The sequence below is a fragment of the Novosphingobium sp. MD-1 genome, assembly GCF_001014975.1.
In the GTDB taxonomy this organism is placed as follows: Bacteria; Pseudomonadota; Alphaproteobacteria; order Sphingomonadales; family Sphingomonadaceae; genus Novosphingobium.
Map to the genome: position 1 here is coordinate 230,686 of NZ_BBXA01000013.1, position 230,686 is coordinate 461,371.

198 protein-coding genes and 3 pseudogenes (2 of these 201 running past the window's edge) are annotated in these 230,686 nt (G+C 65.4%); 107 read left to right on the forward strand and 94 right to left on the reverse strand.

The window, feature by feature from the left end; genetic code table 11:
- The 4 genes in view from NMD1_RS01595 to pcaD are tightly spaced (at most 27 nt apart) and all read left to right on the forward strand, a layout consistent with a single transcriptional unit that may run on beyond the window.
- Positions 1 to 746, forward strand: the 3' portion of a protein-coding gene (locus tag NMD1_RS01595; RefSeq protein ID WP_125953330.1) for a muconate/chloromuconate family cycloisomerase. Its footprint begins 412 nt before the window's first position; only the last 746 of its 1,158 coding nucleotides appear in the window; its start codon lies beyond the left edge, outside the window; it ends in the stop codon at positions 744 to 746.
- Between the two features lie 2 nt (positions 747 to 748).
- A complete protein-coding gene (catC, locus tag NMD1_RS01600; RefSeq protein ID WP_124808560.1) occupies positions 749 to 1,039 on the forward strand; it encodes a muconolactone Delta-isomerase in 291 nt (96 codons plus the stop codon).
- 27 nt (positions 1,040 to 1,066) lie between these two features.
- On the forward strand, positions 1,067 to 1,996 hold the full coding sequence (catA, locus tag NMD1_RS01605) for a catechol 1,2-dioxygenase (protein WP_125953331.1): 930 nt from the start codon (positions 1,067 to 1,069) through the stop codon (positions 1,994 to 1,996).
- Between the two features lie 17 nt (positions 1,997 to 2,013).
- Positions 2,014 to 2,793 (forward strand): 3-oxoadipate enol-lactonase, encoded by a 780-nt coding sequence (pcaD, locus tag NMD1_RS01610; protein WP_375600785.1) that lies wholly within the window; start codon positions 2,014 to 2,016, stop codon positions 2,791 to 2,793.
- Here pcaD and NMD1_RS01615 read toward each other — a convergent pair.
- The 3 genes from NMD1_RS01615 to NMD1_RS01625 form a co-directional block, all read right to left on the reverse strand.
- Positions 2,786 to 3,799 (reverse strand): AraC family transcriptional regulator, encoded by a 1,014-nt coding sequence (locus tag NMD1_RS01615; protein WP_233497292.1) that lies wholly within the window; start codon positions 3,797 to 3,799, stop codon positions 2,786 to 2,788. The genes pcaD and NMD1_RS01615 overlap by 8 nt on opposite strands.
- A 179-nt stretch (positions 3,800 to 3,978) precedes the next feature.
- On the reverse strand, positions 3,979 to 4,776 hold the full coding sequence (locus NMD1_RS01620) for an SDR family oxidoreductase (RefSeq protein ID WP_125953333.1): 798 nt from the start codon (positions 4,774 to 4,776) through the stop codon (positions 3,979 to 3,981).
- Positions 4,777 to 4,778: 2 nt separating this feature from the next.
- Positions 4,779 to 7,181 carry a TonB-dependent receptor gene (locus NMD1_RS01625; RefSeq protein WP_125953334.1) on the reverse strand — a complete coding sequence of 801 codons (2,403 nt, stop codon included), beginning with the start codon at positions 7,179 to 7,181 and terminating at the stop codon, positions 4,779 to 4,781.
- Positions 7,182 to 7,441: 260 nt separating this feature from the next.
- On the opposite strand from NMD1_RS01625, the gene NMD1_RS01630 reads away from it, so the two are divergent.
- From NMD1_RS01630 to NMD1_RS01675, 10 genes are all read left to right on the forward strand, one after another.
- Positions 7,442 to 8,923 (forward strand): NAD(P)/FAD-dependent oxidoreductase, encoded by a 1,482-nt coding sequence (locus NMD1_RS01630; RefSeq protein ID WP_125953335.1) that lies wholly within the window; start codon positions 7,442 to 7,444, stop codon positions 8,921 to 8,923.
- A gap of 198 nt (positions 8,924 to 9,121) precedes the next feature.
- Positions 9,122 to 10,270: an amidase gene (locus NMD1_RS01635; RefSeq protein ID WP_125953336.1), complete on the forward strand. Its 1,149-nt coding sequence runs from the start codon at positions 9,122 to 9,124 to the stop codon at positions 10,268 to 10,270.
- On the forward strand, positions 10,270 to 11,427 hold the full coding sequence (locus NMD1_RS01640; RefSeq protein WP_125953337.1) for an acyl-CoA dehydrogenase family protein: 1,158 nt from the start codon (positions 10,270 to 10,272) through the stop codon (positions 11,425 to 11,427). The genes NMD1_RS01635 and NMD1_RS01640 overlap by 1 nt, the downstream gene beginning before the upstream one ends.
- A gap of 37 nt (positions 11,428 to 11,464) precedes the next feature.
- Positions 11,465 to 11,824, forward strand: coding sequence for a hypothetical protein (locus NMD1_RS01645; protein ID WP_125953338.1), 360 nt, complete (start codon positions 11,465 to 11,467; stop codon positions 11,822 to 11,824).
- A gap of 42 nt (positions 11,825 to 11,866) precedes the next feature.
- The gene (locus NMD1_RS01650; protein WP_125953339.1) at positions 11,867 to 13,120 is read left to right on the forward strand and encodes a Rieske 2Fe-2S domain-containing protein; all 1,254 of its coding nucleotides are present in this window, start codon (positions 11,867 to 11,869) and stop codon (positions 13,118 to 13,120) included.
- A complete protein-coding gene (locus tag NMD1_RS01655) occupies positions 13,117 to 13,626 on the forward strand; it encodes an aromatic-ring-hydroxylating dioxygenase subunit beta (protein ID WP_125953340.1) in 510 nt (169 codons plus the stop codon). Before NMD1_RS01650 ends, NMD1_RS01655 begins: the two co-directional genes overlap by 4 nt.
- Entirely contained in the window at positions 13,623 to 14,366 is a 744-nt protein-coding gene (locus NMD1_RS01660; RefSeq protein WP_233497293.1) for an SDR family NAD(P)-dependent oxidoreductase, read from the forward strand. Before NMD1_RS01655 ends, NMD1_RS01660 begins: the two co-directional genes overlap by 4 nt.
- Positions 14,367 to 14,454: 88 nt before the next feature.
- Positions 14,455 to 15,144 carry a L,D-transpeptidase family protein gene (locus tag NMD1_RS01665; RefSeq protein ID WP_125953342.1) on the forward strand — a complete coding sequence of 230 codons (690 nt, stop codon included), beginning with the start codon at positions 14,455 to 14,457 and terminating at the stop codon, positions 15,142 to 15,144.
- Between the two features lie 44 nt (positions 15,145 to 15,188).
- Positions 15,189 to 15,641 carry a MarR family winged helix-turn-helix transcriptional regulator gene (locus NMD1_RS01670; RefSeq protein WP_125953343.1) on the forward strand — a complete coding sequence of 151 codons (453 nt, stop codon included), beginning with the start codon at positions 15,189 to 15,191 and terminating at the stop codon, positions 15,639 to 15,641.
- Between the two features lie 86 nt (positions 15,642 to 15,727).
- Entirely contained in the window at positions 15,728 to 17,614 is a 1,887-nt protein-coding gene (locus NMD1_RS01675) for an FAD/NAD(P)-binding protein (protein ID WP_233497294.1), read from the forward strand.
- Here the strand turns inward: NMD1_RS01675 and NMD1_RS01680 are convergent.
- Entirely contained in the window at positions 17,611 to 18,495 is an 885-nt protein-coding gene (locus NMD1_RS01680; protein WP_147457722.1) for a LysR family transcriptional regulator, read from the reverse strand. The two genes, NMD1_RS01675 and NMD1_RS01680, sit on opposite strands and share 4 nt — an antisense overlap.
- A 67-nt stretch (positions 18,496 to 18,562) precedes the next feature.
- Here NMD1_RS01680 and NMD1_RS01685 point away from each other — a divergent pair, with 67 nt between their 5' ends.
- The 3 genes from NMD1_RS01685 to NMD1_RS01695 are packed head-to-tail and all read left to right on the forward strand — an operon-like array spanning position 18,563 to position 23,009.
- Positions 18,563 to 20,143 carry a glycerol-3-phosphate dehydrogenase/oxidase gene (locus NMD1_RS01685; RefSeq protein WP_125953345.1) on the forward strand — a complete coding sequence of 527 codons (1,581 nt, stop codon included), beginning with the start codon at positions 18,563 to 18,565 and terminating at the stop codon, positions 20,141 to 20,143.
- A 39-nt stretch (positions 20,144 to 20,182) separates the two neighbouring features.
- Positions 20,183 to 21,586, forward strand: a complete 1,404-nt coding sequence (locus NMD1_RS01690; RefSeq protein ID WP_158453847.1) for an FAD-binding oxidoreductase — start codon at positions 20,183 to 20,185, stop codon at positions 21,584 to 21,586.
- A complete protein-coding gene (locus tag NMD1_RS01695; protein ID WP_125953347.1) occupies positions 21,579 to 23,009 on the forward strand; it encodes an FGGY family carbohydrate kinase in 1,431 nt (476 codons plus the stop codon). Before NMD1_RS01690 ends, NMD1_RS01695 begins: the two co-directional genes overlap by 8 nt.
- 21 nt (positions 23,010 to 23,030) lie before the next feature.
- Here NMD1_RS01695 and NMD1_RS01700 read toward each other — a convergent pair whose 3' ends face one another.
- Positions 23,031 to 23,870: a sugar phosphate isomerase/epimerase gene (locus NMD1_RS01700; RefSeq protein WP_125953348.1), complete on the reverse strand. Its 840-nt coding sequence runs from the start codon at positions 23,868 to 23,870 to the stop codon at positions 23,031 to 23,033.
- Between the two features lie 73 nt (positions 23,871 to 23,943).
- On the opposite strand from NMD1_RS01700, the gene NMD1_RS01705 reads away from it, so the two are divergent.
- A complete protein-coding gene (locus NMD1_RS01705) occupies positions 23,944 to 25,269 on the forward strand; it encodes an MFS transporter (protein WP_125953349.1) in 1,326 nt (441 codons plus the stop codon).
- 30 nt (positions 25,270 to 25,299) lie between these two features.
- On the opposite strand, the gene NMD1_RS01710 is transcribed toward NMD1_RS01705, so the two are convergent.
- From NMD1_RS01710 to NMD1_RS01720, 3 genes are all read right to left on the reverse strand, one after another.
- On the reverse strand, positions 25,300 to 26,541 hold the full coding sequence (locus NMD1_RS01710; RefSeq protein WP_125953350.1) for an MFS transporter: 1,242 nt from the start codon (positions 26,539 to 26,541) through the stop codon (positions 25,300 to 25,302).
- A gap of 88 nt (positions 26,542 to 26,629) precedes the next feature.
- A complete protein-coding gene (locus NMD1_RS01715; protein WP_125953351.1) occupies positions 26,630 to 27,637 on the reverse strand; it encodes a LacI family DNA-binding transcriptional regulator in 1,008 nt (335 codons plus the stop codon).
- Between the two features lie 134 nt (positions 27,638 to 27,771).
- Positions 27,772 to 29,202: a CHASE2 domain-containing protein gene (locus tag NMD1_RS01720; protein ID WP_125953352.1), complete on the reverse strand. Its 1,431-nt coding sequence runs from the start codon at positions 29,200 to 29,202 to the stop codon at positions 27,772 to 27,774.
- 78 nt (positions 29,203 to 29,280) lie between these two features.
- Here NMD1_RS01720 and NMD1_RS01725 point away from each other — a divergent pair, with 78 nt between their 5' ends.
- The 3 genes from NMD1_RS01725 to NMD1_RS01735 all read left to right on the forward strand — a co-directional run bounded on the left by NMD1_RS01725 (position 29,281) and on the right by NMD1_RS01735 (position 33,502).
- On the forward strand, positions 29,281 to 30,096 hold the full coding sequence (locus NMD1_RS01725) for a hypothetical protein (RefSeq protein WP_125953353.1): 816 nt from the start codon (positions 29,281 to 29,283) through the stop codon (positions 30,094 to 30,096).
- A complete protein-coding gene (locus NMD1_RS01730) occupies positions 30,096 to 32,924 on the forward strand; it encodes a CHAT domain-containing protein (RefSeq protein WP_158453848.1) in 2,829 nt (942 codons plus the stop codon). The genes NMD1_RS01725 and NMD1_RS01730 overlap by 1 nt, the downstream gene beginning before the upstream one ends.
- A gap of 260 nt (positions 32,925 to 33,184) precedes the next feature.
- Positions 33,185 to 33,502, forward strand: coding sequence for a group 1 truncated hemoglobin (locus tag NMD1_RS01735; RefSeq protein WP_125953355.1), 318 nt, complete (start codon positions 33,185 to 33,187; stop codon positions 33,500 to 33,502).
- Between the two features lie 83 nt (positions 33,503 to 33,585).
- On the opposite strand, the gene NMD1_RS01740 is transcribed toward NMD1_RS01735, so the two are convergent.
- Positions 33,586 to 34,374: an SDR family oxidoreductase gene (locus NMD1_RS01740; RefSeq protein WP_125953356.1), complete on the reverse strand. Its 789-nt coding sequence runs from the start codon at positions 34,372 to 34,374 to the stop codon at positions 33,586 to 33,588.
- Positions 34,371 to 34,700 carry a nuclear transport factor 2 family protein gene (locus NMD1_RS01745; protein WP_199558038.1) on the reverse strand — a complete coding sequence of 110 codons (330 nt, stop codon included), beginning with the start codon at positions 34,698 to 34,700 and terminating at the stop codon, positions 34,371 to 34,373. Before NMD1_RS01745 ends, NMD1_RS01740 begins: the two co-directional genes overlap by 4 nt.
- Before the next feature lie 96 nt (positions 34,701 to 34,796).
- Between NMD1_RS01745 and NMD1_RS01750 the strand changes: the two genes are divergently transcribed.
- Together NMD1_RS01750 and NMD1_RS21690 are read left to right on the forward strand one after the other, a co-directional pair.
- Entirely contained in the window at positions 34,797 to 35,708 is a 912-nt protein-coding gene (locus NMD1_RS01750) for a LysR family transcriptional regulator (protein WP_125953357.1), read from the forward strand.
- Between the two features lie 33 nt (positions 35,709 to 35,741).
- Positions 35,742 to 36,023, forward strand: a complete 282-nt coding sequence (locus NMD1_RS21690) for an aldo/keto reductase (RefSeq protein WP_125953358.1) — start codon at positions 35,742 to 35,744, stop codon at positions 36,021 to 36,023.
- 140 nt (positions 36,024 to 36,163) lie between these two features.
- Here the strand turns inward: NMD1_RS21690 and NMD1_RS01760 are convergent, their stop codons facing one another.
- Both NMD1_RS01760 and NMD1_RS01765 read right to left on the reverse strand, forming a co-directional pair.
- Entirely contained in the window at positions 36,164 to 37,276 is a 1,113-nt protein-coding gene (locus NMD1_RS01760) for a class II histone deacetylase (protein ID WP_125953359.1), read from the reverse strand.
- Positions 37,273 to 39,015, reverse strand: a complete 1,743-nt coding sequence (locus NMD1_RS01765; protein ID WP_125953360.1) for an amidohydrolase — start codon at positions 39,013 to 39,015, stop codon at positions 37,273 to 37,275. Before NMD1_RS01765 ends, NMD1_RS01760 begins: the two co-directional genes overlap by 4 nt.
- A gap of 168 nt (positions 39,016 to 39,183) precedes the next feature.
- Here NMD1_RS01765 and NMD1_RS01770 point away from each other — a divergent pair, with 168 nt between their 5' ends.
- Positions 39,184 to 40,194 (forward strand): AraC family transcriptional regulator, encoded by a 1,011-nt coding sequence (locus tag NMD1_RS01770; RefSeq protein WP_158453849.1) that lies wholly within the window; start codon positions 39,184 to 39,186, stop codon positions 40,192 to 40,194.
- A 154-nt stretch (positions 40,195 to 40,348) separates the two neighbouring features.
- On the opposite strand, the gene NMD1_RS01775 is transcribed toward NMD1_RS01770, so the two are convergent.
- From NMD1_RS01775 to NMD1_RS01805, 7 genes are all read right to left on the reverse strand, one after another.
- Positions 40,349 to 40,750, reverse strand: coding sequence for a hypothetical protein (locus NMD1_RS01775; protein ID WP_125953362.1), 402 nt, complete (start codon positions 40,748 to 40,750; stop codon positions 40,349 to 40,351).
- 76 nt (positions 40,751 to 40,826) lie between these two features.
- On the reverse strand, positions 40,827 to 41,492 hold the full coding sequence (locus NMD1_RS01780) for an HD domain-containing protein (RefSeq protein WP_158453850.1): 666 nt from the start codon (positions 41,490 to 41,492) through the stop codon (positions 40,827 to 40,829).
- A 4-nt stretch (positions 41,493 to 41,496) separates the two neighbouring features.
- Positions 41,497 to 43,473 (reverse strand): pyrroloquinoline quinone-dependent dehydrogenase, encoded by a 1,977-nt coding sequence (locus NMD1_RS01785; RefSeq protein WP_125953364.1) that lies wholly within the window; start codon positions 43,471 to 43,473, stop codon positions 41,497 to 41,499.
- Positions 43,474 to 43,476: 3 nt separating this feature from the next.
- Positions 43,477 to 45,186 carry an amidohydrolase gene (locus tag NMD1_RS01790; RefSeq protein WP_125953365.1) on the reverse strand — a complete coding sequence of 570 codons (1,710 nt, stop codon included), beginning with the start codon at positions 45,184 to 45,186 and terminating at the stop codon, positions 43,477 to 43,479.
- Positions 45,187 to 45,233: 47 nt separating this feature from the next.
- Positions 45,234 to 47,597 carry a TonB-dependent receptor gene (locus NMD1_RS01795; protein WP_233497295.1) on the reverse strand — a complete coding sequence of 788 codons (2,364 nt, stop codon included), beginning with the start codon at positions 47,595 to 47,597 and terminating at the stop codon, positions 45,234 to 45,236.
- Positions 47,598 to 47,851: 254 nt separating this feature from the next.
- The gene (locus NMD1_RS01800; protein WP_233497296.1) at positions 47,852 to 50,236 is read right to left on the reverse strand and encodes a TonB-dependent receptor; all 2,385 of its coding nucleotides are present in this window, start codon (positions 50,234 to 50,236) and stop codon (positions 47,852 to 47,854) included.
- 149 nt (positions 50,237 to 50,385) lie between these two features.
- Complete coding sequence (locus NMD1_RS01805) at positions 50,386 to 51,543, reverse strand: MFS transporter (RefSeq protein WP_125953366.1); 1,158 nt, start codon at positions 51,541 to 51,543, stop codon at positions 50,386 to 50,388.
- Between the two features lie 217 nt (positions 51,544 to 51,760).
- Between NMD1_RS01805 and NMD1_RS01810 the strand changes: the two genes are divergently transcribed.
- Together NMD1_RS01810 and NMD1_RS01815 are read left to right on the forward strand one after the other, a co-directional pair.
- On the forward strand, positions 51,761 to 52,762 hold the full coding sequence (locus NMD1_RS01810) for an AraC family transcriptional regulator (RefSeq protein WP_158453851.1): 1,002 nt from the start codon (positions 51,761 to 51,763) through the stop codon (positions 52,760 to 52,762).
- A 9-nt stretch (positions 52,763 to 52,771) separates the two neighbouring features.
- A complete protein-coding gene (locus NMD1_RS01815; protein ID WP_125953368.1) occupies positions 52,772 to 53,611 on the forward strand; it encodes a type 1 glutamine amidotransferase in 840 nt (279 codons plus the stop codon).
- A gap of 13 nt (positions 53,612 to 53,624) precedes the next feature.
- Here NMD1_RS01815 and NMD1_RS01820 read toward each other — a convergent pair whose 3' ends face one another.
- Entirely contained in the window at positions 53,625 to 54,830 is a 1,206-nt protein-coding gene (locus tag NMD1_RS01820) for a citrate synthase family protein (RefSeq protein ID WP_199558039.1), read from the reverse strand.
- Between the two features lie 50 nt (positions 54,831 to 54,880).
- Between NMD1_RS01820 and NMD1_RS01825 the strand changes: the two genes are divergently transcribed.
- Positions 54,881 to 55,960, forward strand: a complete 1,080-nt coding sequence (locus NMD1_RS01825; protein WP_125953369.1) for a citrate synthase/methylcitrate synthase — start codon at positions 54,881 to 54,883, stop codon at positions 55,958 to 55,960.
- Positions 55,961 to 56,143: 183 nt separating this feature from the next.
- Here NMD1_RS01825 and NMD1_RS01830 read toward each other — a convergent pair whose 3' ends face one another.
- Positions 56,144 to 57,034 carry a LytTR family DNA-binding domain-containing protein gene (locus NMD1_RS01830; RefSeq protein WP_125953370.1) on the reverse strand — a complete coding sequence of 297 codons (891 nt, stop codon included), beginning with the start codon at positions 57,032 to 57,034 and terminating at the stop codon, positions 56,144 to 56,146.
- 78 nt (positions 57,035 to 57,112) lie between these two features.
- Between NMD1_RS01830 and NMD1_RS01835 the strand changes: the two genes are divergently transcribed.
- Positions 57,113 to 58,297, forward strand: a complete 1,185-nt coding sequence (locus tag NMD1_RS01835) for an acyltransferase family protein (RefSeq protein WP_125953371.1) — start codon at positions 57,113 to 57,115, stop codon at positions 58,295 to 58,297.
- A 281-nt stretch (positions 58,298 to 58,578) separates the two neighbouring features.
- On the opposite strand, the pseudogene NMD1_RS01845 reads toward NMD1_RS01835, so the two are convergent.
- A pseudogene (locus NMD1_RS01845) lies at positions 58,579 to 58,745 on the reverse strand (transposase); the annotation flags it as partial.
- Between the two features lie 120 nt (positions 58,746 to 58,865).
- On the opposite strand from NMD1_RS01845, the gene NMD1_RS01850 reads away from it, so the two are divergent.
- Entirely contained in the window at positions 58,866 to 59,345 is a 480-nt protein-coding gene (locus NMD1_RS01850) for an Imm26 family immunity protein (RefSeq protein WP_158453852.1), read from the forward strand.
- Positions 59,346 to 59,371: 26 nt separating this feature from the next.
- On the opposite strand, the pseudogene NMD1_RS01855 reads toward NMD1_RS01850, so the two are convergent.
- The 3 genes and pseudogenes from NMD1_RS01855 to NMD1_RS01865 all read right to left on the reverse strand — a co-directional run.
- Positions 59,372 to 59,500, reverse strand: a pseudogene (locus tag NMD1_RS01855) (IS3 family transposase); the annotation flags it as partial.
- 121 nt (positions 59,501 to 59,621) lie between these two features.
- A complete protein-coding gene (locus NMD1_RS01860; RefSeq protein WP_125953373.1) occupies positions 59,622 to 60,947 on the reverse strand; it encodes a sigma-54 dependent transcriptional regulator in 1,326 nt (441 codons plus the stop codon).
- Entirely contained in the window at positions 60,944 to 62,692 is a 1,749-nt protein-coding gene (locus NMD1_RS01865; protein WP_233497297.1) for a sensor histidine kinase, read from the reverse strand. Before NMD1_RS01865 ends, NMD1_RS01860 begins: the two co-directional genes overlap by 4 nt.
- 15 nt (positions 62,693 to 62,707) lie before the next feature.
- Here NMD1_RS01865 and NMD1_RS01870 point away from each other — a divergent pair, with 15 nt between their 5' ends.
- The 4 genes from NMD1_RS01870 to NMD1_RS01885 are packed head-to-tail and all read left to right on the forward strand — an operon-like array spanning position 62,708 to position 65,870.
- Positions 62,708 to 63,184, forward strand: a complete 477-nt coding sequence (locus tag NMD1_RS01870) for a hypothetical protein (RefSeq protein ID WP_233497298.1) — start codon at positions 62,708 to 62,710, stop codon at positions 63,182 to 63,184.
- 10 nt (positions 63,185 to 63,194) lie between these two features.
- On the forward strand, positions 63,195 to 64,415 hold the full coding sequence (locus NMD1_RS01875) for an SDR family oxidoreductase (RefSeq protein ID WP_125953374.1): 1,221 nt from the start codon (positions 63,195 to 63,197) through the stop codon (positions 64,413 to 64,415).
- A complete protein-coding gene (locus NMD1_RS01880) occupies positions 64,408 to 64,881 on the forward strand; it encodes a DUF2269 domain-containing protein (protein ID WP_125953375.1) in 474 nt (157 codons plus the stop codon). The genes NMD1_RS01875 and NMD1_RS01880 overlap by 8 nt, the downstream gene beginning before the upstream one ends.
- Positions 64,878 to 65,870 carry an SRPBCC family protein gene (locus tag NMD1_RS01885; protein WP_125953376.1) on the forward strand — a complete coding sequence of 331 codons (993 nt, stop codon included), beginning with the start codon at positions 64,878 to 64,880 and terminating at the stop codon, positions 65,868 to 65,870. The genes NMD1_RS01880 and NMD1_RS01885 overlap by 4 nt, the downstream gene beginning before the upstream one ends.
- A gap of 62 nt (positions 65,871 to 65,932) precedes the next feature.
- Here the strand turns inward: NMD1_RS01885 and rtcR are convergent, their stop codons facing one another.
- A complete protein-coding gene (gene rtcR / locus NMD1_RS01890; protein ID WP_125953377.1) occupies positions 65,933 to 67,519 on the reverse strand; it encodes an RNA repair transcriptional activator RtcR in 1,587 nt (528 codons plus the stop codon).
- A gap of 266 nt (positions 67,520 to 67,785) precedes the next feature.
- Here rtcR and NMD1_RS01895 point away from each other — a divergent pair, with 266 nt between their 5' ends.
- From NMD1_RS01895 to rtcA, 3 genes are all read left to right on the forward strand, one after another.
- Positions 67,786 to 69,360, forward strand: a complete 1,575-nt coding sequence (locus NMD1_RS01895) for an RNA-binding protein (RefSeq protein WP_125953378.1) — start codon at positions 67,786 to 67,788, stop codon at positions 69,358 to 69,360.
- 625 nt (positions 69,361 to 69,985) lie between these two features.
- The gene (locus NMD1_RS01900) at positions 69,986 to 71,212 is read left to right on the forward strand and encodes an RtcB family protein (protein WP_125953379.1); all 1,227 of its coding nucleotides are present in this window, start codon (positions 69,986 to 69,988) and stop codon (positions 71,210 to 71,212) included.
- Between the two features lie 43 nt (positions 71,213 to 71,255).
- A complete protein-coding gene (rtcA, locus tag NMD1_RS01905; RefSeq protein WP_125953380.1) occupies positions 71,256 to 72,272 on the forward strand; it encodes an RNA 3'-terminal phosphate cyclase in 1,017 nt (338 codons plus the stop codon).
- Here rtcA and prfH read toward each other — a convergent pair whose 3' ends face one another.
- From prfH to NMD1_RS01920, 3 genes are read right to left on the reverse strand one after another with little or no spacing between them, the layout of a single operon-like run.
- On the reverse strand, positions 72,273 to 72,893 hold the full coding sequence (gene prfH, locus NMD1_RS01910; RefSeq protein ID WP_125953381.1) for a peptide chain release factor H: 621 nt from the start codon (positions 72,891 to 72,893) through the stop codon (positions 72,273 to 72,275).
- Positions 72,890 to 73,990: an RNA ligase RtcB family protein gene (locus NMD1_RS01915; protein WP_125953382.1), complete on the reverse strand. Its 1,101-nt coding sequence runs from the start codon at positions 73,988 to 73,990 to the stop codon at positions 72,890 to 72,892. The genes prfH and NMD1_RS01915 overlap by 4 nt, the downstream gene beginning before the upstream one ends.
- The gene (locus NMD1_RS01920; protein ID WP_125953383.1) at positions 73,987 to 74,475 is read right to left on the reverse strand and encodes a hypothetical protein; all 489 of its coding nucleotides are present in this window, start codon (positions 74,473 to 74,475) and stop codon (positions 73,987 to 73,989) included. Before NMD1_RS01920 ends, NMD1_RS01915 begins: the two co-directional genes overlap by 4 nt.
- 300 nt (positions 74,476 to 74,775) lie before the next feature.
- On the opposite strand from NMD1_RS01920, the gene NMD1_RS01925 reads away from it, so the two are divergent.
- Together NMD1_RS01925 and NMD1_RS21320 are read left to right on the forward strand one after the other, a co-directional pair.
- A complete protein-coding gene (locus tag NMD1_RS01925; protein WP_125953384.1) occupies positions 74,776 to 75,099 on the forward strand; it encodes a low molecular weight protein tyrosine phosphatase family protein in 324 nt (107 codons plus the stop codon).
- A 233-nt stretch (positions 75,100 to 75,332) separates the two neighbouring features.
- The gene (locus NMD1_RS21320) at positions 75,333 to 75,596 is read left to right on the forward strand and encodes a hypothetical protein (protein ID WP_199558064.1); all 264 of its coding nucleotides are present in this window, start codon (positions 75,333 to 75,335) and stop codon (positions 75,594 to 75,596) included.
- A 381-nt stretch (positions 75,597 to 75,977) separates the two neighbouring features.
- On the opposite strand, the gene NMD1_RS01935 is transcribed toward NMD1_RS21320, so the two are convergent.
- The 3 genes from NMD1_RS01935 to mdlC are packed head-to-tail and all read right to left on the reverse strand — an operon-like array spanning position 75,978 to position 79,415.
- A complete protein-coding gene (locus NMD1_RS01935) occupies positions 75,978 to 76,472 on the reverse strand; it encodes an aromatic-ring-hydroxylating dioxygenase subunit beta (RefSeq protein ID WP_233497299.1) in 495 nt (164 codons plus the stop codon).
- On the reverse strand, positions 76,469 to 77,815 hold the full coding sequence (locus NMD1_RS01940; RefSeq protein ID WP_125953387.1) for an SRPBCC family protein: 1,347 nt from the start codon (positions 77,813 to 77,815) through the stop codon (positions 76,469 to 76,471). The genes NMD1_RS01935 and NMD1_RS01940 overlap by 4 nt, the downstream gene beginning before the upstream one ends.
- Positions 77,816 to 77,858: 43 nt before the next feature.
- Positions 77,859 to 79,415: a benzoylformate decarboxylase gene (gene mdlC, locus NMD1_RS01945; RefSeq protein WP_125953388.1), complete on the reverse strand. Its 1,557-nt coding sequence runs from the start codon at positions 79,413 to 79,415 to the stop codon at positions 77,859 to 77,861.
- A gap of 92 nt (positions 79,416 to 79,507) precedes the next feature.
- On the opposite strand from mdlC, the gene NMD1_RS01950 reads away from it, so the two are divergent.
- The 5 genes from NMD1_RS01950 to NMD1_RS01965 all read left to right on the forward strand — a co-directional run bounded on the left by NMD1_RS01950 (position 79,508) and on the right by NMD1_RS01965 (position 84,066).
- Entirely contained in the window at positions 79,508 to 80,455 is a 948-nt protein-coding gene (locus NMD1_RS01950; protein WP_125953389.1) for a LysR family transcriptional regulator, read from the forward strand.
- A gap of 63 nt (positions 80,456 to 80,518) precedes the next feature.
- Positions 80,519 to 81,430, forward strand: coding sequence for a ketopantoate reductase family protein (locus NMD1_RS01955; RefSeq protein WP_233497300.1), 912 nt, complete (start codon positions 80,519 to 80,521; stop codon positions 81,428 to 81,430).
- A 125-nt stretch (positions 81,431 to 81,555) separates the two neighbouring features.
- On the forward strand, positions 81,556 to 82,944 hold the full coding sequence (locus tag NMD1_RS01960) for an MFS transporter (protein ID WP_125953391.1): 1,389 nt from the start codon (positions 81,556 to 81,558) through the stop codon (positions 82,942 to 82,944).
- A gap of 283 nt (positions 82,945 to 83,227) precedes the next feature.
- Entirely contained in the window at positions 83,228 to 83,356 is a 129-nt protein-coding gene (locus tag NMD1_RS21660) for a hypothetical protein (protein WP_255352085.1), read from the forward strand.
- Positions 83,353 to 84,066 (forward strand): SDR family NAD(P)-dependent oxidoreductase, encoded by a 714-nt coding sequence (locus NMD1_RS01965; RefSeq protein ID WP_125953392.1) that lies wholly within the window; start codon positions 83,353 to 83,355, stop codon positions 84,064 to 84,066. Before NMD1_RS21660 ends, NMD1_RS01965 begins: the two co-directional genes overlap by 4 nt.
- 36 nt (positions 84,067 to 84,102) lie before the next feature.
- On the opposite strand, the gene NMD1_RS01970 is transcribed toward NMD1_RS01965, so the two are convergent.
- Positions 84,103 to 85,620, reverse strand: a complete 1,518-nt coding sequence (locus NMD1_RS01970; protein WP_125953393.1) for a cryptochrome/photolyase family protein — start codon at positions 85,618 to 85,620, stop codon at positions 84,103 to 84,105.
- Positions 85,621 to 85,831: 211 nt separating this feature from the next.
- Positions 85,832 to 86,935 carry a DUF5694 domain-containing protein gene (locus tag NMD1_RS01975; RefSeq protein WP_233497340.1) on the reverse strand — a complete coding sequence of 368 codons (1,104 nt, stop codon included), beginning with the start codon at positions 86,933 to 86,935 and terminating at the stop codon, positions 85,832 to 85,834.
- A 456-nt stretch (positions 86,936 to 87,391) separates the two neighbouring features.
- On the opposite strand from NMD1_RS01975, the gene NMD1_RS21325 reads away from it, so the two are divergent.
- Positions 87,392 to 87,535 (forward strand): hypothetical protein, encoded by a 144-nt coding sequence (locus NMD1_RS21325; protein WP_199558040.1) that lies wholly within the window; start codon positions 87,392 to 87,394, stop codon positions 87,533 to 87,535.
- Positions 87,536 to 87,783: 248 nt separating this feature from the next.
- On the opposite strand, the pseudogene NMD1_RS21330 reads toward NMD1_RS21325, so the two are convergent.
- A pseudogene (locus tag NMD1_RS21330) lies at positions 87,784 to 87,958 on the reverse strand (IS3 family transposase); the annotation flags it as partial.
- A 306-nt stretch (positions 87,959 to 88,264) separates the two neighbouring features.
- On the opposite strand from NMD1_RS21330, the gene NMD1_RS01985 reads away from it, so the two are divergent.
- From NMD1_RS01985 to NMD1_RS02000, 4 genes are read left to right on the forward strand one after another with little or no spacing between them, the layout of a single operon-like run.
- Positions 88,265 to 91,684 carry a response regulator gene (locus NMD1_RS01985; protein ID WP_125953395.1) on the forward strand — a complete coding sequence of 1,140 codons (3,420 nt, stop codon included), beginning with the start codon at positions 88,265 to 88,267 and terminating at the stop codon, positions 91,682 to 91,684.
- Positions 91,685 to 91,688: 4 nt separating this feature from the next.
- The gene (locus NMD1_RS01990) at positions 91,689 to 92,519 is read left to right on the forward strand and encodes a protein-glutamate O-methyltransferase CheR (RefSeq protein WP_125953396.1); all 831 of its coding nucleotides are present in this window, start codon (positions 91,689 to 91,691) and stop codon (positions 92,517 to 92,519) included.
- Positions 92,516 to 93,091 carry a chemotaxis protein CheB gene (locus NMD1_RS01995; protein WP_125953397.1) on the forward strand — a complete coding sequence of 192 codons (576 nt, stop codon included), beginning with the start codon at positions 92,516 to 92,518 and terminating at the stop codon, positions 93,089 to 93,091. Before NMD1_RS01990 ends, NMD1_RS01995 begins: the two co-directional genes overlap by 4 nt.
- The gene (locus NMD1_RS02000; protein WP_125953398.1) at positions 93,088 to 94,254 is read left to right on the forward strand and encodes a hybrid sensor histidine kinase/response regulator; all 1,167 of its coding nucleotides are present in this window, start codon (positions 93,088 to 93,090) and stop codon (positions 94,252 to 94,254) included. Before NMD1_RS01995 ends, NMD1_RS02000 begins: the two co-directional genes overlap by 4 nt.
- Before the next feature lie 101 nt (positions 94,255 to 94,355).
- On the opposite strand, the gene NMD1_RS02005 is transcribed toward NMD1_RS02000, so the two are convergent.
- From NMD1_RS02005 to NMD1_RS02030, 6 genes are all read right to left on the reverse strand, one after another.
- Positions 94,356 to 95,834 (reverse strand): TolC family protein, encoded by a 1,479-nt coding sequence (locus tag NMD1_RS02005; protein WP_375600782.1) that lies wholly within the window; start codon positions 95,832 to 95,834, stop codon positions 94,356 to 94,358.
- A complete protein-coding gene (locus NMD1_RS02010) occupies positions 95,834 to 96,904 on the reverse strand; it encodes an HlyD family secretion protein (protein WP_125953399.1) in 1,071 nt (356 codons plus the stop codon). Before NMD1_RS02010 ends, NMD1_RS02005 begins: the two co-directional genes overlap by 1 nt.
- Positions 96,901 to 98,583, reverse strand: a complete 1,683-nt coding sequence (locus NMD1_RS02015; protein ID WP_125953400.1) for an ABC transporter transmembrane domain-containing protein — start codon at positions 98,581 to 98,583, stop codon at positions 96,901 to 96,903. Before NMD1_RS02015 ends, NMD1_RS02010 begins: the two co-directional genes overlap by 4 nt.
- Positions 98,584 to 98,898: 315 nt before the next feature.
- Positions 98,899 to 100,611 carry a dihydroxyacetone kinase subunit DhaL gene (dhaL, locus tag NMD1_RS02020; protein WP_125953401.1) on the reverse strand — a complete coding sequence of 571 codons (1,713 nt, stop codon included), beginning with the start codon at positions 100,609 to 100,611 and terminating at the stop codon, positions 98,899 to 98,901.
- 22 nt (positions 100,612 to 100,633) lie between these two features.
- Positions 100,634 to 101,986 (reverse strand): MFS transporter, encoded by a 1,353-nt coding sequence (locus NMD1_RS02025; RefSeq protein ID WP_147457723.1) that lies wholly within the window; start codon positions 101,984 to 101,986, stop codon positions 100,634 to 100,636.
- The gene (locus NMD1_RS02030) at positions 101,973 to 103,169 is read right to left on the reverse strand and encodes a cytochrome P450 (RefSeq protein ID WP_158453853.1); all 1,197 of its coding nucleotides are present in this window, start codon (positions 103,167 to 103,169) and stop codon (positions 101,973 to 101,975) included. The genes NMD1_RS02025 and NMD1_RS02030 overlap by 14 nt, the downstream gene beginning before the upstream one ends.
- 180 nt (positions 103,170 to 103,349) lie before the next feature.
- Here NMD1_RS02030 and NMD1_RS02035 point away from each other — a divergent pair, with 180 nt between their 5' ends.
- Together NMD1_RS02035 and NMD1_RS02040 are read left to right on the forward strand one after the other, a co-directional pair.
- Positions 103,350 to 103,853, forward strand: a complete 504-nt coding sequence (locus NMD1_RS02035) for a MarR family winged helix-turn-helix transcriptional regulator (RefSeq protein ID WP_158453854.1) — start codon at positions 103,350 to 103,352, stop codon at positions 103,851 to 103,853.
- 246 nt (positions 103,854 to 104,099) lie between these two features.
- A complete protein-coding gene (locus NMD1_RS02040; protein ID WP_158453855.1) occupies positions 104,100 to 106,469 on the forward strand; it encodes a TonB-dependent receptor in 2,370 nt (789 codons plus the stop codon).
- 157 nt (positions 106,470 to 106,626) lie between these two features.
- On the opposite strand, the gene NMD1_RS02045 is transcribed toward NMD1_RS02040, so the two are convergent.
- Both NMD1_RS02045 and NMD1_RS21145 read right to left on the reverse strand, forming a co-directional pair.
- Complete coding sequence (locus NMD1_RS02045; RefSeq protein WP_125953406.1) at positions 106,627 to 108,300, reverse strand: CocE/NonD family hydrolase; 1,674 nt, start codon at positions 108,298 to 108,300, stop codon at positions 106,627 to 106,629.
- A gap of 2 nt (positions 108,301 to 108,302) precedes the next feature.
- Positions 108,303 to 108,476: a hypothetical protein gene (locus tag NMD1_RS21145; RefSeq protein WP_158453856.1), complete on the reverse strand. Its 174-nt coding sequence runs from the start codon at positions 108,474 to 108,476 to the stop codon at positions 108,303 to 108,305.
- Positions 108,477 to 108,590: 114 nt separating this feature from the next.
- Here NMD1_RS21145 and NMD1_RS02050 point away from each other — a divergent pair, with 114 nt between their 5' ends.
- Both NMD1_RS02050 and NMD1_RS02055 read left to right on the forward strand, forming a co-directional pair.
- Positions 108,591 to 109,097 (forward strand): MarR family winged helix-turn-helix transcriptional regulator, encoded by a 507-nt coding sequence (locus NMD1_RS02050; protein WP_125953407.1) that lies wholly within the window; start codon positions 108,591 to 108,593, stop codon positions 109,095 to 109,097.
- Between the two features lie 55 nt (positions 109,098 to 109,152).
- The gene (locus NMD1_RS02055) at positions 109,153 to 109,512 is read left to right on the forward strand and encodes a hypothetical protein (RefSeq protein WP_125953408.1); all 360 of its coding nucleotides are present in this window, start codon (positions 109,153 to 109,155) and stop codon (positions 109,510 to 109,512) included.
- Positions 109,513 to 109,578: 66 nt separating this feature from the next.
- On the opposite strand, the gene NMD1_RS02060 is transcribed toward NMD1_RS02055, so the two are convergent.
- On the reverse strand, positions 109,579 to 110,436 hold the full coding sequence (locus tag NMD1_RS02060; RefSeq protein WP_124809428.1) for a catechol 1,2-dioxygenase: 858 nt from the start codon (positions 110,434 to 110,436) through the stop codon (positions 109,579 to 109,581).
- A 131-nt stretch (positions 110,437 to 110,567) separates the two neighbouring features.
- On the opposite strand from NMD1_RS02060, the gene NMD1_RS02065 reads away from it, so the two are divergent.
- Genes NMD1_RS02065 through NMD1_RS02075 form a run of 3 tightly spaced genes read left to right on the forward strand, consistent with a single transcriptional unit; the run spans position 110,568 to position 114,647 of the window.
- A complete protein-coding gene (locus NMD1_RS02065) occupies positions 110,568 to 111,836 on the forward strand; it encodes a cytochrome P450 (protein WP_125953409.1) in 1,269 nt (422 codons plus the stop codon).
- 43 nt (positions 111,837 to 111,879) lie between these two features.
- Positions 111,880 to 113,175, forward strand: a complete 1,296-nt coding sequence (locus tag NMD1_RS02070) for a glutamine synthetase family protein (protein WP_125953410.1) — start codon at positions 111,880 to 111,882, stop codon at positions 113,173 to 113,175.
- A 14-nt stretch (positions 113,176 to 113,189) separates the two neighbouring features.
- Entirely contained in the window at positions 113,190 to 114,647 is a 1,458-nt protein-coding gene (locus tag NMD1_RS02075; protein WP_125953411.1) for an aldehyde dehydrogenase, read from the forward strand.
- Between the two features lie 99 nt (positions 114,648 to 114,746).
- Here NMD1_RS02075 and NMD1_RS02080 read toward each other — a convergent pair whose 3' ends face one another.
- Positions 114,747 to 115,550: an acetoacetate decarboxylase family protein gene (locus tag NMD1_RS02080; RefSeq protein WP_125953412.1), complete on the reverse strand. Its 804-nt coding sequence runs from the start codon at positions 115,548 to 115,550 to the stop codon at positions 114,747 to 114,749.
- Between the two features lie 123 nt (positions 115,551 to 115,673).
- Here NMD1_RS02080 and NMD1_RS02085 point away from each other — a divergent pair, with 123 nt between their 5' ends.
- Genes NMD1_RS02085 through NMD1_RS02095 form a run of 3 tightly spaced genes read left to right on the forward strand, consistent with a single transcriptional unit; the run spans position 115,674 to position 118,341 of the window.
- The gene (locus NMD1_RS02085) at positions 115,674 to 116,564 is read left to right on the forward strand and encodes a fumarylacetoacetate hydrolase family protein (protein WP_125953413.1); all 891 of its coding nucleotides are present in this window, start codon (positions 115,674 to 115,676) and stop codon (positions 116,562 to 116,564) included.
- Between the two features lie 7 nt (positions 116,565 to 116,571).
- Complete coding sequence (locus NMD1_RS02090) at positions 116,572 to 117,996, forward strand: aldehyde dehydrogenase family protein (protein ID WP_125953414.1); 1,425 nt, start codon at positions 116,572 to 116,574, stop codon at positions 117,994 to 117,996.
- Between the two features lie 27 nt (positions 117,997 to 118,023).
- A complete protein-coding gene (locus NMD1_RS02095) occupies positions 118,024 to 118,341 on the forward strand; it encodes a 2Fe-2S iron-sulfur cluster-binding protein (RefSeq protein ID WP_125953415.1) in 318 nt (105 codons plus the stop codon).
- Here the strand turns inward: NMD1_RS02095 and NMD1_RS02100 are convergent.
- The 6 genes from NMD1_RS02100 to NMD1_RS02125 form a co-directional block, all read right to left on the reverse strand.
- Entirely contained in the window at positions 118,338 to 119,636 is a 1,299-nt protein-coding gene (locus NMD1_RS02100; protein WP_375600783.1) for a chloride channel protein, read from the reverse strand. The genes NMD1_RS02095 and NMD1_RS02100 overlap by 4 nt on opposite strands.
- 133 nt (positions 119,637 to 119,769) lie before the next feature.
- Positions 119,770 to 120,549, reverse strand: coding sequence for a DNA-binding domain-containing protein (locus NMD1_RS02105; RefSeq protein WP_125953417.1), 780 nt, complete (start codon positions 120,547 to 120,549; stop codon positions 119,770 to 119,772).
- Positions 120,540 to 121,376, reverse strand: coding sequence for a DUF692 domain-containing protein (locus NMD1_RS02110; protein ID WP_125953418.1), 837 nt, complete (start codon positions 121,374 to 121,376; stop codon positions 120,540 to 120,542). The genes NMD1_RS02105 and NMD1_RS02110 overlap by 10 nt, the downstream gene beginning before the upstream one ends.
- Before the next feature lie 72 nt (positions 121,377 to 121,448).
- Positions 121,449 to 121,718, reverse strand: a complete 270-nt coding sequence (locus NMD1_RS02115) for a hypothetical protein (RefSeq protein ID WP_124809448.1) — start codon at positions 121,716 to 121,718, stop codon at positions 121,449 to 121,451.
- A gap of 76 nt (positions 121,719 to 121,794) precedes the next feature.
- Positions 121,795 to 122,436, reverse strand: a complete 642-nt coding sequence (locus NMD1_RS02120) for a DUF1109 domain-containing protein (protein ID WP_125953419.1) — start codon at positions 122,434 to 122,436, stop codon at positions 121,795 to 121,797.
- Positions 122,433 to 122,972, reverse strand: a complete 540-nt coding sequence (locus tag NMD1_RS02125; protein WP_124809450.1) for a sigma-70 family RNA polymerase sigma factor — start codon at positions 122,970 to 122,972, stop codon at positions 122,433 to 122,435. The genes NMD1_RS02120 and NMD1_RS02125 overlap by 4 nt, the downstream gene beginning before the upstream one ends.
- 177 nt (positions 122,973 to 123,149) lie before the next feature.
- On the opposite strand from NMD1_RS02125, the gene NMD1_RS02130 reads away from it, so the two are divergent.
- The 4 genes from NMD1_RS02130 to NMD1_RS02145 all read left to right on the forward strand — a co-directional run bounded on the left by NMD1_RS02130 (position 123,150) and on the right by NMD1_RS02145 (position 126,755).
- Positions 123,150 to 123,413, forward strand: a complete 264-nt coding sequence (locus NMD1_RS02130) for a DUF2282 domain-containing protein (protein WP_124809451.1) — start codon at positions 123,150 to 123,152, stop codon at positions 123,411 to 123,413.
- A 74-nt stretch (positions 123,414 to 123,487) separates the two neighbouring features.
- A complete protein-coding gene (locus NMD1_RS02135) occupies positions 123,488 to 123,934 on the forward strand; it encodes a DoxX family protein (RefSeq protein WP_125953420.1) in 447 nt (148 codons plus the stop codon).
- 223 nt (positions 123,935 to 124,157) lie between these two features.
- Positions 124,158 to 125,483: an MFS transporter gene (locus NMD1_RS02140; RefSeq protein ID WP_125953421.1), complete on the forward strand. Its 1,326-nt coding sequence runs from the start codon at positions 124,158 to 124,160 to the stop codon at positions 125,481 to 125,483.
- A gap of 45 nt (positions 125,484 to 125,528) precedes the next feature.
- The gene (locus NMD1_RS02145) at positions 125,529 to 126,755 is read left to right on the forward strand and encodes a citrate synthase (RefSeq protein ID WP_125953422.1); all 1,227 of its coding nucleotides are present in this window, start codon (positions 125,529 to 125,531) and stop codon (positions 126,753 to 126,755) included.
- 47 nt (positions 126,756 to 126,802) lie between these two features.
- On the opposite strand, the gene NMD1_RS02150 is transcribed toward NMD1_RS02145, so the two are convergent.
- The 4 genes from NMD1_RS02150 to NMD1_RS02165 all read right to left on the reverse strand — a co-directional run bounded on the left by NMD1_RS02150 (position 126,803) and on the right by NMD1_RS02165 (position 132,205).
- Complete coding sequence (locus NMD1_RS02150) at positions 126,803 to 127,111, reverse strand: DUF4387 domain-containing protein (RefSeq protein ID WP_125953423.1); 309 nt, start codon at positions 127,109 to 127,111, stop codon at positions 126,803 to 126,805.
- Positions 127,111 to 128,514 (reverse strand): acyclic terpene utilization AtuA family protein, encoded by a 1,404-nt coding sequence (locus NMD1_RS02155; protein ID WP_125953424.1) that lies wholly within the window; start codon positions 128,512 to 128,514, stop codon positions 127,111 to 127,113. Before NMD1_RS02155 ends, NMD1_RS02150 begins: the two co-directional genes overlap by 1 nt.
- A gap of 36 nt (positions 128,515 to 128,550) precedes the next feature.
- Complete coding sequence (locus NMD1_RS02160) at positions 128,551 to 129,834, reverse strand: CitMHS family transporter (protein WP_125953776.1); 1,284 nt, start codon at positions 129,832 to 129,834, stop codon at positions 128,551 to 128,553.
- A 109-nt stretch (positions 129,835 to 129,943) separates the two neighbouring features.
- Positions 129,944 to 132,205: a TonB-dependent receptor gene (locus NMD1_RS02165; protein ID WP_158453857.1), complete on the reverse strand. Its 2,262-nt coding sequence runs from the start codon at positions 132,203 to 132,205 to the stop codon at positions 129,944 to 129,946.
- A gap of 206 nt (positions 132,206 to 132,411) precedes the next feature.
- Here NMD1_RS02165 and NMD1_RS02170 point away from each other — a divergent pair, with 206 nt between their 5' ends.
- Positions 132,412 to 133,095 (forward strand): Crp/Fnr family transcriptional regulator, encoded by a 684-nt coding sequence (locus tag NMD1_RS02170; protein ID WP_158453858.1) that lies wholly within the window; start codon positions 132,412 to 132,414, stop codon positions 133,093 to 133,095.
- A gap of 180 nt (positions 133,096 to 133,275) precedes the next feature.
- Complete coding sequence (locus NMD1_RS02175) at positions 133,276 to 136,206, forward strand: TonB-dependent receptor domain-containing protein (RefSeq protein ID WP_158453859.1); 2,931 nt, start codon at positions 133,276 to 133,278, stop codon at positions 136,204 to 136,206.
- A 42-nt stretch (positions 136,207 to 136,248) separates the two neighbouring features.
- Here the strand turns inward: NMD1_RS02175 and NMD1_RS02180 are convergent, their stop codons facing one another.
- Entirely contained in the window at positions 136,249 to 137,142 is an 894-nt protein-coding gene (locus NMD1_RS02180; protein ID WP_125953428.1) for a LysR family transcriptional regulator, read from the reverse strand.
- 166 nt (positions 137,143 to 137,308) lie between these two features.
- Between NMD1_RS02180 and NMD1_RS02185 the strand changes: the two genes are divergently transcribed.
- From NMD1_RS02185 to NMD1_RS02210, 6 genes are all read left to right on the forward strand, one after another.
- Positions 137,309 to 138,964 (forward strand): hydantoinase B/oxoprolinase family protein, encoded by a 1,656-nt coding sequence (locus NMD1_RS02185; protein ID WP_125953429.1) that lies wholly within the window; start codon positions 137,309 to 137,311, stop codon positions 138,962 to 138,964.
- Positions 138,961 to 141,057, forward strand: a complete 2,097-nt coding sequence (locus NMD1_RS02190; protein ID WP_125953430.1) for a hydantoinase/oxoprolinase family protein — start codon at positions 138,961 to 138,963, stop codon at positions 141,055 to 141,057. The genes NMD1_RS02185 and NMD1_RS02190 overlap by 4 nt, the downstream gene beginning before the upstream one ends.
- A gap of 27 nt (positions 141,058 to 141,084) precedes the next feature.
- Positions 141,085 to 142,089 (forward strand): phosphoglycerate dehydrogenase, encoded by a 1,005-nt coding sequence (locus tag NMD1_RS02195; protein WP_125953431.1) that lies wholly within the window; start codon positions 141,085 to 141,087, stop codon positions 142,087 to 142,089.
- Between the two features lie 3 nt (positions 142,090 to 142,092).
- Positions 142,093 to 143,418, forward strand: coding sequence for a glycerate kinase (locus tag NMD1_RS02200; protein ID WP_125953432.1), 1,326 nt, complete (start codon positions 142,093 to 142,095; stop codon positions 143,416 to 143,418).
- The gene (locus NMD1_RS02205; protein WP_125953433.1) at positions 143,415 to 144,491 is read left to right on the forward strand and encodes a tartrate dehydrogenase; all 1,077 of its coding nucleotides are present in this window, start codon (positions 143,415 to 143,417) and stop codon (positions 144,489 to 144,491) included. Before NMD1_RS02200 ends, NMD1_RS02205 begins: the two co-directional genes overlap by 4 nt.
- Positions 144,492 to 144,569: 78 nt before the next feature.
- Complete coding sequence (locus NMD1_RS02210) at positions 144,570 to 145,313, forward strand: class II aldolase/adducin family protein (RefSeq protein WP_199558044.1); 744 nt, start codon at positions 144,570 to 144,572, stop codon at positions 145,311 to 145,313.
- 45 nt (positions 145,314 to 145,358) lie between these two features.
- Here the strand turns inward: NMD1_RS02210 and NMD1_RS02215 are convergent, their stop codons facing one another.
- The 3 genes from NMD1_RS02215 to NMD1_RS02225 form a co-directional block, all read right to left on the reverse strand.
- Complete coding sequence (locus NMD1_RS02215; RefSeq protein ID WP_199558045.1) at positions 145,359 to 145,670, reverse strand: DUF4387 domain-containing protein; 312 nt, start codon at positions 145,668 to 145,670, stop codon at positions 145,359 to 145,361.
- A complete protein-coding gene (locus NMD1_RS02220) occupies positions 145,667 to 147,061 on the reverse strand; it encodes an acyclic terpene utilization AtuA family protein (protein ID WP_125953434.1) in 1,395 nt (464 codons plus the stop codon). The genes NMD1_RS02215 and NMD1_RS02220 overlap by 4 nt, the downstream gene beginning before the upstream one ends.
- A 332-nt stretch (positions 147,062 to 147,393) precedes the next feature.
- Positions 147,394 to 148,665 carry a Rieske 2Fe-2S domain-containing protein gene (locus NMD1_RS02225; protein ID WP_158453860.1) on the reverse strand — a complete coding sequence of 424 codons (1,272 nt, stop codon included), beginning with the start codon at positions 148,663 to 148,665 and terminating at the stop codon, positions 147,394 to 147,396.
- 214 nt (positions 148,666 to 148,879) lie between these two features.
- On the opposite strand from NMD1_RS02225, the gene NMD1_RS02230 reads away from it, so the two are divergent.
- From NMD1_RS02230 to NMD1_RS02245, 4 genes are read left to right on the forward strand one after another with little or no spacing between them, the layout of a single operon-like run.
- A complete protein-coding gene (locus NMD1_RS02230) occupies positions 148,880 to 151,318 on the forward strand; it encodes a TonB-dependent receptor (protein ID WP_125953436.1) in 2,439 nt (812 codons plus the stop codon).
- Between the two features lie 36 nt (positions 151,319 to 151,354).
- Positions 151,355 to 152,263: a VOC family protein gene (locus tag NMD1_RS02235; protein WP_125953437.1), complete on the forward strand. Its 909-nt coding sequence runs from the start codon at positions 151,355 to 151,357 to the stop codon at positions 152,261 to 152,263.
- Entirely contained in the window at positions 152,260 to 153,375 is a 1,116-nt protein-coding gene (locus NMD1_RS02240; RefSeq protein WP_125953438.1) for an FAD-dependent oxidoreductase, read from the forward strand. The genes NMD1_RS02235 and NMD1_RS02240 overlap by 4 nt, the downstream gene beginning before the upstream one ends.
- A gap of 23 nt (positions 153,376 to 153,398) precedes the next feature.
- Positions 153,399 to 154,379 carry a fumarylacetoacetate hydrolase family protein gene (locus NMD1_RS02245; protein ID WP_233497341.1) on the forward strand — a complete coding sequence of 327 codons (981 nt, stop codon included), beginning with the start codon at positions 153,399 to 153,401 and terminating at the stop codon, positions 154,377 to 154,379.
- Here the strand turns inward: NMD1_RS02245 and NMD1_RS02250 are convergent.
- Positions 154,376 to 155,017, reverse strand: a complete 642-nt coding sequence (locus tag NMD1_RS02250; RefSeq protein ID WP_125953439.1) for a TetR/AcrR family transcriptional regulator — start codon at positions 155,015 to 155,017, stop codon at positions 154,376 to 154,378. The two genes, NMD1_RS02245 and NMD1_RS02250, sit on opposite strands and share 4 nt — an antisense overlap.
- 79 nt (positions 155,018 to 155,096) lie before the next feature.
- On the opposite strand from NMD1_RS02250, the gene NMD1_RS02255 reads away from it, so the two are divergent.
- The 4 genes from NMD1_RS02255 to NMD1_RS02270 are packed head-to-tail and all read left to right on the forward strand — an operon-like array spanning position 155,097 to position 159,682.
- Positions 155,097 to 156,080, forward strand: a complete 984-nt coding sequence (locus tag NMD1_RS02255) for an MBL fold metallo-hydrolase (RefSeq protein WP_125953440.1) — start codon at positions 155,097 to 155,099, stop codon at positions 156,078 to 156,080.
- Positions 156,070 to 157,371 carry a fumarylacetoacetate hydrolase family protein gene (locus NMD1_RS02260; protein WP_125953441.1) on the forward strand — a complete coding sequence of 434 codons (1,302 nt, stop codon included), beginning with the start codon at positions 156,070 to 156,072 and terminating at the stop codon, positions 157,369 to 157,371. Before NMD1_RS02255 ends, NMD1_RS02260 begins: the two co-directional genes overlap by 11 nt.
- A complete protein-coding gene (locus NMD1_RS02265; RefSeq protein WP_125953442.1) occupies positions 157,368 to 158,414 on the forward strand; it encodes an amidohydrolase family protein in 1,047 nt (348 codons plus the stop codon). Before NMD1_RS02260 ends, NMD1_RS02265 begins: the two co-directional genes overlap by 4 nt.
- Positions 158,411 to 159,682, forward strand: coding sequence for an MFS transporter (locus tag NMD1_RS02270; RefSeq protein WP_125953443.1), 1,272 nt, complete (start codon positions 158,411 to 158,413; stop codon positions 159,680 to 159,682). The genes NMD1_RS02265 and NMD1_RS02270 overlap by 4 nt, the downstream gene beginning before the upstream one ends.
- A gap of 99 nt (positions 159,683 to 159,781) precedes the next feature.
- On the opposite strand, the gene NMD1_RS02275 is transcribed toward NMD1_RS02270, so the two are convergent.
- Positions 159,782 to 160,183: a DUF1398 domain-containing protein gene (locus NMD1_RS02275; protein WP_125953444.1), complete on the reverse strand. Its 402-nt coding sequence runs from the start codon at positions 160,181 to 160,183 to the stop codon at positions 159,782 to 159,784.
- Positions 160,184 to 160,217: 34 nt separating this feature from the next.
- Positions 160,218 to 160,670 (reverse strand): MarR family winged helix-turn-helix transcriptional regulator, encoded by a 453-nt coding sequence (locus NMD1_RS02280; protein WP_125953445.1) that lies wholly within the window; start codon positions 160,668 to 160,670, stop codon positions 160,218 to 160,220.
- A gap of 310 nt (positions 160,671 to 160,980) precedes the next feature.
- On the opposite strand from NMD1_RS02280, the gene NMD1_RS02285 reads away from it, so the two are divergent.
- Together NMD1_RS02285 and NMD1_RS02290 are read left to right on the forward strand one after the other, a co-directional pair.
- Complete coding sequence (locus tag NMD1_RS02285) at positions 160,981 to 162,321, forward strand: MFS transporter (RefSeq protein ID WP_158453861.1); 1,341 nt, start codon at positions 160,981 to 160,983, stop codon at positions 162,319 to 162,321.
- Between the two features lie 41 nt (positions 162,322 to 162,362).
- Complete coding sequence (locus NMD1_RS02290) at positions 162,363 to 163,310, forward strand: amidohydrolase (protein WP_233497301.1); 948 nt, start codon at positions 162,363 to 162,365, stop codon at positions 163,308 to 163,310.
- Between the two features lie 2 nt (positions 163,311 to 163,312).
- Here NMD1_RS02290 and NMD1_RS02295 read toward each other — a convergent pair whose 3' ends face one another.
- The 3 genes from NMD1_RS02295 to NMD1_RS02305 all read right to left on the reverse strand — a co-directional run bounded on the left by NMD1_RS02295 (position 163,313) and on the right by NMD1_RS02305 (position 165,873).
- On the reverse strand, positions 163,313 to 164,044 hold the full coding sequence (locus NMD1_RS02295; protein WP_233497302.1) for an SDR family oxidoreductase: 732 nt from the start codon (positions 164,042 to 164,044) through the stop codon (positions 163,313 to 163,315).
- A complete protein-coding gene (locus NMD1_RS02300; protein ID WP_125953448.1) occupies positions 164,037 to 165,041 on the reverse strand; it encodes a Rieske 2Fe-2S domain-containing protein in 1,005 nt (334 codons plus the stop codon). The genes NMD1_RS02295 and NMD1_RS02300 overlap by 8 nt, the downstream gene beginning before the upstream one ends.
- Positions 165,042 to 165,126: 85 nt before the next feature.
- Positions 165,127 to 165,873 carry a TetR/AcrR family transcriptional regulator gene (locus tag NMD1_RS02305; RefSeq protein ID WP_125953449.1) on the reverse strand — a complete coding sequence of 249 codons (747 nt, stop codon included), beginning with the start codon at positions 165,871 to 165,873 and terminating at the stop codon, positions 165,127 to 165,129.
- 179 nt (positions 165,874 to 166,052) lie between these two features.
- On the opposite strand from NMD1_RS02305, the gene NMD1_RS02310 reads away from it, so the two are divergent.
- The 3 genes from NMD1_RS02310 to NMD1_RS02320 all read left to right on the forward strand — a co-directional run bounded on the left by NMD1_RS02310 (position 166,053) and on the right by NMD1_RS02320 (position 169,114).
- Positions 166,053 to 166,853, forward strand: coding sequence for an amidohydrolase (locus tag NMD1_RS02310; protein ID WP_125953450.1), 801 nt, complete (start codon positions 166,053 to 166,055; stop codon positions 166,851 to 166,853).
- Positions 166,854 to 166,926: 73 nt separating this feature from the next.
- On the forward strand, positions 166,927 to 168,582 hold the full coding sequence (locus NMD1_RS02315) for a CocE/NonD family hydrolase (protein ID WP_125953451.1): 1,656 nt from the start codon (positions 166,927 to 166,929) through the stop codon (positions 168,580 to 168,582).
- A 40-nt stretch (positions 168,583 to 168,622) separates the two neighbouring features.
- Positions 168,623 to 169,114, forward strand: coding sequence for a flavin reductase family protein (locus tag NMD1_RS02320; protein WP_199558046.1), 492 nt, complete (start codon positions 168,623 to 168,625; stop codon positions 169,112 to 169,114).
- Positions 169,115 to 169,194: 80 nt separating this feature from the next.
- Here the strand turns inward: NMD1_RS02320 and NMD1_RS02325 are convergent, their stop codons facing one another.
- Positions 169,195 to 170,331 carry an LLM class flavin-dependent oxidoreductase gene (locus NMD1_RS02325; RefSeq protein WP_125953452.1) on the reverse strand — a complete coding sequence of 379 codons (1,137 nt, stop codon included), beginning with the start codon at positions 170,329 to 170,331 and terminating at the stop codon, positions 169,195 to 169,197.
- A gap of 501 nt (positions 170,332 to 170,832) precedes the next feature.
- Here NMD1_RS02325 and NMD1_RS02330 point away from each other — a divergent pair.
- Entirely contained in the window at positions 170,833 to 173,046 is a 2,214-nt protein-coding gene (locus tag NMD1_RS02330) for a TonB-dependent receptor (protein ID WP_158453863.1), read from the forward strand.
- Between the two features lie 57 nt (positions 173,047 to 173,103).
- Here NMD1_RS02330 and NMD1_RS02335 read toward each other — a convergent pair whose 3' ends face one another.
- A complete protein-coding gene (locus NMD1_RS02335; RefSeq protein WP_125953454.1) occupies positions 173,104 to 174,060 on the reverse strand; it encodes a LysR substrate-binding domain-containing protein in 957 nt (318 codons plus the stop codon).
- A gap of 137 nt (positions 174,061 to 174,197) precedes the next feature.
- Between NMD1_RS02335 and gabT the strand changes: the two genes are divergently transcribed.
- Positions 174,198 to 175,481, forward strand: coding sequence for a 4-aminobutyrate--2-oxoglutarate transaminase (gene gabT, locus NMD1_RS02340; protein ID WP_125953455.1), 1,284 nt, complete (start codon positions 174,198 to 174,200; stop codon positions 175,479 to 175,481).
- Positions 175,481 to 176,962, forward strand: a complete 1,482-nt coding sequence (locus NMD1_RS02345; RefSeq protein WP_125953782.1) for an NAD-dependent succinate-semialdehyde dehydrogenase — start codon at positions 175,481 to 175,483, stop codon at positions 176,960 to 176,962. Before gabT ends, NMD1_RS02345 begins: the two co-directional genes overlap by 1 nt.
- A gap of 2 nt (positions 176,963 to 176,964) precedes the next feature.
- On the opposite strand, the gene NMD1_RS02350 is transcribed toward NMD1_RS02345, so the two are convergent.
- The gene (locus tag NMD1_RS02350; RefSeq protein ID WP_125953456.1) at positions 176,965 to 180,339 is read right to left on the reverse strand and encodes a DUF2339 domain-containing protein; all 3,375 of its coding nucleotides are present in this window, start codon (positions 180,337 to 180,339) and stop codon (positions 176,965 to 176,967) included.
- A gap of 137 nt (positions 180,340 to 180,476) precedes the next feature.
- On the opposite strand from NMD1_RS02350, the gene NMD1_RS02355 reads away from it, so the two are divergent.
- Both NMD1_RS02355 and NMD1_RS02360 read left to right on the forward strand, forming a co-directional pair.
- Positions 180,477 to 181,619 (forward strand): sterol desaturase family protein, encoded by a 1,143-nt coding sequence (locus NMD1_RS02355; RefSeq protein WP_125953457.1) that lies wholly within the window; start codon positions 180,477 to 180,479, stop codon positions 181,617 to 181,619.
- A gap of 43 nt (positions 181,620 to 181,662) precedes the next feature.
- Positions 181,663 to 182,247 (forward strand): TetR/AcrR family transcriptional regulator, encoded by a 585-nt coding sequence (locus tag NMD1_RS02360; protein WP_125953458.1) that lies wholly within the window; start codon positions 181,663 to 181,665, stop codon positions 182,245 to 182,247.
- 2 nt (positions 182,248 to 182,249) lie between these two features.
- On the opposite strand, the gene alr is transcribed toward NMD1_RS02360, so the two are convergent.
- The 10 genes from alr to NMD1_RS02410 form a co-directional block, all read right to left on the reverse strand.
- Complete coding sequence (alr, locus tag NMD1_RS02365; RefSeq protein WP_125953459.1) at positions 182,250 to 183,524, reverse strand: alanine racemase; 1,275 nt, start codon at positions 183,522 to 183,524, stop codon at positions 182,250 to 182,252.
- Positions 183,524 to 185,077, reverse strand: coding sequence for an amidohydrolase family protein (locus tag NMD1_RS02370; protein ID WP_125953460.1), 1,554 nt, complete (start codon positions 185,075 to 185,077; stop codon positions 183,524 to 183,526). Before NMD1_RS02370 ends, alr begins: the two co-directional genes overlap by 1 nt.
- A 151-nt stretch (positions 185,078 to 185,228) precedes the next feature.
- Complete coding sequence (locus NMD1_RS02375; protein ID WP_125953461.1) at positions 185,229 to 186,482, reverse strand: MFS transporter; 1,254 nt, start codon at positions 186,480 to 186,482, stop codon at positions 185,229 to 185,231.
- Positions 186,483 to 187,307 carry an SDR family NAD(P)-dependent oxidoreductase gene (locus NMD1_RS02380; protein WP_125953462.1) on the reverse strand — a complete coding sequence of 275 codons (825 nt, stop codon included), beginning with the start codon at positions 187,305 to 187,307 and terminating at the stop codon, positions 186,483 to 186,485.
- Positions 187,308 to 187,431: 124 nt separating this feature from the next.
- Complete coding sequence (locus NMD1_RS02385; protein ID WP_125953463.1) at positions 187,432 to 188,139, reverse strand: YoaK family protein; 708 nt, start codon at positions 188,137 to 188,139, stop codon at positions 187,432 to 187,434.
- Positions 188,140 to 188,158: 19 nt separating this feature from the next.
- The gene (locus NMD1_RS02390; RefSeq protein WP_125953464.1) at positions 188,159 to 189,529 is read right to left on the reverse strand and encodes an alginate export family protein; all 1,371 of its coding nucleotides are present in this window, start codon (positions 189,527 to 189,529) and stop codon (positions 188,159 to 188,161) included.
- 14 nt (positions 189,530 to 189,543) lie between these two features.
- The gene (locus NMD1_RS02395; RefSeq protein WP_125953465.1) at positions 189,544 to 189,963 is read right to left on the reverse strand and encodes a DoxX family protein; all 420 of its coding nucleotides are present in this window, start codon (positions 189,961 to 189,963) and stop codon (positions 189,544 to 189,546) included.
- 1 nt (position 189,964) lies between these two features.
- Entirely contained in the window at positions 189,965 to 190,855 is an 891-nt protein-coding gene (locus NMD1_RS02400; protein WP_125953466.1) for a glyoxalase, read from the reverse strand.
- 24 nt (positions 190,856 to 190,879) lie between these two features.
- Positions 190,880 to 192,727, reverse strand: coding sequence for an amidohydrolase (locus NMD1_RS02405; RefSeq protein WP_125953467.1), 1,848 nt, complete (start codon positions 192,725 to 192,727; stop codon positions 190,880 to 190,882).
- 44 nt (positions 192,728 to 192,771) lie between these two features.
- Positions 192,772 to 192,957, reverse strand: coding sequence for a DUF1427 family protein (locus tag NMD1_RS02410; RefSeq protein ID WP_125953468.1), 186 nt, complete (start codon positions 192,955 to 192,957; stop codon positions 192,772 to 192,774).
- 203 nt (positions 192,958 to 193,160) lie between these two features.
- On the opposite strand from NMD1_RS02410, the gene NMD1_RS02415 reads away from it, so the two are divergent.
- The 3 genes from NMD1_RS02415 to NMD1_RS02425 are packed head-to-tail and all read left to right on the forward strand — an operon-like array spanning position 193,161 to position 197,385.
- Entirely contained in the window at positions 193,161 to 194,861 is a 1,701-nt protein-coding gene (locus tag NMD1_RS02415; protein WP_233497303.1) for an MFS transporter, read from the forward strand.
- A complete protein-coding gene (locus NMD1_RS02420; protein ID WP_125953469.1) occupies positions 194,858 to 195,979 on the forward strand; it encodes an HlyD family secretion protein in 1,122 nt (373 codons plus the stop codon). Before NMD1_RS02415 ends, NMD1_RS02420 begins: the two co-directional genes overlap by 4 nt.
- Positions 195,979 to 197,385: an efflux transporter outer membrane subunit gene (locus NMD1_RS02425; protein ID WP_125953470.1), complete on the forward strand. Its 1,407-nt coding sequence runs from the start codon at positions 195,979 to 195,981 to the stop codon at positions 197,383 to 197,385. The genes NMD1_RS02420 and NMD1_RS02425 overlap by 1 nt, the downstream gene beginning before the upstream one ends.
- Here NMD1_RS02425 and NMD1_RS02430 read toward each other — a convergent pair.
- The gene (locus NMD1_RS02430) at positions 197,360 to 198,967 is read right to left on the reverse strand and encodes a hypothetical protein (RefSeq protein WP_125953471.1); all 1,608 of its coding nucleotides are present in this window, start codon (positions 198,965 to 198,967) and stop codon (positions 197,360 to 197,362) included. The genes NMD1_RS02425 and NMD1_RS02430 overlap by 26 nt on opposite strands.
- 43 nt (positions 198,968 to 199,010) lie before the next feature.
- On the opposite strand from NMD1_RS02430, the gene NMD1_RS02435 reads away from it, so the two are divergent.
- The 7 genes from NMD1_RS02435 (at position 199,011) to NMD1_RS21335 (ending at position 207,622) form a co-directional block, all read left to right on the forward strand.
- Complete coding sequence (locus NMD1_RS02435) at positions 199,011 to 199,715, forward strand: pentapeptide repeat-containing protein (protein WP_233497304.1); 705 nt, start codon at positions 199,011 to 199,013, stop codon at positions 199,713 to 199,715.
- Positions 199,716 to 199,720: 5 nt separating this feature from the next.
- A complete protein-coding gene (locus NMD1_RS02440) occupies positions 199,721 to 200,221 on the forward strand; it encodes a DUF159 family protein (RefSeq protein ID WP_125953472.1) in 501 nt (166 codons plus the stop codon).
- Between the two features lie 53 nt (positions 200,222 to 200,274).
- Complete coding sequence (locus NMD1_RS02445; RefSeq protein WP_125953473.1) at positions 200,275 to 200,883, forward strand: TetR/AcrR family transcriptional regulator; 609 nt, start codon at positions 200,275 to 200,277, stop codon at positions 200,881 to 200,883.
- A gap of 479 nt (positions 200,884 to 201,362) precedes the next feature.
- Complete coding sequence (locus NMD1_RS02450) at positions 201,363 to 202,646, forward strand: efflux RND transporter periplasmic adaptor subunit (protein ID WP_125953474.1); 1,284 nt, start codon at positions 201,363 to 201,365, stop codon at positions 202,644 to 202,646.
- A gap of 40 nt (positions 202,647 to 202,686) precedes the next feature.
- Entirely contained in the window at positions 202,687 to 205,875 is a 3,189-nt protein-coding gene (locus NMD1_RS02455; protein WP_125953475.1) for an efflux RND transporter permease subunit, read from the forward strand.
- Positions 205,876 to 205,887: 12 nt separating this feature from the next.
- On the forward strand, positions 205,888 to 207,312 hold the full coding sequence (locus NMD1_RS02460; RefSeq protein ID WP_125953785.1) for an efflux transporter outer membrane subunit: 1,425 nt from the start codon (positions 205,888 to 205,890) through the stop codon (positions 207,310 to 207,312).
- A gap of 64 nt (positions 207,313 to 207,376) precedes the next feature.
- Positions 207,377 to 207,622 (forward strand): CoA-transferase, encoded by a 246-nt coding sequence (locus NMD1_RS21335; protein ID WP_199558061.1) that lies wholly within the window; start codon positions 207,377 to 207,379, stop codon positions 207,620 to 207,622.
- Positions 207,623 to 207,682: 60 nt separating this feature from the next.
- Here the strand turns inward: NMD1_RS21335 and NMD1_RS02470 are convergent, their stop codons facing one another.
- Positions 207,683 to 208,357, reverse strand: a complete 675-nt coding sequence (locus tag NMD1_RS02470; RefSeq protein WP_125953476.1) for a 4-carboxy-4-hydroxy-2-oxoadipate aldolase/oxaloacetate decarboxylase — start codon at positions 208,355 to 208,357, stop codon at positions 207,683 to 207,685.
- Between the two features lie 287 nt (positions 208,358 to 208,644).
- On the opposite strand from NMD1_RS02470, the gene NMD1_RS02475 reads away from it, so the two are divergent.
- Positions 208,645 to 209,967, forward strand: a complete 1,323-nt coding sequence (locus tag NMD1_RS02475; RefSeq protein WP_158453864.1) for an MFS transporter — start codon at positions 208,645 to 208,647, stop codon at positions 209,965 to 209,967.
- An 11-nt stretch (positions 209,968 to 209,978) separates the two neighbouring features.
- On the opposite strand, the gene NMD1_RS02480 is transcribed toward NMD1_RS02475, so the two are convergent.
- Both NMD1_RS02480 and NMD1_RS02485 read right to left on the reverse strand, forming a co-directional pair.
- Positions 209,979 to 211,262, reverse strand: a complete 1,284-nt coding sequence (locus tag NMD1_RS02480; RefSeq protein ID WP_158453865.1) for an MFS transporter — start codon at positions 211,260 to 211,262, stop codon at positions 209,979 to 209,981.
- The gene (locus NMD1_RS02485) at positions 211,259 to 212,734 is read right to left on the reverse strand and encodes an aldehyde dehydrogenase family protein (protein WP_307543674.1); all 1,476 of its coding nucleotides are present in this window, start codon (positions 212,732 to 212,734) and stop codon (positions 211,259 to 211,261) included. The genes NMD1_RS02480 and NMD1_RS02485 overlap by 4 nt, the downstream gene beginning before the upstream one ends.
- A gap of 19 nt (positions 212,735 to 212,753) precedes the next feature.
- On the opposite strand from NMD1_RS02485, the gene NMD1_RS02490 reads away from it, so the two are divergent.
- Positions 212,754 to 214,397, forward strand: coding sequence for a GMC family oxidoreductase (locus NMD1_RS02490; protein ID WP_125953480.1), 1,644 nt, complete (start codon positions 212,754 to 212,756; stop codon positions 214,395 to 214,397).
- Positions 214,398 to 214,399: 2 nt separating this feature from the next.
- Here the strand turns inward: NMD1_RS02490 and NMD1_RS02495 are convergent, their stop codons facing one another.
- Positions 214,400 to 215,065: a GntR family transcriptional regulator gene (locus NMD1_RS02495; protein WP_125953481.1), complete on the reverse strand. Its 666-nt coding sequence runs from the start codon at positions 215,063 to 215,065 to the stop codon at positions 214,400 to 214,402.
- Between the two features lie 274 nt (positions 215,066 to 215,339).
- Here NMD1_RS02495 and NMD1_RS02500 point away from each other — a divergent pair, with 274 nt between their 5' ends.
- From NMD1_RS02500 to NMD1_RS02510, 3 genes are read left to right on the forward strand one after another with little or no spacing between them, the layout of a single operon-like run.
- A complete protein-coding gene (locus NMD1_RS02500; protein ID WP_125953482.1) occupies positions 215,340 to 216,350 on the forward strand; it encodes an amidohydrolase family protein in 1,011 nt (336 codons plus the stop codon).
- Positions 216,347 to 217,012, forward strand: a complete 666-nt coding sequence (locus NMD1_RS02505) for an RraA family protein (protein ID WP_125953483.1) — start codon at positions 216,347 to 216,349, stop codon at positions 217,010 to 217,012. The genes NMD1_RS02500 and NMD1_RS02505 overlap by 4 nt, the downstream gene beginning before the upstream one ends.
- Before the next feature lies 1 nt (position 217,013).
- A complete protein-coding gene (locus NMD1_RS02510; protein ID WP_125953484.1) occupies positions 217,014 to 217,673 on the forward strand; it encodes an RraA family protein in 660 nt (219 codons plus the stop codon).
- 28 nt (positions 217,674 to 217,701) lie between these two features.
- Here the strand turns inward: NMD1_RS02510 and NMD1_RS02515 are convergent, their stop codons facing one another.
- The 9 genes from NMD1_RS02515 to NMD1_RS02555 form a co-directional block, all read right to left on the reverse strand.
- Entirely contained in the window at positions 217,702 to 218,316 is a 615-nt protein-coding gene (locus NMD1_RS02515) for a GntR family transcriptional regulator (protein ID WP_199558047.1), read from the reverse strand.
- 157 nt (positions 218,317 to 218,473) lie between these two features.
- Positions 218,474 to 219,583, reverse strand: coding sequence for a zinc-binding dehydrogenase (locus tag NMD1_RS02520; protein ID WP_125953486.1), 1,110 nt, complete (start codon positions 219,581 to 219,583; stop codon positions 218,474 to 218,476).
- A complete protein-coding gene (locus NMD1_RS02525) occupies positions 219,580 to 220,488 on the reverse strand; it encodes an amidohydrolase (RefSeq protein WP_125953487.1) in 909 nt (302 codons plus the stop codon). Before NMD1_RS02525 ends, NMD1_RS02520 begins: the two co-directional genes overlap by 4 nt.
- A gap of 125 nt (positions 220,489 to 220,613) precedes the next feature.
- Positions 220,614 to 221,798, reverse strand: a complete 1,185-nt coding sequence (locus NMD1_RS02530) for a glycosyl hydrolase (RefSeq protein WP_125953488.1) — start codon at positions 221,796 to 221,798, stop codon at positions 220,614 to 220,616.
- A gap of 37 nt (positions 221,799 to 221,835) precedes the next feature.
- Positions 221,836 to 222,642 (reverse strand): amidohydrolase, encoded by an 807-nt coding sequence (locus NMD1_RS02535; RefSeq protein ID WP_125953489.1) that lies wholly within the window; start codon positions 222,640 to 222,642, stop codon positions 221,836 to 221,838.
- A complete protein-coding gene (locus NMD1_RS02540; protein WP_158453867.1) occupies positions 222,639 to 224,087 on the reverse strand; it encodes an MFS transporter in 1,449 nt (482 codons plus the stop codon). Before NMD1_RS02540 ends, NMD1_RS02535 begins: the two co-directional genes overlap by 4 nt.
- 34 nt (positions 224,088 to 224,121) lie before the next feature.
- Entirely contained in the window at positions 224,122 to 224,337 is a 216-nt protein-coding gene (locus NMD1_RS02545; protein WP_125953491.1) for a hypothetical protein, read from the reverse strand.
- Between the two features lie 14 nt (positions 224,338 to 224,351).
- The gene (locus NMD1_RS02550) at positions 224,352 to 224,801 is read right to left on the reverse strand and encodes a hypothetical protein (protein WP_125953492.1); all 450 of its coding nucleotides are present in this window, start codon (positions 224,799 to 224,801) and stop codon (positions 224,352 to 224,354) included.
- 28 nt (positions 224,802 to 224,829) lie between these two features.
- Positions 224,830 to 226,056, reverse strand: coding sequence for an acyl-CoA dehydrogenase family protein (locus NMD1_RS02555; RefSeq protein WP_233497305.1), 1,227 nt, complete (start codon positions 226,054 to 226,056; stop codon positions 224,830 to 224,832).
- Between the two features lie 121 nt (positions 226,057 to 226,177).
- On the opposite strand from NMD1_RS02555, the gene NMD1_RS02560 reads away from it, so the two are divergent.
- A complete protein-coding gene (locus NMD1_RS02560) occupies positions 226,178 to 227,200 on the forward strand; it encodes a protocatechuate 3,4-dioxygenase (RefSeq protein ID WP_233497306.1) in 1,023 nt (340 codons plus the stop codon).
- Positions 227,201 to 227,236: 36 nt separating this feature from the next.
- Here NMD1_RS02560 and NMD1_RS02565 read toward each other — a convergent pair whose 3' ends face one another.
- Positions 227,237 to 227,530: a hypothetical protein gene (locus tag NMD1_RS02565; RefSeq protein ID WP_125953493.1), complete on the reverse strand. Its 294-nt coding sequence runs from the start codon at positions 227,528 to 227,530 to the stop codon at positions 227,237 to 227,239.
- Positions 227,531 to 227,611: 81 nt separating this feature from the next.
- Here NMD1_RS02565 and NMD1_RS02570 point away from each other — a divergent pair, with 81 nt between their 5' ends.
- Positions 227,612 to 228,877, forward strand: coding sequence for a Rieske 2Fe-2S domain-containing protein (locus NMD1_RS02570; RefSeq protein ID WP_125953494.1), 1,266 nt, complete (start codon positions 227,612 to 227,614; stop codon positions 228,875 to 228,877).
- A gap of 3 nt (positions 228,878 to 228,880) precedes the next feature.
- Positions 228,881 to 229,168, forward strand: a complete 288-nt coding sequence (locus NMD1_RS02575) for a YciI family protein (protein WP_125953495.1) — start codon at positions 228,881 to 228,883, stop codon at positions 229,166 to 229,168.
- Here NMD1_RS02575 and NMD1_RS02580 read toward each other — a convergent pair.
- Positions 229,165 to 230,151: an MBL fold metallo-hydrolase gene (locus NMD1_RS02580; protein WP_233497307.1), complete on the reverse strand. Its 987-nt coding sequence runs from the start codon at positions 230,149 to 230,151 to the stop codon at positions 229,165 to 229,167. The genes NMD1_RS02575 and NMD1_RS02580 overlap by 4 nt on opposite strands.
- Positions 230,152 to 230,192: 41 nt before the next feature.
- Between NMD1_RS02580 and NMD1_RS02585 the strand changes: the two genes are divergently transcribed.
- Positions 230,193 to 230,686 carry the 5' portion of a hypothetical protein gene (locus tag NMD1_RS02585; protein WP_125953496.1) on the forward strand. The gene runs 121 nt beyond the window's last position, so only the first 494 of its 615 coding nucleotides appear in the window; it begins with the start codon at positions 230,193 to 230,195; its stop codon lies off the right edge, out of view.

Here is a 230,686-nt window from a genome sequence, read left to right on the forward strand (position 1 = left end):
GGACGCTGGCCAGCGGCGACACGGCGAAGGACATCGCCGAAGCCGAAGCGATGATCGCGGCGCGGCGGCACAACGTGTTCAAGCTCAAGATCGGCAAGCGCCCCCTGGCCGACGACGTCGCCCATGCCGGCGCGATCAAGCGGGCGCTGGGCGCCGGCGCATCGGTGCGCGTGGACGTGAACCAGGCGTGGGACGAGCAGACCGCGCGCAAGGGCGCGCGGATGTTGGGCGATGCGGGGATCGATCTGATCGAACAGCCGTTGCCGCGGGCCGACCGGGCCGGCATGGCGCGCCTTGCGGCCAGCGCTCCCATCGCGATCATGGCGGACGAAGCCTTGCGCGGCACGCACGACGCTTTCGATCTTGCCGCGATCCGCGCCGGCGATGCCTTCTCGATCAAGGCAGCGCAGGCCGGCGGGCTGATCGCGGCGGCAAAGGTCGCGGCGATCGCCGAGGCGGCGCATATCGGCCTCTATGGCGGCACGATGCTGGAAGGCAGCGTGGGCACGGCGGCGGCGGCGCACCTCTGTTCTACGTTCGCCACGCTGGCATGGGGCACCGAATTGTTCGGGCCGCTGCTGCAGACCGAGGAAATCCTCGCCACGCCGCTCGAGTATACCGATTTCGCGCTGACCGTGCCCAAGGGGCCGGGGCTCGGGATCGAGCTTGACGAGGACAAGGTCCGCCACTTCCGCCGCGATGCGCCGCAGCGCACCGTGGTCATGCTCAACCAGGCCGCGAGGTAATCATGCTCTTTCAGGTGGAAATGCTCGTCAAGGTGCCGGCGCATCTCGATCCGGCCGAGTTCGACCGGCTCAAGGCCGAGGAAAAGGCGCGCGCCGAAGACCTGCAGCGGGCTGGCACGTGGCGGCATCTGTGGCGGCACGTGGGAGCCTATGCCAATACCAGCATCTTCGACGTGGCCAGCAACGAGGAGCTTCATGCTATCCTCACCGGCCTGCCGCTGTTCCCGTTCATGGACATCACCGTGACGGCGCTGTGCCGCCACCCGTCGTCCATCCACAGTGACGACCGCTGAGGTCGCGCAAGTTCAAGGAGAGGTTTCATGGCATCAGAACTCGTGCAGGAATCCGGCGTGCAGAACTACCTCGACCGCATTGCCGGGGTGGACCAGCCCGGCGGTGACGCGCGCACCAAGGCGATCGTGCGGCGCATCGTGTCGGACCTGTTCACCACCATCGACGATTTCGACGTGACCGCCGAGGAATTCTGGCACGCGCTGCACTTCCTGCAGGAAGCGGCGCCGGAATTCGGGCTGATCGCGCCGGGCCTCGGCTTCGATCACTTCCTCGACATCCGCATGGACCGGGCCGACAAGGCCGCCGGCATCGCGGGCGGCACGCCGCGCACGATCGAAGGCCCGCTCTATGTGCCCGGCGCGCCGCTGGCCAAGGGCTTCGCGCGGCTGGACGATGGCACCGACACGGGCGAGACGCTGATCATGCACGGGCGCGTGTTCGATCGCGATGGCAAGCCGGTGGCGGGTGCGATCGTCGATGTCTGGCACGCGAATACCAAGGGCGGCTATTCGGTGTTCGACCCTTCGCAGACCGCGTACAACAACCGCCGCCGCATCGAGACGGGGGCCGACGGCAGCTACAAGTTCCGCAGCATCGTGCCGTCGGGCTATTCGGTGCCGCCGCAGGGCGGCACGGATCGTCTGCTGTCGGCGATCGGCCGCCACGGCAACCGTCCGGCGCATATCCACTTCTTCGTGTCCGCGCCGGGCCTTCGTCATCTGACCACGCAGATCAACATCAACGGCGATCCCTATCTGCACGATGATTTCGCCTTCGCCACGCACGACGATCTCATCCCGGAGATCGTCCGCCGCGAGGAACCCGATGCGATCCACGCCGAGAACCTCAACGGTCCGTTCAGCGAAATCGCGTTCGACTTCGTGCTGCACCCGGCGGCCGAGACGGCGGAGACCGAATTGATGGCGCGCCATCGCGCTCCTGCGGTTACCGCATGATCGAATCGGGAAGGGCGATGGCGGGTGATGGCTGCGCCATCGCCTGGCGTCTGGAAGGGCCGGAGGACGGGGCGGCCGATGCGCCGGTCGTCATCCTGTCCAACTCGCTCGGGACCGCGCTGGAGATGTGGGCGCCGCAGGTGGCGGCGCTGTCCGCCAGCTTCCGGGTGCTGCGTTATGACACGCGCGGTCATGGGCGCTCCGACGTTCCGGGTGGCGCCTACGGGCTGGACCGGCTGGGCCGCGACGTGCTCGATCTGATGGATGCGCTGGGCATCGCGCGCGCGCACTTCTGCGGGCTGTCGCTCGGCGGGATGACCGGCCAGTGGCTTGGCGTTCATGCGCCCGACCGGTTCGACCGGCTCGTGCTGGCCAACACCGCGGCTTACATGGGGCCGCCTGCGGGGTGGCAGGCACGCATTGCCGCCGTGCTCGATGGCGGCATGGAGGTGATGACCTCGGCCCTTCTCGAACGCTGGTTCACGCCCGAGTTCCGCGCCGCCGCGCCCGAGATCATCGCGCCGGTGCGCGAGGGGCTGCTGGAGACATCGCCCGCGGGCTATGCCGGCTGCTGCGCCGCCATTCGGGACATGGACATGCGCCCGGTGATCGGCCTGATCGACCTACGCACGCTGGTGATCGCCGGTGCCCGCGATCCGGCCACGCCCCCCGCCGATGCCGAAGTCCTTGCCGCCCGGATCGCCGGATCGCAATTGGTCACGCTCGATGCCGCGCATCTGTCGAACATCGAACAACCCGCAGCGTTCACCGCCGCGCTGCTCGATTTCGTCAGTTGAGGTTGCGCAACGTTTCCGAAGGCAGCTCGCCGAACATCTTGCGATACTGCGCGGAAAAGCGGCCGAACTGGTAAAAGCCCCATTTGCAGGCGACGGACGTGACCGATGTGCCCGGCTCCGCCTGGCGCAGATCGTCGCGCGCGCGCTCCAGCCGCACGGCCTTGAGGAACGCCATTGGCGAGGTGCCGCGAAAGCGGCGGAAGCCGTCGAACAGCGCGCGGGCGCTGACGCCGCTAACATCGACCAACTGGTCCAGCGTCACCGGCTCGGCGGCGTGTGCGATGATGAACTGCTCCACGCGGCGGACGTGGTGCGGCGCGATCTTGCACGGTTGCGGGCGCAGATGCTCCGAATAGTTGTTGGGGTGGCTTTCCAGCAGTTTCAGGATCAGTAGCGTTTCGAGGCTTCCAAGCACCGCGCGGCTTTCGCTTCCCGATGCGGCGGAAAGTTCCATGCTGAGCAGCGAGGCATAGTGCCACCAGTGCGCGTTGCCGGCATCGACCGGCATCTCCTGCGCGAATTCGAGTTCGCGGCTGAGCGGGCGGCCGATCATCATCGTGGCGTGGTGATCGAGCGCCCGGTTGCTGATCTGGACCACGCGCTGCGTGCAGTCGGCGGACCAGTGCATCCGTTTGAGATCGCGCGTGTTGACGACCGAAGCGATCGCCGGAGTGCTCAGGACGGTCCCCCGGCGCGTGCCGACCTCGGCCGCCCCCGCGAGCGGCTGCATCAGCAGCAGCATATCCTCGTCCTCGATCCCCTCGATCGATACTTCCGCGCCATAGGTCATTGCGCCGATGCCGATGTCGTTCAGGCGCTTGTGGTTGAGCCAGGCGTCGAGCCGTTCGCCGCGTCGCGCCACCGAGAGGTGGTGCGGGCAATAGGTCCGCGCGATGTGCTCGCGCACTTCGCTGAGGCTGTTGGATGCAAAGACGGCAAAGCCCGGCAATGTCTCGCAGGCATTGCCGTCCGTCGTCATGGCAATCTGGCCGCCAAGGCCTGGCATGGAACCGCTGCCCACTGTTCCCCCCGTGATTTTGCTCCCTGTTTTGACAGTCAGGATCATACGGGCACCCTGGAGAGTCAATGGGCTCGGACCAGGCGCGAACCCCTGAATCCTGCACTCGGAGGCTGCATTCCGCGCTGGCGTGTCACCGATGCGACAGGAGCGGCGCGGATACGGGATTACGCGGTAATCAGCCGGGCGATCGGATCGTCGCGTTGTTCCGGCCCCAGCGCCAGATAGCCTCCATCCACGGCGACTTCCGCGCCGTTCATGAAGCGTGCCGCGTCCGAGCAGAGGAAGACTACCACGTCCGCCACTTCCGCCGCGTCGGCGATCCGGCCGGGCATGTGGAACATCCCGCCCACTGCATCGGCTTTCGCCCGATCGTCCGCGCTCATGGCAAGGATGGCGTTGGACCACGTCCACGCCGGCGTCACCGCATTGACGCGCACGCCAAGGCGCGCGAATTCCAGCGCCTGGCTGCGCGTAAGCTGCGCCACGGCGGCCTTGATCGCCGGATAGACGAAGCGCCCCTTTTGTGCGCGATGGCCACTGACGCTGGAAAAGTTGACGATCGCGCCGCCGTAGGCGGCAAGGTGTTCCTGCGCCAGTTGCGCGAACATCGCGCCACCGACCAGGCCGATGTCGAGCGCCTTGAGCCAGGTCTCGCGCTTCGTCGCCAGTCCGTCGTCGAGGTAGGAGGTCGTCACGTTGACGAGGAAGTCCAGCCGCCCGAACCGCGCGATCGTTCGGGCGATGCAGGCTTCGATCGCCGTATCCGATGTGACGTCGGTTTCGACGAACAGGGCCTCGGAACCGAGATCGGCTTCGGCGCGCTCGCCGCCCGTGCGGTCGATATCCGCGATGACCACCCGCACACCTTGCGCGAGGAAGGCGCGGGCGACCGCCACCCCGATCAGGGTGGCGCCCCCGGCGATGATGGCGGTGCGGCCCGCCAGTTCTTCGTACCGCGCCATGGTCAGAACGACCACTTGAGGCCGGCCGACCATTCGCGCGGCCGTGCGTAAAGCTTTTCGTAGAGCCCGAACGATGCGCCATAGACCCCCGTCTGAAGGTACTGCTTGTCGGTCAGGTTGGTCACGCCCGCGAAGACCGAAACCTTTTCGCCGGGGAAAGTGTAGGTCACGTTGGCGTTGAACAGGCTGTAGCCCGGCTGGTAGAGTTCGGGCGAATTGAGCGCGTCCATGTAGGCGCCCGAACGGTACGACCAGTCGATCCGCGCACGGACGTTGCCGCCGTTTGCGAGTTCCACGCTCTTGGAGACAGCGCCGCTCAGGCTCCAGTTGGAAACGCGTTCGAACTTCGACGCCAGCGTGATTTCGGCGGCGGCGGGATCGATCGCGGTGAAACGGGGGTGCAGATAGCCAAGGCTGCCTTCCAGGAACCAGCCGGCCCCAGCGTCGAGGCGGCCTTCCAGTTCCAGCCCCTTGATCTCGGCCGAAGCCGCGTTCTTGGTGACCGGCGCGATGCCGGTGAAAACCTGCACCTGCAGTTCATCGTATTTGGTCAGGAACAGGGCGCCGTTCAGCGTCAGGCGGCGGTTGAACAGCTTCGACTTGAAGCCGATTTCATAGGCTGTGGCCTTTTCTGCGCCGAACTGGGGAATGTTCGCCTGCGGCGGGAACACGCGCTGGACGAAGCCGCCGCTCTTGAACCCTTTGGAGAACGATGCATAGGCCAGCACGTTGTCCGCCACATGGAACGCGATATTGGCGCTGGGCGTTACCGCATCCTCGTTGCGATAGGCGGTGACATAGGGCAGCACGCGCGTCTGCGGGGTGTTCGGGCTGGCCGCGATCAGCGCGCCGCCAGTCTTGTCGACCAGGATTTCCTGATCGGGAAGGAACGACTTCTTGTCCTTGGTGTAGCGCAAACCGAACGTCAGATCGATCAGCGGGATCGGTGTCCAGGTCGCCTGTCCAAACGCGGCATAGCTTTTCGTGGCGAACTTGCCGCCCGACCGGAAGGTCACCGGCGTAAAGTCCAGATTATTGATATTGTTGCCGTTCTCGTTGAAGTAATAGAGGCCTACCACGTATTTCAGCTTGTCGTCCGCGGTATTGCCCAGCACCTGCAGTTCCTCGCTGAACTGGTGCTGCTTGAGAATGTCCGCCAGGTGCAGGATCGTGAACGGCGAATGATCGCCGTCGCGGGCATAGTCGCCGCTGACGTGACGATAGGCGGTGATCGACTTCAGTTGCACCGGGCCGAGATCCCAATCGATCACGGCCTGCGCGCCCCACAGGTCGTTCCTTGCATATTGCGGGCCGGTGCCGGCATCGGCGCCGTCGCCCACGATGAAGCGGTTGCTGAAGCAGGCTGCGGCATTGCCTTGTGGGCTGTAGGGCGCGAACGCGAAGCACGGCTGCCCGCCCAGCAGCGTGGCGAAATAGTTGTGCAGCAGCGTGAAGTTGTCGGTGGGCGCATCGAACGGCGGATTCAGCACATAGGCGCCCGCCGCAGCCGGGCTGCCGGGTGGCAGCATTGGCAGGTTCTGCGGGTTGAAGATGGCGGACTTGTACGTGACGCCCGAGAGCACGAAAGCCGGGCCGTTGGTGCGATCGCGCGTGCCTTCCACCGCAAGATTGACCTCGAACGTGCTGCTTGGCTTCCAGCGCAGGTCGAACCGGCCGGTCAGCGTGCCGACATCGCCCAGCTCGCGGCCATCGACGAGGTGCCTGACGTAGCCATCGCGGTTGAAGGTGGCGACGGTGACCTTGGAGAACAGCGTGTCCGAAAGCGGGATGTTGGCGCTCGCCTTCACGTCGATGCGGCTGAAGCGGCCGGTCGTGACCTGCAGGTTGCCCGATGGCGTTTCATCCGGCTTTTTCGTGGTGATGCTGATCGCTCCGCCGATGGTATTGCGGCCGAACAGCGTGCCTTGCGGCCCGCGCAGGATCTCGACACGTTCGACGTCGACCAGATCGAGCAGTGCGCCGACCGAACGGGCGACATAGACGCCATCGACATAGACGCCCACGCCGGGTTCGGTGGTGGGCAGGAATTCCTTCTGCCCGATCCCGCGAATGTAGATCGCCGCCGACGATCCCGCGCCGCCGAAGCTGGGGTTGTTCTGCAAGGTCATGTTCGGGGTGAAGCTGGCAAGGCCATCGATTTTCTGCACGCCGCGCGCCTCGATCGCCGCGCCCGAGAAGGCGGAGATGGCCAGCGGGACCGATTGCGCGCTTTCCTCGCGCTTGCGGGCCGTGACCACGATGTCGCCGGCCAGCGGATCGGCCGCGGACGCGCTTTCGGTGGCAGGTGCGGCCGCCTGCGCCATGGCGATGCCGGGCAGGGCAACGGATGTGGAAAGCGATACGAGCAATCCCGCAAGGCGCGGGCCATTGAACAGAGCAGTCATATTTCCCCCCAGGGATCATGGAAGATCGCTTGATCCGTTCGGTCGACGGAGTGGGGTGCATCTCGTCACGGGTTGGCGCGGGGGAATATTCAGCGGCTGCAGGCAATGTGCGCCCAGTGCGACTTTGCATGCGTTTGCCGCAGGCGGCGCGGGCGTGCCGTGCAAATGCTGCCGCCCGCGCACAATCCACGCACTGGGCGCATAGGCCGCCCGCGCCACGAAACCCTACCCGATGTCCTGTCGCATAGGGGATAGACAGGATGGCAGGAACAATCGCGATCGTGGGTGCGGGCATTGCCGGGCTGTGCACCGCCAAAACGCTGGCCGCGCTCGGGTTCGAGGTGACGGTGTTCGAAAAGGAGCCGGATCTTGGCGGGGTGTGGTCGTCCTCGCGCCGCTATCCGGGCCTGACCACGCAGAACCCGCGCGAGACTTACGCGTTTTCCGACTGGCCTATGCCTGATGACTATCCGGAATGGCCGTCGGGTGCGCAGATGCAGGCCTATCTGGCAAGCTATGCCGAGCATTTCGGCGTAACGCCGCGCATCCGCTTTTCGCACACGGTCCTGGCGACGCGCGAACGCGCGGATGCGCCGGGCTGGACCCTGAAGCTCGCCGGCCCCGGCGGCGAGACGGAACAGTCGTTCGACTGGCTGATTCTGTGCAACGGCATCTTTTCGATCCCTGCGGTGCCGCCGTTTCCGGGTACGGACGCGTTCGAGGCGGCCGGGGGGCGGGTGCTGCATACCAGCCAGTTCACCGATCCCGCCCAGGCCAGCGGCCGCCACGTGCTGGTGGTGGGCTACGGCAAGTCTTCGTGCGATGTCGCCAACGCCATCGCCGCGCGCAGCGCCAGCACCACGATGGTGGTGCGCCATCTGATCTGGAAGATACCCAAGCGCATCGGCAATGTCCTCAATTTCAAGCACCTGTTCCTAAATCGGCTGGGCGAGGGGCTTTTTCCGTGGATGGAGCTCAAGGGGTTCGAGGCGTTCCTGCACGGCTCCGGCCTGCTCGGGTCCGGAAAATTCATCCGCAATGCCTTGCTGGCCACGGTGCAGGGCGTGATCGGTCGCCAGCTTGGCCTCAAGCGGATCGGGCTGGACCCCGGAACGCCGCTGGAAACCATCGCGCGCAGCACGGTCAGCCTCGTCAGCGACGGCTTCTACGACAAGGTGGCCAGCGGCCAGCTCGGGTTCGAGCGCGATGCCGAGATCGTCCTTTTGGCGCCCGGACGCGCGACGCTGTCTAACGGCCGCGATCTGCCCGCCGATCTGGTGATCTGTGGCACGGGCTGGCATCAGCGCGTCGATTTCCTGCCCGATGCGACGCGCACCAGGGTGACCGACCGTCAGGGCAATTTCCGTCTGTACCGATCGATGGTGCCGCTGGGTGTGCCGCGCCTGTTGTTCAACGGCTACAATTCGTCGTTCTTCTGCCAGCTCAACGCCGAAATGGGCGCGATCTGGATCGCGGCGCTGCTGACCGGCCGGCTCACCCTGCCCGACGAGGCGGTGCAGGGTGCCGATATCGACCGCCGGCTGGCGTGGATGGATGCGCGCACCGGCGGACGCCATTGCAAGGGCACCAATATCGTGCCGTTCTCGATCCACCATGTCGATGAACTGCTGGTCGACCTTGGCCTGGAACTGCCACGTTCCGTCCGCCTTGCCCAATGGGTGCGGACGGTTCGCGCGTCCGACTTCGCGAGTGTCGGGTGGCGTTTCCGGGCAGGCGCCTAAGTCCGTCCGGAAGGCGGTCGTCCTGCCCTGATGCGTTCCATCCCCCGGTCGCGCGGGATGATACCGGCAGATCGGGACGGCGATTCGTGTGGGCCGCTCCCTTTTCGTTATAGCATTGAATACAAAACATATTATGATACTTGAATATTCAAGTATCTAGCGTAAGCTCTCCACCATAACGGGGAGAAACCGACGGACATGGCGGACGCCATCATCATTCAGGCGATGTCGCTTGGCGGCGACGGACTGCGGGTCGCGGTCAAGGATTCGCTCGACATCGCGGGCTATCCCACGCGGGGCGGCAGCGCCGCGCTGGCGGATGCGCCCCCGGCCGCGCGCCATGCTGATGTGGTGCAGGCCGTGCTCGATGCCGGTTGCCGGATCATCGGCAAGGCCAACATGCATGAGCTGGCCTATGGCGTGACCGGCGTGAACGGCTGGACCGGGACGCCCGCAAATCCTTCGTATCCCGGCCACGTCCCCGGCGGGTCCTCCAGCGGTTCGGCGGCGGCGGTCGCGGCTGGGCTGTGCGATTTCGCGCTGGGTACCGACACCGGCGGATCGATCCGCACGCCGGCCGCCTGCTGCGGCGTGTTCGGCCTCAAGCCCACGTTCGGCCGGGTCAGCCGGCAGGGCGCGCACCCGGCGGTCTCCTCGCTCGATTGCGTCGGGCCGTTTGCCGGCAGCGTGGCGATGCTGGAGCGGGCGATGACGATCATCGATCCCACGTTCGAGATCGCGGAAAAGCCCGTGACCATTCGGCTCGGGCGCGTGGCCTGCGCCACTGACCCGGCGGTCGCGCAGGCGTTCGATGCGGCGCTCGCTGGCTCCGCCGCACATCTCACGGAAAGAACGCTGCCGGGCATGGACGCGGCGTTTGCCGCCAATATCGCCATCATCGGCGCGGAGACCTGGGCGGCGTTCGGTTCGCTTACGGCATCGCCAAACATGGGTGAGGACGTGCGCCAGCGCCTGCTCAACGCCAGCAAGGTGACGGCCGACGATCTGGCGAAGGCGGAGGACGTGCGCGCGCGGTTCCGGGCCGAAGTCGATGCCGCGCTGGAAGGTGTCGACGCGCTGGTGCTACCGACCATGCCGGTATTCGTGCCGACGCTCGACGAAGCCGCCGACGCGGCGGCCATGCTCAAGCTGACCGCGCTGGTGCGGCAGTTCAACCTGTCCGGCCATCCCGCGCTGTCGATCCCCGTGGCGACGCCTACCGGACTTCCGATCGGCATCCAGCTGGTTGGCCGCATCGGCGGGGATGCCGCGCTGTGTGCCGTGGCGCGCGCGCTGGCGCCGTCGCTGGATATTCCAACCTATCTGCAACGAGAGGAGCAGCCCTGATGAACGTGGCACTCGATGTCCGCAAGGACGTAAACGCGCTGGACCGCCTCTTGCTCGCGGTGCGCGAACAGCGCGAGACGTTTTCCGAAAACCAGCAGGTCAGCGCGGACGTGGTCCACCTGATGCGCGAGGCCGGCATCTATCGCGCCATGGTGGCGAAACGCTTCGGCGGAAACGAGATGTCGCCGGCCAGCTTCCTGCGCCTGATTGAAACGATCAGCCAGGTCGATGGCTCCTCGGGCTGGGTTGCGAGCTTCGGCTTTTCGGCGGTCTATCTGTCCGCGCTGCCGCTGCCGACGCTCGAAAAGATGTACGCCAACGGGCCGGACGTGATCTTCGCCGGCGGCATCTATCCGCCGCAGCGCGCGGTGCCGGTCGCTGGCGGGCTGGAAGTCTCGGGCCGCTGGTCATGGGGCAGCGGCTCGACCGGGGCGGACCTGATCGGCGTGGGCATCAAGGTCGAAAACGGCGCGAACAGCGGCCCTTATGCGGGGCTTCCGCTGATCGCGGTGATGCCGGCGGGCAAGGTCACGATCGAGCGCAACTGGGACGTCAACGGCCTCAAGGGCACTGGCAGCCACGACATGGTGGTCGACAAGGTGGTCGTGCCGGAGGAATGGACGTTCGTGCGCGGCGGCGCTTCGAGCCTCGATACGCCGCTCTACCGCTATCCCTCGATGCCGCTGGCGGCGCAGGTGCTGTCCGTGGTCGCGCTCGGCACCGCGCGGGGCGCGCTCGATTGCCTGATCGAGATGGCGGGCGGGCGCACCTCGATCACCGGCGCGCCCACGCTGGCGGACCGGGCCTATCTGCAGGCCGACCTGGCCAAGGCCGAAGCCGCGCTACGCTCCGCGCGCGCATTTTTCTACGAGATCACTGAGGAAGCCTATGACACGCTGGTCGCCGGCGACGATCTCAGCATCGAAACACGCGCCCTGCTCCGCCTCGCCTCGACGCAGGCGGCGCGGGTGGGCGCCGACGTGGCGCAGGCGGTCTATCGCCTGAGCGGCACCACCGGCATCGCCACGAACCACCCGATCGCCCGCCATCTGCAGGACGCGATGGTCGTGCCCCAGCACGCCTTCCTGTCCGACGGCACCTGGCAGAACGCCGGCCGCGTGCTGCTGGGCCTTGATGCCCCCGCCGGCTTCCCGTGAGCACCTCCATTCCAGACCTTCAGCAAGGATCCCCGAAATGACCGATACCAAGCCCCCGCTTCGCGTCCTGTTCTGCGGCGCCGTGCTCCAGAACTTCTTCGATCTTCCTGCCGCCGAGATCGGCAAGGTCTGGCAGGCGACCGGCGAGATGCTGAAGGGCATCCGCGATCTGCCGGGCGTGACCGTGCTCGGCACGATCGACGACGATCAGACCATGGTCGGCACATCGCCCAACGGCTGGCCGTGGACGTTCTACATCCTCGCCGAAGTGCCCGATCGCGAGACGGTCGTAGCCGCCTGCAACCTGTTCCGCACGATCGAGGTCGGGGAACATCGCCTGTGGCGCTACATGCGCGTCGAAGCGCGCATCGGGCGCGAGCTGGTGATCCCGGCGTGACCTTTCGACCAATCCTTTGTTCCAGCCCGCAAGGAGGTCTGCATGACTGATCCAGCGAACACATTGGTGCGCGAAGACCGCGTGCATACCAGCCTCTATACCGATCCCGCGCTGTTCGACGCGGAGATGGACCGGATTTTCAAGAACAGCTGGGTCTGGGTGGCGCACGCCAGCGAACTGCCCGGCCCCAACACGTTCAAGACCGCGCACGTCGGGCTGGAGCCGGTAATCGTCACGCGCGACAAGGCGGGCGAAGTCCACGTGCTGCTCAACCGCTGCCGCCATCGCGCGGCCAGCGTCTGCGAGAAGAAGAAGGGCAAGGCCTCGGTCTTCGTCTGCCCTTACCATGGCTGGAGCTACGCCCCCGACGGCGCCTTGCGCATGGTGCCGCACGCCAAGGGCTATCCCGCCGATTTCGACAAGGACGAGTTTCCGCTGCTGTCGCTGCGCACCGAAAGCTACAACGGCATGATCTACGCGACCTTCCGCGACGACATCATGCCGCTGGAGGAATGGCTCGGGCCGGCGCGCAAGTGGATCGACCTGTTCATGAAGCAGGGCGCGGGCTTCGGCGTGAAGGCGCTGGGCGAACACAAGTTCCGCTTCCCCGGCAACTGGAAGATCCAGCTCGAGAACACGACGGACGCCTATCACTTCCCGATCGTCCACAAGACCTTCCTCGACAGCCTGGACGAGGAAACCGAGGACGTGTTCGACGTGCTGGGGCAGGGCGGCTGGGTCGAGGACCTGGGCAACGGCCATTCGGTCATGGTCATGATCCCCGACCTCATCGATCTGGAAGACAACCTCGACGCGCCGATTCCCGAGCGCTTCGCCGCGCTGGCCGATGAACTGCGCGCCGAGGGGCATGACGAGGCGCTGGTGCGCAAGGTCGTGCGCGCGGTGGGCGGCACCGGGTTCAATCTCAACATGTTCCCCAACATCGCCTGTTCGATGGCGTTCTTCCGCGTGCTGCGGCCGGTCAAGGTGGACGAGACCGAGATCCAGCACATCGCCATCGGCATGGACGGCGGCCCTGCACCGGCGAACCGGATGCGTCTGCGGCTGCACGAGCACTTCCAGGGGCCGATGGGCTTCGGCACGCCCGACGACGCCGAAGGCTGGGAGCGCGTCCAGCGCGGCGCGCAGGCCGGGCAGGATGTGTGGATCATGGTCAATCGCGGCGTGGCCGCGCCCGATGGCGTGGCCGAGCCGGGCCATAACGCGGGCGACGTGTCTTCCGAAACGGGAATGCGCGCGGCCTACCGCATGTGGAAGAGGATGATGGAAGCATGAGCACTTCGGCAACCACCGCCACACTCACGGCGACTGCCGCGATCGGCCTTGACGAGGCCGCCGCCTTCATCTGGGCGGAAGGCGAACTGCTCGATCGGTTGGCATACAAGGATTGGCTGCCACTGTGGGCGGGCGGGCACTACGTGATCCCGATCGACCGCGACGCCAGCGATCCGGTCGACGCCTTGAACATCGCCTATGACGATGCGACGATGCGCGAGGCGCGGGTCAAGCGGCTGCTCTCGGGCTTCTCGATGTCGTCGGCCCCGCCGGCGCGGACGGTACGTTCCGCTTCGCGCTTCGTGGTGGAAGACAGCGCGCCCGGCGCGCTCACGGTGCGCTGCGCGCAGATCCTCGTCGAATACAAGTATGGCCGCACCCGCACGCTGGCGGCGGACGTGACCTACCGCCTCGTCCGCACCGATGCGGGGCTCAGGATGGCGGGCAAGTCCATCCTGCTGCTCAATTCCGACGAGGATCTGTTCGGCATAGGATACCTGCTGTGAAGCGCGATACCGTTCTGGTCACCGGTGGGGCGAGCGGCCTTGGCGCGGCGATCGCCCGGGAGTTCCACGCCGCCGGCTACAACGTGGGCATTGGCGATATCGACGCGGACGGCGCGGTGGCGCTGGCGCACGAACTTGACGCCAGTGGCGCCACCGCGACGGGCATCGCGCTCGACGTGCGCGATCAGGCCGCGTTCGAGGCGGCGCATGGCCTGCTCGCCGCGCGCTGGGGCAGCGTGGAAGCGCTGGTGAACAACGCCGCGCTGACCGTGGCCCGACCCGTGCTCGACATCACGCCCGACGAATTCGACGCCGTGCTCGCGGTCAATCTGCGCGGCACCTTTGTCGGCAGTCAGGTGTTCGCGCGCGCGTTCAAGGCGGCGGGCTATGGCCGCATCGTCAATCTCGCCTCGCTGGCCGGGCAGAACGGCGGCACGGCCACCGGCGCGCATTATGCGGTGTCGAAAGGTGGGATCATCACGATGACCAAGGTCTTCGCGCGCGATCTCGCGCCGTTCGGGATCACGGTCAACGCGATCGCGCCCGGGCCGCTCGATACGCCCATGGTACATCGCACGGTGCCGGCGGACCGCATGGCGCAGTTCCTGACCAACGTCCCCGTCGGCCAGATCGGCGATCCCGCGTTCATCGCGTCGATGGCGGTTCGCCTTTGCGCGCGCGATGCCACCTTCATCACCGGTGCCACCATCGACATCAACGGCGGCCTCTATATGCGGTGACGATCGCGTCGCCGGGAATTTCGTTCCGCGGTGGTGGAAATGCCAACCTGCTGGTGACTCCGATCACCGGCATGGTTAACAGAATTCCATGGTCACAAAGGGGTTCCGATCTGCGGCGGCGTTGGCGTTGCTTGCGCTGGTCTCCGCGCGGCCCGGTATGGCCCAGACGGCACCCCCGTCCGCGCAGCCGTCTGCCCCCCATGCCAGCGACATTGTGGTTACCGCACCGCCGCCCGCGCCCGGCACTTATTGGCTGGACGAAGGGCCGTGGAGCGATCCGGTTCACATCGTCGTTGGCCTGCGGCGGCAGACGCTGACGGTCTATGCCGGTGACCGGGTAATCGGCGAGGCGTCCGTGTCCACGGGCAGGAAGGGACACAGCACGCCCGAAGGCGTGTACGCGATTCTGCAGAAGCAGAAATGGCACCGCTCCAACCTCTACAGCAACGCGCCCATGCCGTTCATGCAGCGGTTGACCTGGACCGGCATCGCCCTGCATGCCGGCCACAATCCCGGCCGGCCCGCCAGCCACGGATGCATCCGCATGCCCTATGCCTTTGCCCGCGAACTGTACGATCTGACGCGGATCGGTTCGCAGGTGCGCGTGACGATGGACGATCTGGTGCCGGCGCTGGCGGTCGATCCGGCCGCGTTCGATTTCGGCGCCGATGGCGAGGTTGCGTTCCGCTTCGCATCGAACACCTATGCTCCGCGTGTTCCGATGGAACGGATGGTCCCGGTCCTTGCCGTCGATCCGGGCATCTACGACCTCTATTGAGGCGGTCGTTGCAATCCGGCGCGCCCGGCGGCAAACGCGCGAGCATGACAGAGAGTTCGCCTGCTTCGCGCCCTGCGCATTTCGACCCGCGCGGCTGGCCGTTTTTCTGGATGACGCAGGCGGTGGGCCGCTACCTGCGCAAGCTGGAACAGCACCTGAAGCGTGAGGGGCTGGATGTCGCGCGCTGGCGCGTGCTGATGTCGGTCGGCAACCGCCAGCTTGGCGTGAGCGAGATCGCCGACCTCGCCATCGTCAAGCTGCCGACGATGCTCAAGCTGATCCAGCGCATGGAAGCGGATGGTCTGGTGCAATGCGCCCCGCGCGCGTCGGACGCGCGCTATACCGACGTGTCGCTCACGCCGGCGGGGCAGGAAGCGTGCGATCGGGCCTGGACCGTTGCCAACGCGATCTACCAGACGGTCTTTCACGACATCCCCTCCGAAGACGAAGCCCATCTCAACGATGTGCTGAAGCGGGTGTTCGAGCGGCTGGGATAGCCGGGCCAAACCCGATCGCCCGATAAGAACTTGCCCGAAGCGGATTAAGCAGGCTTGATCACCGCAAAGCTTGCGGGGGTATGGCGATGGGCGACGGCGAAGCGCGGCGGCTGGGGATGGATATGCCCATCGCGCGCCGGGATTTCATGCAGGGCATGGCCGTGGCGACGGCGGTGGGCGCGATGCCGGCGACCGCTTCCGGCCAGGTTGGTTTCGTGCCCGACGCGGCATCCTATCCGCCGTTGCGGACCGGCCTGCGCGGACAGTATCCGGGCTCGTTCGAGGTGGCACACCTGGCGCGCGACGGCGGTTTCACCGGCCCCGTCGTGGCGGACGATACGGGCGAGCATTACGATCTGGTGGTGGTCGGCGGGGGCATATCGGGCCTTTCCGCCGCGTGGTTCTACCGCAAGGCGCTGGGGCCGGACGTGCGCGTGCTGGTGCTGGACAACCACGACGATTTCGGCGGCCACGCCAAGCGCAACGAGTTCCGGCACGAAGGGCGCACGATCCTGGCTTACGGCGGCACGATGAGCATCGAGACGCCGTTTCCCTACAGCCATTCGTCCAAGGCGTTGCTGGCGGACCTCGGCATCGTGCCATCGACGTATGCGCGCTACGACCGCTCGGCGCAGGTCTATGCCGGGCTGGGGCAGGGTGCGTTCTTCGACAAGGAGCACTTCGGCGCGGATCGCACCGTTGCGGGCATGAACCGGCGGCCGTGGGCCGAGTTCTTCGCCGCCGCGCCGCTGACCCCGGCGGTGCGCGCGGACCTGACGCGGCTCTATACCGAGAAGGTCGATTACCTGCCCGACCTCGCGCCCGAGGCGAAAGTCGCCGCGCTCCAGCGCATGAGCTATGCGGATTTCCTGCTGAAGCACGCGCGGCTGCGGCCCGAAAGTCTGCCCTGGTTCGCGGGGATGGCGTTTCGCAACAACATGCGCGTCGATACCTGCCCCGCCTATACTGCCGCGCGCGGTGGCCGGTCGCCCGGTTTCGCGGGGATGGCGCTGCCGCACCCGATCGAGGCGGAGGCGGAGCATTTCCACTTTCCCGATGGCAACGCCTCGATCGCGCGCCTGTTGGTCAACCGTCTGGTGCCCGGCGTGTTCGGCCCCGCCGCGCTCGATCAGGAGACGATCGTGCGCGCGCCGGCCGACTATGCGGCGCTCGACCGGCCTGACAACGCGACGCGCGTGCGGTTGAGCAGCACGGCGATCCGCGTCGAGCATCTCGGCGCGCCCACCGTGCTGACCGAGAAGGCGGTACGGGTCGTCTACATGCGGGACGGCAAGCCCCGGTCGGTCACCGGAGCGAACGTGATCCTGGCCTGCTTCAACAACATCATCCCGCATATCGTGCCCGAACTGCCGGAGGAGCAGAAAGCGGCGCTGCGCTATCCGTCCAAAGTGCCGATGCAGTACACCAACGTCCTGCTGCGCGACTGGAAGGCATGGAAGGCGCTGGGCGTGCGCTCGATCAGCGCGCCCAATGGCTATCACACCTCGGCCTCGCTCGACACGGCGATGGCGATCGGCGGCTATGCCAGCGCGATGGACCCGTCCGAGCCGGTGGTGGTGCATATGGTGCGCAATCCCAACCAGCAGGGCCTCTCGCGCAAGGACCAGAACCGCGCGGGGCGCGCCGACATGCTGGCGACGCCGTTCGAAACGATCGAGCGCGAAATCCGCGCGCAACTCCAGCGGATGCTGGGCGCGGGCGGGTTCGACGCGCGGCGCGATATCCTGGCGATCACGGTCAACCGCTGGCCGCATGGCTATGCCTACACTTACGACACGCTGGGCGATCCGGACATGCCCGATGCGCAGCGCCCGCATGTGATCGGTCGCCGCCCGCTTGGGCGCATCGCCATCGCCAACGCTGATGCGGGCGCGGCGGCGTTCACCAATGTCGCGATCGACGAGGCGGAGCGCGCGGTGCAGGAATGCCTCGTCAGCCGGGGGCTGACCTAGGCCGTACCCCGCAGGATGGTCACGAAGGCCGATACCAGCGCGCTGCGGCTGCGGTTACGCAACAGGTGGATGGCGTCGCGCGTCTGTTCGCCCTCCGGCAGCGGTAGCGTGGCGAGCGTGCCGTCGGCGCAGGCGCGCGCCGCCAGCGATCGCGGCACGACGGTGATGGCCAGGCCGCTGCGCGCCATGTCGAGGCAGGCGGCGGTGGAATCCAGCTCGTAATCGGGGAACAGGCCGGCGGCGAAGCGCGCGCGCAGGGCACGCGGAAAATTGCTGCCCGGTGCCGGGCGGGGCAAGGCCCAGCGCCAGGCCGCCGTGTCGGGGCGTCCTTCGGCGGCCAGCAGGGGATGATCCGCGCGGCAGACCACCACCAGCGGCTCGGACGGCAGGGGAATGCACAGCACCTCGTCGGCATGGCCTGATGTTGCGAACTTGGCGCGATCGCACACCACCAGATCGAGGCGCCGGTCCACCAGCGTTTCCAGCAGTTGCTCCGACGGCCCGCCGGTCACGGTCACGCGCACCGCCGGGTGATCGCGCGCGAAACGGATGATGGCGTCAGTCAGCAGGGGTTGCAGGGGATAGGGGCCGGCGCCGATGCGGACGGTGCCGGTGGTCGGCTGCTTCAGCCCGCGCGCTTCCTGTTCGAGATTGGCGGCGGCGGCGATCACGTCGCGCGCGGAGCGGATGAGGCGTTCGGCGGCGCCGGTCGGCCGGACATAGTGCGTCGAGCGGTCGAACAACGGGGCATCCAGTTCGCCTTCCAGCTTCTGGATCGACCGCGTCAGGGCGGACTGGGTGAGGCCAAGCTCGTCCGCCGCCCGCGCGAAATTGCCGATGCGGTAGAGCGTTTCGAAATGGCGGAGCCGGCGCAGGTTCATCAACAGTCACCATATCATTCCTGTTTTGCATTACCAAGCCATCGGACATTCGCATAGCGTACAGCGCATGAACGGCACTTTCCTTGACTCGCGGACCCGGCGCGCCACTTTCGCGCGGCTGGAAGCCGGCGTGTTCGATCTTGCGGTGATCGGTGGCGGGATCACCGGCGCCGGCATTGCCCGCGATGCCGCGATGCGGGGCCTTTCGGTGGCGCTGGTGGAAGCGCGCGATTACGCCAGCGGCACCAGCAGCCGCAGTTCCAAGATGATCCATGGCGGGCTGCGCTATCTGGCGCAGGGCGATGTGGCGCTGGTCAAGGAGGCGGCGTCGGAGCGGCAGATCCTGCGCCGCATCGCGCCGCATCTCGCGCGGCTGACGCCGTTCCTGATCCCCACCGTGTCGATGGCGATGGCGGCCAAGCTGCGCGCCGGGCTGTGGACGTTCGAGAAGCTGGGCGGCGTACCCGAAGCCGAACGGCACGAGGCGATCGGCCTCGCGGAATTGCGCCGGCGCGAACCGCTGATGCGCACCGATGGCCTCAATGGCGCTATCCTCTATCCCGAATTCCTGACCGACGACGCGCGGCTGGTGCTGGCCAATATCCGCGCCGCGCAGGCGGCGGGCGCGGTGGTCGTCAACTATGCGGCGGCGGCGGAACTGACCGGTGACGGCCTCGTGGCGCGCTCCACGCTGGAGGGCGAGGCGCTGGAGGCACGGGTCCGCGCGAAGCTGGTCGTCAATGCGGCGGGCGCGTGGGTCGATCGTGTGCGGGCGCTGGAAGCGGGGGAGGGCGATACGCGCCTTTCGCTCAGCCGGGGCATCCATCTGGTGCTGCCCCGCGCGCGTGTCCCGGTCAACGCCACGCTGATCCTGCGCGCGCCGGACAAGCGGAGCATCTTCGCCGTGCCGCGCGGCGCGTTCACGTACCTTGGCACGACCGATGTGTTCCATGCGGGATCGGATTACTGGCCCGCGCCCGAACGGTCCGACATCGACTATCTGCTGCGCGCGACGGAGAAGGCGCTCGACATTGCTCCGATCGCGGATGGCGAGATCGAGGCGCTGTGGTCCGGCGTGCGGCCCTTGATCGCGCAGCCCGGCAAGAAGGCCAACGAGGTTTCGCGCAAGGACGAGGTCTGGACATCGCCCGGCGGGCTGGTGTCGATCGCGGGCGGCAAGCTCAGCGCCTATCGCGCGATGGCCGAGCGGGTGGTCGATCTGGTGGTCGAACGGACTGGCGCCGCTGCCCGCGTCTGTGCGACGGCGGATGTGCCGTTGCCCGGTGGGGAGGCGGCTCCCGATCTGGCGGGTATCGCCCCGGTCGCCGCCGAGCGGCTGACGGGGCTTTACGGCAGCGAGGCGCCGGAAATCGTTGCCGATGGCGGCGACGTCGCGGCCGAGGCGCGCCGCGCGGTCACGCACGAGGGCGCGGCGACGCTGGAGGACTACTGGGTCCGCCGCAGCGCGCGCGCGTGGTTCGATCATGGCGCGGGGCTGGATACGCTGGAGCCGGCGGCGGCGGCGATGGGCACGCTGCTGGGATGGAGTGCGCAGGAACAGGCGGATCAGGTCGCCCGGTGCCGCGCGCTCGAACGGGCCAGCCGGCGTCTGCTGGAAGCGACGCCAGGAATGGAAATACAAGCCTGACACGCATCGCGTGGCCAAGGTACAGGGAGAATGCAGGCAATGAAGGCTATCGGAGAAGCGCTGGTGAGCGCGCTGGGCGGCGACAAGGTGGCCAGCGATGGCGATGCGCGGAACGCGCGCCGGTACGATCAGTGGGCGGTCAAGCATCTGCGCGACTGGCGCGGGGAAGCGGTGGCCGCGCCGGGCTGGATCGTGCGGCCCCGATCGGTCGCGGACGTCCAGAAGGTCGTGCGCCTGGCGAACGAACACCGCGTGCCACTGATCCCCTATGGCCTTGGCAGCGGCGTCTGCGGCGGGATCGAGCCGACGCAGGATGCGATCCTGCTCGACATGGGCGCGATGAACAAGGTTCGCTTCATCGACAGCGACGATCTGCTGGCGAGCTTCGATGCCGGGCTGAACGGGATGGAGGCCGAGGAAGCCGTGGCGGCGCAGGGCCTCACCATCGGCCACTGGCCGCAGTCGATCGCGATCAGCAGCGTGGGCGGCTGGGTGTCGACGCGCGCTTCGGGCCAATTCTCGACCGCCTATGGCAATATCGAGGACATCATTCATTCGATCGAGGCGGTGTTGCCCACGGGCGAGCTGGTCACGCTGGGCAAGGCGGTGCGCGCGGCGGCGGGGCCGGATCTCCGGCACCTGCTGATGGGCGCGGAAGGCACGATGGGCGTGGTTACGGGGGTCACGCTTTCGTTGCGTGCCAAGCCCGAACAACGCGGCTACAGCATCTTCTATGCCGATGACATGCAGGCCGGTTTCGAGGCGCAGCGCCGGATCATCCGCGCCGATTGGCGTCCGCCGGTCATGCGCCAGTACGATGGCCGCGAAGTCCGCCGCCTGTTCCGCGACTACGAACGCGGCGGCAAGGCCATGCTGCTGATGGTGCACGAAGGCCCGCAGGCGCGGATCGACGCTGAATTGGCGGCGATGCACGAGATTGCGGCCGCGTCCGGGCTGGAGGCGGGCGATCCCGCCGCCGCGCGGCAATGGATCGAACGGCGCAACCATGTGCCGAGCTGGCGCGAGATGTTCGAGCGCGGCTACATCGCCGACACGGTCGAGATTTCCGGTCGCTGGAGCGAAATCGGCGCGATCTATGACGATGCGATCGCCGCGCTGAACGCGCTTCCGGGGGTCGTGAACGCGTCGGCGCACAGCTCCCATGTCTATCGTTCGGGCATCAACCTCTATTTCAGCTTCGCCGCGACCTTCGACGATACGGCGCAGATGGAGCCGGCCTATTTCGCTGGCTGGCGCGCGATCATGGAAGCGACGGCACGGCATGGCGGCGGCGTGGCGCACCATCATGGTGCGGGGCGGTTGCGCAAGCCCTACCTGCACCATGATCTGGGGGATGAAGGCGTGGCGCTGTTGCGGCGCATCAAGGCGGCGCTCGATCCGCAGGGCATCATGAATCCCGGCAACCTGATCCCCGATGCCTGAACTGCTGCTGGCGCTCGATGCGGGCACCACCGGCGCCCGCGCCATGCTGGTCGATCCGGCCGGCACAGTGCTGGGCATCGACAAGCGGTCGATCGTCAGCACCTATCCCGCCCCGGGTCTGGTCGAACAGGACCCGGCCGGCGTGTGGGACATATGCCGCGCCGTGATCGCGGGCGCGCTGGCGGCGGCGGGCCGCACGATGGCGGATGTTGCGGCCATCGGCGTCACCTCGCAGCGCGCCAGCGTGGTGGTGTGGGACCGGCACACCGGCCAGCCGGTCGCGCCGATGCTGGTGTGGAGCGACCTGCGCGGCATGGGCGCCTATCGCGATCTGCGCGCGGCGGGCTTTACCGCCTGGCCGCAGGTGCCCTCCGCCAAGCTTCCCGCCGCCATCGCGCTTTCCGGCAAGCCGGCGGCCGATCTCCAGTGGGGAACGCTCGATAGTTGGCTGGTCTATTGCCTCAGCGGCGGCGCGGCGCATGTGACCGACATTTCCTGCGGCTGGATGACGGGCTATTTCGACTACGCCGGCGGCGAGGGCTGGAACCCGGCCCTGCTGGAGTATCAGCGGCTGCCCGAAAGCATGTTTCCGGCGCTGATCGAAAGCTGGGGGCCGATCGCGCGGACCGCGCCCGGAGTGCTGGGCGCAGTGGTGCCGATCACCGCGCTGATTGCCGACCAGCAGGCGGGCATGGTCGCGCATGGCGCGCTCGAACGCGGCGCGTGGAAGGTAACCTATGGCACTTCCGGCGTGCTGATGGCGAACACCGGCGATCAACCGATGGCGCCCCACTTCAGCATGCCGGCCGAAGCACTGGCTTTTGCCGGAGGCGAGCGGCTGTTCTGCATCGAGGGGATGGTGATCACGGCGGGATCGCTTGTGGAATGGATGTGCGGTGCGCTGGGGCTGTTCGCATCGCCCTCTGTCCTGGAGGCCGCGGCGGCCTCGGTCGCGGATAGCGGCGGGGTGATCGTGCGGCCTTCGCTGGCGGGCATGGGCGCACCCCACGGGCGCTTCGATGCGCGCGGGATGATCGCGGGGTTGAACCTTGGCAGCGGCCCGGCGCAAGTCGCGCGCGCCGCGCTGCAGGGAATCGCGCATCGCTTTCGCGATATTGTCGACGTAATCGAAAAGGCGCTGCCGGTGCCCGAAGCGCTGCCCGCCGATGGCGGGCTTTCCGCCAGCGATACCCTGCTGCAGTTGCAGGCGGATACACTCCAGCGCCCGGTGCGCCGCCATGCCGTGCCAGAGGGCACGGCCTATGGGGCAGCGCTGGCGGCCGGGCTGGGGGCGGGGCTGCTCGACGCGGCCGACCTGTCGGCCGTCGTGCGGTATGGCCGTGAATTCCACCCTGCGGTTACGCGCGACCAGGCCGACGCCGCTTACGCCGCATGGCGGGCGGCGGTCGACGTCGACGCGTGACGGATGGCCTTCGCTACCGGATCAGGGTGCGCCGTTGACCTCGCGCCAGAGCGTGCGCACCATGTCCTGCATCCGTTGCGCTTCGTCCCAGCGGTTGCCAAGCTCCGACCCGTCGGGCGCAGTGATCGCGTAGGGCGGCGGCCCCAGTTCGCACATGAAAGGGAGCGCCTCATCCGATCCGGCCCGTTCAAGCCACAGCTCGAAGCCCCGGCGCCACCATGCGCGATGCTGGTCGCGCCAGGCATGGTGCTGCGGCGCGTCGAAGGTGACCTGCACCTGATGCGTTGTGGAGATGCGGCCGTGGAAGTTGCGGCAATTGCGCAGGATGCGCTCGATCGCTGCCAGCTGGTCCGCGCGCAGCGGCAGCTCCATTTCGCCCGCCACGGGATAGTGCGAAAGATCGCCCGTCAGCGGCAGGTCGGGCCGCGCTTCCAGCAGGCGCAGCGTGAACAGCAGGTCGTTGGTCAGCCGGCCCCGGTGGGTTTCGAACCACACCGGCAGCGGGGCGCGTTCGGCCAGCGGAAGCAGGCTGTCGACCAGCGCGAGCGCATCCGTGAGGTGGGCCACAGGCCCCGCGATCTGCACGTTGAGATGGTGCGCGCCCAGCCGGTGCGCTTCGGCGATGGCGGCGGCGAGCTGATCCGCCGAATGGACCAGGACCTGCCCTTCCCACGCCAGCCCGCGCGGGTTCATCGCCCGGACGACGCCCGCGGTCCGGGACGCGCGCACGATATTCACGCCAACGCCGTCGAACCCGGCGGCGATCACCCGTTCCAGCGCGGTGTCGAGGTCGTTCTCGATGTCGAAGCCCGGGCATTTGTCCAAACCCCAGACAGACTGCAAGACCAGCAGGCGCGCCATTGTGCTCTCTCCCTGATAACGTTGTCATAAGAACGGCAGGGAGCGGCGTGTCAACCCGTTGCGAGAGGATCCCATGACTGAACAGCCCACGGCCCCGTCGCCTGTCCTGGAGCGCTATCGGCGCTATGCCCTGTGGGTTCTGCTGGTGATCTACATCCTCAACTTCCTTGATAGGCAGATCGTTTCGATCCTGGCGGAGCCGATCAAGCACGATCTCCATCTGGCCGACTGGCAACTGGGGGTGATGAACGGGCTGGCCTTCGCCCTGTTCTACACCGTTCTGGGTATTCCGATCGCGCGGCTGGCGGAGACCGGCAATCGCCCGCGGATCATCGCGGCGGCGGCCGGGGTGTGGAGCCTGTTCACCATGGCCTGCGGCTTTGCGCAGAACTTCGCCCAGCTCGTGTTGTGCCGGGTTGGCGTGGGCGTGGGGGAGGCGGGCGGCACCCCGCCGGCCCATTCGCTGATCACCGATTACACCCCGCGCGAAAAGCGCGCGTCCGCCCTGGCCTTCTATGCGCTGGGCACGCCGCTGGGCGGTCTGTTCGGCATGGCGCTGGGCGGGATGGTGGCGGATGCGCACGGCTGGCGCGCGGCGTTCCTGCTGGCGGGCGTACCCGGCCTGCTGATGGCGCTGGTGGCGCGCTTTACGCTGATCGAGCCGCGTAGCCGGTTGCGCGCCGACATGATCGCAACGGCCGTGGCGCGCATTCCCTTTCGCGACGCTATCGCCGAGATCAGGGGCAAGCGGACGTTCTGGCTGATCGCCTTCGCCGGGGCGATCAAGGCCTTCATCGGCTATGGCGCGGCGACGTTTCTGGCGCCGTTCTTCTTCCGCAACCACGCCGCCGAGCTGATCCCGCTGGCCGATGGCTTCGGCCTGGGGCTGACCGGCTTTCTCGGGGTCACGCTGGGGATCGTGCTGGGCCTGACCGGCGCAGCTGGCACCTGGCTGGGTGGCTTTCTGGCGGATCGCCACGGCGCGCGCGACTTGCGCGCCTATGTGGCGATTCCGGCAGTGTCCACGCTGCTGGGCATTCCTTTCTATATCGTCGGGCTGCTCACGGAATCGGCGGTGTTCGCCCTCTTCATGTTCGCGTTCCCACCCGTGCTGAACACGCTGTGGTATGGCCCGAGCTATGCCGCCGTGCAGGGTCTGGTCCAGCCGCAGACACGGGCGACGGCCGCGGCGGTGCTGCTGTTCCTCGTCAACCTGATCGGGCTGGGTCTGGGGCCGCTGGGCGTCGGCGCGGTGAGCGATCTGATCGGTAATACGTTCGGGCTTGGGCCGGCGGAAGGCGTGCGCTGGTCGCTGCTCATCTTCGTGCTGTTCGGCGCGGTGGCGTCGGCGCTGTTCTGGATGGCGCGCGGTTCGATCCGCGAAGAGATGGTAAGCTGAACCAACCCCAACCTTGCCGGGCGCGCGGCGTCAGTGGGCAAGGACGGGGGATGCGCCATCCTGGTCGCCGCCGATCGCGGTGAAGCGCGGCAGCAGCAGGTGGATGACGCCCAGCGCCGCCAGATAGGTGACGGCGCAGATCAGCAGCATCGGCAAATAGCCATGCCCGGCATCGAGCGACCAGCCGGTGAACTCGATCATCGCCATGCCCGAAAGGTTGCCGGCAAACGCGCCGATGCCGATCGCCGAGCCGACCACGCGCGCGGGAAACACGTCGGTCGTGAGGCCGAACAGGCTCGTGGAAAAGCCCTGGTGGGCGAACAGCGCGACGCCGACGATGAATGCGGCAAGCCACGGGCTCTGCGCATGGATAAGCAGCGGCACGGGCAGCACCATCACGGCGTAGATGAGCATCGTGACCTTGCGCGCCGCGTTGACGCTCCAGCCGCGCCCCATCAGTGCGGCGGGCAGGAAGCCGGCAGTGATGCCGCCGACAGCGGCCATGGCATAGACCAGCGCCACGGGCAGCCCCAGCGCGCTCTGGTCCAGCCCGAACACGCGGTGGAACAGGTCGGGCAGGAAGAACAGCAGGAACCACCAGACCTGATCGGTCAGCGCCTTGCCAAGGATGATGGCCCACTGGCGCCGGTCGGTGAGCAGCGCGCTCCACGCCATCGTCGGCGCTTCGGCATCGGATTGCGGCTGTTCGGGCAGGCGCACCGCCAGCCAGACCACGACCCACACCAGACCCAGGCCGCCGGCGATCAGGAAGGTCGCCTTCCAGCCCATCATTAGCGCCATCAGCGGGATGAGCAGCGGCGTGAGGATCGCGCCGACGTTGGGCGCGATCCCGCCAAGCCCCAGCGCGATCGAACGTTCGCGCGGCTCGAAATACGTGGCCGCCGTCTTTACCGCGGCCGGCGTGCCGATCGATTCCGCCACGCCCAGCACGGCGCGGACGCCCACGAACCCGCCGACGGAGGAGACAAAGGCATGGGCCATGCCGGCCAGGCTCCACACGCCGACGCCCAGCGCGAAACCGGGGCGCAGCCCGACCTTGTCGATGAACCAGCCGGTGCCGAGAAAGGCGATCGCGGCAGCGAACTGGAAAGCCGACGCCATGTGGCTGTAATCACGGTCCGACCAGTGGAACTCTGCCTGGAGCGTGGGCTTCAGCAGCGCGAGAATCTGGCGGTCGACGTAATTGAGCACGATGGCGACAAAAACGAGTCCCACGACAAGCCATCGGCGTCGATCGCTGACCTGCGACATCCTGCATTCTCCCCAACGTCACTCTTTATCGCGTATAGGATAACGTTGTCATACGCAGAAAGACAAGGACAATCGTCCCCGGAAACAATTACCCTTCGCCGGGCGCTGAGGTCGATCCGCGCACGATGAGTTCGTGTGCCAGGAGCCGGCGCTCGATCCGGTCGGCGGCGCCGATCAGGAGGTCCGCCGCCGCATAGCCGAGAGCGTGGACGGGCTGGCGGATGGTGGTGAGCGGCGGCCAGACGACTTGCGCCAGATCGTTGTCGTCGAAGCCCGCCACGGAAAGATCGCGCGGCACGGCGATGCCCTTGCGGTGCGCGGCGGCAAGCACGCCGGCCGCGATCTCGTCGCTGCTGGCGAAGATCGCGGTGGGCGGATGGTCCATTGCGAGCAGCGCTTCCGCCGCTTCCACGCCCGACTGGAAGTCAAACCGGCCAGGAGAAACCAGCGCCGCATCATAGCCGAGGCCGGCGCGCAGCAGCGCTTGCCGGTAACCGGTCAAGCGCTGGGTGCTGGCGGCATACCCCGCGTGGCCGCTGACGAAGCCGATGCGGCGATGGCCGAGCGAAATGAGGTACGAGGTCATGTCATCGGCGGCCTGCACGTTATCGATGCTGGCCGCGGAGGTGGCGGTCAGGTCCGTGCCGGGCTGGACGCGCACGATCGGAATGCGCCGCCTTTCGAGTTCCGCGAGGACCTCCACGGAATCGCTTACCGGCGGGGTCACGATGATGCCGTCCAGTTGCACCTGATCGACCAGTGCGCCGATATCGCCCAGCAGGCCCGGCGCGGCGATGTCGCAAGGCTGCACGATCATGCGATAGCCGGATTCGCGGCAGCGCTGCCCGACCCCTGCCTGCATGTTGTAGATGTAGAACGGACTGGGATTGTCGTGGATCAGGCCGATCTGGAACGACCGGTGCCCGGCCAGCGTGCGCGCCGCCAGATTGGGATGATAGTTGAGCTGCGCGACGGCTTCCTCGACGCGGATGCGCGTCTCCTCGCTGACATAGCGTTCCTTGTTGAGAACGCGGGAAACCGTCTTGATCGAGACGCGGGCGGCTTTGGAGACATCCTTGATGGTGACGCGGCTCATGCGTGTGCGGCGCTTCTCTTGTGCTTGCATCCCCCGGCCCCGAACGTCGCAACCGGATCGGATCGTTGTCGGGAAGCCCCGTCTGGCACAGATGCGCGCCTGCTGGCAATGCCGACGCCTTGCGCAGGTTCTCGTCAGAGAAGTTGGGCCCCGATCCAGCGGATCGCCCTGGCGGGCGCCGTTATGAGCGCCACGATCCAAGACTCGAACAGCTTCATGAGCGAATTCGCAAGTTCGCGGTAAAGGTCGAGTCCTGTCAGGATGGCGGGGGTGACAAGGTCCACCTGCCGGCCTGCGCGCGCGGCTTCCTCGATCCCCGTTACGCCCTCGATGATATCCAGCACAAAGCCGGAGAAAAAGATGACGAGCGAGAGAGACGAAACGAGGATCGGCAATATCATGCCGCTGACGCGCAAGGTTGACACGATCGCTTCCCGCGCGAAGACGGCAATCAGCACCACCATCGCGGGTAACAGCGCGGACCTTGCCTTAGCCAGGAGCGTATCGATGGCCTGCGCCGGGTCAAGTTGTCCGGCGAGCGCCGTCGACGGTCTGTAGTGCACATAGGTGCGTGTCGCATTCAGCAGAACCTCGCCACCACTCAACGGTCCAAGCGGGGTCAAGTGCGTGTCCAGCCCCTGGGCCGACGTAGAGGAAATGATGACGGTGCGTCCGGCAAGCCGATCCTTCGGTACCACGAAGTCCTGGCCGTTTAGCATTCGCGAAGCCACCAGGTATTCAAGCGCATTGTCCGCGTCAGGCCCAGTCAATCCGGCCGATACCGGAGGAAGCGAGTAGAAGATACCCGTACCCTGGCGCGGGGGCATCCCCGGCGGCGGCGAAGGATGGCCGTCCCTTCCGGTCACGAGCTGCGCGGCGAGTGCAGGCGCGGTTGCAACACGAACCGGACGCGCCGTCGGCCGACTGGCGAAACGCTGCAATACCTGCGCGGGGTAATCGCGCACCAGACCGTCGCCGGAAGCCGCAGTCACCGTGGCGAACGCCGCCATTCTGATCCGTCCGCCGGTACTGGTGCAGCCGTCGTTGGCTGCGACCAGCCCGTTGGAGTTCTGGTCGGGTCGGGTATCATAGGGGAGGACGATCCACGGCCCATCAATCTGCGCCAAAGCGCCACACATGGCCTTTCTTTCGCCGTCGTCACCGGGCAGCGGGACATCGACGAGGATGGCAGATGCGCCCTTGCTGGCGATTGCCTTCACCAAGGGGACGATGATCCGGTCGGGTATGGGGCGTCCGCTGTCGCACTGCCCTGCCGGTGCAAACGCTGCGCAAGCCGCAGGATCAACGTCGACCAGTGCGTAGCGATCGGCGGGTGACCCGCTTGCTTCGCCGCCGCCCAGCAGGAAAACGAATATCCTGCTGGTGAAGTCTGCACCAGCACGTTCGGCTGCCGCGATAGAGGTGAAGCCGGCGGCGAGGCCGATGGTCACGCACACCGAAACCACGAGGCTGAACAGCAAGCCGGCGCCAGCATGCACGGCTGCCCGGCGCAACCACTCCGAAGACGAATCTGCGCGGTGTTGTCGATCGCTGCTGGAAGTCATGAAAGCCCTTTTGACTTTGGAACCCGCACGTGCATGATTCCTAAATCTCGGACCGGGGTTATTATGTGGGCTATCTTGATGCAACTGGCGGCAGCATCTGCTTCTCCCGCCGATGTTGTTGCAGAAGTATCGGCAGTCGAGGGTCGTGAACCCGCCACCGCAGAGATTGTTCGTCGTTCTAACGGTGCGGCCGAACCGGCGTCGGTATACGCGTTTTTATATAGCGGCGACATCGTTCGGGTTCGTGGCCAGGCGGTTGTCCGGCTTCGGCTGGCGAACCGCGGGGTGGCGGAGGCAAGCCCGGGGCACGATTTTACGGCTCCGCCGTCGCAGCCTGGCCGGTTCGACCGGGCAATAAGGCTGTTCGATCGGATCGTCGCACTGTTCGCCCGGCCTCCAGGTCAGGTGGTGGTCCACACGCTCCTGCGGGGCGATAACGCCGTCGCCCGGCCGGCGTGGCTTTCCCAGGAGACGCAGAAGCTCCCTCTGGCGATGCCGCACGTGGGCGTTGCCTGGGCCGGCGCGGCAGCACCGGTAACGATCCGGTCGGCGCTCGGTAGCTCCACGACCGGCGAGCCTGCCATGAATGCAAGTGGCATGTTCGACGTGCCGGCAGACCTGCCGTTCGACGTTCTGGCCGGTGGCGGCGGCAGCGGTGCGCGCCTGTGGCGGGTTGTCCGGACCAGCCCGGCCGCAGTGCCGATCCTCGCCGGCACAGAGAACCCGTCAACGCCACGGGAGAGAGTGCTTCGCGCCGCGTGGCTTATGGAGGAAGGCCCGCCGGAGTGGCGCTTGTTCGCGCTGACGGAAATTGTCGCCCTGAAGGACGACGACATCGTGGCGGGGCGACTTTGGCGCCTTGTCCGTGCGGGGGAATGGCCGGGAGCACGCTGATGCGCAGGCTCGCATCTCTGGCCTTGCTGGGATTTCTTGCATGGTCTTCGCCCAGCCCGGCAGCAACGTTGCTGCCGGAGCCCTGGGAAATTCAGCAAGTCAAGACGATCACGTGCGGCGCGCGGGTGCAGCCGTCCATCGCCTCGTTTCCTCCCTCGATTCGGCAACCCACCGCAGCGGAGATCGCCGAGATCCGGGAAATCGAGAAAGACCTTGGAGCCTGGGACGAGAATTCTGGCGCTATCGCTCGCGCACGGGAGCTGAAGGCTCGTCGCGTTGTCGCCATCCTCGGGGCTACCTATGGCTCCGATCATCCCGTTACCGCGCGGGCCGAAGGCACGGTTGCGCTCTATCTGGGCGGTCAGGGGAGACAGGCGGAGGCCACCGAGGTCTATTCCGCCGCGGTCAACAAGCTGGCCCGACGACTGGGAGCAGAGCATTGTACCGTCATCGAAGCCAATGAAGATCTTGCGCAAAGCCTGCTGGCAGAGGGCAAGAACGCCCAGGCGGCAGCCCTGATCCGAAGGCGTCTGGTGGTGGCCGAGCGGGTCTTCGGCAAGAACTCCGACCAACGGAACGCCCTGGTGGACGAACTGGCCGATGCCCTGGATCGCGACCGGCAGTCCGCCGACGCGGTCGAGGCGCGTACGATGGCTACGCGCGCCGCCTCAGCGCCGATTCCGACCGAACAGCTTCGGGAGCAGGAGGAGCTGAGCCGACTGTACGAGAACAAGCAATGGCCGCTGTTGGCCGCATACCATCGCGCCGAGGCGGCCAAACTGGCGCACACACCCGGAGCCGACCCGGCGCGGATCAGGCAACAGCTTGTGGTGCTCGCCGGCTTCCTGGCGATGAGCGGCGACTTCTCGGACGAGGCGGTATTCAGAGCGGCCGCGGCATATGCCGACGAAACGCTTGGACCCAAGCCGGGGCGATCCGAATATGTGTTTCAAGCGGAAGCGTGGGCGAACCTAGGGCGCTCGCTGCTCGTCAACGGCAAGCCGCAGGAAGCAGTCGAATTTCTAAGCAGGGCATGCGATCAATCATCCCTCTTCGGTTATGATGACGACTTCAACGAGGTCACCCATGCGCAGCCCGATCCCCGGGCTGCCGGGGATTGCCGCATCGATCACGCCTATGCGATGCGCAGGCTTTCGCCGTCCGACGATATTGCGCGGATTGATGAAGCGTTCAGGCTTGTCCAGCCGGCCTTCGTTTCGGAAGCGACCCGCAGCCTTGGCCGGACCGCGGCGCGCATGGTTGCGATCGCGGCGGGCAAGGGGGCTCTCCTGGCGGAAGGGGACAAGGCGACAGGCGAAGCACGGGATGTTGCCATCGCACTGTCCGGGCAGGAGGATGACAACGGGAACCTGAAGATCCGCGGCGGTACGGCGGCTGACCAGCGGATCGCGCTCGAGGGGCGGGGTGCGGGGCAGAAGCGGCGTGCAGGCGAGGTGTCCGAGCAACTCCAGCGCGAGGTATCTGGCTATGCCGATTTTCTCAATCCGCTGCCTGTGGGTATCGATGACCTGCGCGGGCGCGACCGTCCCGTCCTTCGCCCGGGAGAAGCCATGATCGTGTGGGTCATCCGTCCGCGGGACCGGCAGGGACTGGTCTTTGCCGTGTCCGCGACGGATCAAGCATGGGCAGACCTGCCGCTGTCGGGTGCACAGATTGCGGAGAAGATGGCAGCGTTGCGAGCCATGATCGATCCGTGTTCCTCTGATCAACCGAGCAGGTGCGGCGAAGATCTGGGGCACAATTTCGATCCGGCCCTCGCCCACGAACTTTACACGGTACTGCTTGGGGACCCTGCCATCGCTCGGGTGATTGGTCCCGCTAAAACGCTGATCGTCGTGCCATCGCCCATGCTCGCCGCTTTGCCGCCCGGAGTGCTGGTTCCCACGGCATCGTCGGGCGCGAACGCTGCCAAGGTTGACTGGCTGGTTCGTTCCAAGGCAATCGCCGTACTGCCTGGGGTTGCCGAACTCAGGACCTTGCGTCGGCTTCCGGCTTCGCAAAGCCAGACCAAACCCCTGTTCATGATGGCCGAGCCCGACTTTTCGGGCCACCGGACAACGGCCCGCCCACAACTTGCGGCCGGCGCGATATTTCCCGTATCTCGCCTCGCTCGCATCCCGGCCTCAGGGCATGAGCCCGATTTCCGGCAGATCGTGTCCCGTTTGCCCGGGCTTCCCGGAACGCGCCTCGAGGCTGCCGAGATGCAGCAGGCCTTCGCGGCCGGGCCGGGTGATGTGCTTCTTTACGATGCCGCCACCGAAGAGGCTTTGCGCGCTCGCTCGCGTTCGGGAGAGCTTGCCTCCGCCCGGGTGGTGGCGTTTGCAACCCATGGTCTGCTGCCCCAGGAAGACGTTCTCTCGGATGGGGCCCTCGCGCTTTCACCAAGCTGGCGCTCGTCGGATCCCGAAAACGATGGTCTGCTGACCGTACCCGAGATCGCGACACTCAAGCTGACGGCGGAACTCGTGGTGCTCTCTGCCTGCAACACGGGCGCTCCGTCGGCAGAGGAGGCGCAAGCGAATTTTTCCGGCCTTGCCCGCGCCTTCCTGTTTGCGGGAGCGCGGGCGCTACTGGTTTCGAACTGGCGGCTGGATGACTCCGTAGCTCCAACCCTCATGGGAAAGGCGTTCGCGGAGATGAATGCAGGAGCTGATCGGGCCACCGCATTTCAGCGCGCATCGTTGGCGATCCTCGATGGCGATGGCGTCAAGGTGCACAGCGGGGACGATGAACTGCAGATCGCGATACGGGCGCGCCAGTCGCACCCCGCTTTCTGGGGAGCATTCACTTACATAGGAGCGCCATAGACCGGACGGTAGCCGGCCGGTCGCACGCACGCAAAAGCTCGACTTCGGGGGCAAGTCGCCAGCCCGTAAGCGCACATGACGGCAACCGAGCGGGGCCGGACAGTCTGCAATGCGTGGTTCGAGCCGGGCGGCGGGAAGCCCCGCGGCGGCGAGGGCCTGCACGATCGTCTGCGCGAGGACGGGCTGGGCGGTGACCCGCCATGTAACGCTGACCGCAGCCTACGTCGACGTGGGTTCGGTGGCGACAAGGGGCGGCCAGCGTGGCGGAGGAGCTTCCGGTCGATCCCTACCTGCAGAGCGATGCCAACGCCGGGGCGAAGCCATTTGCCGGCGAAGGCATGGCGCGGGCCTTTGGCGGGCAGGCGGGTATCCGCCGCATGACCGCACGTTTCGTCGAACTCAACGTGGCCGATCCCCGGATCAAGGCGATCTTCGCCGAGCACGACCTCGTGCGGCTACAGCGCACGCTGGTCGAAAACCTCCAACGCGCAATGCGCGAAGCGCATGTTTCCTTCGCCGCGCAGAACCGGTTGCTCGCCAAGCTGGCGCCGATGGACCGCGATGTGACCGAGCGTTGAATGCAGCCAGGAGGCCAGGGTCGGACATCAGCCGAATTGAAGGCGGCGAACGTCCCTGAGCGAGACGAGTGCCAGCCCGCCCATTAAACGGTGCGGATCGTCCCGCCGTCTATGACGAACTCCGCGCCATGGATTGCGGCGGCACGGTCTGAAGCGAGATAGGCGATGAGGTCGGCCACCTCTTCGGGCCGGGCTCCCCGCCCGATCGAGATGCCACCCAGGGCATCGAGCACGGACTGACGCGCATCCTCGATCGTGCCGCCACTGGCGGCCCGCAGTGTTTCGAGAAAGTCGTCAGCGCCCTCCGTCATGATCCAGCCGGGCGAGACGGAGTTGACCCTCACGCCCTTGGGGCCGAGCTCCTTCGAGATCGATTTGCTGTAAGTTCTCAACGCAGCTTTGGCGGCAGCATAGCCTGTCGTGGACTCGGGCAGCGGCAGGACGGACTGGATCGAGGTGACGTGCACCACAACGCCGCCGTGCCGCTCCAGCATCTGCGGGATCAGCAGGCGATCGAGCCGGACCGTCGCCAGCAGGTTGAGATTCAGCTCGGCGAGCCAGTGGTCGTCGGTCAACGCGGCGAAGCCACCCGCCGGCGAAGCCGAGCCACCGATGACATGGGCGAGAATGTCGATGCCGCCCAGCCGCTCGAGCGCCGCCCTCGCCAGTGCTTCGCCGCCCTCCGCGGTCGTCAGGTCGGCCTGCACATATTCGACGCCTTCTATGGAATCCGTGATCGAGCGGGCGGCGGTGACCACACGGGCTCCGCCGGCCAGGAAGCGTTCGACGGTGGCGCGGCCCAAGCCTTTGGTGCCACCGCTGACGAGAACGCGCTTGCCGGCGAACTCGGTGGGATCGGTCTTGATGTTCATACCGTGGTCTCCAGCGTCCTGATGGCGCCACGCTCCAGCGTGAAGCGGTAGGTGAAGCGGAGCGGGCTGCCCGGGAAGTCACCATGGGCGGGGCCTTCGACGACCACGTCGCCGCCGTCTTCCCGAACGGTATCGGGCGTGAAGATCGCCTTCACCGGCATCACTTCTTCCTCGAACAGCTGGCGGATCGCGGCCTCGCCCTCGAAGTGCTTACCGTTGTCGATAAACACGGCGTCGCTGAGGAAGGGCTTCAACATGCCATCGATGTCGAGACGGGCGTTTGCCTCGACATAGTCGGCGATCGGCTGGGGTAGGTCCATTGACATGTTGATCTCCTCGATAGTGACGAGGCCTATTTAGCGATGGACTTTTCGCCTGATAATCGAGACAAATTGACATGAAGTATCACGAAAATCGGATCAATGACTCGGCATTCGCTGATTGAGCTCGAGGCTGTCCTGGCCATCGTTCGGTGCGGCTCGTTTCGAGCGGCAGCGCTCGATCTTGGCATGTCGACCACGGCCATTAGCAACGCGGTGGGCAAGCTCGAGCGGGAGCTTGCCGTGCGATTGTTCAATCGCACCACGCGCAGCGTCTCGCTCACCTATGCGGGCCGGATATTCGTCGCTAAGATCAAGCCTGCGCTGGAGGAGATCCAGAAAGCGATGAATATGGTGCGCGCCCAGCAGGAGACGCCGTCCGGCACCTTGCGCATCAATGCCTTCGCGACGGCCGCGCGTGAAATCATGGCGCCGCTGGTCCTCAGCTATCTGCAGCGCTATCCGCAGGTTCATATCGACCTTGTCACCGAGGGTCGGCTTGTCGATGTCGTTGCGGCAGGCTTCGATATGGGCGTGCGCAGCGCGGATCTGGTGCCCAGCGACGCGATCGCAATACCGCTGGGTCAAATGCGACGCATGGCGGTGGCCGCATCCCCCTCCTTTTTTGCACGCAGGGATATCCCCAAGGTGCCCCAGGAACTGCTCGCCTACCCCTGTCTTCGCGTGCGGCTTCCCAATGGCGCCTTGTTCCGATGGCGGTTTGAAAAGGACGGCGAAGAACTGCAGCTCGATGTCGAGGGCCCGATCACCCTCGACGAGGCCTCCCTGGCCCGGATCGCGGCAACCAACGGCACCGGGATCGGCTATTTCATGGAAGCCGATATACGCGACGACATTGTAGCGGGACGGCTCGTGCGCATTCTCGAAGACTGGACACCGCCGCTTGTGCCGCTGTGTCTCTATTATTCCAATCGGCGCAATTCCTCTGCGGCCTTCCAGGCCTTTATCGCGCTCGCGCGCGACTTCGCGGCGGGAAGGCTCGAACAATCCTGAGCCTGCGGACAAGCGGCCGCGCCGGAAGCGAGAATGTCGACGAAGCCGTCTTCCACCGTCACCTCGACACGGACCCGGGGATGCGTCTTCAGGAAAGGCGGTTCAGTCGCCGGAGAGAGCCTTGCGAAAAGACGCGTGCCAGCTTCGGTCAGTGCGATGCTGCAGGTGGCCCTGACGTGGCTGCTGGCGCGATCACCGAACCTGCTGCTGATCCCAGGGACGTCCAGCACCGCGCATTTAGCGGAGAACTGCGGGGCGGCGGAACTTACTCTGACCGAGGAGGCTAAAGCTCCGCTGGACGCTTTGGCCGGTTGATCCGAACCGCATGCAAGGACGGAAGCGTGCAAGGATCGGGGAACGATCCATTCCGCAACCGTCCTTGCACAGTGGGCCTTCGGCGGGCGAGGGCGGGCGGTCCTTCCGCTCCGCTACGAGGGGAGCGGCGGCGGGAAAGGTCAGAAACCCAGTTGCCCGCGCATTTCGTCGATCAGCACCTTGTGGAACGCGATCATGCGTTCGTCGGGCTGCTGGGCCTGGAAGAAATCCAGTTCCGGATCGATCACAGCGCTGCGTTCGCCGGCCAGGGCCTCCAGAATGGCGAGGCCGCAGAACGGCACGTAGGCTTCGGCATAGCCACCTTCATGAATGACCGCGAGGCGCCCGCCGCACAGTTCGTCGGCCAGCGTGACGATACGCGCCGTCATGTCACGGAAGCTGTCGCTGTGCAGCAGCTGGCGCGCCAGCGGATCGACCGCGTTGGCGTCCAGCCCGCTGGCGACGACGATCATATCGGGCGCATAATCGCGCAGCGCCGGGATCACCACCTGCTCCAGCGCGTAGAGATAGGTCTCGTGCCCGCTGCCTGCCGGCAGTGGAACGTTGAGGTTGAAGCCCGCGCCCTTGCCTTCGCCACGCTCTTCGAAACCCGAGTACCCCGGCGGGAAGCAGCGATCCTGGTGGATCGAGATCGTCAGCACGTCGTCGCGATCGTAGAAGATCGATTGCGTGCCGTTGCCGTGATGGACGTCCCAGTCGAGCACCGCGACCTTGCCAAGGCCATGCCGCGCCTTCGCCGTTTCGATGGCGATCGGGATGTTGGCGAGCAGGCAGAAGCCCATGGACTGATCGGCCAGGCAGTGATGCCCGGCGGGCCGGCACAGCGCATAGGCGTTGCGGGCGCGGCCCGTCAGCACCGCGTCGAGCGCATCGATGGCCAGGCCCGCCGACAGCGTGGCTATTTCATAGCCGCCCTTCGAGAAAGGCGCGAACAGGCCCAGTTCCCCGCCGCCCGCGTCGCTCAGCTGCTTGAAGGCATCGACATAGCTGGCGGGATGAACGCGCAGCAGGTCGTCGCGCGCGGCGGACGGTGCGCTCGACACGGTCAGCTTCGTATCGAACCCGGCGGCGCGGACAAGGTTGACCAGCCGCCGCTTCGATCCCGGCGTGTCAGCGCCATAGCTGCCCGAGGGCGGCTCCACCCAGTCGCCGATCGGCAGGAACAGCGCTTGCACGCCGGTGCTGTGCCAGAACGTGCGTTCGTCTGTCAGGAACAGGGGTTGAGTGGTCACGGCTTGGCATTCCCTTCGCTGGACCAGACGAGTTCGCCCGCGATGTAGGTGCGGATTACCCGGGTCTGGTGGATCGTGCCGACCGGCGCGGTCAGCGGATTACGGTCGATGATGATCACGTCGGCCAGTTTGCCGACCTCGATCGTGCCGCCACGATCGAGCCGGCCCATTTCGGCGGCGGCGTTGCGCGTCATCAGCGTCAGCGCCTGCTCGCGGGTGATGCGCTGCCCTTCGTTGATCGGTGCGCCGGTGGCGCCCGGCACTTGCCGCGTGACCAGCGTTTCCAGCGCCAGCCACGGATTGACCGAGGGCACCACCGGCCAGTCCGACCCGGTCACGACGTTTGCGCCGCTTTCGATGACATCGCGCGCCGGCCACAACCGCTTCATCCGTTCAGGCCCGACCGCGGCGGCGATATCGACCGAGGTGATCGGTGTGGGCCACCAGATGTAGGGCGAAAGTTCCCAGGTGAAGTGCAGTTCGCGCCCGCGCGGCACGTCGGCGGGATCGATGAAGGTGTTGTGCCCGACCTCGTGGTGTTGTCCGCCCCAGCCGTTGGCCTTGCGCGCGGCGGCGATGGCATCGGCGGCTTCGCGCACCGCGCCATCGCCGGCAGCATGGAACTTCACGAGCAGGCCCTGCCGATCGAAGTCGGTGACGGCGGCATTAAGCTTGTCGGGCGGCACCATCATCAGGCCCTTTTCGCCACCCGTACCATCTGAACCATGTTCCCCGTGGCGGGGTTCATAGGGTTGCAGCATCACTGCCGTGCGGCCTTCCAGCGGCACGCCATCGAGGAACATCTTCACGCAATCGAGCTGGAAGCGGCCTTTCGAATAGTCCTGCCGCGCGGCGACAAGGCCTTCGCTGCCGCCCGAATTCGGCCCCCACACCGCACACCCGCGCGCATATTGCCGGAGGCCGCCGGCGGCGGCGAAACGGGCATAGGCCTCGGCCCCGTCGCGCCGGATCGCGGCATCGGTGAAGCCGATGATGCCATAGGACAGCATCTCATCGGTGGCGGCCTTGATCGCCGCGACCTGCTGGTCGATCGGAACCGGCGGCAGCACCGCCAGAAGGTTGCGCGCGGCCGCTTCGCGCAGGACGCCGGTCGGTTCGCCCTTCGCGTCGCGATCGATCACGCCGCCGGCGGGATTGGCCGTGGCGCGCGTGATGCCGCCCAGTTGCAGCGCGCGGGAATTGACCCACACGCTGTGCAGGCTTTCGTCATCGAGCATGACGGGATTATCGGGCGCGGCCCTGTCCAGCAGTCGCCGCGTCTGTTCGCCGGGTTTGAGTGCCGCCGCCACCCAGCTTCCGCCGGTGATCCATGCGCCCGGCTTTGCCTTGGCGGCGCAGGCCTTGACCGTGGCGAAGATGACCGGCGCACCCGCGCCTTGCGGAATCTTGCACGCGAGCTTGGCCTGCCCCGCCGGATAGACGTGGACGTGCATGTCGTAGAGTCCGGGCATCAGCGTGCGGCCCTGCAAGTCGACGGTGGCGGCGCCGGCATGGGGCAGCTTGAGAATCTCCTCGCTGCGCCCGACCGCGATGATCGCGCCATCGCGCACGGCAATCGCCTCGGTGGAACCTTGCGGCGTCAGGACAGTGCCGTTCACGAACAGGAGGCTGGCGTCGGCTGGGGGTTCCGAAGCCTGGGCGGTCATGGGGGCTATGCTGGCCAGCGTGACGGCCAACGCGGTGGCCCCCGAGGGGAGAGAGCGGGATCGGCGTGTCATCCGGGATTCCTTTCGGACCGCAGGAGACTGCGTGGCATCGTCGCTGTCTTTGCATCATCGGCCAAGTTTGCAGGCTCGCCGATTTGGCAATATCGGCCAAACAGCGCATGCCCCTGTCCTCCGCGCCCATGCTATGGAATGATCCCGCCGAAGGGAGGCAACCGTGGCATGAGCAAGCCGACGATTTCGATTCAGGTGCTGCGCCACGTTGCCAACTGCCTTGTCCTCACCGGATGCAGCCCGGAACCGCTGCTGGCCATGTACAACCTGCGCCGCGATGACCTTGACGATCCCAAGGGCGTCATCGCGCTGGAGGACTTCCTCTCCTTCTTCGAGATCGCGGCGATCCGGGCCAACAACCCGCATTTCGGACTCTATGCTGGCCGGCTGGCGGGATCGGACAGCCTCGGCCCGCTGGGCTTCCTGTTTCTCAGCGCGCCGACATTGCGCGCGGCATTCCGGGGGTTCACCTCGCTGCTGGAAACGATGCAGCAGGCCGCGCGCAACGGCTTTGTCGAGGAAGACGGCATCGCCACGTTCGAATACGTCATCACCGACCAGACCTTGCAGAAGCGGCGTCAGGACGCCGAATTTTCCGTTGCCGCGATGCACACGTTCGCGCGCAACTACGCCGGTTCCGATTTCGAGCTGGTGGAGGTGCGCTTCGAACACGCGCGCGACGGGGATTATCGCGCCTATCGCGATTTCTTCCGGTGCGATGTCTATTTCGATCAGGACACCAATTCGTTCTCGTTCGAGGACCGCTTTCTCGACAAGCGGGGCGGGGTGCTGGATGCGGCGCTGTTCCCGATCATCGAGGAGCACCTGCGCCGCCGCGCCGCCGATACCGAGAACGCGCTGTGCCCTTCGGGCTATCTGATGCGCCTGCTGGAGACCAGCCCGCTGGATACCACGCCCACGCTGGAGGAAGCGGCCGACACGCTGGGCATTTCGGTCGCCACGCTGAACCGCCGGCTGCGTTCGGAAGGGGTGAGCTGGCGGCAGATCGTGCAGGACCGGCGCATGAACGCCGCCGCGCGCCTGCTGCGCCAGAGCCAGCGCGGCGTGGCCGAGATCGCGCTGGCCGTCGGCTATTCCGAAAGCGCCAGCTTCGTGCGCAGTTTCAACCGCTATTTCGGCACCACGCCCAAGCGCTATCGCGAAAGTGACGTTGCCTAGGGCACGTGGACACATCCTGCTCCGAAGGGACGACGGCTATCGGAGATCGCCGACAAGCGACGGAACGGCAGGGGGGAGGGGGAGCGGACGTCGCGAAATTGCGCTCAGCGGCTGAGATTGGTGGTTAGCTGACTTCGCCGGGAGATCATTTTCTTCAATGGCTACGCTCAAGATCAGCCAGCCATCGCGGCTTTTCCGCGCCCCGAATTTGATCCACGCTATCAATGACGAGTTGCTTGCGGTTCCCAATGTTGGCAACTCGACCGTGAAAGGTGAACCCGATGAAGCGTTCCCCTGCACCGCGCAACATGTAGTCGCGAATCGCTTGGTCGACCGGCGGTGATAGCTTAAAACTGTTATACCCACTGCTGTCGTCACAACCAGGAGCCTGAAGGGAAATCCCCTCCATTGAGGTGATAAAAATCCCTTGGCCAACAAACCTGCCTAGGTCCAAGTCGTTTATATTCCAGCACGAGGGAAGAGACTTTTCTGGGGCAGATTCGGCCGAGCAACTTGCCGCCAGAAAGCTGATGAACACGGCCCTGAATAGCTTCATCGACCAAAGGTATCGCAATAATCGAACGTCCACAATGCCGTCGTGTCTGCAACGTCTACTTTTGGGCGCTTGCCGCCTAAAGCAGCTTCATCCCGTCGCTTTCCGCGCCGAGGGTATCCAGAAACGATTTGAGCCAGGCTTCGCGCCCCGGCAGCGCCCGCTTGCCGGCAGGGCTGACGACCCCGGCCGGAACCGCCGCGAGAAAGGTGCGCAGCTGCGCAACGGTGGCCGCACCATCGGGCTGTCCGCCGGTGGTGTCGACCAGCGAGACAAGGCGATAGACGCCGATGGCGCCCAGCCAGTCGAGCGCATCGGCGTCGTGGAGGTAGATGGCTTCGGGAGAAGCCGGCTTGCGGTCGAACATGTGCGTGCGGGTGGCTTCCAGCACCGCGGGGATCTTGGCCGCCGGAAAGCCGGCGTCGCGCAGCACGGTTGGCAGCAGCTTGACCGCGCGATCGGCGTGGTCCTTCTTGGTGTCCTCCCACGGCGGAAAGGCTGCAATATCGTGCAGCATGGCTGCAGCATAAAGCACATCGTCATCGACCGTGGCATGGTCTTCCGCCGCCAGCGCGGACGCCAGCGCATAGTCGCGCCGCGAATGGGCGAAGCCCCAAGCGGTGTGCTTGAAATGAGTGGCCGCGAAAGTTTCGACATTCGCGCGCCACGCGGGCGGGCTGGCGTGCGCCGCCATCGGCATCGACGCCAGCACAAGTGCGATCAGGGCAGGGACGAGACGAGGCATCGCGTCAATCCTTTCGGGGCGGGGCGTAGGCCTTTCGGGGCAGCGCATAGGCTAATAGCGCATCACCGAGCGGAGTGCCAAATCCGCCATGGCCGCCGGCGGCGACGACCACGTACTGCCGTCCGTCGGTATGGCGGAATGTCATCGGCGTGGCCGTGGCGGGTGCGGGAACGCGCGCGCTCCACACTTCCCGCCCGGTCTGGATGTCATAGGCGCGGAAGCGGCTGTCGAGGCTGGCGCCGATGAAGATCAGGCCGCCGCGCGTCACGATCGGCCCGCCCTGGTTGGGGGCGCCCCACGATGCGGGCGAGGACAGGCCGGACGAGAAGCGGATGCGACCGAACGGAATCTGCCAGCGCGTCTGCCCGGTCTTCATGTCGATCGCGGTCAGCTGGCCCCACGGCGGCGGATTGCACGGTGCGCCCAGCGGCGAGAGCAGCACTTCGCGCAGCATGACGTAAGGCGAACCGCGCATCTCATAGACCGAGACGCCCGGCCGCTTGTCACGCTTTTCATCATATTCGGCGCGCGGCTTGAGGATCACCGAGGACACGAGGTTGGAGGAATTCACCACGGCCAGCCCGGTATTGGGATCGTAGGCAATGCCACCCCAGTTGGTGCCGCCCAGGAAGCTGGGGTGCAGCAGCGAGCCCTTGATGCTTGGCGGGGTGAACATGCCTTCGTTGCGGAACGCCGCCAGCTTCGCCTTGCAGCGCCATGTGTCGAACCCGATCGCGCCCCAGGCCTGATCGGCGGTGAGCGCCTGCGAGGTGACGGGGTGGGGCAGCACCGGCATCGGCTGGGTTGGTGACGCCCGTTCGCCGGGCACGTCGCTTTGGGGCACCGGCATTTCGCGCACCGGGAACAGCGGCTTGCCGCTCTGGCGGTCGAGCACGAAGATGTTGCCCGTCTTGGTGCCCTGGATCACGGCATCGACCGGGCGGCCCTGGTGTTCGATCGTGGCCAGCGTGGGCATGGCGGGCAGGTCGTAGTCCCATAGATCGTGATGGATCGTCTGGTAGGACCACACCCGCCGGCCGGTCAGCGCATCCAGCACGACCACGGCGTTGGCGTCCGGAATCGCGTCGATGCGGTTGACGCCCAGCGTATCCCAGCTGGCGCTACCGGTGGGCAGGAACACCCAGCCGCGTTGCGCGTCGATCGAGATCGGCGCCCAGGTGTTGGCGGCGCCGGTCCGGTCCGAAAGTTCGGGCGGGATCGGGTTCCAGCTCCACAGCTCGCGCCCCGTGACCACGTCGAACCCGCGCACGATGCCATCTAGCGAATTGCGGAACTTGTTGTCGGTGACCGAGGCGCCAACGATCACCACGTTGCGGTAGATCGCCGGGGGCGAGGTGTTGGCGAGCGGTCCTTCGCCCTTGTAGTCGAGCGCGGCGAGGTTGACGCGCCCGCCCTGGCCGAAGCCGGGACACAGGCGGCCCCGGTCGGCATCGATCGCCATGAGCATGCCGGCCTGCCCGGCGAGCAGCACGCGCTTGCCGCATTCGGCGGCGCGCGCCTGCGGGTCCGGCGCTTCCCAGTAGGCGACGCCCCGGCAATAGTTCTCGGCATACATGTTGCCGCTGCGCGGCTTCTTCGGATCGAACGACCATACCTGCCGCCCGCTGGCGGGATCGAGCGAGGCGACGCGCCCGAACGGCGTGCAGATATAGAGATGCCCGTTGGCATAGACAGGCGTCAGTTCACTGACGGTGGCGTCGGTATCGTCGGTTCCGGACGAGATTTCGCCGGTGTGATAGGTCCAGGCGACTTGCAGCGAGCTGACATTGGCGCGGTTGATCTGGTCGAGCGCGGAATACTTGGTGCCCGAAGGCTGCCCACCATAGCTCGGCCAGCCGGTCGCGTCGTGCTCCACCGCCGCGATGGCGGCACCGGATTGTGCTGGCGGCTGGTCGGGCGCGCGCCCGCAACCGGCGATCGCCAGCACGCCAAGGGTGAGGGCGATCGCCAGCCGGCGCATCGGTCAGGGTTTCGTGCGTTGGTAGATGCGCGTGCCACCGACCCAGGTTTCGAGCACGCGGGTATCATGGATCGCGGTGGGCGGACCGGCGAAGGGATCGCGGTCCAGCACGATGAAATCCGCGACCTTGCCCGTTTCCAGCGATCCGGCGGTGGCGGCGGTGCCGAGCCGGGTGGCAGCATCGATCGAAAACATCGTGATAGCCTGCGGCAGGGTGATCGCTTCCTTCAGGCCGAAGCTGCGCGTGCCGCCGCCGGGATTGCGGCGCGTGACGGCGGTTTCGATGCCGATCCACGGATCGGGCTTGGGCACGACCGCCCAATCGGACCCGGCGATGACCAGTGCGCCCGCCTCGAACCCTTCGCGGATCGGCCAGACGCGATCGATGCGCGGTTCGCCGACGGCGCTGGTGATGTCGTCGTTGATCGGCTGCGGGTCCCACAGGTACGGCGAATATTCGACCGCCGCCTTGAGCGCCTTGAAGCGGGGCAGGTCGGCCGGGTCGACAAAAGTGGAATGGCCGACCTGGTGGATCGGCCCGTTCATGCCGTTGGCCTTGCGCGCGGCGGCGATGGCATCGAGCGCGGATCGCACCGCGCGGTCGCCGGCGGCGTGGAACAGCACGGTCACGCCCAGCTTGTCCCACTTGACCAGATTGTCCGCCATCTGCGCCGGATCGAACAGCAGCAGCCCGCGTGCCGGGGCGTTGGGCTGGCCGGCCTGATAGTCGCCCAGCATGGCGCCGGTGTGGCTCTCGGTCGGCACGCCGTCGGCGAAGACCTTGATGCAGTTGGCGTTGAACAGCGGCCGGGCGTATTTGGCGCGGTCGGCCACGGTCCGGTCGAAATCGGGATTGGCCTGCCCGGCTTCGGAATAGGCGATGCAGGCCTGCACGCGCTGCTTCAGCAGTCCCTTGTCGGCCAGGTCTGCATAGACTTCCAGATCGTCGCGGAAGGCCATCGCCTCGACGTAGCCGACGACCCCGTAGGACGCGAGCATCTGGAGGTGTTCGCGCAGGACTTTCCCGGTTTCCTCGCGCGATTGCGGCGGCACCTTGCCGGTAACTAGCCGCCCCGCCGTCTCGCGCAGCACGCCGGTCGGCTTGCCCGCCGCATCGCGCTCGATGATCCCGCCTTCGGGGTTGGGCGTTGTGTCGCTGATCCCGGCGGCGGCGAGCGCTTTGGAATTGGCCCACACGCTGTGGCCGCTGACATCGAACAGCATCAGCGGGTTGTCGGGAGAAATCGCGTCGAGCGTCGCGGCGGTGATCGGCGTGCCTTCGAGCAGCGAGGCCTGCCACTGCCCGCCGGTCACCCATTCGCCGGGCTTCGCCTGCTTGACGCAAGCGGCGACGAGTTCGAGCAGTTTGGCCGCGTTGGCGTCCTGCGGTACCCGGCAGCGACCTTCGCCGCCCTTGGCCTGCAGGATCGGGTGGACGTGCATGTCGTACAGGCCGGGCAGGACGGTCTGGCCCTTGAGATCGATCACCTGCCGCGCGGGCGTGCGCGTATCGAGCGAGACGATCCTGCCGTCGCGCACGGCCATGGCAGTCTTCCAGCCGGTGGGCGTGTAGATATGGCCGTTGACGAAACGAACGTCCGCCGTTCGCGCTGCGGCGGCTTTCGCGGCCGGCCGGGCGGCAGCCGCGCCGCCCGTTGCAAGGAGGCCGACGAGGCCGGTCGCCGCAAGCAGGTGTTTCCAGTGAGCAGCCATCGTCGGTATTTCCCCCTTGTTGTCTTTTCGATTTGCTGGCCGCCGCCTCAGAAGCTGTAGGCGGCGGTCAGGCCGAAGGTGCGCGGACGCACGATGTTCGAACGGTAGATCGTCGACAAGCCGTTGTCGCGCGAACGCCGCCCGGCCCAGATGTGCTGGTTGAGCAGGTTGTTCACGAACACCGAGACATCAACGCCGCTGAAGCGATAGCCCGCGCGCATCGACCAGGATTTCACGGCCGGCGGGTTGGACAGCGTCGGGTCAGACCCGCCGTTGCGCGGATCGATGCCCGGCGTCAGCGCGCTCTGATAGGCGCGGTAGTCGAAGTCGGTGCGGACGTAGGCCTTGTTCTCGCCGAGCGGGATATCGTACTGGCCATGCACCGACACGGTCCACGGCGGCGAGGCGATGTGGTTGCCCTTGGTCACCGAAGGCACCGTCGCGCTGGGTCCGCCCAGGAAGGTGTTGAGGAACTTGGCGTCGGTATAGCCGACTTCGGCCTGGAGCGAGAACTGCTCGCTGACCTTCAGGTCAAGCTGCAGGTCGAAACCGCGGCTGCGCGCGTTGCCAAGGTTGCCGGTGAACTGGAAGCCGCAGGAATTGAGCGCCACCGACTGCTGGATGTTCTTCCAGTCGATCTGGTAGGCGCTGCCCTGGATGCCCAGCCGCCCGTCCGCGACGCGCGTCTTGAGACCCAGTTCGTAGCTCCACACCGAGTCCGAATTGTAAAGCTTGGGACGACCGCCGGGATAGCCGAGCGAGGCGAGTTCGGGTCCGCAGGGCGAACCGACCTGCGGGTTGTAGCCACCGGGGCGGAAGCCCTTCGACACCGAGCCGTAGATCAGCGTGCGGTCGGTCACCTGGAAATCGATGCCGAACTTGGGCGTGAACGGATGTTCCTTCTGCGTGCCGACGTCGGTGACCGACGGGCCGACCACGGGTCCTTGCGCGAAGGAATTGATCGCGAACTTGGTCTCGCCATAACGCAGGCCCACGGTCAGCGTCAGCCGGTCGATCGGCTTGTAATTGACCTGGCCATAGACCGCGTATTGCGTGTCCTTCGACGTGGTGGCCTGATCATAGATCAGCTTGCCGTTGACCAAAGGCGGGAGGATGCCGGCGAGGAACGGCGCGTACTGGTAGAAGAACGTGTCGTTGACCTGCTGGATCGAGGTCTGCTTGGCCTGCTGGTAGAACGTGCCGATGACCCACGAGATCTTCGAATCCTTGGCGGTCGATTGCAGGCGCAGTTCCCCGGTCCAGTTCTTCTGGGTGTTCACGAAGTCGCTGAATGCGGACTGGTTGGGGAAGATCGGCAGAGTGATGCCGGTGAACAGGCTCTGGTCGAAGGTGGTGTAGTCCGACACGAACGTTTGCTTGCGGTCGAAATAGGAGCCGATCGCGATCAGGTCCGCGCCGCCCAGGTCATAGCGGATGTTGAGCGAGGGCAGCACGAAGCGGTCCTTGCTCCATTCGCGCACGCGGTTGCCGTTGAGCAGCTTGTTGTTGGCATAGTCGGAGAAGGGCACGCTCGGCTGCGTCTGGTCTGCGGCGATGTTGTCCCAGGATTCGCCGCTGTCGTTGGTGTTGAGCTTCTGGAACACGACCGAGGGCGTGATCGTCAGTTGCGGCGTGGGTGTCCATGCCAGCGCCACGCGGCCTACGTAGGATTCGTTCCAGTTGGCGTTCTTCTGGACGACCGACTTGTCCTCGAAGCGCACCCGGTCGATGTATCCGCCATCGCGGCGGTAGTACCCGCTGGCGCGGATCGCCAGCTTGTCCTGGACGATGGGCGTGCCGAATGCAGCGCCGATTTCATAGCTGGGCGCGCCGCCTTCGGTGAAGGAGAGCTCCGAGCGGATACGGCCCGAAGTGGTGGTGGCGCTCGGCTGGGGCGAGATGAAGCGGATCGTGCCGCCTTCCGAACCCGCGCCGAACAGCGTGCCCTGCGGGCCGCGCAGCACTTCGATGCGCTCCAGATCGAAGATCACCGGATAGGCGTTGCCGCCGCTGTAGCCCAGCGCGCGCACCTGGATCGGCGTATCGTCGATATAGACGCCGGTGGTCGCCGCGCCGACAGTGGAATTGATGCCGCGGATCGCGATGTTGGTGGTGGTGTTGGTGGCTTCGAACACCACACCCGGCGTCTGGCGGATCACGTCGCTGAAATCGCGCACGCCGCGCTTGTCGAGCGTTTCGGTCGAAAAGGCGCTGACGCTCAGCGGAACCTTGCTCAGCGCTTCGGACTTGCGCGTGGCGGTGACGATGATTTCGCCGCTGGCGTCGTTCGCGCCTTCCGTGGCGGATTGCGGCGCTTCCTGCGCGAAGGCCGGCGCGGCGACGATCATCGCCCCCAGCATCGACGTACCGAGCAGGCCGAACCTGCGTCCCAATGTGCGGTGGACCCCCATGATGAACTCCCCTGTTCATGCCGCCGCTGAATCGTCGCGGCCGGCTTCTGTTCACGAAACGAAAGCTATGGCCCGTCCCGAAAATGCAATTGATCGAAGGCCGCAGTTGCAGCGCAGCATGATGCTTAGGATCAATTCCTTTTGCGCTGAGGGGCGAATGGCCAGAATTGCAAAGCGCCCGGTAGTCCGGGGCGGCCGGCAGGGGGCAGCGCCGGACCGGAAAACCCGGCCCGGCGTCGCCCTCATGTCGGGTGCTACCAGCGCACCGTCACGCTCGCCCCATACGTGGCGGGCTTGGCATAGACCGACGTAGTGCCGAGAATGCCGAGGTTGAGCGTATAGGCGCGGTAGGCCTTGTCGAACACGTTGCGCCCGAACACCTGGACCGACAGGCGGTCGTTGGCGGTGGTCCAGGTCAGCGACGCGTTCGAGACGTTGTAGGCCTTCTGCAGCGAGGAAGCGCCGTTGGTGACTTCCAGATACTGGTCGTCGTACCACACGCCGTCGAACTGCGCCGCCAGATTGCCGCCGAACGCGTCGATGTTGTAGCGCAGCAGGTAGTTGATGCTGAACTTCGGCGCGTTGGGCAGCTTGGCGTCCGTGATCGCCTTCTGCGGATAGGTGCACAGGAAGGTGCCGTCACCCTGGTTGGCGCAATACTGGGCATCGGGCGCGCCGGGGAAGAATTCGGGGCCGATCTGGCTGCCCGGCCCCAGGATCTGCTTGACCTTGGTGGTTTCCCACGTCGCGCCAAGGTTCACGTTGAGCCGCTTGACCGGCTGCCAGAACACTTCCAGCTCCGTGCCCGTGGCCCGCGCATCGCTGTTGCTCACCTGGGGCAGGCCGCCCAGTACCGAGAACGCCTGATAGTTGTCGTAGAGGTAGTGATAGGCCGTCAGGTTGGCGCGCAGCGTGCGATCGGCGTTGGACCACTTCACGCCGCCTTCGAACGAATTGAGCCGTTCGGGATCGTGGCGGAAGCTGGCGGGCGTCACGTCCGCGCTCAGCGTCCAGTTGCCGCCCTTGATGCCGCGGTTCCACGATACGAACAGCAGGGTATCGGGATTGGGCTTGTAGTTCAGACCAACGCGGGCGGCCCAGTCGCCGTACTTGATGCGGTTGATGCCGGGAATGACGGCCGCAAACGCTTCGTCCGTGGCGCGCACCACGGTCGGGAAGCCCGTGTCGATCAGGCGCGACGTATAGTCGATCGACTTGTTGTCCTTGGAATAGCGCACCCCGGCGATCACGGTCAGCGTGTCGGACAGATCGTATTCGCCCTGGCCGAACAGCGACCAGTTCTTCGACCGCAGCGTATAGTCCTCGACCACGCGCGGATCGTTGGCCGCGCCGTTGATGGCGAAGGCGGTGCCCAGCACCGGCGCGCCGATGGTGGTGAGCGAGCCGGCGATCTTCATGTTGAGGTAATAGGCGCCCGCCTGCCAACGGAAGGGGCCGCTGTCGCCCGAAAGGCGCAATTCCTGGCTGAACTGCTTGTAACGCGCGGTGGTGAGGAACTGGATGACGGTGACGGGAAGGGCATCGCCATCCTCGGCATAGGACTTCTTGAGATCGGTGTAGTTGGTGATGGCGGTCAGTTCCACGCCGCCGAACTTCTTGACCAGCTTACCCTGATAGATGTCGGTCCGGCGATCGAAGTTGCCGCGATCGTTGGAGAAGTTCTGGTAGGGGCTGGCCTTGGCCCCGGTGATGCCGTTGATGACGCCGCCGGTGCCGTCGCTGAGGCCGGCCGGGTTGACGTGGCAATAGCCGTTGGCGAGCAGATCGCAGTTGTCGAAGACATAGCCGCCGGTGGCGACGTGGTTGTCCTCGCTGTGCTTGAACCACAGATCGAGCTTGCCGTCGCTGCCGATGTCGGCTTGCACCGTGCCGCGCAAGGCCCAGGCGTTCTCGCCGCCCAGGTCCTGCCCGTCGCCGTCATAGGTGCCCGGCAGCGCGGCGGCGGACTTGATGTAGCCATCCGCCTTGACCACGCGGCCGGCCACACGGAAACGCAGCCCCGGCGCGATCGAGCCACCCACCGCGCCTTCCAGCGCGCGCCGGTTGAAGCGTTCGTAGCTGGCTTCGGCATAGCCGTTGAAATCGGCCTGGCTGGCATCGTTGCTGATGTAGTGGACCAGTCCGCCGGTGGCGTTGCGGCCGAACAGCGTTCCCTGCGGCCCACGCAGCACTTCCACGCGCTTGGTATCGAACAACTGGCCGGAAATGCCGTTGATCGAGCCCATGTAGGCATCGTCCATGTACACTGCGACGGGGGCTTCGAGGTAATCGGTGAAGTTGTTCTGCGAAATGCCGCGCAGGTTGAAGATCGTGACGTTGGGCGACCATGCGTTCAACTGGAACGCCGGGATCTGCTGGGTGATCTGCGTGGTATCGGTGATGCCCAGCGCCTTGAGCTGATCACCCGAATAGGCCGAGACCGAAATGCCGACTTTCTGCAGGTTCTCGCTGCGCTTGTTGGCGGTGACGACAATATCGCCGAAGCCCTGCTGCGGCGCTTCGGTCGTTTCCGCGGCCGGCTGCGTTTGGGCGAAGGCCGGCGTGGCGCTGATAACCGCGACGGCCGCCGCGATGGCCATCGGCGAAGCGTTGAACAGTCGATGATGCGGCTGCGTCATTGCGTAATCTCCCTGTGTCGCCCGGATCGTCGCCATGCGGCTGACGCGCCGGTGTCGATTGCAGGAGATACCGATGCGTCCTGTCACGCTTGGCAGATCGGGACATTTCCGTTTTGCAGACGCCGTCCGCGCCGTGCGTGCGGAAGCGCTCAGCCCTGCGGCGCGAGCAGGCGGCGGTGCGCCTGCATCGGCAGAAGCAGCAGCGCGAAACTGGCGAGGAAGAAGAAGATGCACGCCAGTTCGACCAGGGTATAGCTCGATCCGTTGGTCAGCAGCCCGGCCAGGAACGGCCCGGTGCCAAGCCCCAGCATTTGCATCGCCACGGCGCGGCCGATCATGCGCCCGCGCGTGTCGAACTCGCCCACGGTGCCGAGGATGAACGGCAGGACGAAGTTCCACAGCACGTTGAAGCCGCAGACGCTGATCGCGAACAGGACGATGCCGGGATGGGCGAGCAGGAGCGCGATGCATGCTCCGCCGCCGAGAATGCCGATCATGATCGCGCGATCGCGCGCCAGCGCACCAGCCAGGAACACCGACGCCAGCGCGCCGCCGATCGCCAGCACTTGCGAGGCGAACAGCGCGTCGGCCACGGATTGCTCTGCGATCCCGGCCGCGATGCCGACGAGGAACAGCACGGCCCAGGCGATGCCCTGCGCAATGTTGTAGGCCAGCACCCCCGCCAGCGCGATCGCGACCATGCCATACGGCAGATCGCGCGCGCCTTCGGGCACTTCGGCCCGCGCCTCGTGCGTGCGCGGCACGTTGCGCACGGTGGCCAGCCCGAGAACGAGAAGTGCGGCGAACAGCCAGAACAGGGCGGGCAGGCCGAAGCGGTCGAGAAACGCCGGCATTCGCCACACGCCGATCGCGCCATAGGTCAGTAGCAGAGCCAGATACAAGGCGATGTTGCGGTCCACTTTGCGGGTCAGCCCGACAAAGGTGAAACTGAGCGTGATGATCGCGCCGTGCCCCAGCCCGGCGATGAAGCGCGCTGCCCACAGCGTGCCGCCACCGGATGCCATGGCCGAAAGGCCGTTGCCCAGCGCCGCGACGAGCAGCGCCGCCGCCATGACTCGCCGCCAGTCGTACCGGTGCGAACCCAGCGCCATGGCGATCGAGGAGATGGCGACGCCCAGCATCTCGATCCCGGCGAGGTTCAGGGCTTCGGGTTCGCCGACATGCAGGTGGGTGACGAAGCCCTGCACCAGCGCGGGCTGGACGATGAACGAAAGCACGCCCAGCGTGCCCAGCACGATCGCGCTGACAACGGCTGCCGGACTGTCGACGTCGTATTGCTGGGCCAATGCGAGTCCCTCCCCTTGAAGGTTCCAGTTCCTAGGACAGCGACCGCAGGTTAACTTGGCAGGACTGGCCAAGTGGCATTCCCGATCAAAGCAGGCTGCGGATTTGATCGAAAGTATCAATCCAATGACCGTTTCAGATAATTTGGAATGGCGAGGCTGCGTTACGCTCCTGTCAAGATCGGGAATCGCATTCCGACTATCGTATAGGGGAGTAGCCATGAGCCAACCGGCAGTACAGGCCGAAGCGCTTTGCGGGTGGACCGACTCCATGCCCGCCTTCGGTATCGAACCCGACGAAGCCCTTGCCCGGGCAGGCCTCGACAATGACGACGTTGCCACGTCGAACCGCATATCGCTCAAGCGTTTCGCCCGCATGGCGGAATCCGTCGGCGAACGGGCCAATCATCCGGCGGCGACGTGGACGATCGGCCTCAATTACGATCTTGCGCAGCTGGGGGAGATCGGCACCGCGATCACCTCGGCCCAGACGCTTGGTGCCGCCCTGCGCCGCTTTGCCGACCACTTCGAACTGCTCCAGGATTCGACCACGCTGGACTTTCAGGTCAAGGATGGGACGGCAACGGTCAATTACCGCATTCTCGATCCCGACATCTGGCCGCGCCATCACGACGCCATGTTCAGCCTTGGCATCGTTGCCCGCATCGTGCGCATGGCCGTGCCCGACGCGATGGACGAGATCGAGCTGGGGTTCGAATGCGCGCGCCGCGATACCGGGCTTGCCATGCCGCTCAGCCGGCTGAGCTTTGGCGGCGAGGTGAACTCGCTGAGCCTGCCGGTCGCCATGCTCGATGCGGCGATGCCGCCATCGGATGCCAGGAGCAATCTCAAGGACCTGTCGACGCAGATCGCGCGCAAGCGCCGCGCCGAGCCCGCGCGCGATCGGCTGGCCGCGATGATCTTCGCGCGCATGTCGCAGGGCGAGATCAACCAGGACGAACTGGCCAGCGAGATCGGCATGTCGAGCCGCACCATGCGGCGCCGGCTGGCCGAGGCCCAACTGACCTTCCAGCAACTGCTCGACGAATGCCGGATGCGGCAGGCCATGCTGGAATTCCGCACGCGCCCGGAATGCTCGATCGCGCAAGTCGCGCTGCGGCTGGGCTATGCCGAGCATTCCAACTTCACGCGCGCCTTCACCCGCTGGGTGGGCGTGCCGCCGCAGCGCTACCGCGCGGATACCTTGCAATCGCAACACTAGAGATCCCCGATGACCCGACTGCTTCTGATGGAAGGCAATACCGCCGACAAACGCGCGCGTGCGGCCGAACTGGGCGTGCGTTCGTCCAGCGAGATCTACGCGCTGGCGATCCTGGCGCATTATCCCGGTTTCGATCTGGACGTGGTCAACGCCGCCGATCCGGAGGGGGTCATACCCGGCGGCCGGTCGTTCAGCGACTATGACGGCTTCGTCGTCACCGGCTCGTCGCTCCATGCCTATGACAGAGATTTTGCGGTCACCAACCAGATCGCCATGCTGCGGGATGCGGCCGAGGCCGGCCTGCCGGTGTTCGGAAGCTGCTGGGGCCTGCAGATCGCGGTGATGGCGGCTGGCGGGCAGGTCGAATACAATCCGCGCGGCCGTGAGGTCGGCTTCGCGCGCAAGATAGTGCGCACGGCGGCGGGGGCAGATCATCCGATGTTCGCGGGCAAGGGCGCGGTGTTCGATGCGCCCTGCATCCACTATGACGAAGTCACGCGCCTGCCGGACAGTGCCACGCTGCTCGCGTCCAACGCGCACAGCCTGGTGCAGGCCGCGATCGTTCCGGTCGGGCGCAGCGAGGTCTGGGCGGTTCAGTACCACCCGGAATTCGATATCGCGCAGCTCGTCCAGCTCTACACGCTCTATGCCGACGACATGATCGCGCAGGGCTTCTTTGCCGATCGCCCCGCGCTCGATGCCTATGTCAAAGTGCTGACCGGGCTTGCCGCCGCGCCGCACGATGCGGGCCTCGCCTGGCAACTGGGCGTGGACGAGGACATTACGGACGATAGCCGGCGTCGCGCTGAAATCATCAACTGGATCAAGGCCTTCGTTCCCGGCGTTTGAGCTTCCGCAACGCTCACGGGTTTGCCTCGGCAAATACTGTATCGGGTGCCACACCGACATATCTGGCTCGCGGCCGGATCAGCTTCCCGGCGCGGGATTGCTCGAGGGCGTGTGCGATCCAGCCGGTGCAACGGGCGGTCGCGAAAATCTGGAACGGTGCATCTTCGGGTAGATGGGCAAGCTCGGTGAGCGCGGTCAGGGCGAAATCGATGTTCGGGAGTTCGCCCGTGGCCTCCAGCACGGCCACCGCAAGATCACGATGCTCTGGCAGCGGAGCAAAGGCCGACAGTAACGCTTTTGCGCGCGGGTCTCCATCAGGATAAAGGGGATGTCCAAAGCCGGGCAGTGCCGCGCCGGCCGCAAGACGTGCCGACACGGCTCCATGCGGGTCAGCCTTGCCGGCTTCGGTCAGGAAACTGCGCACGCGCGTCGCGATCCCCCCATGGAGCGGGCCGGACAGGGCGGCAAGTCCGGCGAGCGCGCAGGCCGCCAGCGATGCTCCCGTGGAAGCCGTGACGCGCGCTGCAAAAGTTGAAGCATTCAACTCGTGGTCCGCCAGCAGGACCAAGGCCCGCCGGATAAGGTCCGTACCGACGTCGTCGCACCCCCACGCGCGGCCGAGCCGCTGATCCATCGGACCTTCGCCCGAGCCTCCGGCCACCGCATCCACGAGAAGGTCGAGCAGCGCTGCCGCTTCGAAGTATAGCGCCTCGGGCCTTCGTCCCCGCATGGCGGGGCTTGTCGCAGCGCGCCAGGCAAGGGCTTGAAACATCCGGTCATGCGCACGGCCCGGCGCGATCGTGTTGGTTTGCGTCGGGAACCGCTCATCGCCACAGTCCCACAACAGGCGCGCGACGCCTTCGAGGCTTGCGGTCTCGGCAAGCGACGCAGCGTTCCTGCCCCGGTACCAGAGCTTGCCGTCTGCAATCGTCGTGATCGCCGATGCCAGCACCGGCTCTCCCCAGGCGATGGCTTCTTCGGCCACGGCGGCTTGTCCCCGGCCACGGGCACGCCGCTTCTGCAACCGGTCGACGTCCGAAGCGCGATAGAGGCTGCGCCGTGGATCGTCCGCGTCCCGCCGCGCCTCGATCCGTCCGCGACTGACGTAGGCGTAAAGCGTCTGCGCCCGGAGGCCGAGCCGCGACATCACTTCTTCTGCAGTCAACCAGCCAGCCATGCTTTCGCCCAGACATTGATTAAGTTGATCAAGATTGACCAAATCAACTTCCGCCGGAATCCTGTGCCCGTCAAGTCCAGGAGATGCAGAAGATGGCGGAAGGTTTGGAAGGCGTAGTGGCCGCGAGCACAGTTCTGTCCGATGTCGATGGTGCCGCTGGACGGCTGGTCATCCGTGGCTTCGAACTGGGCCAACTGGCGGGGCGCACGCGTTTCGCGGAAGCGGCGCACCTGTTGCTCGACGGGTTCCTTGATGATCTGCCCGACTTGGATGGACTGGAAAGGATGCTGGGCGAGGCGCGGGTCGAGGCCTTCGCACATGTCGAGTTGCCCCATTCCATGCCCCCTGGCCTGAACCCGGTCGAAACGGTTCGTGCCTTGCTGGCTAGGATACCCGAGGGCGATGATGTGCGGACCGCCATGCGGCTGCTGGCGGGAGTCTCGGTGTTCACCGCCGCTGTCGCGCGCCGGCGCCAGCATCAGGATCTGGTACCACCCGATCCGGCGGCGGACCACGCCGCCGATGTGTTGCGGATGGTGCGGGGAACCACGGCGACGCTGGAAGAAGCCGCGGCGCTCGACACCTATTTGGTCACCGTCTGCGATCACGGCCTCAACGCCTCCACCTTTGCCGCGCGCGTCACCGCCTCGACACTGGCCGGACTGACGTCGGCGGTGCTGACGGGGCTCAGCACCTTGAAAGGCCCCCTGCACGGCGGCGCACCCGGGCCGGTTATCGAAATGCTCGACGCGATCGGTGGAGCGTCCAACGCACGGCGCTGGATCGAGAGTGCCCTCGACCGGGGGGACAGGCTGATGGGCTTTGGCCATCGCATCTACCGGGTGCGCGATCCAAGAGCGGACGCGCTCAAGCGCGCGCTGAAAGGGCTCTCTCCCGATGCGGGCCGGCTGGCATTGGCCGAGGCGGTGGAGCAGGCAGCCCTTCAGATCCTGCGCGAGCGCAAGCCGGACCGATCGCTCCAAACAAACGTCGAGTTTTACACCGCGCTGTTGCTCGAAGCGCTGGGCTTCGACGCTAGCGAATTCACCTGCGTGTTCGCGATGGGCCGAACGCTGGGATGGCTCGCCCATGCGCGCGAACAGGTTGCCAATGGCAGGCTGATAAGGCCCGCGTCCAACTACGTCGGGCCGGAACCAAGGATCGCCGCCTGAACGAAGGGCGGGTTTTGCGAGGCCTAAATGCAGCGTTCAACGTCTGCAACCAGGGCGGCATTTTACATCACATCGTTCCGGTGGCACCCGACCAAATTCAGGCGTTCCGATCAGATACCACAAGCGGCAATGCCTCGATGCAGGCATAGGATAATCTCCAGACCAGCGCCCAAGGTGTACCGCTCATCCACGGAATGCGTCCTGCAAGAGGTTCTGACGGAACCGACGACTGCCATTGATCACCGCGCCTGAACGCAGGGTAATCTCGAAGTCTCCGCTTTGCTTTGTCTCCGTGCTGGCGATCGCGGTCCGCCGCACGATGCGCGAGCGATGGACACGGACGAAGCCATGATGTGCAAGCTCGGCTTCCATATCCGCGAGCTTCCGCCGCGCCAGTTCGCTCCCGAACAGGCCATGCAGTTCTACATAGTTTCCCGCGGCGCTCACCCAGTCAATCTCATCAGGCTGCAGCATCACAACGCGGCTGCCGTCGCGCACCTCGATCAGCGGCGCCTCGAGGGTTGGTGACGGCCGGATCGCCATGCGCGGCGCCACCAGTTGCCGGGCGACCAGGAATACCGCAAGGATCGATATGTAGGTGATAAGGTCCTTGCGCGCCTCGAAAAATAGCCGATCAGACCATCGTTCAGTCGGCGCGTAGTGATCCCCTGCGAGCGCATAGGCAGCGATCCTCAGGCCCACCATCAGCGCAGTGTGGACCAACGAGACCACGATGCAGCCCGCTGCATGGCCCAGCGTGGTGAGCGGCAGGGGGCGCGATACGAGGCGGGCCGCCAACATCAGAATGAACGGCAAAAGCGCCAGCCAAGCGGCAAAACTTGTGCCTTCGAGCACCCAGGCCTGCCATTTCGCAATCGGTTGCCCGAGTGCGCGGCGTTGGTCGATCAGGGTGACTGCGTTGACGACCATGTACAGCGATCCGAAGGCGGCGAATGCCAGCGCGGCAATCGGAAGGGGATCGCGCAGGGAACCAGCCTTGAGCTGTTCACCGCTCAGCCCTCGATCCCCACCACTCGTCACAACCCGCCCCGCATCCCGTCCCGCCGGTTCCACCGCCCGTCACCCGTGCCGCGACAGCGCGGCCGCGAGCAGCAAGTTCACGGGAGAGAGTAAATGCGATGGAGACGCGAGATGCAAGGCAAGACACATTTGACTGGCCGGCAATACGGGCTCGATTGGCTGAGGATCGGCGCCTTTGGGCTGCTGATCCTATATCATATCGGGATGTTCTTCGTGCCTTGGGGCTGGCACGTAAAGGCGGCGGAGCCGGTCGAATGGGCGGGGTGGCCAATGATGGCTATCAATCCATGGCGGCTGTTGCTGCTGTTCGTGATTTCCGGTGTTGTTTCGCGTGCGCTGCTCGCCAAGCTTGGCACGGCGCGGGCGTTTGCCGAGAGTCGTTCAGTGCGCCTGGCAGTGCCGTTGCTGGCTGGAATGGTGCTCTTCGTTGCCCCCCAGCCGTGGTTCGAGCTGCGCGACCGGGGAAGCTACGATGCGGGCTTCGTGCATTTCTGGCTCCACGACTACTTCGAGTTCGGCAGCAGCCGTGGCACCCCGCTTCCGACCTGGAACCACCTGTGGTTCGTGGCTTATCTCTGGGCCTATTCCCTTGTGCTTGCCGGGCTGGCGGCCCTTCCAGCCGAAGGTCGGGCGAGGCTGCAGAAGATCTTTGACCTGCTGTTTCGCGGCTGGGGGCTTGTGCTGTTGCCGATCGCGTGGCTCGCCTTCGCGCAGCTAGTGCTGCACCCGGCGTTCGGCGAGACGCATGCGCTTTTCGACGATCCCTATGCCCATGCTGTCTACGGGTTCGCCTTCTTCTTCGGCATTGGGCTGGCGCGTTCGGAGGGTGCATGGGAGCTGATTCTGCATCGCTGGCGCGCGCTGCTCGGCTGTGCGGGGCTGGCCTGCGCAACCATGCTTGCAGCACACGCCCTGAGCGACGGGACGTCCGCCTGGGAGACTGCTCGCGCGCTGTCACGCGCCGTGCTGGCGTGGGGCATGATCCTGGGATTGCTCGGTTTTGCCCAGACGTGCCTCCACTTTGATGGACCGGTGCGACGCTATCTGACCGAAGCGATTTTCCCCTATTACATCGCGCATCAGACTATCATCGTCGCAGCGGGCTTCTGGCTGAAGCAAGGCGGGGTGCAGTCCGAACTGGCATTCGGCGTGATCCTGCTGACGACCGTTTTTGGCTGTGCGCTGACCTACGAGATTGGGCGGCGAGTGAACTGGTTGCGACCATTGCTCGGATTGAAGCCGGCGCCCGTTGTCACGCAGTCCGTAAAGCAGTTCGCTGAAGTGCAGCGCACTTAGAGGGAGGATTGTCACCAACCTTGACTGTAGAAAGCGTATCTTGGGCGCGATCATAGGCGGCAGCGCCAGGAATGCCGACCAAGCCGGAACGCGAGGACATGTTGATGATCGATCCTGTCCCCGTCCGGAATTGCGGGGCGGGTTAAACGGGTCATCGCAACACCTTTAATCGGGGATGCTGGAGGTGAGCGATGGTGACATCACGGATCTGGTTCACGTCGGAACAGAAAGCTGAGCTTTGGGAGCGTTGGCGTCAGGGGCAGAGCATTTTGGCGATTTCGCGGGCCATAGCGTTCGGGCAGGTCACGCCATGACGCACCGGAGCGCAGCACCCAGAAGATGCCGTTCAGCACGCGGCGTTCATCAACGCGCGGCACGCCCTGCGGTTGTTAGGCAACAGAGGTTCGATCACGCGCCATTCGAAGTCGGTCAGGTCATATCGGCTCATGCCTGTGCTGAATCACAACGGTCTGCCTCTTGGCAACGGCGGATGCATTCTGGATATGCTTTTCGGGAAGGTCATCGGCGGAGGCATTGAGCAATGAGTTCTGACTCAAAGCGGAAGCGGGTGAAGCTGCGTCAGGGCGATCTCTTCGAGTTCCTGGTGACTGACGGTCGGCTGGGATATGGTCTGGTCATAATACCCGGCGGCGTCTTGTACGCTGCATTCTTCAAGAACCTGCATAGCTCACGACCGGACATTGCATCCTTGCTGGCCGATGAGATCGCGCTCGTAGGCACGACGATGGACAGCATGTTTTATCATGGGCGTTGGTCCGTCATTGCTCGCGATCAGCCCATTCCCGCTGCAATTCCCTTTCCGAACTGGAAGGTCAAAGTTGGGGACGAGCTTCGTACGACCGACTTTGAAGGACGCTCCCTCTGGCCGATGCGTCCTGATGAGGTAGATCTTCTCGACTACAAATTCAGCAGAGCGCCATTGGGATACCTGGACGCGCTGGAGGCCCTAAACGGCTTTGGCGAATGGCAAGACAGCTACGACAAACTCACCCCAGCCTATGCGGCGCGCCGAGTGACGCGAGCGTAACTCTGTCCATTTAATGAGTTCACGACCTAGACGCCTTCCGCTTTCAAAATCTGCTGCCGCTCGAACTCTACGGGCGACAGCGGCCTGTTCCCGACCTGCTTGCGTACCGGGTTGTAGAACATCTCGACGCAATCGAACACGTCTTGTCGGGCTTCTGCGTCAGCGGGTTCGGGCTTGTCCCCAGCCCTCGTCAATCAAGCACCCCGCGGCGCCGGTGAATGAACGACAGGTTCCGACGCCCCGGACTGGGTCTCTGAACGTCAGCAATTAAGGCGGTTACCGCAATCCCATGCGGTCCATTTTCTTGAGCAGTCCGACGCGCGAAAGGCCAAGATCGCGGGCCGTGTGGGTATGGTTATGGCCTGTGCGCTCGAGCGCCTCAATGATCCGACGCCGCTCCAACGCGGCCACCTCCTCTTCCAGCGTCGCATGTGGGGGAGGCACGGCGACGGGCGCGGTTTCTCCGGTAGCAAAGGCCAGATCCTCGACGCTGATCGCCGTGCCTTGGGCCAAGGCCGCCGCACATTCCACGGCGGCGCGCAATTCGCGCACATTTCCTGGCCACGCGCGCCGGGCAATCCATTCCAGTGCGGCCCCCGAAAAGCCCATGACAGGCGACGCGCGGCGGAGGAATATTTGTGCCAGCAATGCCTTGTCCGCGCCCCTTTCGTCCAGCTTCGGCGTGGACAGGACGAGGCCTTTCAAGCGGTAATAGAGATCCTCGCGGAACGAGCCGTCCGCCACGGCGGCGGCAAGATCGCGATGCGTGGCCGCGACGACGCGCACGTCGGATTTGCGCACCTCGCGCGCGCCGACCGGCTGATAGGTGCCATCGGCCAGGAAGCGCAGCAGCTTGACCTGCATGGCGGATGGCATTTCGCCGATCTCATCAAGGAACAGCGTGCCGCCATGCGCCACTTCGACCAGGCCTGCGCGGTCGGCATGGGCGCCGGTGAAACTGCCCTTCATGTGACCGAACAACTCGCTTTCCAGCAAGTCGGCGGGCACCGCTCCACAATGGACCGGCACCAAAGGCCGCGTGGCGCGGGGTGAGGCAGCGTGGACCGCGCGCGCGACGAGTTCCTTGCCGGTGCCACTCGGCCCCAGCACCATGACCGGCATCGTGGTGGGCGCCACCCGGCGGATCAGCGCGCGCAAGGCGACCATCGGCGGCGATTGGCCGATCAGGCCCATGTCCTCGCTGGCCTCATCGCGCGCGCGAAGCAGGGCCAATTCCTGCGCGAGCCTCGCCCGCTCCACCGCGCGCGTGACGACAACCTTGAGTAGATCGGGATCGACAGGTTTGGCGAGGAAATCCCACGCGCCTGCCTCAATCGCCTTCATGGCCAATGCCTGATCGGCGTGGCCAGTCATCACCACCACCGGCGCCGGCGCAAAGGCGGAGATCAGCGCGATGCCCGCTTGCGGATCGTGATGAGGCGGCATCGCCAGATCGAGCAGTACGACATCGGGCCGCTGCTCCGCAAAGACGGCGCGTGCGGCATCGCCATCGCCCACGGCGGTAACGTCATGCCCTTGCGCGCGCAGCCAGTTCACGGTCAGGCGCTGAAAGGCGGGTTCGTCATCGGCCAGAAGAATCATGGGCGCGCTCGCAAATCAGGCCCGAAAGTCAGGCGAAAACAGGTGGTCCAGCCCTCGCGTTGCGCAACGGTGGCGTTGCCGCCGTGCGCCTCCATGATACGGCGGACGATGGCAAGACCGAGGCCGGTGCCCCCGGCGCGCCGCGAAACGAAGGGTTTGAAAAGGCTGCCGGCAATCTCCGGCGCAATGCCGGGGCCGTTGTCGCAAATGTCAATGCTGTGGCCATCGGCAATGATCGTGCAACCATTCCCCATGGCGCCGCCCATTGCCTTGGCGTTGTCCACGAGATTGGTCAAAGCACGGCGCAAGGCGGCAGGATCGGCGTGGAGCATCATGCCCTCGGGTACCTCCACCGGCACGCCAAATCCCGAGAGATAAGAGGCCAGTTCGATGGGGCGCGGCGTAATGGTCCACGCCCGCGCATAATCCAGAATGTCGGTGACGAGCGCGTTCATGCGCCCAACCTGCTCGCCGATCTCGACGCGAATCTCGGGCGGGGCCGCGGTGGCCGCCATCTGCACAATGCCCAGCGGGTTCCGCAGATCATGCGCGATTGTTGCCGCCAATGCCCCCAGTTCCGCCAACCTCGCTTCGCGCTCGGCTTCCACCATGCGGCGGGCGCTGGCGAGGCGCCGGGCAGCCTCCTCCGCCAGCCCGGCAATGCGGACGGCGGTGTGGCGCAGGGCCGCCGGCGCATCATCCCATCCGTTCAGCGTCACGGATTCGCCGCTAATTGCCAATCCAGGACCGTCGGCGGCAAGGCCCAGATGCTGGCGCAGCATGGCGTTGGCCAGTTCGCCCAGTGCCTGCTCGTCTGGTACCTGCGCCAGAGCGTCACGCCATGGCTCCACGTCCAGCTTGGCGCCTGGGAAGACCATCCTGTCGGTCAGCCGCTTGAGCGGGGCCATCACCAGAAGCCCGAGCGCCATCGCGCCCGCCAAAGCCGCCCAGGTCGCCACGAAGCCTTCCGGCCGCCCGGCAAGCGCCAGTGGCAAAGTTGCGATCAGCGCCGCCGCGCCACCCGCACCCGCCAGCAGCAGGAGCCACACCAGGCCCCGCCGCGCCCATACATCTGCCGCCATGAAACGATGCCGTAGCACCGCGTAGACCAGTGCCACCGAATACAGTGGCAGTGCCAGTACCGGCAAGGGATAGGCCTCGATACCCAGCGCGGGGAAGGCAAAGCCGGTGAGCGCGAGAAGGCCGATACCGCTCGACACGAACACGGCCCCGGCCTGATCGCGATGCAACCCGCTTTGTCGGCGCCACGTCTGGAACAGGCGGATATGCCCCGTCATCGACAAGGCCGCCGCAACACCCAGCACGCCCCACCCCGTAAGCGAGGGCACAAAGGCCCCCGCAAAGCCATGCCAAGGTGCAATTTTTCCCACGCCCAGAACGATGCCGGCGATCGTTGCCACGCAGGCCACGCCGTAGCTGGCCCAAGCCACCGGACGCAGCGCACCGCACAGCGCGAAGGCGAACACGAGATGCACGAAGGCCGCGGCCGGCAAGGGCGAAAGCGCGATCACCGTGAGCGTAAAAGGTGCTGCCCTGGCACCCAGCATCGCGGGAGCGGCCATGGCCAGGCTCCACAGCGCAACCCCGCACAGGAATGTCACCAGCGTCCATGCGCCCGGCAAGCCACGCGCCCTGACCGCGACAAAGCCGGCCAGCAGCACGCTCGCCAGCGCGGTCAGGCCCAGTGCGCCGATATAGGCCATCAAGCCAAGTGCTGTATCCATCGTCGACAGCATAACATGCATTTCCGTTTACGTCGTTTACATTCACGCGGCGGTTTCATCGGCGAGATTCCCGGTTTTCTGGCGATCTTCGCAATTGGCATGCCAGTTGCGAAGCAGGGGGCATGGCGCGGTCATCGTGACCGCCTGCCTGAAAGGAGCCAAGCCATGTTGATCCCGATTGCCGCTCTGCTGCTCACCTATGCCGTTACCCTGGCGCTGGCCGGATTGGCGGCGCTTGTGCTGCGCCGCCCGCTTTCGATCCTGTTGTCTGAATTGTGCGGAACCGAGGAGCGGTCGTCGTTCTGGACGGTGTGGTCGACGGTCATGATGATCGCCCTGCCACTGCTGTTCGTCTCGATCGCGCGGATTGCCAGGGATCCTACCGATCTGATCCAGGGCACGGTGGCGTGCACCCTGACCGGAATCCTGATGGCGATGGTCGGCATGGGGCTGGCCGTGTGGCGCCGGGTGCCCCAGCCGAACATGGATTGAGGAAACGGCGATGCGTGTGATGATCGTGGGCGGCGGTTTCATCGGCGGGCATCTGGCCGGTCGGCTGCGTGCCGAAGGCTGCGCGGTGACGGTAGCGGGACGGCGCGGCGCAGCTATCGCCTGTGATCTCGCCGGCGACGACGCTGCCGTCTGGGCCGCGCGGTTGCAGGGCTATGACGCGCTGGTGAATTGTGCCGGCGTCTTGGCTGCCGGGGCGGACTATGACGGCGTCCATGCCCGCGGGGCCATCGCCCTGTTCGATGGCGCCGTGAGCGCGGGCGTGGCGCGGGTGGTTCAGATCTCAGCGCTGGGCGCCAGCGAGGGCATCACCGCCTATCACCGCAGCAAGCGCACGGCTGACGCGCACTTGACCAGACTGGACCTGGGCTGGGCCATTGTCCGCCCCTCGCTGGTGGTGGGGCGCGGCGGGGGCAGCACGGCTTTGTTCAGCGCCCTGGCCGTCTTGCCACTGATGCCCGACATCGGCGGCGGCATGGTGCAGCCTATCGCCATCGACGATCTTGTGAATGCGATCCGGCGCCTTTTGCAGCAACCGCTGCCCATGAACATGGTGGTGGAGGCGGTGGGTCCCGAACCGATGCGGATCGTAGACCTGATGGCCGTTCTGCGGCGCTGGCTGGGCCTTGGCACGGCTAGCAGCTTGCCGGTGCCGCGCTGGATGCTGCGGGCTGTCGCCTGGTTGGGAATCGGCCCGATGACGCGCGATAGCCTGACGATGCTGGAGGCGGGAAATACCGCGCCGGTGGAGCCGTTTGTGAATGCTCTTGGCTTTCCGCCGCAAACTGTCGCGCAATTCCTGGCCGCTCATCCGGCTACGCGGGGCGATTTGCTGGCCGCCCGCTTGTCGCCGCTGGAGCCTGCGCTGCGCGGGCTTCTGGCAGCAGTCTGGCTGGCCGGTGGGCTGGTGCCACTGTTGCTCACGCCCATGGCCAGCAACACCCGCCTGCTGGCCCGTTTGGACCTGGCGGGCGAGGCCGCGACCGGCACCGTCTGGGCCGGATCGCTGGCGGACATGGTGGTGGCCCTGGCCTTGATCCTGCGCTGGCGCGGGGCGGCACTGGCGGGGGTTGTGCTGATGATCGCCTACAGCCTGATCCTTGCAGCCATCGCGCCCGAGCTCTGGGTCGATCCCTTTGGAGCCCTGGTCAAGAACCTCGCCGTTCTCGGCCTGTCGCTTGCCGTCCATGCCATGGAGAAGCCTCATGACTGACTATCTGCTTCTCAAAACCATCCACATCCTCAGTTCCACGTTACTGTTTGGCACGGGGCTTGGCACCGCTTTCCATGGCTGGATGGCCAACCGTTCGGGTGTGCTGGCCGCGCGACGCGTGGTGAATCGTAATGTGGAACTGGCGGATTGGCTGTTCACCACGCCCGCCGTCGTCGTGCAGCCGGTGACCGGTGTGTGGCTGGCGCATCTGGCCGGCTTTCCGCTGACCACGCCATGGCTCATCGCCGCGATCATGCTCTACATCCTGGTGGGGGCTTGCTGGCTGCCGGTAGTCGCGATTCAAATGGCCATGCGGCGGATCGCGGAGGCCACGCCGAACGGCACCGAATTGCCCGCACGCTACCACCGCCTTGCGCGCTGGTGGTTCGCGCTGGGCTGGCCCGCCTTTACCGGCGTCATCGTCATCTTCTGGTTGATGGTCGCCAAGCCGGAGTTTGCGCTATGAACGAGGTTCCATCCCGTCGCGGCCACATTATCGCCGGGTTTACGCTGGCACTGACCATCGCGCTCAGCGCTTATATCCTGCTAAACGCCAGCAAGGCCAACAGCGTGGCTTTTGCCAGCCTGTGGTTTCTGGCCTTTCTGCCAGCCTACCTTTGCGCGTTGATTTGCTACGTCGGGGATCCTGCGCTTGAGAGGCCACGGTCGTTCTACTTCTCGGTGCCGCCGGTCTTTGGCGCCATTGTCTGCGTGGGATCGGCGGTATTTCTGCGCGAGGGCGTCATCTGCCTTGTCATGCTCGCGCCCATCTGGCTCAGCTTTGGCTGGCTTGGCGTCTACATCCTGCGCCGCGTGCGCAAGGGGCGGAACGATCCGGCGCGGTTTCGGGCATCGCTGCTCTTTTTGCCGCTGATGTGTGGCAGCGTGGAAAACCAGATCCCGTTCACCGAGCAGCCGGTAACGCTGACCCGCTCGATCGTGATTGAGGCGGCACCTGAGCAAGTCTGGCCTTATGCCGTGACCAACGCGCATATTGGAGACCATGAAGGGCAATGGAATTTCACGCAAAGTATCCTGCGCCTGCCGCGCCCGCGTGCAACCACATTGAGCGGATATGGCGTGGGCGCCATCCGCACCGCCTATTGGGGCGATCGCATCAATTTCGAGGAGAGGATCACCCAATGGCAACCGGGACGGCGGCTCGCATGGGCGTTCGCGTTCACCAACAGCTCGCTCCAAGACTATACCGACCGGCACATTGCGCCTGACGGGCAATTCCTGACGATCGATGCCGGCGACTATACGCTTACCCCCTTGGCTGAGGGCCGGACGCGGCTGACCCTAAGGACGCATTACATCGCCAAGACGCACGTCAATCTATACGCGCAGCTTTGGGGCGAAATCCTGCTGGGTGACATTCAGAGCAATATTCTGGCCATTATCAAGCAGCGTGCTGAAGCGAGAGCAAGCCGGGCGAGCCAAGGCACCCCATGAACGGAAGGTCGCTTTGGACGATGCGATCAAATGCCGTAAACGTCAGCTATTGCGGCTAAGCGTTACCCAGTCACGAGTTCCCACGTGATACCAAAGCGCGCCAGATATTTGCGCAACCGGTCGGCGTCGTTGGTGCTTGCTCGCTTGGTACGCGATGCGGCGAAAAGTCTGCGTCCGGCATCTGAAAGCGAACGGCTGACGCGGCAGGTTTCGACAACGAAGGCGAGTTGAACGCGATCGAAGGGGTCGATGCCGGCCAACGCCTCCTTGCCTAGCAAGCCGTCCAATTGATCAAGTGAGTCTTGTTTTCCGGTCCACACACGCCTCAGGCGCGCGACCTCGGTGTCCACGACTTCGCTGTCTATCCGCCCTTTTGGCGAAAATGTCGCCATGCGGGTGACGCTGGCGGCAAGATCACGGAAGTTGCCGGGCCATTGCGCTTCGCCGGACATCGCGAAGGCGAGGTAGCGTTCGCGCGCTTCCTTGTTGAAGGTCACCCGTTCGCCTTCACGCTCGGCGTGGCGGTCGAGTTCGTAATCGAGGTTGGGCGCAATGTCTTCGCGGCGTTGGGCGAGCCTGGGTAGCGCGAAAGTCCACAGGTTCAGGCGTGCGTAAAGGTCGTCGCGGAAGGTGCCATCAGCGACGCACTGAGCGAGATCGCGATTGGTGCCGGCGATCAGTTGAAAGTCGCTTTCCGTCTCGCGGTCGGCACCGACCGGGAGGAAACGCTTGTCCTCGATCGCGCGCAGGATTATCGCCTGCTCGTCGAGGCCGAGTTCGCCGATCTCGTCGAGGAACAGCATGCCACCATCGGCGGTGCGCAGAAGGCCCGGTCGATCTGCTGCCGCTCCGGTAAAGGCGCCTTTCTTGTGGCCGAACAGTGCCGACATCGCGCTGTCGCCGCGCAGGGTGGCGCAGTTCACTTCGACGAACGAACCGCTGACCTGCCGCTTTAGCTTCTTGAGTTCGAAGATGCGGCGGGCAAGCTGGCTCTTGCCTGCACCGGTGGGCCCCATGAGCAGGATCGGAGCGCGGGTGCGGCTGGCGACCTGCTCGATCTCGTCGATCATCGCGTTGAACGCGGCGTTGCGCGTCTCGATCCCGGACTTGAGGAACGATGTGCTTTCCGCGCTTTCGCTGGCGAAGCGGGTGGCGATGCTGTCGTAGCGTGACAGGTCGAGGTCGATCACGCTCCAGGTCCCGGCCGCATTGGGTGCGCCGCGCCGAGGCTGGGTCTGGAGCAGGCGGCCAGGAAAGTAATGTGCCTCGGTCAGCAGGAACAGGCAAATCTGCGCGACATGCGTGCCGGTGGTGATGTGGATGAGATAGTCCTCGACATCCGGGTCGAGCGGCTGCGAGCGAGCGAAGTCGAGCAGCTTGCCGTACACTTCCTCGAAATCCCAAGCGTCTGCGAAGTCGATGACGTGCCGCTCAACCAACGTCTCAGGCGAGACCGAGGCGATGTCCTCGCTGACATATTCGGCGAGGCGGCGGTGTGCCGAGCCGTGGATCATGATGAAACGATCGACGCGGAGGTCCTCGTGCATGCACAGGCCAACAGAAGGCCGCCATTTCATCCAGCGGGACGGACCGAACTTGGAGGCGTCGAGCGTGGAGCCGAGAAAGCTGATGACCGTAGTGGGCTTCATGCGCTCAGGATATATAATCTTATATTCAGGGATACAATATTGGGAAATGCTGCAAAGCAATGTCGAGGGTTCAGTATCTCAAATCGGAGATAAAATGGCCTAATTACAATATATTATAAAAATTCCTAGCGCTGTCGAGCGCAACTGGCACGCGCTCTGCAATGATATTGGCGTCGGGTCGGTCGAACAGCCCGGCACCAGCGGAACCATGAGGCGGCCGGAATGGGCCGGCCGCCTCGCAGGTCCGAAAGCTTTGGAGTTGGACTATGGCCAACAGGAATCTTTTCGCTTCGGCATTGTCGCGGTTCCTGCCGCGCGCCGACACGGTCAACCAGGCGGGTGGGGCCGCCTATGCCTATGGACCCGAAGCCAAGCTGGCCCAGCTTGCCGCAACCGGCACGCTCGCCGACGGCTTCTACTCGAGCGCGGAGACCCAGCTCGCCGATGTCATGCTGGCGGCCAAGGATGTCGATCCGGAATGGGTCGCCAAGTGCGCGGTCTATGCGCGCCAGTCGGGCGCCATGAAGGATATGCCGGCTCTGCTGGCGGCCTATCTGACGATGGCCGATCCCGACCTGTCGGTGCGCGTGTTCCGGCGCGTGATCGATAATGGACGGATGCTGCGCACCTTCGTGCAGATCATGCGCTCTGGACAGGTCGGCCGGGCATCGCTCGGCTCGCGGCCGAAGCGGCTGGTCCGCGAATGGCTGGAGCAGGCGTCGATGGCGCAGCTGATGCAGACCGCGACCGGCAACGACCCCAGCCTGGCGGATATCGTCAAGATGGTCCACCCGGCTCCGGCCAATGCCGAGCGGCGCGCCTTCTATGGCTGGCTGATCGGAAAGCCCTACGATGTCGCGGCACTGCCTGCCGAGATCGCGGCTTTCGAGGCCTGGAAGCGTTCGCCCTCGGACGAACTGCCCCCGGTGCCGTTCGAATGGCTGACCGCTTTCCCGCTCTCGCCTGAGCAGTGGGGCGTTCTTGCTACCCGTGACGGTCTTGGCCGCATGGGCTGGCAGGCGCTGCGCATGAACCTCAACACGCTGGCGCGTAATGGCGCGTTCGCGGTAGACGGGGTCACCGAAGCGGTCGCGGCTCGGCTCGCCGATCCCGCAGCGATCACCCGCGTTCGCCCGATGCCCTATCAGTTGATGGTGGCACTGGGTCAGGTGGGTGACGGTGTACCACTGGCGGTACAGGCGGCGCTCGAAAGCGCGCTCGAAGCATCGCTGGCCGGTGTGCCGAAGCTGGAAGACCAGGTCGTGGTCTGCCCCGACGTCTCGGGCTCGATGGGTTCGCCGGCGACGGGCTACCGCAAGGGTGCCAGCTCGAAGGTGCGCTGCATTGACATCGCCGCGCTGGTTGCCGCCGCCGTGCTGCGCCAGAACCGCGATGCCCGGGTGATCCCGTTCGAGCAGACCGTGGTCGGGCTGAAGCTCGATCCCCATGCCCGCGTTGCGGTGAATGCAGCGAAGCTGGCCGGGGTCGGTGGCGGCGGGACCAATGTCTCGGCTCCGCTGGCGCTCCTCAACACGGAGCGGGCGCGGGTGGATGTCGTGGTGATCGTCTCGGACAACGAGTCCTGGGTCGATCCTTCGCGGCGCGGCGCCACGGCGACGATGAACGAGTGGAAGAAGCTGAAGGCCCGCAACCCGGGCGCGAAGCTGATCTGCATCGACATCCAGCCCTATGGCTCCACGCAGGCCCCGGATTCCAAGGGGGATCGCGCAGACATCATGAATGTCGGTGGTTTCACCGACGCGGTGTTCGACGCAATGGCGCGCTTTGCCTCCGGGCAGTCGCGTGACTGGGTCGAGATCGTTCAGAATACGGAGGTATGATAGAAAAGGGTCACGGTGAATGCCGGAAGGACTACATTGATAATGTCGGTGTCGCGGGTTCGATCCCCGCCTGTCCCTCGGGGCGGTAGCTCAGTTGGTAGAGCACGAATGTCTTTCCAAACCTGGTCGCCGTGACCCTTTGATGAATTTCACCGAATTGCCGTGGCGAATGCCGGTGGGACTACATGTCCCCGACCGAAGGTCCGACGAGTAAAGCGCCCCGATCTGCCATATCTCTTGCGGGAGAAGGGGTGACGGGAGATGCGGGTTCGAATCCCGCCGCCGACACGTAGCTTAAGGACCGCGTCTCGCCATCCCTTGTCGCCATGGCAACCCCGATTCACGGCGAATGCCGGGTAAGGACTACATCTTGTGACGATGCCGGTCGCGGGTTCGAATCCCGCCGGGTCCACCATGTGCGGGCCTGTAGCTCAGCGGTTAGAGCGGCGCCCCTTCGGGGGCATGTCTTTCCCACACCTCGTCGCCGTGAACACTTTCAATGCTGGCGAATGCCGGCGGGACTACATCGGGCTAGGAGGTTCGACTCCTCCACCCGGCTGAGGGCCGGGTAATGTCTCGCCAAACTTCGTCGCCGGCACCATGATGCAAGCAAAGGAGGCCGTTCATGGCCGATACGACGTTCGAGTTTCAGGCCGTGCAGGGCGGCGTGCCGATCAAGATGTGGACGCGCGGCGTCCCCGTGGACGACAAGGCGCGCGACCAGCTTTCGCGCGCGGCGAAGATGCCGTTCATCTTCAAGCATGTCGCGGCCATGCCCGACGTGCATGTGGGGATCGGCGCCACCGTGGGATCGGTAATCCCCACCAAGGGCGCGGTGATCCCGGCGGCTGTGGGCGTGGACATCGGCTGCGGCATGATGGCCGCACGCACCTCGCTGATGGCGCATGACCTTCCGGACAACCTGGAGGGTATTCGCTCGGCGATCGAGCAGGCGGTGCCACATGGGCGCGATGTCGGGCGCGGCAAGCGCGACAAGGGTTCCTGGGGTTCGCCGCCCCCGGCGATTGTCGAGGCCTGGGCCACGCTTGTCGCTCGGTTCGAGCGGATCTGCGACAAGTTCCCGCGGCTGAAGAACACCAACAACCTGGTGCACCTCGGCACGCTCGGCACGGGAAACCACTTCATCGAGCTGTGTCTCGATCAGGAGGCGCGCGTCTGGGTAATGCTGCATTCGGGTTCGCGCGGCGTGGGTAATGCCATCGGCTCGTTCTTCATCGAACTGGCCAAGCAGGACATGCGCAAGTGGCATATCAACCTGCCCGATGAGGACCTTGCCTACTTCCCGGAAGGGACCGATCACTTCGACGACTATGTCGAGGCGGTCGGCTGGGCGCAGGACTTTGCGGCCTTGAACCGGCGCATGATGATGGCCAACGTCATCGCCGCGCTTCGGGGCCAGATCGCCAAGCCCTTCGAGGCCGAGCTGGAAGCGGTGAACTGCCATCACAACTATGTGACACGCGAGAACCACTTCGGCGAGAACGTGCTCATCACCCGCAAGGGAGCGGTGCGCGCGGCCAAGGGAACGCTGGGCATCATCCCGGGCTCGATGGGCGCAAAGTCGTTCATCGTGCGCGGGCTGGGTAACCCGGAGAGCTTCGACAGCTGCTCTCACGGGGCCGGACGCGTCATGAGCCGCAACGAGGCCAAGCGCCTCGTTACGCTCGATGAACATGTCCGCGATACCGAAGGTGTCGAATGCCGCAAGGACGTGGGCGTCATCGATGAAACGCCCAAGGCCTACAAGCCGATCGAAGCCGTGATGGCCGCACAGGCCGATCTGGTGGAGATCGTTCATACGCTGAAGCAGGTGGTCTGCGTGAAGGGGTAATCCCCCTTCACGCGGGCGACCTGCCCCATCGAATGAAAGTACCATGATCACAATCGACGGATCGGAAGGCGAAGGCGGCGGGCAGATGGTGCGCAATTCATGTGCGCTGTCGCTCGTAACCGGCGAGCCGTTCCGCATCAGCAACATTCGTGCAAACCGCTCGAAGCCCGGCCTCATGCGGCAGCATGTGACCGCGGTGGAAGCCGCGTGCGTGATTTCGGGTTCGGAATGCGCCGGCCTCGCCGTCGGCGGGTCCGAGCTGGAATTCCGCCCCGGCCGGGCGGTCCCCGGCGAGTATCTGTTCGCCGTTGGCACGGCAGGATCGACCGGCCTTGTACTCCAGACCATTCTGATGCCGCTCATTCTTGCTGACGGTCCGTCGCGCCTTGTCCTCGAAGGCGGCACGCACAACATGCTGGCGCCACCGTTCGACTTCATCGAGCGGACTTTTCTCCCGGTCATCAACCGCATGGGACCGACCGTTTCCGCACGGCTCGTCCGGCACGGCTTCTATCCGCGCGGCGGTGGACGGATCGAGGTCGACATAGTCCCGGCGCCATTGGTCCCCATAGATTGCACCACGCGCGGCGAGCAACTGGGTGTTGCCGGACACGCGGTTTACACAGGTCTGCCGTCCGAGATCGCCGAACGCATGTTGGCGCGCGCCAGGCGCGACCTGGCCGCTTGGTCCGACGACGCCTTTGTGGTGCGCGAACTCCCGGCTGAACAGGGGCCGGGCGTGATCCTGATGTTGGAGGCGCGTTACGCCAACGTCACCGAAGTCGTGAGCGGTTTCGGCCAGCTTGGCGTCCCTGCGGAAAGCCTGGCGAAGACTGCCGCTGCGCGCATGAAAGGCTACATCGCGACCTCGGCATTTGCAGGACCGTATCTCGCTGACCAATTGGTCCTGCCTTTCGTGCTGGCAAGTGGTGGCGCTTTCACGACCGTGAAACCCAGCCAGCATACGCGCACGGCTATCGACATCGCCAGGCGCTTCACGGGGCGGCGGATCGAACTGACAAGGCAGGGCGATGGCGAGCATCTGTTCTCCATCGGGTGATTATGCTTTCAGCACAAATTTGCTTCCGGTGTAGGCCCTGACCGCATTGCCGCGTTCAAGCTCTTGATGGGCCTGCCACTGGGATCGGCGCGCATCATCTTTGGCCTGTCCGCGCCGCTCGTCCAGCATGATCGCCAGTTTCAGCCGCGCCAGCTTGCGGTTCGCGTGCTGGGATCGCTGTTCCTGCGCTGTGGCGACAAGACCCGTTGGCCGATGGGTGGCCCGCACCGCGCTGTCGGTCTTGTTGACGTGCTGGCCACCCGGCCCGCTGGCGCGCATTGCCTGATATTCGATATCGTCCTCTCGCAGGTCGCTGATGGTTTCGGGCTCCGGCGCCAGAGCCACGCCCACGAACCAGTTGCGCCGCTTGTGTGTCGGGCGAAAGGGGCTGTTGCCGATCCACAGGTTGGTGCCAATGCGTTGGGCGGCAAAGGGTGAGGCCCCATCGCCCACGATGCGCAGCAGGATCGAGGGCGACAAATCTTCCGCCCCATCGAGCAACTCGCATTCCAGCCCGATGCCCTTTGCCTCACGCGCAAAAGCACGTGCCAATTGTGCCACCACCCAACGGCATTCCTGCGGACCTTTGCCCGCCGTGATGTGCAGGATCACCTCGCTCATGCTGCCCTCGTCTTGTAGCTGAGAAGGGGGCGCAGCTTGGCAATGACGCGGATCAGCCCTGCCTGTTCCAGATCCGTGATGACCATGCCAATGTCCTTGTACGCATCGGGCGCTTCCTCGAAAATCAGGCGGCGGTCTTCGCAGATCACATGGCTGCCAAGGCTCGTACGCTGCATATCGGCCACCTTGAAGCGGCGGGACAAGCGGGCGTGGGCATCCTTGCGACTCCACTTACGCCCCGCGCCGTGGGCCAGCGAATGGAGGGCATGATCCGCGCCATCGACAATGGGCTCGGCCAGATAGCTGAAATCCCCGCGCGAGCCGGGGATGGTCACCAGCCCCTTGTCAGCGGGGGCGGCCCCCTTGCGATGCAGCCACCCGCCTTGATGCGGGGTGACGCTGTTGTGGCAGATGTCCAGCACACAGCGACCATCAAGGCCAAGGCTATCGCAAAAGCGCACAGCGATGATCTGGCGGTTGAGGGTGGCCCAGCCCAAGGCCGCATCGTGGTCGGACAGATAGGCTTGGGCTTGCGAGCTATTAGCCGGGATGCCTTGGCTGATGTCAGGCTGGCGATGCGCCTGCAAGACAGCCTGCCCCAGCCCACGCGATCCGCTGTGGACCATCATCCACACCCGATCCTGCGCCAAGCCCAATGCAGCAAAGCGCTCCTCATTTGCTACCGCCTCAATGCGCTGGAATTCGACGAAGTGGTTGCCCCCGCCGATGGTACCCAGCGCAGGACTGACCAAACTGGGCGGCAATCCGGCCTCGACCAGAGCCGCGGCGCCATCGCCCGCCCAAGGCCCATCCAGTCCGTGCAACTTGCGCTCTACCGCGCCGAGCCGAAACTTGCGCAAAGGCAAGTCCGTCTCCCACAGCGCCATGCCACAGCCGATGTCGCTGCCCACCAAATGGGGCCAGATGTGGGTAGGAGACCAAAAAGCCGCGCCCACCGCGATGCCATTGCCGGCATGGAGATCGGGCAGTCCGACGACGCGCGCCATGCCGCCATAGCGTGCGCTGGCATCAAGCTGGTCCAGCGCTAGAGGGTCGAAACGCGAGGGATCGGCGGCGATCAGAGTTATGTCGCTCATCGCAGGCCTCCCTTGCCGTGGATCTGTCCGGCGGCCAGCCATGTCTCAAGTTGCTTCATATCCTTGAGGATGCCGTCTCGTGGATCAACAAACAGCTCCCGTCGGCGGAACCACTGGCCCTTGCGGCCAAGAACCTGCCCCTCGAACATCCACTCGCCGCCACGCCCGATCGAGATACGCGTCAGAACGAAGTCCTCAATATGCTGGCGCACGTGCATTTTGACGGTGCTGCCCGTGTCGAGGCTGGCGCAAATCTCGCTGAAGACGGCGTCCCAATAGCGCCCGCGCTGGCGGCGCAAGTAGCGCAGCAGCGGGGCAAGGTTTTCATTGAGCATCTTGGTGTAGGGCGCACCGATGCGAACATGGCGCTTGAGCCCGATATGCTTCGTGTCGGCGTGAGGCATCCTTTTCAGTTTGGGCGAGGCAGCGTGCCGTGCGCCCCAGCGAGGGCGTTCGACAATCACCTTGAACATGTCATCGCGCATGATGCACCTCCCCAAAGAGAGGAGCAGCGAGGACGAAAAATTTGGAAAAATCAGCGGCGCGAAGGCCGCGGAAAGCAATCAGGCGAGACGCGTCGCCCGTGAGAGAATTGCCCATGCAATCTGTTCCTGAACACAGGGAAATAAGAAGTGGCATTTGTGGCGTGCGAATGCTGCGCGCATGGTCTTCTCCTTTCCTCGGTTTAAGAACAGGCCGGATTTGGCTGAACGGGCCGGTAGTTCAGATTGACCTTTTCGGCAAGGCGCTCAAAAACATCCGCAGATTTTCGCCAGAGGCGTTGCTTGAAAACCATACTGTTCATTTGCAGCCAGAATCGCCTGCGCAGCCCTACAGCCGAACAAGTTTTCGCCCATTATCCGGGATTGGAGGTCTCTTCTGCGGGCACCAACCACGATGCTGAAAACCCACTGACCGCTGAACTGGTGTCATGGGCCGACATCATCGTGGTGATGGAAAAGCAGCATCGCGCCAAACTGCAACGACGATTCCGCAAGGCCCTGCGCGGGCAACGGATTATCTGTCTGGATATCCCCGACGATTATGCCTTCATGCAACCTGAACTCGTCGAACTGCTCAAGACACGCATGGCGCGCCATCTGCCCTGAGCATTTTATGAATGAACGACAAGTTTGGGTTGAGCCACCGGAGGCACTGAACGTCTACTTTAGAGGCGGAGCGTGACGCCGGCACGCTGGCGGCGGCTATCGCCATTCCCGCGCAAAAACCTGGCTTGGCGGACACGATAACATTGCGGCCATTCGTTTTTTGCGCAATTCATAGCCTCATGAATTGGCCATCGCTCCCAACCCAAGGCTTTCTGGCAGGGCGATCCGCGAAAATGGATGACGTTGACCAAGGTAACGCGGTTTTCTGCCAGCAATCGTCGGAAGGGGCGCAGCCTAGCGCTCTTGACGTTTTGATCCCGCAATACGCTTTGTGGCGCGGCGAAGACGGCGATCTGCCAAGCATTCTCGTTCAAGCCGAGGCACATATTCATGACCCACAAGGCGATCCCATTTTCGGGCTGAGAACTTTTGACGGCAACGCATTGGTCGCAGATGGCAGCGAGGTGGTTTTGCTGGGGCAGAATTTGCCGGATTAGGCAGCGAAGCGTCCGCTGCCCCGCCATTGGCGCCGAGCGGCGATGCTTGGGCGTCGTTGTAAGCCGCCGCTTGCCGCCTCTCCCCAGAAGATGAACGAAGGAGCGGTTTGGTGGCCGGCCCCCAGGCCGTGCAACGTCCCCTTTGAAGGCGGTAATTCCCACCGCGGCGGACTGGACGAACCCGACCAACCCCTGTCGTTCCCTTCCTGGCCTCGGCGACCGGCGTTCCCACTTCTGCCTGGTGCAGCGCAAACGCGATCTGCTCCGCTGTGAACTTCGACTTCTTCATGCAAAACCTCCAGCTGCGCGCAGCTTCGATTTTGCGAGATTCCTCTCATTCCCGCTGGAGGCATTTCCAGGGACAGGGTCAAACATCCTCTATCAGAGGCAGTAGAAGTCCAGCACGGTGGGGATGGTATCGTTGAGCAGCACGATCGTCTTGCCAGCGATCAGCCAGCGCTCGCCTTCGCGCCGCAACGCGTGCCGGTAGTGCCCGAAAAAGGTATGCGTCCGGCCTGATCGCTTGTCGAACAGATTGACCGCGAAATTCGACGCGACTTGCGCGCTCGCTTCGTCGGCCCTCACCAGCCTGACGTTGGTTATCAGGTGGACGGCTCGGATGCGCGGAGTGGAGGCCACCGATTGCCCGGAGCGCACCCGCCAGACGCGATCGGCCAGGTTGTTGCGCCCTTTGTAATAGATCAGCGAGAGTTCCGTATCGGGATCGGTGGTTGTCTCGGTCTCGTTCTTCCACGCCGGGATCCAGAAGCAGGCATCTTCCGCATAGAGATCCAGCCAATCGTCCCAGCGGCTTTCATCCAGGCATTCCGCTTCGCGATAGAGGATCGCTTCGGCATCTTTCAGCGACAGGGTCATTGGCCGATCACTCCCGCCATGCGGCGCGCCCATTCGCGATAGTAGCTCTGGAACAGCGTCTCGTCGCCAAGCTGCGCATCGGCCAGCACGCTGCGCGCGGGCTTCATGTCGATCAGGTCCGAGAAGGGGTTGCCCCCGGCCTTGCTGGCGGTGGTGCCCCGGGAATAGCCTTGCAGCCAGGGCTCGACGCGGCTGGCGAAGCCGCGCTGGCAGTTCTCGTAGCTTACGGTGTCGTCGGGCGTGGCCATGCCGCTGGGGTTGAAGAAATCCTCGTACTGGCGGATCCGCTGGCGCCGCGCCTGCGCGCTTTCGCCCTTGGGGGCGATGCACCAGGTGCGCATTTCGGTGAGGTCGGGTGCCAGCGGGCGGATGACGCGCAACTGGCTCGATGCGTTTTCGGCGATCTGCAGGTTGGGGAAGATCGACAGGTTGCGCATGTTGAACATCCAGTCGCGCTTGGCGGCGCCGTGGCGTTCGGCCAGCGCTTCGGCCTGTTCGAACAGCGGCAGCGCCTCGGTCACGCCGAAAATGCCCCAGTTCAGCACGTGGCCGTGCGGGAAGCTGAAGCTGCCGCCAGCCACGCCCTGCGCGTCCTCGCGCCAGTAATCGCTGCTTTCCCACACCGATTTCACCGCGACGCCGGTGTTGGCGGTCTGCCGCTGTTCGAGGATGCGGATGTAGGAAGGGTGCGTCGAGGTGAAGTGATAGGCGTCGGAGCAGTTTTCGAGCTGCAGCTTCCAGTTGGCCTGGAACGTGAAGGTGACGGCGCCCGGCACCAGTTCGAAGCCATCCGGGCCCTGGTCGGCAACGAGGTCCAGCAGCTTCGCCGCTTCGCCCAGATGCGTTTCGAGCGGCGGCACGTCGGCATCGAGGCTGCCGAACAGGAAGCCGCGATATTCGCCGAACGCGGGCAGGGCGGGCAGGTCGTGGCTCTGCGCATCGAAGCTCTCGGCATAGCAGCCGGCGCGCTTCAGTTTCACGCTCTTGTTGCGGCCCGCGCTGTCGAAGCTCCAGCTGTGGTAAGGGCACACGTGCAGGCGCGCATTGCCGGCCAGCGTCTGCGCCACGCGCGATCCGCGATGCGGGCAGGAATTGACGAAGGCCCCGAGCGCGCCACTCCCATCGCGGCTGACCAGCACGGGCACGCGGCCGATATCGGTGGTGAAGAAGTCGTGCGGATCGCGCGCCTGATCGGCGATGCCGAGGAACACCCATCCGCTTTCGAAGATCCGCCGCATTTCCAGATCGAACACGCCGGGATCGTCGAAGATCGCCCGGCTGACGCGGAAGATGCCTTCGTCGGGGCGGTCGTCGATCAGGTCCGAAAGGCGTCCGGTGAACATTGTCCTTGTCCCGTTCATGGTGTCCCGCTCATGGCAGTTCCCGTCAATCGACCAGCACTTCGACCAGCGTTGGCCCTCGTGCCGCGAAGGAAGCGGCAAGCGCGCCGTCAAGCGCTTCTAACGTATCGACGCGCGTGGCCGAAACGCCCTGGCCCCGGGCAAGCGCGCAGAAGTCGATATCGTCGAGCGCCGTCCCCAGCGTCTGCTGCAAGCCGAAGTGGCGGCCGAAGTTGATCAGCGCCTCGTAGCGCCGGTTGTTCACGATCACGAAGCTGATCGGCAGGCCCAGTTGCGCGGCCGACCACAGCCCTTGAATGGCATACATGCTCGATCCATCGCCCAGAATGGCGATGACCTTGGCATCGGGGCGACCCAGCGCGACACCGATCGAGGCTGGCAGTCCGTGGCCAAGCCCCCCGCTGGCGCAGGTGAAGAAGCCGCCCGCATCCAGGATCGGGAGATGATCGTGCATGGCGCCACGGCTGGATGGCGCTTCCTCCACGATCACCGACCCGGCCGGCCGCAGGCGGGCGATCTGCTGGAGCAGGTAAGCGTCGGTCAGCCCGGAGGCCGCGAGCGGCGCGGGAATTTCGCGGCCGGCCGGCCGCGTGCGTGCCTTCGGCGCCGGGCCTCCCAGCAGCCGCGCCAATGCGCTTTTGGCATCGGCGATCACGGCCGCGCCATCGGGCGCCCAGCTAGCCACCGCGATGGAATCGACGATGTGGTAGAGTTGCGCGCCTTCCGGCAGGTGCGGTCCAAACCCCTCGGTGTGGTAAAGCGACAAGGGGCCGCCCACGACCAGGATAAGATCGTGCCCCGAAAGGTCGTGGACGATTGCTTCCCGGCCCGGGTTGAGAAAGCCCGCGAACAGGGGATGCCGCTCGGGAAAGACCTCGCGCGCGGCGAACGGCGCGGCCCAGACCTTGGCCGAATGGCGTTCCGCCAGCGCGATCGCTTCCTGCCACGCGCCATCGCGCGCGATGCCAGCACCCAGCACGAAGGCCGGGGCGTTTGCCCGCGCCAGCACGCCGGCGATCTCGTCCAGCAGCAGCGGGTCGCCGGGATTGCGAGCGACCACGCGGCGCGGCGCGATCGGATCGCAGGGCTGGTCCCAGTCATCCACCGGTACAGAAACGAACGTGGGGCCGCACGGCGGCTCCATCGCGACGTAATAGGCGCGCGCGATCGCGGCCGGCACATCCTGCGCGCGCGCGGGCTCGACCGCCCATTTCACGTAAGGGCGCGGAAATTCGGTGGGGCGTTCGGCGAAGAGGAACGGTTCGAACGGCAGGATCGATCGTGCCTGCTGCCCTGCCGTCACCACCAGCGGGGTCTGGTTCTTGAACGCTGTGAACAGGTTGCCGAGCGAATGGCCCACGCCGGCCGCCGAGTGCAGGTTGACCAGCGCGGCATTGCCGGTCGCCTGGGCAAAGCCATCGGCCATGCCCATCACGATCGATTCCTGCAGCCCCAGGATATAGCGGAAGTCCTCAGGAAAATCCCGGAACATCGGCAGCTCGGTCGACCCCGGATTGCCGAACACCGTGGCCATGCCCAGCGTGCGTAGCAGCGAAAGCGTTGCATCGCGAACCGTGTGCATGATCTTGCTGTTCCCCGTTCTTCGCCCGTCTTATCGGCCGACAAGGCAACCGCCGCCATTGCGGAATTTTGCAAAAGTCATAAAGATTATGCATGGCTTTTGATCAGCGAGAATTGCGGGCATTCCTCGCCGTGGTCGACCGGGGCAGCCTGGGACGGGCGGCCGAAGCGGCCCTCATGACGCAGCCGGCTCTCAGCCGCCTGATTGGCGAGATGGAACGGCGCTTCGGCCAGCCGCTGTTCGATCGGCACAGCAAGGGGATGGCGCCGACCGCGGCCGGGGAAACGCTGATTCCGCACGCCCGCCTGCTGCTGTTCGAGATGGAACAGGCAACCGATGCGCTCGACGCCCTGCGTGGCCTGGGGCGCGGACGGCTGCGTGTGGGCGCGGTGGTGGCCGTTGCGCGCACCATGCTGCCCGGCATGATCGCGGCCCTGCTGGACATGGCGCCGGGCCTGCACATCGACTTGCTGGACGCGCCCGAAGACCGGCTGGTCCAGGCGCTGGCTGGACGGGAGATCGACGTGGCGATTGCCCCGGAACTCGCGCCGCATCCCGACATCTGGCCGATGGCGGAATTGGCCTACACCGATAGCTACACCGCCTTCGCAGCGGCGCGGCATCCGCTGGCCGGGGTGAAGGAGGTGCCATTGAGTGCGGCGCTGGGGCAGCGTTGGACCATGCCGGAGATCGGCAGCACGCCGCGCATGCTGTTTCACCGCCTCGTCACCGCGCAGGGCGAAGCGTTGCCCGACGTGGCGGTCGAAACCGGTTCGATCGGCACCATGCTGGCGACCGTTGCCGCCAGTTCCCTGCTGGGCTGGTTGCCGATGCCCTTGCTCCATGCTGAATTGCAGCGGGGCGCCATCTTGCCGGTCCGGGTGAAGGCCCTGGAAATCGAGCGCCGTTTCTATGTCTACACGCGCCGGCGGGGTAGCGTGGTTCCGGCTGCGCGGCGCTTGTTCGAACTGCTGCCGCTGGCGCAGGGCGTGGTGAAGGGCGGGGCGACGCCGCTTGCGAGATCGGGAGCCACTGGTTAGCTGGCTACGATTGCCGCAGCCCGCCCCCCCGGGCGCGCGGGCGAATGATGCGGGAGAATGCGGATGCGCGAAGTGGTGATCGTCGGCGCCGGCGCGATGGGCTGCCTGTTCGCGGCCAAGCTGGCGGAATCGGGTGTTTCCGTAACGCTTGTTGACGTGGACCGCGCGCGTCTGGAATCGCTGGCCCGCGATGGCATCACGCTGGCCGACGATGACGGCGAGCGGCGAATCCCCATAAAGGCGAAGCTGGCAGCGGATGTGGCGGGGCCGGTCGATCTGGTGCTGCTGTTCACCAAGTCCATGCACAGCGGCTCTGCCATCGCGTCGGTAGCGCACCTGGTGCAGGCGTCTGCCTTAGCGCTGACGTTGCAAAACGGCATCGGCAATGCCGAGGCGATCGCGGAGGTTTTCCCTGCGGAACAGGTGCTGATGGGCGTGACCGATATGCCCGCCGATCTGGAAGCGCCCACCCGCGTCTCCTCGCACGGCCACGGTACCGTCAGGCTGGGCAGTTACCGGCCCCCGGGCGATGACGGCGCGAAAGCGGCCGTGGCCCTGCTGCGTGGCGCGGGCATCGATGCCCACCACGATGCCGCGATCGAAGGCGGCGTCTGGGAAAAGGTTGCGTTCAATGCGGCGCTCAATTCGATCGCGACCGTCACGGGGCTGACCGTGGGCGGCATGGATACCCCGGCCGGCCGACGGGTGGCCTTTGCCATCGCGCGGGAAGTGGCGGCGACGGCGGCGGCAAAGGGCCTGTCGATCGATATCGCGCGGATCGAGGGCAAGATCGATTTCGCGCTGAAGCATCATCGCCAGCACAAGGCATCCATGCTGCAGGACCGACTGGCGGGCCGCCGGACCGAGATCGAGGCGATCAACGGTGCCGTTGCGCGCGAAGCGGAACGTCTGGGGGTGGAGGTGCCCGTCACTGCCACGCTGGCGGATCTGGTGAGGCTGAACGAGCCGGTCTGACTTTTTTGCAAATCGTATTGATAAATCACCAACCATCCGCCACACACGGGGGCACAAACGGCGTGCCGGCAGACGGTACGGGTGCGGACAAGCGAAAGCGGTAAAGCGCCGCCCGGAGGAGAGCAATGCGGACAGGTGATGACGAACGGATGTTGTCGACGGGCTATCGTCGCACTTTCATCACCATGAGCTTCCTGGTCGCGACGTTCAATTTCGCCGATCGGTCGGTGTTTGCCGTCACCGCGCAGCAGATCAAGGTCGATCTGCAATTGACCGATTTCCAGCTCGGCATTCTTCAGGGGCTGGCGTTCGCGCTGCTTTACGCGGTGCTGGGCGTGCCGATCGGCCGGCTGGCCGAACGCATGTCGCGCGTGCGGATCATCACCGCCGCGATCCTGTTCTGGTCGACCATGACGATGGCCTGTTCGGCAGTGGGCAATTTCGCGCAGATGATGCTGTGCCGTGTGGGCGTGGGCATGGGCGAGGCCGGATCGCAACCGGCCACGTCATCGCTGGTGGGCGACCTTTTCCCGCGCGAACGCCGGGCATCGGTGATGGGCCTGATCCTGCTGGGATCGCCGATCGGCAGCTTTATCGGCGCCTCGGTCGGCGGTGCCGTGACGGGCCTTTGGGGATGGCGCGCGGCCTTCATCGTGATGGGACTGCCGGGCGTGGTGATCGGCCTGTTGTTCATCCTGCTGGTGCGCGAACCGCGCCGGGGGCTGGCGGACAACATGCCGCCGGTGAAGACGCCGGCGCCCGATTTCCGGGCGTTCCTGAAAGTGGTGGCCAGCAAGCCAGCGTTGATGTTCGTCATCGCGGGCGGGGCGCTTGCCGGCTTCGGCATGAGTTCGATCTCGCAATTCCTCGCCGTCTATCTCAGCCGGGTTTACGATCTGCCGGCGCGGTCTGCGGGCGCGCTCTATGGCACGATCTCGGCGCTGGCACTGGGCAGCGGCCTGCTTATCGGCTCGTTCGGCACCGATTGGCTCGCACGGCGGGGCGATGGGCGCTGGCCGGCGTGGGGCGCTGCGATCGGCCTGTTCATTGCGCCGTTCTTTTACTGGATCGCGTTCAGCGCCGCATCGCCCCTGCTTGGCACCGTGCTGCTGGTGATTTCGGGCTGCTTCCTGCTGCTATACTACGGCCCCACCATCGGCATGATCCAGAATCTGCTGGAGCCGCGGATGCGGGCGACCGGGGCGGCCGTGTTCGGCATGTTCTACACGCTGGTCGGCTATGGCGGTGGACCGACCTTCGTCGGCTGGATGAGCGATCGCTTCGCCTCCTCCGCTTTCCAGGGTGGGGATTATCTGACGCAGTGCCATGCGATGAAGGCGGGGGCGCAGGCCGTGGACGCCCTCCAGCACGCCTGCGCGGCGGCGGCGGCGACTGGCGTGCGGTCGGCGCTGATGTCGGCGGTGTGTGTGTTCTTCATCGCCGGGGCGATGTTCCTGCTGGCCGCGCGCACGCTGCGCCGCGATTACTTCGTGGCGGAAGAGGCGGCGGCATGAGCGCGCAAGGCGCTGCGGCCGTGGCCGATGCGCGCAACCGCAACGCTTCGCCGGCCGCGCGCCCCGTTACGCGGATGACGTGATCGTCCAGCGCAGGCCGCGCGCGGATCGTGGAAGAGGTGCGCACGCGCCTTTGCGCGGGAAGACAGGTCCGCTTTGCACTTGTCGTGCATATTGCTCGTCTCAGGCGCTCTCGTGTCTATGGCAGGGGCCAATCAGACGAATGATTTGGGCCACCACGATGTGGACGATTGACATGGCCTTTGTTGGAAGGATGAACCCTGTGCGCAATCAGCCTGCGAACAAGGCCACTGCGGCCATGGTCAGCATGGTCTGGCGCGGCGAACGCGATCGCAACCGCGCGGTCCTGCGGGCGCGGGAGCGGCCTGTTCTGGAAGGCATCGCGCGATGACCTGCGCGGTTGTGTTCGGCGCCGGTGGCGGGGTTGGCGGCGCTCTGGTGGATCGTTTGGCCGCTTGCGGCCGCTACGCACATATCCATGCGGGATCGCGTCGCCCCCTGCCGCCTCGACCGCAACAGGTCCCTTTCCTGTATGACCTGACCGATGAAAGCAGCATCATCAATGCCTGCTCGATCCTGGAGACACCGCCCGATCTGGTGCTGGTAGCAAGCGGTCTGCTTCACGACCAATCCGGAGCGGTGATGCCTGAAAAGACGCTGCGGGCGATACAGCCCGAAGCCATGGCCCGGATGTTCGCGGTCAACACGATCGGTCCGGCGCTCATCGCCAAACACTGGTTGCCCAGGCTGCCCAAGGACCGGCGTGCGGTGTTTGCGGTTCTTTCCGCGCGCGTGGGTTCGATTGGCGACAACCGGCTGGGGGGATGGCATGGTTATCGCGCCAGCAAAGCCGCGCTCAACATGCTGATTGCCAATTTCGCCATCGAGATGCGGCGGACGCATCCCCTGGCGGTCATCGTGGCGTTGCATCCCGGCACCGTGGCCACCGGCCTTTCCCGACCATTCCAGTCAGGTGTAGCGCCGGGTCAGCTGTTTTCGCCGGAAACAGCCGCCGCGCATCTGCTTGATGTGATCGACCGCCTCACGCCGGAGGACAGCGGCGGCTTTTTTGCTTGGGACGGCACACGCATACCATGGTGAGCGTGCGAGCACGCCTGACCAGCCAGCTTGTTTGGCTTATGGGGCAGGCGCAAGCGCGGGACCGGCCAGAAAGGCATCTGCCTGATCCAGCAATTCGCGCCGATGATCGGGCGGGAATTTGTCCCATACGCGCACCATCTGCGCCATGCGGCCGTTGCTCCGTAATGTGGCCGCATGGGTGGCGATGAAGCGCCAATACAGGAAGTTGAAGGGGCACGCCTGTGGCCCCACCCGTGCCTTGACGTTGTAGGCGCAGGTGCCGCAATAGTCGCTCATCCGCTGAATGTAGGCACCGCTCGCGGCATAGGGTTTGCTGGCCAGCAAACCGCCGTCGGCAAACTGGCTCATGCCAATGGTGTTGGGCAGCTCAACCCATTCGAACGCGTCGGCGTAGACCGCCAGATACCATTCGTGCAAAGCGTGGGGATCGACGCCGGCGAGCAAGGCAAACGTGCCTGTCACCATCAGCCGCTGAATGTGGTGGGCATAGGCCTCCTCGCGGGTCTGGGCGATGCAGGCGCGCAGGCAGGCCATGGGTGTTTCGCCGCTCCAGTAGAACCACGGCAACGGGCGCCGCGCATCCAGCGCGTTGACTCTCGCGTAGTCGGGGCCTTGCCACCAGTAAATGCCGCGCACGAATTCACGCCAACCGATGATCTGCCGGATGAAACCTTCCGCGCTGTTCAGCGGCACGCGGCCAGCGCGCCATTCTTCCTCGACCGCCCGGCACATTTCCAGCGGATCGAGCAACCCCAGATTGAGGTAGATCGAGACCACGGCGTGGCACAGAAATCGGTGGCCGCTCAGCATGGCATCCTGATACCGGCCAAAATCGCGCAGGCCGTGGCGCAGGAAATGGTCAAAGGCGGCCCTTGCACCGGATCGGGTCGTGGCGAACCAGAACGGCTCAAGATCGCCGAAGTGATCGGGAAAGCGTCGCGCTACCAGATCGAGTACGTCCCGTGTGATCGCGTCGGGAGCGAAGCGCGCGGGCTGGGGTAGCCCCAATGCCCCCGGCGGCGGAGCGCGGTTGTCGTGATCGAAATTCCATTGCCCTCCGGCGGGCTGCTCGCCGTCCATCAACAGCCCCGTCTTGCGCCGCATCAGGCGATAGAAATGTTCCATGCGCAGGCTCTTGCGCGCCTCGGCCCAGCGCACGAATCCGTGGCGGTCGGCCAGAAAGCGCGTATCGGGCAACAGCTCGGCCCAGGCGCTCATCTCTTCCATCAACCGCCATTCGCCGGGCTCGGTCGCAAGGATGCTGCTGGCGCCATACCGCGCCATGGCCCGATGGGCTTCTCCACGCAGGCTGCCAGTGTTATCCGGATCGTCGAGCCGGACATAATCCACCTTCCAGCCAAGGGTGCGAAGCTCCGCGGCGAAATGGCGCATCGCCGACAGGACCAGGGCGATCTTCTTCTTGTGGTGCCGGATATAGGTCGTTTCCGCCGCCACTTCGGCCATCAGCACGATATCGCTCGCCGGATCGGCGGCGCACAACGATGAGAGCGAAGGCGTCAACTGATCGCCCAGAATCAGGATAAGCCGTGTCATGGCAAGCTGCTATCCGCGCAGGGACGCGCTGCAATCCTGCCTTTTGGGGCAGCCGCGCGATGCCGTGCCCTGCTGCGGATGAGAAACTCAGTCCCGCGTGCGGGTCGGGCTGGTGAGCGCACATAGCTATCTCAACTTTGCTGATCCGAACAAAGCAAGCCAGCGGTTCTTCCCGAAACGGACGACAAGCGCGCCCAGCGGGCCGCTGCCGCTAACGCGGCTTGTCCGCGAGAACCTCGTCGGTACTGACCAAGCGGATTTCGCGGAGGACCCCGAGATAGCGTTCGTAATAGGGCTTGTGCGATGAGCCGACGATGGCCAGCACTCGCGTCCCGGGCGTTGGCCCCATGGCCTCGCGCATGTTCGCAACCATGCGGAGGTTGCGCGTTTCCCAATAGGCAAGATAGCGCCGGCCATAGCGTTGTTCGGCGGGGTCAGCGGCGGCGGCGGCAAAATCCGACGCCACGGCGTATCGGGCTGCAGCCAGGCTGTTCTCGCCGCGATAGACCGATAGCACCGCCCCATTCTTGAGCCGTGACGGAACCTGTTCGAGCAACGGTCTGCGTTCGTGTGACCAGAGGTTATCCCACAGCCGCTGGATCGCCGCGTCCATTTCGGCGTTGCTGGGCCCCGACGCACGATCACCGGTGTGGTCGTCCACGGGCCAGACGCGTTCCAGACCAAGACGCGCGGCCACCACGGCCGCCACTTCGCGATTTTCATTCGGCCGCTTGCCGATCGCGGCTATCGTTCCCAACAAGGCATCGGTCAGGCCGTCCGCCGCGACGCGGTCCGGTTCGGCCAGACGCAACCACTGCACCCTGGCCGAAGCGGGATCCCCGGCCGCGAGAAACAGCGTGGCCAGCCGACGCCGTTCGGCTGCGGGGCGGTCGGCCCGGTCGGTTGCCAGCAGCCGGGCAATTTCTGCTTCGGCGCCGGCCTGATCGAGGTGCAGCGCGGCCCGCGCCGCGCTGGCGTCGGGGCAATAATCCTCCGCAACGCCCGGGTAAAAGGCGGCGAACGCTCGCAGATAGTCGCACTGCGCACCGCCTACTGCCTCAATCATGATCATGCGGGGGCGCCAGGCCTGCAAACGGACCAGAAGCGGCTCGAACTGAGCGCGATCAAAATCGGGCGGAAGCATGCTGAGGTGCGGAGTGCCCAGCACCAGGACTTCGGTCTTTGGCTCGCGCAGGGCGGAGTCCGCCAGCCAGACCGCCCGAGCCACCGGCGTGGGCGGGTTGACCTCACGGGCCGGCGCGGTTGGCCCGGCCAGCGCTGCTGCCGCAGCCAATAGAAATCCAGAAATCGCCATGATTTGCACCCCGTTGCCAAGTAGGGCGACTGTCTGCGGCCTTCGCTTCTAACGCAAGCAATGAGCGGCGCAATTGGCCCACTTCAGACGTTCCCTGATTATCTCGCAACCGTTTTATGGGCATTGATTGACCATCTCGCGGCGGCGTTTCCCAAATGAGAGATCGCCCCAGGAGCGCACGTTCGAGAATGCCCCGGGGCCTCGCAACCGTGTGTTCAACGTCACGATGGCGTGTTGGCATGACGGATTCTGGAAAAGAGTTATTTATTTCAGATATATAACCTATGAGAGGGCCAATTACCTCAAGCGTCCGACGCCGGCAGACTGAACCGTCCCGGCATTCCCGGGTGCGTCTAAGCAAGGACTGGCACGATTTCCGCACCAAACTGGATGCCATCCACCCGAAGTGGAGCGATACAATGCGCTTTGACTTCATGAACGACTGAGGCGTAGCATATGACCACCGATCCAAAGCGATCCCAACTCGACAAATTCAAGGAAGCCGCCCGCGCGCTAGAGACGGACGACGACCCGGAGCGCTTCAAGGATAGGCTTGCGATGGTCGTGAGGCATAAGCCGGTGCCGGAGAAACCCGAGTGAATCCTGATGTAGTTCGTTACCTTCTGATTGCGTTCGCAATCTACATGGTCCTTAAAACGGCGACGGCAAAAAGGCGCGGATCATTCCTGACCATATTTGGTAACATTCGTCCGGAAGAGAATCCCAACGGATTTCGGGCCTGTCTCATTGGTGGATATGCGCTCGCCAGCGCCTTATTGTTGGCGGCGATCTTTCTATCTGCGTGGCAACCTCTCTTGACGGGTTTGTAAACTACATAATCGCCTATACAATGGACACGGTGCCTTGGGGTTGCTGACCGTGGTGATCGTCGTCTTGCCGCGCCGAACCCCTGAGCCCCATGGCTGCCATCAGGCGCTCCACGGTTCGCCGGGCGACCGCCACCCCATCGCGCAGCAACTGATCAGACCTTGCGCGCCGCAGTTCCTTCACCTCTCGTTTCAGCAGCTTGAGCCGGGCCTTGCTCATCACGAAAGCTCCTTCTCACAAATCGGAGCCTCCGCGAATGCCGGGGCGGTTCGCATGTTTGTCCGATCGCACGATCGTTCGCGTGGTTCTTTACCATGGCGGCTGCGGTGCTCGGAACCTTTTGGTAAATTGAGCGTAATCCCGCGGACGTGAATTGGTTGTTGTTGGCGGGCGCGTTGCAGCGGCCTCGCTTGCAACTCGATCCTAGGGGGCTTCGATCACCAAACCTGGTTGTCTTGTCGGGCATCTTCCCGAACTCGTTGCCGTTGCGAGGATGCCTTGATGCGTCGGCTCGACGCCGCTCGCGTCCGCATCGGGACGCTCATCGGCCTCATCGCCGGGTTGGCGTTCTTCGCCGCGAGCAGCTACATATCCTACTCGAACATACAGGCGGTTGGTAACGCCGACGCTTCGGTACGCGATACGCACAATATGCTGGTGGCGCTCAACCGGCTCCTCTCCACGCTGCAGGATGCCGAAACCGGCCAGCGCGGCTATATCCTGACCGGCAAGGAGACCTACCTGCAGCCCTACCATCAGGCCGTGTCCGACGTCCGCGACCGGCTTGATGCGGTACAGGATTTGACGGTCAACGATCCGGTGCAATCCAACAACTTGCGGGATTTGCGCCCGCATGTGATCGCAAAGCTGGCCGAGCTTACACGGACCATAGAACTGCGCCAGGCCAAGGGGTTCGGACCGGCGGTCACGGCGGTTTCCACGGACGTGGGGCAGCAGGAAATGGCCGCGATCCGGCGGCAGATCGAAGTCATGAACTCCGAGGAAGTTCGGCAGCGCTCTTTGCGGCTGGAGGAGATGGCATCCGCTTCCCGCGGGGCAGTCAGCAGCAGCATTATCGCTGGGCTGATCGGTTCGATCCTGACTATCGCCATTTTCCTGCTTGTTCAGCGCAACGCAGCAATCAAGGCGCGGCAGGACTGGCTGCGCACTGGCCAGCTGGAACTCGCCGATGTGATCCGTGGCGACAAGGGCGTCGAACAGATCGGCGAGGAAGCGATGGCATTCCTGGCCGCCTATCTCGGCTTTCAGGCGGGTGCCCTGTTCAAGGGAGATGGTGGCCATTTCCGACGCATTGCAACGCTGGGCGTGCCGGCAGACGGCGCAATGCCCCACAGTTTTTCCCTTGGCGACGGGCTGCTTGGCCAGGTGGCAAACTCGGGCGCGCCAATCGTCATCAACGACCTGCCCGACGACTACCTTACCATCGGATCAGCGTTCGGGCGCTCGCAGCCCCGTCATCTGGTGATCGCGCCGACGACCGCGGACGGCTTGGTCAACGGCGTGATCGAGCTGGGCTTCTTCGATCCCGTTCCGGCGCGTGTGCTCGAGTTTCTGGCTGGATCTGCGGACAGTCTGGGTATTGCCTTGCGATCGGCCCGCTTCCGCACCCGTTTGCAGGATGCGCTGGAAGAGACACAGCGGCAGAAGGCCGAGCTTCAGGCGCAAAGCGAAGAGCTCCGCGTGTCGAACGAAGAGCTGGAGGAGCAGGGGCGTGCCCTGAAAGAATCGCAGGTTCGCCTCGAACAGCAGCAAGTGGAGCTTGAGCAGACCAACAGCGAACTGGAAGAACAGGCCCAAACGCTGGAGATGCAGCGCACCATGCTGGAGCAATCCGCCGCATCGCTGGAAAGCAAGGCGCAGGAACTGGCACAGGCAAGTCAGTACAAGTCCGATTTCCTTGCCAACATGAGCCATGAACTGCGCACTCCGCTCAATTCGCTGCTGATCCTGTCAAAGCTTCTGGGCGACAATGCCGACGGCAACCTGTCGCCCGATCAGGTCCAGTTCGCGCGGACGATCCAGTCCTCGGGCAATGACCTGCTCATGCTGATCAACGATATCCTTGATCTCTCGAAGATCGAGGCGGGGCACGTGAAGATCCAGCCGGAACCGTTGGCGCTCCAACGGCTGGTGGGCGATCTCAGGCAGATTTTCGCGCCGGTGGCGGATCAGCGCGGCGTCGAGCTGGAACTGGTGGTACGGCCCGGCGTGCCGGCCGCGATCGAGACTGACCGGTTGCGTCTGGAGCAAGTCCTGCGCAACCTGCTGTCCAATGCCTTCAAGTTCACCGAGAGCGGCACTGTCAGCCTGGAAATCGCACCGGCCGGGGAAGGGCAGGTCGCCTTTGCGGTTACCGACACCGGGATCGGCATTTCCCCCGAACAGCAAGAGGCGATCTTCGGCGCCTTCCAGCAGGCCGACAGCGCGATCAGCCGCAAATACGGCGGAACCGGGCTTGGTCTGTCGATCTCGCGGGAACTGGCGCGGCTGCTGGGCGGCACGATCGCGCTGGTCAGCACGGTGGGCAAGGGCAGCACGTTCACGCTGACGCTGCCCGAGTTCTATGATGCCGCTGCCGTTGTTCCCGCGGCGGCACTGCCGGCCACGCCGCGGACGGCGGACGCTGCCGCGGTGACGCCGGATGATCCTCGTCTTGCCCCGCGGCGGGTATCGAACGCGGTGGCGGACGATCGCGACAGGCTGGACCGGAGCCGACGGCTTTTGCTGGTGGTGGAGGACGACGTGCCGTTCGCCCAGATCGTGCGCGACCTCTCCCAGGAAATGAACTTCCAGTGCATAGTGGCTGGCAGCGCGGAAGAGGCGATCCACCTGGCCGCCCTGCATCGGCCGAGCGCCATCGTGCTGGATCTCGGCCTGCCGGACCAGTCCGGACTGACCGTGCTTGACCGCCTCAAGCACGAGGACCAGACGCGACACATCCCGATCCACGTGATCTCGGCCAGCGATCACGCGCAGACGGCGCTGGCACTTGGTGCGGTCGGCTACCATGTCAAGCCGATCCGCCGGGAAGACCTCGCCGATGTGCTGGGCAAGCTCCAGGACCAGTTGGCGACCCGGCTGCGCCGGGTGCTGATCGTGGAGGACGACGCGGTGCAGCGTGATGCGGTGAGCAGGCTGCTGTGGACCGGCGATGTCGAGACGGTCGGAGTGGGTACGGCTGCCGAATGTCTTGAAAAGCTCGACCAGGAGACGTTCGATTGCATGGTGCTTGACCTGACCTTGCCGGACCGGTCAGGGATGGAGCTGCTTGAGACCCTGAGCCGCAACGAGGAGAAAAGCTTCCCGCCCGTGATCGTCTACACCGGGCACGATCTGTCGGTTGAGGAGGAACAGCGGCTGCGGCGCTTGTCCAGCTCGATCATCATCAAGGGCGCCAAGTCGCCCGAGCGGTTGCTCGACGAAGTAACCCTCTTCCTGCACAAGGTGGTTTCCGAACTGCCGCCGGAACAGCAACGCATGCTGCAGAAGGCCCGCTTCCGTGACGCGGTGCTGGAAGGCCGGCGCATATTGATCGTCGAAGACGATGTGCGAAACGTCTACTCGCTGAGCAGCGTGCTGGAGCCGCGCGGCGCGAAGATCGCGATTGCGCGCAACGGACGCGAAGCGATCGAGGCGCTCGATGCCAGTGCGGCCAACCTCGCCGACGCGATCGATCTCGTTCTGATGGACGTGATGATGCCGGTGATGGACGGGCTCTCGGCGGCGCGGGAAATTCGTGGCGATCCGCGCTGGAAGAACCTGCCGATCGTGATGCTGACGGCAAAGGCGATGCCGGACGACCAGGAAAAGTGCCTGGCGGCAGGGGCGAACGACTACATGGCGAAGCCGATCGACGTGGACAAGCTGCTCAGCCTCGTCCGCGTGTGGATGCCCCGGTGATCGCATGACGGCGGGCGACGATATCGAGGACATCGAAATCCAGCTTTTTCTGGAAGCGCTGCACCGGCGCTATCACTACGATTTCCGCCACTACGCCCAGGCCTCGATCAAGCGACGGCTGGTACAGGCGCGGGTCCAGCTCGGCTACACCAGCCTGTCTGCCATTCAGGAGGCCGTGCTACACGACGAGAGCGTGCTGCCGCGGCTGCTCAACTACCTGACCGTGCAGGTGAGCGAAATGTTCCGTGACCCATCCTATTTTCGCGCACTGCGACAACGGGTCTTGCCACACCTCGCCACATATCCTTCGCTCAAGGTGTGGGTGGCGGGGTGCAGCCGCGGCGAGGAGCTCTATTCGCTGGCCATCCTGTTCCGCGAGGAGGGTCTGTACGACCGCACCCTGTTCTATGCGACCGACATCAACCCCGATGCCCTCGACGCTGCGGAGAAGGCGGTTTACCCACTCGACCAGATAAGGGGGTACACCGCCAACCATCAGAAATCAGGCGCGCGCACCTCTCTTTCCGATTATTACCGCGCTGCCCACGGCGGCGTCATCTTCGACAAGACCCTGCGCGAGCGGGTCGTGTTCTCCGACCACAGCCTTGTCACGGATTCCTCGTTCGGCGAGATGCAGCTCATCTCCTGCCGCAACGTGCTGATCTATTTCGATCGCGAATTGCAGGACCGGGTCGTGGCGCTGTTTCGCGATTCGCTGGCGCGCAAGGGCTTCCTTGGCCTCGGCTCCAAGGAAAGCCTGCGCTTCACGCGCCATGCCGCATCGTTTTCGCCGTTCGTGCCGGAAGAGAAAATCTACCAGAGGGCACAAGGATGACCGCCGCAAAGGTCAGCGCCGTGGCCATCGGCGCCTCTGCCGGCGCGGTTCAGGCGCTGCTGCACATCCTGCCGCCGCTGCCGGCCGCGTTGCCCGTCCCGGTCATGATCGTGGTGCACGTCCCCCCGGATCGCGACAACATGCTCGTGCCATTGCTGAAGAAGCGCTGCGCGCTGGACGTCAAGGAGGCTGAGGACAAGGAGCCACTCAAGCCGGGCACGGTCTACTTTGCGCCGTCCGACTACCATTTGCTGGTGGAAAAGGACCGCACACTTGCGCTGTCGTCCGACGAGCCGGTCAACTACAGCCGCCCCGCGATCGACGTCCTTCTGGAAAGCGCGGCCGAAGCCTACGGACACGAGCTGGCCGCCATCGTGCTCACCGGCTCCAATCACGATGGCGCCGAAGGCCTGCGCGCAGTAACGGCCGCCGGCGGCATTGCGTTGGTGGAGGACCCGCAAAGCGCCATGTCCGGGGCCATGCCGGCGGCGGCGCTGGCTCTTTGCCCCGATGCCCGAGTGGAAACGCTTGATGGCATCACGGCGTTTCTAGCCGGTCTGGTCTCCGCATGAACCGCACAGACGATATCGAAATGGGCGAGCCGGTCCACTTCCTTCTGGTCGACGACCTGCCAGAGAACCTGCTCGCGCTCGAAGCGCTGCTCCAGCGGGACGGTCTGGTCTGCCACAAGGCGGCAAGTGGCGAGGAAGCCCTCGAATTGCTGCTGGTGCACGACATCGCGCTGGCGCTGCTCGATGTGCAGATGCCGGAAATGGACGGGTTCCAGCTGGCCGAGTTCATGCGCGGGAGCGAGCGCACGCGCCATATCCCGATCATTTTCCTCACCGCCGGCACCGCGGATCACCAGCGCCGCTTTCGCGGCTACGAGGCCGGCGCGGTCGACTTCATCCAGAAGCCGATCGAGCCTGACATCTTGCGTTCGAAGGCCGCCGTGTTCTTCGACCTCCACGCCCAGCAACGGCGCATTGCGCGCCAACGCGACAAGCTCGAAGGACTGACCTCTGCGCTCCAGCTTGCCGACCAGCACAAGGATCGCTTCCTTGCCATCCTGGGCCACGAGCTGCGCAACCCGATCGCAGCCTTGAACGCGGGGTTGAACCTTTTGGGCAAGCGCGACGACAGCGGGCCCAAGCAGGACATCCGCGATCAGATGCAGCGAAGCCTCAACCATCTGACGCGGCTTGTCGAGGACCTGCTGAACATCGCCAGGATCAACGAGGGCAAGATTTCCCTGAAGATCAGGCCCTTCGTGCTGCAGGATGCGCTCCGTTACGTTGTCGAATCGTGCCAGTCCCTGCTCGACGCGGACGGTCACACGCTGGTTGCCGACATCCCGCCAGAGCCGATCTGGATACATGGCGACGAAGTGCGGATCGCCCAAGCCGTCATCAACCTTGTCAGCAACGCTGCCCGGTACACGCCTGAGCCGGGACAGATTCTGATGACGGCCAGACGGGTCGAGGATAGCGTACACATCGAGGTCAGTGATTCCGGCATCGGGATCCCGATCGAGGCCCAAGAACACATCTTCGAGCTGTTCAGGCAGATTGACGGGACGTCGCGCGCGGCTCGGGACGGTCTCGGCATCGGTCTCGCCCTGGTCCGCCAGCTGGTCGAACTTCACGCTGGAGAGGTGACGCTGGTCAAAAGCGCGCCGGGCGTGGGAAGCACTTTTCGCATCGAACTCCCGGTTGCGGGCGCCCCGGCCGAGTAATTGTCAGCTGGGTCCTGACCCTCACCCCTTCTCGGTAAATCCACGTCGTCCATCAGCCAGCCGCAGAGATGTTCGCTGCGACCAATCCAGCGCGCCGCAGCTTAACGTGCGTCCAGCTTGAGGGCGCTTTCATCGGCCGTCGCCGCAGCAAGCTGCGCCCGCGCGGCGGCGATGCGCGCACGGGCTTCGATCAGCTTCACGGCGGCATCGGTGGCGGCTTCCTCGCGGCTGTTGACGAGAAAGAAATCACTCGATCCCAACGCGAAGCGGCGGCGTTCGGCCTCGGCAAGCCGATCGGCGAGAGCGACCTGCCGGCGGGTGGCATCCGCCAGTGCGCGCGCGGTATCGACCTCGATGCCGATCCCGGCCACTTCGGCGCGGATCTTCTCGGCCAGGTATCGCTGCTTGACCGACAGTTCGTCGAGCTTGGCGCGGCTTTCGGTCAGCTTGCCCCGCGCCTTGCGGTTTTGCAGCGGCACTGTGAGCGACACGCCGAAGACGACCTCCAGCGGCGAGCGGCTGTAGCCGCCCGCACCTGCCGATCCGATGTCCTTGGCGATTTCGCCCTTGAGATCGAGCCTGGGCCGCAGGTCGTTCTCGGCCAAAGCCAGCTTGACCGATGCCTGCTCGATCTCTTCGAGCAGGATGCCGAAATCGGGCCGTTCCTCGATTTCGAAAAATGGATCCACGTTCATGCCATCGAAGGCCGCGGCCGAAGGCGGCAGCCGGTCGGCATCGACCAGGACCGGAAGGCCCGCTGCATCGCGGTAGTAAAGCGAGAGCTTGTTCGCCGCTGCCCGGAATTCCTGCCGTGCCTGCGCGACCAAGGCTTCCCGCTTGACCATGTTGGCTTCGTTCTCGGTAAGCAGGATTTCCGGCTTCGCGCCCAGTTGCACCTGCCGGCGGATGCCATTGCCGCGCTCGACCGCGATGTCGTAGAGCGCCTGATAGGCCTGCAGCTTCAGGCCGCTTTCCACCCACTTCTGATAGGCCTCGATCGCACGGGCCTGCACGCCGATGGCGGTGGCGCGCGTCTCGAAGCGGGCGATGTCGATGTCGTTTCCGGCAAGCTGCGCCGTCGAACGCCGGGCGTCGATCATGCGATCCCGCAGCAGGGCGTAGAGCGCACCGATCTTCACCTCGCCGAGCTGGTTGGTATAGGCCTTGTCCTCATAGATCGGGAAATCGCCGCGCGAATTGCGATACTGGCCGTAGAGGTATCCGCCGTTGCCGGTGAGCGGGCGCTCCGCCTTGCCGGTGACTTCCGATCCGTCGTAATAGCCGGCAAGGCGGCTGCGGGCATCGACCGAGAAGACCGTGTCGAACGCGCCTTCGGCGCTCAGTGCCCGCCCCTCGGCCTGGCGCACGCGCGCCAGCGCCGCAACGATGTCGGGCGCCGCGCGCGCCGAGGAGCGCAGGACCTCGTCCAGCGTGAGCGGCGTGGACGGTTGATCGTCTCGGTGGGCGGGCATAACCGCCATCGGCACCGGGCGGACGGCGACGGGGTCGGCTGCGCTGGCCGCCGTGCCGGCCGTTGCGGCGAGAAGAAGCGCATTGATCGCAAGGAGCCGGCGCATCATCACTTCTTCTTCTCGATCGAGCTCTTGTTCTCCTTCGTGGCTTTCGCCTCCTGTTCGCCGGCCTTACTGGCTACGCCGAAATTGAGCGGGAAGTCGTTGAGCTGACGCCACAGCTCGTACCAGACGGGGACGGTGTCGCCCTGGATCCAGCCGAGCACCTTGCTGCCCTGGCGCACGAAGCGGCGTTCGGGCCAGGCGGTCTTGTTCGGCGCCTGTTCGACGAGGACGCGAAACAGCCCGTCGCTGCGCGGGGTGGGATCGACAGAGCGCACACGACCATCGTAAATGCCCACGGCGAAGGCCGGCCATCCGCTGAACTGGAAAGCCGGGAAGCCTTCGAACTCGAGCCGCACCGGGCGGCCCGGCTCGACCAGCGGGATATCCCGACCGTCTATGTACAGCTCGACCGCGCGGGCGATACGCTCGGGCGCGATCGTCGCCAGTACCGTGCCCGAGGAGATCAGCGAGCCGCCCGCGGCCGCGTTGAGGTTCTGGACGCGCCCGTCGCGCGGCGCGGAGACGATCTGCGACGAGTTTTGCGCCAGCTTGATCTCGATCTGCTTCAGCTTGGCCCGGGCTTCGGCCAGCTTCGCGTCGGCTTCCGAAACCTTGATCTGCGTCTGTTCGTAGTCGCGACGGGCGGCCAGACCCTCGGCATAAAGCTGGCCGGTGCGCCCCACATCGATTGCGGCGGTCGCGCGCGCCTGCTGGACGGCGGCGATCTGTGCCTCGACTTGCGCCTTCTCGCCCGCTAGCCGTTGGAGGAAGTCGGGATCGATATCGACTACGCGAACGATCGGATCGCCCGCATGGACGAAATCGCCATCCTTCACGTAGAATTCCTCGACGCGGCCGCCGACCAGCGAAGAGACGTCTCGGGCGCGGTCTTCGGCGTTCAGCGTAGTGACCTGTCCGCCGCCCTGGGCAGTTTGCAGCCAGGGCACGAACAGGATCGCGACGGCAAGTGCAATGCCAACAAAGATAAGCCATGCAACGGTCGTTACCACGCGGGGCGGGCGCAGCCGTGCCAGCGACGGAAAGTGCTCCATCTGGGTGTTGTCCAGCGTCATGGCCGCACCTCCCGTTCGGCGACGAAGCGCAAGAACGCGGCCTTGTCGGTGAAGCGGCGCTGCTCTCGCGCGCCAAGCCAGTACCAGGCGTCGAGGTCGAGCGCCTCGGGCCGTCCGCTGCTGAGCAGGACGGTGGTGCCGTTCTGCCGCAGTTCGGCCAGCGTCGCCTTGAGGACGCCCAGCGGCATCATGTCGAAGAGCTGCGACATCACCAGCACCCGGGGTCTGCTGAGCAAGGCGTTGGCCAGCTTGAGCTGCATCACCTCGACGATCGAGAGCGGCGAGCCCGAGCTGGCGAGCTGGGTGTCCAGACCGTTGGGCAGACTGGCGAGGCGGGCGAGCAGGCCAACCCGCTCCAGCGCCCGCATGGTCGTCGCCCCGTCCCCGTTTCGTCCCTCGGCAAGCGTCAGGTATTCGCGCAAGGTGACATCGACGATCGTCGGCCGATTGAGCACCATGACCGCTGATCGCAGAAGGTACATGTTGAAGCTGCCCAGTTCGCTGCCGCCGATCGAGACGATGCCACCCGTGGGAGTGATATGGCGCTTGAGCAGCAGGGCGAGGGTGTTCTCGACGCCGGGCTCGGCCAGAATGACCGCCTGTTCGCCGCCGGCGATCGCGAAATCGAGGTGGACGCCGTCGAAATCGACATCGCGAAAGCGCACCGAGCCATCGCGCGGCGCCTCGCCCCGCTGGCCGGGACGCTCCTGCGGGATGGCGAAGACCAGCGAGAGTTCCTCGCTGCTCGCGACGAGATCGTAGAAGGTGTCGAGATACCAGCCGAGCTGGTAGATGCCGTAAAACACGCCGGACAGGATCAGTTCGGCAGCGACCAGCTGCCCGATCGAGAGCTGTCCGGCAAGGATCAGGCTGCCGCCGAGTGCCAGCAGGGCCGCGGCCGCGAAGGCATAGACGAGGAAATAACCGAGGGTCTGGGCGAAGCTGTAGCGGAAATAGCGGCGGTGGGCCTTGATGTAGTCCGCCGTCACCGCCTCCGAGCGGTCCATCGCGAAGTCCAGATGGCGCGCGGACTGGTAGAAGCCGTTCGACGCGCCGACGCTTTCCAGCCAGTGCGCGGCATCATGCTTGGCGTGGCTGACGCCGACCGCGCCGCTGATCGCGCCGTGGCGCCAGATCAGCCAGATCGCCAGGCAGACCAGGACCAGCACCAGATTGAACGCCAGGAAGAAGGGGTGGTAGAAGCTCGTCACCAGCAGGCCGACCGCGCCCTGCAGGATGATCGTGAACGCCCCGATGACAAGGCTGGGCACCGACTTCTGGATGATGGCCATGTCGAAATAGCGGTTGAACAGGCTGCCGGAGCTTGCGTCGGCGAAGAACGGGTTGCGGGCATGGACCGCGCGCACCGTGATCTCGGCCACCACGCGCACGAAGATGCGACGCTCGAAGATGGCGAGCAGATAGATCCGCAGCGCGCTAAGCCCCGCGACGACCAGCAGCAGCACCAGCAGCACACCCGAGAGAATCCACAGGGGCGCAACCTGCGCGGTGCGCGCCACCGAGTTGATGAGAAGCTGCACCGAGATCGGCGTTGCCAGCGACAACAGGCTGATCGCCACGGTATAGACGATACCGACGTTCACATAGCTTCGGTCAGGACCGACAATTTCCGCCAGCCATGCAGCTGCCTGCCGCAGACCGATACGTTCACCAGCCAATTTCACCCCCTGTCACGAACCGTTTCGTTCCCATGACGGATGACAATCCATTGTCAGAGAGGGCCAACTAGCGAGCAAACTTTTCTGGCCTAGGGATGTTGCATTGCAATATATTGCTGCCGGGCAGAATCTGTCTGGCCGCTCGGGAACGGGCGCAGCGCGGCATCTGGCGCTGCCTCATTCGGATGGGAACACGCGTCGGCAATTCCGGAGCGCGCGGATGGCCTGACCCATCACGCCGATGGTCAGTCTATGGCCTCCCGCCCCCCTGAATTGCCGCGGATTGTGGCGCCGCTGTCCGCCTGCCGGTCCGGTTCAGGCGGCTCGTGCCCAGCGGTGGAGGGCATCCACCCATGTCGCGACCGCGACCGCGCCTGGGTCCGGATGGCCAATTGCCCGCTCACCGATATAGCTTGCGCGCCCGCGGCGTGGCGCCATGTCGCGCGTCGCATCGGCGCCGGCGGTCGCTGCCGCAAGCATGCGGGCGCTTCGCTCCGCGGCATTGCCCTCTGCCGAAGCAAGTGCGTCCGCTGCCGGCAAGAGCGCGTCGAGCATTGTGCGGTCACCCGGCTGAGCCCCACCGAGTGCCATGACACCCTCACAACCGGCCTGCATGGCATGCGCCCATGCCATGGGGTCTGCGGGATTCGCTTCAGCCGCCATGGCCGTGGCCGCGCGCAGGACGAAAATGGAATAGAGCGGGCCGGATGTCCCTCCCAGAGAGCGACGCAAAATCCCCGATATCTGCGCCAGTGCCTTCGCGGGATCGCCCAGGGCAAGGGAATCGAATGCCTGTTCGACGCTCGTCGCGCCGCGCGCAAGGCTGATGCCGAGATCGCCATCGCCGACGGCGCTATCCAGCCTGGTCAGTTCCGGCTCGGCCGCTTGCAGCGCCTGGATCACCGCGCGGATCGCTTCTCCGAAGCGGACACCATGCTTGTCATCGGACCACGACTGGCCCGTAATCGGCTGTACGCCGGCGATCGAAACCGCCGAAGCGACCTGGACCGCGCTCACCGGCGCCGTCGGCGCTATCCATGCCGGAGCGGCGGTGGGGCTCAGCAAACGATGGATGCGCAAAGGGTCAAGGCGCATGACGGAAAGAGAGCACCCCGCCATTTCCAGCGCACTCAGGAACGTACCGGAACTCACCGCCTTTACGGATATTCCGGCTGCGGCCAGGTGTCGCAAGGCACCTCGCGCTGCTATCGCAAGCTCCAACGCGGGCGTACCACCAAGGCCATTGACCATCAGGGCGACCTCGTCACCTGCCTTGAGATCACCGTGCCGCATGATGGCCGACAACATTTCGCCCAGCATCGTATCGACGGGAGCGATTGCCGTTCTGCGCACACCGCTTTCACCATGGATGCCGAGGCCGAATTCCACCTCGTCCTCGCCCAGCTCAAATCCCGGGCGGCCAGCGGCTGGAACCGTGCAAGACGTGAGGCCCAGCCCCATCGAGAACACATTGTCAGCCGCCGCCTGCGCCTCGAGACGGACTTCGTCCAACGGCCGTCCCGCTTCCGCCGCAGCTCCAGCCACTTTGTGCACGAACACCGTCCCGGCAATTCCCCGTCGACCGACGGCGCGATTCTCGTCTCCAAGCGCCACATCGTCGCCGACGATCACCACATCGACCGGGATGCCGTGCGTCCGCGCGATCTCCGCCGCAAGCCCGAAGTTCAGCTTGTCGCCGGTGTAGTTCTTGACAATGACCAGCACGCCCGCCGGGCCGCCGACGGTCAGGATCGCCTTGAGCACCGCGTCAACGCTGGGCGAGGTGAAGACCGGACCGGCGACGGCCGCCGTCAGCATGCCCTGGCCCACGTAGCCGGCATGGGCGGGCTCATGGCCGGAACCGCCGCCGGAAATGATCGCAACCTTGCCGGCGGCGCGCAGTTCTTCATAGTCGGCGCGAAGCACCACGGTTTCATCCGGCAGCAGCATCAGCCGGCGATCGGCAAGAGCAAGCCCTTCGACCATATCATCGACGACGCGTGCGGGATCGTTGATCAGCTTCTTCATGACGGATCCTGTTTGAAGTGTCTCAGCGGTGGGCGGCGGCAACCGCGGCGCCATAACCGCGCCGGGCGGCGGCGATCAGCGCAAACGCAACGATTGCGGCCAGGCCGGTAACCAGCGCCAGGGAACGGCCCACGGCAAGGTCAGACTGGAAAACGCGATCGGTCGCGAGCGCCACGAACGTGGGGCCGAAGCCCATGCCAATCAGGTTGATGGCAAAGAGATAGAGGGCGGTAACCTGCCCGCGGAACTCGTTGGGGGTGATGGCGTGAAGGGCTGCCGGCGCTATGCCGGTCGGCACGCCCAGGAAAAAGCTGGTCCAGGCGAGCGCGGCAAGCGCCAAGGCTGGCGAGGAAGCGAGGCCGACGAATGGCACTACCGGAATGACCGCCGCCATTCCCAGAAGCGAAGCGCGCAAGGCGCCATCCGGCTTCCCCGAAGTGGTCATCCGGTCGGCCAGCCAGCCACCGCAAAGAATGCCGGCGCATCCCGAAGTCAGCAGGATCACGCCATAGGCAAAGGCGATGTCCCCGGCGCTCCAGTGGTGGACGCGGATAAACAGGGAAGGTACCCAAGCCGAAAGGCCGTAGCTGATGATGGCGTTGACGCCGAAGCCGGTCACGATCGCGAACAGGATTCCCGCCCGGGCGCGAAAGAACGCGAACGTCTCGGCCATATCAGGCAGAGGGTGATCGCCCTTTCTGCGTTCCTGGCGTTTCGGTTCGCGGACAAGCAGCATGAGCCCGGCCACGGCCAGCCCCGGAATTCCAACGATCATGAAGGCGGCCTGCCAGGGCCTTACCGTGCCGGCGAGCGGCAGGGTCACCGCAGCTTCCTGCGAGGCGGCGGTGACCGCAAGCCCACCCAGGATCAGCGCTACGCCCGAACCGACGAAGATGCCCATCGTATAGGCGCTCATCGCCCGGCCGCGACGAGCGGGGGCGAAGTAGTCCGATATCAGCGAATAAGCAGCCGGGGAAAGCGTCGCTTCCCCCACGCCCACCATGATGCGCGCGGCGAAAAGCTGGTGGAAGGTTTGCGCGAAGCCACATGCGACGGTGGCTAGGCACCACAGCACCATGCCACCCGCTATCATGGCCTTGCGGCTGCCACGGTCTGCCCACCGCCCCAGGAACATGCCAAGGAACGTGTAGAAGATCGCAAAGGCGAAGCCGTGCAACAGGCTGATGGCGGTGTCGCTCAGTTGCAGGTCTGCCCGGATGGGCTGGACCATCAGGCTCAATATCTGCCGATCCACGAACGCGATCGTGTAAGCGAGCAGCAGAACGGCTATTACCAGCCACGCGCGCAGCGGGGAGGGATAGCCGCCATCCTCGGCCCGCCCGGCGCCCCGCGCGGCCATGTCAGGCGCGCTCAAGGCGAACCGGCAGGCTGGACAGCCCGCGCAACCAGTTGATGCGCTGGTACGAGGGCTTGCCGGCCAGTTCGATGCGGGCAACCTTGCTGGCAATCGTCGACATCAGAACATCGGCCTCCAGTCGGGCCATCATTTGCCCCACACAGGCATGAATGCCAAACCCGAAGGCCAGATGCCCCGATGTCTTGCGTTCGATATCGAAGCGTTCGGGGTCCGACCACTGACGGGGATCGCGATTGGCGGCGGAAAGGAACAGGATCACCTTTTCTTCCGCGCCGATCCGCACGCCGCCTATATCCACCTCTCGCGTGGTCGTGCGGCCGATATAGGGGCTGGGTGCCCGGTAGCGCAGGCCCTCGTCGAATGCCGCGCGCGCGCGGGTCGGGTCGGCGCGCAATTGCGCCCACGCCTCGGGGTGGCGGGCCAGCGCCTCCAGCGTAAAGCCGATCCCGTTGATCGTGGTGTCCATGCCCGCCGAGATGAAAATGCGGACGAGCAGGCCGGCTTCTTCCTCGGTGATTTCGCCCGTATCGACCGCATCGAAAATCGCGGATCCCAGCGTATCCGGGCCGACGGCATCGCGCCGGCAATTCTCGACAACCCAGTCGAGGATCGGTGTCGCCCGCTCCAGCGCGGCGCGATACAGGTCGTTCTTCTCACCCATCGCATTGAAGTTGAGTTCGGAATAGATGAGCAGATTGCGGCGGTTTTCCTTGCGGAAGCCCACCGCGTCCGGCAGCGCCGCGAATGGAAAGGCCTCCGCCAGGTCGGCGACGAGGTCGACCTCGCCGCGATCGAGCGCCGCATCCACAATGCTTTCGGCCGTCGCCACGAAGTCCGCCTTGAGTTTGCGGAGTACGGCGGGGGACAGAATACGGCTTAGCAACCGGCGATATTTGCCGTGCTCCGGTGGATCGTTCTCGAGAATGAGGCTCGGTTGCCTCCAGTTGCCCTGTTTCCGGATGTTGGTGAAACCGGTGCCCGAAGCCGAGGAGAACGTCTCCCAATCCGAAAACACCGCGTGGACATCGGCGTGGCGGCCCACGGCCCACACGCCGTGCCGCGCAAGATAGACGGCGGGCGCCGTTTCCCGGACCAGATCGTCGTATTGATCGGGCGCCGCCATCGCGTCGGCGGAGAACAAGTCGAAATCGAGCGTCGGCGCGCTGGAGGCGTCGGTCATGGACATCCTGTCGAGAGTATCGTGGCCGGATGCCATGCCGATGGCCTGCGAGCACAGTGCGCAAACGGCTCCGACACGACATCCTCTTCCGATTTGGTTTACATAGCAACTTATGATTGTCAATCGCGACGGATGCGGACCGGCTTGTACTCAGCGGCGGAAGCCCCCAAAAGAGATGGCATGAACCAGCCCTCCAAACCTTCCTCGCGCAAGGTAATCGACCGTCATCTTTATGTTCCGCACTACCTTGTCGTTCTTGCCAACGGCATGGAGCGCGGACAGTCACGCATCTATCTCAAGCATTTCGGAATCGGCATCAACGAAGCGCGAATCATCACCGTCATCGCGCACAGCGGCCCGCTCACCGCGGCGGAGATTTCCGAAATTCTCGTGATGAACAAGTCTATTACGAGCCGTTCCATGCAAGTTCTCGAAGGCATGGGACTGGTTAGCATCGGCGATTCGAAGCGATCGCGGCCGATCCAGCTGACGGACGAGGGCTATGCCCTTCATGACCGGATTGTCGCGGTTTCGCTGGCTCGCGAGAAGCTGATGCTCGATGGCTTCTCTCCGAACGAGAAAACCATCGTGCTGGGCTATCTCGCGCGCATGTTCAACAACATGGAGCTGGCCAACGCGATCGATCCTCTGGAAGTCGAGCGAGAGGTCCGCCCGACAGCATGACAATCGCCTTGACATAGGTTGCTATATAAACCAATAGCGCTCCCGACAATTCGCCATGAGAGCGATGTGGAGGGGAATTGCATGTATGCGTGATCGATAGACTGACCACATTCCGGAGCTCGCCGGCAGGCGTCTCCTCTCCATCCATCTCATGATCCGGTTCAAACAACGGCGCCGTTCGGGTGCCGGCGGATGGGCGTGTCCGGCGACGACACCGCATGCTCCGCAAGTCCAGGGAGAACATCAATGTTTCGCAATTTCAGCTCGCGTGCGCGGCGCGCGCATGTTTTGGCAAATGCCAGCCTCGCGGCGGTCGCTCTTGTCGGCTGGACGCCAGCGGCGTCGGCCCAGGAAGCCGCCGAACAACAAGGCGCTGCCGATCCGTCCAGCGCGCCCGAAACGACGGGTGAAATCGTCGTGACGGCGCAGTTCCGCGCCCAGAATCTCCAGGACACCCCGCTGGCTATCACGGCCGTGGACGCCGCTTCGATCCAGAACCGTAACCTCGGCAGCGTGGTGGACGTGGCAGCGGCAGCGCCCAACGTGAATATCCGCCCCGGCGGCTCCGCCTTCGGCCCGGCCGCGCAAGTCTACATCCGCGGTATCGGCCAGTACGACAGCAGCTTCGCGTTCGAACCGGGCGTTGGCATGTACGTCGATGACGTGTTCCACGGCACCTTGCTAGGTTCGATCTTCGACCTGCTCGACCTTGATCGTGTGGAAATCCTGCGCGGCCCGCAGGGGACACTGGCGGGCAAGAATTCGATCGGCGGCGCGGTAAAGCTCTATTCGGCCAAGCCCACCGGTAGCGGCACTGGCTATGTCGAGGCGGGATACGGGGCGTTCAACCGCATTGAACTGAAGGGCAGCGCCGATTTCGCGCTGGTGCCCGACAAGCTGTTCGTCCGCGTATCGGGCGTTTCGAAGACGCGGGACGGCTATCTGACCCGTCTGGACTACGGCTGCCTCAACCCGGCCAGCGGCGTTCCGGCGGCGACCACCGGCGCGGATTGCAAGCTCGGCAAGGAGGGGGGCCAGAACATGCAGGCGGGGCGTCTCGCCCTGCGCTGGCTCGCCACCGATAAGCTCGAGGTGAACCTGGTGGGCATGGTAACCGAAGACCATTCGGAAATCGGTGCCAGCAAGCTGCTGTCGCTGACCACCACCGCTTCGATGCCTGCGGGCACGAATCCGGCCCAGTTCATCACCGGCCCCAATTCCTATACGAACTACGCCACGTATCTGAATCTGCCCTTCACCGACGCCACCGGCAGCCACGGCGCCACCTACATCCCGCCGGTCAGCAAGGTCAGCGGACGCGAAGTCTATGGCACGATCGATTACAAGTTCGGCGATGGTCTCGCGCTCAAGGCGATCTCGGCCTACCAGCGCTACAAGGGCAGCTATGGTTCCGACCTCGATCTCACGCCATACTCCACCAATTCCGCCAACTACATCTACGATCACGAGCAGTTCACCCAGGAATTGCGCCTCAGCGGATCATTTTTCCAGGACAAGCTGGAATGGACCGTCGGTGGCTTCTACTACAAGGCGACGAGCAAATTTGGCGGCGTGACGTTCATCGCGCCCGGCACGGCGACCCAGAACTTCTATGTGACGCGCGACCGCATTCCCGCCCGCAGCGTTTCGGCCTTCGCGCATGCTTCGTACAAGCTGACCGACGCGCTGACGGTGACGGGCGGCATCCGCTACACCGACGACAAGAAGACCTATACCTACGGCCGCCTCAATCCCTACGACGTGTCCCAGCCCGCCTATACCGTGGCTGGCGCGATCAATGGCGTCACCGGCCGGTTTGCCAAGACCCGCTGGGATTACCGCGCCAACGTGGATTACCGCTGGTCGCATAACGTGATGACTTACGCGCAGTTTTCCACCGGCTACAAGGGTGGCGGCGTCAATCCGCGTCCGTTCGCGCCGGAACAGGCTGTCTCGTTCAATCCCGAAACGCTTACGGCCTGGGAAATCGGCGCCAAGACCGATTTCTTTGACCGGGCGCTCCGCGTGAACATTTCCGCGTTCATCAACAAATACAAGGACATCGTTTTCACCAACGTTTCCCCCACGGTCAACAGCGTGACCAATGCCACGCCGGTCAATGCGGGTGACGCGGACATGAAGGGCGTCGAAGTCGAAGTGACCGCCCGCCCGGTCGAAGGGTTGACCATCGACGCTTCGGGCAGCTGGCTCGATTTCCAGCTGACCCGGATCGGTGCCACCGGGGCAACCATCCGGGGCATCACGCTGGGCAACAAGGCACCCTATGCGCCGGAATGGAAATTCGGCGCGGGCGTCCAGTACGCCTTCGCAGTGGGAGATGCGGGGACGATCACGCCGCGCGTGGACGTGAATTACCAGTCCTCGTTCTTCTCCAATATCGACAACAATCCGCTGGCCAAGGTCGATGGCTATGCGATCGCCAACGGCCGTTTGACCTTCGAGGACGCATCGCGCGACTGGCAGTTTTCGGTTTCGGTCACCAACATGTTCAACAAGTTCTATTACCTGAACAAGATCCGTTACCCGATTGGCATCGTCGTGGGGCAGCCAGCCCTGCCGCGCGAATGGAAAGTCAGCGTTCGTCGCAGTTTCTGAACAGGGCGGGGCGGTGCTGGAAAGGCACCGCCCTGCAAAAAACCAAGACGTCACCCATCGCCAGGTTTGAGTGGCCACCCGATGGCCGGACGGCCGCTATGACAATGCCTTTTCGGCGCTGCGGCCTTTGGCTGGCGGGTTGCCGACAGGTTCTCGGTCAGCTCTCCACCTTCGGGATTACCGGCATCAGCAGATGCGAGTCGTGCTTCGGCCCGATGTGGATGATGTGGCGACCGGCGTTGCGCGTGCGCTCGTGGCGCGCGAACGGCAGGAACGGCACGCCTTCGGCGTAGATATCTGCGCCCTTGATCGCGATCCTTAGCGTTTCTCCTGCGTGAAAAAGCGTGGAGGATGGCCAGATCTCAATGTCCACCGGCACGATTTCGCCCGGCGCCAGCCGCTGTTCGCGAACGTGGGTGTGGAACGGTTGCAGCGGCGTGCTTCGGACCGGGTCGGTTTCACGGTGACTGGCCCGAAGCCAGCCGAGCGCGACCGGTCCATCTTCGAAGAACGCATAGAAGGTCTGGCCAAGCGGCTGCCCATCGCGATCGAGTTTCTGCACCGCCACGAACAGGTCCATGTCGTCGGACCCTTCGGCCTCCACCCACAGGCGCAGGCTGGCGTGGCCGGTCAGTTCCGTGTCCGTGGCGAAACGGTGATCGAACACCGCTTCACCTTCGTTGGCATCATACGCGATCGTCGCGGGGCCATCGGGGCGATCCGCGCCCAGCGTGCCGTCGGCGCGCAGCCACAGCGGCGTCGGCACCGTGCGGGCAAGGGGCCATTCCCGTTCGGCGCGCTCCACCGCTTCGCCGTGCCGTTCGCGTACCTCGATGCGGACCGGCGGCCACGCCGCCACGGCGGTTTGCCGGCCTTTGAGGAAGTGATCAAAGAACGCTTCGCGTCGGGCCTGGCTCTGCGCCAGATAGTAGTGCGCCCACTTCTTCTGACCATGCACGTCCAGCCATTTCTGCGGACTGGACATGGCCTTGAAGGCTTCCAGCGTGCCGCGCGTGTGCAGCCCCTGGTCGGACCAGCTGGCGACGACCCACGCCGGCGTGCGGATCGCGGCGAGGTCGATCTCCTTCGAATGCCAGAAGGCATCCATCAGCGGATGGGCCTGCGCGTTTTCCCACGTGTCTTCGGTGTGGTTCAGCGAGAAGCGGATGTTGTCGGACGCGCGCGGCAGGAACCCGGTTTCCAGGATGCCGCCGTGATAGGCGAATTCGCGATACCAGTCGGTGAAGCCTTCCCACGGGTTGATGGCGGCGAGCGCGGGCGGGTTCAGCGCCGCCACCCAGAACTGGATCGCCGCCAGGTAGGACACCCCGGTCATGCCGACCTTGCCGTTCGACCAGGGCTGGTCAGCCAGCCAGTTGATCGTATCGGCGCAATCCTGAGCCTCGACCGCGCCGTTGTGGTGGAAATCGCCTTCGGACAGCCATGCGCCGCGGGGATCGACGACGATCACGGCATAGCCAAGCGCGCCCCATTTGACCGGGTCAGCCCCTTCGAACGGCGTCAGCGGCGAAAGCCATTCGGGATTCACGCCCGATCGCGGCCAGAATACCTGGTTGGACTGGGCGTGCTTGCCATAGGGGCTCCACGACAGCAGCGCCGGCAGGTCGACTTCGCCGCGCGGACCTTCCGGCCGGTAGACATCGGCGTAGATGCGCACGCCATCGCGCAGCGGGATGGCGACGTTGCGTTCGATCACCAGCCCCGCCTCGTGGCGCAGCGCGTAATCGATCGACGGCAGCGGCGGCTTGTTCGGCGCGGTGTGCGGGTCGACGCCAGGGCGCATGATCGGGGCGAAACCGGAGCCCGTCACGATCACAGCGCCACGATGTCTTGGCTGCGGACCCAGCGATAGGCGGGGTTCTGCCCGTAGATCACCGCGTGGGTGTCGCCCGGCACGGAAGGTGCCATCCCGCGCAGCCGGCCCAGTTCAATCGAGGTGGTGAAGGCATATTCGCACTGCGGCGCACATTGGTGTGGGGCGGTCACGCTCGTCCTCTCCTGCGGGCTGCATCCAGTTATTGATTAATCACCGCTGGTAGTTGTTGATATATCTACAACCTGCGCGTGACAAGACGGTTTCAGTCGGGTATTGGTCGTGTCATGGACAGGGCCACCCCGCCGGATGACGATCCGACGCTTCGCGCTTCCGAACGGCGATGGAAGCTGTTCGGGCAAAGCCATCTTCCCTATCGCATCCTGTTGCTGGCCAAGATGATCGACCGGGTCACATCGCAGCACGTGCGCGAAAAGGCGGCGATGTCGCTGGCCGAATGGCGCGTGATTTCGCACGTCGAACTGATGGGCCAGTGCAGCGCCAGCGAAATTGCGGACGCCGCTTTCGTCGACCGGGCCGAGGTCAGCCGGGCCGTGGGCGTGCTGGAAGGGCGGGGCCTGATCCAGCGCGAACCCCACCCGCGCAACCGCAAGAGCAGCCTGATTTCGCTGACCGAGGAAGGCAAGCGAATCTACGCCTCCGTGCGCGAGGAGCGCAGCGGCATGTACGAGGACTGGCTTGGCGATCTTTCGGCCGACGAGCGCCGGCAGCTCGATATCGAGCTGCGCAAGGTCATGCGCCGGGTCGTTCTCGCCAACCCGGATATTCTCTGACTCGAACAAGGCGCCACGGTCTGGTGCTTTCCGGCGGTCGGTGGCACAAGGCGGGATGCTTCCCCACACACGAGCAATCATCGCCGCAACGGCCCATGCCTTCATGTTCGGCCACAAGGTTGCCGGCGTGCATGACCACGAATCCGGACAGGATCTGCGTATCGCTGCGGAAGTGCGGGGCGATAGAATTCAGGGCAGGGATGGCGATCGATCGTCGACGTTCGGCGGGACACGGTCCGAAATCCATGATGCCGCCGACAACGCGTTCGTGTCGCTGGAGATCGACGGCCGGAACGCGCGTGGCTTTGATCGCGCGTCATCCAGCCATTATTCGCTGACGGTCACGGATCAGGTGGTGCAACTGTACGATCATTCGGCAGGCGCGTGGTTCGCCTTCAGCATCCAGATCGTTTGAGGCCGCGGATTCTGCCCTGGCGCTGATCCGCGATCGCCTGATGCCGTCTCTTTCGAACCGCACGCATCACGGTCGGGCGAACCACACGTGGACCTGGCTGGTGCCGGTGGCGTTCTCGTAGTCGGAATAACGCACGCCCGGCCAGGTCCATTCGCGGCCGCCACAGGCGCCCGCCATCATCAGGTAATGGCCAAAGCGCGCTTCGGGCACGTGCTTGAGGAATTCGGGCATGGTGTCGATGACCGAGGCATGATCGCCCCTGTAGAACCATTCCAGCCGTTCGAGATCGGCCTCGCGCGCTTCCGGGCGGCTGATGTGGATCGGGTCGGAGGCCTCGTGGAGATGGAGTACGGACAGCGGCCAGAAGCGGTGGCTCATCGATCCGCTGGCCAGCAGCAGCACGCGGCGGTCCGACGCGGCAATGGCCTGGCCGATGCCCTGGCCGACGGCAAGGAAATCGGGCGTTTCGCCGGTCTGCGCGCAGCTCACCGAAAGCCATTCCTCGCCCGCGTGCAGATAGTGGGCGAGGTTCACCGTGGGATAATGGATCGGCAGGCAGGGATCGGCGATCGCGTTGGTGCGCACGCCGCAGGCGGTGGCGCGTTCCGCGATGGCACCGGCGAGAGCGGGATTGCCTTTCAGGTCATAGGGCACCTGGCTCATCCCGCGCGGCAGTTCGTCCGAGGTAAACAGGCCGGTGCGGTGCTCCTGCCCGCTGACGCAGAATTCGACGGTGGTGAACCAGTGGGAATCGAGCACGATCACCGTGTCCGGCCGGATCGCGTCCATCACTTCGCTGCGGAAGCGGTGCAGGCCGGGAACGAGGCTGATCTCCTTGCCCTCATTCAGTTCGTAGCGGTCTTCCTGCGACAACATGATGGTGGGGGCGTGGGCCAGCAGCGCGGCACCGACGATTTCTCCCATGGGGCAATCCTTTCCGTATGAACGCGCCGTTCCGCGCGTCAAATCACCATGCTTCTTTCCGGTAATCAGGCCCGCGCAGCTTGGCCGTTTTGGCCAAGTCGGGGCGGGGGACCGTTCCTATCGTCAGGAGCATGGAAACTTATCCGTTCTCCCGCTCGCAAGACGCCTTCGTCGACCTGTCATCGCAGGATGCCTTCAACGAAGGCGCGCCTTTCGCCACCTTCGACCGGCTGCGCCGGGAAGACCCGTTCGCGTGGACGGACATGTCCGATGGCGGGAAGGGCTTCTGGAACGTGGTGCGCCACGCCGATCTGCTGGAACTGAACCGGCAGCCCGATCTCCTTTCGTCGGCCAGCGGCATCCGCATGGAGGATCAGTCGCCCGAGGAATACGAAGCGCGCAAGACCTTCCAGGAAACCGATCCGCCGCAGCATCGCGCTTTCCGCGCGCTGGTTTCCAAGGCCTTTTCGCGCTCGACCGTGGCAGGGTACGAGGAAGCGATCCGCCGCATCGTGACCGAACTGCTCGACGAGGCGCTGGAAGCCGGCGAATTCGACGCGGTCGATTCCATCGCCCGGCGACTGCCGATGCAGATGCTGGCGCAGATCATGGGCGTACCCGCCGACGATGCCGCCTGGCTGGTGGAAAAGGGCGATGCGCTCATTTCCAATTCGGACCCCGACTATACCGACTTCGTGATCGACAAGGTCGATACCGACGAATACCGGCTGCTGCCGTTCCGTTCGCCGGCGGCGGTCGAGCTGTTCGACTACGCCAACGATCTGCTCGACCGGATGGACGCAGGCGAGCAGATCGGCGTGCTGAATCTGGTGCGCGAGGAAACCAGCCACGGCACGCGAATGCCGCGCGACGAGTTCCGCAACTTCTTCTGCCTTCTGGTCGCGGCGGGGAACGACACTACCCGCTATTCGATCGCGGCGACGCTGCATTCGCTGGCGAACAACCCGGCCCTGCTGGCGCAGCTGCAGCAACCCGATTTCGCGCTGTGGGACGAAGCGACCGACGAGATGATCCGCTGGGCGTCGCCCACCTCGCACTTCCGCCGCACCGCCACGCGTGATTTCGATTTCCACGGCAAGACGGTGAAAGCCGGGGACAAGGTGATCATGTGGTTCCTTTCGGGCAACCGCGACGAGACCGCGATCCCCGATCCCTACCGGCTCGATCTGACCCGGCCGCGCAACCCGTTCCTCTCGTTCGGGCAGGGCGGGCCGCACATCTGCCTCGGCATGTGGCTGGCCAAGCTGGAAGTGAAGATCGTGCTGCAGGAACTGGCGCGGCGGGTGAAGGCGATCGGGCAGACGGCCGATCACCGCTATCTGCGGTCCAACTTCATCCACGGAATCAAATACCTGCCGGTCAGGGTCGAAAGAAAATGAGGGCACCTGCGTGAACAGAATAGTGCCTGGGGAGATTGCAGCCATGACCGAACTCGCCGCCGGCGATCGCGTGAGAATCCTGTTCGCCGACCAGCTCAATCTGGCGCGCGGCAAGTACGTTCCTTCCAGCGAGGCGCGTAAGGGCCACGCGCGCCTGTGTGTTGGAACCTATGCGGTTACATATAGCAAAGCTCTTGTACCAGCGCCAGGCGGCGGCCTGCTCGATGGCTTGCCCGACATGGAAGCGCGGTTCGATGCCAACGATCTGCGCCCGGGCTGGGAAGCCGGCACCCAGATCGCGCTGGCCGACCTTCATTTCCAGGGGGCGCCGTTTCCGCTGTGCGGGCGCAGTGCGCTCAAGCGCGCGATCGACGGCTGGCGCAAACACGGGCTGGAACCGATGGTCGGCATGGAACTGGAAGCCTATATCTTCCAGCGCGGCCCGAACGGCGAATGGGTGCCCTATGAAACGCCGGGCGCCTTCGTCTATGGCACCGGCCCGTTCACCGATCCCGCCGGGCTGATCGACGATATCTGGGCCATGGCCGCGCGCTGCGGGTTGCCGATTGAATCGATCAACGCCGAATTCGATGCGCCGCAGTTCGAACTGACGCTGCGCTATGCCGACGCGCTGCGCGCCGCGGACGACGTGTTCCTGTTCCGCCAGATGGCGCGCGAACTGCTGATCCGGCGCGGCTACCTGCTGTCGTTCCTGCCCAAGCCCTTCGCCGAAAAGAGCGGTAGCGGGCTGCACTTCAACATCAGCTTCACCGAGCATTCGGGCCGCAACGCCTTTGCCGACGATGTCGCGAACGGCGAACCTTCCAGGCTGATGGCGGGCTGCATCGCCGGCCTGTTGCAGCACCACGAGGCGCTGGCGGCGATCATGGCGCCGCTGACCAACAGCTATGCGCGGCTGCAACCGGCCAGCCTCTCGGGCTACTGGGCGAACTGGGGCATCGATCACCGCTCGGTCACCGTGCGCGTTTCGGCGGAAACCGGCGCGGCGGCGCGGATCGAGCATCGCCTGGCCGATTGCGCGGCCAGTCCCTATTTCGCGCTGGCAGCGGCCTTGCAAGCGGCGTTGCTGGGCTACGAGAAGGGTTATGAACTGCCCGCGCGCGAGACCAACGACGGGCTGGAAACCACGGTCACCGACCGGCACACGCCGCATTCGCTGCCCGAAGCGCTCGATGCGCTGGAAGCCGATACGGTTCTGACCGAAACGCTCGGGACCGAACTCGTCGCCAATTTCATCGCGATCAAGCGGCAGGAAGTGCTCGAACTCGAAGGCAAGTCCGAAGCCGAGCAGATCGCCTACTACCTGCACTTCATCTGAGGGTCCTGCCGATCATGCGTGAGCGCGTTTCCATCGAAGGCGTGGATGTCTCGCCCGATCACTTCATCGATGGCCGCCGGGTCGCGTCGGCCGAAACCTTTGAAACGCGCTGCCCGTTTGACTGGGATCGCAAGCTGGCGGACGTTTCGCGCGGGGACGCCGGCACCGCCGCATTGGCGGTCGATGCCGCCACGCGCGCGTTTCCGGTCTGGTCAGCCATGCCGGCGGCGGAGCGCGGGGCGATCCTGCATCGCCTGGCCGATCTGATCGATGCCAACATCGAACGGCTGGCGATCGTGGAATGCATGGACATCGCCATGCTGCACGAAAGCCTGCGCCTGCGCGTGATCGCGCGCGGCGCGCTGAATTTCCGCAACTACGCCGATCTCGCCACCGATTATCGCGAGCGCGTGTGGTCCTCGCGCGGCACGGCCAACCGGGTGATCCGGATGCCGTCCGGCCCTTCGGTGATCATCACGCCGTGGAACGCGCCGTTCATGCTGTCCACGTGGAAGTGCGCGCCGGCGCTGGCGGCGGGCAACACGGTGATCCTGAAACCCGCCGAATGGTCGCCGCTATCGGCCTCGGTGCTGGCGGACCTCATCGAGCAGGCGGGCTTCCCGCCGGGCGTGTTCAACATCGTGCAGGGCTTCGGCCGCGATCTGGGTATGGCGCTGGTCAGCGATCCGCGCGTCAAGCGCATCAGCTTCACCGGCTCGGTGCCCACCGCGCGGGTGATCGGCCGTGCCGCCGCGGAAAACATCGTGCCGTTCACCGCCGAGCTTGGCGGCAAATCGCCGCTGCTTGTCTTTGCCGACTCCGATATCGATGCGGCTGCGAAGAAGGCGGCGGGGCAATACGATGACAGCGGCCAGGTCTGCATGGCCGGCACGCGCATCATCGTGGAGGAGAGCGTGCGCGAGCCCTTCCTCGAACGCTTCCATGCCTATGCCGATGCCCATGTGCTGGGCGACAGCCGCGATCCGGCGACGACGATGTCGGCGCTGATCCACCCCGACCATGTCGCGCGGGTGATGGGCTTTATCGACCGCGCGCGCGCGGCCGGCGATACGATCGTGCGCGGCGGCAAGCTGTGGCGCGAAGGCGCGAACTTCATCGAACCGACGCTGATCGTGCCGCGTTCCAACGATAGCGAAGTGGTGCAGAACGAAGTGTTCGGCCCGGTGCTGACGTTCCAGACCTTCAAGACTGAAGAGGAAGGCGTCGCGCTGGCCAATTCCACCGCCTATGGCCTGTCCGGCATCGTCTATACCGGCGATGCCGCCCGCGCCGAGCGTGTGGGCCGCGCGGTGCGCGGGGGCACGGTCTGGGTCAACACCTTCCTGGTGCGTGATCTGACCGCGCCGTTCGGCGGCATCGGCATATCGGGCCTGGGACGCGAAGGCGGCGACTACGCGCTCGATTTCCACTCCGACCTCAAGACGCTGCAGATCCTGGAGGGCAGCGTCTGAGGCGCTGGTCTGCCCCATTGTTCGATTGCAAGAGAAAGGCTCCCGCTCCATCCGGAACGGGAGCCTTTCTCGTATGCGTCCGCAATGGGCAGCGTCCTGTCACACCCGGTTGCGCCGCCGGAGCGTGGTTCCCGCCTTCCACGAAACGCCCACTTCGTGCCAGTAGCCGGCGATCTTTTCCTGCGGCGCGATGTCGAGCAGTTCCTCCACCGGGGAATCGAACAGCGACAGGTCGAAATCGCCCTTGAAGCAGCGGCCGAAGTCGACGTCGTAGCTTGCCATCGTCACCACTTCGTCGAGGCTGTCGGTGCCGTCGGTTTCGATCGAGGGCATCCAGCGGTTGTGTGCCATGGGCAGGCCGTTGACGAAGCCCGGCTTCTCCGCCGTATCGGTGATGGTGAAGCGGCCTTCCGCCAGGCGCCGGTCGAATGCCGCCAGCGTCACGCCGAACGTGCCGCCCGGCTCCAGCCGGGGGCCGGCCTTGCCGACCACCACCGGGCGGCTCATGTGGATCGAACCGAGCTTCTTGGGATAGCCCTGGTGCTGCCCGCGCAGCACCGCGAATTCCTTGTCCACCCAGATGTAGATGCAGCGCGAATAGTGCTTGCCCTCGAACTTGCAGCGGACGACGAAGAACATCTCCTTGTACTGCACGCGCACGGGATCGAGCAGGTGGCCCGGCTCCTCGCTCACGCTCTGCCAGTCGGCCCAGATCGCGGCGACGGCGCCAGGGTCCTCGTCGGCCGGTTCGAAGCCATCGGGAAGCAGCGCCGCAACCCGGGCGGGGTCGGTCCGGTATTCCAGCGTGATCAGCTCGCCCGAATAGTGCCACGGCACCGGCGGCACGATCGATGCCTTGCCCGATGGCGTGCGCGGATAGAACAGACCCTTGAGACCAGACATGACGACTCCCCGTGGCGATTGCGGCGGTTCTATGCCGTGCCGCCGGGCGCAACTTGGCCAACTCGGCCAATCCCGCCCGGCCGGCATGTCGCTAAAGCCGGTGTAACAGCCAGGGAGTTCCTCATGACCGTCGAGTACCGCCGCATCCTTCTGGATGGCTATCCGATCCTCACCACCCGCGAAGGCGATCTGCTGGTGACGCGCGATGGCCGCTCGATCGGGGTGGACGATGCGGTGCATCTGCCGCCCTGCAACCCCAGCAAGATCGTGTGCGTCCACCTGAACTACCACAGCCGGGTCGACGAATTCATTACCAAGCTGCCGGCCGCGCCCACCTATTTCCACAAGCCGCCCACGGCGCTGAACACGCACAAGGGCGATGTCGTCCGCCCCGAACGCTGCAAGTGGCTGAACTACGAAGGCGAGATCGCGATCGTCATCGGTCGCACCTGCCGCAACATCGCGCCGTCCGAAGCGGGCGACTATATCGCCGGCTACAGCGTGGCGAACGATTACGGCCTGCACGATTTCCGCGATACCGATGCCGGATCGATGCTGCGCGTGAAGGGATCGGATACCCTTTGCCCGATCGGCCCCGGCCTGGTGACCGGATGGGATTTCCACGACAAGCGCATTCGCACGTACGTCAACGGCGAGCTTCGGCAGGACGATACCACCGCCAATATGGAATGGGACATGCACTATCTGGTCGCCGACATCGCGCGGACGATCACGCTGGAGCCGGGCGACGTGCTGCTTTCGGGCACGCCGGCGAACAGCCGCCCGGTGCAGCCCGGCGATCTCGTGGAGGTCGAGGTCGAGGGGCTGGGGCGCCTGGCCAACCGGATCGTCCATGGACCCACGCCGATCCGCGACGATTGCGGCGCGCAGCCGACCGAATCCGAGGAAGTCATCTCCACCGCGATGGGCGGCGACTGGGAGTTCCGGGGCAAGCGCGCGGCGGGCGGACAGGGCGCGCAGTTCTACGAATCCCGCCTGGACGAGAAGAAGTAGGCGCGCGATGGCCGACACCACCCGGTTCTACATCGGCGGCCGCTGGGTTGCGCCGCACGGGGCCGACCGCGCGCCCGTCATCAACCCGGCGGACCTTTCCACCGTTGCCGAAGTCGCGCTGGGCAATGCCGACGATGCCGAAGCCGCGATCGCGACGGCGCGCGCGGCGTTCGGTTCGTGGTCGCAGGTGCGGCCGGCCGAACGGCTGTCGCTGATCCGGGCGATCCATGAAGCGCTGATCGCCCGCAACGACGAGATCGCGGACGCGATCTCGGCCGAGATGGGTGCGCCGCAAGGTCTGGCCCGGCGGGCGCAGGCTCCATCGGGACCGCAGCACTTTGGCGAGATCATCCGCGTGATGGAGACGTTTGCGTTCGAGGAGCCGCTCGGCACCACGTTGCTGCGGCACGAACCGATCGGCGTCTGCGTGCTGATCACGCCGTGGAACTGGCCGATGAACCAGATCGCGACCAAGGTCGCCCCGGCGCTGGCGGCGGGCTGCACGATGGTGCTCAAGCCCAGCGAACTGGCGCCGATCGACGCCGCGATCCTGGCGGAGGTGATCGACAGTGTGGGCGTGCCGCCCGGCGTGTTCAACCTCGTCCACGGCACCGGACCGGGCATTGGTGACGCGCTGACGCGGCACCCGGACGTGGACATGGTCTCGTTCACCGGATCGACCCGCGCAGGCGTGGCGATCTCAATGAATGCCGCGCCTACGGTCAAGCGCGTGGCGCTGGAACTGGGCGGGAAGTCCGCCAATATCGTGCTGCCCGATGCCGATCTGGCAAAGGCGATCCCTGCCAGCGTGCGCGGCTGCATGGGCAACAGCGGGCAGAGCTGCAATGCACCGACGCGCCTGCTTGTCCCGCGCACGCGCCTTGCCGAAGTGCACGCGCTGGCCGCGCAGGCGGCTAATGCGCTGAGCGTGGGTCTGCCCGCCAGTGATCCGTTCATGGGGCCGATCGCCAACGCGGCGCAGCACCGCCGCGTGGTGGGCATGATCGAGCAGGCGATCGCGGAAGGCGCGACGCTGCTCGCGGGTGGGCCGGAGTGCCCGGAGGAACTGAAGCCGGGCCTGTTCGTGCGGCCGACCGTGCTGGGCGACGTCACCCCCGCCATGACCGTCGCGCGCGAGGAAGTGTTCGGCCCGGTCCTGTCGATCATCGCCTACGACACGGTGGAGCAGGCGGTGCAGATCGCCAATGACACGCCCTATGGCCTGTCCGGCTATGTCTGGGGCGCCGATCTCGACGCGTGCCGCGATGTCGCCGCGCGGCTCCGCACGGGCATGGTCCACCTCAACGGCGCTTCGCTCGACAGCGCCGCCCCGTTCGGAGGCTACAAGATGTCCGGCAACGGCCGCGAATGGGGCGTTTACGGACTGCGCGAGTTTCTGGAAGTCAAATCGGTCTATGGCGGGGCCGCCTGACCGCAAACGATACGGGAAAAGGGGGCTATGGTTGGAGTGAGCGTGGAGAACCGCGCCGGCGAGGTCCGGACCATCGACGCGGGCGAAGGCCTGTCGCTGATGGAAGCCTTGCGCGAAAGCGGTTTCGGCGAGGTCATGGCGCTGTGCGGCGGGTGCTGCTCCTGCGCGACGTGCCATGTCGTGATCGACGATGCCTACACGGGGTTGCTGCCCGCGATGTCGCCTGACGAGAACGATCTGCTCGACAGCGTGGACGATCGCGCTTCCGGGTCGCGCCTTTCGTGCCAGATTCCGCTGGTTTCGGCGCTCGACGGCATTCGCGTGAGGCTTGTGGCGGAAGGCTAGTCCTTCGGCAGGAAGCGCAGCGACAGGCCGTGGTAGAGCTTTTCGTGGCTGATCGTGCTGGCCGCGAAATCGCCGATCAGCGCGGCGGCGAGCAGCGGCATCATCAGGCCCCGGCTGGCGGTCGTCTCTGAAATGATGATCACCGCCGTGAGCGGCGCGCGGACCACGCCGCTGAAATAGGCGACCATGCCCAGCAGTACCACCGCGCCTGCCGGATAGCCCGGCAACAGGCTGCGCAGCATGTCGCCGATCCCCGCCCCGATCGAGAGCGAAGGCGCGAAGATGCCGCCCGGCAGGCCGGAAATGGCCGTGGCCAGCGTCGCCGCGAACTTGGCCGCGCCAAACCACAGTGGCACGTCGCGGCCCTCGATCACGCTGCGCGCCGCCTGATAGCCGGTGCCCCAGGTCAGGCCCGTCGCGACGCCGAGACCGGCGACGACCAGCCCGCAGCCCAAAGCCAGCAGCAGCGGCCGCGCGCGCAGCCAGGCCATCGGCGCGAAGCGCGTCGATCCGGCCGACAGCATCAGGTGCGAGAAGCAGCCACCGGCAAGGCCGCCCAGCACGCCCGCCACCGGTGTCGCGACGAGCGCCTGCGTGACGTTCAGCGTCTGGCGCATCTCGCCGAAGTAGACGTAGTCGCCGGCCAAGCCCAGGCTGACCATGCCCGCGATCAGCACCGTCGCCATGACCAGCAGCGTGGTGCGCTGTTCGTAGGCGGCAGCCAGTTCCTCGATCGCGAAGGCTACGCCCGCCAGCGGGGTGTTGAACGCCGCGGCAACACCCGCCGCGCCGCCCGCGATATAGACCGAAGCGCGCAGCGGCACCCGCATCAGCCGGTGTGAATAGCCCATGATCGCGGCGGCGATCTGCACGGTCGGCCCTTCGCGCCCCACCGAAGCCCCGAACAAAAGCGCGCCGATCGTCAGGAAGAACTTCACAATCGCCGTGCGCCCGGAGACGAGACCGCCGAGCGCCGCCTCGGGGTCCTTGGTCGCGGCCATGACCTGGGGAATGCCCGATCCCTTGGCCGCCGGTGCAAGGCGCAGGGTCAGCCAGGCGAAGGCGACGAACCCGGCGGGCGTGAGCACCAGCGGCATCCACCACCAGCGCGCGACGATGCCCTGAAAGCCCTCGTTTGCCCTGTCGGCCAGGGCGGCGAACAGCAGCGCGATCAGCCCGATGAGGATGCCGCCGCCCAGCAGCGCCACGCGCCGCCGCCAGATGAACGCTTCCGGCCCGTGGCGGCGCAGCAGAATGCGGACCCGCCGGGGAAGAAAGCGCTGGAGGGGATTCACGACAAGGGCCTTTCCGTTGCCGGCGGCCATCAACGGGTGGAGCCGCCTTGCATTCGCATGGCTCTATGCGGGCGATGGCGGGGGAATGTCCACCCGGCAGGTTGGCATGGGATGATTTTACAGGGCTTTGGCTTCAGCGATCGGGGTGCCGCAGCAGGCCCGCTTGACTCCAGCGCGCGAGCAATTCGCCCGCCAGCGCAAGACCGTGGTCCGCTCCCAGCGCGTCCACCAGTTCCTCGCACATCGTCTCGAAGCGCAAGCTAGTGGCGAGGCGGGGCAGCAGGGCCGTCTCCTGCGCATCCATAAGCTGGAAGCAGCATGTGAAATCCTGCCGCCACAGGATCAGTGCGCGAACGTCGCCGCCATGGTCGGCGGGAGGCGGCGCTTCCTCGCGGTTCAGCGCGGCCCAGATATCGGCCGCGTTGGTGGAAAGCGTGAGGAAGGTTGCCGAGGGGACGAGCCGCAGCGTGGCCGTATCCCATGCCACGTCCGGGATGTCGGCCAGCGAGAGCGCCGGGGCGTCGGGCGCGACGAAAGCCTCGGACAGGGCCAGTTCCAGCCGGGCGAGGTCTGCCGTTTCGGGCTGGTCCGGAAACAGCGCGGCCAGCGTGCCCGGCAGGCCTTCGGCATATTCGTCGAGTGTCCAGCTGTGCGGGGGCACCGCATCGACATGATGGGCGGCCGCGCTGCGGAAAGCGTCCACGCCGATCAGGGTCAGCGTCTGCGGATAGCTCGCTTCCAGGCAGTCCATCAACTGCGCGCGATAATTGTTCTGGTAAACCGAAAGACCGCGCCGGTCGGCTAGCGGCAGGCGCTCGGCGGCGCATTCGTCCGCTTCGGCCAGCCACCGGCAGAAATCGGCCTGCATCGCGCCCAGCCCGGTCGCGTTCGGCCTGGTCGCGATCAGGCCCATGCCACGCTTCCATTTCGCGCGATCGAGCGGGCGACATCCAGTTCGTCGAGGAGATCGGCGAGCGGCGGGATGTTGTCGTCCCGCTCGATCATCACGGCAACGTCGGTGCCGAGCTTGCGCATCACCGTTCCGAACAAGGCCCAGACCGGATCGGGCACGGGCTGGTCGTGCGTGTCGATCAGCAGTTCGCGGCCCTGCGTGTGGCCGGCGAGATGGATTTGGCGAACCTGATCCAGCGGCACGCCCGCGATGTAGGCATGGGCGTCAAAGCCGTGGTTCACCGCGCTGACGTGAATGTTGTTCACATCGAGCAACAGGCCGCAGCCGGTACGCTGGCACAGCGCGGCGATGAATTCCCACTCGCTCATCTCCGCGCCGGTGAAGGCGAGGTAGCTGGACGGGTTCTCGATCACCAGCGTCCGCCGCAGAATGTCCTGCGCCTGTTCGACGTTGCGGCACACCACGTCCAGCGCTTCTTCGGTATAGGGCAGGGGCAGCAGGTCGTGCGAATTGAACCCGCCGGTGCGCGTCCAGCAAAGGTGATCCGAAACGAGCATCGGCTCCACCTCGTCCGCCAGCGCCCTGAGCCGCAGGAGGTAGTCGCGATCAATCCCGTCGGCGGACCCGATCGACATCGAGACGCCGTGCAGCGCCACGGGATGCTTTTCGCGCACCCGGCGCAGCACGTCGCGCGGGCGCCCGCCAGGGACCATGAAGTTTTCGGAAATGACCTCGACAAAGTCGACCGGAACGTCGCCTTCCAGAAAGTCATGGTAGTGCGGCTTGCGCAAACCCAGCCCGAAACGGGGAGAGAGGGGAGGTGTCATGAGGGGCGCTCTGGCAGGGTTGGTGCGGACCCGCCGGCCGCGCGCGAACGCGCGACCGGCACAGGCCGCAAATCAGCGCGGAGCGGTCAGGCTGCCGCCGGCCTTGGTGCATTCGGCGGCGGTCGTGTCCTTGAAACCCTGACCCTTGCAGTCGTTCATGCCCTTGCAGTCATGGTTGCCCGACTTGCAATCGGACTGGCCCTTGCAGGCGTTGATGCCATAGCAGGCGACCTTGGGCGCTTCGTGGTGCTTGGCCAGCGCGGGCGTGCTGCCGGCCATCGAGGCGGCGGCGATCAGGGCGGCGGTGGCGGCGAAGCTGATGCTCTTGGTGGACGCTTTCATGGTATTCTCCTGAAGACTTGCCTGAGTGGCAACGGTACTTCGGGCGACTGGCTGCGACGGTTACAGATTTTGCGAGTCACCACCGCAGTAATTTCGGCCCCAGCATCGCCCCCGTCAACGCCGCCAGCGCGATACCGAGCGAATACCAAGTCAGCACGAAAATCGCCGAAACTTCCGGGCAATGCAGGCAATAGAGCGTGGCCGCCCAGGCGCCCGCCGTGAGGCCGGCGGTGGCGCCCGCCGCGCGCAGCCGCGTGGGGGCCAGTCGCCGGAACGACCAGAGCAGCCCGCCGAAAATCGGGATCGCCAGCAGGAATACGTTGCGCGAACAGATCTTCCAGCTCGCGCCCAGCCACATCGCCATCCATTCGGACGATGGCGTCTTGGCCATTTCCGCAATGCTGATCGCCGCAAGGCCCGCCACCGGCAGGGCCATGATCCACAGCCAGCCGAGCGCCGCGCCGTCGGGCCGGCCCAGCCGCGCGGTCGCCAGTGTCGCGCAGAGGGCCAGGGACGCGGTGTAGAGCCACTTCATCCAGAATGCGCCGCCATGCATGGCGATCCAGAGATCGGGCCGGAAGCCCAGCCATGCGCCGACGGCGAGCAGAGTCCCCCCGCCCCCCAGGATCAAACCGGCGATCAGCCTCCGGCGCAAGGCATGGCGCGGCATGGGTTTGACGTCCTTCGTCAGGCTGTCGATAAGGTCGTCGGTGTTCATTTCAATGTGTCCCTGACCCGTGCGGCGAGCGCTTTCAGCCCGCGATGCACGGATACTTTCACGTCGGATTCGCCCATGGCGTGCCGAGCGGCGGCTTCGGCCGTACTGAGTCCGTCGATCCGCGTGGCCCGGATCGCGGCCGCCTGTTTGGCCGGGATGGTATCGAGCAGGCGGGAGACGTCCGAGCGGGCGTTGCTGGCGTCCTCGAAGCCTTCGACGACTAGAATGTCCTCCAGTCCCTCGATCGCGCACGTCCGCCCGGTACGCCTGAAGCTGTCGATCATCTTGTAGCGCGCGATCGCGAAAACCCAGGCCATCAGCGGCCGAGCGGGATCGTATGTGATGCGCCGCTGGTGAACCGCGATCAGTGTTTCCTGGACAAGATCTTCCACATCGTCCTCGCGCCCGCTCATCCGGCGGCGATAGAACTGGCGCAGCACTGGCAGCAGCCCGCGCAACAGCAACTGGTGCGCGGCCGCATCGCCGTCCAGCCCGCGTGTCATCCACGCCTTCAGTTGATCTTCGCTTGCCTGCATGTGCGTTTCCCGAAGCCGTTTCGGGGCGGATGGGCCGATGGTTACAACCGGACAGGCGATCCGGCAAAAATTTTCCCGGCCGATGATCCGTAACCGGAACGCGTCCCTGATCGAAATGCGATGGTCGGACCTGATACGGCCGGTGGATCAACGAAAACCCGCAAAGGAGAATGAACCATGAAAATCACGCACGCAGCCCTGGCTGCCGCCATCGCCATCGGCGCCAGCACCGCTGTCAGCGCAGCGGACGCGCCGCAGATGGAAAAGTGCTACGGCGTGGCCAAGGCCGGCAAGAATGACTGCAAGGCCGGCGCCGGCACCAGCTGCGCCGGAACCTCGCGCGTCGACTATCAGGGCGATGCCTGGAAGCTGGTGAAGGCTGGCACCTGCACGCACATTCGCACGCCAAAGGGCTTCGGGTCGCTAACCCCCCGTACCTGAAGCTCCTGCCCGGCCGGTTGACTTGCCCCCGTTCCTCACCGGCCGGGCCCTTCCTTTTGCCTGGGAGACGGCTCATGAACCCTGAACGCAAATCCGGCTTAGGCGGCCTTGTCGCGCGGATCGGCAGCGACGACGTGCTGCTCCTGCTCGACCGGCTCGCGATCGCTCCGGTCTTCTTCCTGTCGGGCCGGTCGAAGGTGGAAGGCCTGTTCACGATCACTGACGGTACATTCGAGCTGTTCCGCAGCGAATATGCGCTGCCCTTGCTGCCGCCGGTGCTGGCGGCGTGGATGGCCACGATCGCCGAACACCTGTTCTCGACCATGCTGGTCCTTGGCCTCGGCACGCGCATCGCCGCGTTCGGCCTGCTGGGCATGACGGCGGTGATCGAGATCTTCGTCTATCCCGATGCCTGGCCCACGCACCTGAGCTGGACGGCGCTGCTGGTGCCGCTCGTCTTGCGCGGAGGCGGACGCTTCTCGCTCGACGGCTTGCTCACCAGATCGCGGGCCGCAAGCTAAAAAGCTCGGCTCGTCGTTTCGCACATAATTCCATGCGCCGGGCCTTATAGACAGGCGAGCGTCGCGGCGGGATACCCGGCGGAGAGAACCGGGAGAGAACGAGTGGCGACGGTGGCGATGGTATCGTCCATGAGCGAGGCGGAACGGGCCGCGAGTCAGGAAGTAGCAGCGTGCCGCCGTTTAGGCGGTAAAGTCTCCTTGATCTCCAGCCGCCGGCATCGGCATGGAGCGTGATGGGCGCACGGCGGCGGCGCCCGCGCGCGCCGGTTTTGATGCCTGGTGGACGCTGACGGTCGTCTCGTCGCTTTACGTGGCGAGTTACCTCAACCGCTTCATCGTCACCATGGTCGTGCCGGACATGAAGGCGAGCCTGCTGCTCAGCGACTTCCAGGTCGGCATGATCCTGGGGCCTGCCTTCGCCGTGTCCTATGCCGTGGCGGGCGTGCCACTGGGATGGCTCGCGGATCACTATTCGCGCCGGATGGTGATTCTGGGCGGCACCATCCTGTTCGCGGCGGCGACTGCCGCGTCCGGCCTTGCCGGCTCGTTCGTGGCGATGCTGGCATTGCGCATATGTGTGGGCATCGGCGAATCCTCGCTGTCCCCGGCGGCCCTTTCGCTCATCGCCCAGAAATTCCCGCGCGAACGCCTGACCACGGCTATCTCGGTCTTTTCGATGGGGCCCAAGATGGGCACCGCCTTCGCCTTCGCGCTGGGCGGGATCATCGTGGGTGGCGCGGCCTATGCCACGCGCACCTTGCCGACCTTGCACGCTGTCGAGCCGTGGCGCCTGGCCTTCGCGATCACCGCCATACCGTCGCTGTTCATCGGCTTGCTGTGCCTGACTTTCCGGGAGCCAGGGCATCCCGACGCGGCGGCCGGACGAACAGGGAATGCGGATGACAGCGTGCTGCGGTTCCTCGTGGCGCAACGCCGGCTGATGGTTCCCATGCTGGCCGGGTTCGGTCTGTTGCTGATTTGCGGCCAAAGCCTGATTTCCTGGGTTCCCTCGTATCTCCAGCGACAGTTCCATTGGGAGCCGGTCAGCTACGGCCCGGTGCTCGGCCTGATCAGCACCGTCGGGGCCGCCTCGCTGGTGGTCAAGGGCATGATCATGGACCGGCTGTTCGCGCGGGGCATTCGCGATATTCACATCCGCTTCTACACCTGGCTGCTGATCGCGACGTGCCCGATCACGGTGGCGGCCTTTCTGGTGCAAGGCCGCGTGGCGTTCGTGCTGTGCTATGCGGTGGCCGGCGTTATCACCATTCCCTGCCTGGCCTACGCCTCGGTGGCGATCCAGATGATCGCGCCGCCGACGTTGCGCGGCCGCGTCTTTGCCCTGTTCTCGATACCGCTTGCCTTGCTGGGCGGCCTCGGCCCCCCTTTGGTCGGCGCGATCACCGACTACGTGTTCCATGATGAAGCGCGGTTGGGCTGGGCATTGAGCATCCTGCTGGGGACGGCCATCCCGCTTGCGATCGTTGCCTTGCGCGTGTGTCTGCCCGCCTTGCGCCAAGCGATCGATGCCAACGAGCCGTCGAGGTGAGCACGGTTGACGTGGATATATCAACCTTGACGTTGATTTATCCATATGAAATCCCGGGACGCGATGGATGAGGAATACATTTCGGCGGAGGAGGCGGCCGCATTGCTGGGCGTCAGCGTCACCACGCTTTACGCCTATGTCAGCCGTAAGGGGCTGCGTTCGCAACCGGTGCCGGGCTCGCGTTCGCGCCGCTACTGGCGCGACGACGTGGAAAGGCTGCGGCGCAAGGGCCGGCAACCGGCGTTCGCGCCCGGTGAATTGCAGCGCGAAAGCCGCATTACCCTGCTGACCGAGCATGGCCCCTATTATCGTGGGCGCAGCGCTGCCGAGCTGGCGGAAACATCCTCGGTCGAGGCGGTGGCGGCGCTGTTGTGGGACGTGGAGGAGGAAAAGGCCTTCACCGCCCGTGCGCCGCGCTGTCCTGCGCATTTCGTGGAGCTGGACGCCTTGCTGGCGGGCGAGCCGGCGGTCGATCGCGCGGTGGCCCATCTGCCCTTCCTGGAACACGCCAACGCCCATGCGCACGATCTGACGCCGATCGGCATGGCGCGGTCCGGGGCCGACATCATTCGCTGGCTGACCGCGATTTTCCTGCGCCGGTCCGAACCCTCGGTCCGGCCGATCCACGAGCAGTTCGGCGCGGCGTTGCGGCTTGAACCGGCGGTGACCGATCTGGTGCGGCGGTTGCTGATCCTGGGCGCGGACCACGGCTTCGAGGAGGGGACCTATGCCGTGCGCGCGGTGGCGAGCACGGGCGTTACCCCGTGGCGGTCGGTCGCGGCCGGGTTGATGATCCACGCCGGCCGCAGCAGCAAGTTCGGGCACAGTCTTGCCGCGCGGCAGTTCGTGGCGGAGACGATCGAGGCGGCGGATCCGGAAGAACCGATCGCCCGGCGGATGCGCGAGCACGAGCCGCTGCCGGGCTTCGAAAGCCGCCTCTATGCGGGCGGCGATCCGCGGGCACGCGTGCTGGTGGACTATTGCGACGCGGCGCTGGGCGATGATCCCGCCTATGCCCGGTTTCGTCACGCCTTGCGCTATGCCGAGGACGTGCTGGACCGGAAGCCCGCCTTTTCGCTGCTGTCCGCCTTCGTCACGGCGCGGATCGGCCTGGCGGGGGACGCGGCGCTGCGCGGACCAAGCGCCACCCAGTCGCCATTTCTCATCGGCCGCGCGATCGGCTGGATCGCGCACGCTTCGGAACAGTACCAGCTTGGCGAAGCCGGCCGGCGCGAACAGGTGTACAAGGGGCCGCTACCCCCCGTGGCATGATGGCAAGCAGGGGCGTAACCAAGGTTCGGCCACGCCCCTGCGCGCGCTCAATCCAGCTCGATGTCGAGCAGGCGGACATATTGCTGCCCGCAGTGCATGTCGCGCTCCACTTCGCCGCCCTGTGGAGAGGTGCGTGGGTAGGACACTTTCAGCACGTGAAGGCTGTCGACCGGGAAGTATTTCACCAGCGCGGGATCGGCACCGAACAGCCGGGCGAAGGTGTCGCCTCCCAGCGCCGGGCTGCGCGCGTACCGGGCATAGCTTTCGGCATCCTTGAAGAAGAAATCGACCGTCACCCAGTACGGGCCGGCATTCTTGGAGCGGACCAGGCGGCAAACCTCGTTGACCGTTGCCATCACGCAGCCTCCTCAAGCGCCAGATCGACCCATTCGGTGCGGACGAGCTCCATCGGATCGTCGCATTCGACCACGTGGTTGAGCCGGAACTCGTAGACCGGACCGCGCTCTATGTCCGCCGGGGTGAAGGCGAAGCCGTAGCTGGGCATTTCCTCGTGCTCGGGCATGTACATGTGGAAGAAATAGGGATTGCACGCCTTGGCGATCTGCGTGGCCATTTCCTGCGTATCGGCGGTGGCGACGAACAGCACGCCAACCTCGCGCGGGGCCGGCGTGCCGGCCGGCACCTTGTCGCCGGAAACCGCGTTCCAGCCGTAGAGGCGCAGCGAAAGGTGAAAGTCGCGGGCCGCTTCGCCCACCGCCTTGTGGACGCGATCGTACAGCACCCCCAGCATCCGGTCGTGAAACGCGTCCAGGTTGTTGAGGACCACGGGGTCCTGGATGCCGACGAGCATGACCGTCTGGAAGCGGCCGCTGGAGGCGCCCTCCAGCTTCATCGTGTAGGGCTTTGGCTCCCACACCGATCCGGTGACCTTCACCGTGCGTGGATCAATCTGGGCATAACGCGACGCGATGACGTCCAGAACGCCTCCGGGCTCGACAAGGCGGAACGGATCGCTGTTTTCGTAGAGCATATGTGCCGAGACGCTGTGCGGCGTGCAGCGGTTGGCCGTGCTGAGGGGTTCGACCTCGAAGCTGTCCCGGTCGATCCGCAGCAGCACGCCAGCGCCTTCTTCTACCTTTTCCGTGCATTGCGCGCCGCATTCGGCGATCTTGCCGGCATGCCAGCTCGGGCCGGCCGGCGCGCCTTTCCACAGCGCATAGCTGGCGATCACGGCGGTGTCGGTGGTGCGGCCGCCCAGGATGATATCCGCGCCGGCGTCGAGCGCGGCGATGTAGGGCTCTGGCCCCAAGGCGGCGACGATGTGGTCGCACGCATCTATCGTGGCGTCGTCGAGCGCGCCGAGCGGAGCCAGCGGACGAATCCGGCCCGCTGCGTTCTTCGCCTTGACCGTCGCCTTGTCCAGTTCGGAACGCAGCAGCGCGATCTTTGGCCTGATGCCCAATTCACGCGCGATCTCCACCGCGATATCGCGCGTCCAGTCCAGGTTCTTGTCACCGCCGGCCTGTCCGCTGGTGCCGATCACGATGGGGATGCCTGCCGCCCAGGCCTGCTTCATCATTATTTCCAGGTCGCGCTTCACCGACTGGCGGTTGTTCTTGGAAATGCCAAGCGCGAGATAGGCCGCGCCGCTGTCGGTCGAGCCGGCGTCCGACGCGATCACCATGGCACCCTTGGCGATGCCATAGGCAACCTCGTCCTCGCGCACGCCGGCGCCAAGCGAGCCGGCCGGGACGAGGACCGATATGGGCTTGGACGGATTGTCCTTGGGTTCTGTCATGTCATGCTTCCATCGTCAGCGGTTTGTTCGGAAAAGTCACAGGATCACGCCGGTCAGCGTGGCTGCGGCGATCAGGATCAGGGTCAGCAGCAGCGCCCATTTGAGGCCGAAGCGCTGCATCGCGCCGACATCGCACCCGAGCAGGCCAGCCGTCAGATAGACCGCCGCCACCAGCGGGCTCAGGCCATGCGTCGGCAGGCTGAGCAACGAGGCGCGGGCGATCACCGCCGGCTCCACCCCGTATTGCGCGGCGGTTTGGGCGATGATCGGGATGACGCCGAAGTAGTAGGCATCGTTCGACAGCACGAACGTCAACGGGATGCCGAGGAACGCCGTGACCACGCCAAGTTGCGGGCCCATCGCCGGCGGCACCGCGGTCATCGCGCCCTTGGCCATGGCGTCGATCATGCCGGTGCCGGCCATGATCCCGGTGAACGACCCGGCGGCAAGGATCAGCACCACGATCGGCAGCGCGTTTTCGGCATGGGCCTTGAGCCGCTCGCCCTGCAGGCGGGGCGAGGGATAGTTGAGCAGCATCGCCACCGCAAAGCCGATCATGAACGCCAGCGGCAGCGGCACCAGCCGCGCGATCGCTATGCCCAGCGTCGCCAGCGTGAGTGCCAGGTTCAGCCAGATCAGGCGGGGGCGGGCCAGCGTCATGTCGCGGGTGAATGAAAGGATCGATTCGTCGGCTTCGATCGGGTCGGTGCCGCGCGCGATCCTGCCGCGTTCGCGCCGGCCCAGGTGCCAGGCAATCCCCAGGGTGCCCAGAATGCCCGCCGCGATCGTGGGCAGCAGGGGCACGAAGACGTCCGCCGGATCGACGTGCAACGCCGCCGCCGCGCGGCCGGCCGGGCCGCCCCATGGCGCCAGGTTCATGACCGTGTTGGCGGAACCCAGGATTACCGCCAGCACCAGCGGATTCATGCCGAGCCGGCGATAGACCGGCAGGAACGCGGTGATCGTGATCAGCGCGGTGGTCGCGCCGTCGCCGTCGAGCGCCACGATCAGCGCGACGATCGCGGTGCCCAGCGCCACGCGCACCGGGTCTTCGCCGGCGAAGCGCAGCACACGGTTGACCAGCGGATCGAACAGGCCGGCATCGATCATCAGCGCGAAATAGAGCACGGCGAACAGCAGCAACGTGGCGGTAGGCGCCAGTTGCGCGATGCCGTCGACCGCCATCTTGCCCAGATCGGCACCGTGGCCGGCAAGCACGCCGAACAGCATCGGTATCAGGATCAGCGCGACCAGCGCGGTCAGCCGGCGCGTCATGATCAGGACCATGAACGTCAGAACCATCATGTAACCGAGCAGCATCAGCACGCGTCGTTTCCTTCAGCCATCACCCGGAGTGCCGCCGCCGCGCCATGGCGCAGCGGCGGCCGGGCCGCCTCGGGTGGAGAGGTGAGCCCGAAGCGCGACACCGTCAGAACCGCGCGTCCAGCGTGACGCCGAACTGGCGCGGCGGACCATACTGGACGAACTGGTAGGAGCCGCCGTTGGTCTGCCACAGGCGGTATTCCACGTCGGTCAGGTTCTTCCCCCACACGCGGGCCGAAAAGCGATCGTTGAGGTAGTAGGTCACGCTGGCGTCCCACAGCGTGCGGGAGCGCCGGTATTCGGTGTAGCTGTTGATGTTGTTGTCGTAGATATCGCTTTGATAATCCATCGTCACGGCGGCGCGCAGCCAGCCCCACGCGGCCTTGGGCGTTTGCAGCCCGATATCGGCCACCACGGCGTTCACCGGCGTCCGGCTCAGGCGATTGCCCGCGCCGTTGGTAAAGCTGGGATTGCCGTTCACGTCGAAGCCCGACGTCTGGATGTACTTGGTGAAGAACGGATGCAGGTAGGTATAGCGGACCGTCGCATCGAACCATTCGACCGGCTTGACCATGAATTCGGTCTCGATGCCCTTGATGTTGGCGTCGGCGACATCGATAGTCACGCGCTGTCCCAGCGGCCCGACACTGAGATCGGGGACCACCTTGATGGTCTGGAAGTTTTTGTAATCCATGATGAAGCCGGAGACGTTGAAGCGCAGCCTGCGGTCCCACCAGTCCGTCTTGAAGCCCACTTCGTAGTTCGTGACGCGCTCGGGCGCGGTCGGCACGCGGGCGAGCGCGGCCGTGCTGGGTTGTTCCTGGAAGGCGCCTGACTTGAAGCCGGTCGAAATCGAACCGAACGCGAAGATGTTGTCGTTGAAGCGCATGTCCGCGCCGACGCGATAGGTGAACACGCCCTTGTCGAACACGCCGGGCTGGCTGCCGGTGTCATAGTTCACGACCGGTGCCGCCGGCGTGCCGCGAATGCGACGGGCGTCGTAGGTCTTCTTTTCCTGGGTGAAGCGACCACCGGCAAAGAGCCGCAAGCCGAACCCGAAGCGATACTGCCCTTCGCCGAAGACCGCGTAGCTGTCGTTGGTGGAACGGCCGATGAAGCGGTTGACCGTGGTCGGGACGAGCTGCTGCTGCGTTTCGCGTTCGCGATAGATATCGTCGTGGTTGAAATAGAGTCCGCCGACCCAGCTCAACGGGCCGGAACCGGTGGACGAGAGCCGCGATTCCACCGAATAGGAATCAGCCTTTTCCACGCCCAGCAGCTGGATGCCGTCGGTGCCGAGGCGGTTGGCCGCATTGGTCGCCGCATTGGTACCGTCCAGATCGTTGAGGAAGCTGTAGTTCAGGGTGCGCCAGCCCACCGTGGTGGTCCAGTTCGCGAATCCCAGGACGTCGGTGGTCAGTTCGGCGCGCGCGCCGCCGGTCCGCGATTTGATGAAGCCTTGCACATCGGGGTTGGCCACGCGCGGCTTGTCGTAGTCGTCGTACCCGAACGGCGAAGCGGTGCGGAAGGGCAGGACGATAACGTTGTAGCGCGAATTGTCCGACAGGTCCTGGTTGGCGATGTCTCCCGACAGCAGCAGGTAAGTGCCCGGCGAAAGATCGACCTTGATCTGCCCGCGTGCGCTCAGCTTGTTTTCGTCGTCCAGCGGGTGCCCGGTCACGGTCTTGCGGAAGCCGTCATTGGTGACGGCGCCCAGCACGAACCGCGTCGCGATCGTGTCGGTCACGGGCAGGTTCAGCATGAGGTTGCCGTTGCGCTGGCCGTATTCGCCGAAGGTCAGCTCGGCGCTTCCTTCCGCTTCATGCACCGGCTTGTTGGTGATGAAGTTGATGGCGCCGCCGACGACGTTCTTGCCCCAGAGCGTGCCCTGCGGCCCCTTGAGCACTTCGACGCGCTCCATGTCGTAGAAATCGATGCCCAGCATGGCGCCGCGGGCGAGATAGATCCCGTCGAGGAAGGCGACCGACGACGGATCGCCACCCGCGCCCTGATTGCTGCTGCCGATGCCGCGGAAAAATGGCCGCGGCGCGGCCCGGGGATTGGCGTCGAAGTTCACGCCCGGCGTGGCCTGGGCCAACCGATCGAAGTTGGTGATACCCTTTTCGGACAATTGCTTGCCGGTGAAGGCCGTCACGGTGACAGGCGTGCTTTGCAGCGATTCCGCACGCCGGCGCGCGGTGACGATAATGTCGCCGAACGCGCCGCCGTCGGTGGCTTGCGATGCGCCGGTTTCGTTCGTGTCGGCCTGCCCACCGGCTGCCTCCTGCGCCAGAGTGGCGGACGGTGCAAATGCGATGCCCGCCGCCGTGGATGCGCGCAACAGCGCGCGCCTGAAATCGGATGTCATGGTCCCAATCCTCCCCCGCATACGGACTTTCCGCCCGTCATGCCGTGTGATGCGCTGCCGGCGCCGGTTGTGACCGGTGCCATGCAGTGGCCCTATGTGCGGTCTCGTCACGGGAGATGCCTGCCATCCAGATTGCATTGCGCGCATTTTTTTATTCCCGCATTCGCTGGTACGGCGCAGGGAGAGGACGAAAGCGAGCGAAACCGATGATGTCGCGCGAGAACTGGCTCCACGAATTGCCCGCGCACGTGCGTGAGGCGATCGTGGCGCGGATGACGACGGTGGAAATACCGGCCGGGCAGACACTGCGGCGGACGGGAGACCGGGCCGTGGGCATGTATCAGGTCGAAAGCGGGTACGTGCGGCTGCTCGGCCTCAATCCGGATGGCCGGCAGGTGCTGATCCTGCTGTACCGGCCGGGCAACTGTTTCGGTGAAACGCCGGTGATCGCGCGCCGACCCTTCAACCATACCACGGTCGCGCTCACCGAGGTGCGGCTGCGGATGCTGGCCGAACGCGATTTCTGGGAGCTCTATGGCGAATTCCGGGAAATTCCCGACGCGCTGTGCCGCAAGTTCGCCAACAACACGAGCCGCCAGTTCGCGATGCGCGAGATGCGCTCGACCTTCCGTTTGCGGCAGCTGATCAGCGTGTGTTTCGCCAGCCTTGCCGACCATTGCGGCAAGCCCTTTGCCGATGGATCGGTGCTGGTCGAACTGCCGCTGGTCCAGGGCGATTTCGCGGATTTCCTGGAAGTGACGCGCCAGGCCGTTCAGCGCGAGATCGGCGCGCTCAAGGCCGCTGGCCAGATCAGCCAGAGGCGGGGGCACTGGCTGCTGCACAACGTGGAGGGCCTGCGCGTCGACGGCCTTGCCTTCGGCGCCGCCTGACGATCAGGCGCATTCTTCCGGTGTGAAACCGCTCGTCTGACACATCATGCATCGGGCGCATGTTATGTTTCAGGAAGCGCCATTGATACGGGCAGGCCCGACCTTCACAAATCCAGCATCGCAAGAACCCGCGTCGAGACGGGTTTGGGAGGATGTATGGATTGGAAGAATTCATGTGCCGTGGGCGCCTTGGTGATCGGCCTTGCCGCGGGGCAACAGGTCTGGGCGCAAACGGCCGCAGAACCGGCTCATGGAGTGGATGGCGCAGCGCCGGCCACTGCGGATAAAGGCGGCGAGATCATCGTGACCGGTTCGCGCATCGCGCGGCGCGACTACACGTCGAGCAGCCCGATCTCCACGGTCAGTTCCGATTTCATCGCGAAGACGGATTCTTCCACGCTGGAGACAAGCCTCAACCAGCTGCCGCAGATCGCGTCGTCGGCCAGTTCCTCTACCAACACGCAGGCGCGGGGCGGGCAGGCCAGCCTGAACCTGCGCGGCCTCGGCCAGCAGCGAACGCTGGTGCTGCTCGATGGACGGCGGGTGCAGCCTTCGGCGGCGGACGGTTCGGTGGATCTCAACGTGATCCCCGCGAACCTGATCGGCAGCATCGAGGTTATCACCGGCGGTGCCTCCGCGATCTATGGCTCCGACGCGGTAACCGGCGTGGTCAATCTCAAGCTCCGCCGGGATGTGAGCGGACTCGAGGTTTCGGGCAAGATGGGCGTTACCGGGATGGGTGACGGGCAGACGCGGGATTTCAACGCCATCGCCGGCGGCAAATTCGCCGACGGGCGCGGTTCGGCGATGATTTCTATCGGCTATTCGGACCGCCGCACCGCTCCGTTCGACGCGCGTGCCTATCTGCGCGGGCAGGTCGTCGTCCCGGCCTTGCCGAGTTCGCTGGTCAACGTCTCGGCCAGCAATCTGCCCAGCCAGGCGGCGGTCAATGCCATTTTCGCGGGCTATGGCGCGGCGGCGGGATCGGTTTCACGCTCGTCGCAGCTCTCGTTCAACGCCGATGGCACGCTGTTCGCGCCGACCGGCGCGGTCAACTATCGTGGCAGCCGCAACCTGCCCTATATCTACTATGGCGGCATCCAGCAGTTCACGACCACCGATACCTATACCGCGCAGACGCCGCTGACCCGTTACAACATCTATGGCCGCGCAGATTACGAAGTGGCCGACGATATCAAGGCCTTCGTGGAAGGCTGGTACACCAGCTATAACGTCACCACCGGTGGCGCCTATGCCAACGCCGGATCGTCGTCGGGCAAGATCCTGTCGGTACCGGTGACCAACCCGTTCATTCCGGCCGATCTGCGCACGTACCTCGCCTCGCGGCCCAATCCGAACGCGCCGTTCACGATCACCCGTTTCATGCAGGAAGCGGGTACGCGTGCCGAGCGCAACGACTACGACGTGTTCCAGCTGACGGCGGGGCTGAACGGCAAGATCCGCAGCGCCCGCCTGGACTGGAGCCTCGTGGCGAGTTTCGGCAAGACCCGCGCGCTGACCACCGAAACCGGCTATCCCAGTTCCTCCGCGCTGCAGACCCTGCTGAGTGCGGCGGACGGGGGGCGGAGCCTGTGCAGCGGGGGCTACAACCCGTTCGGGCCAACGCCCAATTCCGCTTCGTGCATCGCCTATATCGCGCGCACGGCACGCAATGTCACCGAACTCAAGCAGACCAACGTCGAGGCCAATCTGGCCGGCGATCTGTTCCAGCTTCCCGCCGGAACGCTGAAATTCGCGCTGGGCGCGAACTATCGCGAAAACACCTATGCCTTCAGCCCGGACAATCTGATTTCGAGCGGCGATCTCGCCAACTTCCTGCCGGTGTTCGGGTCGTCCGGCAAGACCAGGGCCACCGAAGCCTATGGCGAGCTGCTGATCCCGGTCATCAAGGATGCGCCGCTGATCCGCGAGTTCAACATCGATGCCTCCTATCGCTATTCGCACTACAATACGGTCGGCGGCATCTCGACCTACAAGGTCGACGGCGACTGGACGGTCATCGACGGATTGCGGCTGCGCGGGGGCTATTCCCGGGCGACACGCGCGCCTTCGGCGGGGGAACTGTTCGCGGCGACCAACCTGGGGCAGGCGCCGATCGGCTCCCCCGGCCTGATCGGATCGGGTGATCCCTGCGATTCCCGTGGCGCTTACCGTTCGGGGCCGAACGCGTCGGCGGTGACGGCCCTGTGCCTGGCGCAGGGGGTTCCGGCCAGCCTCATTACCGGCTTCACCAACACCAACCCCCGCGTGCCCTTCCAGGCGGGCGGCAACACCGCGCTGAGGCCGGAAACGGCGGACACCTACTCAATCGGCCTTGTGCTCAATCCCAGGTTGGCCTCACCGTGGCTGTCGCACATCTCGCTGTCGGTGGACTGGTATTCGATCAGGATCAGCCGCGCGATCGGGCAGATCACCAATACCGTGGCGCTGTCACAGTGTTTCGACGGTACGGTCAATCCCACCTTCAGCAGCAGCAATTACTACTGCTCGCTGCTGGCGCGCGATGCCACCAACGGCCAGCTGACCGTGATCCAGAACCCGTTGCTCAACCTTGCCAGCTACAAGACCACGGGCATCGATACCCAGCTGGACTGGCGCGTCCGGTTCGATGAAATCGGCTGGAAGGGCAAAGGATCGTTCGGCATCAACACCGTGATTACCTACCTAGACAGCTTCAAGATCAAGAACTTCGCGACCGCGCCAACGCTGGACTATGCCGGGACCATCGGCAACCAGCAGATCGACCTGTTCGCCGATGCGCATCCCCGCTGGAAGGCGACCACCGGCGTCACGGTGACGCTGGAGAGCGTTTCGGCCGGAATGCGCTGGCGCTATCTCGGGGCCATGGCCAATGCCGCCAACGTCGGCACGGGCGGCACCGCGCACGGCGTGCCCGCTGTCAGCTATTTCGATTTCGATCTGGCCTTCAACGTGGGCAAGCAGTTCACGTTGAGCCTTGGCGTCGTGAACGCGTTCAACAAGACGCCGCCGGTGCTCAACGACAACGTGACCGGCGTTCTCGCTACCGATCCCTATACCTACGACTTGCTTGGGCGCCGGTTCTATGCCGGCATCAAGGCGCGCTTCTGAACCGCCGGGGTGGTCGCTCCGGTTTCCGGCGCGGCCGCCCGTTCAGCCGGGGGAAGAATGCGCCTTGAGAATCCGGGACCAGAGCGCTTCGGCCGCCGCCGATTGCCGCGCTTTCGGGCGCCATAACCGGATTTCGATGGGCACGTCATCGTCCAGCGCGCCAGCGCGTACCAGCCGGCCGCTTGCCAGATCGTCCTGCACCAGACTCTGCGCGGTCCAGGCGATGCCCCGTCCATCGCGCGCCATGGCAGTCAGCACACTGGCGAGGTGAGAGGTGAAGATCGGGTTCGAGGGCGGTTCGCGTCCGGCGGCGGCCCAGGCGGCCGAAAGGATCCGGCCCATGCCCGAATCCGCGGTGAAACACAGCTGCGGCAAATGGTCGGCGTTTTCGTCCGAGAGCAGTCCGGGCGTGGCCACGGGCAGAAGCACGTCCTCGCCCAGCCGGATCGAGCGGAAGTCCGATCCGAACCGCGTCGTCGCGGCCTCGTGATGATGGCACAGCAGGAATTGCGCGCGGCCTTCCACCATCAGGCGTTCGCAGGCGACCATGTTGTCGGCGGTCAGCTCGACGGTGGCGCTGAACGGGTGCGCGTTTTCGAGCTGGCGCAGCCAGAGCGGAAAGAAGGTGAGCGACAGGACATGCGTCGAGGCGAAGCGCAAGGTTTCCGACGAGGCTTTGGCGATGGCGCGCACCTCGTCCCGCCCCAGCTGCAGGCGGCGCAACGTTTCCTCCGCCACGCCGCGAAACCGTTCGCCGGCCTGAGTCAGCTGGATGCGGTGGGTGCTGCGATCGATCAGGGTGGCGCCGACCCAGTCTTCCAGCGAGCGGATGCGCCGGCTGAAACTGGGCTGGCTGACCGCCCGCTTTTCCGCCGCCCGCGAAAACCCCCCGCAATCCAGCAGGGCAAGAAAATCCTCTAGCCATTCGGAGTCCATGGCCGAAGGTCTGCGCGAAACGCGATTGTCCCGCAAGGGCTCAGGCGGACGGCAACGCGGATCAAATTATGCGAACACTGTATTGGATGGCACGGCCGACGCCAGCTAGGCCGTAAGCAAGGCTCCGGACAACGGTCGACAGACGGGGCAACGGGAATGGGGATCTATGGGCAGTCGTTTCGATCCGATCGCGCTGGAAATTCTGTGGAGCCGGCTGATCGCCGTGGCCGATGAATCGGCCACCACGCTCCTGCGCACGGCCTTTTCGCCGATCATCCGGGAATCGAACGATTTCGCTACCTGCCTGATGAACGCGCAGGGCGAAACGCTGGCCGAATGCAGCGGGGGCATCCCCACGTTCGCCGGCCTGCTGGGGCGCACCGCGCGGCATATGCTGTCGCGGTTTCCCGCGGAAAGCTGGCGCGAAGGGGACTGCGTCATCACCAACGATCCCTGGATCGGCACCGGGCACTTGCCCGACATCGCGATGATCGTGCCGATCTTCCACCTCGGTCGGTTGGTGGGCTTTTCCGGGACCGCCGCGCACACGCCGGACATCGGCGGCAGCCTGGGCGCTGAAAATCGTGAGCTGTTCGAGGAAGGCGTGTGCATTCCGCCGCTGCATCTCTATCGCGCCGGCGAGCGCAGCGAGGACATGCTGGCGCTGCTGCTCAACAACGTGCGCCTGCCCGATCTGATGCTTGGCGATCTGGAGGCGCAAGTCACCGCGAACGAGGTATGCCGGCGGCGCACGGTGGATTTCCTGGTCGACACGGGGCTTGCCGATCTCGACGATCTTTCCCGCGCAATACAGGCAATGTCGGAGCGTTCCATGCGTTCCGCCATCGCGGCGCTGCCCGATGGCGTCTATCGCTCGGCGATCGATCTGGACGGGTTCGACGATCATCCCACGCATATCGCCTGCACGATCACCATCGCCGGGGAGACGATGATGGTCGACTACGCCGGCAGCTCGCCGCAGAACCAGCGGGCGACCAACTGCACGATGAACTACACGCAGGCCTACTCGATCTACCCGATCAAGTGCGTGCTCGATCCCTATACGCGGCGCAACGAAGGTTCCTATCGCCCGATCACGGTGACGGCGCCCGAAGGTTCGATCATCAACGCGAAATATCCCGCCGCCGTCGCCGCCCGCCACTTGTCGGGCCACATCCTGTCATGCGCGATCTATCAGGCGCTGGCGGAGGTGGTGCCGGACCGGATTATCGCAGACAGCGGCGGCGCTCCGGCCATGCGCGCCCGGCTGGGCGGCGTGGACGACAACGGCGATCGCTATTCCGTGGTGCTGTTCGCCAGCGCCGGCATGGGGGCCTCGCATGCCACGGACGGCCTTTCGACCACCGCGTTTCCGACGAATTCGGGAGCGGGCAGCCTGGAAGTGCTCGAAGCGGGTTCTCCCCTGCTGTTCCGCAAAAAGGAATTCCGCCCGGATTCGGGCGGCGCTGGCCGGCAGCGCGGTGGCCTGGGCCAAACGGTGGAGATAGAGAATACCGCGTCGCGACCGATGCAGGTTACCATCGTCGGCGATCGGGAGAAGAATCCGGCGAACGGCCTGCTGGGCGGCCAGCCCGGTGCCTGCGCCTCGGCCTCGGTCGAAGGCGTGGGGCCGGTGCGGCTCAAGTCCCGGACCGTGGTCAAACCCGGCGCGGCCATCGCCTTCCACTTCGCGGGCGGAGGTGGATTTGGTGATGTGGCCGAGCGGGATGCCGCCGCTATCGCACGCGATCTTCTGCTGGGCCTGGTGACGCGCGAAGGGGCCGCGCGCGATTATGGTCAGGGCGCGGAGGGCGAGGCGTGAGCGCGCTCAAGACGGCGCGGATCGGTGTCGACATCGGCGGCACGTTCACCGATTTCGTGCTGCACGACGAAGCGCGGGGGATCACGCGCACGGGCAAGCGCCTGACCACGCCCGACGACCCCAGCCGGGCGATCATCGAAGGCGTGCAGCGACTGCTGGAAGAGACCGGCACTGCGGCGTCGCAAATCCACAGCATCGTCCATGGCACCACGCTCATCACCAACACGGTGCTGGAGCGGACGGGCGCGAAAGTGGGTTTGATCGCGACGCAGGGTTTCGCCGATACGCTCGAGATGGGGCGCGAAACGCGCTACGACGTGGACGACCTGTTCCAGCAGCCCGTGCCGGTGATCGTACCGCGCAACCTGCGGCGCGGCGTGCCGGGCCGGATCATGGCCAACGGCGAGGAGCGCGAACCGCTCGACGAGCGCGAACTCATCGCGCAAGTCACCGACCTCGTGGAGAACGAGGGGATCGAGGCGCTCGCCATCGCCTTCATGAACGCCTATCGCAATGCCGCGCACGAACAACGCGCGCGGGACATCGTAAAGGCCGCGTTCCCTGATCTTCTGGTCACGATTTCATCGGCTGTCGCGCCGGAAATCCGTGAATACGAACGCACCAACACCGCGTGCGTGAACGCCTATGTTCAGCCCCGCGTACACGGCTACCTAGACCGGCTGACGGACGAGCTGGGCGCGCTCGGCTTCGATGGCGATCTTTCGATCATGCTGTCGAGCGGCGGTCTGACGACGATCGACGAGGCCAAAAATTTTCCGGTTCGCCTGATCGAGTCCGGTCCTGCCGCCGGGGCGATGGCCGCCGCCTACATCGCGCGGCAGATCGGCGAGGATCATCTGATCTCGTTCGACATGGGCGGAACCACGGCAAAAATGTGCCTGATCGAGCACGCCGAACCGCACGTGAAGCACGATTTCGAGGCGGGACGCCTCGAACGGTTCAAGGCGGGGTCGGGTCTGCCGCTCAAGGTCACCGTGATCGACATGATCGAGATCAGCGGCGGCGGCGGATCGATCGCGGCGGTGGACGCCCTGGGGCTGATGAAGGTCGGGCCGCGCAGCGCCAGTTCGGTGCCCGGCCCGGTCGCCTACGGACGCGGCGGTACCGAGCCGACCGTGACCGACGCGGACTTGCTGCTGGGTTACCTCAACCCTGATTATTTCCTGGGCGGCGAAATGGCGCTGGGCCTTGAAGCGGTGCGCAACGCGGTGGAGACAAGGCTCGCCAAGCCGCTCGCCATCGAGGAAGAGACGGCCGCGCGCGGCATCCAGGAAATCGTCAACGAAAGCATGGCGGCAGCCACGCGGATGCACCTTGCCGAAAAGGGCAAGGACCCCCGGGCTTATGCGATGCTGGCGTTCGGTGGTGCCGGGCCGGTTCACGCCTACGGGCTTGCCAAGCTGCTCAAGGTCCGCCGCCTGATCGTGCCGATGGGAGCGGGGGTCATCTCCGCGTTCGGTTTCCTCGTCGCCGCGCCCTCGACCGACAGCGCGCGCGGGTATTTCGCCCGGCTTGACCGGATCGACTGGGATCACGTCAACAGCCTCTTCGCCGAGATGGAGGCGGCCGCCCGCTTGATGCTTGCCGATACCGGTTCGGGGCAGGGAGAGATCCGGTTCCAGCGGCAGGCGGACATGCGCTATCACGGGCAGGGCTTCGAAATCACTGTCACCTTGCCCGAAGGCACGCTCGGGCCTGAGCGGACCGGGGAGGTGCGTGAAGCCTTCGACGCCACGTATCGCCGTCTGTTCGACCGGGTGGTGCAAAACGTTCCAGTAGAGGCGGTCAACTGGCGGCTCACGGCATCGCTGCCCGCGCAGGAGATCAGCCTGGCCCACGCTCCGGTGGATGCGCCGGCGGAGCGGCCCTCGCGCAGCGTCAGCTTCCCCGGGTTCGGCAGGATGGAAACACGTGTCTACGATCGCTACGCCTTGAAGCCGGGCACCCGTATCGAAGGTCCCGCGATTTTCGAGGAGCGGGAATCCAGTTTCAACGTCGGCCCCGATGCCGTCGTTACCGTCGATGCTTTTGCCAACCTGATCGTCGAGATCAGCTACCCGGGCCTCGTCTGAGCGGCACCGGCGATTTTGGAGATCCGCATGCCACCATCCCGCCGCCGCGTCGTCGTCACGCAACGCTTCTTCGATCAGGCGACGATCGACTATCTCGAACAGGCCGGCTGCGAGGTGGTGCAGGCTGACCTTCCGCCGGGTCAGGCCGACGGGAACCTCAGCCACGATGAACTGGTCCGGCACCTTGCGGGCGCGGCTGGATGGATCGTCGGCCACGCGCGCGTGACGCGCGAATTGATGGCCGCGCTGCCCGATCTCCGGATCGTTTCGCGCCGTGGCGTCGGTTACGATCGCGTCGATCTGGCGGCGGCCGGGGACCTTGGCAAGGTCGTGTGCATCGCGGTGGGCGGCAACCACGAATCCGTCGCGGACCATACGCTCGCGCTGATGCTCGCGGTCGGCCATCGCTTTCGCGAAACGCAGGCCAGGATGATCGGCGGGGACTGGTCGATCCTGCTGGGGACGGACCTCTATCGCAAGACCGTGGGCGTTATCGGGCCAGGACGGATCGGGCGAAGCGTGGTGCAGCGCCTTGCCGGATTCGAAGCGGAGGTCCTGGTCCATGGCGGTTCGCCGGATGCCGGCTATGCGGCCCGCTCCGGCGTGACCTGGGTCGACCTGGACGAACTGCTGGTGCGCAGCGATTATGTGACGATCCACGCGCCCCTGACGCCCGAGACGCGATTTATCATCGATGCCGGTGCGCTGGCCCGGATGAAGCCAGCCGCCTTCCTGATCAACACGGCGCGGGGCGGACTGGTCGACGATGCCGCGTTGCTCGATGCGCTGCGCAACGGGGTGATCGCCGGCGCGGGGCTCGATGTGTTCCTCAGCGAAGCCGATCCCGCGTTCAAGCCGGTCACGCAAGCGTTGCTTGAACTGCCCAACGTGATCGCCACGCCGCATTCGGGCGCCTCCTCGCGCGAAGGGCTGGACCGGACCAACATGGTGGCCGCCCGCTGCGTGGTTGCCGTGCTGGACGGCGGCGATCCGCCGGCCGAATGCGTTGTGGCCGATGGGCGGAAGGGCTGATCGATGACCGGCTTTCCAGCAAAGCCGTCTGCCAGCGCGGAACGATCCGCGCAGGAGAGCCTGTTGCTGGAGATGTTTCAGGCCGCCGTCGGCAGCGCCCTGCCGCAGCGGTGCCTGCCGGGCCGTGTCCCTGCGCCCCCGCTTGGTCGAACGGTGGTGGTAGGCGCGGGGAAGGCCTCCGCTGCGATGGCGCGGGCGCTGGAGGGTTGCTGGCCGGCATCGCTATCCGGCGTGGTGGTGACCCGGTATGACCACGCCGTTGCGTGCGACGCCATCACGATACTGGAAGCGGGCCATCCCGTACCGGACGCGGCCAGCGTCGAAGCCGGCAGGCGCATCCTCGAAGCGGTTTCCGGGCTGACGGCGGACGACCTCGTGATCTGCCTGATATCGGGCGGCGGTTCCGCCCTCCTTTCGGCGTTGCCTCCCGGTGTCAGCCTTGAGGACGAGCGCGCACTTTCGAAAGCGTTGCTCAAGAGCGGCGCGACGATCGAGGAAATGAATTGTGTGCGCAAGCACGTCTCGTTGATCAAGGGCGGACGGCTCGCCGCCGCGGCCGCGCCGGCACGGGTCGTGACGCTGGCCATCTCCGACGTACCGGGCGACGACCCGGCCACGATCGCCTCCGGCCCCACGGTGCCCGATCCCACCACGCGTGCGGAGGCGCTGGCTGTCGTGGACAAGTACGCGCTGGAGCTGCCGGCGGCGGTGCGAGCGTGGCTTGCCAGCCCTGACAGCGAGACGCCGAAGCCGTCTGGCGGCACCGAACCCGACTGCCGGATGATCGCAACGCCGCAACGGGCGCTCGAAGCGGCGGCGGACGTCGCCCGGAAAGCTGGATATACGCCGTTCGTTCTGGGTGATGCCATCGAGGGTGAGGCGTGCGATGTCGGACTGGACCACGCCGGTATCGCCCGCCAGATCGTCGCGCGCGGGCAGCCCGTGCGCGCGCCGTGCGTGCTGCTGTCCGGCGGGGAGACCACGGTAACCGTCCGGGGCGATGGCCGGGGCGGCCGGAACGTGGAGTTCCTGTTGGGCCTCCTGACCGGCCTGCAAGACCTGCCGGGCCTGTTCGCGCTGGCCGCCGATACCGATGGCATCGATGGCACCGAGGACAACGCCGGGGCGATCATCTCGCCTTCCTCATCCGCCCGTGCGAGCGCGGCGGGCCTCTCCGCGGACGAGCACCTCGCGCGCAACGATGCCTATAGCTTCTTCGCGGCACTGGGCGATCTGGTCATCACCGGTGCCACTCTCACCAACGTCAACGATTTCCGCGCGATCCTGATCGATGCGGCGCATCCCGTGCAGGAGCAGAGCACTTCATGAGCAAGAACGTTCACCGCATCGCGGTCATTCCCGGCGATGGCATCGGCAAGGAGGTGATTCCGGAAGGGCTGCGCGTGCTGGAAGCGGTGTCGCGGAAGTACGGCTGCGGGTTCGCGTTCGACCACTTCGATTTCGCCAGCTGCGATTACTACCGCGAACATGGCACGATGATGCCGGACAACTGGAAATCGCTGATCGGCGGGCATGATGCGATCTTCTTCGGCGCGGTCGGCTGGCCGGAAACGGTGCCCGATCATGTATCGTTGTGGGGATCGCTGATCCAGTTCCGGCGCGAATTCGATCAATATGTCAATCTGCGCCCCGTGAAGCTGATGCCGGGTGTTCCCAGCCCGCTGGCCGGCCGTGTTCCGGGCGACATCGACTTCTACGTCGTGCGTGAAAACACCGAAGGCGAATACTCGTCGATCGGCGGCAAGATCTTCCCCGATTCCGATCGGGAAGTCGTCATCCAGGAAACGGTGATGACGCGCGTGGGCGTGGACCGCATCCTGCGCTTCGCGTTCGATCTGGCGCAACGCCGTGAAAAAAAGCACCTGACGTCGGCCACCAAGTCGAACGGCATTTCGATCACGATGCCCTACTGGGACGAGCGCGTCGAAGCGATGGCATCGTCCTATCCGGACGTGCGCTGGGACAAGTATCACATCGACATTCTCACCGCGCACTTCGTCCAGCATCCGGACTGGTTCGACGTGGTCGTTGCTTCCAACCTTTTTGGCGATATCCTGTCCGATCTCGGTCCCGCCTGCACGGGCACGATCGGGATTGCACCCGCCGGCAACATCAATCCCGAACGGCGCTTCCCTTCGCTGTTCGAGCCGGTCCACGGGTCCGCGCCGGATATCGCCGGGCAGGGCATTGCCAATCCCATCGGGCAGATCTGGTCCGCTTCGCTGATGCTCGACCACCTGGGGGAAACCGTTGCCGCCGCCGCCGTGCTGCGGGCGATCGAGGAGGTATTGGCCCAGCCGGGGTTCCGCACCCGGGATCTTGGTGGTACCGCCAACACCATCGCTTGCGCCGATGCGATCGTGGACGCCATCGGCGCCTGAGCTTCCGTGCATTCGTGCGCGTTTTTTGCAATCTGGATGGCGGGCGCCGTTCCGGTCACGAAAAGGGGAGGTTGCTGAATGGAAATGTCCGCAGAAGAAGCGCAGGCGCGCGTCGATCTTGCCGCCGCCTTCCGGCTTGTGGCGCACTATGGCTGGGACGACCTGATCTTCACGCACCTGTCATGCCGGGTGCCGGGGCCGGAACACCACTTCCTGATCAATCCCTACGACATGATGTTCGAGGAGATCACCGCTTCGTCGCTGGTCAAGATCGACGTCGAGGGTAACCCCGTTGGCCCGTCGGACCATCCGGTGAATCCGGCGGGCTTCACCATCCATTCGGCGATCCACATGTCGCGCGAGGACGCCATGGCGGTGATGCACCTGCACACACCGCACGGGCAGGCGGTTTCGGCCATGGAATTCGGGCTGTTGCCGCACACGCAGACGGCGATGATCGCCAAGCACACCGTGGCCTATCACGACTACGAAGGCATTGCGACCGACCTCGACGAACGGGAGCGGCTGGTCCAGGACCTTGGTGAAAAGCACGCGATGATCCTGCGCAATCATGGAACGCTCGCGGTTGGCGCCACCGTGGGCGAATGCTTCCTGCGGCTCTATTTCCTTGAGCGGGCCTGCCAGGCCCAGGTCATGATGCTGGCCGCCGGCCATGATCGGCTGAACACGCCGCCCCAGGGGGTCGAGCAGAAGGTTGCGGGGCAGACGCCTCCGGCGATGGTCGCCATGGCCGCCGGGGCGCTCGCGTGGCCGGCGCTGCTGCGCAAGCTGGACAGGATGGACCCTTCGTTCCGCAATTGACCGGGCAAGAGGGTGCGGCGGGGTTTACGCCGCACCTTTCGTGTATCAGTCCAGTTGCACGTCCAGCAAGCGAACGAACATCTGGCCGCTGTGCATGTCGCGCTCCTCGCGCCCGCCCGAAGGGGCTGGCCGCACGCAGGAAATCTTGACCATGTTGAGGTTTTCGACGGGGAATTGCTTGACCAGCGCGGGGTCGGTCCCGAACAGGCGTTCGAAGGTGGCCGGCCCCAGCGCGGGGTGCCGCGCATAGCGGTGGAAGTCTTCGCGGTTCCGGAAAAACAGGTCGAAAGTCACCCAGAACGGCCCGGCGTTCTTGGAACGGACGTGGCGGCAAACGTCTTGCACGGTAGGCATCATGCGGCCTCCTCAAGGCTGAGGTCCACCCATTCGGTGCGGACGAGTTCCATGGGATCGTCGCATTCGACGACGTGGTTGAGCTTGAATTCGTAGATCGGGCCGCGCGGGATATCGGCCGGCGTGAAGGCGAACCCGTAGCTCGGCATTTCGTGGTGCGCGGGCATGTACATATGGAAGAACTTGGGATTGCAGGCCTTGGCGATCTGGTTCGCCATGTCTTGCGTATCGGCGGTGGCCACGAACAGGACGCCGATTTCGGGCGGTGGCGGCGTGCCGGCCTTCGGCTGCGCGCCGGACACCGCATTCCAGCCATAGAGCCTGAGCGAGATGTGGAAGTTCCCCGCCGCTTCGCCGATGGTGCTGTGGACGCGATCGTAAAGCGTCTTGGTCATTTTCGCCTGGAAGGTCTCAAGATCGTTGAGCACGATCGGGTCCTGAATACCGACCAGCATCAGCGTCTGGTACTGGCCTGCGGCGGCGCCTTCCAGCTTCATCGTATAGGGCAGTTCCTCCCATTCGGAGCCCGTCACCCTGACCGTCCGGGGCGTTACCTGCTCGTATTGCGAACGAGTCACGTCCAGTACGCCGCCGGGTTCGAAAAGGCGGAACGGATCGCTGTTCTCGTAGAGCATATGCGCCGAAACGCTTTCGGGCGTGCAGGTGTTGATCTGGTTTAGCGGCTCGACCTCGAAGCTGTCGCGCCGGATACGCATGAGCAGGCCCGCCGCGTCGACCGTCTTGATGGTCGACTGGCCGCCGCATTCGCCGATCTTGCCGGCGTGCCAGCTCAGCCCGCGGGGGGCGCCCTTCATCAGCGCGTAGCAGCAGATCACCGCCGTATCGGTGGTGCGGCCGCCCAGCACGATGTCGGCGCCCGCTTCCAGCGCGGCGATGAACGGTTCCGGTCCCATCGCGCCGACGATATGATCGCAACCGTCGATCGTCGCATCGTCCAGCGGCCCCATCGGCGCGAGCGGACGAATCCGCCCCTCGGCGTTCTTGCGCTTGACCGTTTCCTTGGAAAGCTCCGAATAGAGCAGGGCGATCCGGGGGCGAATGCCCAGTTCCCGCGCGACTTCCACGGCGATGTCCCGCGTCCATTCCAGATTGAGATCGCCGCCCGCCTGGCCGCTGGTGCCCACCACGATCGGAATGCCCGCCTTGGAAGCCGCTTTCATCATCAGGGTGAGGTCACGCTTCACCGCGCCGCGGTTGTTCTTCGAAATGCCCAGCGCGAGATAGGCTGCGCCGCTGTCGGTGGAGCCAGCGTCGGTCGCAATCACCTGCGCGCCCTGGGCAATGCCGTATTCCAGTTCTTCCTCGCGTGCGCCGGCGCCCAGCGATCCGGTGGGAACCAGAATTACCACCTCGTCATCGCATTCCTTGCCCATACCTGCTGCTCCTGTTGATCCGTGGAGCCATTTGTCCACTCATCACCATAGAGTCGTCAAGATGTACGGATTTTATCAATATATATTGATCAGTCGTGAAGCGCCCGACAGCGATTACACCGGCGGGGCGGAGGACGACCCGTTGCGGTTGATGACGAGGATACCGCTCAAGGCCCGTCGAGCACCAACCCGCTCGCGCTCATGATTTTGCGAAAATGGGGCTGCAATCGAGCGATCTGCTTGTCGGTCGGACAGAACAAATCACCCCTGATTCAGGCAACTCCATGAACGCCTGGACCACAGCATCGTCAGGGAAGCAACGGCTTCAGATCCTAAGCGTTTTCGTGCCCGGTGAGCAGGGCTTGCCGGACATCGCGCCAGTTTTCTGTCTTGGGGTAGGCAAAGCTTAGCGCGCGGATGGTCCGCAGTTTGGCCTGGGGACCGGTGAACGGTACGGTCGACGTCGCTTCATAAGACCGGACTGCATCGAGCAACATGCGGCGCGCACGGTAGATGACCCGGTCGCACGTCCCGAGGTATTCGCGGCTGCGGTCCACGATGGTCCCCATCGATTCCTGCACGGCGAAATCCTCGTACGGGTTGCCGCGGTTGACGATGCCGGACCAGTGTCCGGCCTTCATCGCCTCGCGGTCCTGGTGCCAGAGGTTGGATTCATCGCCCATGTCCGAATTGAAGTGGTCGGGATCGCCGCTCCAGTTGCCCATCAACGTCAGGTTGCTGCCATCGACGGGCGCATCGGCATCGTAGGAGATGTACCACTGCGCCGTGGTTTCGTCGTCGATCGGTATCGAGCAACACACGATCCGCGCGCCCGTGGGGGCGGCGGGAATGAAGCTGAAGAAGGGCAGGACGACCTCGCGCACCCGGGCATAGTCCTGATCGCCCAGTTCCGTGCGGATCGCCCCTTCGGTGAAGCCATAGGGCTTTTCATCGAACTCGAAGACGGGCGCGCCGTCACCCAGCATCATGTCACTCTCTTCGAGGAAGAGCGAGCGGCCGACCGCGCTGTCGAGATTGGTGGCGTGCAGGAAGGTGACATGCGCGCTGTCGAGCAGGGCTTCGAGACCCTGCAGCCAGTTGGTCTTGATGATCCCGCGCAAGGGGAACACGTGCGTATCGGGCAGTTGCGTAAACTCGAAGTCGGGGAAGGGCGGGGGCGTCTCTTGCGCGCCCATGTAGACCCATACGAGCCCGCCGGCCTCGTGCGTGGGATGGCTGCGGACGGGCACGCTTTGCGCAAAGCGTTCCCTCTGGCTGCGCGGTTCCGTGGGAGCATCGACGCATTCGCCGTCGACGCTGAACTTCCAGCCATGGAAAATGCAGCGCAGGCCGTTCCCTTCGTTGCGCGCCAGGCGCAGGCTCGCGCAGCGATGCGGGCATGCTTCCTGCAGAAAGCCGACCCGTCCGTCGGTCGCGCGGAAGGCGACGAAGTTCTCGCCGAAGAGGCGCACCTTCTCCGGGGCGCCATCGGCTTCCAGCTTGGCCGAGCGGCACGCCGGCACCCAGTATTCCCGCAACATGGTGCCCATCGGCGTGCCCGGCCCGATCCGGGTGAGCAGGGTGTTGTCGGCGGAATTGAGCATGTTCGATCTCCCAATCGCGTTGCGAAGGTCGGCCGCAAAGGCCGCCTTGCGGATTTCCCCCAAGGCTAGGACGATAATTCCGGTTGGCAAGAAATAATTCATGCGGGAGGGGTGCGAGGCTCACGCACCCGCTTGCGGAGCCCCATATTTCATGATAGCCGGAATTAATAATTCAGCCGCCCAAGAATAATGGGCGCTTAACGGGAGAGGGATCATGAAGCGATTCCATGGCAATGCGTGTGTGATGGCCATCGCGCTCGGAACGTTGCCGGCCACGGCTTATGCCGAAGCCGGCGATGCCGATCCGCAGACAGGGCAGTTGGGCGAGATCATCGTGACCGCCGAACGGGTGAGCCAGAGCCAGCAAAAGACACCGCTGGCGATCGACGTGGTAACGGCCGATGATCTGGCGATACAGCGCGTCACGCGTGCGGAAGACCTTTCCCGCACCTCCCCCGCGCTCGCGACCATCGGTGGCTCCGGCGGCACGACCACGTTCTATCTGCGCGGCGTGGGCAACAATACGGTCAACGCCTATTCCGACCCCGCCATCGCCTTCAACTACGACGGGGTTTACATTGGCCGGCCCAGCTCGACCTCCGGCATGTTCTATGACCTGGCGCGCGTGGAAGTGCTCAAGGGGCCGCAAGGCACACTCTACGGACGCAATGCCACGGGCGGCGCGATCAATGTCATTCCCAACCGCCCGAAGCTGAACAGCACCGGGGGCGAGGTCAGCGCCGGCTATGGCAATTACAACTGGTTGACGCTGCAGGGTGCGGTCAACCTGCCGCTGGGCGAGAACGTGGCGATCCGCGCCGCGGGCAACCTCTCCCGCCACGATGCCTTTCTCAGCGATGGCACCGGAAACCAGCGGGAAGCCGGCGCCCGCGTCCAGATCTATGCGGAGCCGAGCGCGGCGCTCGATGTGCGGCTGGCGTTCGACTATGCCCACCAGGGCGGCGCCAGCGCGTCAGGCTATTACGTCGGCGCGGTGAACCCCACCTTCGGCCCCACGGGCTTTGCCGGATACAACTTCGTGCCTTCGGGCTTTTCCACCCAGCAGGGAACCGGTGATCCCGCGTCGCAGGGCTTGCTGGCCTCGCGCTTTCTGGCGCAGGCGGGGCGTGCCGGCGCCGTGCAGGACGGCCGTCCTTCCAACGACAACAATTACTGGGGCGTCACCGCCGAACTGAACTACAAGACGGATGCCGGAACGCTCACGATCCAGCCGGCCTGGCGCGAGGCGAACCTCGATTACGTCTTCACCAACATCTTCCGCGAATCCGGTTCGAAGGAAAAGGATCGGCAGGCCAGCGTCGAGGCGCGGTGGGCGGGTAGCTTGGGCAAGCAGCTGGATTACCTGATCGGCGGCATCTATTACGACGAGCGGATTTCGGCGAGCGCGTGGTACAACCAGTGGACGCTTTCGCCTTTCCAGAACTTCAAGACCAGCACGGAATCGTGGGCGGGCTTCGGCAAGGTCACCTTCAAGCCGGTGGAGGGGCTGAGCCTCACAGCGGCCGGGCGCTACACGTCGGACCGCAAGACCTTCAACGGCACGTCGCAGGTGTATCTGCTGTTCTGCGGCCAGCCCGGCATCGGCAATGTCTGTCCGAACACGCCGCTTATCCCCCGCGTGCAGACCGCCGCCGATGTTGAAGCGTTCTACGCCGCCAACGGCGTGCCGATCACCAATGTGCCGCTGTTCGTGCTGCCGCCGTTTGCGGGCGGATCGACCACGGCGCCCTTCGTGCTGCGCTCGCCGATCCCGGTCAATTCGGGGCTCCGGAACAACAAGTTCACCTATCGTCTGGCCGCGCAGTACGATTTTTCACCGCGCAACATGGTCTATGCCAGCTTTGAAACGGGATACCATGCGGGTGGCTTCACCTTCGCCCGTGGACTGGAATCCTATGCGCCGGAAACGCTGGACGCCTACACCATCGGATCGAAGAACCGGTTCTTCGGCAACAAGCTGCAGGTCAACCTCGAAGGCTTCATCTGGAAGTACCGCAACCAGCAGTTCAGCCAGTTCGGCTATGACCTTGGCAATCCGCCATCGACGGTGTTTCTGACGCGCAACATCGGCAACAGCACCATCAAGGGCTTCGATCTCGACGTCGAACTCCTTGCCGCGACCGATACCCTGTTGTCAGGCTCGGTGCAGTATCTCGACACGAGCTATGACAGCTTCGTCTATTATGTGCCGAACCAGGGGCTGCCGCCCAACACGGCCTGTCCCTTCGCGCCGACCACGCAGACGACACCGGGCGGCACGATCAACGTCTATGCGATCAACTGTTCCGGCCGGCCGGCGTTCAATGCGCCGAAGTGGTCCGTCACGCTCAACGGGCAGCAAACGTTCCACCTCGATACGCTCAAGCTGGTGCTCCAGGCCAACACCCGGTTCCGCAGTTCCACCTTCGTCAGCGCCGATTACCTTTCGTACCTGAAGGCACCGGCCAATTTCGTCACCACGCTTTCGGTGACGCTGGCGGAGGAAAGCGATCGCTGGTCGATCACGGGCTATGTCTTCAACGTCGAAAACAACCAGCGCATCGTGAATCCCTTTGCCAACAGCGCCAACCTGATCGTCGCCAACGCGGAGCAACCCCGTACTTACGGCATCCGGGCGGCGTTCAAGTTCTAGCATGAGCCAGCACCAGCTATCCGGAGCCATATTCCCATGACAGTTTCGGTCACCGACCTTCAGTACGTCGCCCTCGCCGTTCCGGACATTGCGGCGGAGAGCGATTTCTTCCGCGATGTCTGGAAGCTCGAACCCGCGTTCGAGCAGAACGGGATGGTGTACCTCGCGGCGATAGGGTCTTCGCATCCTTATGTGATCCGCCTGCGCCAGGACGAGGTCCGCAAGACCGATCTGATCGGCTATTCGGCGGCAAGCCGCTCCGATGTCGATGCCCTGTTTGCCCAGGTGCAAGGTTCGGGCGCGAAGATCATCAGCGAGCCCGCCGAACTGGACGGTCCGGCGGGAGGCTATGGCTTCAGGGCCTTCGATCCCGACGGCCATGCCTTCGAAGTGGTCGCCGACAGTGCGCAGCGGACGGTGGGCGAGTTGCCGTCCGCACTGGCGGCGCCGTTGCGCATCAGCCACGTCGTGCTCCATTCGCCCGCGCACAAGGCGCTGGAGCAATGGTATCGCGACGTGCTGGGGTTCCGGCTTTCGGACTGGCTCGGCGATTTCATGGTGTTCCTGCGCTGCAATCCGGCCCACCACCGCCTGGCGATCCTGCCGGGACCGCCCGCGCTCAACCACATCGCGTTCGACGTCGCCTCGATCGATGCCCTGATGCGCGGCCTGGCCCGGATGAACGGGGCCGGGATCGAACTGCAATGGGGGCCAGGGCGCCATACGGCGGGCAACAACACCTTCACCTATTACACCACACCCAACGGCAACACGGTGGAGTACACGTCGGACCTCGAGGAAGTTGACGAGGCGACGTGGCAGCCGAAGGTCCATACGCCGGGGCTTGAGACGATGGACCAGTGGGGCACCGGGCGTATCATCCCCGGAAACAAGCCTCATGCCGAAATGGCACCGGATCCGGCGCTGTGGCAGGTGCCGGCATGATTGCCTCGGCACTGGTGATCGGTGGCGGCATCGCGGGGATGAGCGCCGCGCTCGTGCTGAGCGGGCAGGGCGTGGCGGTCGATCTGATCGATGCCGATCCCGAATGGCGCACCTATGGCGCGGGCATCAGCGTGACCGGTACCTCGCTGCGCGCGCTCGACGATCTGGGCTTGCTCGATGAAGTGCGCCGGCGCGGGCACGTCGCCTCGGGCTTCAAGGGGCGCTCGCCGGACGGTGGCATCCTGTTCGAAGCGCCGCTGGTGCCGGATGCCGCTCCGATCAACTGCAGCGGCGGCATCATGCGGTCCGAACTGCACGAGATTTTGTCCGCAAAGGTCAAGGTCTCTCCGGTGGCGGTGCGGCTGGGTACCACGGTCGGTTCGCTGGATGACACGGGCGACGGCGTCGACGTCGCATTCTCGGATGGATCGCGCGGGCGCTTCGATCTGGTGATCGGGGCTGACGGCATCTATTCGCAGACCCGCAGCCATCTCTTCCCCGATGCCCCGGCCCCGGTCTTCACCGGGCAGGGCTGCTGGCGAGCGGTCGCGCCCCGGCCAGAGGGCATGACCGGAACGGAGATGTTCTTCGGCGGGCCGGTGAAGCTGGGCTTCAATCCCGTTTCGCCCACACACATGTACCTCTTCGCGCTGGAGCACGTGCCGGACAACCCGCGCTATGCCCAAGAGGATATGGTTGGCCGTCTCAAGGATCTGCTGGCCGGCTTCGGAAGCTATGTTGCCGAGGTGCGCGATGGTCTGGGCGATCGCTCGCTGGTGAACTACCGGCCGCTGGAATGGCAACTGCTGGCGGACCCCTGGTACAAGGGACGCGTCGTGCTGGTCGGCGATGCCGCCCATGCCACCACGCCCCACATGGCGTCGGGCGCGGGCATGGCGATCGAGGACGCGCTGGTGCTAGGGCGCGAGCTTGCCGGGCATGACAGCATCGATGCCGCGCTGGCCTCGTTCATGGCGCACCGCTTCGAACGCGCGCGGATCGTGGTGGAGAATTCGGTGCGGATCGGCACGATCGAGATGACCGGCGGGGACCAGGTGGAAGCCAATCGTATGCTGGGCGGCACGCTGGCGGCGCTGCAGAAGCCCTATTGAAGCCAGAAACCCCATTGAAGAAGGTGCAACCGAACGTGGACTTTACCGGTATCGCAACGATCGAGATCGATGGCGCGCCTGCGGCGGTGGCCGTGCGCGCGGGCAAGGCCTTGCCACTCGCGCGGGTTGGCCTGCCGAATGATGCCCTGCGGCTGCTGGAGACGTGGGAAGAGACGTGCGCGGTTGTTGCCGAGCTCGGCGAGGACGCCTGGGCGCAGGCTGTGCCGTTCGACATGGCGGACGCGCTGGTTCCTTACGTGCCCCGGCAGGTGTTCTGCACGGGGGCGAACTATCGCAAGCACGTGATCGGCCTGATGATGGGCGATCCGTCGATGCGCACCGCCGACATGGAGGGCAAGTCGCCCGAGGAACTGCGCGCCCACGCCGAACGCGTGATGGACGAGAAGGCGAAGACATCGACCCCCTTCTGCTTCATCAAGCTGCCGTCCGCCGTGATCGGGCCGAATGATACGGTGGTCCTGCCGCGGCAGGTCGAAAAGCCCGATTGGGAACTGGAACTGGGCGTCGTGATCGGCAAGCGCTGCCGCCATGTGTCGCCCGAACAGGCCATGGACCACGTCGCCGCCTATGCCGTGGTGAACGACGTGACCGCGCGCGAACTGATCTTCCGCAAGGACGGCTCGGCCGTCGGGCCGGACTGGTTGGCGGGCAAGAGCTTTCCCACGTTCCTGCCGTTCGGCCCCTTGCTGGTGCCGCGCCAGAACGTGGCCGATCCCTATGCGCTGAACATCCGGCTTTCGGTGAATGGCAAGGTTTATCAAAACGAATCCACGTCCGACATGATGATCGGCATCGAACGGCAGATCGCGTTCCTGTCGAGCATCGTGGAACTGCAGCCCGGCGACCTGATCTGCACCGGTTCGCCCTACGGCAACGGATCGGCCTTCGGAGTTTACCTGCAGGATGGCGATGTGATGGAGGGAGAAATCACGGGCCTGGGGCAGCAGCGCAATCCTTGCGTGAAGGAAGGCGCCGCCGGTTAACGCCGGCGGAGCCCGTCGAGCAGGAGTTTCGGCACGAACGCCTCGTATTCCTGCTCCAGCGCGGCAAGATCGGTTCCTTCCGGCACGAGCATCTTCACCACCTCTTCGCCGGAGTGGAAGAAATCGCTGATCCCGATCACGGCCAGATGGACAAACAGGGGAGAGAAATCGGTCAGTTGCTTGTCCTGGTCGGCATCGAGCAAGGCCTGGTAGGCCTCGACCGGCATGCTCTGCCATTTGCGCAGCTTCTCGCGCACTTCGGGCGAGCGGACGCTGCTCAATTCCTCGGCCATCAGCCGCTGCATGTATCGAGCCGATCGGGTGAAGCGGAACGTGCGGTGGATCAGGTCTTCCAGCCCCGCCTCGGGCGTAAGGTCTTCCGAACGGGTTTCGACCTCGGCCTGAAGCGCGATCTGTTGCGTGACCTCCAGCAGCAAGGCCTCGCGCGATCCGAAATAGTAGCGGACAAGGGCAGGGTCCGCCCCGGCCTCGCGCGCGATGGCGGCGATCGTCACTTGCGCCGGCGTCAATTCCTGAAGCAGCTTCTTCGCCGCGGCAATCAGCGTTTCCTTGCCAACGCCATCCCCCGAACCGACCGGTCGTCCCTTGCCCCTGCGCGGCTGTTTGCTGCTGCTCATTTTTCACCCTTAGCGCGCGACTTAATTCTTGAGAACAGGAATAAAAGCGTTAGGGTTGAGGCGGGAGAAGGAGACGGGAATGGCGAATTGGGCCTTCACGCAGGGCGTCCATGATATCGGCAACGGCGTTTACGGCTATGTCCAGCCCGACGGTACATGGGGATGGTCGAACGCCGGGCTGATCGTATCGCGGGGAGAAACCCTGCTGGTCGATACGCTGATGAGCCGGAGCCTGACCAGGACGATGCTGGCGGACTTTGCGCGCGTCGACGGTGGCGATCATATCGATCGTCTGGTGAACACGCACGCGAACCCCGATCATTTCGTGGGCAACGGACTTGTCGAAGGGGCCGAGATCATCGCGACGGTCGAAACCGCGCGCGAGATGGGTGGGTTCGATCCGGTCCGATTCGCCAGCCTGGCCGATAACTGGCGGGCGATGGGCGATGCCGGGGCCTTTCTTTACGAAACCATGGGCCGCAAGTTCGACTGGAGCGACCTTGATTCCGTCGCCATGCCCAACCGTACCTTCGAAAAGTCGCTGCAGCTGAGCGTCGGCGATACCGCGGTCGAGCTGATCGACCTTGGCCCGGCGCATACCGCCTCCGACACGATTGCCTGGCTGCCGCAGCAGCGCGTGGTCTTCACCGGGGATCTGCTGTTCAACGAAGGGCACCCGATCATGTGGGACGGCCCGATCGAAAACTGGATCGCCGCCTGCGAACACATCATCGCGCTCGATCCCGAAGTGGTTGTGCCCGGCCACGGCCCGATCACGGATACCGTGGCGGTCGCCAACCTGCGGGACTACTTCCGCTATGTCCGGGACGAGGCGCGCCGGCGGTTCGAAGCCGGGATGGGCTGGAAGGAGGCCGGGCGCGACATCAACATGGCCGAGTATCGCGGCTGGACCGATCCGGAGCGCATCGTGGCCAACGTTTTCGCGCTGTACCGGCAGTGGGGGGCGCCGCTCGCGCCGGAGGACGGGGCCGACCTGTTCGGGGAAATGGGCCGCTATGCCCGCGAACTGGCTGGGCACGAAGGGTGTGGCCATGACCATTGATGCGCCGTTCAACGCCACGCACGATCCCGCCGCGCGTTCGTGGCTCGCTTCGGCCAACCTGCCTGAAACGGATTTCCCCATCCAGAACCTGCCGTTCGGGCTGTTCGAACACGGCGGCCGGGTGCGGGGTGGGGTGGCGCTTGGCGATTGCGTGATCGATCTGGCGGCGCTGGCTGACAGCGGATTGCTCCGTCGCGATGGGGCGCTCGCGGCTGCGAAAGCGGCCAGCGGGGAAACGCTGGCGCCGTTGCTGGCCTGTGCGCCGGCCGACGTAAGCGCCTTGCGCGCGGAGCTTTCGCAGCTGTTCCGCGACGGTGGCGGAGCCGACCGATCGGTGCTGGAGCCAATGCTCGTGCCGTTGTCGGACGTGACGCTGCGCCTGCCGGTCCGTCCGCCGGCGTTCACCGACTTCTGCACGTCTTACGATCACATCGCGCGGATGGGGCGGAAGACGCCCGGACTTGCCGCACTGTCGCTGCCCGTCGCCTACAATGGCCGGGCGAGCTCGGTGGCGGTGAGCGGAACGCCGGTGCAGCGGCCGCTGGGCCAGTTCGAAACCGCGCCCGGCAGCGGCGAAGTGCGCTTTGGCGCCGAACCGATGCTCGATTTCGAACTGGAGTTCGGCGCCTGGCTGCGGGGCGGAAACCCTCCGGGCCAGCCGCTGACCATGGCGGAAGCCGGGCAGGCCCTGTTCGGATGCTGCCTTGTCAACGACTGGTCGGCGCGGGCCATCCAGTTCTTCGAATCCATTCTCGGACCCTATCTGGGCAAGTCGTTCCTGACCACGGTCAGCCCGTGGATCGTCACGATGGAAGCGCTGGCGCCGTTCCGCGTTGCGGCGCGGGGCCGTGGCGAAGGCGAGCCCGCGCTTGCCCGGCATCTTCGCGATCCCGCCGACATTGCCGGGGGAGGGCTGGCGATCGAGCTGACGGCCGATCTTGCCGCGCCCGGCCTTTCCCCCCAGCGGATCGTGCGCACCAACACGCGCGACCTGTACTGGACGCTGGCGCAGATGGTTGCCCACCAGACCTCCAACGGCACGCCGATCGATACCGGCGATCTTATCGCCACCGGGACCGTTTCCGGGCCCGAGGACGAAAGCCGGGCCTGCCTTGCCGAGATCACGCTGGGCAGCGGCGTGCCGATCACGCTCTCCGATGGCAGCACGCGCACGATGCTGGAAGACGGCGACATCCTGACCATACGCGGCCGTGCCACGCGCGATGGCTTCGTTCCGATCGGCTTCGGCGAATGCGCCGGGGCCATCCAACCTGCGCGGAGCCTTGCATGAGCCTGTTCACCTGCGGCGATCGTGCGCCGATCCCGGTCCGCGCACGCGGCCAGCATCTGGTTGTCGACATCCATTGCCACCTCGGCATTCCGGCGGCTGATGCCATCGTGCAGGCGCGCTATCCGGGGCCGCCGCCGGGCATCAACGATTTCACCAGCGCCAAGACCAGCGAGGTCAACCGCGCGATGTTCGGCGCGATGGGCCGCACGCTCAACACGCTCGATACGCGCCTTGCCGACATGGACCGGCTGGGCATCGATGTGCAGGCGCTGTCGCCCAGCCCAGGGCAGTATTTTTACTACGCTGACGCCGAGACCGGCCGGGATGCCGCGCGGGCGGTGAACGACGGGATGGCTGCGGCGGTCGCCAGCCAGCCCGACCGGTTCGTGGGCATGGGCACGGTTCCGCTGCAGAACGCGGAACTGGCCATCGCGGAAATGCGCCGCTGCGTGGCCGAGCTTGATCTGCGCGGCATCGAGATCAGTTCGAACGTCAACGGCGAAGACCTTCACGCCGAACGGCTGCGCCCGTTCTGGGCGGCGGCCGAGGAGCTTGGCGTGCTGATCTTCCTGCATCCCCTGGGTTTCACGCAGGGGCAGCGGATGAGCGAATATTACTTCAACAATCTGATCGGCAATCCGCTGGAGTCCACCTTGGCGATCGGGCACCTGATCTTCAGCGGCACGCTGGACCGGCACCCGGGGCTGAAAATCTGCGTGGCGCACGGCGGCGGCTATCTGCCGGGCTATTGGGGCCGCATGGACCATGGCTGGCGGGCGAGGGGGGATTGCAGCGAGCACTGCCAGCACGCGCCCTCAAGCTATCTGCGCAAGTTATGGCTCGATACGCTGGTGTTCGATCAGGACCAGCTCGACAGCCTGGTCCGCACGCATGGCGCGGATCGGCTGTGCCTGGGTACCGATTATCCCTTCGACATGGCGGAGCCCGATCCCGTCGGTTTCCACGCGCGATTGGCGGAGGAGGACAAGGCGCGCATCCTTGGCCTCAACGCCGCCGGTCTGCTGGGCCTGGCGCCGGCATGACGCCGACCGAGGGGGCGCCGCGGCAGGCCTTGTCGTCGTACTGGGCGCTCGCCGTCCTTTTCCTGACGAACGTTCTCAACCAGGGCGACAGGATGCTGTTCGGCGTGGTGGCCGAACCGATCCGCACGGACCTGCGGTTGAGCGATACGCAGCTGGCGCTGGCCAGCGGTCTGTTCTTCGTGCTGTTCAGCCTGCTCGGGGGCGTGTTCATCGCCAGGCACGTGGACCGGGGCAACCGCGTCAGGATATTGGCGGCGGGCATCGCGCTGTGGTCGTTGGCGACAGCCTGGACCGGACTTGCCCACAGCTACCTCTCCCTGTCGCTGGCCCGGATTCTCGTCGGCATTGGCGAGGCCACGGCTTTTCCCGTGGCCATGTCGATGATACCCGATCTTTTCCGGACCGAAACGCGCGGCCGAGCCGTATCGATCTACCAGTCGAGCAATTTCGTCGGAATCGTCGGAGGTACGATACTGGCCGGGGTTCTTGCCGCCTTGATGGGGTGGCGCAGCATGTTCATCGTGTGCGGCGGAGCTGGCCTGGCGGTGGCCGCGCTTCTGGCCCTCACCGTGCGGGAACCCGCCCGCGCTCGCGCCGACGACGAGTCCCCCGTGGCCTACTGGACCGATCTCGTGACCGGCTTTCGCGCGGTGCTGCGCATAAGGGAGGTATTGTACCTGTCGGTGGGCCTTGGCTTCACCGCCATGATGGGGTCGGTGCTGGGAGCATGGGGGCCGGCGTTCCTGATCCGGCTGCACGGGATCGAACTGGGGCAGGTGGGGATTTTGATCGGTCCGCCGGTCGGGCTTGGCGGCATTGTCGGGACCGTCGCGTCAGGTTTTCTCGCCGACGGCGTGGTACGCCGCACCGGGCGGCGCAATGCCATGCTGCGGGTTTCGTTGGTGGCGGTCCTGCTCTCCCTGCCGTTCATGGCGGGCTTCGTCTTCGTGCGGGAAATCCAGCTTGCCCTGGTGTGCGCCGGCGTCATGAACCTGCTGCTCAGCGCGGCCATTCCGCCGATCATGAACTACGCGATCGGGCTGGTCGGACCGCGCGAGCGCGGGATCACCGCGACCGTCGTGATCATCCTGATGGGCCTCGTCGGGGGAGCACTCGGTCCGGCTGTTGTCGGCGCGATCAGCGATGGGTGGCAGGCCGAACACGGCGCGCAGGCGCTCCGCTACGGACTGGCCGCGATGCTGGTTTCCCCGATCATCGCCGGGTGGATCATCGCGTCCGTGCTGAGAACGGGCGACGTCAGGATCTGAGCGACAGTCCGAATACCGGCCTGCCTGGGGCAAGGCGGAAGCTGGCCTTCCCGTCATCGCCTCCTGCGTACGATTCCGCTGTTTATGAAACCGTGAGGTTCATTGCGGGAACATCTCGACATGGGTTTCAGCGGTGCGACCGTAGTAGACGACGCGGCGCCCCAGGAACGAAACGATATAGCCGGCGCAGCCTTTGTCTTTCGCCTTTTCGCTGAAGGCAGCATAGCTATAGTCGGGATCGCCGGCCTGAGCCCAGCGCACTAGCGCTTCGACGCCCGCGTTGTCGAATGTGGCAGCGATGGCGCCCGCCGAATGCAGCAAATCGAGTTCGATGCAATCGCCATCGGGCAGATAGCAGGTCTGGCTGTTGCGACGATAGTCGACCGTATAGCCTTCGAACCCGGCATCGATCAGCCTGTGGATGATTTCCGGGAAGCTCAGGCTGCCATCACAGGCCGCATCGAGGCAGGCTTTGGCCACAGCAATCCGTTCCGCGTCCATGCGCAGTTCCTTTCTTCGATGATATGGAAGGCGGTCAGTCGACGGGCATGGCTGACAGCTTGTGCTTGTCGATGAGTGTTTGCAGCAGTGCGCGCAGCCTTTCCTGCTCTTTACCGGTCAGGGCAGCGAGAAAGACGGCGTCGTTCTCATCGGCAAGGTGAGCAAGCGCCGGCACCTTCTCCGCCCCGACGGTAGACAGTGAAAGGCGTTGCGCGCGCTTATCATCCGGGTTGCCGGCGCGTTCGATCAGTCCTTTCGCCACTAACCGGTCTGCGAGCTTGCTTATGGCCCCCCTGGTCATACCCATCCTGCCGGCCAGGGCCGACGGCGCGACAGCTTGGCCGCCATAGAGGGAGCGCAGCATCACCCATTCGGCCACCGTCACGCCTTCGCCCGCCACCTTGCGCGCGAACTCCTGCGACACCGCGTTCGACACCATGCGCAAAAGATAGCCCGTATGGGCGGTAAGGTCGGAAACAGCAGCCATGGTCGGTCCAATTTGTTGACTAGGAAACTACAGGAAAATGTTTCCTAGTCAACATACGGATTCGAATGGCGAGAACTGGTCTCGTCCGCGGGAGCGGAGTGATGCGGCTGGCGCGCAGGAAAGCCCCATTCCAGCAAAGCATCGGGCAGCGTTGGCCTGTCGCCCACAACGCCATTATCCGCGGTGCCCGATCGCGGCGTTCATCCATTAATTAAATATGAGTAGAATATTATTGATGCCCTTGGGGGCGCATGCTAGGCGTCCCGTCGGCAGATCCGCAAGAAAGCCGGTCGCCAGCGGGAGAGGCGGTTTGGACGCAGCGCAACGATCGATCGATCCGGTTCTCGAACGTCCGAGGATGGGTGCCTATCGCTGGATGCTTTATATCGCCTGCGGCGTGCTGATGGCGTTGGAAGGCTACGATGCCTACGTGGTCGCCAATCTGGCCGCGGTCATTGCCAAAGGGCTGGCCATTCCGATTCCGGCGATGGCCTTTGTATTCACCGCGCAAGCTGCCGGTATGGCGCTTGGGTTCTACACCATCCCCATGCTGGCCGACCGGATAGGCCGCCGCGGCTTGATTATCGCCGGTTCGGCGCTGTTCGGCGTGTTGACGCTGGCATCGACGGTGGCGGTCGATTTGCAGCAATTCGCCATCGTGCGCTTTCTGGCGTTCGCGTCGCTAGGCGGAACGATGCCCAACATCGTGGCGCTTGTTGCCGAATTCATGCCTACGGTAAGGCGCGGGCGCCTGTTGACCTGGCTGTTCATCGCGCATGGGCTTGGCGCATCCATCGCCGGGCTGATAGGCCCGACGCTGGTGGCCTATCATTCCTGGCAAGCGGCGTTCTGGGCCGGCGGTGGGCTGCTGCTGGCGTTCGTTCCCTTCCTCTACCTCTACCTGCCCGAATCCTGCCGTTTCCTGATCGTGCGCGATCCCTGCGATCCGCGTATCGGTCGCATCTTGCGGCGGATCGACAACACGTTCGAATACGCGCCCGGCGCCCGCTTCGTTACAGCGGAGGCCAGCACGACCGGCATCCCGCTGGCCGGGCTGTTCCGCGAAGGCCGCGCGTTGATGACACTGATGCTGTGGCTGGCGATGGGGGCTGCGCTGTGCGTGACGGCAACGCTGTCGGCATGGCTGCCCAGCTATCTTCATGTGCTTGGCGGGTTGGACACCAGCACGGCCACACGGATGTCAGCCATGTCCGCGTTCGGCGCGATCGCCGGGCCGGTGCTGCTGACCGCGATGATGAAGCGCATGGGGATGGCAAGGTCGCTGATGCTGACGCTGTTCATCGCCTTCATCGTGATGAGCCTGACCGGCATTGTGCGGGAAAGACCCCAGCTTGGCTGGGTGTTCGGGGGGGCGTTCGGTTTGCTGGTGATCAGTGCGCAGGCCGGTCTGAACTCGCTCGTGGCGTCAAGCTATCCCAGTTCGATCCGCTCCACGGCTATCGGCTGGGCTGGTGGCATCGGGCGCGTGACATCGATGATAGGACCGGGGCTGGGCGGCGCGATGCTGGCGGCAGGCTGGGGCTCGTGGCGCATCTATCCCGCGGTGGCATCGCCACTGCTGCTGGCGGCTATCGCCATGATGGTTTTTCACACTCTGCGGTCGGATGGGATTCCTGACGCGCGCGATTGATGGACAGTGGACTGGTGACAAACATGCAAAGAAGATCGTTGTTGGCCGGTGCGGGAGGATTGGTGCTGGCGGGCGCGACGCGGCTATCGGCCCGCGCCGAGCCACGGGCGTCGGCAACGGACCCGCTGTTCGACGCGCACATCCATTTCTTTTCAAGCGATATCGCCGCCTATCCGATCGATCCGCGTTTCGCGCGCGAGCCGGAGGAGGTGCTGCGCGCCCGGATCATGCACGCACCGGCCACCCCGGAAACGGTGTTTCCGCTATGGCAAGCGGCGGGCGTCGTGGGCGGCGTGGGCGTGCAATACAGCGGGGCCTACAAGACCGATAACAGGTACGTCCTGGATGTGGCGGACGCCCACCGCGACCGGATCGCGACGGAGATCATCGTCGATGCGCGCAATCCCGCCAGCGCCGCCGATATCGAAGCCAAAGTGCGCGACCATCACGTCGATGCGCTGCGTGTCACGGGGTTGGCCGACGCCAGCGGCCACTACCCCTGGCTCGATTCCGAACCGACCCGGGCAATATGGGCGCTGGCGGAACGTCTGGGGCTGCCCGTGGGGGTGACGTATCTGCCGCCCAAGGTCACCGGCAACGCCTTCGCGGCGATCGCGGGCCTGGCGGACCGCTATCCGGGCTGCACGATCCTGTTCGAACATCTGGGATGGACGGGCGGCCCCAATTCCGCCGGTCTCCTGGCCGAGCACGCGACGCTCGCGGCACGCCGCAACGTCCGCTTCAAGTGGACCACGCTGGATATAGACGCGCTGACTGCCGCGGGGATCGACCCCGCGCATTGCCTGCGCGACGCGGTTCGCCTTTACGGCGCCTCGCGCATCATGTGGGGATCGGACTTCGGCAACACCACGCGGCCTTATGGCGGGATCGCCAAGGATGCGCGCGATTCCTGCGCGCTGCTATCGGCGGCGGATCGCCGGGGGGTACTGCACGATACGGGGCGCGCCACCTTCCGGCGGCGCGCCTGATTCTACCAGGGAACCTTACCGCTATCGCCATAGAGACCGCCGGTCGGGCCGTCTTCATCCAGAAGCGCCAGCCCGATCGCTACCGCCGCGCCCTCGGTGGGCGGACGGCCGTTGCTGTTGGAAAGATCGGTCGCGCACAGGCCGGGGTTGGCCGCGTTCACCTTGATGGGCGTATCGAGCAACTCGTTCGCGAACTGCACGGTAACCGCATTCACGGCGGTCTTCGACGTGTTGTAGGCCAATAACCGGCTGAACGAGAACGGCGCTTCGCGGCCGCTGGACAACGAAAGCGAGGCAAGGCCCGTCGACATGTTGACGATGCGGCCCGCCTTGCTGGCGCGCAGCAGGGGAAGCATCGCCTGCGTCACCGCCACGACGCCGAACACGTTGGTTTCATAGGTCTGGCGCATCAGGCCCAGATCCGACAGGCTGGGCGGAACCCCCTTTTCCAGCGAGACGGCGGCGTTGTTCACCAGGACATCAAGCCGGCCCCATTCGCTGGAGAGACGCTCCGCCGCGGCGGCGATGCTGCCGGCATCGGTAACCTCCAAGGGCTGGAAGTGAACTTCCAGCCCTTCGTCCCGCAGCGCGGCGGCGGCGGCTTCGCCCGCCACAGGATTGCGCGCGCCCAGCACTACAATCACCCCGTGCCGTGCAAGCCCTCGGGCGATCTCGAACCCGATGCCCTTGTTGCCCCCGGTGACCAGCGCGATCTTGCTGCCGGTGTCAGACATCGAACGGTGCCGAGCGGGGATAGCGGCCGATGTATTGCAGGAACTTGCCGAAATATTTGTCGCTGCGGATCAGCGTGCTCTTGCCGTACCCCCGGAAGCGCAGCGCGAACAGGATCGGCTCGTCCTCGGCATAAAGCTTGTGCATGTAGTCAATCCGGTTCTGCAATTCCGCGGCTGCGGCTTCCGGCCCCAGTTCATCCGCCTGCGACTTGCGCATGGCCACGAGGAAATAGGCGTCGGACCAGCCCGGGGCGACCTGGGAACTGCCAGCCATGAAGAACCGTTCAGTGCCGTCGGAAAGCTGCATGTGGGCAGTAAGCCAAGTGCCGCCGAAAAGCTGCGTATCGGCGATGCGCGCTTCGGATTCCTGCCGCACGACGATCACGTAGTCCCCGAAATCCACCTTGGTGGGATTGGGGTTGTTGATGCCGTGGACGGTCTGAAGGTGCTGGAAATCGACGAGGTTGGACGATCCGATCCAGCCCTCGATCGGTCGCAGGCCGCGATGGAACGCGCGGAAAACGACCTCGTCTTCCGAGACGTTGGGCAATTCCGGCAGGTCGAACAGTGGCGTTTCACCGTTGAAGGCCCAGATCATCCCCCAGCGTTCGGCGGCCGGATAGGAAAAGATGCGCACGGCGCGCGGGATGTGGGTTTCGCCCGGAATGTCCACGCAATCGCCGTTGGGTCCGAACTTCCAGTGGTGGTAGGCGCAGCGCACCGCACCATCGACGAGGCAGCCTTGCGCAAGATCCGCGCCCACGTGCGGGCAGTAGGCGCTTTGCACCACCGGCCGCCCCTCGGCATCGCGATAGACGATGACCCGCGTGCCGAGGAAATCGCGCCCGACGATTTTGCCGGCAGGCAGTTCTTCCGCCAGCATCAGCGGGTTCCAGTTCTTCAGATAGGTGCCATCTGGCTCCTTGCCGTATTCCTGCCCCGCGAAGGGCGGGGGCGGCAGGACGGGGGCGGCTTGCTGGGTCGTAGAATCGGACATCTGTTTCTCCCTTGATGGCGGGGAAGTAGCAGATCGGTCCGTGCTCTGGAATATATTTTATAGTCAGCTATAATTTATTCCCTGATCATTGCTTCCTGTTCGGCGGTGCGGCCGCTGGCACGGCGCCAAGGCCTTCCAGGATCAGGCTTCGCACGAAGCCCTTGTAGCGCGCGGCGGTATCGGCGGAACTCTCGTCCCACTCCACTCCATCGCGGTCAAAAAGCTTGGATGCCTGCAGGTATTTTTCGCAAAGCCCCATGATGGCGAGGAAGGTGAAATAGGGATCGACCGGCCGCAGCGTTCCTTCCGCCACGCCGGCGGCGATGATCGAGCGATAGATTTCCAGCGTTTTCGACATCCAGACATTGATGAGCTCGGCCGCCAGGGGATCGGTTTCATCGCCGATGATTTCCACCATCAGCCGATGGTAGAAGGGGTTGGCCATCAGGAAATCGACCATCGCATCGATGCGGATGGCCAGACGGTCCGGCGCGGACGTGGCATCGCTTTCCACCGCGGCCACGCTGTCGCCAAACTCCTTCGACAGCATTCGGGCCACGTCGACCAGCAAGCGCGTGCGGTCCTGGAAATAGTATTTGAACAGCGTAAGGTGAACGCGGGCGTGGCGCGCGGCGACCGAAAGCGAAAGCTTTTCCGGCGGCAGGGTCCGCAATAGCTCGGCGGTCTGTTCAATCAGCAGTTCCTTGCCGATCCGTCGCTTGCCGGTGGGGCGCCCGATCGCCCGGGTCACTTTCCCGGCGGTCCGCTCGGCCTTCTTGCGCGGGGCTCCGGCCTTCTTTTTCCCCCGCGTTGGTACGTCTTGCTTGTCCACTCGCCAAATCCTCGATCGCCAAAACGCCGGGGCCGATACGCCGCATGACGGCCCTGCCGCGCGGTGTCGCGATGCCGGACCGATCGCAAGCACTACCGCGCGGTGTCGCCAGCGACAACATCTTGCGGATTCCTGAACAACAATTATCGGTGCATATAATTTGATGGAGAAAAGCCTTTATGAGTGTGGCCGGCGTAGATACCCACGCGCATATCTTTCACGCCGGGATGCCACTCTCCCCGGACGCCTGGCATCGGCCCGCGGGGGAAGCTCCGATCGAGCTTTATCTCGACAACCTGCGCGCAGCCGGCATCGACCGTGCGGTGTTGGCGGCGGCCAGCCTGTTCGAAGACAACAACGACTATGCGCTGACGGCCACGGCGACGCATCCGAATCTGCGCACCACGGTCATCGTGGATCCTGCGACGGACGATTATGCGCTGCGCGAGATGGCGTCGGCCGGGGCGGTTGGTGTACGCCTTCAATGGCGTAGCACGCCGTCGCCGCCCGACCTTGCCGATCCGGTGTGGCAGCGCTTTCTGCGCCGCCTGGCAAACGGGGGCTGGCATGTGCAATTGCACGACCGGGGGGATCGCCTGCCCGCCGCCATCGCCGCGATCGAACGGAGCGGCGTGCCACTGGTAATCGATCACTTCGGCCGCCCCGACGTGGCGCTGGGCGTGAATTGCACCGGCTTCCAGGCCGTGTTGGGCGCGGTCGAGCGCGGGCGCTGCTGGGTCAAGCTCTCCGCCGATTTCCGTATCGGCTCCGACGCGCTTGTCCGACAACTGACCGATGCCCTGCTTCGCCACGCCGGCACCGACCGGCTGTTCTGGGGAAGCGACTGGCCCTTCGTGGCGTTCGAGGCAGGCATGACCTATGGCCGGGCGATCTCTCGCTTCGAAACGCTGGTGCCCAATCCAGCCGTGCGTGATGCGATCCATCGCACGGCCGGACGTTTCTATTTCGGAGATCAATAATTATAATTGGTTTGAAATAAAAATCACTGTCGGATAAGTCATGCGTGCGGCGGCTAGGAAGAAGGGTTCGCGCATGGAGACGGGATATCGTGAGAGGCTGCGGGCGCCGCTGAATTCGCCTGATTTCCGGGGCGCGCGGCCGCGCCGTTACGAACGCAGCGTCGTGAATGGCATGATCGTGGAACGCGACGTGCGCGTGCCCACGCGGTTCGGGTTCGATATATGGATCGATCTCTTTCGCCCGGAAGGCGAACGCGGCGAACTGCCGGTTCTGGTGGCGTGGACTCCTTATGGCAAACACGATCCCGCCCCGTTGGCGACGATCTTCCCGGCCTCCGGCGTGCAGGAAGGCTGGATGTCGGACTTCACGATTTTCGAGGCGCCCGATCCGGTCTACTGGACGGCGCGCGGCTATGCCGTGATCACCGCCGACGTGCCCGGCACATGGTTTGCCGAAACCGAAGCCAGCTATTTTTCCCCGCGCGAGGCGCAGTGCCATTACGATCTGATCGAATGGGCCGGCACGCAGCCCTGGTCCAATGGCAAGGTGGGCCTTTCGGGAGTGTCCTATCTTTCGTCGTGCCAGTGGAAAGTGGCCGCGCTGAAGCCGCCGCACCTGGCGGCGATCAACGTGTGGGAAGGGTGGTCGGACACCTACAACGAGATCGTCCGGCACGGCGGCATTCCGGAAACAAGCTTCTGGCCCTACATCCACGTGCGCTGGGGTGCGTCCGACCGGCAGGTCGAGGATCTGTGGGCGCAAACCGTGGAGCACCCCTATTTCGACGCATACTGGCGATCGAAGGTCGCCGATTTCAGCGCGATCGACGTTCCGGCCTATGTCGTGGCCAGCTGGTCCGATCACGGCGTGCACACGCGTGGCACGCTGGAAGGCTTCAAAGGCTTGTCCTCCCCGCGCCGATGGCTGGAAATCCACGGCGGGAAGAAGTGGGCTTATTATTACGAGCCGGATTCGATCGCGCGGCAAGCAGCCTTTTTCGATCACTTCCTGAAAGGGGAGGAGACAGACCTGGTCGACTGGCCGCCGGTGCGCTTGCATGTGCGCGATCGTTATGGCGAGGCGACGATCCGCGCCGCCACGGCGTGGCCGGTGGAAGGCACGCGGTACGAGCGACTGTATCTGGACGGGGAAAGCGGCGGCCTTGGCGCGTTGCCGCCCGCGGCAGGCTCCGAGGTCTGCTATGATCCGCTGGACCAGCAAGGGTGCGCGGTGTTCGATTTCCCGGTCACCGAGGATCTCGACCTCGTGGGACATATGAAGCTGAAGCTGTGGGTTTCGACCGACGAGGGCGATGACCTTGATCTGCATGTTGCGGTAGAAAAGCTGCGGCCGGACGGCGGCAAGGAAGGCTTCGCGCACTGGGCCGTGTTCGAGGACGGGCCGGTCGCTCTGGGGTGGCAGCGCGTATCACGCCGCGCGCTCGATCCGGTGCGGTCCACCGCGCATCAGCCGGTGCTGTCCAACGATCGCGACGAAAAGCTTGCGCCGGGCGAGATCGCCGAAGTGGATATCGAGATCCTGCCTTCCGGCACGCGCTTCCGGCCGGGCGATACCTTGCGGCTGATCGTGAAAGGGCGCGACATCTTCGATCACCCCAAGCCGATGCTGTACATGCGCCACGAAGATACCGTGAACCGGGGCGCACACCGCATTCATACTGGCGGCGATCGCGCGTCGTACATTCTGATACCGCGAGTGGACAAGTAAGCGATGGACGTGGCGCCGCATGCCAAGCAGGGAAGGGTGCATGATGAGCGAGGTTAGGGACGTGGCGGACGATTTGCGGGCCGGTTTGCGGCGGCTGGCGAAGGCGGTGGTCGTCATCACGACGCGGCATGAAGGGCAGCGGCACGCGATGGCCGCGACGGCGGTGAGCGAACTCAGCATGGACCCGCCGTCATTGCTGCTCTGCGTGAACCGGGGAGCGAGCCTGCACGGGCCGCTGGCGGCGGGGGCTGCGTTTTGCGTGAACATCCTGCACGCCGGCCAGGAAGCGCTTTCGGCGCTCTGCAGCGGACGCGAGAAAGGCGAGGCACGCTTCGCGTCGGGCGCGTGGACTGGAGAGGAAGACGGCCCGCCGTGGCTGGAGGATGCACAAGCAAGCTTCGTGTGCGTTTACGAGGATCGCATGGAATACGGCACGCACAGCGTGATCATTGGCCGCGTCACCGACGTGCGCCTGCACGGCGATGTCGATCCGCTGGTCTATGTCGACGGGCGCTATACCCGCGTCGCCTGAACGGCGTGCCGCACCAAAAAGGGCGCCCGATCCTCGGCGGGATCGGGCGCCCTTTTCATTGCTGTGAACGTGTCAGGCCGTCATGGCCTCCCCGCGCTGGCAACCGCCTTGTTGATCGCGGCAATGTTCGCACCGCTGAACGCTTCGCGGTTTTCGTAGACCCAGTCGAACGACCGTTCGCGCTGGCGATTGGCCTTGTTGAAGCGCGGCATCACATAGCGCATCATCAGTTCGTAGGAGCGCTTTGTCGCCTCGAAGTTCATCCAGTTGGTGCCGGTCATCAGCAGGCAACCAAAGGGACCGGTGCGCTCCCACATCCGCTCGAGAAACTCGACCGCGTCATCCGGCGTGCCGACAAGGCCACCGCGCAGCGCGATCAGTTTGGCCGCGTCGTTCCCCGCCTTCGCGCGGGAATCGGCATAGCTCGCCGGGTTGAGCGCTTCGAGATAGCGCATCCAGGGCTCGAACCCGAACTCCACCGCCTTGGCGGCCTCTTCGCGCGTTTCGGCGAGGTGGAACGATACGACGACGCGCAGGTTATCGCGGCTCAGCTGGTTGCCATATTCGCGGCCCGTTTCCTCTGCCAGCGCCCAGCTGGCGTTCACGTCGCCACCGCCATGGGTGAGGATGCCGAAATTGTAACGCCCTGCCAGCCGCGATCCGACCGGCGTGCGCGAGGTGACGACGGTCATTTCCGGCAGCGGGTAGCTGTAGGGTGAAAGCTGCATGCTGGCATCGCGCAGCGTGAACCATTCGCTGTCGTGCGTGACGACTTCGCCACTGACGAGACGATGGATCACATCCACACCCTCGACCAGCCGCGCGCGCTGCTGCTCCGGCGCAATGCCCAGCATCGCCGCGTCGGACACCAGCATCCCCGGGCCAAAACCGAACATGGCGCGCCCCCGCGTCTGGTGATCCAGCTGGATCATGCGATCGGCGATCATGTAGGGATGGTGATAGGGAACCGAGATCACGCCAGCCCCGATGCGGATGCGCGATGTACGCTCGGCCGCGGCGGCGATGAACAGGTCTGGCGATCCGTAGATCTGCATTCCGCCCGAATGATGCTCGCCCATCCAGACTTCCGAAAAGCCCAGATACTCGAGCCATTGCACGAGTTCGAAATCACGCTGCATGCACAGCGAGACATCTTCGTCGTTGCCGTGATGGGGGGGGAGGAACACTCCCGTTCGCACATGGCGGGACTCAGTCAAGCAAGGCCTCCACAAGTTTGTTTTGCCGCGCGTCTGCATCGCGGTTGCCTTCGATCCATAATCCGACCGGCGGGGAGGAGGCAAGATAAATTATAGTTGATTAGAAAAATGCGTGTCGACTCGCCGGCAGGCCATCAACGAGGTAAACGGCTTCCCCTGGCGCGTTGGACGAGCGATGGGGCGAAAACTGCGAGACTGCACAAACTGAAGCCGCTGTCGCGGATGTCGGAAAATCCGCGATTTTATCCCACACGACCATGTCGGGAATATCTCAAAAATCCATGCAAATATGGAATATGAAGTTTATTTATCCTCTCTATTGAATTTAATTTTGGTGCATGTATGCTCCGTCGAACATGAAAAGAGCCGCCATCGGGTGGGCTTCAATATGGGGAGAGCAGGCAGATGCGCCTGGGTTGTACCGTTTCCGCTCTTGCACTGGCTATCGCGACATCGCCCGTCGCCTTCGCGCAAACCAGCGATTCTTCCACGAAGACAAATATGGTTGACGGGCAATCGCCGGAGGCGCAGCCGGAGTCCGGGATTACCGACATCATCGTCACCGCACAGCGCCGCACGGAATCGATCCAGAATTCGTCGCTTTCCCTTGCCGTGGTCGATGCAAAGCAACTGGCCACAGCCGGGGTGACGCAGCCGGAAGGTCTGAGCCGGCTGGTACCCAACCTGCAAGTCGGCTCGTTCGCCTATGCGCGCATCTATCTGCGCGGCGTTGGCGATAACACGGCGAACGGCTTTGCGCAGTCTGCGGTCGCCTTCAACGTGGATGGCGTGCATGTGGCGCGTTCCACGCAGTATGGCGGCAGCTTCTACGACGTAGCGCGGATCGAGGTGCTGAAAGGCCCGCAGGGGACGCTTTACGGGCGCAACGCTTCGGCCGGGGTGATCAACGTGATTACCAACGCGCCTACGCAGAAATTCGAAGGCTACCTCAGCGCCAACGTCGGCAACTACAATTTCTACCAGCTGCAGGGGGCGCTCAACGTGCCCATCACCGATACGCTTGCCGGTCGCGTGGCCTTCAACGTGGTGGAGCGCGATGGGTATCTGCAGGACGGATACGACGATGAATCGCAGCGGTCCGGCCGTCTGCGGTTGTTGTGGGAGCCGAGCAGCGCCGTCAGCCTCGGGTTGAAGGCCGATGTCACGCACACCGGCGGCAAGGGGCAATCGGGCGTCGTATTCCCCACGCCGGCCGGCGCCGATCCCTGGATGGCGGCCTCCGGCGATCTGGTTCGGCAATACCAGATCGCTACCGGATCACCTCGCGTGCCATCCGATGGCTTCGTGGACAACACCTATGTCGGCGTTTCGGCGGAGTTGAACGCGAAGCTGGGCTTTGCGGACCTCACGGTGGTTCCCGCCTATCGCTGGCAGGATTTCGCGTTCTACGCATCGCCGGCCGGCAACCTCAATTTCCGCGAGGCGGACAAGGTCTACCAGACCTCGCTCGAAGTCCGGCTGGCGCGGAATACATCGAACTACAACATCGTGCTCGGCGGGTTCTATTTTCGCGAAGTCACCTATGCGGATTCCCGCATCGACCAGGGCGCGCGTGCGGGCGCCCTGGCAGGCAACTCATCGATCTTCACGTCCTATCGCGCGCCGACCAAGGCGCTCGCGGTATTCGCCGACGGGCGCCTTTCGCTCACCGATCGCCTCCGCGTGCTGGCGGGCATTCGCTACACCGATGAAAAGCGCGGCCTGTTCGGGGTGACCACGACCTTTTCCACCATCGCAAGCGTTCCCACCTGTCCACCGACGATCGCGCTGTTCGATCCTGCCTATCGCTTCTGCCTTCAGGGCCGGGCCGATAACGAAGTGAAGAACAACGCCGTCACCTGGCGCGGGGGCGTGGAATTCGATCTCGCGCCGCGCTCCATGGCCTATGCCCGCGTCGATCGCGGCTTCAAATCGGGCGGGGTTTTCTCGGGCGCGGCCCCGGGCAATGACTATGCGCCGGAATTCCTGACATCCTACGTCGCGGGCGTGCGCAACCGCTTTCTCGACAACAAGTTGCAGGTCAATCTGGAAGGCTTTTACTGGGACTACCAGGACTACCAGTTCACGTTCGTCAATTTCGACACGCGCGGCGTATCGGCGCTTGTGACCCGCAATGTCGGCGCGGCCCGCATCTATGGCGGCAATGTCGATGTCGTGTGGCAGCCGCAGCGAAGCGATACCTTCACCTTCAACGTCGAATACCTGAACGCGCGCTTCAAGTCGTTCACCTACACAACATCGCTTGCCAGCGATCCGGCGCGGGAATGTCCTTCGCTGGGCGTGGTCGGGTCGGTGAACGCACCCGGCCGCGGTCCTGTAAATCTTTATGGCTTCAGCTGCGCCGGCGCGGCGCTGCCCCGCGCGCCCGAATGGACGCTGCGCGGCGGATGGACGCATGAATTCGAACTGTCGAGCGGTGCTACTTTCATTACCGATATCGATGCGCAGTACAGCTCATCCTACAAGCTTGATCTCACCAAGGTGGCGTTCCTCACGCAGTCGCCGTACGCGCTTCTCAACGCGCAGCTCACGTACCGCTCGCCGGACCGGCAGGTTACCGTCACGGCCTGGATGCGCAACATCACCAACCGCGCCGTTTACAACGATGCCCGTCGCTATGGCTCCACCAACTTCGCCGGCGGCGATATCCGGCCGCCGCGCACGTTCGGCGCATCGCTGAAGTACAGCTTCTAAGGCGGCGCGCATTCCGCCACGCCAGGAGTGAGCGCCGATCTTGCGACGGCGTCCACTTCAGGTTGCGGCGTCGTCCGGCAGGGACCACGCCTGTTCGTCTTCAGCCACGGCCTTGTGCAGCCATCGCCGGAAGCGGGCGACAAGCGGCTCGTTCCAGCGTGGCCGGCTGCACCGGAAATAGTAGGCTCCCAGCCGTACAGGCTCCCAGGGGCCGTCATCGGGCGACAGCATGACCAGTCGGCCGCTGGCCAGATCGTCGGCAACCAGGTAGTGGTTGGCCAGCGCCACGCCTTGCCCCGATCGTGCCGCGACGAGCGCCAGGTGCGCCTGCCCGTACCGCGCGACCGGCTGGCTTACCTTGGGGCTAAGGCCTTGTAGCGAAAGCCAGTTGGCCCATTCCGCATCGGACCGCTCCTGGATCATCGGCAGGTCCAGAATGTCCTTGCGCTGGCGCAGGGCGCCGTGCCGGCCGATCCTGAAAGACGGCGCGGCGACAGGAAACACCACGGGCCGGGCAATTTCCTCCGCGCGCATGTCATCGGGCAAGGTCTTGGCGTCATCGTCGAACAGATAGCGGATGTCGCCGTCCGCTTCGTCGTGCCGGAACGATGGTTCCGTGTCGGTGGAATGGAGATCGACCAGCGGTCCGCTGCGTTCGCGCGCGCCGGTGCGAAAGTCCGGGAGACGTTGCGCCAGCCAGTGCAATGAAAAGCCTGCGGAACACCAGATGGTCAGCGGGCGCGCGTGCGCTCCCTTCACCGCGCTCGTCGCCGCTTCCATGTCGGAAATGGCGGCGGAGATTCGCGCATGATACCGGCGCCCGGCTTCGGTCAGCTCGCCCGTCCGGCGATTGTAGAGCGTGACGCCCAGGAAGGTTTCCAGCGCGGCCATGTGACGGCTGACGATGGCGTGGCTAATCTGCAGAGAGTGCGCCGCCTTGCGAATGCCACCCAGGCGGCCGACCCTGTCGAACGCGCGCAGCACGGCAAACGGCGGAAGGATTCCGGTACTCATGGTGGTAACCTAACGTTACCACCCAGACCATACAAGGCGCCTTCCGTCGACCGGCGGAGAGCTCTAGGCCGGCGGCTACCGCGATCCATGCCACCCTTTTCCGCGTGCGTATCCCATCGCGCAGCAGGAGTTGCCTCATGACGAACCAGTCCATTCTCGAACGCCGCGAACGCGCTGTGCCGCGTGGCGTTGCCACGGCGACACCGGTCTTCGCGGCCCGAGCCGAGAATGCCGAGATCTGGGACGTCGAGGGCAAGCGCTACGTCGATTTCGCGGGCGGCATCGCCGTGCTCAACGTGGGGCACCGACATCCCCGCGTGATGGCGGCCGTGGCCGAACAGCTCGACGCCTATACGCACACGGCGTTTCAGGTCATGGCTTACGAGCCCTATATCGAGCTGGCCGAGAAGCTGAACGCGATCGCGCCGGTGGAAGGCGAAGCCAAGACCATCTTCTTCACCACCGGCGCGGAAGCGACCGAGAACGCGGTGAAGATCGCCCGCGCCGCCACCGGCCGTCCCGGCATCATCGCCTTTGCCGGCGGTTTCCACGGGCGCACCCTGCTGTCTTCGGCGATGACCGGCAAGGTCAACCCCTACAAGCGGGGTCTCGGTCCGTTCCCGGCCGAAATCTACCACATCCCGCTCCCCTCGGAATCGAGCGGCGTCACGCTGGACCAGACGCTCAAGGCGCTGGATTTCCTGTTCGCGGCGGACATCGAGCCGGAACGCATCGCGGCGTTCATCATCGAGCCGGTGCAGGGCGAGGGCGGCTTTCACATGGCCGATCCCGGCCTGTTCGAGGCGCTGGACAAGCTGCGCCAGACCTACGGTATCCTGATCATCGCTGATGAAGTGCAGACCGGCTTTGCCCGCACGGGCAAGATGTTCGGCATCGAACACCAGCCGGTGAAGCCCGACCTGCTGACCGTGGCCAAATCCCTTGCCGGCGGCTTCCCGCTGTCGGGCGTGATCGGCCGTGCCGACGTGATGGACGCGATCGGCCCCGGCGGACTGGGCGGTACTTATGCCGGCTCGCCGGTCGCGGTGGCGGCGGCGCTCGCCGTGCTGGACGTGATCGAGGAGGAAAAGCTCAACGATCGCGCCAACGCCATCGGCGAACGCATCCGCGCGGCGATCACGGTGGCGGCAACGCGCAACGATACCGTCCGGATCGCCAACCTGCGTGGCCCCGGCGCGATGATCGCCTTCGACGTGATGGATCAGGACGGCAACCCGGACGGCGCGGCGGCCAAGCGGGTGACGGGCGCCGCGCTCGAACGCGGGCTGGTGGTGCTGACCTGCGGAACGCTGGGCCAGACCATCCGCATCCTGGTGCCGCTGACCGCCAGCGATGCCGTGCTCGACGAAGGGCTGGCGGTGCTGACCGATGCCCTTGTCGCCGCGAAGGAAGCCGCGTGATGCTTGTCGAGAAGTCCAAGACGGTGCTCGAGCACGACGAACATGGGCTGTTGCGCGATACGGCGTTCATCGATGGCGCCTGGGTAACGGGCGAGCACACGTTCGACGTGACCAACCCCGCCGATGGTTCGCTGGTTGGTACGGTCCCTTCGCTCGGCGCGGCTGAAGCGACGCTGGCGGTCGACGCGGCGGCGCGGGCGCAGCCGGCGTGGGCGCGGCTGACCGGGCAGGCACGGGGGGCTGTCCTGCGGCGCTGGGCCGCCCTGATGCTGGAGAACAAGGACGCGCTGGCGCGCCTGATGACGGCCGAACAGGGCAAGCCGCTGGCGGAAGCGGCGGGCGAGGTCGCCTATGCGGCAAGCTTCCTCGAATGGTTCGCGGAAGAGGCCCGGCGCGTCAATGGCGCGCTGTTGACGCCGCATGCCACGGACCGGCGGCTGGTCGTTCGCAAGGAACCCGTTGGCGTGGTCGCGGCGGTGACGCCGTGGAACTTCCCGCTGGCGATGATCACGCGCAAGGCCGGGCCGGCGCTGGCCGCCGGTTGTACTTTCGTGCTCAAACCGTCGGAACTGACGCCGCTTTCGGCGCTGGCGCTGGCGCGGCTGGCGGAGCTGGCCGGCGTTCCGGCGGGCGTATTCAATGTGGTGATGGGCGATGCCGTCGCCATCGGCGAGGTGCTGACCGGCGACAAGCGGGTGCGCAAGTTCACCTTCACGGGCAGCACGGCGGTGGGCAAGATGCTGGCCGCGCGCTGCATGAACACGGTGAAGCGCGTTTCGCTGGAACTGGGCGGCAACGCCCCGTTCATCGTGTTCGACGATGCCGATCTTGAGGCCGCCGTGGAAGGCGCGCTGGCTTCGAAGTTCCGCAACGCCGGGCAGACCTGCGTCTGCGCAAACCGGTTGCTGGTCCAGTCCGGCATCTACGATGCCTTCGCCGCGCGGCTGGCGGAACGGGTAGCGGCGTTCGTGGTCGGTGCCGGTCTGGCCGGACCCACCGATCAGGGGCCGCTGATCGACGCGCGCGCGGTTGCCAAGGCGCAGGCGCATGTCCAGGACGCGGTATCGCGCGGCGGCCGGATTTTGACGGGGGGTGGGGCGCTGACCGACGACGCCCACGCGGGCGGCACGTTCTTCGCGCCGACGGTGATTGCGGACGTACCCGCCGACTCGTTGCTGTGCCGCGAGGAGACCTTCGGCCCGGTGGCCGGGCTGGTGCGGTTCGAAACCGAGGACGAGGCCATCGCGATAGCCAACGATACCGACGCGGGTCTCGCCGCCTATGTGTTCACGCGCGATCTCGGCCGGAGCTGGCGTGTTCCGGAGGCGCTGGCCTATGGCATGGTCGGGCTGAATACCGGGCTGATCTCCACCGAAGTCGCCCCGTTCGGCGGGGTCAAGGAATCCGGCATCGGGCGCGAAGGATCGTCGTTCGGGATGGACGACTATCTCGACATCAAGCTGACCTGCCTGGGTATCTGAGTTCAGCCATCCCCTCGGCGCAACTGGCGGCTGTAGAGCCAGCCAATGCCGATCAGGCTGAAGCCCAGCGCGACGAAGCTGGCGATGCGGAGCAGCCCTTCGAGGCCCGAGGCATCGAACAGGAAGACCTTCACCACCGCGGCGAGCATCAGCACCAGCGAGGCGATCCGCCAGTCGTGCCGCTTGCGGCGGATGCCCCACAGCAGGAAGCCGATGGCGAGCGCGATGCCGAGGATCGAGCGGAGGATGTCTTCCGCCGGCCCGACGCCAGGATCGACCAGCAAGGTGCCATGGAAAGCCTGCCGCAGGCTGGCCCAGGCGAAGCCGGCCACCGTCAGCATCAGCACCGGCTGTATCGCGCGATCGATGACCCTGCCGGCGGCGGGCAGGGCCTGCGCGAGCTGGTAGAGCGCTAGCGGCAGCAGGACGAACAGCGGGGCCAACAGGTTGAGCGCCGGCAGGGCGCCCACATCCTGCGTGCTCCACAGCGGGTTGTGCAGCAGCAGGCTGTACCACAGCCCATGCAGGCCGGCGGCGGCGGTGAGCACGGCGGCGGGCACCGATGCTTCGGCCGGATCGCGTCGGCGCCGCAGCAGGAGCCAGCCCGCGCCCAGCAGCATGCCCGACCAGACAAGCCGTTCGATCAGGCCGGTCGTGATGAAGTCCGTGCCGACCAGCGCCGCGAACAGGTGACGGTATAGGCCGTGCAAGGCCACGCCTCCGATCACGCCGCCGATCACGGCCAGGTGGATCAGCACGAAGCGCGGCAGGCGCGTGCGTTGCAGCCAGGCCGCGCCGCCCAGCAGCAGGGCAGGGATCGCCAGCCGCCGGACCAGCGCCAGCGTGCCCAGATCGGGATGGTCGAGCAGCATCGGAACACCGGCCAGCGAACGGAGCGCGTGGTCCAACCACTGGACCAGCGGCAGGAAAGCCCAGCCGAGGACAAGGCCAAGCAGCGTGACCCCCGCCGCGCGCAAGGCCGGCCATGGGAGCGTGCGACTCCCAGCGGCTACGGCAAGCAGGCCAAGCGGCGGCACCAGCGGCAAGGCAACCGGCGGCACGACTTGCGCCAGCGCGCCATATCCGGCCAGCACCGCGGCGACTTCTCCGGTCAGGCGCAAGGCCCCTATCCGCGCCCGCAGCGCCAGGAACAGCGCCGGCGCCAGCAGGGCGGCCCAGCGCAGCAGGGCCGGCATGCTGGCCGGGGCATCGCTGCCACCGGTCAGCCGCGCCCATTCGTCCGTCGGATGCGCTCCCGACACGCCCAGTAGAAGCACCGCCGCCGCCGCGAATGGCAGCATCAGCGCCTCGTCGCGCGGCTGTTCCCGCCGTCTGACAACCGCCAACAGGGCCCCCGCCACGGCCGAGGCGGCGATGGGCAAGGTCCAGCCCGGCACGCGCTGCGCCAGCGCCCCATAGACGAACAGGCCTGTGACCAACCAGGCGGGCCGCCGCAGATGAACGTTCCGCGCGTTCCACGCGAACAACCCGAAGCCCAGCGCCAGCCCGGCCCAGCGCAACAGCGCGGTCAGGTCCGCGCCCGCGCCGGCACCCTCGACCAGCGCGTTCGGCTCGGCCAGCGGGACCGGCACGAACGTCACGACAAGCTGCACCAGCGCCAGTGCTCCGAACGTGGTGGCGATTGGTTCTACCCGACGGTCGTCGGCCTTGGCGGACAGGGCCAGCCCGGCGAGCGCCACCAGCATGGTCCACAGCGGCGCCTGCCAATGGGCGAACGCGAACCACGCGGCGGTGATGAGCAGGCCGCCGCCGGTTGCCAGCAACAGGGCGAAGCGCCGGTCGTCGCGCCGGTCGGGCGCGCGCCAGCCGAGCGCCGCTGCGCCCAGCACCAGCAGCGCTCCGCCGAGCGCGCACAAGGCCACGGGCAGGCTGTACCCCGTCCACACCTGCTCCGCATGGCGCAGCCCGAGCAGCGGCGCGGCCACGGCGATGCCGGCCAGCTCGACCGCGCGTTGCAGGCGCGCGGGCGCTTGCCACAGCCGTGCCAGCAACGGCCCGGCATGGATCGCGGCGAGCGTCAGCCCCATGGTCAGCAGCCAGCCGGTTTCCGGGTGCGGCCAGAGCATCAGCAGGATAACGGACAGCGCCGCGCTCAGTGTCGGCACGATCGCCAGGTCGCGTTCGCGCCAGGCGAGGAACTGGCCGGCGGCGGCGATCAGCGCGAACAGGCCCCAGTGCAGCGGCAGGAACCCGCCCAGCGCGACCAGCAGGCCAAGCTGCGCGGCGCCGATCACCGCGGCGGCGGACCGCAGCAGGCGTTGCGCCGCGCCGGCAAAGGCGAACAGCGGCAGGACGATGGCCAGCAGCATCACGAAACCGCCGATCGACAGCGCGCCCACCGTTTCCAGCGCCTTGCCGGCCAGGATCAGCCACAGGCTCCATCCGGCGCCGCCGAGCAGGGCCAGCAGGGCAAGCCACGGCCAGCGCTGCGCCCGTGCCACGCCCGCCAGCCCCGCGATGGTGAAGCCGAGATAGACCGCGAGCATCGGCACGTTGGCATCCAGCCCCACCGTCAGCGCCGGCGCGGCAAGGCCGCCCGCCAGCCCCAGCACGGCGCTGGGCATGCCGTGGCGCAGCGAGAGCCACAACGCCCCGCCCGTGACCAGCGCAAGGCCTGCGAACGCCGCGAGCGGAGGGATGAGATGATAGAGGTTCGCGGCCACCAGCAGCGCCGCATAGAGCGTGGAGATACCGGCGCCGGACAGCGCCTGGCTGACGCGCGGATCGGCCACCTTCTCCCGCGCGCGCCATGCCCATTCGGCCGCGCCGATCAGGCCAAAGCCGAACAGCATGCCGCAGACCGCCTGCACGCCGGGGGTGAATATCCGTCCGAAAAAGCCCTGGTCGATGGCGTATTTGACGATCAGCACGCCGGCGATGGCAAGCGTGATGCCGCCGGCCCAAATCGGCAGCTTGCGGCCGAACAGTTCCTCGAAATTGATCGCGGCGCGGCGCATGGCCGGGGCGGGTTCCGGCTCCGGAGCAGGCTCCGGCTCGAAAACCTGCACCGGAAGCGGATCGGCCGGCGCTTCCACGGCGGGTTCGGCCGGCATTTCCCAGGCCATCGCCGGTAGCGTTTCGGCCATGGGTTCGGGCGGCGAGGGAGGGGGCGTTTCGATTTCGGGTTCGGGTGCCGCTGCCGCCGGTGTTTCCGGCTGGGCCTCGGCCACCACCGGTAAGGATGTTTCCACTGTCGGCTCGACCGATTCGACGCGTGGCATCGCGCCCGCCGCGATGCGCCGGCGCAGCTCGTCCTCCACCAGCCGCAGGCGGCGCTCAAGCTCGGCAATCCGCGATCGGGCGCCCAGCAACAGCGCTCCGCCCACGAACACGATCAGCGTGAGGATCAATCCCATCACCGGTTCTCCTTGGGACCGGACGTTACCCGAAAAATTATCATTGTTCAATTTAATAATAGACAGTGTATAATTTGACGCTATCGTAGCGTCGGTGCCGCATGGAATCGGCGTATCCGCAAAAGGGAATGCCTGCGATGAGCAGAGGATACTGGCAAAGTCTGAAACGCGATCTGGAAGCGCCCATCGAGGCGCGTGGCTTCGGCACGGGCTGGTTCGCCGGATTTTTCGCGATCGTGCTGGCGATGGCCGGCCTGTGCTTCGTGGCGGCGCTGCGCTGGCCCGAATGGTTCGCCATGCCGGAACTGGCCAAGCTGCGCGACATGCAGGGCTTCCGCCCGTTCGTGCACCTGACCTTGCTCGGCGCCTATGCGCTGGCCTTGCTCAGCCTGCTGCTGCGCCCGCGCAAGGCGCTGGGCGGCACCGCGCTGGTACTGGCGCTGGCCGCCTCGATCCTGGGCGGCGCGGCGGTTCAGCCGCGCGAAACGCACGACTGGGGCGTGTTCTTCGGTGTCGATTTCTTCGCGGTGAACATGATCGCCACCGGCCTGATGTTCGCGCCGATCGAGCGCATCTTCCCGCACCTTGCCAAGCAGCGCCTGTTCCGCACCGAATGGCGCGAAGACCTGTTCTATTACCTCGTCAGTTCGATGCTGGTGCAGTTCATCACCTTTCTCGCGCTGGCGCCGTCGAGCTATGTCAACACCCATTTCGGCTGGCTCGACCATACCCGGTCGGCCGTGGGCAGCCTGCCATGGCCGGTGCAGTTCCTGCTAGCCATGATCCTGACCGATCTGGCGCAGTACTGGTTCCACCGGCTGTTCCATCGCGTGCCGTTCCTGTGGGGCTTCCATGCGGTGCATCATAGCGCGAAGGCGATGGACTGGCTGGCCGGCGCGCGGATGCACTTCGTGGAGATCGTGCTGCTGCGCGGGGTAACGTCGCTGCCGCTGCTCACGCTCGGCTTCGCGCCATCGGTGATGCAGGCATATGTCGGGATGGTCTATGTCTATGCCTCGCTGGTCCACGCCAACCTGCGCGGCGATTTCAATGTGCTGGGCAAGTTCGTGGTCGTGCCGCGCTTCCACCACTGGCACCACGCGATCGAGGCGGAAGGCGTGGACAAGAACTTCGCCATCCACTTCCCCATCCTCGACCGGCTGTTCGGCACGCATTATTTCCCCGACAGCCAGTGGCCCAGTGGATACGGCGTTCCCGAAAGCGTGCCCAACGGCTATCTGGCGCAGATGAAGTATCCGTTCGTCCGCCAACAGGGATGAACGGGCAGGGATGAGCACGCCGGAATGAATACGCAGGGCTGACATGGGCCGCCGATCCGATCACTCCCGCCCCGAACTGCGCGAAATGATCGTCGCGGAGGGGCATCGCCAGATGCTGGAAGTGGGCTTCGCCCGCTTCTCGGCGCGGGAGGTTGCCAAGCGGATCGGCTATTCGATCGGCACGATCTACAACGTGTTCGGCACTTATGAGGGCCTGATCCTGGCGATCAACGGCCGCACTCTGGATCTGTGGCGCGACTATCTGGAAGCGCGGCTGGCCGGCGAGCATGGCGACCGTCTGAAGCGGGCAGTCGACGCCTATTTCGAATTCGCCGTGGTCAACCGCCATGCCTGGGCGGCGCTTTATGATTTTCGCCTGCCGGACGACATGGAACCGCCGGAAAGCTATGCCCGGCAAGTGACCGCAATCTTCGAGATCGTGGTGGCCGAACTTGTCGCCGTGCTGCCCCCGGAGCGCAGCGAGGAAGCGCCGGCGCTGGCGCGATCGCTGCTGGCGACCGTCCATGGGCACTGCTTCTTCACCATGAACGGCACGTTCCGCATCCTGGGTGAAACCGATCCGCTCGCCGCCGCGCTCGCCCGCGTGCGCGAGGCGGTGAGGGGATAGGCTCAGCCCGCCTTCAGCACGCGCGGCAATGTCGCGCCCATCACGGTCAGCGCTTCGGGTCCATAGACGCTGCCGTTGCGTTCGAATTCCGGCTGCGTGATCCGTTCCGCCCCTTGCGCGCCGAACAGCACGACCTCGTCATCGAGCCGGACCTTGTCCTGCCAGCCGGTGACGTCCGCCATCATCGTGTTCATCGTCACCCGGCCGACCACGGGGAAGCGCCGGCCGCCGATCAGCACTTCGGTACGGTTGTGGCTCTCCGCTTCGAACTCCGGCCGGTTGGCATGGCTGAAGCCGCGCCGGTAGCCATCGGAATAGCCGATCGGAATGTTGGCGAGCCAGCTTTCGCGATCGAGGCGGTAGGTGCGGTCGTAATTGACCGTCTGCCCGGCGGGATAGTGGTTCACCGCCGCGACGCGCGACTTGATCGCCATCGTCGGCCGGAATTTATCGGTTTTCGTGCTGCCCGGATCGCCATAGATCGCGCCGCCCACGCGCACCATGTCGAGCCGGGTTTCGGGATGCTCCAGCGTGGCGAATGTATTGGCGGTGTGGCGCAGCAGCGGGCGGGTATCGAGCCCGGCCGAGGCCAGCCAGCCAAGGTCGTCCTGAAAGCGCCCGAGCTGGCCGAGGATGTCGGCGGCTTCCTCGCTGGGATAGTGCGTCATCGCGCCCGTAATGCGCAGACCCTTGAGCGCGAGCAGCGCACGGGCATCGGCCTGCCCATAGGCGCTCGAAAGCTCCACGCCGTTGCGGCTCATGCCCCCGGCGTTGAGGGCGATGTGGACGGAAAGCGGCCGCTTCGGCTTGCCCTTGAGCCACAGCGCCTGAAGCCGCTCGGCGGCCAGCGGATTGGCGATCAGCTCGGTGATGCCCAGCGCGAAGCCGTCCTCCATCTCCTCGGGCGTGGCCGTGCGGATGCGGATCAGCCGGCCACGAAAACCGAGCTGGCGTGCCACGCGTGCCTCGTCGTTCGAAGTGATCGCCACGTCGCTCACGCGCTTGCGCAGGATCGAGGGGATCAGCAGCGCGATGCTGTTGCCATAGGCATCGGCCTTCATCACCGCGCACAGGCGCGTGCCGCCGGTCCACTGGCGCACTGCGTCGATATTGGCCTCGAACGCGCCGGCATCCACTTCGATCCAGCCGTTGCGCCGGGCGGCGCGGGCAGGAGTCAGGCCGAAGTTGCCGGCCGACAGGATCGGCGCGGCCAGGGCGCGGCCGGCTCCGAAGGCTGCCAGTCCGGCGCCGGCCTTCAGCAAGCCGCGCCGCTGCATCACAGGCCGCCCCGCTTGAGGAACTGGCCCGGATAACTGCCGGTCGCCTTGCCCTCGCGATAGACCATCACGCCGTTGACCATCACGTCGGAAACGCCCGTGGCCAGCGCGCCGGGGTTCTCCACCGTGGCGTGATCGGCGATGGTGTCGGGATTGAACAGCACCAGATCGGCCTTGTAGCCGGGCTTGATCAGGCCGCGCCCTTCCAGCCCGATGTGCTCGGCCGAAAGCGCGGTCATCTTGTGGATCGCTTCCGGCAGCGTCAGCCGGTGCTGTTCGCGCACGTAGAGCCGCAGCACCTTGGCGAAAGCGCCGGCCCCGCGCGGGTGGCGCGATCCGACCATGCCGTCCGAACAGATGTTGCTGTTGGGCCAGGCGATGAAATCGGCGACGTCGGCGGGCGACATCGCGGTGCCGATCACCGCTTCCACGCGGTCGGCATCCGGATGCGCCTTGCGCCAGGCCTGGGCCGTCTGGATCAGCCAGAGATAGGTCGCGGCCGGCTCCTCGTGCCGCTCGGCGGCGATGTCGGCGATGGTGTGGCCGACATAGGCCGGGTTGGGCGCATAGAAGCCAAGCAACATGCCGGCGGGCGTGGTCAGGTGCGTCAGCGCGAAGCGGGCGGCGGCGATGTCGGTGAAATCGCGCTTGGGAAACAGCACGGTCAGCGTCGATTGCCAGTACTCGTAAGGATAGACGTCCGCCGTCACCTTGATCCCGCGCGCCCGCGCCGCATCCAGCTTGGCCAGCACCTTGCCGGCATCGCCCCAGCGATCGACCAGACCCAGCTTGAGGTGCGAGATCTGCACGGGCACGCCCGTCTTCTCGCCCAGGTCGAGCAGTTCATCGAGCGCGGCGTCGAAGGTCAGGTCCTCGTTACGCATGTGGCTGATGTAGCGCCCGTGATCCGCCTGCGTGGTGCGGGCGAGCGCGAGCAGTTCGCCATGATCCGAATAGATGCCGGGATCGTATTCGAGGCCGGTGGACAGGCCCAGCGATCCGGCCTTGAGATCGGCATCGAGCAGCGCCTGCATCGCGGTGACTTCGGCGGGCGTGGCGGTGCGCTTGTAATCCTCGCCCATCACCTTTTCGCGCAGATAGCCGTGCCCGGTATAGGCGGTGACGTTGACGGCGGCGGGCCGCGCGGCGAAGCGGGCGGCGGTTTCGGCGAAGGGGCCGTCGCTGCCCCCGTCCTGCCCGACGACCACCGTGGTCACGCCCTGCGCCAGCAGCACCGGCATCGCCCGATCGGCATAATCGCCGCGGTCGTGATGGCTGTGGCTGTCGATGAAACCGGGGGCGAGGGCAAGCCCGTCGCCCCGTATCACCGTGTCGGCGGGTGTGGCCGGCAGATCGCCGACCGCCACGATCCGGTCGCCATCGACGCGCACGGAAACCTTCTGCCCCGCCGCGCCGGACCCGTCGTAAACCGTCGCCCCGGTAATCAGCGTCGAAGCGCCTGCCGGTCCGGCGAAAGCCAGCGCGCTGGCCAGCGCCAGAACGACCCGCGCCGGAAAGATTATCCGGGATTGCCTTGAAATCAGTCCGCCCATGTCACCCCCTGCTGCCGGGGGTGCGCGGTGCCCGCGATGCGGCCGCAAGACACCCGACAAACCCCCATGGCGATCCTATTCGCGCCCCTTCGCGCTTGTCACGCCTTTAGGAGCCGTCGGACGAATAAAGGTGGACCTATGCGACCGGAGGCTACCCGTGCCGCATTGCCCGCGCATAGTCCCCGCGGGCGAGGACAAGGCTGAGCGCGCACAGCAGGCAGGGCACCGGCAGGATCAGCAGCGCCTTGTCCAGCCCGATCCTGTCGGCGATCATCCCGGTCACGAACGGCCCCGGCGCCAGGCCGAGCAGGTTGTTGCTGAGCGCCAAAACCGCCATCACCGTGCCGTGGATCGCGCGCGGCGTGAGGTTCGCGGCCATCGCCCCGGCAATCCCCGCCACGCCGGCCACAACCAGCAGCGCGCATCCGATCAGCGCGAGCTGCACGGCGCCCGGCGGCGCCAGAAAGGCGCCGGCAAAGAACACGGCGGCCATCAGCGCATAGACCAGCGCGACACGCGGCTTGATCGCCGGATCGCGCCGGGCAAGGCGATCGCCCACCACGCCGCAGGTCACCATGCCGATCGCGCAGACCAGCAGGAACAGCGCGGTCGTCCTGCCCGCGCGATCGATCGGCATGGCATAGTACCGGGTCAGCAGCAGCGGCAGGAACACGGAAAGCGCGCCGGCGCAGAACAGCTGGCTGCCGCTGGCGAAATAGGTCAGCCACAGCAGGCGCCGTCCGAACAGCTGGCGCCCCAGCACGCGCCAATCGAGCTTCTCGCGTGACGGGACGGGGCCGAGGCGGCTTTCGCGCACGATCAGCAGATAGAGCGCCGCCAGCACCAGACCGGCTCCACCGATCGCCTCGAACGCGCTGCGCCAGCCGTGCGCCGCCGCGATCTGGCCGCCGACCGCCACCCCGACCATCTGCCCGACGACCGAGCCGGCGAGAAACGAGGAAGACAGCGTCGAACGCAGTCCCACCGGAAACACCGCCAGCACCACGGCGATGCCCACGCTGCCATAGGCCGCCTCGCCCACGCCGACGAGCAGCCGGGCGAACAGCATCTGGTGATAGCTCTGCGCCAGCGCGCCGCCCAGCGTGGCGAGGCTCCACAGCGTTGCCATCGCGAACAGGCTGCGCACGCGGCCGAACCGGTCGGCCGCCAGCGAGAGCGGAAACGTCAGCAGGCCCACCGCCAGCGCGACCACGCTGGACAGCGAGGCGACCTCGGCATCGCCCAGGTTCCATTCGGCCTTGAGCAGAGGGTTGACCGCGTTGAGCACCTGCCGGGTCATGTGATCGGACATCAGCAGCCCGAAGCTCAGCGCGAACACGATCCAGCCATAGGCGCTTGTCCGCTCCGGGCCGGGCTGATCGATCACGACGGCCGCGTGCGCCATTCAGAACATTCCACCGTTGGGGCTGATAATCTGGCCCGCAAGGTAGTGGTTGTCGCCAGCAAGGTACAGCACCAGCCCCGCGTATTCTTCCAGCGATCCCAGGCGCCCCGCCGGCACAAACTGGAACATGCGGTTGCGTGCTTCGGGATCGAGCCGGGCAAGGTAATCGTCGAACATCGGGGTGGCGACGCCGCCGGGCGCGATCGCGTTGACGAAGATGTTGGCGCCCGCCACTTCGGCGCCGACCGAGCGGGTGAACGCGATGACCGCGCCCTTGGTGGCGGAATAATGCGGGCTGTGCGCGCTGTAAGCCGAAAGCCCGGCGATCGACGCGATGTTGACGATGCGTCCATGCCGCCGCGGTTCCATCTGGCGCAGCGCGGCGCGGGTGCAGAAAAACACCCCGTGGACGTTCACCCCCCAGAAGCGCAGCCATTCGGTATCGGTCATGGCCGAGGTAAAGCCCAGCGTGCCGCGTTCGACAGGGGTTGTGAGCCAAGCGTAATGCCGGTTGCGCCGCGCCTCGTCGTCGGGGCCGCCCGGCACCAGCGCCGCGTTGTTTACGAGAACGTCGACCGGGCCCAGGGCTTGCGCCGTCTCCGCGAAAAACCGGTCAACGGCCGTACTGTCGCTGACATCGCAAGGGGAGGCGAACACGTCCGCGCCCATGGACCGCAGACCGGCGGCGGTTTCTTCCAGCGCCGGTTCCAGCACGTCACACAAGGCAAGGCGCCCGCCGTCGGCGGCCAGCGTCTGCGCGATGGCACGACCCAGGCCGCGCGCCGCGCCGGTGACCACGCACACTTTTCCATCGATCGACCCCATTCGTTCCGCCTTCGCTCGTCCCGCCCGCCGGCCGCGCGCGAATTTCCCGAGAACGTAGGTGGATCGATGATCATTTCTTTCTTATTCGCGCCAATAACTTCTGCATTCGCGCCATCAAGCCTCGTTATCCGTTGGCGTGGGGCATGGCGGCGGCGGGATGGCGCACGCAGGCGAGCGTGCCGCCCATGATGATCGCCCCCGCCACGCTCAACGGCAGGGCAAGGCCGGCATGGATGACCATCAGCGCGCCCCCGGCCGCGCCCGCGAAAATGGCCAGGATCGCGCCGAGCCTGCGGGAAAGATTGGGATTGCCGCCACCCGCCAGATGGGAATCGGCGGCGATGCCGGTGATGGTGAGCGTCAGGACGGTGGTGGTGAGGTCGGGCACCTTGAGCTGGCGAACGGTGGCGTTACGGAACCCCATGGCGATGGCGGTCAGCGCGATGATCGCGAACAGCGCGGCCTCCGGCTCCTGCGCCGGCACGCGGAAGGTCAGCGCCACCGCCGCCGCCAGCCACAAGGCGATGGTCTCGATCAGGGCGGAGATGGTCAGCCAGCGGCGCAGCGGCTCGCGGCCGAACCGCTGGCCGACCCGGCCCGCCAACAGCGCACCGCCGAAGAAGGCGAGCAGCGCGACCAGATAGGGCGCAATACGGAAGCCGGGGGTGCCGGCGGCGGCGAAGCCCAGGAAGACGATGTTCCCGGTCATGTTGGCGGTGAACACCTTGCCAAGCCCCAGCACGCTGACCGCGTCGACCAGCCCGGTGGTGACCGACAACAGCAGCAGCAGGCCCGGAAGGGGCGAGGTCGATGGTTTGCCGGATTCAGACATTGCTTGTTCTTCCTTGGTCCTAAAAGCGGAAATTGCTTTCGAAGCCGATCATGGTGATGCGGTGAGCGGGCCCGGTTTGGCGGATGAAAGTTCCTGGTGAGAAGACGGAGAGGGAGGCGGACAGTTCCAGTTCGGCGGTGGTTTGCCATGCGAGCGTGGCTTCGGCTTCCTTGCCGATGAAGCGGGCGTGGCTGGTGCCGGGCGCGCGGATCAGGTTGCCGGGAATGTCATAGACGCCATCGCCGGCCGTGTAGCGCCAATAGGCCATGGCGGCGATGCTGGCGGACCAGCCCTTGCCCAGCGGCGTGCTGATCCGGGGGTTGAGGCTGACGATGTTGGTCGGTCCCACGGGAGAAAGCTCGCCGAAGTACTTGCCCTTGGGGAACAGGGCGTTGAACGTGCCGAGATGATTGTCGCGCGGATTGCGGTCGCCGCTGACCACGTTGAAGCGCACGGTCACGTCGGGCGAGAGGCGGCCCAGCGGCACGGCGCGGCCCACTTCGCTGCCCAGCGTCCAGGCGGCGATCGGCTGCCCCGCAAAATCGCCGAACTGGTAGACGCCCTCGACGTTCCAGTGCCAGCGGGCCTGCGCGCCGTGGAGCCGCGCGCCGATCGTGTGGCGCCGTTCGCGGCCCTGCGCGGCGCCGAAGCGGGCATCGCGGTTGTAATAGCCGAGATAGTAGAGGTCGACGCCCGGCACCGTGGCGTAAGCGCCCCACAGCGCCTTCGTGGGGGACGTGCGATCGTCGAAGTTGCCGGGGCGCGAGAGCACCGGCTTCACCGCCAGCAGGCTGAGCTGCGCCTGCCCGTGGGTAACGATGGCGCGCACGCCATCGAAGGCCAGCGGCACGTTCGGGCCATAGCGCGTGCCGACGAGCCGTTCGGTGCCGAGCGAGAGCATCTGGCGCCCGGCGCGCAGCGTGACCGGCCCCGCGTCGACTTCGGCGAAGCCTTGCAGCAGGTCGATCCCGGTGCGGTCGACCGGCCCGGGGGCGGGAGCGACGCCGGCGGCATAGGCGACGATGGGCTGGGCGAACAGGCGCACCGGCCCGGCATGGAGATCGGCATAGGGCAGCGCGCGCACCCACAGGAAGCTGTCGTCGGGCGCCTGCGCGCCGCCCCACAGCGCGTTGCGGTTGTTCTCGTTGCGCAGGCGCACCTCGATGCCCGTGGACAGCCAGGCATCATCGCCCAGCGGGATGTATTTGAAGGGGCCGGTCCAGTGGTGGGCGCGCTTTGCCGCGTCGGCCAGGTCCGACCAGTCCTCGTCATAGCGCGTGATGCTCAGCGTGGGCGCCTGCCAGGCTTCGGCGGTCTGGGCGGCCGCTGGGGCGGGCCGTAGCGAGGACAGCACGGCGAGCAACAGCGCGAGGAGGACGCGGCGCGCCATGTCACCGCGCCATGTCACCGCGCCTGTCGCGCCACCAGCGCCACCAGCACGAAGCCGCCCGCCAGCCCGAGGTGCTCGAAGAAGGCGTTGGTCGCCATGAACCGGTCCGCGCCGGCGGGCAGGGTCCAGAAGGCGTTGGCCACCATCGCGGCCAGTACCGTGAACACGCCGAGCATGCCGGCGCCCAGCCAGACGAGGCGGCCGGCAAGGATCAGCAGCGGACCGATGATCTCGACAAGAATGGTAAGAGCGGCCCATAAACCAGCGGGATATAACCCAAAATGCGCCTGCTCCGCCACCGCGCCCGGCCAGTCCGCCAGCTTGGTCACGCCGCCCAGAAGGTAGGCGCTGACCAGCAGCAGGCGGGCGATGAACCACGTTGGCGCCCAGCCAAGCAACCGGTCCACGAAGCGCGGCGAAGCATCGGCGGCCATGTCACTGCGCCGCCGCGGCGTGGATTTCCGCGATATAGCCACCGGGGAAGCGCACGATCGCGCTCTGGCGGGCATTGGCGGTGAACGGGGCAACCAGCGTCTCGACACCGGCGGCCTTGGCCCGCGTCAGCGTGGCGGCCAGATCCGCCGTCTCGTAGCCGGTCATGTCGCGGCCATAGGGCCAGGGAAGCTGCCCGTCGGTGACGAAGACGACCATCTTGCCATAGCCGCTGTCGATGGCGACGCGGCGGATCGTCTTGCCGGGCTGGCCCACCTCGGCCCCCGACGCGGCGCGGTTGTCCGCCGTGACCCGGCCGTGCGCGAAGCCGGTCCAGCTCGCGATGAAGCGGTCGGCGGCGTCGGCCGTCAGGTAGATGCGGTTCTCGGGCACGGTGGCGAGCGGCGCGTAGCTCGGCTTGGCGGTGTGCCAGTAGAGCTGCATGTTCACGCCGCCCGGCCACTGGATCACCACGTCGCGCCCGATCGGATCGGGGAAGGCATCGAGCCGGCGCACCGCGCCATGCTTCACCGCGGAAGCGATGGCGGCGTCCATGTCGGTGACCAGATAGCCGGTGCGCTCGTCGCCGAAGGGGTAGGGGATCGGCGTCTTGAAGCCGAAGGCGGACACCGTGCCGGCGGGCGTCAGCGCAAGCTGCGACTTGGTCAGGCTTTTGGTGGGCGTGACCTGGAATTCGCCCTGCTTGCTGGTGCTGCCGCCGAAGGTGGCGACGAAGCTGGCGACGAACGTGTCGAAGGCGTCTTCGGGCACGTAGACATGGGTCGTGTCGTACTGCGGCCCCACGGCGTAGTCGGCGCCGGCGGCATCGCGCGCGAACGCTGCCGGTGTGGACAGAACCAGGCTGACAGCAGCAAGATAGGAAAGCTTTCTCATGTGATTTCTCCTGTATTCCCGGGATCAGACCGCCCAGCAGCCGCAGCCGAGCGCGCCCCAGAAGGTCTGCACGTCGGCCGCCGGCACGGACGCGCCCAGCGCGGCGGCGTGATCGTGGCCATGGACGCCGCATGCGGAGTGGCAACCGCAGGCCGAGGCGAGCCTGGCCCGTGCCTCGGGCGTCTTGTGGTAGCCGCCGAAGGTCGCGACCGGCGACCAGTCGGGCATCGGGCGCGGCAGGGCCGGGGCGAGCGGCGCATAGTCGCCCTCGCCATGGACGACCTTGCCGCCCAGCAGCGTCAGGACCGAGCGGATGTGGACGATCGCGTGCTCGGGCACGCTGAAGTAATCGTCCGACAGCACCGCCAGATCGGCAAGCTGCTCCGCCTTGATCTGACCTTTCTTCCCCACTTCGTTGGAAAACCACGTATTCTCGTAGGTCCACATCGCCAGAGCCTTTTCCCGGCTGACACGATTGGCGCCGGGATAGAGCGTGAGCCCGCCCACCGTGCGCCCGGTGACCAGCCAGGACAGCGACACCCACGGGTTGTAGCTGGCGACGCGCGTGGCATCCGTGCCCGCGCCCACCGGGATGCCCGCGGCGATCATCTTCGTGATCGGCGGGGTGCGCTCGGCCGCCCTGGCGCCATAGCGTTCGACGAAGTATTCGCCCTGATAGGCCATGCGGTGCTGCACGGCGATGCCGCCGCCAAGCGCGGCGATGCGGTCGATATTGCGGTCGCTGATCGTCTCGGCATGGTCGAAGAACCAGTTGATCCCGGTCAGCGGGATATCGCGATGGACCTTCTCGTACACATCGAGCGCGCGGCCGATGGTCTGGTCGTAGGTGGCGTGGAGGCGCCAGGGCCAGCGGTGTTCGGCCAGCAGGCGGATCACCGGTTCGAGATCGCCTTCCATGCTGGGCGGCATGTCGGGCCGGGCGACGCGGAAGTCCTCGAAGTCGGCCGCGGAATAGACCAGCATCTCGCCCGCGCCGTTGTGGCGGTAGCTGTCGTCGCCCTGGCCGGGGCTGACCTGCTTCACCCATCCGCTGAAGTCGGCGAGTTCCTCCTTCGGCTTCTGCGTGAACAGGTTGTAGCTGATGCGCACGGTCAGTTCGCCGTCCTGGTGCAGCTTCTCGATGATCCGGTAGTCGTCGGGATAGTTCTGGAAGCCGCCGCCGGCATCGATCACGCCGGTCACGCCCAGACTGTTCACATCGCGCATGAAGTGACGGGTGGAATTGATCTGATAGTCCTCGGGAAGTTTGGGTCCCTTGGCCAGCGTCGAATAGAGGATCGTGGCGTTGGGCTGGGCCAGCAGCAGGCCGGTCGGGTTGCCGGCGGCGTCGCGCACGATCTCGCCACCGGGCGGATTGGGCGTGTCCTTGGTATAGCCCACCACGCGCAGCGCGGCGGCGTTGAGCAGGGCGCGGTCGTAGAGATGCAGGATGAACACCGGCGTGTCGGGCGCGACGGCGTTGAGTTCGGCGATCGTCGGCAGGCGCTTCTCGGCAAACTGGTGCTCGGTGAACCCGCCCACCACGCGCACCCATTGCGGCGCGGGGGTGCGATCGACCTGCTGCTTCAGCATGGCCATCGCCTCGGCCAGCGAAGGCACGCCGTCCCAGCGCAGTTCCATGTTGAAGTTCAGGCCACCGCGGATGATGTGCATGTGGCTGTCGATCAGCCCCGGAATGACGCGGCGGCCCCCCACGTCGATCACCCGCGCATCGGGCAGGACCGCGGCGCGGACTTCCGCTTCGCTCCCCACCACCAGAAACCGGCCATCCCGGATCGCGATGGCCTCAGCAACCGGATTGGCACGATCAAGCGTCGACACCTTGGCGTTGACGAGGAGAAGTTCGGTCATGGGCTTTCCTTGGGCTTGGCCGGTGCCGACGGCCGGGACGCGGTTCAGTCGGCCGGACGGGCGCGGCGCAGAGCGATTCGCCGGATCGGGGAGGCCACGCGTTCCCCGGCCAGCATCCCCAGCAGCCCAGTCAGGGCGATGACCGGAGGCGCTGGCGAGTGCACCCCCAGCGTGGCGTAGAGGAGGCCGATCAGGATGCCAGCGCCCAGCGAGAGCAGGTGGTTCTTCATGGCCGCTTTCCCTCTGATCCGGAAGGTTTCCGTGATTGCGAGTGGCAGGATACGCGGCGGGGATTTTCCGGAAATCCAGATAAATTGGTTCAGACTTTTCCGGAAAATAGAAAAGTCTGAAAAAGCCGCGCCTCGCGTTGCCTGCGCTCGCGGCGGGCCTTATAGTGTTGTCGTCGTTGCCATTCTGGCGGCCCGGGGGCGGTGTGGACGGACAGGGCGTCTATCAGTTCAAACCGCACGAACGGCCCACCCTGCCAGGGTCGCCCGCCAATCCCGATCATCCCGCACGGCGGCGTCTGGGCTATTTCGCGGTCGGCGTGCTGATTGGCGTGACCGCGGGCCTGGGCAATGCGCTGGTGGCGGTCAATCTCAACTTCGCGCAGGGCACGCTGGGCCTCTATTCCAACGAGGCGGCCTGGCTGACGGCGGCCTATCTCATGACCAACACCACGGCGAATCTGCTGCTGGTGAAGTTCCGGCAACAGTTCGGCCTGCAGAGTTTCGTCCGGTACATGCTGGGCGCCTATGCGCTGGCGACGCTGTTGCACCTGTTCGTCCACGGCTTCTGGTCGTCGGTGCTGGTGCGGGCGGCCAGCGGCATGGCGGCGGCCGCGCTGACGACGCTGACCATCCTCTATCTGATGCAGGCCATGCCCGCGCCCAAGCGGCTTGCCGGGGTGATGCTGGGCATTTCCATTCCGCAACTGGCGACGCCGCTGGCGCGGGTGCTGTCGCCGGGCCTGCTGGAATGGGGCGACTGGCACATGCTGTACTGGTTCGAGCTGGGGCTGGCGCTGGCCATGCTGGCGGCGATCATGGTGCTGCCCCTTCCGCCCAGCGAGCGGTTCAAGGTGTTCGAGCGCGCCGATTTCCTCACGTTCGGGCTGCTCGGGCCGGGCCTGTGGCTGCTGATCGCCGCGCTGACGCAGGGTCGTATCGAATGGTGGACCGACCGCGCCTGGATCGGCTGGGCGCTGGCGGGCAGCATGGTGATGATCGCGGGGGCGCTGCTGATCGAGCATTTCCGCGCGAACCCGCTGATCAACACGCGCTGGCTGGGCACGCGCGAGATGCTACGGCTGATGGCCGTGGCGGCCTCCGTGCGCATCCTGCTTTCGGAACAGGCGTTCGGGTCGGTGGGCCTGCTCAACGTGGTGGGCATGATCAACGACCAGATGGTCACGCTGAACCTGGTGATCGTGCTGGCCTCGATCGCGGGCATGACCGTGGCGGTGCTGACCTTCAATCCCGAAAATCTTACGCGCCCGATCATCGTGTCCGCCGTGCTGATTGCGATCGGCGCGTTCATCGACGCGGGATCGACCAACCTCAGCCGGCCGGAGATGTTCTATTTCAGCCAAGCGCTGATCGGGTTCGCCTCGCTGCTGTTCATGGCGCAAGCGATGGTCATCGGCATGGCCCGGACGCTGCTGGCCGGGCCGCGCAATTTCATTAGCTTCGTGGTTCTGTTCAGCCTGAGCCAGAGCATAGGCGGCCTTGTCGGCACCGCCGCGCTCGGCACGTTCGAGACGGTGCGGGAGAAGTACCATTCGCACGAACTGGCGCAGGACGTGGTCATGACCGACCCGCAGGTGGCCTTGCGCGTGCGGGCAGGTTCGGGCGCGGTTGCGCCGGTGATCGGCGATCCGGCGCTGCGGAGCGCGGAAGGCGTTGCCCTGCTTTCGCAGCAGACCACGCGCGAGGCGCATATTCTTGCCTTCAACGATCTCTTTCTGGTGGTCTGCGTGCTGGCCGTGGCGGCGGCGCTGTGGGGCGTGGCGATCCGCCGCGCGATCCTGCGACGGCACGAGATTTCGCCGGTGATTCTCCTGCAACAGAAGATGGCCGAGCAGGCGGCCGCGATGTCGGGTCCCGCCACGGGGCGAAACGGGGAAAGCGCATGACGGATCAGGGGCCAAGCGAAACGATCAGGGCGGAACCGGCCCCGGCCGATCCACAGGTCAACCCCGTGCCCAACGGCTGGAGGCCGCCGGCCAAGAGCCGCCTGACCGTGATCGTCATCGCCGCGATCGCCGTGGCGGCGGCGCTGGCGATCCTTTACGCTTGGCAATTGCCTCCGTTCGCGGGCTGGAGCGAGGGGACGGACAACGCCTATGTGCGGGGCAGGGTCACCGTAATCAGCCCGCAGGTGAGCGGCTATGTGACGTCCGTGCCGGTTCGCGACTTCGCGCAGGTGAAGGCCGGGCAGGTGCTGGCCACGATCGATGACCGCATCTATGCCGCGCGGGTCGAACAGGCCAAGGCGAACCTGGCCGCGCAACTGGCCGCGCTTGCCAATTCGCAGCAGAGCCAGCGCGCGCGCGAAGCGGCGTTGACCGGGCAGGAAGCCGGGATCGCCAATGCGCAAGCGCAGCTCGTGCGGGCCGAGGCGGATATGAAGCGCGCGAACGCGCTGGTGGCCGACGGATCGATTTCCGAACGCGAGCGGGACCAGACGCGCGCCGCGTTGCTGGCGGCGCAGGCGGGCGTCCGGCAGGCATCGGCAACGCAGCAGGTCGGCCAGCAGGACGTGCGGTCGGTGCTGGTCGGCCGGGGTGGACTGGAAGCGGCGGTCGAGGGGGCCAAGGCGCAGCTCCGGCTGGCGCAAGTCGATCTCGACAACACCGTGATCCGCGCTCCGTCGGACGGCCAGCTGTCCGAGATCGGGGTGCGCAACGGGGCCTTCGTCACGGCGGGCACGCAGCTCATGTTCCTGGTGCCTAACGACTTCTGGATCATCGCCAACTTCAAGGAGGCGCAAACCAGCGGGATGCGGATCGGGCAGCCGGTGACGTTCCGCGTCGACGCGCTGAACGGAACGAAGCTGACGGGCAAGGTGGAGAACCTGTCGCCAGCGGCGGGGTCCGAATTCGCGGTGCTCAAGCCCGACAACGCCACCGGCAACTTCGTCAAGATTCCCCAGCGGATCGCGGTGCGCATCCGCATCGATCCGGGGCAGGCGCAGGCGGCCCGCCTGCGGCCGGGCATGTCGGTCGAGGTCCGCGTGGCGACGAGGCATTGATGCGCCGGGCCACGATCCGTCCGCTGCCCGTCGCGCTCTGTGCCGCGCTGGCTGCCTGTGCCGGCCCGCATGTCGAGACAGCGCAGGTGGCGCCCGTGGTGCCGCCGACGGAATGGCGGGTCGATACCGCGCAGTCCGGCCTGGTTGAACCGGCGTGGTGGCAGGCGTTCGGGGACCCCGTGATGACCGGGCTGGTCGAACGGGCGCTGGCCGGCAATCCCGATATCGCCATCGCCGCCGCGCGCGTGCGCGACGCGCGGGCGCAGGAGATGGCGGCGCGCGCCGCCTTGCTGCCCACGCTGGATGCGACCGGCGCGTCGGCCCAATCGCGCAGCGTCAATGCCTTCGGCAAACCGGCCGAGCAGACCGCCGCGCAACCGCAGCTGCAGGTGGCATGGGAAGTCGATCTGTTCGGCCGCCTGTCCGATCAGGCGTCGGCAGCCCGGTCCGCGTGGTTTGCCAGCGAGGCGGCGCGCGATGCGGTGCATCTGTCGATCGCGTCAGCGGTAGCGAGCGGGTACATCACGCTGCGCGCGCTCGATGCCCGGCTTGAGGTGGCGCGAGCGACGCTCACCGCGCGCGAACAGGCGCTGAACCTGATCCGGCGCCGTACCGACGCCGGCTATGCCTCGCGGCTGGAACTGGCGCAGGCCGAAGCCGAATACCAGTCTGCCGCGCAGATCATCCCCGCGATCGAACAGGGCATTGCCCGGCAGGAAAACGGATTGCGCGTGCTGGCGGGCGATCTTCCCGGAGAGGTCGGGCGCGGCGTTCGGCTGACCGCCCTGCGCGAACCGGCGATACCGGAGGCGCTGCCGTCCGAACTGCTGCGCCGCCGCCCCGATGTCGCGCAGGCCGAGTGGCAACTGGCCGGGGCCGATCATGCGCTGGCGGCGGCGCGCAAGCGCTTTCTGCCGCAAGTGCGGCTTTCCGCTTCGGCGGGGGCGGCCCTGTCGACGCTGCTGGCCGATCCGATCACGATCTGGTCGGCGGGGGGCAGCGTGCTCGCGCCCCTGTTCGAAGGCGGACGCCTGCGCGCCGGCGCGGAAAGCGCGGCGGCGCAGCGCGATGCGGCGGCCTTCACCTATCGCAAGGTTGCGCTCAACGCCTTTCGCGAAGTCAACGACGCGCTGGTCACTGTCGTCCGCACCGATCAGCAGGCCGCCATCGTGACCGCGCAGCGCGATGCGCTGGCACGGGCATACCGGCATGCCAGCGCGCGCTATGCGTCCGGCTATTCGCCTTATCTGGAGCAGCTCGATGCCCAGCGCGGATTGCTCGCGGCGGAACTGGCGCTGATCCAGTCGCAATCCGACGCGCTGACGGCGCGTGTGGCCCTGTTCCAGGCGTTGGGTGGCGGATGGCTGCCCGAAACGACGACTACCGATCCCCAGAACCGGAAGTGACCCCACGGCGGTTCATGCGCCGGCATATCCGGATGGTATCGCCTGCGCTCACGCAGTGGAATCCGCGTTGCAGCATCGCTTCGGCGGCCGCGGTGAAGCCCTGCCAGCGCCGATTGAGTTCGGCGAAATCGGCAACCGGCGTCACGAATGTGCCGGGCACCAGCGGCTGATCCTCGGGAAAGTCGACGATGAGGTAATCGGCCTTCGCGGCGCAGGCCAATATGCCATCGAGCACTTTGGTGTCGGTGAACCGGTACTGGAAGAAGCGCGGGCAGACGAGCCGGTCCCGCCGCGTGCCCGATGCATGGTGGAAATCGTTGTCGGAGCCGAGCCGGGCGTACCGGACCGGAGCAGGCCCCGCCACCTGATGAAGCGCCATGGCTTCGGGCGGATCGGCATCGAGTTCCTCCACGCGGTCGAAGAAGTCCAGCGGGCTGTCGTCTGTCCATATCTCCGTGCCGCCAAAGGACAGCACCCCTGCCGCCCCGAGGATCACCGGCAAGGCGATGAGCGGGCCGCAGCTCGCCAGCAGGTCTGGAACCGCCACGGCTGCCCCGATCGCCAGAAAGATGTGCAGGACGGCAAGGTGCGGCCCCCAGATAGCCGTGACGCCGATCACCGCGAGCGACAGGGGGTAGATCGCCAGGCATCCCGCCAGAAACGGCCGCAGCGCGCCGTCAGCCGGCGCACGCAGGAACCGGGCCAGCAGGAACAGGAACATCGCGAGCGACAGCGCGAGAATGGCCTTGCCGAAGTACAGCGCGGTGAGCGCATGATTCCACAGGTTGCCAAGCAGCGTCGGCGCGAAAAAGACGTTGCTGTGCGAATAGAGCAGGTTTGCCTGCTGGGCTGCCAGATAGCCATGCAGCTCTCCGCGCGCGGCCAGGGCTGTGAGCACGACGGTGGAAGCGACCGCGCAGGCCGATCCGCATCGCCACAAGAACCCGGCGGCCGGTTCGCGCGGGGTGGATCGGGCAATCGCGTGGACCAGAACGAACGCCAGCGCGATCGGCGCGTAGATCAGCTTGGTGAACAGCAGGGCCGCCAGCGCCACGCCGGTGGCGATGCCGCGTCCCGCCGTGGCAAGGGCGATCGTGGCCAGAGTCAGCACGATCCCCGGGGGAATGCTGCCGCCCCGATCGTATAGCGGCCCGGTCAGCATGAAGGCCGTTGCCATGAGAACCAGCCGCTGGCCCAGCGCGGATTGGGGATGGAAGCGTCGCGCCAGGGCAGCGCCGATCAGCGCCGCCCCGCCCACGCACGCCAACTCGAAGCCGTATTCCGCGAAGGGGCCGATCAGGCGCTGTGCCGCAATGGCGTAGTAGAACAGCGGGTCCTTGTTATCGATCACGTCGACATAGAGCCGATCGCCAGCCAGTATCCTCTCGGCAATGGACTGATAGAGCGATCGGTCCGCCACGGGTTCGGGCACGAGGCGGGTGGTAAAGAACAGCAGGAAGACCGGGACTAGCAGCCAGTCAAGCCAGGTGCCGAACCACTTGGCGGTGGAACGACCGGCGGCATGGCTGCTTCTACGCTCGGAAAATCTCCGCCAGACCTGCCATCGGTGCGTCATCGTCATGGTACTGCGACTTTACCAAGATCGGGACAAAGTCCTATCAGGAATGATGATCTCCAACACGGACCATGCGCGGACGGCCGACGGACTAACGCTGGCGCGCGCCGATATCGTCGCACTGACGGCCGGCGATAACCCGGGCACGGCGCATCTTGTCGGCTGCGATCTGGACGGGGCGGACCTCAGCGATCTCGACCTTGCCGGCTGGCGGTTCGAACGGTGTACGTTGCGGCGGGCCGGCCTGGCCAGGGCGAGGCTGGAAGGCACGCAATGGCTCGCCTGTCGCGCCCCGTTCGCCAGCTTCCTCGGCGCCGATCTCACCGATGCGGTGATCCAGTCGTGCGACTTCAACAACGCGGACTTGAGGCAGGCCCGCCTGACCAGCGCGCGGTTGACCGGCAGCAAGCTGACGGGCGCCGACCTCACCGATGCGCGGATCATCGATCTCCATTGCGAGGAAGTGCTGCTCGCCGGCGCCAAGCTCGCTGGGCTGAGCTTTCGCAAGCAGCGCCTGCGGCATCTCGATTTCAGCCAGGCCGATCTGCGGAAGGCCGATCTGCGCGAGGCCGTGTTCGAGGCGTGCAGCCTGCGCGATGCCACGCTGACAGGCGCCCGCTTCGAAAAGGCCGATCTGCGCGGAGCGGATCTGGGCGGATTGCGACTCACCGATGTTGCGCTGTTCCGCGGCGCGACCATATCACGCGAGCAAGCCGGACAACTGATTGCCGAACTCGGACTGAGGCTTGGCTAGCCGCCATGGCGCCGGCCTATCGTATCGATGCTTCGGCGCGACAGATCGCCGAGGGTCTGGGTGCCGATGCCGCCGGCGATGTGTGGCAGGGCGGCACGGTCGTGCCCGGCGGCTACGCGCCGGTGATCCTGACCACCCGGGAGAAAGGGCGCCACCTCGTCCCGCGCCAATGGGGTGTCCCGCCGCCTCCCCGCGGCGAACACCTGGTCCCGTTCGTGCGCAACCTGGACAGCCCGTTCTGGATCGGCACGCTGCGGCACACGCAGTTCCGTTGCCTCGTGCCCGTGACGCATTATCGCCGAGGCGATAGCTGGTTCACCGATCCCGCGGCGCCGTTGCTTGCCGTGGCCGGCATATGGCGGGATTCCGAGATTCCGAGCTTTGCCATCCTGACTTCGGGCGCGTCCGGCCCGCTGCCGGTCATCCTGCGGCCCGAAACATACGACATCTGGCTGCGGGCCGATATCAAGATTGCCCGCCATCTGATCGAGGAGCCTCCGCGCTGAATCTCGGCCGGCCACTGGACGAAGTAGGGTTTCGCATCTATATACCGCTCGGTATGGAAATGGCAGTTCAATCCGGACGGGGGCGCCCCAGGGAATTCGATCCCGAAGAAGCGCTGGCCGCCGCGCTTCAGGTGTTCTGGCTGCGCGGATACGAAGGCGCGTCCATGGCCGAGCTGACCGAGGCGATGGGCATTACCAAGCCCAGCCTCTACGCCTGTTTCGGCAACAAGGAGGCGCTGTTCCGCAAGGCGCTCGATCTCTACGAGCGGGACAAGCTCTGCTACGTGAAATCCGCGCTGCAGGAAACGACCGCCAAAGCGGTGGCCGAGAAGCTGCTGCGCGGCGCGCTGGCTCTGCAGACCGGCGAACCCGATCCGCGCGCGTGCCTGGGCGTTATCAGCATGGTAGCCTGCACGACGCATGCGGACACGATCAAGGAAGAAGTGATCGCGCGCCGCGCCTCGTCGGAAAAGGCCATGGTGGAACGGTTCGAGCGTGCGAAGGCCGAAGGGGACTTTCCCGAAAGCATCGATCCGGCGGCGCTGGCAGCTTATCTCAACGCCGTGATGCAGGGCATGGGCGTCCAGGCGGGCGCGGGCGCCACGCCCGAGCAACTGGCGCAACTGGTGGACATGACGCTGGCTGTGTGGCCCGGTCGATAGGTGATCAACTCGCTGGAAAAGCAAATCTTTTTGCATTTCCTCATTTAATCTACTAATCGGTACAAAATTCCGGTTGACGCTCCATCGCTCCATATTATATACCGCATGGTATGGAATAAAGCAGAGGCATCCGGGAGGGGGTTGTGTCCAACCCGATCTGTTGAGCCCGATTTTCTAGAATAGCCGCGCGCTTCGCTCCCTGGGGCGGGCGCGCTCACCAACCCCTGCGGAAGACGCCCGCCGAATCTCACCCCGGTCGGCGTGCCCTTCCGCTCCTCCCGCAGCCGGTTCCGGCGTCGCGAGCGCGTGCGCATGCCGTCCACGCGCCGGAGCCGGCTGCATCCTTTGCGTGGCGCGAGCCGCGCAGCCCCGTCCGCTTCGCCCCCGTGCGAACGGCGTTCCCATTTTCGTGTCCGTCAAGCCGGTGCAGGGCGCATTCGGCGTTGCGCGGGCGCGTCTGCCAATGACGGAGTCTTGCAATGAACATGGTCTCACGCATCCAGGCTGAAATGCCGACCATCCCCGTGGAGGCGCCCGGCAAGGAACGCCGTCCCCGCCGCCGCTGGCGGACGGCCGCGCTGGTCGCGATCGGGCTGGCGCTGGCGGGTGGTGCCGGCTGGAAGGCGTTCGACCGGCCTCAGGCCGAGGCCGCCGTGATGCCGCAGCCCACCGTCGGCGTTGCCGCGCCGCTGGTGCGCAAGGTGGTGCTGTGGGACGATTATGTGGGCCGTTTCGCGCCGAGCCAGGCGGTGGAAGTCCGCCCGCGCGTGTCCGGGCAGATCGTCGCGCTGCATTTTCATGACGGCGACATCGTGCGCAAGGGGCAGCCGCTGTTCACCATCGACCAGCGTCCCTTCCTGGCCGCGCTGGCCGAAGCGCGCGCCAATGCCGCCAGCGCGCGCAGCGCGCTGCGGCTGGCACAGGCCGATTATGGGCGCGTCAGCCGCCTGACCGGCGACGAGGCGGTTTCGGCGGCGGAAGTCGATTCCCTGCGCGCCCGGTTGCAGGCGGCGCAGGCCGCGCTTGCCGCCGCCGACGCGCGGGTACGGCAGCTGGCGCTCAACGTGGAATTCACGGTAGTGCGCGCGCCGATCACCGGGCGCGTTTCCGACCGCCGGATTGACGTGGGCAACCTGGTTTCGGGGGCGGACGCGGCCAATGCCACGCTGCTGACCACTATCAACGCGCTCGATCCGATCTACTTCACCTTTGATGCCTCGGAAGCGCTGTTCCTCAAGACCCAGCGCGATCGCGCCGAAGGCAAGGGTGGCGGCGAGGTGGAAATTCGCCTTCAGGACGAAGGCGATTTCCGCTGGAAGGGGCGGCTCGATTTCACCGACAACGGCCTCGATCCGCGCTCCGGCACGATCCGCGGCCGCGCCGTGCTGTCCAACCCGGAACTGTTCCTGACCGCCGGGATGTTCGGCAACATGCGCCTGTCGAACGGGGGCGAAGTCGATGCCCTGCTCGTGCCCGACGAGGCGATCCAGTCCGATCAGGCGCGCAAGGTCGTGCTGGTGGCCGGGGCGGACGGCGTGGTGGCGGCCAAGCCGGTGGAACTCGGCCCCGTGGTCGATGGCCTGCGCGTGATCCGCTCCGGCCTTGCCCGGTCCGACCGGGTGATCGTTTCGAACATCCAGGCCGCAGCGACCGGCGCCAAGGTCCTGACCCGCGCCGCGCCGATCCAGGCCGCGAAAACGCCCGCCGCACAGGCCGGAGGCTCGCCGCCGCCCGCCGCGTCGCAGGCAACGTTCGCCCGCTGATCCGCGCGCCCCGTTTCTCCTTTCGCAGGATTACCCTCTCATGCGTTTCTCGCGCTTCTTCATCGACCGGCCGATCTTCGCGGCGGTGATCGCGGTGATCATCTCGGTCGTCGGCGCGCTGGCTTTCATCGGCCTGCCCGTCAGCCAGTATCCCGACATCGTGCCGCCGACCGTGACTGTCGCGGCGCAATACCCCGGCGCCTCCGCCGAAACCGTTGCCCAGACCGTGGCCGCGCCGATCGAGCAGGAAATCAACGGCGTCGACAACATGCTCTACATGAGCAGCCAGTCGACCGGCGACGGCAAGGTGACGATCACCGTCACGTTCAAGATCGGCACCGATCTCGATGCCGCGCAGGTGCTCGTGCAGAACCGTGTTGCCGTGGCGACGCCGCGCCTGCCCGAGGAAGTGCAGCGGCTGGGCGTGGTGACGCGCAAGACCACGCCGAACTTCCTGATGGTCGTCAACCTCCAGTCGCCTGATGGCACGTTCGATCGCGATTACCTGTCGAACTACGCGCTGACTCAGGTGCGTGACCGGCTGGCCCGCTTGGATGGCGTGGGCGACGTGCAGCTCTTCGGCGCGCGCGACTATGCCATGCGCGTCTGGATCGATCCGGGCCGTGCCGCCGAGCTGAACCTGACGGCGGGCGAGATCGTGGCCGCGTTGCGCGCGCAGAACGTGCAGGTTTCCTCCGGCGCGATCGGGCAACCGCCCTACAACCGCGGCGAAGCCTTCCAGATCGGCGTGGAGATGCAGGGCCGGCTGACCGACCCGCAGCAGTTCGCCGACGTCGTCATCCGCAGCGATGCCGATGGCCATCAGGTCCGCGTGCGCGATGTGGCGCGGGTGGAACTCGGCGCGCAGGACTACGGCATCAACACCTACCTGTCGAACAAGCCCACCGTGGTCGTGGCGGTGATGCAGCGCCCGGGTTCCAACGCGCTGGATGCGGCCAACAAGGTCAAGGCGGAGATGGACACGCTGGCCAAGCAGTTCCCCAAGGGGCTGGAATACAGTGTGATCTACAACCCCACCGAGTTCATCAGCCAGTCGATCGACGCGGTCTATCACACGCTGTTCGAAGCGGTGATCCTCGTCGTCATCGTGATCCTGGTATTCCTGCAGAACTGGCGCGCGGCGGTCATCCCGATCATCGCCATCCCGGTCTCGCTGATCGGGACGGCAACGATGCTGGCGGCCGTTGGCTACTCGCTCAATTCGCTGTCGCTGTTCGGGCTTGTCCTGGCGATCGGCATCGTCGTTGACGATGCCATCGTCGTGGTCGAAAACGTGGAACGCAACATCGAGCACGGCATGAGCCCGCTGGAGGCCGCCCGCACCTCGATGGACGAAGTCGCGGCGGCCCTGGTCGCGATCGTGCTGGTGCTGTGCGCGGTGTTCGTGCCGACGCTGTTCATCACCGGCATTTCGGGCGCGTTCTACCAGCAGTTCGCGGTAACGATCTCTACCGCGACGGTGATCTCGCTGCTGCTGTCGCTGACCCTGTCGCCGGCCGCCGCCGCGCTGCTGCTGCGCCCCAAGCACGGGTCTGCCGCCAACGATCCGGCCGCATCGCGCTGGAAGCGCGTGCTGGCCCAAGCCGGCGATCGCTTCAACACCGGCTTCGATCGCCTGTCCGATCGCTATGGCCGCCTCACGCGCTGGCTGCTGGCCCGCCGCAAGAAGGTCCTGGCGACCTATGCCGCACTGATCGTCGCCACCATCGGCCTGTTCTGGGCGACACCCGGCGGCTTCATTCCGGCGCAGGATCAGGGATACTTCCTGGCGGTGGTGCAGCTGCCGCCCGGGGCCTCGTTGGAGCGCACCGACGCGGTGACGCGCGAGGTCGCGGCCAAGATCCTGCCGATCAAAGGCTTGCGCGGCGCGGTGATGTTCGCCGGGTTCCACGGCCCGTCGCAGACGTCCGCGCCCAATTCCGCCGCGATCTACTTCCCGTTCAAGAGCTTTGCCGAACGCGGCGCGCAAGGCGTGACTTATGCCGGGATCATGGAGCAGGCGGGCAAGGCCGTCGAAGGCTATGACAAGGCGCGCATCCTGCTGGTGCCGCCGCCGGTCATCCAGGGCATCGGTGCGGCCGGCGGTTATCGCTACATGCTGCAGGATCGCGAAGGCCGGGGCTACGACGCGCTGAACAAGGTGGCGGGCGACGTGATCGCCAAGGCCAATCAGACGCCCGGCCTCAGCCAGGTCTATACGCTGTTCGATGTCGGCACCCCGCGCGTGTTCGCGGATGTCGATCGGCGCAAGGCCGATCTGCTGGGCGTGCCGCCCGAACGCGTGTTCGAAGCGATGCAGGTTTATCTCGGCTCCGCATTCGTCAACGATTTCAACCTTCTGGGACGGACTTATCGCGTAACAGCGCAAGCCGATGCCGACCATCGCGGTTCGGTGGCGGACATCGCCAACCTCAAGACCCGTTCGAACTCCGGGCAGATGGTGCCGATCGGATCGGTCTCCACCTTCCGCGACAAGACCGGCCCCTATCGCGTGGTCCGCTACAACCTCATGCCGGCGGTCGAAATCGACGGCAGCACCGCGCCAGGTTATTCGACCGGGCAATCGCTGACGACGATGGAAGCGCTTGCCGCATCGACCGTGCCCGCCGGCTATGGCGGCGAATGGACCGACATCGCCTTTCAGCAGAAAACCGCCGGGAACACCGCCGGCGTGGTCTTCGCCATGGCCGTGTTCTTCGTCTTCCTGGTGCTCGCGGCGCAGTATGAAAGCCTGACGCTGCCACTGGCGATCATCCTGATCGTGCCGATGTGCCTGTTCGCGGCGATGCTGGGCGTGAACCTGCGGGGCATGGACAACAACATCCTGACCCAGATCGGCCTTGTCGTGCTGATCGCGTTGGCCGCCAAGAATGCGATCCTGGTGGTCGAGTTCGCCAAGCAGGCGGAAGAGGAACGTGGCCTTTCGCCCGTGGAAGCGGCGGTCCACGCCGCCCGCGCACGGCTGCGCCCGATCCTGATGACGAGCTTCGCCTTCATCCTCGGCGCGGTGCCGCTGGTGGTAGCGAGCGGGGCAGGGGCGGAACTGCGGCAGGCGCTGGGGACGGCGGTGTTCTTCGGCATGACCGGCGTCACCGCGTTCGGCCTGCTGTTCACGCCCACCTTCTACGTGGTCTGCCGGGGCCTGGGCGAGCGCCTGGGCCGTGGCCGCCGCGCCGCGGCCGCCTATGCGCCGCAGCCGGCTGAATAAGGAACTGCGATGATGATCCGGAAATTGCTTCCCCTGTTGCTGGGCGCCTCGGCGCTCAGCGCCTGCGCCACGGTGCCAGCCTACACGCCCCCTGTCGCGCCGCAGGCGGCCGCCGGGCCTTTCCTTGGCAGCGCCTCGCCAACCGTCAGCACGGCAGCGACGGCGGACCGCTGGTGGACGTTGTATCATGATGCCCGGCTGGATAGGCTGGTCGAGGACACGCTTGCGCAGAACACCGACGTGCGCGTGGCCGTGGCGCGGATCGAGCGGGCGCGGGCGCAACTGCGCGGCGCGCGTTCGCAAAGGCTGCCGCAAACCGGGGTCACCACTTCGGCCGATTATGGCCGCTCGGCCGCCGCGCAGACGCCCGTCGGCGTGGACCGCGAAAGCTGGACGTTCGATGGCGGTCTCGATGTCTCCTACGAAGTCGATCTCTTCGGTCGCGTGAAAAGCGGGATCACCGCCGCGCGCGGCGATCTGGAAGCGGCCGAAGCGGATGCCGCCGCCGTGCGCGTGGCGGTGATCGCGGACACGGTGCGCGCCTATTTCGACGTGACCACCTCCGCCGAGCGGCTGGCGGTGGCGCAGCAGACCGTGGCGCTGCTCGACCGGTCAATCCGCATCACCACCGCGCGGTTCGAGGTGGGGCGGTCTGACCGGCTCGACGTGATCCGCGTGACCGCGCTGCGCGATCAGCAGCAGGCGCAGATCCCGGCGCTTCAGGCGGACCGCGATGCCGCGCTGTTCCGGCTGGCGACGCTGACCGGCCGGACGCCGCAGGCGCTACCGTCCGAGATCGCCAGCGCCGGCAACGTCACGCCCGCGCTGGCCCAGCCGATCCCGGTGGGCGATGGTGCGGCGCTGCTGGCGCGGCGGCCCGACGTCAAGGCGGCCGAGCGGCGCCTGTCCGCCGATGCCGCGCGCGTGGGCGTTGCCACGGCCGACCTCTATCCCCGGATCACGCTGGGCGGGTCGATCGGCGCGACGGCACTGGGCAGCGCGAACCCGTTCACCGGCGGCCCGTTCCGCTGGCTGCTGGGGCCGCTGATCAACTGGTCGTTCCCCAATCAGGAACCGGTGCGGGCGCGGATCGCGGCGGCCAAGGCCGATAGCGCGGCATCGCTGGCGCAGTTCGATGGCACCGTTTTGCGCGCGCTGGAGGAAACCGAACGGGCGCTGGCGTCCTACAGCCATGCGCTGGAGCGCGAACAGACGCTGGCGTCCGCGCGCGATGCGGCGGCGCGCGCGGCGGCGATCAGCGTTGCGCGGCAGCGGGAAGGGCGGATCGACTTCCTGACCCTGCTCGACGCGCAGCGCACGCTGGCTAGCGCCGATGCCGATCTCGCAGCGGCCAAGCGCGCTGTGGCCTTCGCGCAAGTGGACGTGTTCCGCGCTCTGGGCGGTGGCTGGGAAGCGGCTTCACCGCCACGCGCCTGACAACGAAGGCGCCGGCGCCTGGACGGTTGCGGAGGCCATGGCGCCCGCCTTGTCGAGACAAGCGGTGATCGACAAATCGATGGCTTCGGTGCGCGAGGCGGTGGCCGATGGCGCCTCGGTGATGATCGGCGGGTCCGGCACGTCCGGCATGCCGGACGAACTGATCGAGGCGCTGATCGATCGTTCGTTCGGCCTGTTCGGTATTGGGTCGGAAGGGGCCTCGGTCGGAGAGATGATCGACGGGCTCACGCTCGATGCCTTGCAGGGGCTGACCGGCGTGCCACTGCGCATGGCCGTGCCGGCGGCGTAATGCCGTCTCGAACGGAAGCTGGAAGCGCAGGCGCATCGCCAAAAACCCTATCCGACAGGCTCAGCCCGTCCAGCCGGCATCTGCAAGCCGCGATCTGAGATTGAAGACGTCGAGGCTCAGCTCGCCGGCGGCAAGCCGCTCGCGGATGGCTGCCTCTTTGGCGGTGCGCAACCTGGCCTTGTCCAGAACCGCCCGCGCTGCATCGCGCTTGACGATGCACACACCGTCATCATCCGCTACCACCACATCACCGGGGCAAACCGACGCACCCGCGCACACGATCGGCGTGTCAATCGTTCCAAGCGTGGCCTTGACCGTGCCTTGCGCATAAACTGCCTTGGACCACACCGGGAAGTTCATCGCTTCCAGCTCTGCCGTATCCCGTACCCCGGCATCGATGATCAGCCCCGCGCAGCCCCGGGCCTTGGAAGCGACCGCCAGAAGATCCCCGAAATAGCCATCCTCGCACGGAGAGGTCGGGGCTACGACCAGGACATCGCCCGGTCTGACGCGTTCCAGCGCAACATGGATCATCCAGTTGTCGCCCGGTGGCACCGTAACGGTAAACGCAGTGCCCGCGATGCGGGCTCCCCTGAACACGGGCCGCATATGGCTTGCCATCAAGCCGGTGCGATCTTGCGCCTCATGAACAGTGGCTACGCCTTCGGATGCCAGGCCGGAGATAACGTCCGGATCCAGCGGCAGTATCGCGCCAGCCTTACTTCCTGCGCCCATAGCGTGATTGCTCCCTCGTCCCTTTCCGCGGCGCGCGGCGCCGCCGAGTGGACCGGAACGCGCGCCTTGCGAATTGGTATACGATAACATTATACAATGTCGACCAAGAAACGGGCGGTGATGCGGACAATCGATGAAACCCGGCGATACCGTTTGCGTGGCGCGACACGGTTGACGGCATTCTGATGGCTATGCCGAGGCCCGCTTCGCCACATGTTCGCCGCAACGCGGCACCTAGCGCGCCGCCTTCGCGGGCCATCCCGCTTACCGTTGGGGCGTGCTTCTTCATGGAAGGGCTCGACGCGACGATCATCGCGACCTCGCTGCCGCAGATTGCCCATGCGATGAATGTGCCGGCAACGACTATCGGCGTTACGTTGACCGCCTATCTCATCAGCGTGTCGATGTGGATGGCGGCCAGCGGCTGGCTGGCCGACCGCTTTGAAGCAAGGCGAGTGTTCGTCCTTGCCATCATGGTGTTTGCCCTTGGCACGGCCGTTTGCGGCTTCAGCGCCAACCTGGCCCAGCTTGTGACCGGACGGTTCATTCAGGGGATGGGCGGCGCGATGATGACCCCGGTGGGGCGGCTCATCCTGGCCCGCAGCTTCCCGCGTGACCAGTTGGTTCAGGCGATGAGTTACATGATCGTGCCCGGCCTGATGGGGCCATTGCTGGGGCCGGTGGTGGGGGGCTGGATCACCAGCTATCTGGACTGGCGATGGATATTCTTCGCGAATCTCCCGCTGGCCTTGGGCGGCATGGCGCTGGCGATGCGGTTCCTGGATCGGATGCCCGCCTCGCAAACGCCGCGGTTCGACTGGTGGGGCTTCGCCTTGGTGGCACTGGCGCTGGTGGCCTTCCAGACCAGCCTTGAGGCGATTGCAGAGAAGGGCGCCTTCACCGGTGTCGCGCAACTGGGCGTTGCCGTGGCACTGGTCGCCATGGCGGCCTATTGGCGGCATGCCGGCCGGCCGGACCCCATCCTTGATTTCCGCCTGATGCGCTATCGCACCTTTGCCGTCGCGGTGCTGGGTGGTGCCTGGTCCCGCATCGTCCTTGGCGCGACGATGTTTCTCTTTCCGCTGTATTTTCAACTGGGGCTGGGCGCGTCGCCGATTGAGGCCGGGTATCTGATGGCAGCGCTGGCAATCGGGCAGATCGCGCTGCGGCTGGTGCTTGATCCGCTGCGGCGACGCCTTGGCCTCCGGCTGCTCCTGATCGGCAACAGCATCGCGCTGGCCGCGATGCTGTTGCTGTTCCTGCCGATGCGTGAGGGCATCTCGCTGTGGTTGCTGGGAGCGTTTCTATTCGGCTTCGGGATGTTGCAGGCGATCCAGCTTTCCCTTCTGGGGGCGCTGAACTTTTCGGGCATTCCGGCGACGGAACTGGGCCGGGCAACATCGTTGGCGGCGGTGGCGCAGCGCCTGGCGATGGCCGCCGGCATCAGCCTCTGCGCGATCATGCTTGGCCACACGCGCGCAGGGGCTACCATTCCGCGCGGCAGCTTTTCCATGCCGCTGATAGCGCTGGCGGTGATGCTGGTGCTTTCGGCGTTGAGCTTCCGCTTCCTCCGCGAGGGCGATGGCGACGATCTGATAGATCGCCGCTGACGGGCAGCACGTTACCCGGGTGCAGCCTGCGATGTGTCGAGGCGAGCGGCGAGCGCAAGCAACAGGGCGGCACCCGCCGCCGCGCTCAGGGGGGCAATCAGCAAGGAGGACCGAAGGGCGGCCGTTCCCCATGCGGCCGAAAGCTGATCGTTTATCATCCCCACGGCCAGCGGACCGATGCTTTGGCCCACCAGATTGAAGATCAGCAGGTAGAGCGCGACGCCGGTGGCGCGCAGCCCGCTGTCCAGCAGGCTGAGCAGCAGCGCGAACAGGCAGGGCGTTATAGCGCTCATCAGCAGCGTGTCGGCGGCCAGACCGATATGCCACCAGCTCGGCGCATCGGCGAACAGCAGCATCAGTTCGGCGGGTATGATGCCAAGGCAGAACAGCATCGGCGCCCAGGCGAGCCAGCGCTGGTCAAAGCGCATAAGCCCCGTCACGATCAGTCCTCCGGCTATGCTGCCGGCAACGCCGACGAGGCCCTTGTAGGTGCCCAGCAAGGCGCCGGTTGTCGCTGTATCGAGCCCCCGCAGGCGGACCATGAAGCTGGGTAACCAAGCCAGCATCGCGCCGAAATTCACGCTGACCATGACGCTGGCAAGGCATAGCAGGGCAAAGCCGGGTGTGCCGGCCACCTGCCGGGTGGCGCGCCAGATGCCCGATGCGGCTTGCGTCGCGACCGGCGTTCCGGCCTTCCCGTGCGCCGGATCAACCCGGCTTTCGCGCACGATCAGCAACGTCAGCGTGGCGACGCCCAGCCCTGCCAACCCCATGAACGCGTAAGCCGCGCGCCAGCCCTGTTCTGCGGTGATCCTGCCGATGATCGGATAGCAGATCATGATGGCGACAGGACCGCCCGCGGCAAAGACCGCCATGGCCAGCACCCGGTATCGGCCGCCGAACGTGTCGCCGATCAGGGCAGAGGCCGGCGCCATATTGCTTGCCTCGCCCATACCCAGCCCGATTCGCGCGGCCAGGAGCTGGACGAGGTTCTGGGCAAAGCCGGTCGCTGCGGTAACGAGGCTCCAGAACGTCAGACCGCAGACAATGATGCCACGGCGGCTTGTCCTGTCGGCCAGCCAGGCAATCGGCAGGCTGCACACCGAATAGACGATCATGAAGGCCGGCCCCATCAGCACGCCCAGCATCATATCCGAGATGTGGATCTCCTGCTGGATCTGCGGCAGCAGCAGCCCCAGCATGTTGCGATCAACAGTGTTGAGCCCGACGATGCAGGACAGGACCAGCAAGGAGGCGATGGCGCGCGGAGATGGGCGCGGGGCATCGCTGTTCAATGGACGATCGCCTTTGTCTCCAGGAATTCCTCGAAGCCCCAGACGCCGTATTGCCGGCCGTTGCCCGAGCGGCGATAGCCGCCGAACGGCGCGGCCCCGGTCCATGGAGGGTAGTTGATGTTCACCCATCCGGCGCGGATGGCCCCGGCGACACGCCGCGCCAGCACCGGGTCCGGCGTTTCGACATAGGCGGAAAGTCCGAAATCCGTGCTGTTCGCGATACGGATCGCATCGTCGATATCGGAATAGCACAGGATGCAGAGCACCGGCCCGAAGATTTCCTCTTGCGCGATCCGGGCATCGGGCGCGACCGGGCCGAAGATGGTCGGCCGCACGAAATAGCCGTTGTCCACATGCGAGGGGCGCCCGGGGCCTCCCGTCAGCAAGGGCTGGCCTTCCGCGATGGCCCGCTCGATAGTGGCATTGACCCGCTCGAACTGCGCTTTGTTGGCCAGCGGCCCATAGGTCACCCCGGGTTGGTCGGGCGGGCCGACCACCAGTTTCTGTGCCGCCGCAACCGCGATCGCGGCGGCTTCGTCAAAACGATCTGCGGGTACGATCAGCCGGGTCGGCGCCGCGCAGGTCTGCCCGGCGTTCATCATGCAGATATGCACGCCCTTGGTGATCGACTCTGCAAAATCGGCGTCGGGCAGGATCACATTCGGCGATTTCCCACCGAGTTCCTGGTGGATGCGCTTGATGCCCGCCGCGGCGGCCGCGGCCATGGCGCCACCCCCGGCCACCGAACCGGTCATCGATATCATGGCGACATCCGGGTGTTCGGCCAGCCTGCGGCCGCAATCGACACCGCGTCCGTTGATCAGATTGAACACGCCGGCGGGGATGTCGGCTTCGGCCATGGCTTCCGCCAGCAGCAAACCGCACAGTGGAGCGTGTTCGCTGGGCTTGACCACGACCGTGCAGCCGGCGGCAATGGCGGGAACGGCCTTGCACAGCATCTGGCTGACAGGCGCATTCCAGCTGGTGATGGCCGCCACGACGCCCACCGGTTCCCGGACCAGCTCTATCCTGTCGCCCAGCGCTTCCGAAAAACGATAGCCCGGCAGCAAATCGATAATGCTGTCGAAATGCGAAAGGCACATGGCGGTCTGCCCCTGCGCCACCATCGGCGTGAGTCCGATTTCGCGCACAAGGTGGTCGGCGATCCCGGGCGCCGCCTTTGCGAATGCCGCGCGCATTCGCCGGATCAGTTCCAGCCGATCCGCCACGTTGCTGGACTGCCAGACATCAAACGCAGCACTTGCCGCGCGGACAGCACGATCCGCATCCTCGATCGTGCCCATGGCGGCCTGGCCTATCGGTGTAAGGTCTGCTGGGCAAAGCACGGTCACCCGGCCCTCGCCGCAGGACTCTACCCACTCCCCGCCGATGTAAAACCGTTGTGCATCCAAAGCGTCTGCCCTCTCGCCCGCTAACACGATATTTGAAATTGTAATACAATCAAGTATCACAATTTCGGGAGGGCCGGCAATGACGCGCGTTGAACAGGCGGACTATGTTATCGTTGGGGCGGGTTCGGCGGGATGCGTCCTGGCAAATCGCTTGTCGGAAAGCTCCGATGCCAGTGTCATCCTGATCGAAGCGGGCGGGAAGGGGCGCCACCCGCTGATCAAGGTTCCGTTTGCCTTCATGCAGCTTCAATACGTGAAGCGGCTTTCGTGGAACTACTGGAGCGAGCCGGAACCCGCGCTGGACGGGCGCAGGCTGTGGCTGCCACGCGGCAAGTGTCTCGGGGGCACTTCAGCGATCAACGGCATGGTCTATTCACGCGGGCATCCGGCTGATTATGACGAATGGGCGGCGCTCGGCGCTGCCGGATGGGGATGGGACGGGGTGTTGCCCTATTTCATCCGCTCGGAAAGGAGTTGGCGCGGCGCCAGCGCCTACCACGGGGGCGATGGGCCGCTCAGCGTCAATCCTGTCGATGTTGCCGGGCCGATCACCGATGCCACGCTGCAGACCGCGCGGAACCTGGGCTATCCCGTACTCGACGATCAGCACGGGCCAGGCGCGGGCGAGGGCTTCGCGCCGCCTGAAGTGACAGTGCACCGAGGCAAGCGCGCCAGCGCGGCCTCGCAATATCTGGCTCCCGCGATGCGGCGCGCCAATGTGACGGTGCTGACGGGCGGGCTGGTGACGCGCGTCATCCTCGAGAACGGCCGCGCCACCGGCGTGGAAGTGGCGGACGGGGCCGGCAGACGCATCATCCGGGCGGGGCGGGAAGTGATTCTGTCAGCTGGCGCCTACAATTCGCCGAAGCTGCTGCTGCTTTCCGGAATCGGTCCGGCGCAGGACCTGCGCGCCCATGGCATCGCTGTCGCGGTCGATCTGCCTGGCGTTGGCCGCAATCTTCAGGAGCATCCGCTCTGCGGGGTGGGCTATGCGTTGAACCAGCCCGTCGGATTTGAAAACGCACTCCGGTTCGATCGCCTTGCCGCGACCATGATGAAATACGCGCTGGGTCTGGATCGGGCGGCGGCCCAGTTGCCGGTGACGAGCTTCGGGTTCATTCGCACCCGCGATGGTCTGGATCGGCCCGACATCAAGGCCAACATCTATCCCACCCGTCTGGACGGCCGGGTATGGTTTCCCGGCATACGCAAGGGCGCCGGCCACGCGATGACCGCCTTTTGCGTGTTGTTACGGCCGGAGAGCAGAGGTTCCGTGCGGCTGCGGTCTTCCGATGCGGCCGATCCCCCCGAAATCCGCATCAACATGTACCAGGACCAGCGCGATCTCGAGACGATGCGCCGCGCGGTGCGCAAGATGCGCGCTTTCTTCTCGGCCCATCCGCTGGGCAACATGATCGGAGAGGAGCTGATGCCGGGCGCGGGCATCGCATCGGACCGCGAGATCGATGCCTACAACCGCAAGACCAGCATCCTTGCCCATCACGCATCGGGTAGCTGCGCGATGGGGCAGGGCGAGGATGCCGTGGTCGACCCGCGGTTGCGGGTTCGCGGGATCGAGGGGCTGCGCGTGGTGGATGCATCGGTGATGCCGCGCGTGATCGGCGGCAACACCAATGCGCCGGTTATCATGATTGCCGAAAAGGCGGCCGACATCATCCGTGGCCGCCCCGCTCCGTCATCGCCCGGCGCGGCGCAGGGGTGAGCTTACAGGCCCCGCGCCTCCAGCGTCTCCAGCAGCAGCCGTTCGAAGGATTCGCGCCGGTTGCGGCGGACCGCCAGCAGATTGGCGCGGTCCTGTTCCTTCAGCGCTTCGACCAGCTCGTGCTTGTTGACCACCTTGCGCTCCTCGCTGGCGCGGCGGGGTAGCGGCAACAAGGCCCGATAGCGGTCGGTCAGCGCCCACAGACGCATGGCTTCGCGCACGATGGTTTTCTTGGGCGAGAGGTTGAAGATCTCCATGTGAAAATCGTGGTGCGCGTTCCACCAGTTGGAGCGGTCACCCTGGTCGAGCAGTTCCTCCAGCCGTTCCGCGCGCTTCGACAAGGCGTCGAGCAGTTCCGCATCGGGCCATTCCACCGTCTTCAGCAGTTCGTCTTCGACAAGGTGCCGCAACGTGAACAGTTGTTCCGCCTCGTCCCGCGACAGGCGGGTGACGAAAAAGCCCCGATTGGGATCGTGCTCAATAATTCCTTCCGAGCTCAGCAGCTTGAGCGCTTCGCGCACCGGCACCCGGCTGGCATTGAACTGTTCGGCCAGTTCGGTCTGCCCCAGGCGCATCCCCGGCGCCATGGTTCCCCGCGCGATCAGGGATCGCAATTCCCCGGCGATCTTGGCGGGAACACCGCGTCCGGATTTTGAAATCTCGTCCATTCACATTCCTTCGGTCGCTTTGCCATGGCCCGTCAATCCACGCAGGGCCAGCGGCGGCGGCGTGGCATCTGCTTTAGCGGTGTGTTCAGCAAAAATGTAGGCATTTTGCCCGCGCCTCCAAAGCGATCCACAGGAATGGCTAAGGTCAGGATCGGATTACACCGCGCCATGCGGCGCGCGATTGCGAAGGGTTGACCATTGAACCTAGATAGGTATACGAAATTGTATTCTCAACAGATCAAGCGGCGGAATCGCGCGGGAGAGGGCTTGCTTCATGATTGTCGATTGCCATGGGCACGTCAGCGCGCCCGCCGAACTGTGGGTCTACAAGTCGCTGCTGCTTTCGCATCGCGGCGAACATGGCAAGCGCTTCCCCGATCTGACGGATGAGGAAATCCTGTCGCACACCAACAAGAAGGAAATGGCCCCCTGCGGCCATCTGGACATGCTGGACCGTGTCGGCACCAACTATCAACTGCTCAGCCCGCGCCCCTTCCAGATGATGCATTCGGAAAAGCCGGGATTCCTGGTGCATTGGTTCACCGAAGCCACCAACGATATCATTGCGCGGCAATGCCAGTTGCTGCCCAACCGCTTCGCGCCCATCTGCGGCCTGCCGCAAGTGGCGGGCGAGCCGATCGAGAACGTGCTGCCGGAACTGGAGCGCTGCGTTAAGCGGCTGGGCTTCAAGGGCTGCCTGCTCAACCCCGACCCATACGAAAATTCGGGGATCGAGCCGCCGCCGATGGGCGATCGCTACTGGTATCCGCTCTATGAAAAGCTGTGCGAACTGGATGTGCCCGCGCATATCCACTCGGCCGGATCGCGCTCAGCCCGCGCGCCCTACACGCTCAACTTCCTGCTGGAAGAAACCATGGCGGTTTACGGGCTGATCGAAAGCGACGTGTTCCGGGATTTTCCCGAGCTGAAGATCGTGTGCAGCCATGGCGGCGGCGCGATCCCCTATCATATTGGCCGCTTCCGTGCGTCGGCGATCCGCCGGGGCGAGGATTTCGTCGAGAAGATGCGCAATATCTATTACGATACGGTGCTTTACTCCGAAGAGGCGCTGCGGCTGCTGATCAAGACCGTGGGCGCCGATCGCTGCCTGTTCGGGGCCGAATGCCCCGGCGTCGGCTCCGCGGTTGACCCGCACACCGGGCGGACGCTGGATGACATTGCCCCGTTCATCACCGGCTTCGATTGGCTGAGCGATGCGGAAAAGGACGGGATCATGTTCGGCAACGCCACCCGTCTGTTCCGGCTTGAGGTGCCCGCCGCATGAGCAGCGTTGCCGAAGCCTTGCGGCGGCTGCAGGCGATAGACACGTGCGCGCTTTCGGACGCGCTGGACCGGCTGGGATTGTCCGGACAGGTAACCGGGCTGCGGCGCGAAGCCGGCGACGGGCGCATTGCGGGCGTTGCCGTTACCATGAAGCTGGGCGTGGGCGATCCGCCTCCAGGCCCCCCGCGCCACCTTGGCACCACCGCGATCGAGGCATCGGACGTGCATTCGATCATCGTCGTGGAACAGCGCACCGGGGTGGAAGCGGGTTGCTGGGGCGGGTTGCTGACGCGCGGTGCGCAGAAGGCGGGTGTGCGGGCGGTGATCGCCGACGGACCGGTGCGCGATATCGACGAGGCGCGCGACCTGGGTTTTCCCATCTTCACCAACCAGTTGACCTGCTACACCGCGCGATCGCGCGTGGTGGAAAAGGGCACCAACGTGCCCGTTGAAATCGGCGCTGTGGTGGTGGCTCCCGGCGATTATATTGTCGCCGATGGCAGCGCGGTGATCGTCATCCAGCCGGCAAACCTGGACGCCGTGCTGGAAGCGGCGGAGGATATATGCCGGCGCGAAGCGGGCATGATCGCGGAAATCGAGCGCGGCACGCGGATGAGCGATGTGCTGGCCGGCAATTACGAAAACATGCTGAAAAAGGTCTGACATGGCAGAGGATCGCAACGTCGCACGGGCTCTCGCGCTTGACACGGCCACATTGTCAGACGCGCTCGACCGGCTGGGTATCGTGGGCCAGTGCTATCGGATTTCCGGTCGTGATCCCTCGTTCGAGATGGCCGGGCGCGCCTATACCATGCGGTGCGGGCCGGCGGCGAACCCGCCGGGAACCGTTGGCGACTATATTGACGATATCCCTGCCGGCAGCGTGGTGGTGATCGACAATGGCGGCCGGGAAGATGCCACCATCTGGGGCGATATCCTGACCGAGATTGCGCACCGGCGCGGGATCGCCGCCACCGTGATCGACGGGATCAGCCGCGATGTCGCGCTGTGCCGCACGCTCGGCTACCCGGTGTTCAGCAAAGGCCACTGGATGCGGACGGGCAAGGACCGGGTGCAGGTGGAACAGATGGAATGCGTGGTCAATATCGGCGGCGCGCGGGTGGCGCCGGGCGATATCATGCGCGGCGATGCGGATGGGGTGCTGGTCCTGCCACAAGCGCACGAAGACGCCGTGCTGGATGCCGCGGAAGAGATTTCCGCCGCCGAAGAGCGTATCCGTGCGGCATGTCGCGGCGGAATGCGGCTGGACGAAGCCCGCCGCCAGTTCAAGTACCATTCGCTGCAAACGCGCCGGGGGGAATAGCGCCTGCCCGCAGGCGCGCCGCCCGGCACTATTCGTCGGACTGGAACACCAGCTCCAGTGCCGCCTCGATCGATGCCCGCGTGGCGAGATAGTCCGCAATCAGCGCCGCGCGATCGCGGGCGGCCAGCGCATCGATCAATTTGCGTTCGGGGCTTTCGCCGAAGGTGCGCGGCATGAGCGCGCGATAGCGATCGGTCAGGCGCCACAGACGGGTGGCTTCGCGCAAAAGCACCTTCTGGGGCGATAGATCGAACAGCGCATAACGCATGTTTTCCAGCGCCTTGGCCCACTCATTGAAATCGCGGACCTGGTCAAGCGCGTCCACCCGGTCAAACTGTGCGCGCAATTCCGCGATCTTGGCCGCATCCGGCCATTCCGCCGTCGTGAGCAGTTGTGTTTCGAGCCAGCGGCGCAGCTTGTAGAGCTGGCGCGCTTCTTCCAGTTCCAGCGGCGCGACGAAATATCCGCGATTTTGATCGTGCAGCAGGAAGCCCTCGGTCGCGAGCAGCTTGAGCGCTTCGCGGATGGGAACCTTGCTGCGGCCGAAACGGTCGGCCAGCTGGCTTTGGCCGAGATGTTCGCCGGGCAGCAAGGTACCGCGCACGATCAAGGCGCGAAGTTCGTCGGCAACAGCGGTTGGCAAGGATCCGTTCAATTCGTCGCTCAGCATCAATCCGCCATCCAGTTCAAAATCCAAAAGCAGGCCAAGCGACACCTTAGGCGGCCGCGGCGCGCAACGCGAGACGGATCATGCAGCCCGCTGCGCCACCTTTGTCCGCCGGCCGTGCTCGCGGCTTCGTTCACCCTTCGCGGTGCGGGCTCACCGTGACATGGATGGCCCCCTCCGTTCCGCGTCCGGCGGTTGCGAGAATGGCATCGTGCACCTGCGTCAGCGGGAAATCATGGCTGCACAGCTTTTCGATCGGCCAGCGCCCGCTTGCCACGATATCAAGCGCGGTTTGCACGGCGCGATAGCTGTGGCCACGCGGCGCGCGAACCGTCAGATAGCGCTTCTTGACCTCGCCGAGCGGCACCGATGCCCCCAACCCGTTCAGGCTGAGCCAGGCGCCCTTCGCGGCAAGCGATACGGCTTGTTCGGCGATGCGCCCGTCTGGATCGCCGGTGGTGTCCACCACCACATCCACTCCGGCACCGCCGGTGGCCCGCATGACGATCCCCGCCAGGTCTTCCTGTTCGACATCCACCGAAATATCCGCGCCCAGCTCCAGCGCCAGATCGAGCCGCGCCCGGTCGCGCGACATGCCGGCGATGATCACCGTCATGGCCCCCGCCACCTTGGCCGCCAAGGCGCAGCTCAGGCCCTGCTGGCCCGGTCCGAAGACCAGCACGGTCTTGCCGATCCCCGCCCCGCCATCGAACACCGCCCATTGCACGCCATTGCCCAACGGCACGGCCATGGTGGCGTGCCGCGCGGACATCTGCGGGGGAATCCGGTGGATGACCGCGTTGGGGGCAAGATACATGTGCTCGGCAAAGCCACCCCAGAGATGCGGTGCGATGTCGGCATTGCAGGTGCCATAGCGCAAGGTATTGAACCGGTCCTTCACGTTGAAGAAATCGGCTTCCATGCACAGCCGGAAATCCCCTTGGCGGCACCAGTGGCAGTGCCAGCAGGGGAGATATTCGTGCAGGGCAATGCGGTCGCCGGGTTTCACGCCCCAGCGCGTGGCGGCGGCGGCGCCCACTTCGGAGACGGTGCCCACAACTTCGTGGCCCATGACACAGGGCGCGGTGTTTTCCCGGCGGTACATTTCGGGGTCGCTGCCGCCCACACCCGATGCCTCCACCCGCAACAGTCCGTCGTTATCTCCGACGCGGGGAACGGGAAATTCCAGAATTTCCGTGTTCTCGATGCCGGTTTTGACGGCGGCGCGCACTGTTGCTGTCATCTTGGCTCGACCTTCGGTGAAACGGGCGGGAATCCGGGGCTACCGAGGCCGGCCGACCAGTTGCGCCCATAGAGCTGGCCGGCGGTGCCGCCCAGCAGACTGTCCTGTTCGGCCGATGAAAGCCCCGCAACCGACGCATGCGCCAGCGCGGTCATGTAGGCATAAGTGCCCGCGGACTGGGTGATATCGGAACCCCACATCATCCGGCTTGCGCCGAACAGGTCCATCACCCGCCGGATGATCGGCTTCGCGTCTATCCCGGTCTGTTCCAGCCGGCCCAGCGGAATGGTGGTGAATTTCACGTACGCGCCGCTGAATCGGGCGATGCTGGCCATCAGTTCGTCCACGCCATAATCAGGCGGAGTGGTATTGCAGTCGATCGCTCCCAGATGATCGATCACCACGGTCAGGCCGGGCAGGTCGGTCAAGAGCGCGGCAATCCCGGCCAGCCCCTCCACGCGATTCCAAGGGAACAAATGCACGCATACCGGCACGCCAAGATCGCGCGCCGCGGCGCAGGCATCGCGGCCGGTAGCGGCATCCAGCCAGCCAAGGCCGCTACCCTTGACCAGTTCCATCAGCCGAATACCCACCGCGCCCCGGTCGCGCACCCAATAATACACCTGTTCGGCGGCATCGGGCTGGCTGGCATCGATCGAGCAGACCGCGGCAAACCGATCCGGGAAACGTGCGGCGCTATCGCAGACATAGCTGCTGTCAAAGCCGTAGATCGATCCGCGTTGCACCAGCACGGCCTTGTCGACGCCGGCCGCGTCCATCTCGCCGGCGAGACGCTCGATGGTCATCGGATCTTCGAAATCCGCGTCGTTGATCACGCCGCTGGGCGGCGAAGGAGGGTATCGCGCCGTATCGCCCGAAATAAGGTGCGCGTGGCTGTCGATCATAGGGCGGCGGCCACCACAGGCTGCGCCGCGCGGATTGCCCGGTTTGTCATGAATAGTGCCTTTTCAGCTGTGCCGTCGCGATGACGATCGCGTCCAGGTTCTGGTCCCTGTGCATCGTCGGCGGATCACGCGAAGGCGTTCATGGCCTTCAATTTCTCTTCATAGGCTTCGCGCTTTTCGGGCGGGAGGAAATGCCGGAAATGCGGGCCTTTCGACATGGCGGGCAGGGTATTCGACACCAGTGCCCAGCTGCCGGCCTCGTCGTAGCTGGCATAAAGTTCGCCACAGGCAGAGCCGGTGTAGAGTTCCAGTCCGCCTTCGGCGGAATCGTGCATCGCCGCCACTTCCAGATTGCCGGCGATGGGATCGGCCATGCCGGCCATCGCGTTCACCCAGGTCTTGCCGTGATCGGTGCTTTTCATGAATTTCGGATATGCCGTGCCCTGGGCGCCCCAGTTGGGGTTCGGGTTCATACCGGCGCCGACCATGAACAGCACGTCCTTGGCGGGATGCACGAAAAACGGATCGGGATAGGCGCAGGGATGCGACGTGTCCGTCAACCGCTGCCAGGTCTTGCCCGCATCCGTCGTGTGATAGGCGCCGATGCCGGTGGTCAGGAATATCTCGTCGGCACTGTCCCGGAAAAAGGTGACGCGGTGCTGATCGCGGCGGAACTTGTCGTCCGGCTGCTCCATCGAATTGATCGAGGTCCAGCTTTCGCCTCCATCTTCGCTGCGCAGCAGATCGCCCTGTTCGATGCAGATATAGAGCGTGTCCGGATGGCCGGCCGGAGAGGCGATATGCTTGATATGCGGCGCTGATCGCGGGAAAAACCAGTGTTCGGTGCCTTCCACCTGCGTGCATTCGGGATAGGCGGTCCAGCTCTTGCCGAGATCGAAGCTGCGGTAGAACATCACCGGTTCGGTGCCGAGATTGAGAATGATCTGGTCGCCGACATGCTGCACCAGCAGCGAATAGGCATGGCCCGATTGTAGCCCGTTGTTGCGCGCTTCCCAGGTTTTCCCGCCATCCGCGCTGACCTGCAACCCGCCCTCGAAATGCAGGGCGGCGAACAGCAATCCGCTTTTCTCGTCGAAAACCAGGGCGCTGACATGCTGGCCGGCCAGAAGCACATCGTCTTGCAGGTGCCATGGAGATCCCGGTCCGTCGCGGCGGAAGTCGAGCACACCCTCGGCCGTTGCCACCAGCATCCGGCGGGCGGCCAGCGTGCTGGACGAAGTGGTTTTACCGTTCGCCGAGATGCAGATTATCGTTTCCTTGGCGTCGGCCATCTGAACCACTCCGATCATAGAATATATCGTTTTGTATAACGATTGTGTGATTCATTCAAGCGTCACGTGCAAAGAAGATCCGCTCCGCAGTGCCGCCAAAGATCGCCTCGCGCTCTTCGGAACTGCGCTCCGCGAACAGCATGCGGGTCCAGTCCAGCGCGTTGGCATAGCCCTCGCGCGAGGCCACGACCGGGAAATCGCTGCCCCACATCAGCCTTTCCGCCCCGAACGCGTCGAGCGCTTCGATCAGGATCGCGCCCTTGGCCGCATCGAGCACCGGTGCGTGCGCGGGCAGAGGCTGCCCCACCGCGCGCGGGGCCAGTTGCCCCAGCGCCGGGATTTTGAGGATCACGTTGGGATAATCGGCCAGAGCCAGAATGCCTTGCCAGACCTGTGGGCTGTGATCGCAGTCCGGTCGGGTCCAGCCGCCAAGATGTTCGATCACGAAGGGCATGGTCGCAAATTCGCGGACGATGGCGGCAAACTCGCCGCTGACGATGCTGGCGGCGGGGCCGCCGCAACTGATTGCCAGACCGCCATCGGCAGCGGCGCGCCAGATCGCCAATGGGTCATCTCCGGGGCTTCGGGCATCCGGGCGGAGCCGGAGCCCGGCCATGCCCCGCCGGGTAAGGGCGGTGACCTTTTGGACCGCGTCGGCCGCCGCCGCCTGTACGGCACCGACATGCGCCAACCGGTCCGGGAGCCTGGCCACGCATTGTTCCTGATAGGCATTGTCGAACTGCCCCAGGATCTGGGTAAGCACCGCCTTGTGCACGCCGCAGCGATCCATCTGGAACAGGAGCGTTTCCACCGGCTCGAACCACAGCGGCGAGGCGTGGCAATGGGCATCTATGACGGTCAATCGAGGTCTCCTCGCGCTCGTTCTCGCGCTTCCTCCGGGTCTTCACGCACCCTTGGGCGTGCGGGCGCGAGGTCTTCGGGTATCTGGTTGCGCAAGCGGATGGTGGCCGCCAGCCCGATCAGCACGATCACCAGCATGGCATGGCGATAGTCGATCATGGCCGGTTCGGCGCGGCCGCCCAGTTTTGCCAGCAGACTCAGGATCACCGCCGTGATCGAAACGCCCAGAGCGTTGAAAATCTGCATCGATATGCTGGCGATGATGTTGCCCGATGTCATGGTCGATGCGGTCAGCGATGAGAAAGACAGCGACGTCATGGCCGTAAAGGTCAGGGAGCGGGCCATGCCACACACGGTCAGCGCGGCGAGCAGCAGCGGGGCCAGCAGCGTGCCGGGGCGGGCGAGCGCTATAAAAGCCAGGGCGGCAAGCCCCGTAAGGCTGCCAGCGATCGTGGTCTGTCGATAGCCATAACGATCAAATGCCGGTTTTATCAGGGGCTTTGTGACAAGATCGCCGCCGTTGAGGGCGATCAGCATCACCCCCGCCCACAAAGGGCTGAAGCCGAAACCGAGCTGCAGCATCAGCGGCAGGCCCAGCAACATTGCGCGGGCCGGCAGGCGCACCACCGCGCCGGCGCCGATCGCCGCGGTGCGGAAGCCGGGATTCCGCATGGCGCCGAATGTCAGGATCGGGCTGGGGTGCGATTCAAGATGGCGCCAGGCCGCGCCGGCCAGCACCAGTCCGCCCAGAATCAGCCCCCATGGCAGCAGGGCGTCGAAGCCGATGACCAGCCGGTCGATTCCGGTCAGGACCGCGGTCAGCGCTCCGCTGACCAGAATCGCGCCGACGATATCGAGCTTGCGCGGCGCCTCCGGCTCCATGCGCGGGATAGTCGCGCGCGTGGCCAGAAACAGCAGCACCGATATGGGCAAGTTGAGCAGGAAGATATACTCCCATCGCGCATATTGGACGATGAACCCGCCCAGCGATGGCCCCAGCGTGGGCGCGATCAACATGGGCATGGCGGTAATCGCCAGCGCGTCGACCAGTTCGTGTTTTGGCGTCTGGCGGAGCAGAATCAGGCGACCAACCGGCGCGAACAGCGCCGCCGCCGCCCCTTGCAGCGCGCGTGCCAGCACGAAGCTGCAAAGGCCGGTCGACAAGGCGCAGCACAATGAGAAAAACGCAAAACCCAGCGTCGCGGCCATGAACACACGCTTTGCGCCGAACCGGTCCGCGCACCAGCCGCTGATCGGCAGCATCGCCACCAGCATGGTAAGATAGATGGTAATGGAGAGGCTCAACGATATCACCGGCACGTGAAAATCGCGGGCGATCCGGGGCAGGGCGATCACCAGCACCGCGCCATCCAGCTGTGCCATGAACATCGCGGAGGCGGCGACCAGCACGGCGTTGCGGCTCTTCAGTTCCAGCAACCGCCTCAACTGCCCATACTCCGATCCATGCGCGAAAACAGCGCTATTGCGCGTGTCCGGCGTCTGTCTCATCCGCCAGTTCGGCGGTGAAGAGGTGCGGGCGCAGCCGGGGCCGGGCGCTGCGGCGCAAGGCCATGCTCAGCAAGACTCCGGCAATGCCGATGATTGTGCCCGCCATCTCGAAATTGGTCATTTCCAGCGGGTTCAGGCTGAACAGGTCAACCTTGCCGTCCAGCGCGAAATTGAAATTTGCCATCATCCCGCCACCTGCGATCAAAGCGATTTCACGATGCGTGAAGGATCACGCCACACGGGAAGAGGCGCGCTGCGAAATTTCAGCATGGGATAATAGTAGTTGGCATAGGCGGCGAGCAGGATGCCGTGCATCACCAGATTGCGGGTCACCGAAAGCTGGATGTGCGGGAAGGGCGCCCACGGCACGTTCACCAGGAAAATGTTGACCGTGACCGGCATCAGCAACACCAGACCCAGCGGCACAAAACGGTTGGTGACAAGACACAGCCCGCCCAGCATTTCGACCACTTTGGCGAAGGCGAACAGCTTGAGCTGCATTGCCGCGATCACGAACTCGTTGCCAGCGGATTCGGCAATCTTGGGTTGCGGCCAGAACAGCACGAAGTAGTTCAGGCCCGACACCAGGTTGAAACCGCCCAGATAGAAGCGGCAAAAGGTGACGCCGTAATGCTCGATGCTTCGCCACATTCCGTTCGCTCCCCGGTCTTCGCTGCGGTCAGTTGCGCTTGGGAATGGCAAATTCGCCGGGCTTGAGGCCCGTCGCCGCCCGGCCGTAAGCCGTCATGGCGCGATCCCAGGTGAATGCAAAATGCTGTGCCGCCGCGTTTATGTCGCGGAACAACTGCTGGATTTTCTGGTCATCGTAGATGGCCGTGCCACCCGAAGCCTCGAAGATGCGGTTTGCCGCGTGGCGCGCCTGCTGGACCGCCCAGGCCCAGTTGCGCGGAATGCGGGCGCTCTGCAAGAACGAGATGTCGTCGGGCTCGATCGCGCGGTCGATCATCTCGGCATCGCTGATCACCAGCGCCAGCGCCGCATCGATCTGCGCATCGACCTCGGCGATCCTCGCCAGCGTCGCCGATTGTTCCGCCACTTCAAGGGGGGAACCGCCGCTAAGCTTCGCGCCAAGTTCCTTGGCAAAGCGCGTTACCATGCCCTTGGCCATGCCCAGCGGCGCGCCGACGATCGAAAACGGCGCGATGTTGGAAAACGGCATCCGATAGACGGCGCCGCTGTGGTGCTTCGCGCCCGGCGTGGACCCGGCCAGCATATCGGCAAGGCTGCAACTGCGGTGCGCCGGGATGAAGGCGCTGTCGATCCGGATCGACCGGCTGCCGGTGGCGCGCATACCCATGGTCTGCCAATCGTCGATCACCACGATGTCGGTTTTGGGAACCACGAAAAACCGGGGTTCCATCGATCCGTCCGCCTTCTTGACGGCATTGCCGATGATCACCCAGGTGGCATAGTCGATCCCCGAACAGAACTTGCCGTTACCGCCGGTCAGGCGATAGCCGTCTCCTTCTTCCACCACATCGCCGCCCAGCCGGAACACCGTGCCGATCAGCGTGGTGGGATCGCCCATCACCTCGCGCTGCGCCTGCTCGGGAAACAGGTTGATCAGCCAGCTGTGGCCTGCCAGCACGCCGAAAATCCATGCGGCAGACCCGGATACCGAACCGATTTCGGCGGCTACGCGAACCAGGTCCGCAAAGCCGAGTTCCGAACCGCCCAGATTGCGCGGCATGACCAGGCCGAACAGTCCGCTGGCGCGCATCCGGTCCACCACGCCGGCATCGAGGCGGCGGTTGCTGTCCGCTCCGGTATCCGCCTGCCCGATTTCCGGCAGCAGTGCGCGCACTTTGGCGATGGCCTCCTCGGGCGAGCCGATCGTTGGCCACTTGCTGGCAATGCTGAGATCGCTCGCCACTGTCATGTCCATTACGCCCTCTCCTTCGCGCGGCAGACCCACATTGATCTGTGATGAAAATTGTTATACAAACGAGTATCCGAATTTGAAGGCGGCATCAACCCCCGTTGTTGGGGGCCGTTGATCGCAGCCGATGGCGAAACCCGGAGAGGGAGAGGAAGCGATGGCGCAAGTGGTGCTGGGAATTGGCACGAGCCACGGGCCGATGCTGGTGACCGAATCGCAAAGCTGGGGCATCCGGGTGCCGGCCGACAAAGCCAATATCCACGCCTGGAGAGGCGGTGACTGGAGCTTCGACCAGCTTGTGGCCGCACGCGCCGGCGAGGGGCTGGACCAGCAGATCACCGAACAGGTCTGGGAGCAGCGCCAGGCCGCCTGCCAATCGAATATCGAGCGTCTGGCCGATATCTTTGCCGAGGCCAGGATCGATGTCGCGGTGATCGTCGGCAACGACCAGAACGAGATATATCGCACCACGCTAAACCCCGCCTTCGCGGTCCATTATGGCGAGACGATCCTCAATCACGAACTCGGCGCGCAGCGGCTGCAGGAGCTGCCGCCGGGCATCGCGGCTTCGCTGCCGGGGTATATTCCGGCCGGCGGCGCCGACTATCGCGGTTGCCCCGATCTTGCGCGCAAGATCATCGATGTGGCGATCGCGGATGAATTCGATGTGGCGGCGATGTCGGCCCTTCCGCGGGAGGAGACGCCCCATGCCTGGGGCTTCGTGTTCCGCCGGATCATGCGCGACAATCCCTGCCCCAGCGTGATGGTGACCGTGAACACCTTCTATCCGCCCAACCAGCCGCGCGCCCGGCGCTGCTTCGATTTTGGCCAGTCGATCCTGAAGGCAATCCGCGCGTGGGACAGCGACCAGCGCGTGGCCCTGATCGCCAGCGGCGGGCTGACCCATTTCGTGATCGATGAAGAGGTGGACCGAACGTTTCTGGCCGCGCTGGAGAACAATGATCTCGCACCCGTGTTCGCGATGGGCGAAACCGTGTTCCGCGACGGCACATCGGAAATGAAGAACTGGATTCCGGTGGCCGGCGCGATGGCCGAGGCCGGGCTGCGGCCGGAAGTTCTGGACTACATTCCCTGCTATCGCAGCGAAGCCGGCACCGGCAACGCCATGGGCTTTGTCTGCTGGCGCTAGGCCGGAGCCAGCGCCGCAGCCCGCCGCGCCAGCCGGTTACGCCAGCGCCTCGCGCAGTGTGGCGGCGGCGGCGGCCGGGGTGCCCTCCATGCCCACCAGATCGTGGGCGCGGTGAACAATGGCGCGCAACCGGATCAGGCTGGCCTGATCGCGCAGGCCATCGCGATCCCCGGAGCTGACCGCGATGTCCACCAGCCGCCACAGCTCATCCAGTTCGCTTTCGCGATAGATGCAGTGCTCGGCCGTTCTCGATCGCTGCAGCCGATCGGCCAGCACCTGAATGGTGAGGTCCGAAAAGTTTTCGACCGCAAGCACATCGTCCAGATCCAAGATTTTTCTCCAGATTGGGTAGTGACTTTCGAGTCACTGCAAGATAATATATCTTATTGTCTAACAAAGTGGATGCGTCAAATGCTCTCTCATGACGATAACGAATTGCTTTGCCGCGTTGGGCCGGACGCGCCGATGGGGCAGTTGATGCGCCGCTTCTGGATGCCGGCTTTGCTCGAAAGCGAGCTTGTCGCTGATGGCAAGCCCGTGCGGATACGGCTGCTCGGTGAGGATCTCGTCGCGTTCATGGACAGCGAAGGCAGGATCGGCTTGCTGGATGAGCATTGTCCGCATCGCGGCACGTCGCTGGCGCTGGGCGTCAATGGCGAATGCGGTCTGCGCTGCCTGTTCCATGGCTGGAAGTTCGACGTCACCGGCCAATGCGTGGATACGCCGGCGGAGCCCGAGAATTCCAAACTGGCCAATGCCATGCGGACGAAGGCCTATCCCACCCGGGTCGCGGGCGGGATGGTGTGGACCTATATGGGGCCAAGCGAGCTTGAGCCCGCTTTCCCGCACTTCCCCTGGTTCGACATGCCCAAGGGCAGCTGCGAAGCGTTCAAGGTCATCTACGAATGCAACTATTCACAGGCGCTGGAAGGCGCGGTGGATTCGTCGCATGCCGGGATTCTCCACCGGGAAAGCGCATGGGATCAGCCGGCCAAATGGCCGCATGAAAAGGACCTGCGGCCCAAGCTGGAGGTGGAATTTACCCGCTATGGGATGCGCTATTGCGCGGTGCGCAATGCCGATGAAAATCTCAAGAACGGCCGGATGACCCAGGTGCCGATGCCGTTTTACACCTTCATCCCGCCCGACGGGCCGCGTGCGCCGGAATTTCGCCGGAACCGCCGGCTGGTCAATGCCTTCGTGCCGCGCGACGATTATTCGACCTGGCATATCCAGTTTTTCTACGATCCCGGCCAGACGATCGATCGCGCCCACCGCATGACCGAGGCGAACACGCCGCATGACGAGCACTTCTTCAAGACCAACGGCATCGATGTCTGGTACAATCAGGACCGCGAAATGATGCGTACCAGCAACATGTCCGGCATTGTCGGCATTGCCTTGCAGGATCACGCGGTCAGCGAAACCATGGGCAAGATTGCCGATCGCACCAAGGAGCATCTGGGCCGTTCGGACATGGCGGTGGTCGCTTTCCGCCGGATGATGCTGCGGTCGGTCAAGCACATGATGGCCACGGGCGAAGTGCCCGAGGCGGCGCAGGGATCGTTCGACTGGAACCAGATCACCGCCGAAACCTTCTTTTTCGAGCCCGAGCGGAAGTGGCAGGATATTCAGCCGTTGGCCGAGAACCTGCAACCGGTTGATGCGGCGGCCTGACCGGTGGCACATTTCCTGGTCGAATATGCCGAAACCGGCAAGGCTGCGCAGCGCGAAGCCTTGCGGCCCGATCACATCGCCTACCGCAAGGGGCTGGGCGATGCCTTGCGGTTGGCGGGGCCACTGCTGGACGATGGCGGGCAGCCGGCGGGCAGCGTGGTGATTATCGACGCACCGGATCGGGCGGCGGCGGAAGCGCTGGCGAATGCCGATCCCTATGTTGCGGCCCAAGTGCTGCAACTGGTATCGGTCCGCGCCTACCGCATCGCCGCTATGCGACCGCCGGGCTAAACGAAATCATAGCGGAAGCGGCTGCCATCACGGCGCACATGGCCGGCGGAATTGCCGCGAAAATGCGCCGGAAAGCACATCGTGTCGGTATCGGCGACGCGGTTCAGCAGCGCCTGGCGGACCGTCGCCGCCAGCGCCGGGTCATGGTCGAACATCAGTGGCAGCTCCGGACGTACCAGCTGGATCGGGTGATGGATCACATCGCCCCAGAACAGGGCCTTCGCGCCGCCCGCCTGGGCATGGATCACGCAGCAGCCGGGGGAGTGGCCAAAGGCCGGTTCCAGCCAGATGCCATCGCCGATCGCCTGGAACACGGGTGTTTCGCTTTCGACATCGATGATCTCGGCAAGGCCAGCCTCCACCACCGGCAAAACGGAATCCATAAATGCTTCGTGGTGCAGCGCGTCCTCGTGCTGGCTCGCCCAATGTTCGTAATCGCGCTTGCCGAAGATATACCGTGCATTGGGAAAGGTGGGCACCCAGCGGCCATTCTCCAACCGCGTATTCCAGCCCACGTGATCGAAATGCAGATGGGTGCACAAAACCAGATCGATCTCTTCGGGCGACACGCCGGCCGCCTCCAGATTCGCCATGTAGGGGGTATCCAGCATGTTTATGAACGGCAGGCTGCGCTGCTTGCAGTTCCCGTTGCAGGCATCGATCAGCACGTTGGCGCCGTCCAGGCTGATCACATAGCTGTGCATGCTCAGCATCAGCGTCGATCCGGCTGGCTCGGTCGTGAAATCGGGATCGCGCCACCAGCGAGCCATCGTCGCAAGATCGGCGGAATTCACGGCGGGGAACATGGCCGGCAGGGGCAGGCCGCTTTCCATTTCCACAACCTTGCGCACCGTCAGGCGCCCCAGTGTTTGGGCCAGCGTTTGGATTTGCATGAAATATATTACTACATAATTGCCTAACAATAGAGGCCCGCTTAAAGCATTGGTGTCAACATGATTCGGACTGTGAAGGCCGTCAAGCACGACGGCTCGGGGAACGCAGCCGGGCGCGAGGAGAGCGATCCATGCAGGCAAAGATGGTGTTCGCGGCCCGCATGGTGCTGGGAATCTTCTATCTGCTCAGCGGGCTGAACTGGTTTTTCGGGTTCATTCCGATGCTGCCGCACGTGAACATGCCTCCCGATCTGCCGATCAAGCATGCGGTGGTGGTGGAAATGATCAAGACCGGCTGGATGTTCCAGTCGGCGAAGATCGTGGAAGTTGCCTTCGGGTTGTCGCTGCTGGCCAACCGTGGCGTTCCGGCGATGCTGGCCGTGGCGCTGCCGGTCGCCTTCCTGACCTTCATGCTCGATGCCCTGATTCTGGATGACATCTGGCGCTGGATCAACGGCGCGGAGACCACTTCGGCGCTGCTGGCGGCGATTGCCGACATGATCGTCGGCGGGCTTTGTGTGCTGCTGCCGCATCTCTGGCTGATGTGGTGCTACTTCGGATACTATCGGCCGGCCCTGGCGTGGCGGGCACCGCTGCCCGTGCCAGGGGCCACGCTTGACCTGGC

Coding starts and splice junctions, on each gene's coding strand:
- catC (WP_124808560.1), top strand. CDS start 749: ATGCTCTTTCAGGTGGAAATGCTCGTCAAGGTGCCGGCGCATCTCGAT.
- catA (WP_125953331.1), top strand. CDS start 1,067: ATGGCATCAGAACTCGTGCAGGAATCCGGCGTGCAGAACTACCTCGAC.
- pcaD (WP_375600785.1), top strand. CDS start 2,014: ATGGCGGGTGATGGCTGCGCCATCGCCTGGCGTCTGGAAGGGCCGGAG.
- NMD1_RS01615 (WP_233497292.1), bottom strand. CDS start 3,799: ATGCCAGGCCTTGGCGGCCAGATTGCCATGACGACGGACGGCAATGCC.
- NMD1_RS01620 (WP_125953333.1), bottom strand. CDS start 4,776: ATGGCGCGGTACGAAGAACTGGCGGGCCGCACCGCCATCATCGCCGGG.
- NMD1_RS01625 (WP_125953334.1), bottom strand. CDS start 7,181: ATGACTGCTCTGTTCAATGGCCCGCGCCTTGCGGGATTGCTCGTATCG.
- NMD1_RS01630 (WP_125953335.1), top strand. CDS start 7,442: ATGGCAGGAACAATCGCGATCGTGGGTGCGGGCATTGCCGGGCTGTGC.
- NMD1_RS01635 (WP_125953336.1), top strand. CDS start 9,122: ATGGCGGACGCCATCATCATTCAGGCGATGTCGCTTGGCGGCGACGGA.
- NMD1_RS01640 (WP_125953337.1), top strand. CDS start 10,270: ATGAACGTGGCACTCGATGTCCGCAAGGACGTAAACGCGCTGGACCGC.
- NMD1_RS01645 (WP_125953338.1), top strand. CDS start 11,465: ATGACCGATACCAAGCCCCCGCTTCGCGTCCTGTTCTGCGGCGCCGTG.
- NMD1_RS01650 (WP_125953339.1), top strand. CDS start 11,867: ATGACTGATCCAGCGAACACATTGGTGCGCGAAGACCGCGTGCATACC.
- NMD1_RS01655 (WP_125953340.1), top strand. CDS start 13,117: ATGAGCACTTCGGCAACCACCGCCACACTCACGGCGACTGCCGCGATC.
- NMD1_RS01665 (WP_125953342.1), top strand. CDS start 14,455: ATGGTCACAAAGGGGTTCCGATCTGCGGCGGCGTTGGCGTTGCTTGCG.
- NMD1_RS01670 (WP_125953343.1), top strand. CDS start 15,189: ATGACAGAGAGTTCGCCTGCTTCGCGCCCTGCGCATTTCGACCCGCGC.
- NMD1_RS01675 (WP_233497294.1), top strand. CDS start 15,728: ATGGGCGACGGCGAAGCGCGGCGGCTGGGGATGGATATGCCCATCGCG.
- NMD1_RS01680 (WP_147457722.1), bottom strand. CDS start 18,495: ATGAACCTGCGCCGGCTCCGCCATTTCGAAACGCTCTACCGCATCGGC.
- NMD1_RS01685 (WP_125953345.1), top strand. CDS start 18,563: ATGAACGGCACTTTCCTTGACTCGCGGACCCGGCGCGCCACTTTCGCG.
- NMD1_RS01690 (WP_158453847.1), top strand. CDS start 20,183: ATGAAGGCTATCGGAGAAGCGCTGGTGAGCGCGCTGGGCGGCGACAAG.
- NMD1_RS01695 (WP_125953347.1), top strand. CDS start 21,579: ATGCCTGAACTGCTGCTGGCGCTCGATGCGGGCACCACCGGCGCCCGC.
- NMD1_RS01700 (WP_125953348.1), bottom strand. CDS start 23,870: ATGGCGCGCCTGCTGGTCTTGCAGTCTGTCTGGGGTTTGGACAAATGC.
- NMD1_RS01705 (WP_125953349.1), top strand. CDS start 23,944: ATGACTGAACAGCCCACGGCCCCGTCGCCTGTCCTGGAGCGCTATCGG.
- NMD1_RS01710 (WP_125953350.1), bottom strand. CDS start 26,541: ATGTCGCAGGTCAGCGATCGACGCCGATGGCTTGTCGTGGGACTCGTT.
- NMD1_RS01715 (WP_125953351.1), bottom strand. CDS start 27,637: ATGAGCCGCGTCACCATCAAGGATGTCTCCAAAGCCGCCCGCGTCTCG.
- NMD1_RS01720 (WP_125953352.1), bottom strand. CDS start 29,202: ATGACTTCCAGCAGCGATCGACAACACCGCGCAGATTCGTCTTCGGAG.
- NMD1_RS01725 (WP_125953353.1), top strand. CDS start 29,281: ATGCAACTGGCGGCAGCATCTGCTTCTCCCGCCGATGTTGTTGCAGAA.
- NMD1_RS01730 (WP_158453848.1), top strand. CDS start 30,096: ATGCGCAGGCTCGCATCTCTGGCCTTGCTGGGATTTCTTGCATGGTCT.
- NMD1_RS01740 (WP_125953356.1), bottom strand. CDS start 34,374: ATGAACATCAAGACCGATCCCACCGAGTTCGCCGGCAAGCGCGTTCTC.
- NMD1_RS01745 (WP_199558038.1), bottom strand. CDS start 34,700: ATGTCAATGGACCTACCCCAGCCGATCGCCGACTATGTCGAGGCAAAC.
- NMD1_RS01750 (WP_125953357.1), top strand. CDS start 34,797: ATGACTCGGCATTCGCTGATTGAGCTCGAGGCTGTCCTGGCCATCGTT.
- NMD1_RS21690 (WP_125953358.1), top strand. CDS start 35,742: ATGTCGACGAAGCCGTCTTCCACCGTCACCTCGACACGGACCCGGGGA.
- NMD1_RS01765 (WP_125953360.1), bottom strand. CDS start 39,015: ATGACACGCCGATCCCGCTCTCTCCCCTCGGGGGCCACCGCGTTGGCC.
- NMD1_RS01770 (WP_158453849.1), top strand. CDS start 39,184: ATGAGCAAGCCGACGATTTCGATTCAGGTGCTGCGCCACGTTGCCAAC.
- NMD1_RS01775 (WP_125953362.1), bottom strand. CDS start 40,750: ATGAAGCTATTCAGGGCCGTGTTCATCAGCTTTCTGGCGGCAAGTTGC.
- NMD1_RS01780 (WP_158453850.1), bottom strand. CDS start 41,492: ATGCCTCGTCTCGTCCCTGCCCTGATCGCACTTGTGCTGGCGTCGATG.
- NMD1_RS01785 (WP_125953364.1), bottom strand. CDS start 43,473: ATGCGCCGGCTGGCGATCGCCCTCACCCTTGGCGTGCTGGCGATCGCC.
- NMD1_RS01790 (WP_125953365.1), bottom strand. CDS start 45,186: ATGGCTGCTCACTGGAAACACCTGCTTGCGGCGACCGGCCTCGTCGGC.
- NMD1_RS01795 (WP_233497295.1), bottom strand. CDS start 47,597: ATGGGGGTCCACCGCACATTGGGACGCAGGTTCGGCCTGCTCGGTACG.
- NMD1_RS01800 (WP_233497296.1), bottom strand. CDS start 50,236: ATGACGCAGCCGCATCATCGACTGTTCAACGCTTCGCCGATGGCCATC.
- NMD1_RS01810 (WP_158453851.1), top strand. CDS start 51,761: ATGAGCCAACCGGCAGTACAGGCCGAAGCGCTTTGCGGGTGGACCGAC.
- NMD1_RS01815 (WP_125953368.1), top strand. CDS start 52,772: ATGACCCGACTGCTTCTGATGGAAGGCAATACCGCCGACAAACGCGCG.
- NMD1_RS01825 (WP_125953369.1), top strand. CDS start 54,881: ATGGCGGAAGGTTTGGAAGGCGTAGTGGCCGCGAGCACAGTTCTGTCC.
- NMD1_RS01835 (WP_125953371.1), top strand. CDS start 57,113: ATGCAAGGCAAGACACATTTGACTGGCCGGCAATACGGGCTCGATTGG.
- NMD1_RS01860 (WP_125953373.1), bottom strand. CDS start 60,947: ATGATTCTTCTGGCCGATGACGAACCCGCCTTTCAGCGCCTGACCGTG.
- NMD1_RS01865 (WP_233497297.1), bottom strand. CDS start 62,692: ATGGATACAGCACTTGGCTTGATGGCCTATATCGGCGCACTGGGCCTG.
- NMD1_RS01870 (WP_233497298.1), top strand. CDS start 62,708: ATGCATTTCCGTTTACGTCGTTTACATTCACGCGGCGGTTTCATCGGC.
- NMD1_RS01875 (WP_125953374.1), top strand. CDS start 63,195: ATGCGTGTGATGATCGTGGGCGGCGGTTTCATCGGCGGGCATCTGGCC.
- NMD1_RS01880 (WP_125953375.1), top strand. CDS start 64,408: ATGACTGACTATCTGCTTCTCAAAACCATCCACATCCTCAGTTCCACG.
- NMD1_RS01885 (WP_125953376.1), top strand. CDS start 64,878: ATGAACGAGGTTCCATCCCGTCGCGGCCACATTATCGCCGGGTTTACG.
- rtcR (WP_125953377.1), bottom strand. CDS start 67,519: ATGAAGCCCACTACGGTCATCAGCTTTCTCGGCTCCACGCTCGACGCC.
- NMD1_RS01895 (WP_125953378.1), top strand. CDS start 67,786: ATGGCCAACAGGAATCTTTTCGCTTCGGCATTGTCGCGGTTCCTGCCG.
- NMD1_RS01900 (WP_125953379.1), top strand. CDS start 69,986: ATGGCCGATACGACGTTCGAGTTTCAGGCCGTGCAGGGCGGCGTGCCG.
- rtcA (WP_125953380.1), top strand. CDS start 71,256: ATGATCACAATCGACGGATCGGAAGGCGAAGGCGGCGGGCAGATGGTG.
- prfH (WP_125953381.1), bottom strand. CDS start 72,893: ATGAGCGAGGTGATCCTGCACATCACGGCGGGCAAAGGTCCGCAGGAA.
- NMD1_RS01915 (WP_125953382.1), bottom strand. CDS start 73,990: ATGAGCGACATAACTCTGATCGCCGCCGATCCCTCGCGTTTCGACCCT.
- NMD1_RS01920 (WP_125953383.1), bottom strand. CDS start 74,475: ATGCGCGATGACATGTTCAAGGTGATTGTCGAACGCCCTCGCTGGGGC.
- NMD1_RS21320 (WP_199558064.1), top strand. CDS start 75,333: ATGGATGACGTTGACCAAGGTAACGCGGTTTTCTGCCAGCAATCGTCG.
- NMD1_RS01935 (WP_233497299.1), bottom strand. CDS start 76,472: ATGACCCTGTCGCTGAAAGATGCCGAAGCGATCCTCTATCGCGAAGCG.
- NMD1_RS01940 (WP_125953387.1), bottom strand. CDS start 77,815: ATGTTCACCGGACGCCTTTCGGACCTGATCGACGACCGCCCCGACGAA.
- mdlC (WP_125953388.1), bottom strand. CDS start 79,415: ATGCACACGGTTCGCGATGCAACGCTTTCGCTGCTACGCACGCTGGGC.
- NMD1_RS01950 (WP_125953389.1), top strand. CDS start 79,508: ATGGCTTTTGATCAGCGAGAATTGCGGGCATTCCTCGCCGTGGTCGAC.
- NMD1_RS01955 (WP_233497300.1), top strand. CDS start 80,519: ATGCGCGAAGTGGTGATCGTCGGCGCCGGCGCGATGGGCTGCCTGTTC.
- NMD1_RS01960 (WP_125953391.1), top strand. CDS start 81,556: ATGCGGACAGGTGATGACGAACGGATGTTGTCGACGGGCTATCGTCGC.
- NMD1_RS01965 (WP_125953392.1), top strand. CDS start 83,353: ATGACCTGCGCGGTTGTGTTCGGCGCCGGTGGCGGGGTTGGCGGCGCT.
- NMD1_RS01970 (WP_125953393.1), bottom strand. CDS start 85,620: ATGACACGGCTTATCCTGATTCTGGGCGATCAGTTGACGCCTTCGCTC.
- NMD1_RS01975 (WP_233497340.1), bottom strand. CDS start 86,935: ATGGCGATTTCTGGATTTCTATTGGCTGCGGCAGCAGCGCTGGCCGGG.
- NMD1_RS21325 (WP_199558040.1), top strand. CDS start 87,392: ATGACCACCGATCCAAAGCGATCCCAACTCGACAAATTCAAGGAAGCC.
- NMD1_RS01985 (WP_125953395.1), top strand. CDS start 88,265: ATGCGTCGGCTCGACGCCGCTCGCGTCCGCATCGGGACGCTCATCGGC.
- NMD1_RS01990 (WP_125953396.1), top strand. CDS start 91,689: ATGACGGCGGGCGACGATATCGAGGACATCGAAATCCAGCTTTTTCTG.
- NMD1_RS01995 (WP_125953397.1), top strand. CDS start 92,516: ATGACCGCCGCAAAGGTCAGCGCCGTGGCCATCGGCGCCTCTGCCGGC.
- NMD1_RS02000 (WP_125953398.1), top strand. CDS start 93,088: ATGAACCGCACAGACGATATCGAAATGGGCGAGCCGGTCCACTTCCTT.
- NMD1_RS02005 (WP_375600782.1), bottom strand. CDS start 95,834: ATGATGCGCCGGCTCCTTGCGATCAATGCGCTTCTTCTCGCCGCAACG.
- NMD1_RS02010 (WP_125953399.1), bottom strand. CDS start 96,904: ATGACGCTGGACAACACCCAGATGGAGCACTTTCCGTCGCTGGCACGG.
- dhaL (WP_125953401.1), bottom strand. CDS start 100,611: ATGAAGAAGCTGATCAACGATCCCGCACGCGTCGTCGATGATATGGTC.
- NMD1_RS02030 (WP_158453853.1), bottom strand. CDS start 103,169: ATGACCGACGCCTCCAGCGCGCCGACGCTCGATTTCGACTTGTTCTCC.
- NMD1_RS02035 (WP_158453854.1), top strand. CDS start 103,350: ATGAACCAGCCCTCCAAACCTTCCTCGCGCAAGGTAATCGACCGTCAT.
- NMD1_RS02040 (WP_158453855.1), top strand. CDS start 104,100: ATGTTTCGCAATTTCAGCTCGCGTGCGCGGCGCGCGCATGTTTTGGCA.
- NMD1_RS02050 (WP_125953407.1), top strand. CDS start 108,591: ATGGACAGGGCCACCCCGCCGGATGACGATCCGACGCTTCGCGCTTCC.
- NMD1_RS02055 (WP_125953408.1), top strand. CDS start 109,153: ATGCTTCCCCACACACGAGCAATCATCGCCGCAACGGCCCATGCCTTC.
- NMD1_RS02060 (WP_124809428.1), bottom strand. CDS start 110,436: ATGGGAGAAATCGTCGGTGCCGCGCTGCTGGCCCACGCCCCCACCATC.
- NMD1_RS02065 (WP_125953409.1), top strand. CDS start 110,568: ATGGAAACTTATCCGTTCTCCCGCTCGCAAGACGCCTTCGTCGACCTG.
- NMD1_RS02070 (WP_125953410.1), top strand. CDS start 111,880: ATGACCGAACTCGCCGCCGGCGATCGCGTGAGAATCCTGTTCGCCGAC.
- NMD1_RS02075 (WP_125953411.1), top strand. CDS start 113,190: ATGCGTGAGCGCGTTTCCATCGAAGGCGTGGATGTCTCGCCCGATCAC.
- NMD1_RS02080 (WP_125953412.1), bottom strand. CDS start 115,550: ATGTCTGGTCTCAAGGGTCTGTTCTATCCGCGCACGCCATCGGGCAAG.
- NMD1_RS02085 (WP_125953413.1), top strand. CDS start 115,674: ATGACCGTCGAGTACCGCCGCATCCTTCTGGATGGCTATCCGATCCTC.
- NMD1_RS02090 (WP_125953414.1), top strand. CDS start 116,572: ATGGCCGACACCACCCGGTTCTACATCGGCGGCCGCTGGGTTGCGCCG.
- NMD1_RS02095 (WP_125953415.1), top strand. CDS start 118,024: ATGGTTGGAGTGAGCGTGGAGAACCGCGCCGGCGAGGTCCGGACCATC.
- NMD1_RS02105 (WP_125953417.1), bottom strand. CDS start 120,549: ATGGGCCTGATCGCGACCAGGCCGAACGCGACCGGGCTGGGCGCGATG.
- NMD1_RS02110 (WP_125953418.1), bottom strand. CDS start 121,376: ATGACACCTCCCCTCTCTCCCCGTTTCGGGCTGGGTTTGCGCAAGCCG.
- NMD1_RS02115 (WP_124809448.1), bottom strand. CDS start 121,718: ATGAAAGCGTCCACCAAGAGCATCAGCTTCGCCGCCACCGCCGCCCTG.
- NMD1_RS02120 (WP_125953419.1), bottom strand. CDS start 122,436: ATGAACACCGACGACCTTATCGACAGCCTGACGAAGGACGTCAAACCC.
- NMD1_RS02125 (WP_124809450.1), bottom strand. CDS start 122,972: ATGCAGGCAAGCGAAGATCAACTGAAGGCGTGGATGACACGCGGGCTG.
- NMD1_RS02130 (WP_124809451.1), top strand. CDS start 123,150: ATGAAAATCACGCACGCAGCCCTGGCTGCCGCCATCGCCATCGGCGCC.
- NMD1_RS02135 (WP_125953420.1), top strand. CDS start 123,488: ATGAACCCTGAACGCAAATCCGGCTTAGGCGGCCTTGTCGCGCGGATC.
- NMD1_RS02140 (WP_125953421.1), top strand. CDS start 124,158: ATGGAGCGTGATGGGCGCACGGCGGCGGCGCCCGCGCGCGCCGGTTTT.
- NMD1_RS02145 (WP_125953422.1), top strand. CDS start 125,529: ATGAAATCCCGGGACGCGATGGATGAGGAATACATTTCGGCGGAGGAG.
- NMD1_RS02150 (WP_125953423.1), bottom strand. CDS start 127,111: ATGGCAACGGTCAACGAGGTTTGCCGCCTGGTCCGCTCCAAGAATGCC.
- NMD1_RS02155 (WP_125953424.1), bottom strand. CDS start 128,514: ATGACAGAACCCAAGGACAATCCGTCCAAGCCCATATCGGTCCTCGTC.
- NMD1_RS02160 (WP_125953776.1), bottom strand. CDS start 129,834: ATGCTGCTCGGTTACATGATGGTTCTGACGTTCATGGTCCTGATCATG.
- NMD1_RS02165 (WP_158453857.1), bottom strand. CDS start 132,205: ATGACATCCGATTTCAGGCGCGCGCTGTTGCGCGCATCCACGGCGGCG.
- NMD1_RS02170 (WP_158453858.1), top strand. CDS start 132,412: ATGATGTCGCGCGAGAACTGGCTCCACGAATTGCCCGCGCACGTGCGT.
- NMD1_RS02180 (WP_125953428.1), bottom strand. CDS start 137,142: ATGGACTCCGAATGGCTAGAGGATTTTCTTGCCCTGCTGGATTGCGGG.
- NMD1_RS02185 (WP_125953429.1), top strand. CDS start 137,309: ATGGGCAGTCGTTTCGATCCGATCGCGCTGGAAATTCTGTGGAGCCGG.
- NMD1_RS02195 (WP_125953431.1), top strand. CDS start 141,085: ATGCCACCATCCCGCCGCCGCGTCGTCGTCACGCAACGCTTCTTCGAT.
- NMD1_RS02200 (WP_125953432.1), top strand. CDS start 142,093: ATGACCGGCTTTCCAGCAAAGCCGTCTGCCAGCGCGGAACGATCCGCG.
- NMD1_RS02205 (WP_125953433.1), top strand. CDS start 143,415: ATGAGCAAGAACGTTCACCGCATCGCGGTCATTCCCGGCGATGGCATC.
- NMD1_RS02210 (WP_199558044.1), top strand. CDS start 144,570: ATGGAAATGTCCGCAGAAGAAGCGCAGGCGCGCGTCGATCTTGCCGCC.
- NMD1_RS02215 (WP_199558045.1), bottom strand. CDS start 145,670: ATGATGCCTACCGTGCAAGACGTTTGCCGCCACGTCCGTTCCAAGAAC.
- NMD1_RS02220 (WP_125953434.1), bottom strand. CDS start 147,061: ATGGGCAAGGAATGCGATGACGAGGTGGTAATTCTGGTTCCCACCGGA.
- NMD1_RS02225 (WP_158453860.1), bottom strand. CDS start 148,665: ATGCTCAATTCCGCCGACAACACCCTGCTCACCCGGATCGGGCCGGGC.
- NMD1_RS02230 (WP_125953436.1), top strand. CDS start 148,880: ATGAAGCGATTCCATGGCAATGCGTGTGTGATGGCCATCGCGCTCGGA.
- NMD1_RS02235 (WP_125953437.1), top strand. CDS start 151,355: ATGACAGTTTCGGTCACCGACCTTCAGTACGTCGCCCTCGCCGTTCCG.
- NMD1_RS02240 (WP_125953438.1), top strand. CDS start 152,260: ATGATTGCCTCGGCACTGGTGATCGGTGGCGGCATCGCGGGGATGAGC.
- NMD1_RS02250 (WP_125953439.1), bottom strand. CDS start 155,017: ATGAGCAGCAGCAAACAGCCGCGCAGGGGCAAGGGACGACCGGTCGGT.
- NMD1_RS02255 (WP_125953440.1), top strand. CDS start 155,097: ATGGCGAATTGGGCCTTCACGCAGGGCGTCCATGATATCGGCAACGGC.
- NMD1_RS02260 (WP_125953441.1), top strand. CDS start 156,070: ATGACCATTGATGCGCCGTTCAACGCCACGCACGATCCCGCCGCGCGT.
- NMD1_RS02265 (WP_125953442.1), top strand. CDS start 157,368: ATGAGCCTGTTCACCTGCGGCGATCGTGCGCCGATCCCGGTCCGCGCA.
- NMD1_RS02270 (WP_125953443.1), top strand. CDS start 158,411: ATGACGCCGACCGAGGGGGCGCCGCGGCAGGCCTTGTCGTCGTACTGG.
- NMD1_RS02275 (WP_125953444.1), bottom strand. CDS start 160,183: ATGGACGCGGAACGGATTGCTGTGGCCAAAGCCTGCCTCGATGCGGCC.
- NMD1_RS02280 (WP_125953445.1), bottom strand. CDS start 160,670: ATGGCTGCTGTTTCCGACCTTACCGCCCATACGGGCTATCTTTTGCGC.
- NMD1_RS02295 (WP_233497302.1), bottom strand. CDS start 164,044: ATGTCTGACACCGGCAGCAAGATCGCGCTGGTCACCGGGGGCAACAAG.
- NMD1_RS02300 (WP_125953448.1), bottom strand. CDS start 165,041: ATGTCCGATTCTACGACCCAGCAAGCCGCCCCCGTCCTGCCGCCCCCG.
- NMD1_RS02310 (WP_125953450.1), top strand. CDS start 166,053: ATGAGTGTGGCCGGCGTAGATACCCACGCGCATATCTTTCACGCCGGG.
- NMD1_RS02315 (WP_125953451.1), top strand. CDS start 166,927: ATGGAGACGGGATATCGTGAGAGGCTGCGGGCGCCGCTGAATTCGCCT.
- NMD1_RS02320 (WP_199558046.1), top strand. CDS start 168,623: ATGATGAGCGAGGTTAGGGACGTGGCGGACGATTTGCGGGCCGGTTTG.
- NMD1_RS02330 (WP_158453863.1), top strand. CDS start 170,833: ATGGTTGACGGGCAATCGCCGGAGGCGCAGCCGGAGTCCGGGATTACC.
- NMD1_RS02335 (WP_125953454.1), bottom strand. CDS start 174,060: ATGAGTACCGGAATCCTTCCGCCGTTTGCCGTGCTGCGCGCGTTCGAC.
- gabT (WP_125953455.1), top strand. CDS start 174,198: ATGACGAACCAGTCCATTCTCGAACGCCGCGAACGCGCTGTGCCGCGT.
- NMD1_RS02345 (WP_125953782.1), top strand. CDS start 175,481: ATGCTTGTCGAGAAGTCCAAGACGGTGCTCGAGCACGACGAACATGGG.
- NMD1_RS02350 (WP_125953456.1), bottom strand. CDS start 180,339: ATGGGATTGATCCTCACGCTGATCGTGTTCGTGGGCGGAGCGCTGTTG.
- NMD1_RS02355 (WP_125953457.1), top strand. CDS start 180,477: ATGAGCAGAGGATACTGGCAAAGTCTGAAACGCGATCTGGAAGCGCCC.
- NMD1_RS02360 (WP_125953458.1), top strand. CDS start 181,663: ATGGGCCGCCGATCCGATCACTCCCGCCCCGAACTGCGCGAAATGATC.
- alr (WP_125953459.1), bottom strand. CDS start 183,524: ATGCAGCGGCGCGGCTTGCTGAAGGCCGGCGCCGGACTGGCAGCCTTC.
- NMD1_RS02370 (WP_125953460.1), bottom strand. CDS start 185,077: ATGGGCGGACTGATTTCAAGGCAATCCCGGATAATCTTTCCGGCGCGG.
- NMD1_RS02375 (WP_125953461.1), bottom strand. CDS start 186,482: ATGGCGCACGCGGCCGTCGTGATCGATCAGCCCGGCCCGGAGCGGACA.
- NMD1_RS02380 (WP_125953462.1), bottom strand. CDS start 187,307: ATGGGGTCGATCGATGGAAAAGTGTGCGTGGTCACCGGCGCGGCGCGC.
- NMD1_RS02385 (WP_125953463.1), bottom strand. CDS start 188,139: ATGTCTGAATCCGGCAAACCATCGACCTCGCCCCTTCCGGGCCTGCTG.
- NMD1_RS02390 (WP_125953464.1), bottom strand. CDS start 189,529: ATGGCGCGCCGCGTCCTCCTCGCGCTGTTGCTCGCCGTGCTGTCCTCG.
- NMD1_RS02395 (WP_125953465.1), bottom strand. CDS start 189,963: ATGGCCGCCGATGCTTCGCCGCGCTTCGTGGACCGGTTGCTTGGCTGG.
- NMD1_RS02400 (WP_125953466.1), bottom strand. CDS start 190,855: ATGAGAAAGCTTTCCTATCTTGCTGCTGTCAGCCTGGTTCTGTCCACA.
- NMD1_RS02405 (WP_125953467.1), bottom strand. CDS start 192,727: ATGACCGAACTTCTCCTCGTCAACGCCAAGGTGTCGACGCTTGATCGT.
- NMD1_RS02410 (WP_125953468.1), bottom strand. CDS start 192,957: ATGAAGAACCACCTGCTCTCGCTGGGCGCTGGCATCCTGATCGGCCTC.
- NMD1_RS02420 (WP_125953469.1), top strand. CDS start 194,858: ATGACGGATCAGGGGCCAAGCGAAACGATCAGGGCGGAACCGGCCCCG.
- NMD1_RS02425 (WP_125953470.1), top strand. CDS start 195,979: ATGCGCCGGGCCACGATCCGTCCGCTGCCCGTCGCGCTCTGTGCCGCG.
- NMD1_RS02430 (WP_125953471.1), bottom strand. CDS start 198,967: ATGACGATGACGCACCGATGGCAGGTCTGGCGGAGATTTTCCGAGCGT.
- NMD1_RS02435 (WP_233497304.1), top strand. CDS start 199,011: ATGATGATCTCCAACACGGACCATGCGCGGACGGCCGACGGACTAACG.
- NMD1_RS02440 (WP_125953472.1), top strand. CDS start 199,721: ATGGCGCCGGCCTATCGTATCGATGCTTCGGCGCGACAGATCGCCGAG.
- NMD1_RS02445 (WP_125953473.1), top strand. CDS start 200,275: ATGGAAATGGCAGTTCAATCCGGACGGGGGCGCCCCAGGGAATTCGAT.
- NMD1_RS02450 (WP_125953474.1), top strand. CDS start 201,363: ATGAACATGGTCTCACGCATCCAGGCTGAAATGCCGACCATCCCCGTG.
- NMD1_RS02455 (WP_125953475.1), top strand. CDS start 202,687: ATGCGTTTCTCGCGCTTCTTCATCGACCGGCCGATCTTCGCGGCGGTG.
- NMD1_RS02460 (WP_125953785.1), top strand. CDS start 205,888: ATGATCCGGAAATTGCTTCCCCTGTTGCTGGGCGCCTCGGCGCTCAGC.
- NMD1_RS02470 (WP_125953476.1), bottom strand. CDS start 208,357: ATGGGCGCAGGAAGTAAGGCTGGCGCGATACTGCCGCTGGATCCGGAC.
- NMD1_RS02475 (WP_158453864.1), top strand. CDS start 208,645: ATGGAAGGGCTCGACGCGACGATCATCGCGACCTCGCTGCCGCAGATT.
- NMD1_RS02490 (WP_125953480.1), top strand. CDS start 212,754: ATGACGCGCGTTGAACAGGCGGACTATGTTATCGTTGGGGCGGGTTCG.
- NMD1_RS02495 (WP_125953481.1), bottom strand. CDS start 215,065: ATGGACGAGATTTCAAAATCCGGACGCGGTGTTCCCGCCAAGATCGCC.
- NMD1_RS02500 (WP_125953482.1), top strand. CDS start 215,340: ATGATTGTCGATTGCCATGGGCACGTCAGCGCGCCCGCCGAACTGTGG.
- NMD1_RS02505 (WP_125953483.1), top strand. CDS start 216,347: ATGAGCAGCGTTGCCGAAGCCTTGCGGCGGCTGCAGGCGATAGACACG.
- NMD1_RS02510 (WP_125953484.1), top strand. CDS start 217,014: ATGGCAGAGGATCGCAACGTCGCACGGGCTCTCGCGCTTGACACGGCC.
- NMD1_RS02520 (WP_125953486.1), bottom strand. CDS start 219,583: ATGACAGCAACAGTGCGCGCCGCCGTCAAAACCGGCATCGAGAACACG.
- NMD1_RS02525 (WP_125953487.1), bottom strand. CDS start 220,488: ATGATCGACAGCCACGCGCACCTTATTTCGGGCGATACGGCGCGATAC.
- NMD1_RS02530 (WP_125953488.1), bottom strand. CDS start 221,798: ATGATCGGAGTGGTTCAGATGGCCGACGCCAAGGAAACGATAATCTGC.
- NMD1_RS02545 (WP_125953491.1), bottom strand. CDS start 224,337: ATGATGGCAAATTTCAATTTCGCGCTGGACGGCAAGGTTGACCTGTTC.
- NMD1_RS02550 (WP_125953492.1), bottom strand. CDS start 224,801: ATGTGGCGAAGCATCGAGCATTACGGCGTCACCTTTTGCCGCTTCTAT.
- NMD1_RS02555 (WP_233497305.1), bottom strand. CDS start 226,056: ATGGACATGACAGTGGCGAGCGATCTCAGCATTGCCAGCAAGTGGCCA.
- NMD1_RS02560 (WP_233497306.1), top strand. CDS start 226,178: ATGGCGAAACCCGGAGAGGGAGAGGAAGCGATGGCGCAAGTGGTGCTG.
- NMD1_RS02570 (WP_125953494.1), top strand. CDS start 227,612: ATGCTCTCTCATGACGATAACGAATTGCTTTGCCGCGTTGGGCCGGAC.